General features: G+C 33.8%; 199 protein-coding genes, 7 tRNA genes and 1 pseudogene (1 of these 207 only partly in view). 78 read left to right on the plus strand and 129 right to left on the minus strand.

What is annotated here, in order from left to right; translation table 11 throughout:
* The first annotated feature begins 153 nt into the window (after positions 1 to 153).
* The 4 genes from BUC29_RS00495 (at position 154) to BUC29_RS00510 (ending at position 2,871) form a co-directional block, all read left to right on the plus strand.
* The gene (locus tag BUC29_RS00495; RefSeq protein WP_073412380.1) at positions 154 to 1,002 is read left to right on the plus strand and encodes an alpha/beta fold hydrolase; all 849 of its coding nucleotides are present in this window, start codon (positions 154 to 156) and stop codon (positions 1,000 to 1,002) included.
* A 117-nt stretch (positions 1,003 to 1,119) separates the two neighbouring features.
* Complete coding sequence (locus BUC29_RS00500) at positions 1,120 to 1,974, plus strand: tol-pal system YbgF family protein (RefSeq protein ID WP_073412382.1); 855 nt, start codon at positions 1,120 to 1,122, stop codon at positions 1,972 to 1,974.
* A gap of 63 nt (positions 1,975 to 2,037) precedes the next feature.
* A complete protein-coding gene (locus BUC29_RS00505; protein WP_073412383.1) occupies positions 2,038 to 2,640 on the plus strand; it encodes a dihydrofolate reductase family protein in 603 nt (200 codons plus the stop codon).
* Between the two features lie 33 nt (positions 2,641 to 2,673).
* Positions 2,674 to 2,871, plus strand: coding sequence for a hypothetical protein (locus BUC29_RS00510; protein ID WP_073412385.1), 198 nt, complete (start codon positions 2,674 to 2,676; stop codon positions 2,869 to 2,871).
* A 38-nt stretch (positions 2,872 to 2,909) separates the two neighbouring features.
* Here BUC29_RS00510 and BUC29_RS00515 read toward each other — a convergent pair whose 3' ends face one another.
* The gene (locus BUC29_RS00515; protein ID WP_208610037.1) at positions 2,910 to 3,110 is read right to left on the minus strand and encodes a YqaE/Pmp3 family membrane protein; all 201 of its coding nucleotides are present in this window, start codon (positions 3,108 to 3,110) and stop codon (positions 2,910 to 2,912) included.
* A 319-nt stretch (positions 3,111 to 3,429) separates the two neighbouring features.
* Between BUC29_RS00515 and BUC29_RS00520 the strand changes: the two genes are divergently transcribed.
* Complete coding sequence (locus BUC29_RS00520) at positions 3,430 to 4,560, plus strand: IPT/TIG domain-containing protein (protein WP_073412389.1); 1,131 nt, start codon at positions 3,430 to 3,432, stop codon at positions 4,558 to 4,560.
* A gap of 343 nt (positions 4,561 to 4,903) precedes the next feature.
* Positions 4,904 to 5,620 (plus strand): hypothetical protein, encoded by a 717-nt coding sequence (locus BUC29_RS00530; protein WP_073412393.1) that lies wholly within the window; start codon positions 4,904 to 4,906, stop codon positions 5,618 to 5,620.
* Between the two features lie 77 nt (positions 5,621 to 5,697).
* Here the strand turns inward: BUC29_RS00530 and BUC29_RS00535 are convergent.
* From BUC29_RS00535 to BUC29_RS00605, 15 genes are all read right to left on the minus strand, one after another.
* Positions 5,698 to 5,771 (minus strand) — tRNA-Arg (locus BUC29_RS00535).
* A 74-nt stretch (positions 5,772 to 5,845) separates the two neighbouring features.
* On the minus strand, positions 5,846 to 6,295 hold the full coding sequence (locus BUC29_RS00540) for a GatB/YqeY domain-containing protein (protein WP_073412395.1): 450 nt from the start codon (positions 6,293 to 6,295) through the stop codon (positions 5,846 to 5,848).
* A gap of 270 nt (positions 6,296 to 6,565) precedes the next feature.
* Positions 6,566 to 8,542, minus strand: coding sequence for a cell division protein FtsZ (ftsZ, locus tag BUC29_RS00545; protein WP_073412397.1), 1,977 nt, complete (start codon positions 8,540 to 8,542; stop codon positions 6,566 to 6,568).
* 93 nt (positions 8,543 to 8,635) lie between these two features.
* On the minus strand, positions 8,636 to 10,042 hold the full coding sequence (gene ftsA / locus BUC29_RS00550; RefSeq protein ID WP_073412398.1) for a cell division protein FtsA: 1,407 nt from the start codon (positions 10,040 to 10,042) through the stop codon (positions 8,636 to 8,638).
* Between the two features lie 6 nt (positions 10,043 to 10,048).
* Complete coding sequence (locus BUC29_RS00555; RefSeq protein ID WP_073412400.1) at positions 10,049 to 10,771, minus strand: cell division protein FtsQ/DivIB; 723 nt, start codon at positions 10,769 to 10,771, stop codon at positions 10,049 to 10,051.
* Positions 10,758 to 12,107 (minus strand): UDP-N-acetylmuramate--L-alanine ligase, encoded by a 1,350-nt coding sequence (murC, locus tag BUC29_RS00560; protein WP_073412401.1) that lies wholly within the window; start codon positions 12,105 to 12,107, stop codon positions 10,758 to 10,760. Before murC ends, BUC29_RS00555 begins: the two co-directional genes overlap by 14 nt.
* Positions 12,108 to 12,308: 201 nt before the next feature.
* Positions 12,309 to 13,394: an undecaprenyldiphospho-muramoylpentapeptide beta-N-acetylglucosaminyltransferase gene (gene murG / locus BUC29_RS00565; protein ID WP_073412403.1), complete on the minus strand. Its 1,086-nt coding sequence runs from the start codon at positions 13,392 to 13,394 to the stop codon at positions 12,309 to 12,311.
* Between the two features lie 15 nt (positions 13,395 to 13,409).
* Positions 13,410 to 14,729: an FtsW/RodA/SpoVE family cell cycle protein gene (locus BUC29_RS00570; RefSeq protein ID WP_073413547.1), complete on the minus strand. Its 1,320-nt coding sequence runs from the start codon at positions 14,727 to 14,729 to the stop codon at positions 13,410 to 13,412.
* An 81-nt stretch (positions 14,730 to 14,810) separates the two neighbouring features.
* Positions 14,811 to 16,142 carry a UDP-N-acetylmuramoyl-L-alanine--D-glutamate ligase gene (gene murD / locus BUC29_RS00575; protein ID WP_073412405.1) on the minus strand — a complete coding sequence of 444 codons (1,332 nt, stop codon included), beginning with the start codon at positions 16,140 to 16,142 and terminating at the stop codon, positions 14,811 to 14,813.
* Positions 16,143 to 17,375, minus strand: a complete 1,233-nt coding sequence (gene mraY / locus BUC29_RS00580; RefSeq protein ID WP_073412407.1) for a phospho-N-acetylmuramoyl-pentapeptide-transferase — start codon at positions 17,373 to 17,375, stop codon at positions 16,143 to 16,145. It lies immediately after the preceding gene.
* Positions 17,376 to 17,448: 73 nt separating this feature from the next.
* A complete protein-coding gene (locus tag BUC29_RS00585; protein ID WP_073412409.1) occupies positions 17,449 to 18,912 on the minus strand; it encodes a UDP-N-acetylmuramoyl-L-alanyl-D-glutamate--2,6-diaminopimelate ligase in 1,464 nt (487 codons plus the stop codon).
* Positions 18,909 to 20,918, minus strand: a complete 2,010-nt coding sequence (locus BUC29_RS00590; protein WP_073412411.1) for a penicillin-binding protein — start codon at positions 20,916 to 20,918, stop codon at positions 18,909 to 18,911. Before BUC29_RS00590 ends, BUC29_RS00585 begins: the two co-directional genes overlap by 4 nt.
* Positions 20,909 to 21,256: an FtsL-like putative cell division protein gene (locus tag BUC29_RS00595; RefSeq protein ID WP_053472090.1), complete on the minus strand. Its 348-nt coding sequence runs from the start codon at positions 21,254 to 21,256 to the stop codon at positions 20,909 to 20,911. Before BUC29_RS00595 ends, BUC29_RS00590 begins: the two co-directional genes overlap by 10 nt.
* A gap of 16 nt (positions 21,257 to 21,272) precedes the next feature.
* Positions 21,273 to 22,181, minus strand: coding sequence for a 16S rRNA (cytosine(1402)-N(4))-methyltransferase RsmH (rsmH, locus tag BUC29_RS00600; RefSeq protein ID WP_208610038.1), 909 nt, complete (start codon positions 22,179 to 22,181; stop codon positions 21,273 to 21,275).
* Entirely contained in the window at positions 22,156 to 22,629 is a 474-nt protein-coding gene (locus tag BUC29_RS00605; protein ID WP_044047617.1) for a division/cell wall cluster transcriptional repressor MraZ, read from the minus strand. The genes rsmH and BUC29_RS00605 overlap by 26 nt, the downstream gene beginning before the upstream one ends.
* Positions 22,630 to 23,007: 378 nt before the next feature.
* On the opposite strand from BUC29_RS00605, the gene BUC29_RS00610 reads away from it, so the two are divergent.
* Both BUC29_RS00610 and yihA read left to right on the plus strand, forming a co-directional pair.
* A complete protein-coding gene (locus BUC29_RS00610; protein WP_073412412.1) occupies positions 23,008 to 23,772 on the plus strand; it encodes an alpha/beta fold hydrolase in 765 nt (254 codons plus the stop codon).
* Between the two features lie 42 nt (positions 23,773 to 23,814).
* Positions 23,815 to 24,447, plus strand: a complete 633-nt coding sequence (gene yihA / locus BUC29_RS00615) for a ribosome biogenesis GTP-binding protein YihA/YsxC (protein ID WP_073412414.1) — start codon at positions 23,815 to 23,817, stop codon at positions 24,445 to 24,447.
* A gap of 99 nt (positions 24,448 to 24,546) precedes the next feature.
* Here yihA and gldC read toward each other — a convergent pair whose 3' ends face one another.
* On the minus strand, positions 24,547 to 24,882 hold the full coding sequence (gldC, locus tag BUC29_RS00620; RefSeq protein ID WP_073412416.1) for a gliding motility protein GldC: 336 nt from the start codon (positions 24,880 to 24,882) through the stop codon (positions 24,547 to 24,549).
* Positions 24,882 to 25,835, minus strand: a complete 954-nt coding sequence (gene gldB / locus BUC29_RS00625; RefSeq protein WP_073412418.1) for a gliding motility lipoprotein GldB — start codon at positions 25,833 to 25,835, stop codon at positions 24,882 to 24,884. Before gldB ends, gldC begins: the two co-directional genes overlap by 1 nt.
* Before the next feature lie 101 nt (positions 25,836 to 25,936).
* Between gldB and nadE the strand changes: the two genes are divergently transcribed.
* Both nadE and BUC29_RS00635 read left to right on the plus strand, forming a co-directional pair.
* Positions 25,937 to 26,743 carry an NAD(+) synthase gene (gene nadE / locus BUC29_RS00630; protein ID WP_073412420.1) on the plus strand — a complete coding sequence of 269 codons (807 nt, stop codon included), beginning with the start codon at positions 25,937 to 25,939 and terminating at the stop codon, positions 26,741 to 26,743.
* A 92-nt stretch (positions 26,744 to 26,835) separates the two neighbouring features.
* On the plus strand, positions 26,836 to 27,465 hold the full coding sequence (locus BUC29_RS00635; RefSeq protein ID WP_026730588.1) for a response regulator transcription factor: 630 nt from the start codon (positions 26,836 to 26,838) through the stop codon (positions 27,463 to 27,465).
* Positions 27,466 to 27,549: 84 nt separating this feature from the next.
* Here the strand turns inward: BUC29_RS00635 and dnaG are convergent, their stop codons facing one another.
* The 5 genes from dnaG to BUC29_RS00660 form a co-directional block, all read right to left on the minus strand.
* Positions 27,550 to 29,619 carry a DNA primase gene (gene dnaG / locus BUC29_RS00640; protein WP_073412422.1) on the minus strand — a complete coding sequence of 690 codons (2,070 nt, stop codon included), beginning with the start codon at positions 29,617 to 29,619 and terminating at the stop codon, positions 27,550 to 27,552.
* A 129-nt stretch (positions 29,620 to 29,748) separates the two neighbouring features.
* Entirely contained in the window at positions 29,749 to 30,777 is a 1,029-nt protein-coding gene (locus BUC29_RS00645; protein WP_073412423.1) for a hypothetical protein, read from the minus strand.
* Positions 30,778 to 31,082: 305 nt separating this feature from the next.
* Positions 31,083 to 31,793, minus strand: coding sequence for a hypothetical protein (locus BUC29_RS00650; RefSeq protein WP_073412425.1), 711 nt, complete (start codon positions 31,791 to 31,793; stop codon positions 31,083 to 31,085).
* Positions 31,780 to 32,340, minus strand: coding sequence for an RNA polymerase sigma factor (locus tag BUC29_RS00655; RefSeq protein WP_073412427.1), 561 nt, complete (start codon positions 32,338 to 32,340; stop codon positions 31,780 to 31,782). Before BUC29_RS00655 ends, BUC29_RS00650 begins: the two co-directional genes overlap by 14 nt.
* 200 nt (positions 32,341 to 32,540) lie before the next feature.
* Entirely contained in the window at positions 32,541 to 33,518 is a 978-nt protein-coding gene (locus tag BUC29_RS00660) for a polyprenyl synthetase family protein (RefSeq protein WP_073412429.1), read from the minus strand.
* 160 nt (positions 33,519 to 33,678) lie between these two features.
* On the opposite strand from BUC29_RS00660, the gene BUC29_RS00665 reads away from it, so the two are divergent.
* Positions 33,679 to 34,539, plus strand: a complete 861-nt coding sequence (locus tag BUC29_RS00665; protein ID WP_073412431.1) for a hypothetical protein — start codon at positions 33,679 to 33,681, stop codon at positions 34,537 to 34,539.
* A 219-nt stretch (positions 34,540 to 34,758) separates the two neighbouring features.
* On the opposite strand, the gene rlmN is transcribed toward BUC29_RS00665, so the two are convergent.
* Positions 34,759 to 35,811, minus strand: a complete 1,053-nt coding sequence (gene rlmN / locus BUC29_RS00670) for a dual-specificity RNA methyltransferase RlmN (protein ID WP_073412433.1) — start codon at positions 35,809 to 35,811, stop codon at positions 34,759 to 34,761.
* Positions 35,812 to 36,067: 256 nt separating this feature from the next.
* Here rlmN and BUC29_RS00675 point away from each other — a divergent pair, with 256 nt between their 5' ends.
* The 6 genes from BUC29_RS00675 (at position 36,068) to BUC29_RS00700 (ending at position 40,828) form a co-directional block, all read left to right on the plus strand.
* Positions 36,068 to 36,655 (plus strand): YceI family protein, encoded by a 588-nt coding sequence (locus tag BUC29_RS00675; protein ID WP_073412434.1) that lies wholly within the window; start codon positions 36,068 to 36,070, stop codon positions 36,653 to 36,655.
* Between the two features lie 242 nt (positions 36,656 to 36,897).
* Positions 36,898 to 37,467: a YceI family protein gene (locus BUC29_RS00680; RefSeq protein ID WP_073412436.1), complete on the plus strand. Its 570-nt coding sequence runs from the start codon at positions 36,898 to 36,900 to the stop codon at positions 37,465 to 37,467.
* A gap of 5 nt (positions 37,468 to 37,472) precedes the next feature.
* Entirely contained in the window at positions 37,473 to 38,924 is a 1,452-nt protein-coding gene (locus BUC29_RS00685; RefSeq protein ID WP_073412438.1) for a hypothetical protein, read from the plus strand.
* 9 nt (positions 38,925 to 38,933) lie between these two features.
* Positions 38,934 to 39,485, plus strand: a complete 552-nt coding sequence (locus tag BUC29_RS00690; protein ID WP_073412440.1) for a hypothetical protein — start codon at positions 38,934 to 38,936, stop codon at positions 39,483 to 39,485.
* Positions 39,486 to 39,675: 190 nt separating this feature from the next.
* Positions 39,676 to 40,071: a hypothetical protein gene (locus tag BUC29_RS00695; RefSeq protein WP_073412442.1), complete on the plus strand. Its 396-nt coding sequence runs from the start codon at positions 39,676 to 39,678 to the stop codon at positions 40,069 to 40,071.
* Between the two features lie 115 nt (positions 40,072 to 40,186).
* A complete protein-coding gene (locus BUC29_RS00700) occupies positions 40,187 to 40,828 on the plus strand; it encodes an O-methyltransferase (RefSeq protein WP_073412444.1) in 642 nt (213 codons plus the stop codon).
* A gap of 255 nt (positions 40,829 to 41,083) precedes the next feature.
* On the opposite strand, the gene BUC29_RS00705 is transcribed toward BUC29_RS00700, so the two are convergent.
* The 7 genes from BUC29_RS00705 to BUC29_RS00735 all read right to left on the minus strand — a co-directional run bounded on the left by BUC29_RS00705 (position 41,084) and on the right by BUC29_RS00735 (position 47,143).
* On the minus strand, positions 41,084 to 41,647 hold the full coding sequence (locus tag BUC29_RS00705) for a phosphatase PAP2 family protein (protein WP_073412445.1): 564 nt from the start codon (positions 41,645 to 41,647) through the stop codon (positions 41,084 to 41,086).
* Position 41,648: 1 nt separating this feature from the next.
* On the minus strand, positions 41,649 to 42,002 hold the full coding sequence (locus tag BUC29_RS00710) for a Sec-independent protein translocase subunit TatA/TatB (protein ID WP_073412446.1): 354 nt from the start codon (positions 42,000 to 42,002) through the stop codon (positions 41,649 to 41,651).
* Positions 42,003 to 42,107: 105 nt separating this feature from the next.
* Complete coding sequence (locus tag BUC29_RS00715) at positions 42,108 to 44,345, minus strand: M1 family metallopeptidase (protein WP_073412447.1); 2,238 nt, start codon at positions 44,343 to 44,345, stop codon at positions 42,108 to 42,110.
* Between the two features lie 67 nt (positions 44,346 to 44,412).
* Positions 44,413 to 44,919: a DUF6702 family protein gene (locus tag BUC29_RS00720; protein ID WP_073412448.1), complete on the minus strand. Its 507-nt coding sequence runs from the start codon at positions 44,917 to 44,919 to the stop codon at positions 44,413 to 44,415.
* Entirely contained in the window at positions 44,919 to 45,671 is a 753-nt protein-coding gene (locus BUC29_RS00725) for a BamP family beta-barrel-assembly machinery protein (RefSeq protein ID WP_073412449.1), read from the minus strand. The genes BUC29_RS00720 and BUC29_RS00725 overlap by 1 nt, the downstream gene beginning before the upstream one ends.
* Positions 45,661 to 46,389 (minus strand): carboxypeptidase-like regulatory domain-containing protein, encoded by a 729-nt coding sequence (locus tag BUC29_RS00730; RefSeq protein WP_073412450.1) that lies wholly within the window; start codon positions 46,387 to 46,389, stop codon positions 45,661 to 45,663. Before BUC29_RS00730 ends, BUC29_RS00725 begins: the two co-directional genes overlap by 11 nt.
* Complete coding sequence (locus BUC29_RS00735; RefSeq protein ID WP_073412451.1) at positions 46,376 to 47,143, minus strand: carboxypeptidase-like regulatory domain-containing protein; 768 nt, start codon at positions 47,141 to 47,143, stop codon at positions 46,376 to 46,378. Before BUC29_RS00735 ends, BUC29_RS00730 begins: the two co-directional genes overlap by 14 nt.
* A 164-nt stretch (positions 47,144 to 47,307) precedes the next feature.
* Between BUC29_RS00735 and pepE the strand changes: the two genes are divergently transcribed.
* Positions 47,308 to 48,015 carry a dipeptidase PepE gene (gene pepE, locus BUC29_RS00740; RefSeq protein WP_073412452.1) on the plus strand — a complete coding sequence of 236 codons (708 nt, stop codon included), beginning with the start codon at positions 47,308 to 47,310 and terminating at the stop codon, positions 48,013 to 48,015.
* 123 nt (positions 48,016 to 48,138) lie between these two features.
* Here the strand turns inward: pepE and BUC29_RS00745 are convergent.
* Together BUC29_RS00745 and BUC29_RS00750 are read right to left on the minus strand one after the other, a co-directional pair.
* Positions 48,139 to 48,211, minus strand: a tRNA-Gly gene (locus BUC29_RS00745).
* 107 nt (positions 48,212 to 48,318) lie between these two features.
* Positions 48,319 to 48,391: transfer RNA gene (locus tag BUC29_RS00750), tRNA-Gly, on the minus strand.
* A 559-nt stretch (positions 48,392 to 48,950) separates the two neighbouring features.
* Between BUC29_RS00750 and BUC29_RS00755 the strand changes: the two genes are divergently transcribed.
* Positions 48,951 to 50,534, plus strand: coding sequence for a L,D-transpeptidase family protein (locus tag BUC29_RS00755; protein WP_073413551.1), 1,584 nt, complete (start codon positions 48,951 to 48,953; stop codon positions 50,532 to 50,534).
* Here BUC29_RS00755 and BUC29_RS00760 read toward each other — a convergent pair.
* On the minus strand, positions 50,523 to 51,248 hold the full coding sequence (locus BUC29_RS00760; RefSeq protein ID WP_073412453.1) for a murein L,D-transpeptidase catalytic domain family protein: 726 nt from the start codon (positions 51,246 to 51,248) through the stop codon (positions 50,523 to 50,525). The two genes, BUC29_RS00755 and BUC29_RS00760, sit on opposite strands and share 12 nt — an antisense overlap.
* Positions 51,249 to 51,549: 301 nt before the next feature.
* Here BUC29_RS00760 and BUC29_RS00765 point away from each other — a divergent pair, with 301 nt between their 5' ends.
* Both BUC29_RS00765 and gpmI read left to right on the plus strand, forming a co-directional pair.
* Positions 51,550 to 53,979, plus strand: coding sequence for a DUF5916 domain-containing protein (locus tag BUC29_RS00765; RefSeq protein ID WP_073412454.1), 2,430 nt, complete (start codon positions 51,550 to 51,552; stop codon positions 53,977 to 53,979).
* Positions 53,980 to 54,120: 141 nt separating this feature from the next.
* Positions 54,121 to 55,638: a 2,3-bisphosphoglycerate-independent phosphoglycerate mutase gene (gene gpmI, locus BUC29_RS00770; RefSeq protein ID WP_073412455.1), complete on the plus strand. Its 1,518-nt coding sequence runs from the start codon at positions 54,121 to 54,123 to the stop codon at positions 55,636 to 55,638.
* 159 nt (positions 55,639 to 55,797) lie between these two features.
* Here gpmI and BUC29_RS00775 read toward each other — a convergent pair whose 3' ends face one another.
* Positions 55,798 to 57,051 carry a DUF445 domain-containing protein gene (locus BUC29_RS00775; RefSeq protein ID WP_073412457.1) on the minus strand — a complete coding sequence of 418 codons (1,254 nt, stop codon included), beginning with the start codon at positions 57,049 to 57,051 and terminating at the stop codon, positions 55,798 to 55,800.
* A 234-nt stretch (positions 57,052 to 57,285) separates the two neighbouring features.
* Here BUC29_RS00775 and map point away from each other — a divergent pair, with 234 nt between their 5' ends.
* The 6 genes from map to apaG all read left to right on the plus strand — a co-directional run bounded on the left by map (position 57,286) and on the right by apaG (position 64,221).
* Positions 57,286 to 58,104, plus strand: a complete 819-nt coding sequence (map, locus tag BUC29_RS00780) for a type I methionyl aminopeptidase (protein ID WP_073412458.1) — start codon at positions 57,286 to 57,288, stop codon at positions 58,102 to 58,104.
* Positions 58,105 to 58,172: 68 nt separating this feature from the next.
* Positions 58,173 to 58,547, plus strand: a complete 375-nt coding sequence (locus BUC29_RS00785; protein WP_073413553.1) for a GxxExxY protein — start codon at positions 58,173 to 58,175, stop codon at positions 58,545 to 58,547.
* Between the two features lie 80 nt (positions 58,548 to 58,627).
* Entirely contained in the window at positions 58,628 to 59,401 is a 774-nt protein-coding gene (locus BUC29_RS00790) for a class I SAM-dependent methyltransferase (protein ID WP_073412459.1), read from the plus strand.
* Between the two features lie 119 nt (positions 59,402 to 59,520).
* The gene (locus BUC29_RS00795; RefSeq protein WP_073412460.1) at positions 59,521 to 62,421 is read left to right on the plus strand and encodes a DEAD/DEAH box helicase; all 2,901 of its coding nucleotides are present in this window, start codon (positions 59,521 to 59,523) and stop codon (positions 62,419 to 62,421) included.
* A 76-nt stretch (positions 62,422 to 62,497) separates the two neighbouring features.
* Positions 62,498 to 63,757, plus strand: a complete 1,260-nt coding sequence (locus BUC29_RS00800; protein ID WP_073412461.1) for a type IX secretion system plug protein — start codon at positions 62,498 to 62,500, stop codon at positions 63,755 to 63,757.
* Between the two features lie 77 nt (positions 63,758 to 63,834).
* Entirely contained in the window at positions 63,835 to 64,221 is a 387-nt protein-coding gene (gene apaG / locus BUC29_RS00805; RefSeq protein WP_012023834.1) for a Co2+/Mg2+ efflux protein ApaG, read from the plus strand.
* On the opposite strand, the gene pdeM is transcribed toward apaG, so the two are convergent.
* The 4 genes from pdeM to BUC29_RS00825 all read right to left on the minus strand — a co-directional run bounded on the left by pdeM (position 64,222) and on the right by BUC29_RS00825 (position 70,335).
* The gene (pdeM, locus tag BUC29_RS00810) at positions 64,222 to 64,854 is read right to left on the minus strand and encodes a ligase-associated DNA damage response endonuclease PdeM (RefSeq protein ID WP_073412462.1); all 633 of its coding nucleotides are present in this window, start codon (positions 64,852 to 64,854) and stop codon (positions 64,222 to 64,224) included.
* Positions 64,855 to 64,859: 5 nt separating this feature from the next.
* Positions 64,860 to 67,319, minus strand: a complete 2,460-nt coding sequence (locus BUC29_RS00815) for a ligase-associated DNA damage response DEXH box helicase (RefSeq protein WP_073412463.1) — start codon at positions 67,317 to 67,319, stop codon at positions 64,860 to 64,862.
* A gap of 184 nt (positions 67,320 to 67,503) precedes the next feature.
* A complete protein-coding gene (locus tag BUC29_RS00820) occupies positions 67,504 to 69,105 on the minus strand; it encodes an ATP-dependent DNA ligase (protein ID WP_073412464.1) in 1,602 nt (533 codons plus the stop codon).
* Positions 69,106 to 69,294: 189 nt separating this feature from the next.
* Entirely contained in the window at positions 69,295 to 70,335 is a 1,041-nt protein-coding gene (locus tag BUC29_RS00825; RefSeq protein ID WP_073412465.1) for a ligase-associated DNA damage response exonuclease, read from the minus strand.
* Between the two features lie 192 nt (positions 70,336 to 70,527).
* On the opposite strand from BUC29_RS00825, the gene pruA reads away from it, so the two are divergent.
* Both pruA and BUC29_RS00835 read left to right on the plus strand, forming a co-directional pair.
* Positions 70,528 to 72,153: an L-glutamate gamma-semialdehyde dehydrogenase gene (gene pruA, locus BUC29_RS00830; RefSeq protein WP_073412466.1), complete on the plus strand. Its 1,626-nt coding sequence runs from the start codon at positions 70,528 to 70,530 to the stop codon at positions 72,151 to 72,153.
* Between the two features lie 341 nt (positions 72,154 to 72,494).
* The gene (locus BUC29_RS00835; protein WP_073412467.1) at positions 72,495 to 73,226 is read left to right on the plus strand and encodes a hypothetical protein; all 732 of its coding nucleotides are present in this window, start codon (positions 72,495 to 72,497) and stop codon (positions 73,224 to 73,226) included.
* 68 nt (positions 73,227 to 73,294) lie between these two features.
* Here BUC29_RS00835 and rsmG read toward each other — a convergent pair whose 3' ends face one another.
* Positions 73,295 to 73,924, minus strand: a complete 630-nt coding sequence (gene rsmG, locus BUC29_RS00840) for a 16S rRNA (guanine(527)-N(7))-methyltransferase RsmG (RefSeq protein ID WP_073412468.1) — start codon at positions 73,922 to 73,924, stop codon at positions 73,295 to 73,297.
* A gap of 107 nt (positions 73,925 to 74,031) precedes the next feature.
* On the opposite strand from rsmG, the gene BUC29_RS00845 reads away from it, so the two are divergent.
* From BUC29_RS00845 to BUC29_RS00885, 8 genes and pseudogenes are all read left to right on the plus strand, one after another.
* Positions 74,032 to 75,129 carry a fatty acid desaturase family protein gene (locus tag BUC29_RS00845; protein WP_073412470.1) on the plus strand — a complete coding sequence of 366 codons (1,098 nt, stop codon included), beginning with the start codon at positions 74,032 to 74,034 and terminating at the stop codon, positions 75,127 to 75,129.
* 75 nt (positions 75,130 to 75,204) lie between these two features.
* Complete coding sequence (locus BUC29_RS00850; RefSeq protein WP_073412472.1) at positions 75,205 to 76,395, plus strand: pyridoxal phosphate-dependent aminotransferase; 1,191 nt, start codon at positions 75,205 to 75,207, stop codon at positions 76,393 to 76,395.
* Positions 76,396 to 76,747: 352 nt separating this feature from the next.
* Complete coding sequence (locus BUC29_RS00855) at positions 76,748 to 77,203, plus strand: ferritin-like domain-containing protein (RefSeq protein WP_073412474.1); 456 nt, start codon at positions 76,748 to 76,750, stop codon at positions 77,201 to 77,203.
* A 118-nt stretch (positions 77,204 to 77,321) separates the two neighbouring features.
* Positions 77,322 to 77,897, plus strand: coding sequence for a hypothetical protein (locus tag BUC29_RS00860; RefSeq protein ID WP_073412476.1), 576 nt, complete (start codon positions 77,322 to 77,324; stop codon positions 77,895 to 77,897).
* Between the two features lie 135 nt (positions 77,898 to 78,032).
* Positions 78,033 to 79,901 (plus strand): peptidase U32 family protein, encoded by a 1,869-nt coding sequence (locus BUC29_RS00865; RefSeq protein ID WP_073412478.1) that lies wholly within the window; start codon positions 78,033 to 78,035, stop codon positions 79,899 to 79,901.
* Between the two features lie 885 nt (positions 79,902 to 80,786).
* Positions 80,787 to 81,950: pseudogene (gene purT, locus BUC29_RS00875) on the plus strand (formate-dependent phosphoribosylglycinamide formyltransferase); the annotation flags it as partial.
* A gap of 2 nt (positions 81,951 to 81,952) precedes the next feature.
* Entirely contained in the window at positions 81,953 to 82,273 is a 321-nt protein-coding gene (locus BUC29_RS00880) for a DUF6370 family protein (protein WP_073412484.1), read from the plus strand.
* On the plus strand, positions 82,273 to 82,848 hold the full coding sequence (locus tag BUC29_RS00885; RefSeq protein WP_066032734.1) for a Crp/Fnr family transcriptional regulator: 576 nt from the start codon (positions 82,273 to 82,275) through the stop codon (positions 82,846 to 82,848). Before BUC29_RS00880 ends, BUC29_RS00885 begins: the two co-directional genes overlap by 1 nt.
* 81 nt (positions 82,849 to 82,929) lie before the next feature.
* On the opposite strand, the gene aceA is transcribed toward BUC29_RS00885, so the two are convergent.
* Both aceA and aceB read right to left on the minus strand, forming a co-directional pair.
* On the minus strand, positions 82,930 to 84,210 hold the full coding sequence (aceA, locus tag BUC29_RS00890; protein ID WP_073412485.1) for an isocitrate lyase: 1,281 nt from the start codon (positions 84,208 to 84,210) through the stop codon (positions 82,930 to 82,932).
* Positions 84,211 to 84,436: 226 nt separating this feature from the next.
* Positions 84,437 to 86,038 carry a malate synthase A gene (aceB, locus tag BUC29_RS00895; protein WP_073412487.1) on the minus strand — a complete coding sequence of 534 codons (1,602 nt, stop codon included), beginning with the start codon at positions 86,036 to 86,038 and terminating at the stop codon, positions 84,437 to 84,439.
* A gap of 369 nt (positions 86,039 to 86,407) precedes the next feature.
* On the opposite strand from aceB, the gene BUC29_RS00900 reads away from it, so the two are divergent.
* Both BUC29_RS00900 and BUC29_RS00905 read left to right on the plus strand, forming a co-directional pair.
* Complete coding sequence (locus BUC29_RS00900) at positions 86,408 to 87,889, plus strand: helix-turn-helix domain-containing protein (RefSeq protein WP_073412489.1); 1,482 nt, start codon at positions 86,408 to 86,410, stop codon at positions 87,887 to 87,889.
* Positions 87,890 to 87,895: 6 nt separating this feature from the next.
* Entirely contained in the window at positions 87,896 to 88,255 is a 360-nt protein-coding gene (locus BUC29_RS00905; protein ID WP_073412491.1) for a hypothetical protein, read from the plus strand.
* 269 nt (positions 88,256 to 88,524) lie between these two features.
* On the opposite strand, the gene BUC29_RS00910 is transcribed toward BUC29_RS00905, so the two are convergent.
* From BUC29_RS00910 to BUC29_RS00920, 3 genes are all read right to left on the minus strand, one after another.
* Complete coding sequence (locus BUC29_RS00910; protein WP_139260375.1) at positions 88,525 to 89,400, minus strand: hypothetical protein; 876 nt, start codon at positions 89,398 to 89,400, stop codon at positions 88,525 to 88,527.
* Between the two features lie 293 nt (positions 89,401 to 89,693).
* Entirely contained in the window at positions 89,694 to 89,906 is a 213-nt protein-coding gene (locus BUC29_RS00915; RefSeq protein WP_073412495.1) for a hypothetical protein, read from the minus strand.
* Positions 89,907 to 89,969: 63 nt separating this feature from the next.
* On the minus strand, positions 89,970 to 90,170 hold the full coding sequence (locus tag BUC29_RS00920; RefSeq protein ID WP_073413555.1) for a hypothetical protein: 201 nt from the start codon (positions 90,168 to 90,170) through the stop codon (positions 89,970 to 89,972).
* 101 nt (positions 90,171 to 90,271) lie between these two features.
* Between BUC29_RS00920 and BUC29_RS00925 the strand changes: the two genes are divergently transcribed.
* From BUC29_RS00925 to BUC29_RS00940, 4 genes are all read left to right on the plus strand, one after another.
* Positions 90,272 to 90,637 (plus strand): hypothetical protein, encoded by a 366-nt coding sequence (locus BUC29_RS00925; RefSeq protein ID WP_073412497.1) that lies wholly within the window; start codon positions 90,272 to 90,274, stop codon positions 90,635 to 90,637.
* A 188-nt stretch (positions 90,638 to 90,825) separates the two neighbouring features.
* Positions 90,826 to 91,542 carry a pirin family protein gene (locus BUC29_RS00930; protein ID WP_073412499.1) on the plus strand — a complete coding sequence of 239 codons (717 nt, stop codon included), beginning with the start codon at positions 90,826 to 90,828 and terminating at the stop codon, positions 91,540 to 91,542.
* 166 nt (positions 91,543 to 91,708) lie between these two features.
* Entirely contained in the window at positions 91,709 to 91,936 is a 228-nt protein-coding gene (locus BUC29_RS00935; RefSeq protein ID WP_073412501.1) for a (4Fe-4S)-binding protein, read from the plus strand.
* A 134-nt stretch (positions 91,937 to 92,070) separates the two neighbouring features.
* Positions 92,071 to 92,604 (plus strand): YceI family protein, encoded by a 534-nt coding sequence (locus tag BUC29_RS00940; RefSeq protein ID WP_008467251.1) that lies wholly within the window; start codon positions 92,071 to 92,073, stop codon positions 92,602 to 92,604.
* A 151-nt stretch (positions 92,605 to 92,755) separates the two neighbouring features.
* Here BUC29_RS00940 and BUC29_RS00945 read toward each other — a convergent pair whose 3' ends face one another.
* Positions 92,756 to 93,616, minus strand: coding sequence for a helix-turn-helix domain-containing protein (locus BUC29_RS00945; RefSeq protein WP_073412503.1), 861 nt, complete (start codon positions 93,614 to 93,616; stop codon positions 92,756 to 92,758).
* A 132-nt stretch (positions 93,617 to 93,748) separates the two neighbouring features.
* On the opposite strand from BUC29_RS00945, the gene BUC29_RS00950 reads away from it, so the two are divergent.
* Together BUC29_RS00950 and fabD are read left to right on the plus strand one after the other, a co-directional pair.
* Positions 93,749 to 94,111 (plus strand): DUF983 domain-containing protein, encoded by a 363-nt coding sequence (locus BUC29_RS00950; protein ID WP_073412505.1) that lies wholly within the window; start codon positions 93,749 to 93,751, stop codon positions 94,109 to 94,111.
* A 73-nt stretch (positions 94,112 to 94,184) separates the two neighbouring features.
* Positions 94,185 to 95,057 (plus strand): ACP S-malonyltransferase, encoded by an 873-nt coding sequence (gene fabD / locus BUC29_RS00955; protein WP_073412507.1) that lies wholly within the window; start codon positions 94,185 to 94,187, stop codon positions 95,055 to 95,057.
* 91 nt (positions 95,058 to 95,148) lie between these two features.
* Here the strand turns inward: fabD and BUC29_RS00960 are convergent, their stop codons facing one another.
* The 5 genes from BUC29_RS00960 to BUC29_RS00980 all read right to left on the minus strand — a co-directional run bounded on the left by BUC29_RS00960 (position 95,149) and on the right by BUC29_RS00980 (position 98,875).
* The gene (locus tag BUC29_RS00960; protein WP_073412509.1) at positions 95,149 to 95,475 is read right to left on the minus strand and encodes a hypothetical protein; all 327 of its coding nucleotides are present in this window, start codon (positions 95,473 to 95,475) and stop codon (positions 95,149 to 95,151) included.
* Complete coding sequence (locus tag BUC29_RS00965; protein ID WP_073412511.1) at positions 95,460 to 95,654, minus strand: hypothetical protein; 195 nt, start codon at positions 95,652 to 95,654, stop codon at positions 95,460 to 95,462. Before BUC29_RS00965 ends, BUC29_RS00960 begins: the two co-directional genes overlap by 16 nt.
* Before the next feature lie 52 nt (positions 95,655 to 95,706).
* Complete coding sequence (locus tag BUC29_RS00970; protein WP_073412513.1) at positions 95,707 to 96,612, minus strand: DMT family transporter; 906 nt, start codon at positions 96,610 to 96,612, stop codon at positions 95,707 to 95,709.
* 78 nt (positions 96,613 to 96,690) lie between these two features.
* The gene (gene galE / locus BUC29_RS00975) at positions 96,691 to 97,707 is read right to left on the minus strand and encodes a UDP-glucose 4-epimerase GalE (RefSeq protein WP_073412515.1); all 1,017 of its coding nucleotides are present in this window, start codon (positions 97,705 to 97,707) and stop codon (positions 96,691 to 96,693) included.
* Between the two features lie 34 nt (positions 97,708 to 97,741).
* The gene (locus BUC29_RS00980; RefSeq protein ID WP_073412517.1) at positions 97,742 to 98,875 is read right to left on the minus strand and encodes a DegT/DnrJ/EryC1/StrS family aminotransferase; all 1,134 of its coding nucleotides are present in this window, start codon (positions 98,873 to 98,875) and stop codon (positions 97,742 to 97,744) included.
* A 133-nt stretch (positions 98,876 to 99,008) separates the two neighbouring features.
* On the opposite strand from BUC29_RS00980, the gene BUC29_RS00985 reads away from it, so the two are divergent.
* Together BUC29_RS00985 and BUC29_RS00990 are read left to right on the plus strand one after the other, a co-directional pair.
* Positions 99,009 to 100,238 carry a 3-deoxy-D-manno-octulosonic acid transferase gene (locus BUC29_RS00985; RefSeq protein ID WP_073412519.1) on the plus strand — a complete coding sequence of 410 codons (1,230 nt, stop codon included), beginning with the start codon at positions 99,009 to 99,011 and terminating at the stop codon, positions 100,236 to 100,238.
* Between the two features lie 347 nt (positions 100,239 to 100,585).
* The gene (locus tag BUC29_RS00990; RefSeq protein WP_073412521.1) at positions 100,586 to 100,810 is read left to right on the plus strand and encodes a PG1828 family lipoprotein; all 225 of its coding nucleotides are present in this window, start codon (positions 100,586 to 100,588) and stop codon (positions 100,808 to 100,810) included.
* A 214-nt stretch (positions 100,811 to 101,024) separates the two neighbouring features.
* On the opposite strand, the gene BUC29_RS00995 is transcribed toward BUC29_RS00990, so the two are convergent.
* From BUC29_RS00995 to mutS, 4 genes are all read right to left on the minus strand, one after another.
* Positions 101,025 to 101,402 (minus strand): DUF1508 domain-containing protein, encoded by a 378-nt coding sequence (locus BUC29_RS00995; protein ID WP_073412523.1) that lies wholly within the window; start codon positions 101,400 to 101,402, stop codon positions 101,025 to 101,027.
* Positions 101,403 to 101,636: 234 nt separating this feature from the next.
* Positions 101,637 to 101,722 (minus strand) — tRNA-Leu (locus BUC29_RS01000).
* 84 nt (positions 101,723 to 101,806) lie between these two features.
* A tRNA-Gly gene (locus BUC29_RS01005) sits at positions 101,807 to 101,879 on the minus strand.
* A gap of 162 nt (positions 101,880 to 102,041) precedes the next feature.
* Positions 102,042 to 104,648, minus strand: a complete 2,607-nt coding sequence (gene mutS / locus BUC29_RS01010) for a DNA mismatch repair protein MutS (RefSeq protein ID WP_073412525.1) — start codon at positions 104,646 to 104,648, stop codon at positions 102,042 to 102,044.
* A 158-nt stretch (positions 104,649 to 104,806) separates the two neighbouring features.
* Between mutS and BUC29_RS01015 the strand changes: the two genes are divergently transcribed.
* The 3 genes from BUC29_RS01015 (at position 104,807) to BUC29_RS01025 (ending at position 108,123) form a co-directional block, all read left to right on the plus strand.
* Entirely contained in the window at positions 104,807 to 105,238 is a 432-nt protein-coding gene (locus BUC29_RS01015; protein WP_053471598.1) for a DUF1573 domain-containing protein, read from the plus strand.
* A 73-nt stretch (positions 105,239 to 105,311) separates the two neighbouring features.
* Positions 105,312 to 105,854 carry an RNA methyltransferase gene (locus BUC29_RS01020; protein WP_073412527.1) on the plus strand — a complete coding sequence of 181 codons (543 nt, stop codon included), beginning with the start codon at positions 105,312 to 105,314 and terminating at the stop codon, positions 105,852 to 105,854.
* A 106-nt stretch (positions 105,855 to 105,960) separates the two neighbouring features.
* Positions 105,961 to 108,123 carry an Ig-like domain-containing protein gene (locus BUC29_RS01025; RefSeq protein WP_073412529.1) on the plus strand — a complete coding sequence of 721 codons (2,163 nt, stop codon included), beginning with the start codon at positions 105,961 to 105,963 and terminating at the stop codon, positions 108,121 to 108,123.
* An 89-nt stretch (positions 108,124 to 108,212) separates the two neighbouring features.
* On the opposite strand, the gene folK is transcribed toward BUC29_RS01025, so the two are convergent.
* Positions 108,213 to 109,346 carry a 2-amino-4-hydroxy-6-hydroxymethyldihydropteridine diphosphokinase gene (folK, locus tag BUC29_RS01030; RefSeq protein ID WP_073412531.1) on the minus strand — a complete coding sequence of 378 codons (1,134 nt, stop codon included), beginning with the start codon at positions 109,344 to 109,346 and terminating at the stop codon, positions 108,213 to 108,215.
* A gap of 137 nt (positions 109,347 to 109,483) precedes the next feature.
* Here folK and sppA point away from each other — a divergent pair, with 137 nt between their 5' ends.
* The 3 genes from sppA to BUC29_RS01045 all read left to right on the plus strand — a co-directional run bounded on the left by sppA (position 109,484) and on the right by BUC29_RS01045 (position 114,970).
* On the plus strand, positions 109,484 to 111,241 hold the full coding sequence (gene sppA, locus BUC29_RS01035) for a signal peptide peptidase SppA (RefSeq protein WP_073412533.1): 1,758 nt from the start codon (positions 109,484 to 109,486) through the stop codon (positions 111,239 to 111,241).
* 11 nt (positions 111,242 to 111,252) lie between these two features.
* Positions 111,253 to 112,200, plus strand: coding sequence for an alpha/beta hydrolase (locus BUC29_RS01040; protein WP_073413557.1), 948 nt, complete (start codon positions 111,253 to 111,255; stop codon positions 112,198 to 112,200).
* Positions 112,201 to 112,366: 166 nt separating this feature from the next.
* Positions 112,367 to 114,970, plus strand: coding sequence for an AsmA-like C-terminal region-containing protein (locus tag BUC29_RS01045; RefSeq protein ID WP_073412535.1), 2,604 nt, complete (start codon positions 112,367 to 112,369; stop codon positions 114,968 to 114,970).
* Positions 114,971 to 115,091: 121 nt separating this feature from the next.
* On the opposite strand, the gene BUC29_RS01050 is transcribed toward BUC29_RS01045, so the two are convergent.
* Both BUC29_RS01050 and BUC29_RS01055 read right to left on the minus strand, forming a co-directional pair.
* Entirely contained in the window at positions 115,092 to 116,144 is a 1,053-nt protein-coding gene (locus BUC29_RS01050) for a glycosyltransferase family 9 protein (protein ID WP_073412537.1), read from the minus strand.
* A 280-nt stretch (positions 116,145 to 116,424) separates the two neighbouring features.
* A complete protein-coding gene (locus BUC29_RS01055) occupies positions 116,425 to 117,219 on the minus strand; it encodes a DUF2797 domain-containing protein (protein ID WP_073412539.1) in 795 nt (264 codons plus the stop codon).
* A gap of 222 nt (positions 117,220 to 117,441) precedes the next feature.
* Between BUC29_RS01055 and BUC29_RS01060 the strand changes: the two genes are divergently transcribed.
* A complete protein-coding gene (locus BUC29_RS01060; RefSeq protein WP_073412541.1) occupies positions 117,442 to 118,950 on the plus strand; it encodes a GH3 auxin-responsive promoter family protein in 1,509 nt (502 codons plus the stop codon).
* Positions 118,951 to 119,147: 197 nt separating this feature from the next.
* On the opposite strand, the gene serB is transcribed toward BUC29_RS01060, so the two are convergent.
* The 7 genes from serB to BUC29_RS01095 all read right to left on the minus strand — a co-directional run bounded on the left by serB (position 119,148) and on the right by BUC29_RS01095 (position 123,242).
* Entirely contained in the window at positions 119,148 to 120,377 is a 1,230-nt protein-coding gene (serB, locus tag BUC29_RS01065) for a phosphoserine phosphatase SerB (RefSeq protein ID WP_073413559.1), read from the minus strand.
* A gap of 159 nt (positions 120,378 to 120,536) precedes the next feature.
* The gene (locus BUC29_RS01070; protein WP_073412543.1) at positions 120,537 to 120,971 is read right to left on the minus strand and encodes a VOC family protein; all 435 of its coding nucleotides are present in this window, start codon (positions 120,969 to 120,971) and stop codon (positions 120,537 to 120,539) included.
* Positions 120,972 to 121,027: 56 nt separating this feature from the next.
* Positions 121,028 to 121,471, minus strand: a complete 444-nt coding sequence (locus BUC29_RS01075) for an SRPBCC family protein (protein WP_073412545.1) — start codon at positions 121,469 to 121,471, stop codon at positions 121,028 to 121,030.
* Positions 121,472 to 121,473: 2 nt separating this feature from the next.
* Positions 121,474 to 121,881 (minus strand): VOC family protein, encoded by a 408-nt coding sequence (locus tag BUC29_RS01080; protein ID WP_073412547.1) that lies wholly within the window; start codon positions 121,879 to 121,881, stop codon positions 121,474 to 121,476.
* Positions 121,882 to 121,975: 94 nt separating this feature from the next.
* Positions 121,976 to 122,380 (minus strand): SRPBCC family protein, encoded by a 405-nt coding sequence (locus tag BUC29_RS01085; protein ID WP_073412549.1) that lies wholly within the window; start codon positions 122,378 to 122,380, stop codon positions 121,976 to 121,978.
* A 27-nt stretch (positions 122,381 to 122,407) separates the two neighbouring features.
* The gene (locus BUC29_RS01090; protein ID WP_073412551.1) at positions 122,408 to 122,812 is read right to left on the minus strand and encodes an SRPBCC domain-containing protein; all 405 of its coding nucleotides are present in this window, start codon (positions 122,810 to 122,812) and stop codon (positions 122,408 to 122,410) included.
* Between the two features lie 19 nt (positions 122,813 to 122,831).
* Positions 122,832 to 123,242 (minus strand): VOC family protein, encoded by a 411-nt coding sequence (locus BUC29_RS01095; protein WP_073412552.1) that lies wholly within the window; start codon positions 123,240 to 123,242, stop codon positions 122,832 to 122,834.
* A gap of 142 nt (positions 123,243 to 123,384) precedes the next feature.
* Between BUC29_RS01095 and BUC29_RS01100 the strand changes: the two genes are divergently transcribed.
* Entirely contained in the window at positions 123,385 to 124,347 is a 963-nt protein-coding gene (locus tag BUC29_RS01100; protein ID WP_073412554.1) for a GlxA family transcriptional regulator, read from the plus strand.
* 96 nt (positions 124,348 to 124,443) lie between these two features.
* Here the strand turns inward: BUC29_RS01100 and clpX are convergent, their stop codons facing one another.
* The 7 genes from clpX to BUC29_RS01135 form a co-directional block, all read right to left on the minus strand.
* Positions 124,444 to 125,676 (minus strand): ATP-dependent Clp protease ATP-binding subunit ClpX, encoded by a 1,233-nt coding sequence (gene clpX, locus BUC29_RS01105; protein WP_073412556.1) that lies wholly within the window; start codon positions 125,674 to 125,676, stop codon positions 124,444 to 124,446.
* A 184-nt stretch (positions 125,677 to 125,860) separates the two neighbouring features.
* Positions 125,861 to 126,535 (minus strand): ATP-dependent Clp endopeptidase proteolytic subunit ClpP, encoded by a 675-nt coding sequence (gene clpP, locus BUC29_RS01110; RefSeq protein ID WP_073412558.1) that lies wholly within the window; start codon positions 126,533 to 126,535, stop codon positions 125,861 to 125,863.
* Between the two features lie 336 nt (positions 126,536 to 126,871).
* On the minus strand, positions 126,872 to 128,194 hold the full coding sequence (locus tag BUC29_RS01115; RefSeq protein WP_073412560.1) for a trigger factor: 1,323 nt from the start codon (positions 128,192 to 128,194) through the stop codon (positions 126,872 to 126,874).
* Between the two features lie 114 nt (positions 128,195 to 128,308).
* On the minus strand, positions 128,309 to 128,653 hold the full coding sequence (locus tag BUC29_RS01120) for a phage holin family protein (protein WP_073412561.1): 345 nt from the start codon (positions 128,651 to 128,653) through the stop codon (positions 128,309 to 128,311).
* 86 nt (positions 128,654 to 128,739) lie between these two features.
* On the minus strand, positions 128,740 to 129,225 hold the full coding sequence (locus BUC29_RS01125) for a hypothetical protein (RefSeq protein WP_139260377.1): 486 nt from the start codon (positions 129,223 to 129,225) through the stop codon (positions 128,740 to 128,742).
* A gap of 95 nt (positions 129,226 to 129,320) precedes the next feature.
* On the minus strand, positions 129,321 to 130,085 hold the full coding sequence (locus tag BUC29_RS01130) for an alpha/beta fold hydrolase (RefSeq protein ID WP_073412565.1): 765 nt from the start codon (positions 130,083 to 130,085) through the stop codon (positions 129,321 to 129,323).
* A 25-nt stretch (positions 130,086 to 130,110) separates the two neighbouring features.
* Complete coding sequence (locus BUC29_RS01135) at positions 130,111 to 130,824, minus strand: pyridoxine 5'-phosphate synthase (RefSeq protein ID WP_073412567.1); 714 nt, start codon at positions 130,822 to 130,824, stop codon at positions 130,111 to 130,113.
* A 116-nt stretch (positions 130,825 to 130,940) separates the two neighbouring features.
* Between BUC29_RS01135 and BUC29_RS01140 the strand changes: the two genes are divergently transcribed.
* The 8 genes from BUC29_RS01140 (at position 130,941) to murI (ending at position 139,425) form a co-directional block, all read left to right on the plus strand.
* Entirely contained in the window at positions 130,941 to 131,600 is a 660-nt protein-coding gene (locus BUC29_RS01140) for a CBS domain-containing protein (protein WP_073412569.1), read from the plus strand.
* A gap of 84 nt (positions 131,601 to 131,684) precedes the next feature.
* Complete coding sequence (locus tag BUC29_RS01145; RefSeq protein WP_073412571.1) at positions 131,685 to 132,569, plus strand: NAD kinase; 885 nt, start codon at positions 131,685 to 131,687, stop codon at positions 132,567 to 132,569.
* Positions 132,570 to 132,742: 173 nt separating this feature from the next.
* The gene (porG, locus tag BUC29_RS01150) at positions 132,743 to 133,432 is read left to right on the plus strand and encodes a type IX secretion system protein PorG (RefSeq protein WP_073412573.1); all 690 of its coding nucleotides are present in this window, start codon (positions 132,743 to 132,745) and stop codon (positions 133,430 to 133,432) included.
* A 6-nt stretch (positions 133,433 to 133,438) separates the two neighbouring features.
* On the plus strand, positions 133,439 to 134,179 hold the full coding sequence (locus BUC29_RS01155) for an isoprenyl transferase (protein WP_073412575.1): 741 nt from the start codon (positions 133,439 to 133,441) through the stop codon (positions 134,177 to 134,179).
* On the plus strand, positions 134,112 to 136,886 hold the full coding sequence (locus tag BUC29_RS01160) for a BamA/OMP85 family outer membrane protein (RefSeq protein ID WP_073412577.1): 2,775 nt from the start codon (positions 134,112 to 134,114) through the stop codon (positions 136,884 to 136,886). Before BUC29_RS01155 ends, BUC29_RS01160 begins: the two co-directional genes overlap by 68 nt.
* 61 nt (positions 136,887 to 136,947) lie before the next feature.
* Positions 136,948 to 137,982, plus strand: a complete 1,035-nt coding sequence (locus BUC29_RS01165) for an OmpH/Skp family outer membrane protein (RefSeq protein ID WP_073412578.1) — start codon at positions 136,948 to 136,950, stop codon at positions 137,980 to 137,982.
* 14 nt (positions 137,983 to 137,996) lie between these two features.
* Entirely contained in the window at positions 137,997 to 138,500 is a 504-nt protein-coding gene (locus BUC29_RS01170; RefSeq protein WP_208610039.1) for an OmpH/Skp family outer membrane protein, read from the plus strand.
* Between the two features lie 148 nt (positions 138,501 to 138,648).
* A complete protein-coding gene (gene murI / locus BUC29_RS01175) occupies positions 138,649 to 139,425 on the plus strand; it encodes a glutamate racemase (protein WP_073412580.1) in 777 nt (258 codons plus the stop codon).
* A gap of 3 nt (positions 139,426 to 139,428) precedes the next feature.
* On the opposite strand, the gene BUC29_RS01180 is transcribed toward murI, so the two are convergent.
* Together BUC29_RS01180 and BUC29_RS01185 are read right to left on the minus strand one after the other, a co-directional pair.
* Positions 139,429 to 140,667: a BamG family beta-barrel-assembly machinery protein gene (locus BUC29_RS01180; protein WP_073412581.1), complete on the minus strand. Its 1,239-nt coding sequence runs from the start codon at positions 140,665 to 140,667 to the stop codon at positions 139,429 to 139,431.
* Positions 140,667 to 141,995, minus strand: a complete 1,329-nt coding sequence (locus BUC29_RS01185) for a DUF4270 family protein (protein WP_073412582.1) — start codon at positions 141,993 to 141,995, stop codon at positions 140,667 to 140,669. Before BUC29_RS01185 ends, BUC29_RS01180 begins: the two co-directional genes overlap by 1 nt.
* Before the next feature lie 282 nt (positions 141,996 to 142,277).
* Here BUC29_RS01185 and BUC29_RS01190 point away from each other — a divergent pair, with 282 nt between their 5' ends.
* The 5 genes from BUC29_RS01190 to BUC29_RS01210 all read left to right on the plus strand — a co-directional run bounded on the left by BUC29_RS01190 (position 142,278) and on the right by BUC29_RS01210 (position 146,333).
* A complete protein-coding gene (locus BUC29_RS01190; protein WP_244160731.1) occupies positions 142,278 to 143,063 on the plus strand; it encodes a DUF6268 family outer membrane beta-barrel protein in 786 nt (261 codons plus the stop codon).
* A gap of 15 nt (positions 143,064 to 143,078) precedes the next feature.
* Positions 143,079 to 144,083 carry a Kelch repeat-containing protein gene (locus BUC29_RS01195; RefSeq protein ID WP_073412584.1) on the plus strand — a complete coding sequence of 335 codons (1,005 nt, stop codon included), beginning with the start codon at positions 143,079 to 143,081 and terminating at the stop codon, positions 144,081 to 144,083.
* Entirely contained in the window at positions 144,073 to 144,402 is a 330-nt protein-coding gene (locus tag BUC29_RS01200; RefSeq protein ID WP_073412585.1) for a DUF4907 domain-containing protein, read from the plus strand. Before BUC29_RS01195 ends, BUC29_RS01200 begins: the two co-directional genes overlap by 11 nt.
* Complete coding sequence (locus BUC29_RS01205) at positions 144,403 to 145,497, plus strand: sensor histidine kinase (RefSeq protein ID WP_073412586.1); 1,095 nt, start codon at positions 144,403 to 144,405, stop codon at positions 145,495 to 145,497.
* A 119-nt stretch (positions 145,498 to 145,616) separates the two neighbouring features.
* Complete coding sequence (locus tag BUC29_RS01210) at positions 145,617 to 146,333, plus strand: LytR/AlgR family response regulator transcription factor (protein WP_073412587.1); 717 nt, start codon at positions 145,617 to 145,619, stop codon at positions 146,331 to 146,333.
* Here BUC29_RS01210 and BUC29_RS01215 read toward each other — a convergent pair whose 3' ends face one another.
* Together BUC29_RS01215 and BUC29_RS01220 are read right to left on the minus strand one after the other, a co-directional pair.
* Positions 146,334 to 146,852: a gamma carbonic anhydrase family protein gene (locus BUC29_RS01215; RefSeq protein ID WP_073412588.1), complete on the minus strand. Its 519-nt coding sequence runs from the start codon at positions 146,850 to 146,852 to the stop codon at positions 146,334 to 146,336.
* A 10-nt stretch (positions 146,853 to 146,862) separates the two neighbouring features.
* Positions 146,863 to 147,852, minus strand: a complete 990-nt coding sequence (locus BUC29_RS01220; RefSeq protein WP_073412589.1) for a PorP/SprF family type IX secretion system membrane protein — start codon at positions 147,850 to 147,852, stop codon at positions 146,863 to 146,865.
* A 143-nt stretch (positions 147,853 to 147,995) separates the two neighbouring features.
* Between BUC29_RS01220 and BUC29_RS01225 the strand changes: the two genes are divergently transcribed.
* The 3 genes from BUC29_RS01225 to BUC29_RS01235 all read left to right on the plus strand — a co-directional run bounded on the left by BUC29_RS01225 (position 147,996) and on the right by BUC29_RS01235 (position 150,203).
* Positions 147,996 to 148,895 (plus strand): NifU family protein, encoded by a 900-nt coding sequence (locus BUC29_RS01225; RefSeq protein ID WP_073412590.1) that lies wholly within the window; start codon positions 147,996 to 147,998, stop codon positions 148,893 to 148,895.
* A gap of 132 nt (positions 148,896 to 149,027) precedes the next feature.
* Positions 149,028 to 149,300, plus strand: coding sequence for a hypothetical protein (locus tag BUC29_RS01230; protein ID WP_073412591.1), 273 nt, complete (start codon positions 149,028 to 149,030; stop codon positions 149,298 to 149,300).
* A 90-nt stretch (positions 149,301 to 149,390) separates the two neighbouring features.
* Entirely contained in the window at positions 149,391 to 150,203 is an 813-nt protein-coding gene (locus tag BUC29_RS01235) for a mechanosensitive ion channel family protein (protein WP_073412592.1), read from the plus strand.
* A gap of 7 nt (positions 150,204 to 150,210) precedes the next feature.
* On the opposite strand, the gene tsaB is transcribed toward BUC29_RS01235, so the two are convergent.
* The 7 genes from tsaB to BUC29_RS01270 form a co-directional block, all read right to left on the minus strand.
* Entirely contained in the window at positions 150,211 to 150,882 is a 672-nt protein-coding gene (gene tsaB, locus BUC29_RS01240; protein WP_073412593.1) for a tRNA (adenosine(37)-N6)-threonylcarbamoyltransferase complex dimerization subunit type 1 TsaB, read from the minus strand.
* A gap of 55 nt (positions 150,883 to 150,937) precedes the next feature.
* Positions 150,938 to 152,227, minus strand: coding sequence for an efflux RND transporter periplasmic adaptor subunit (locus BUC29_RS01245; protein ID WP_073412594.1), 1,290 nt, complete (start codon positions 152,225 to 152,227; stop codon positions 150,938 to 150,940).
* Positions 152,228 to 152,233: 6 nt separating this feature from the next.
* Positions 152,234 to 153,685 carry a TolC family protein gene (locus BUC29_RS01250; RefSeq protein ID WP_073412596.1) on the minus strand — a complete coding sequence of 484 codons (1,452 nt, stop codon included), beginning with the start codon at positions 153,683 to 153,685 and terminating at the stop codon, positions 152,234 to 152,236.
* Between the two features lie 80 nt (positions 153,686 to 153,765).
* Positions 153,766 to 154,884, minus strand: coding sequence for an efflux RND transporter periplasmic adaptor subunit (locus BUC29_RS01255; protein ID WP_073412598.1), 1,119 nt, complete (start codon positions 154,882 to 154,884; stop codon positions 153,766 to 153,768).
* 38 nt (positions 154,885 to 154,922) lie between these two features.
* Positions 154,923 to 156,188, minus strand: a complete 1,266-nt coding sequence (locus BUC29_RS01260; RefSeq protein ID WP_073412600.1) for an ABC transporter permease — start codon at positions 156,186 to 156,188, stop codon at positions 154,923 to 154,925.
* 2 nt (positions 156,189 to 156,190) lie between these two features.
* Complete coding sequence (locus BUC29_RS01265) at positions 156,191 to 157,435, minus strand: ABC transporter permease (RefSeq protein WP_073412602.1); 1,245 nt, start codon at positions 157,433 to 157,435, stop codon at positions 156,191 to 156,193.
* Complete coding sequence (locus tag BUC29_RS01270) at positions 157,428 to 158,129, minus strand: ABC transporter ATP-binding protein (RefSeq protein WP_073412604.1); 702 nt, start codon at positions 158,127 to 158,129, stop codon at positions 157,428 to 157,430. Before BUC29_RS01270 ends, BUC29_RS01265 begins: the two co-directional genes overlap by 8 nt.
* 178 nt (positions 158,130 to 158,307) lie before the next feature.
* On the opposite strand from BUC29_RS01270, the gene BUC29_RS01275 reads away from it, so the two are divergent.
* Entirely contained in the window at positions 158,308 to 159,714 is a 1,407-nt protein-coding gene (locus tag BUC29_RS01275) for a DUF4403 family protein (RefSeq protein WP_073412606.1), read from the plus strand.
* A 12-nt stretch (positions 159,715 to 159,726) separates the two neighbouring features.
* On the opposite strand, the gene BUC29_RS01280 is transcribed toward BUC29_RS01275, so the two are convergent.
* The 17 genes from BUC29_RS01280 to BUC29_RS01360 all read right to left on the minus strand — a co-directional run bounded on the left by BUC29_RS01280 (position 159,727) and on the right by BUC29_RS01360 (position 180,335).
* Positions 159,727 to 159,954, minus strand: coding sequence for a hypothetical protein (locus tag BUC29_RS01280; protein WP_244160732.1), 228 nt, complete (start codon positions 159,952 to 159,954; stop codon positions 159,727 to 159,729).
* Positions 159,955 to 160,018: 64 nt separating this feature from the next.
* Positions 160,019 to 160,561, minus strand: coding sequence for a DUF420 domain-containing protein (locus BUC29_RS01285; RefSeq protein WP_073412610.1), 543 nt, complete (start codon positions 160,559 to 160,561; stop codon positions 160,019 to 160,021).
* Positions 160,562 to 160,564: 3 nt separating this feature from the next.
* Complete coding sequence (locus BUC29_RS01290; RefSeq protein ID WP_073412612.1) at positions 160,565 to 161,254, minus strand: SCO family protein; 690 nt, start codon at positions 161,252 to 161,254, stop codon at positions 160,565 to 160,567.
* Positions 161,255 to 161,265: 11 nt separating this feature from the next.
* On the minus strand, positions 161,266 to 161,922 hold the full coding sequence (locus BUC29_RS01295) for a hypothetical protein (protein WP_073412614.1): 657 nt from the start codon (positions 161,920 to 161,922) through the stop codon (positions 161,266 to 161,268).
* A 78-nt stretch (positions 161,923 to 162,000) separates the two neighbouring features.
* Positions 162,001 to 162,351, minus strand: coding sequence for a cytochrome C oxidase subunit IV family protein (locus BUC29_RS01300; protein WP_073412616.1), 351 nt, complete (start codon positions 162,349 to 162,351; stop codon positions 162,001 to 162,003).
* A gap of 18 nt (positions 162,352 to 162,369) precedes the next feature.
* A complete protein-coding gene (locus BUC29_RS01305) occupies positions 162,370 to 163,356 on the minus strand; it encodes a cytochrome c oxidase subunit 3 (RefSeq protein ID WP_073412618.1) in 987 nt (328 codons plus the stop codon).
* Between the two features lie 42 nt (positions 163,357 to 163,398).
* Entirely contained in the window at positions 163,399 to 163,986 is a 588-nt protein-coding gene (locus tag BUC29_RS01310) for a cytochrome c oxidase subunit 3 (RefSeq protein WP_073412620.1), read from the minus strand.
* Positions 163,987 to 163,988: 2 nt separating this feature from the next.
* The gene (gene cyoE / locus BUC29_RS01315) at positions 163,989 to 164,891 is read right to left on the minus strand and encodes a heme o synthase (protein ID WP_073412622.1); all 903 of its coding nucleotides are present in this window, start codon (positions 164,889 to 164,891) and stop codon (positions 163,989 to 163,991) included.
* Between the two features lie 158 nt (positions 164,892 to 165,049).
* A complete protein-coding gene (locus BUC29_RS01320) occupies positions 165,050 to 167,164 on the minus strand; it encodes an energy transducer TonB (RefSeq protein WP_073413561.1) in 2,115 nt (704 codons plus the stop codon).
* Positions 167,165 to 167,183: 19 nt separating this feature from the next.
* Positions 167,184 to 167,927 (minus strand): deoxyribose-phosphate aldolase, encoded by a 744-nt coding sequence (gene deoC, locus BUC29_RS01325; protein ID WP_073412624.1) that lies wholly within the window; start codon positions 167,925 to 167,927, stop codon positions 167,184 to 167,186.
* A gap of 113 nt (positions 167,928 to 168,040) precedes the next feature.
* The gene (locus tag BUC29_RS01330) at positions 168,041 to 168,424 is read right to left on the minus strand and encodes a VanZ family protein (RefSeq protein WP_073412626.1); all 384 of its coding nucleotides are present in this window, start codon (positions 168,422 to 168,424) and stop codon (positions 168,041 to 168,043) included.
* Positions 168,417 to 168,797 (minus strand): glycine cleavage system protein GcvH, encoded by a 381-nt coding sequence (gene gcvH / locus BUC29_RS01335; protein ID WP_073412628.1) that lies wholly within the window; start codon positions 168,795 to 168,797, stop codon positions 168,417 to 168,419. The genes BUC29_RS01330 and gcvH overlap by 8 nt, the downstream gene beginning before the upstream one ends.
* A gap of 85 nt (positions 168,798 to 168,882) precedes the next feature.
* On the minus strand, positions 168,883 to 176,091 hold the full coding sequence (gene sov / locus BUC29_RS01340) for a T9SS outer membrane translocon Sov/SprA (protein ID WP_073412630.1): 7,209 nt from the start codon (positions 176,089 to 176,091) through the stop codon (positions 168,883 to 168,885).
* Positions 176,092 to 176,115: 24 nt separating this feature from the next.
* Entirely contained in the window at positions 176,116 to 176,697 is a 582-nt protein-coding gene (gene ruvA / locus BUC29_RS01345; RefSeq protein WP_073412632.1) for a Holliday junction branch migration protein RuvA, read from the minus strand.
* Positions 176,698 to 176,776: 79 nt separating this feature from the next.
* Complete coding sequence (locus BUC29_RS01350; RefSeq protein WP_073412635.1) at positions 176,777 to 179,068, minus strand: NADP-dependent malic enzyme; 2,292 nt, start codon at positions 179,066 to 179,068, stop codon at positions 176,777 to 176,779.
* A 157-nt stretch (positions 179,069 to 179,225) separates the two neighbouring features.
* Positions 179,226 to 179,651, minus strand: coding sequence for a CBS domain-containing protein (locus BUC29_RS01355; RefSeq protein ID WP_073412637.1), 426 nt, complete (start codon positions 179,649 to 179,651; stop codon positions 179,226 to 179,228).
* A 465-nt stretch (positions 179,652 to 180,116) separates the two neighbouring features.
* Positions 180,117 to 180,335 carry a helix-turn-helix domain-containing protein gene (locus BUC29_RS01360; RefSeq protein WP_073412639.1) on the minus strand — a complete coding sequence of 73 codons (219 nt, stop codon included), beginning with the start codon at positions 180,333 to 180,335 and terminating at the stop codon, positions 180,117 to 180,119.
* Between the two features lie 117 nt (positions 180,336 to 180,452).
* Between BUC29_RS01360 and BUC29_RS01365 the strand changes: the two genes are divergently transcribed.
* Entirely contained in the window at positions 180,453 to 180,791 is a 339-nt protein-coding gene (locus BUC29_RS01365) for a hypothetical protein (RefSeq protein WP_073412641.1), read from the plus strand.
* Positions 180,792 to 180,838: 47 nt separating this feature from the next.
* On the opposite strand, the gene BUC29_RS01370 is transcribed toward BUC29_RS01365, so the two are convergent.
* The 15 genes from BUC29_RS01370 to BUC29_RS01445 form a co-directional block, all read right to left on the minus strand.
* Positions 180,839 to 182,842 carry an OmpA family protein gene (locus tag BUC29_RS01370; protein ID WP_073412643.1) on the minus strand — a complete coding sequence of 668 codons (2,004 nt, stop codon included), beginning with the start codon at positions 182,840 to 182,842 and terminating at the stop codon, positions 180,839 to 180,841.
* 11 nt (positions 182,843 to 182,853) lie between these two features.
* Complete coding sequence (locus BUC29_RS01375) at positions 182,854 to 183,765, minus strand: PorP/SprF family type IX secretion system membrane protein (protein ID WP_073412645.1); 912 nt, start codon at positions 183,763 to 183,765, stop codon at positions 182,854 to 182,856.
* A gap of 49 nt (positions 183,766 to 183,814) precedes the next feature.
* Positions 183,815 to 195,592 (minus strand): Ig-like domain-containing protein, encoded by an 11,778-nt coding sequence (locus tag BUC29_RS01380; RefSeq protein ID WP_167369513.1) that lies wholly within the window; start codon positions 195,590 to 195,592, stop codon positions 183,815 to 183,817.
* 596 nt (positions 195,593 to 196,188) lie between these two features.
* On the minus strand, positions 196,189 to 197,115 hold the full coding sequence (gene queG / locus BUC29_RS01390; protein ID WP_073412651.1) for a tRNA epoxyqueuosine(34) reductase QueG: 927 nt from the start codon (positions 197,113 to 197,115) through the stop codon (positions 196,189 to 196,191).
* On the minus strand, positions 197,112 to 198,458 hold the full coding sequence (locus BUC29_RS01395) for a cytochrome P450 (RefSeq protein WP_073412653.1): 1,347 nt from the start codon (positions 198,456 to 198,458) through the stop codon (positions 197,112 to 197,114). The genes queG and BUC29_RS01395 overlap by 4 nt, the downstream gene beginning before the upstream one ends.
* Positions 198,459 to 198,520: 62 nt before the next feature.
* On the minus strand, positions 198,521 to 199,336 hold the full coding sequence (locus BUC29_RS01400; RefSeq protein ID WP_073412655.1) for an alpha/beta hydrolase: 816 nt from the start codon (positions 199,334 to 199,336) through the stop codon (positions 198,521 to 198,523).
* A 9-nt stretch (positions 199,337 to 199,345) separates the two neighbouring features.
* Complete coding sequence (gene ruvB, locus BUC29_RS01405; RefSeq protein WP_073412657.1) at positions 199,346 to 200,368, minus strand: Holliday junction branch migration DNA helicase RuvB; 1,023 nt, start codon at positions 200,366 to 200,368, stop codon at positions 199,346 to 199,348.
* A 110-nt stretch (positions 200,369 to 200,478) separates the two neighbouring features.
* Entirely contained in the window at positions 200,479 to 202,281 is a 1,803-nt protein-coding gene (locus tag BUC29_RS01410; RefSeq protein WP_073412659.1) for a cytochrome c oxidase subunit I, read from the minus strand.
* 33 nt (positions 202,282 to 202,314) lie between these two features.
* A complete protein-coding gene (locus BUC29_RS01415; RefSeq protein WP_073412661.1) occupies positions 202,315 to 203,505 on the minus strand; it encodes a cytochrome c oxidase subunit II in 1,191 nt (396 codons plus the stop codon).
* Between the two features lie 19 nt (positions 203,506 to 203,524).
* Complete coding sequence (locus BUC29_RS01420; RefSeq protein ID WP_073412663.1) at positions 203,525 to 204,916, minus strand: cation-translocating P-type ATPase; 1,392 nt, start codon at positions 204,914 to 204,916, stop codon at positions 203,525 to 203,527.
* 27 nt (positions 204,917 to 204,943) lie between these two features.
* Positions 204,944 to 205,489, minus strand: a complete 546-nt coding sequence (locus BUC29_RS01425) for a c-type cytochrome (RefSeq protein ID WP_073412664.1) — start codon at positions 205,487 to 205,489, stop codon at positions 204,944 to 204,946.
* 8 nt (positions 205,490 to 205,497) lie between these two features.
* Positions 205,498 to 206,022, minus strand: a complete 525-nt coding sequence (locus BUC29_RS01430) for a DUF3341 domain-containing protein (protein ID WP_073412666.1) — start codon at positions 206,020 to 206,022, stop codon at positions 205,498 to 205,500.
* Positions 206,015 to 207,415 carry an NrfD/PsrC family molybdoenzyme membrane anchor subunit gene (nrfD, locus tag BUC29_RS01435; RefSeq protein ID WP_012023712.1) on the minus strand — a complete coding sequence of 467 codons (1,401 nt, stop codon included), beginning with the start codon at positions 207,413 to 207,415 and terminating at the stop codon, positions 206,015 to 206,017. The genes BUC29_RS01430 and nrfD overlap by 8 nt, the downstream gene beginning before the upstream one ends.
* A 34-nt stretch (positions 207,416 to 207,449) precedes the next feature.
* Positions 207,450 to 210,503, minus strand: a complete 3,054-nt coding sequence (locus tag BUC29_RS01440; protein ID WP_073412668.1) for a TAT-variant-translocated molybdopterin oxidoreductase — start codon at positions 210,501 to 210,503, stop codon at positions 207,450 to 207,452.
* Positions 210,504 to 210,535: 32 nt separating this feature from the next.
* Positions 210,536 to 211,876, minus strand: a complete 1,341-nt coding sequence (locus BUC29_RS01445) for a c-type cytochrome (RefSeq protein WP_073412670.1) — start codon at positions 211,874 to 211,876, stop codon at positions 210,536 to 210,538.
* Positions 211,877 to 212,095: 219 nt separating this feature from the next.
* Between BUC29_RS01445 and BUC29_RS01450 the strand changes: the two genes are divergently transcribed.
* Complete coding sequence (locus BUC29_RS01450) at positions 212,096 to 212,485, plus strand: SPOR domain-containing protein (protein ID WP_073412672.1); 390 nt, start codon at positions 212,096 to 212,098, stop codon at positions 212,483 to 212,485.
* Positions 212,486 to 212,532: 47 nt separating this feature from the next.
* Here the strand turns inward: BUC29_RS01450 and BUC29_RS01455 are convergent, their stop codons facing one another.
* The 4 genes from BUC29_RS01455 to rimP form a co-directional block, all read right to left on the minus strand.
* Complete coding sequence (locus BUC29_RS01455) at positions 212,533 to 213,042, minus strand: DUF4920 domain-containing protein (protein WP_073412674.1); 510 nt, start codon at positions 213,040 to 213,042, stop codon at positions 212,533 to 212,535.
* Positions 213,043 to 213,208: 166 nt separating this feature from the next.
* The gene (infB, locus tag BUC29_RS01460) at positions 213,209 to 216,076 is read right to left on the minus strand and encodes a translation initiation factor IF-2 (RefSeq protein ID WP_073412676.1); all 2,868 of its coding nucleotides are present in this window, start codon (positions 216,074 to 216,076) and stop codon (positions 213,209 to 213,211) included.
* 58 nt (positions 216,077 to 216,134) lie between these two features.
* Complete coding sequence (gene nusA, locus BUC29_RS01465; protein ID WP_057121246.1) at positions 216,135 to 217,385, minus strand: transcription termination factor NusA; 1,251 nt, start codon at positions 217,383 to 217,385, stop codon at positions 216,135 to 216,137.
* 13 nt (positions 217,386 to 217,398) lie between these two features.
* Positions 217,399 to 217,863 carry a ribosome assembly cofactor RimP gene (gene rimP, locus BUC29_RS01470; RefSeq protein WP_073412678.1) on the minus strand — a complete coding sequence of 155 codons (465 nt, stop codon included), beginning with the start codon at positions 217,861 to 217,863 and terminating at the stop codon, positions 217,399 to 217,401.
* 172 nt (positions 217,864 to 218,035) lie between these two features.
* Here rimP and BUC29_RS01475 point away from each other — a divergent pair, with 172 nt between their 5' ends.
* Complete coding sequence (locus BUC29_RS01475; RefSeq protein ID WP_073412680.1) at positions 218,036 to 218,860, plus strand: universal stress protein; 825 nt, start codon at positions 218,036 to 218,038, stop codon at positions 218,858 to 218,860.
* Between the two features lie 201 nt (positions 218,861 to 219,061).
* Here the strand turns inward: BUC29_RS01475 and BUC29_RS21440 are convergent, their stop codons facing one another.
* The 3 genes from BUC29_RS21440 to BUC29_RS01485 form a co-directional block, all read right to left on the minus strand.
* Entirely contained in the window at positions 219,062 to 219,238 is a 177-nt protein-coding gene (locus BUC29_RS21440) for a hypothetical protein (protein WP_167369514.1), read from the minus strand.
* 260 nt (positions 219,239 to 219,498) lie between these two features.
* Positions 219,499 to 219,569, minus strand: a tRNA-Gln gene (locus tag BUC29_RS01480).
* A 108-nt stretch (positions 219,570 to 219,677) separates the two neighbouring features.
* A tRNA-Gln gene (locus BUC29_RS01485) sits at positions 219,678 to 219,748 on the minus strand.
* Between the two features lie 246 nt (positions 219,749 to 219,994).
* On the opposite strand from BUC29_RS01485, the gene BUC29_RS01490 reads away from it, so the two are divergent.
* The gene (locus BUC29_RS01490; protein ID WP_073412696.1) at positions 219,995 to 223,276 is read left to right on the plus strand and encodes a glycosyltransferase family 117 protein; all 3,282 of its coding nucleotides are present in this window, start codon (positions 219,995 to 219,997) and stop codon (positions 223,274 to 223,276) included.
* A 90-nt stretch (positions 223,277 to 223,366) separates the two neighbouring features.
* Positions 223,367 to 224,005: a polysaccharide deacetylase family protein gene (locus BUC29_RS01495; protein WP_073413563.1), complete on the plus strand. Its 639-nt coding sequence runs from the start codon at positions 223,367 to 223,369 to the stop codon at positions 224,003 to 224,005.
* Between the two features lie 30 nt (positions 224,006 to 224,035).
* Here BUC29_RS01495 and BUC29_RS01500 read toward each other — a convergent pair whose 3' ends face one another.
* From BUC29_RS01500 to BUC29_RS01530, 7 genes are all read right to left on the minus strand, one after another.
* Positions 224,036 to 224,338: a thioredoxin family protein gene (locus BUC29_RS01500; protein ID WP_053474396.1), complete on the minus strand. Its 303-nt coding sequence runs from the start codon at positions 224,336 to 224,338 to the stop codon at positions 224,036 to 224,038.
* Positions 224,339 to 224,409: 71 nt separating this feature from the next.
* Positions 224,410 to 225,645 (minus strand): metallophosphoesterase, encoded by a 1,236-nt coding sequence (locus BUC29_RS01505; protein WP_073412698.1) that lies wholly within the window; start codon positions 225,643 to 225,645, stop codon positions 224,410 to 224,412.
* Positions 225,646 to 225,814: 169 nt separating this feature from the next.
* On the minus strand, positions 225,815 to 225,997 hold the full coding sequence (locus tag BUC29_RS01510) for a hypothetical protein (RefSeq protein ID WP_073412700.1): 183 nt from the start codon (positions 225,995 to 225,997) through the stop codon (positions 225,815 to 225,817).
* A 103-nt stretch (positions 225,998 to 226,100) separates the two neighbouring features.
* Positions 226,101 to 227,438, minus strand: a complete 1,338-nt coding sequence (locus tag BUC29_RS01515) for a sensor histidine kinase (protein ID WP_244160733.1) — start codon at positions 227,436 to 227,438, stop codon at positions 226,101 to 226,103.
* 12 nt (positions 227,439 to 227,450) lie between these two features.
* Positions 227,451 to 228,125: a response regulator transcription factor gene (locus BUC29_RS01520; protein ID WP_073412704.1), complete on the minus strand. Its 675-nt coding sequence runs from the start codon at positions 228,123 to 228,125 to the stop codon at positions 227,451 to 227,453.
* Positions 228,126 to 228,312: 187 nt separating this feature from the next.
* Positions 228,313 to 228,495 carry a hypothetical protein gene (locus BUC29_RS01525; protein ID WP_073412706.1) on the minus strand — a complete coding sequence of 61 codons (183 nt, stop codon included), beginning with the start codon at positions 228,493 to 228,495 and terminating at the stop codon, positions 228,313 to 228,315.
* Between the two features lie 45 nt (positions 228,496 to 228,540).
* Entirely contained in the window at positions 228,541 to 228,753 is a 213-nt protein-coding gene (locus BUC29_RS01530) for a hypothetical protein (protein WP_073412708.1), read from the minus strand.
* A gap of 336 nt (positions 228,754 to 229,089) precedes the next feature.
* On the opposite strand from BUC29_RS01530, the gene polA reads away from it, so the two are divergent.
* Positions 229,090 to 230,686: the 5' portion of a DNA polymerase I gene (gene polA, locus BUC29_RS01535; protein ID WP_073412710.1), read on the plus strand. 1,241 nt of this gene lie beyond the right edge of the window; only the first 1,597 of its 2,838 coding nucleotides appear in the window; its start codon is at positions 229,090 to 229,092; its stop codon lies off the right edge, out of view.

Consider the following 230,686-nt stretch of genomic DNA (forward strand, 5'->3'; position numbering starts at 1 on the left):
TATTTTCTATATTTAGTAAAACGTTTCTTTTTTTTAGCGAAATAAAACAATCTCATAATTTCTATATTTCTGTTGAAGGCTGATTTTTAAATATTTTTTCAAGAGGCATTAAAATTGGTTCTATAATTTATTATTAACCAAAAACTTCAAACCATGAGCACAAAAATAGACGCCACAAACTCAGAAACTCAATTTGCAGATCTTTCTGGCCGAAAAATCGCTTATAGATCAATTGGCAACGGAGTTCCAATTATTTTAATTAACCGTTTTAGAGGAACGCTGGATACCTGGGATCCGTTATTTTTAGATCTGCTTGCAGAGAAACATCAGGTTATCACTTTTGATTATTCGGGAATTGGATATTCTACAGGAACACTTCCAACGGATGTTAAAGAAGTAGCTAAAGATGTAAAAGATCTGGCCGATTTTCTAAAAATCGAAAAGGCAGTTTTAATGGGCTGGTCGTACGGCGGATTGGTTACACAAGCTGCAACGCACCAATATCCTGAACTGGTTACGCATACAATTTTATTGGGTACGGGCCCAATTGGAAAAAGAGTTGTGCCGCTGGAACAGTCTTTTCTTGATCATGCATTAAAACCAATAAATGATTTTGAGGATGAAGTTATTCTTTTCTTCGAACCAGAATCTGAAGAAAGCAGAAAAGCTGCAAAAGCTTCTCATGAAAGAATTGCCAAAAGAATAGATGTTTCTAAAATTCCGTCTACTATGGAAGCTTTTCAGTTATATTTTGCCGGAGGCGAAAATGCTGCCGAAGACAAAGACAACTATAGAGATAAACTCAAAACAACCAAAACACCTATATTGATAATTTCCGGAGATCACGACACAAGTTTTGCTGTAGAAAATTGGTATCCGCTGACCAAACAGCTCCCAACATCACAGATAATTATTCTGCCGCAGACAGGTCATGCTCCTCAGCATCAAAACATTCCACTGGTAGTAAATTACATCGATAATTTTCTGCAAAACACAAAGTAGATTTTCGGAAATTTTTAAAACGGAAGGACAATTAATATATTATTTTTTGTCCTTTTTTTATGACTAAAAATAATCTGGATAATTTTATATATTAGCAGAACAAACCAAATTTTAATCATGAAAAAAACCTTTATAGTAATAACTTTTGGAGTTTTACTTTCTTCATGCAAGCAAACTGATAAACCTGCTTCGAATAAAAAAGAAATTAAGAATGACAGTATAAAAACTGAAATTCCTGCTAAAACTGCTCAATCAGATTTAGAATTACTAGAATTATTTTCTAAAAATAAAAATGAAATTATTCTTAAATTAAAATCAATTTCTAATAAAGATGCGAATGCATTATACGAGAAATATTTTGAAGAAAACGGCTATTTGATTCACAAAATAGAAGAAAAATCGGCTGGCATACTTGATAATTTTTATAGTGAAAACGAAACAGACAAAAAAAATGTCAAGCTGCTGGAACAAAAACTTGCAAAATATCAGTTAAAACTTGAAGAAATAGGTGAAGGTTATGTCGAAATTACGACAAAAAATGATTTTTATTATACCATTTTCAAAGACTACGTTACGAAAGACTATAAAGATTATTTATATCTAAAAAGTGAGGAAAACAAATCGTTATATTCTGCAGATGCGGGATTGGTAATTTCATTTAAAGATTTGGGAGACAGAATTATTTCCTGGGAAAATTTTCTGACAAAATATCCTGATTCTAAATTAATTGAATCTGTAAAAGACGATTACAAACGCTATCAAATGGATTATTTAATTGGTCAGGACAATACGCCAACTTTTGAAAATGCAGCAGAAGAAAAATACATTTATCCAGAAAACATCCAGGAATTTGACCGCTTTGTAAAAAAATATCCAAAGAGTCCAACTGTTCCTTTGATTGCTTTATTTAAAGAAAATTTCAAGAATGAAAAGCTTTATGATATGATCACAACTGAGCAGGCAAAATTGTAAAATTATAAAGCATCAAATTCAAATTTATTTTAGTCTTTTTATTAATCCATAACACATATTACGATGAGAAAAATAATTGTTTTGTCGATGATTTCGCTGGATGGTGTTATGCAGGCGCCGGGCGGTCCGAAAGAAGATACAGCAGACGGTTTTAAATATGGCGGATGGACAGCACCATTTGGGGATAAAGCTTATGGTGATGCTGTAAAAAAAGAACTTCAGCCTGCTGAATATCTTTTGGGCAGAAAGACATTTGAAATTTGGGAAGATTACTGGCCTAAACATGTCCAGATTTGGCCGGGAATTAATGACGGTAACAAATATGTTCTTTCTAAAACCAGAAAAAAATCGGATTGGAAAAATTCTAATTTCATTAAAAATCTGGCTGATATCAAGAAACTCAAAGAATCTGAAGGCTTAGATATTCAGGTTTGGGGAAGCAGTGAACTTATCCATTTACTTTTAAAAAATGATTTAGTTGATGAGCTCAGATTAAAAATTCATCCTGTACTTCTAGGCAAAGGAAAAAAACTGTTTGCTGATACTGCACATCCTTCGGGATTTACTTTAACAGAAAGTACTGTTACAACCACAGGAGTAATTTTAGCCAGTTATAAACGAGCTGGTGATGTAAAAACAGGAAATGCCGGAGAAAGTATTAAATAACCTTTATATCAAATACCAAATATTAAACAAACCATGGAGAATAAAAATAATGCCCCTGTCTTCACTTTAAGTATTGTAGCAATCATTGTAGGTATTGCATTGTATAAACAATTTGACTTCGAAACTTCAAAATTTGAAAAACCTGCACTGACTGCTGTGTATTTAATAGTTTTTGTTTTCTCTGTTTTTGTTCTAATTAAAAATTTTATAAAAAAACGTTCTGAGAAGTAATTAAGTTATTCCGGAAAACTCTGAAAGCAGACTTAACTTTACCTGGCTTTCATTGCTCTTATTAATTTATCATTACGCTTATCTGCTCTTGAGTTTTGTAAAGAAATCACAGCCCAAATTGCAGCAGGAATCCAGCCAATTAAAGTAATCTGTAAAATTAAACAGATAATAGCAGTAAAAATTTTACCTCTCAATAAAAAAGAAAGCCACGGAAAAAATATTGCAATTAGTGTCATCATAATAAGTTTGATATTTTTAGTTAAAACATTTTTAGCTCAGTTTCGACTCCCAATTTAGCAAAGTTTTCTCAAAACTATAAAAAGCCTGCAAAATTTAAAGTTTTTCAATCTTGAATAGTTTTTCTGTTTGAATTAATAATATGGGTTAGAGCTGCATTTCGTTCAATTTATTACAGTATTGAACCTATGAAATTTTGGTGCAAACTCAGGAAGTTTTTAGTACTATTGAAGTGACATTTTGCAACGTTGAACCCACCATTTTGCAAGAATATTTTATATCTTCCGAAAAAAATTAACAATTAAAAACCAACCATCTAGAATGAAACACTTTTTTTCAATTATTACACTATTTATTTTTATCAGCTGTTCAAGTCCTAATAATACAGAAGAAGTTCAAATACCAGATCCAAAAATTGAAAGCGTTTCGACTAATTCAACCAATATAGGCGATACTATTATAATTAAGGGAGAAAATTTTGACCCAAATTCAACTTATATTGTTACATTTAATGGTACTAATGGGCAAATTACTCAAATTACTTCAACTACAATAAGTGTAATAGTTCCGGTGGGTACAACTTCTGGTCAGCTTCTATTAAATGCAAATGGGGTAAAAGTTAATGGAGGTTATATTTCTATAATTGGTCAAAATCGTCTATTTGCACACAATGAACATGAAAACATTGTCGAATTAAATCCTACTACAGGTATAGTAATCAAAAACATAGTTTACGGTACAGAATCTGATTATTTAAGTGAATTAGAATATTTTGCCCCAACAAATGAAATTATTGGACAAGGATTTATTTCAAACAGCGGAAATAACATTTACAAACTTTTTAAAGTGAAGCTTGCAGACAAGAGCGTAAAAGAAATTACTTACAAAGGTTATGACCAATTGATCGTAACAACAACAGGAAAATTATATGGGTACATATTGTATAAAGGCCTTATTGAATTAAATCCCAATACAGGTTCCGAAATTGGAAGCTTAATAAATACCGGAAGTGATCTAATTTACGGGTTTATTTACAATCCTAAAACAGATGAAATAATGGGAGATAAAGATAAAGTTGAGAATGGAAAAGTAATCCACAGACTTTGCAAAATAAAACTTTCTGACAAGTCAGTATCTGAAACGGTTTATTACGGCTATGACGAATTAATTCCTGCGACCAACGGAAAATTATATGCCTTTAGATCTACCAAAAAAATAGTGGAACTTGATCCTGCTACGGGTTCAGAAATCAAAACTTTAGTAAATATTACCGACGAATATATAAGCCATCTTACGTATTACCCGCAGACCAATCAAATAATTGGAAAGAAAATTATATACAATAATCACATTCCTACCTATAAACTTTTAAAATTAAACCTATCAAATAATTCATTATCCGAAAATAACATCATTCAGGATGATTATCACTATTTTATTGTAACCAATTAAAAAGAGATCGTCCGGCAGATATATGTAGAAAACGAAATGTTATTTTTCTATAAAGTAGTCGATGCACAAATTCAGTTTGAAAAGAACGAAAAAGGAGAAATTTCAAATTAATTTTTTATTACAGAACGGAAAAAAGATAGAAGCAAAACGTACGAAATAAAATCTGCCGCCAACACACGCTGTAAGCAATTTGTGCATTTGGCTGAATTTAAAGATAGTTTTGTATTTGGAAATTGTGCATAATGAAAAATCTCGCGTCTTTTAATCTCAAACTCATGCAGCGCCTGAACACTTGCGGTACTATCTTTCAACACTAGGAAAAATCAATAACATAATATAACAAATGATTAAATTAAAAAGTATTGCCCGTTTATTTACATGTATTACTTCCGTATTGGTTTTATCAGCTTATACTGTAACGGAAAATCCTATAATCACAAAACAAAAAAAACAAAGCGTCTCAGAAGTTTCAGGAATTTATGAGTTTCAAACAAGCTGGCTTCAGTCAACTGCTAATTTTAAACCCGATGGAACTTTTGAAATGAGTTATTCAATTGGCGAAAAACATACAACTTCTGGAACCTGGACTATTAAAAAAGATATCTTAATTCTAAAAAACGATGACAATTTCCCTGCAAATAAAAAATGGCTGATTAGAAATGATAAACTTTATCCCATTTTAAAATCAGCAAAGGAATATGATATGAATTTTTTCTATACTGCAAAAAAACAAACTGTTGAAAAAGCAAATTGTGCTGTATTAAAAAATTGCAGACTAAGATATTCTGAAGCAAATGATGATTCGACTTACATAACAATAAAAGACAATGTATTTATGGAGTTTCCAAATGCCGATAAAGAGTATATTAAATCAAACCTCGAATGGGTAAACGAGTGCGAATACAATGCAACAGTAACCGAATTAACTGCTAGCGGCCTAAACTTTAAAACAGGCGACAAAATAAACGTCAAAATTGATAAAATCGACAACGATATGATTTACTACACAGCCTCTTTTGAAGGTCAAACCGTAACAGGGAAATTTATAATTATGAAGTGAGAAGTGGGAAGTGGGAACTTAGGAGTCATAAAAAAGCCTGCAAAATGTATATTTTGCAGGCTTTTTAAATTGTATAGTGACCCCGGAGGGGTTCGAACCCCCAACCCTCAGAGCCGAAATCTGATATTCTATCCAGTTGAACTACGAGGTCAGTTAATTTTAGATTTATGATTTTAGAATTCAGATTAAATCTAAAATCTGAACTCTAAAATCTAAAATTTTTATTTACGAAAGTAACTTCTTTACAATTGTAGAAATGGTTTTTCCTTCAGCAGTTCCGCCTAATTGAGCAGATGCTAATCCCATTACTTTACCCATCGAAGCAATTCCGGAAGCTCCTGTTTCTGCAATGATTTTTGCAATTACAGCTTCTACTTCTGCTTCGCTTAACTGAGCTGGTAAAAACTTTTCAATTACTGCTACCTGAGCCAATTCTGGTTCAGCTAAGTCAGGACGGTTTTGCTCTGTAAAGATTCTTGCGCTTTCTTTACGGGTTTTTACTAATCTTTGAAGCAATTTAATTTCTTCATCTTCTTTTAATTCTTCTTTAGATCCAGAAGCTGTTGAAGCTAATAATAATTCAGATTTTACCGCTCTTAATGCTTCTAATGCTACTGTATCTTTTGCTTTCATGGCTGTTTTGATTTCGTCCATGATTTTTGCCTGTAAACTCATCTTTATGTTTTTATTTAAATAAGCTTTTTGCTTATAAATTGATATTGTATTGAAAGTTGTTCTCGCCTTTTATAAATAATAAACATTTGTCATGCTGAGCGTAGTCGAAGCCCTTTCTGAAAAAGAAACCCTTCGACTACGCTCAGGGTCACAATATTATTTTAAAAGTACTATTTAAAAGTCAAATTTCTAAATTCTGTGCGAAGATAAAAAAAATAACCCGAAAATTAAATCCAATTTTCGGGCTATCCTTATATTATGATTGTAAAATTAATCTACGTTGTCGTGCAAAAATGAATTGTTTGAACGCAATTGCAAATCGTTGTTACTATCAGTTCCTACTGAGATTCTCGAATTTGTATTATTTGATTGAGAATTCGATAAATCGATTCCTAATCTTTTGTAAGCCGGCTCTTTTTCCAGCTCATCAATTCTTGAAACATTATTGTGGAATTTATAATTAAATTCTTTTAGTTTCTTTCTTCTTTCTTCAGCTCTTAAACGTAAAGTTTCTTCAATTGTCAATTCCATTGGAGAAACTTCTGAAGTTGTTGTAAAATCAGGCTGACTTGAAAAATCAGCTCTTGGTTTTAAAGTAATGTTCAATTCCTCCGGAACTGTATCTTCGATTACTTTTTCAACTGGTTTAGAAGCTGTCAATTCATTTTCAACTTCCATATATTCTTCAAGAGAATATTTGATAATTCCGTTATCAGAAAGTTCTGTTACCGGTACAAATGAAACTGGATCGTTTACTTTTATATTACGTGTTTCATTAGTTAATTCGAAAATGATTTTATTTTCCTGCTCCGAAACTGGTTCTTTTTTAACTTCTGGCTCAGATTTGAAAAGCGGCAGATCAAATGAAAAAGTAGTTTGTTCTTCTCTTTCAAAAGTTCTTTGCTGTACAGGTTTTACTTCCTGAATAGTTTGTGCTGCAGGAGTTGAAATTCTAAAATCGATATCTGTTATTGGCGAAACGATTTCAAAAGTTACGTCAAGGTTTTTAATAAACTCAGACATAACTACCAATTCTTCCTGATTAATTGTTGGTGTAACTGGAGCAACTGGAGTCTGCACGGGAGCAACCGGATCTTCCATCAAATCAAAAATAACCTTTTCTTCTGATTTTGCAGTAGGTGTTTCTGCATTTAAATCAAATGAAGTAAGTGGTCTGTTTGTTAAATTATGAACACTTCTCTGCTCATCTTCTAACGTGTGAATGATTTTTTTAGGCTCTGTATTAACAATCTCATTTTGTTGTTCAACGTCAAAACCAGTAGCAATAATAGTTACAGCAATAGCTTCGCCAAGGCTTTCGTCTTCTCCAACCCCCATGATGATATTTGCGTTGTAACCTGCTTCTGCCTGAATATGATCGTTGATTTCTCCAATTTCATCAAGCGTTATTTCGTTAGATCCAGAAACGATAAGCAACAATACGTTTTTGGCTCCTGTAATTTTATTGTCATTTAATAATGGAGAATCTAATGCCGATACAATCGCATCTTTTGCTCTGTTTTCTCCTTCTGCCACAGCAGATCCCATAATAGCTGTCCCGCTGTTTGCCAAAACTGTTTTGGCATCGCGTAAATCGATATTTTGAGTATAGTGGTGCGTAATTACTTCAGCAATACCTCTGGAAGCAGTTGCTAAAACTTCATCCGCTTTTGAGAATCCAGCTTTGAAACCTAGATTTCCGTAAACTTCTCTTAATTTATTGTTGTTGATTACAATTAAAGAGTCAACTTGTTTACGTAATTTTTCGATTCCTAATAAAGCCTGTTCCTGACGTACTTTCCCTTCAAACTGAAACGGAATTGTCACAATACCAACTGTAAGAATTTCTCTTTCTTTTGCTAATTGAGCAATTACCGGAGCTGCACCTGTACCGGTTCCTCCACCCATACCTGCAGTAATAAATACCATTTTAGTACCGCGGTCTAACATTTTTTCAATGTCGGCAATGCTTTCAATAGCAGATTGCTGTCCTACATCAGGATTTGCTCCTGCTCCAAGACCTTCTGTTAAATTTACTCCTAACTGAATTTTGTTAGGTACTGAACTGTTCTGTAGTGCTTGTGAATCGGTATTACAAACTATAAAATCCACACCTTTAATACCTTGCTTAAACATGTGGTTAATAGCATTACTACCACCTCCACCTACACCTATTACTTTGATTACATTTGATTGATTTTTCGGTAAATCAAATGAGATACTTCCAAATTCTGAGTTGCTCATCATCTTTTTGGTTTTTTGAAATTCTTATTTAGTACATTTTTTACTTCTTGACTTGGGGCAAAAAGTAATCCTTTTCTCTTATTAATCGGCTTATATTTATTCAGCGTTGTCTAAAAAATCTTTGATTTTATCAACGTATCTGTCAAAAAATGATCTCCTAATTTTTGTTTCTGTAGATTCTGCTGCTGCCTTTGTTGTTTTTATTTCTCTAGGCTCTTCAATAGCTTCTACTTTCTCAACGTAGTTTTCTTCAACTTCGTATCGCTGCACCGGCGGAGGAACATTTCTATAAACAACTTTTGGCTGTTCGTTTACTGCTTCCATTCTTATCGCGCTTTGTGTGCTGTTTTCAATACTGTTCATTACTAAACCAACAGCTGTTGCAAACAATGGGCTTGAAATTTCTTCGCTTGAGTTTCCTGCTAAATGCTCGTTTGGATATCCTATTCTGGTATCCATACCTGTGATATACTCCACCAATTGTTTAATATGTTTTAGCTGGGCCCCGCCACCTGTAAGAACAATTCCTGCGATCAGTTTTTTACGCGGATCTTCGTGTCCGTAGGCTTTAATTTCTGCAAAAACCTGTTCTACAATTTCCACCACACGTGCGTGGATAATTTTAGAAAGATTTTTTAATGAAATCTCTTTTGGTTCTCTTCCTCTTAGACCAGGAATAGAAACGATTTCATTGTCTTTATTTTCTCCCGGCCATGCTGATCCGAATTTTATTTTTAAAAGCTCTGCTTGTTTTTCAATAATCGAACAGCCTTCTTTAATATCATCTGTAATTACGTTTCCACCGAAAGGAATTACAGCTGTATGACGAATAATCCCGTCTTTAAAAATGGCTAAATCTGTTGTTCCGCCCCCGATATCGATAAGCGCAACTCCTGCTTCTTTTTCTTCCTGACTTAAAACTGCATCTGCCGAAGCTAATGGTTCTAATGTTAATCCGGATAATTCGATTCCTGAACTCTGAATACATCTTCCAACGTTTCTGATTGAAGAAGCCTGCCCAACTACAACATGAAAACTAGATTCTAATCTTCCGCCATACATTCCGATTGGCTCTTTAATTTCAGACTGTCCGTCGATTTTAAATTCCTGTGGCAGAACGTGAATGATTTCTTCTCCCGGTAACATCGCCAGTTTATTTACCTGATCGATTAAAAGCTGAATATCTTTTTCACCAATTACTTCTTCCGGATTATTACGGCTGATGTAATCTGTATGCTGAATACTTCTAATGTGTTGTCCGGCGATACCCACAACGACATCTTTTATTTTGTAACCTGAATTATTTTCTGCTTCAAGTATTGCTTGCTGAATTGACTGAATGGTCTGCGTAATGTTGTTTACAACTCCTCTTGCAACTCCCAGACTTTTGGATTTTCCAATACCCAAAATTTCCAATTTGCCATACTCATTTTTCTTGCCTATCATGGCAACTATTTTTGTTGTTCCAATATCTAGACCTACTGCAATATTATCTTTTTCCATTTTCTATTATTTTGTGCAAACTACTTGTTCCGTAAACCTAAGGTCAATCTTGCTGTATTTATATAACGAACTATCTAAAACTGCTTTTTGAAAAAACGCTTTATAGTTTCTAAATTTTTTATCAACATTCATCGTACGACCAAAATCTATGAAGTAATCATAGTTTCGGTTAAACATTTTTAGGCTGCCATTAGGCATAATTTGTATTGCAATGATGTTTTTTTTCAAAAACGCATCGTCGTAAATTGTGCGAAATAAAGCAGCTAAATCTTCGTTATTTTTTTCATTTATTGCCCCTGAAACAAGAGGAACTCGCGCCGTAAAATTATCTGACAAGGGCATTTTATTACCCTCATAGTCAATATAAAAAGAGCGATCACCATCATAAACTCGCGCTATTGGTGTCTTCTGTTTTACTACCGCTTTTAGAACACCGTCGATACTTACAAAAACATCCGACTTCTCAATCATGTCTTGCGCATCAAGGTTTTTTTCTATCTTATTCAAATCTACTTCATCTTTTCTAATACTGGAAGCGTCTCTTTTATTTTCTATCAACAATTTATTAACCGTTTCTGGCTTAACAAAAAGCGTATTTTCTCCTACAAAAACGACCATAGATTTTTTCAATTTTCTATCTCCGTTTCGGTGTTGTGCGAAAGAGTATAAAAAAAGAACAAGCCCTAAAATGAGTACTAATCGAATATTTGTCCAATTAAATATTTTCATTTAGCCTTTTTTTAATTGATGGTACCATTTCACCAATATCACCAGCTCCTATTGTTACAATTATCGGCGCATCACTGGCTTTGATTTCCGCTAATAAATCTTCTTTTGCAACAATTTTTTTGTTCGAATTGGTCATTTTTTCCAGCAGCCATGGCGATGTAATCCCTTCCATCGGTAATTCGCGTGCCGGATAAATATCCATTAAAAACACTTCATCAAACTGAGATAAACTTTCGGCAAATCCATCGGCAAAATCTCTTGTTCTGCTAAACAAATGCGGCTGGAAAACTGCCAAAACTTTACGCCCCGGATACAACTCTCTAACTGCCTGATGAACAGCATTTATTTCTGTTGGATGATGTGCATAATCATCTATATAAACTAATTTTTCAGATTTAATCTGATATGAAAAACGTCTTCTGATTCCGTTAAACGAGGCAATAGCTTTTGCGATGGCATCGGTCGGGGTGCCGTAAGTTTTTGCCATCGCAATAGCCATCAGCCCATTCATAAGATTGTGTTTTCCTGGTAGTCCGAAACGAAGGTCTTTCATAATTTCTGATGGCGTCTGTACATCAAAAACATAACTTCCATCTTCAATTCGAACATTATAAGCTTTATAAACGGCATCTTCATTTATAGCGCACTGAACGCCTTCAAGAGGCAATTCTTTGGTTATAAATAATTTGCTCTTATCTTCTACTTTCGAAGCAAATTCAACAAACGAAGCCTGAATAGCATCACTTGTTCCGTAAATATCCAAATGGTCTGCATCCATTGAGGTTACGCAGGCTATATTTGGATGTAGATGGAGGAACGAACGGTCAAATTCATCAGCTTCAACCACGGTTACTGTTTTTCCGTTTCCAATTAAATTTGAATTGTAATTCTCAACAATTCCGCCCACAAATGCCGTAACATCTGCTCCGCTTTCATATAAAATATGTCCTAAAATACTTGATGTTGTTGTTTTACCATGTGTTCCGGCAACTGCAAAACTAAAAGTGTCTTTGGTGATAATCCCTAAAACCTCGGCACGTTTTTTAATTTCGTAATTTCTTTCGATGAAATAATTCCATTCTGAATGTGTTTTAGGAACCGCCGGCGTAAAAATTACCAGAGTATTTTCTACATAATAGTCATTTGGAATTAAATTAATATTATCTTCAAAATGAATATCAATACCACTTTCAATTAATTCACTTGTCAGCATTGACGGTGTTTTATCATAACCTGAAACCTGTTTTCCGATATATTTAAAATAACGGGCCAAGGCGCTCATTCCGATTCCTCCGATGCCAATAAAATAAACGTTTTGTATTTGATTTAAATTCATTTTGATTTTTGCTTTAAGCTTAAGGCTTAACCCTTAAAACTTTATTCTTAAAATTCTATTTCCAGCCTGTTTTTACTTTTTTAATTTTATAAAAAACTAATAATTAAGCCTTTGTATTTTTATGTTCCTATTTAACCAAAATTGCCTAAAATAATGTTCTGCAATTCTGTGAATGTTTCATAATTTTTAGAAAAAGTTATATTATAACAACTTTTTAATTTCTTCTACTATTACTTGTGTGGCGTTTGGTTTTGCCAGTTTTTTAATATTTGCGCTTAATTGTTTTTGCTTTCCGTCATCTTTCAGCAGCGCTTCAAAAACAATGCTAAATTCATTGTCTAATTCAGTTTCTTTCAACAAAATTGCTCCTTTTGCTTCTACAATTGCCTGTGCATTTTTAGTTTGGTGATCTTCGGCTACATTTGGAGACGGAATAAAAATTACCGGTTTCCCCACAATACATAATTCTGAAACTGATGACGCTCCTGCTCTCGAAATTATCACATCTGCAGCGGCATAAACAAAATCCATTCTTTCAATAAAATCAACCACTTTTACGTTTGGCTGATTGTGTTTTTTATAATCTTCAAAATATAATTTTCCGCATTGCCAGATTATTTGAACATCTTGCGAAAGAAAATTTGGCAATTCTTTTTCGATTAACTGATTGATTCTTCTCGCTCCTAAACTTCCGCCTAAAACCAACAATGTTTTTTTATTCGGATCTAAACCGTAAAAAGCAATAGCTTCGTCTCGTTTACTTTCAATATCTATTAAATCCTGACGAACCGGATTTCCTGTTAAAACTATCTTCTCTTTTGGAAAAAATCGTTCTAAATTTTCATAGGCCACACAAATTGCATTTGCTTTTTTACTAAGCAATTTGTTTGTTATTCCAGGAAAAGAATTCTGTTCCTGAATTACTGTCGGAATTCCTGCCGATCCCGCCGCCTGCAATAACGGACCACTGGCAAAACCTCCGGTTCCAATTACTACATTGGGCTTGAATTTTTTAATAATTCTTTTGGATTCCAATAAACTAGATGCCAGTTTTAGAGGAAACATCATATTTTGTAAAGTCAGTTTTCGCTGTAAACCTGCGATCCAAAGACCTTTTATTTCGTAACCAGCCTGAGGCACTTTCTGCATTTCCATTTTGTCTTTGGCACCAACAAAAAGGAATTCAGCATCAGGAAATTGTAATTTTAATTCGTTTGCAATCGCAATTGCAGGATAAATATGTCCTCCTGTTCCTCCTCCGCTTAGTATGAATTTGTACTTTGTCATAACTATTTATATCCCTTATTTATTTAAAACTGCATTCATCGGATTTCTTGAATTATCCTGAATTGAATACATTGCTTCTTCTTCGTAAATTTCTTCTCTTTCATCTACCGGCAGATCTTCTTCGGCCAGTTCTTTGTCTATTAATCTTTGAAGCGCTTCTTTTCTTCTTTCTTTTTCTTCCTGCTCTTCAGCGATTTCTTCTTCTTTCTTGGTTACACTAATAATTATTCCAAGTGAAAAACAAGTCATCCAGATTGAACTACCTCCGGAACTTATAAGCGGAAGTGTCTGCCCTGTTACCGGCAGCAATTCTACGGCAACCGCCATGTTAATCATCGCCTGAAATATCATCGGAAACCCGAGACCAACGACGACTAATTTTCCGAATAATGTATTGGCTTTATGTGAGGCGATTACAAATCGAAACAACAATAATAAATACAAAAGCAATATTGAAACTCCACCTACTAAACCATATTCTTCTACAACAATGGCATAAATAAAATCTGAAGATGATTGTGGCAGGAAATTCTTTTGAACACTTTTTCCTGGTCCTAATCCGCCTAATCTTCCAGATGCAATGGCAATTTTTGCTTTTTCAATTTGATAATCATCTTCGTCTGGTTTATCTGTGGTAAAGTTCATAATACGACTTTCCCATGTTGAAACCCTGCTGAAAAATCTCGAGTCTGGAAATGCTTTTGCTACCAAAAGGAAAAATGCCAGCATTACAACGCCTGAACCAATAATAAACGCAATATATTTTAATGGATATTTCCCAATAAACGTGAGCATCATTACCATTGAAAAGATCAACGCTGTGGTTGAAAAGTTGGCTGGTAATATTAATGCTAATGTGATAAATACCGGAACCCAAAGCTGAATAAATGAGGTTTGAAACGGCTCATTTTCTTCTTTGGTTTTCGACAAATAACGTGCTACATAAATAAATAATACGCTTGCCGCTAGTGTTGATGTCTGAAACGTGATTCCAATGAACGGCACCTGAATCCAACGACTTGCATTTGCTCCTGCAATTACTGTTCCTTTCAATAAAGTATACAATAATAACAGCCAAACTACCGGAAGTGCTATTTTTGAAATGGCTCTAAAATAATGATACGGTACTTTGTGAACCCAGTAAATGATCAAAAAACCGATGCAAACATGAGCCAAGTGCTTCACTAAATAACCTAATGTATTTCCGGTCCCGTGACCAATATACGCCAGATTACTACTCGCACTAAAAACGGGCATAAACGAAAATAACGCCAATAAAGCCACGAATGACCATATTACCCTATCTCCTTTTAGTTTGTTTACCAGCTCCTTCATTTGTTGTTTTGTTTCAAGTTTTTTTGTTTCAGGTTTCACGTTCAAGTGTTGAACTTGAAACATGAAACTTTAAACTATTTTCTACAAGTTATGAACCGCTTGTTTAAATTGTTTTCCACGATCTTCGTAATTTTCGAATAAATCGAAACTTGCGCAGGCTGGAGACAATAAAACAGCATCACCTTTTTCTGTTAATTTTTGAGCTGTTTTAACAGCATCATTCATGTTGTTAACTTCAACCATAATATCTACTACATCTCCAAAAGCATCGATAATTTTACGGTTGTCGATTCCTAAGCAGATAATTGCTTTTACTTTTTCGCGAACTAATGGCATTAATTCGTTGTAATCATTCCCTTTGTCAACTCCTCCAACAATCCAAACTGTTGGAACATTCATACTGTCTAAGGCAAAAAAAGTAGCGTTTACGTTTGTTGCTTTTGAATCGTTGATGTATTGTACATTCTGGATTTTTAATACTTTTTCTAAACGGTGTTCTACGCCTTGAAAATTTGATAAACTTTCGCGAATTGTTGCATTTCTAATTTGCATCAATTTTGCTACAGAGCTTGCTGCCATTGCATTTTTCATATTATGTTTTCCTTCTAACGCAATGTATTCTGTTTCCATTGTAAACTCTTCTTGGTTGATCTTTATTTCCATTTTGTTGTTATTTATAGAAGCCCCTTCATCGAATGATTTGGTCAATGAAAAAGGAATTAATTTTGCTTTTGTTTTATTGTTTTTTAACCATTCTGTACTCGCTTCATCATCTGCATCATAAATGAGATAATCACTTTCGGTTTGGTTCATCGTTATTCGGAATTTCGAATTGATATAATTTTCATATTTATATTCATATCGATCCAGATGATCCGGACTAATATTGGTTATTATTGCTATATCTGGCCGGTATTCTATTATTCCGTCTAACTGAAAACTGCTTAATTCAAGAACGTATGCGTCGTATTTATTTTCGGCTACCTGCCAGGCAAAACTCTTTCCTATATTTCCTCCTAAACCTACATTGAGTCCGGCCGATTTAAGTAAATGATGCGTCAACATTGTTGTTGTTGTCTTACCGTTACTTCCGGTAATTCCAATGGTCAATGCTTCTGTGAAAGGCTTTGCAAATTCAATTTCCGAAATCACTTTTATTCCCGCCGCAACTAGCTTTTTTACTATCGGAGACTTGTCCGGAATTCCAGGGCTTTTCATCACAACATCAGCATTTAAGATTAAATCTTCGGTGTGCTGTTCTTCTTCCCAGGCAATTTTATTAATGATAAGAACTTCTTTGTAGCTCTCTTTTATCTTTCCAAAATCCGACACAAAAACGTCGTATCCCTGCTTTTTTCCCAGGATCGCGGTTCCAACACCGCTTTCTCCTCCTCCAAGTACTACTAGCCTCATCTATCTTAGTTTTAATGTAACAATTGACAAAATGGCTAACATTACGGCAACAATCCAAAAACGGGTTACGATTTTACTTTCGTGATATCCTTTTTTCTGGTAGTGATGATGAAGCGGCGACATCAGGAAAATTCTTCTTCCTTCGCCAAAACGCTTTTTAGTATATTTAAAATACGTTACCTGAATAATTACTGAAGCACTTTCGGCAAGGAAAATTCCACAGAATAAAACGATTAATATCTCTTTACGAACTGCAATTGCCAATACCGCAATGATTCCTCCAATTGTTAAACTTCCTGTATCTCCCATAAAAACAGATGCCGGAAATGAATTGTACCAAAGAAATCCGATTAAAGCTCCTACAAATGCGGATATAAAGACTGTCATTTCCCCAGAATTGGGTATATACATGATATTCAGATAATTTGAAAAAATAATATTTCCTGAAACAAACGTAAATATACCTAGGGCGAGTACCGAGACTGCGGAGGTTCCGGCCGCGAGACCATCGATTCCATCAGTTAAATTTGCTCCATTTGAAACTGCCGTGATTATAAAAATTACAACCGGAATAAATACTAACCAAGCCCATTTTTCATATCCGTCTCCCATAAAAGAAAGAACCTCTGCATAATCAAATTCATTGTTTTTCACAAAAGGAATTGTCGTTGCCGTTGATTTTTCTTCAATCCCGGCAGGAACAATTACTGTTGAATTTGTTGCGGTTTTAAATACATCTGTACGCCCAGTATCTGTTCTTACCGTTACAGCAGGATTAAAATAAAGAACCGCTCCAACAATTATCCCAAGACCAACTTGTCCAATTACTTTGAAAATTCCTTTTAACCCTTGTTTATCTTTTTTGAATATTTTGATATAATCGTCAACAAAACCAATGGTTCCCATCCATAACGTAGTTACAATAAGCAATACGATATAAATATTATGAAGTCTGGCAAATAACAAAACCGGAACCAATGTGGCAAAAATGATGATTAAACCTCCCATTGTTGGTGTACCTGCTTTTTCGTTTTGACCTGCAAGACCCAATTCTCTAACTGTTTCTCCAACTTGCTGACGACGTAAAAAGTTAATAACCCTTTTACCGTAAATAGTTGACAAAAGCAATGAAAGCAAAAAAGCCAATGCTGATCTAAAAGTGATGTATTGGAATACTCCCGTTCCCGGTACATCTAATGTTTTGTCAAAATATTCAAATAAATAGTATAGCATATTTTTCTATTTTTTAAATTCCAATTTGAAACTCCAAATTCCTTTTCTGGTGGTATTTGAATTTAAAATCTTATCATTTATTTAGTTGGTCTAAAATTTCTCTCACAGTCTCCATATCATCAAAATGATGGCGAACACCATTTATTTCCTGATAGGTTTCATGCCCTTTTCCGGCAATCAGAATAATATCATTTGGCTGAGCCAACTGACAAGCAGTTTTAATAGCCTGCTTTCTATCTGTAATTCTCAATATTTTTTTATAATTATGAGCTTCTACACCTTGTTCCATTTCATCAAGAATCACTTCAGGATCTTCATTTCTCGGATTATCCGATGTTAAAATTGCTTTATCACTCAGATCTGTCGCAATTTTGGCCATAATTGGTCTTTTTGTTTTATCTCGATTTCCTCCGCAGCCTACAACTGTAATCAATTGTTCATTTTTGGTACGGATATCATCAATTGTTTTCAACACATTTTCTAAAGCGTCCGGCGTATGTGCATAATCAACAATTGCAGTTACTTTTGAATCTGTAACGATATATTGAAAACGTCCCGAAACACTTTCTAAATCAGACAATAAACGCAACGCTTCTAGGCTATCCATTCCTAATTCGACTGCTGTTCCGTAAATTGCTAAAACATTGTATGCATTAAAAGTTCCAATTAGTTTTACCCAAACCTCATTGTCGTTTATTTTTAATAATAAACCAGACAATTGGCTTTCTAAAATTGTTGCTTTAAAATCTGCATATGATTTTAGAGCATATGTAAATTTTCTTGCAACTGAATTTTGCAGCATCACGGTTCCGTTTTTATCATCAATGTTTGATAATGCGAATGCAGTTTTTGGCAGAGAATCAAAAAATGATTTTTTTACATCTCTGTATTCTGCAAAAGTGGCGTGATAATCTAAATGATCGTGAGAAAGGTTCGTGAAAATCCCGCCCACAAAATGCAATGCTTCTGTACGTTTTTGGTGAATTCCGTGTGAACTTACTTCCATAAAGCAATGTGTAACCCCAGCTTCAATCATTTCATTTAAATAATGATTGATTGTAATTGAATCTGGTGTTGTATGCGTTGCCGGATATTCTTTTTCATCTACTAATATTTTTACTGTAGATAATAATCCAACTTTAAAACCTGCTTTTTTGAACAACTGAAACAATAAGGAAGCAATTGTTGTTTTTCCGTTTGTTCCTGTTACTCCGACCAATTTTAATTTTGCAGATGGATCTTCAAAATAATTAGCAGCCATAAAAGCCAAAGCCGTATTGGTATCTTTTACCTTAATATAAGTAACCTCATTTTGAACATTTTCAGGAAGTGTATCACAAATAATCGCTTTTGCTCCTAACTGAATAGCTTTTTCGATATAATCATGCCCATCAGAAAGCGAACCACGAATAGCCACAAAAACATCATTTGATTCTACTTTTCGCGAATCAAATTCAATTTTCTGGATAGCAGTGTCTGTCGAACCTTTTACAGCTTCGATAGCTACTTTATATAATATGTCTTTTAGTATTTTCACGATAATTCTAATACTATTGTTGTGTTTTTAATTATTGCTTGTCCCGCCTGAATCGATTGATTCTTTACTTTTCCAAATCCGTTTATTTTTACTTTTAAACCTAAATTTTCAAGCAAAGCAACGGCGTCCATCCCCGGCATTCCTTTTAAATTCGGAATTTGATTTAATTTTTTGTTTGATTCTTTATCAAACTTGTCATAACTGATTTCCTGTTTTGGAATTTTAGAATCCAGTTGTTTAATTTTATTTGTCGAAGGTGCATCAGTAAAAATCTTTTGGGCGATTCTTTTAAAGACCGGCCCCGCAACATCTGCTCCGTAATAATTATTTTTTGATGTATTTGGTTTATGAACTACCACAATACAAGAATATTTTGGATGGTCTGCCGGAAAATATCCAACGAAAGATGATGCATAATACAAGGCAGATTTGCCTTCTTTTCCTCCATAATTCATCTGAGCCGTTCCGGTTTTACCTGCCATCGAAAAATCTTTCGAATACAATTTAGAACCTGTTCCTTTTTTTACCACATTGAGCAATACGGCTTTCACTTTCTTTAATGTTTCCGGAGAACAAACTCTTGGATTTATAACTTCAACATCAAATTTTTTGATTGTTTTATTCCATTCTTTAATTTCAGATACAAATTGTGGTTTTACCATTACACCATCATTTGCAACCGAATTATAAAATGCCAAAGTCTGCATTGGAGTTACCGAAACTCCATATCCAAATGCCATCCACGGAAGTGAAACTCCTGACCAATGTTTGTCTTTTGGCTGCGGAATATATGGTCTTCCTTCTCCTTTAAAATGTAATCCTAATGTCTTATTTAATCCGTAACTATTGATATGATTTACAAACTTAGACGGGTTATTTTTGTAATTGTCATAAACTGCCTGAACCATAACAGTGTTAGACGAAAGCTCAAATCCTCGTGCCAATGAAACTTTTCCATAACCTCCGTTATGTGAATCACGAACAGATCTTCCATAATATTTAACTACTCCATTATGGCTGTCATAAACAGTACTTGTATCTGCAACTTTATCTTCTAAAATTGCCATCAAATCAACCAACTTAAAAGTTGATCCCGGTTCATGAGATTCTGCAATCGCATAATTTGTTGTTTCGTAATAGGAACCATCTTCTGCTCTTCCTAAATTTGAAATTGCTTTTACATGACCGGTTTGCGTTTCCATTACTACCACACAACCGTGATCTGCTTCGTAATCTTCCAATTGTTTTAGCAAAGCATGGTGTGCAATATCCTGAATGAAGACGTCTATAGTTGAAATGACATCGTAACCGTCAATTGGATCTACTTCGTTTACATCGCGAATAGGCTTCCATTGTCCTTTTGCGATTTTTTGTTTTAGGATTTTACCGTCTTTTCCGTTTAAATAACTTTTAAATGCCCATTCAATTCCTTTTCCTACTTCAACTCCGGTTGCCGGATCAATACGATCGTAACCGATTGTTCTTTCTGCAATTTTCCCAATTGGATGTTTTCTAACGGTTTCCTGCTCAACAATAATTCCCCCTTTAAAAGCTCCTAGTTTGAATAATGGAAACCCTTTGATTTTCATATATTCGGTATAGCTTAAATTACGGGCAATCAAATAATAACGATTTTTATTAGCTCGTGCTTTCCTTAATTCTTTTTCGTAATAATCCGATGGTCTGTCTAAAACAGTTTCCAGAGAATCTGATAATTGTTTTACATATTTTTCAAAAGTTTCTGTTTTTGGCGCTTTTGCATCAAAACGAATTTCATAATTCGGAATTGATGTAGCCAGTAAACTTCCATCAGCAGAATAAATATTGCCTTTGTTTGCCGGAATTACAAAATTTCTAACAGTACGCTGTTTTGCCAGTTTTCTGTAATAATCACCTTCAACCCATTGAATATTGGTTAACTTAACTACAATAGCAATTGCCATCAAAAAGATGAAAACTGCTACGAGGTAAATTCTGTAGGATATATGTTTATCGTCTACTGCCATATTCTTTTAAAGAAACTTTTTTCTTCTTCTTTTTTAACTTCAATTTTTGTTGGAGGAACTGTCGATGGATAAATTTGCTTTTCGAGCATTTTATCTGATATCGTTGATTCCATTTTTAACTTCATCAGTTCTGAACGGCGATCTACAAATTCAGATCGTAATTCTTTTACTTCATTATTTAATTTTGCGATTTCAAAAACCTTTTGTTCGTATCGCTGGGTATTGGCAATCATCAAAATAGCCAGCAGTATTATAAAAACAATGAACCGCCAGTTTTTTACTGCATCATCGTTTATCAGAAATCTTGCTTTTAATATGCTGAATACTCCACCTTTCATTTTCTACCTATATATATTATATCTTTTCGGCAATTCTCAATTTTGCACTTCTTGCTCTGTTGTTGATTTTGATTTCTTCATCATCCGGAACAATCAGTTTTCCTATTGTTTTAAACGGTACTGAATAATTTCCAAAAAAATCTCTCTCTGGCTCTCCTTCAAACATTCCGTTTTTTATAAATCTTTTTACCAGCCTGTCTTCTAAAGAATGGTATGAGATTACTGAAAATCTTCCGCCCGGTTTTAAAATCTCTAACGACTGCTCAATAAACTCTTTTAAAACATCCATTTCCTGATTTACCTCAATTCGGATAGCCTGATAAATCTGAGCTAATATTTTATTTCGAACTTTCTCGGGCAGATATTTTTTTAAAACTTCTTTTAATTCATCAGTGGTTCTAATTGGGTAATCTCTTCTTGCTTCAACAATTGTTCTTGCTAAAACCGGCGCATTTTTCAACTCCCCATAATCAAAAAAAACACGACGTAAATCCTGTTCTTCATATTCGTTAACCACTCGATAAGCATTTAAATCATTTTTTTGACTCATCCGCATATCAAGCCCGGCATCGAATCGGGTTGAAAAACCTCTTTCGGGAACATCAAACTGATGTGATGAAACCCCTAAATCTGCCAGAATTCCGTCAACTGCTTTTACACCATGAAAACGAAGAAATCTTTTTATGTATCTGAAATTCTCATTAATCAGCGTAAATCTTTCATCCGGAAGTGCATTGGCAAGCGCATCTTCGTCCTGATCAAAAGCAAATAATTTCCCGTTTGGCCCTAATCTTCTTAAGATCTCTTTCGAATGTCCACCGCCGCCAAACGTAACATCTACATAAATGCCGTCTGGCTTAATATCTAAACCATCAACTGTTGGATGAAGTAAAACCGGATTATGATATTCCATTGTCGTCGTCATTAATATTTCCCATTACTTCTTCGGCTAAATCTGCAAAATCCATATCTTCGCCGCTTATTGATTTTTCGTATAAATCTTTATCCCAAATTTCCACAATATTAACCGCAGATGAGAATACAACATCTTTAGAAATACCTGAAAAAGTCACTAAATCTTTTGGAACCAGCAATCTTCCTAATGCATCAATTTCTACCACTTTTACGCCGGCAGTAAATCTGCGAATGAAGTCATTGTTCTTTTTCACAAAACGATTCAACTTGTTAATTTTCGCCATCATCAAATTCCATTCATCCATTGGATACAATTCCAGACATTGCTGAAAAACCGAGCGCTTCAGAACAAAACCATCCTGAAGAGATGAAGCCAACTGCTTTTTTAAAGGCGCAGGTATCATTAACCTCCCTTTTGCATCGACTTTACACTCATATGTTCCTACAATTGTATTCAAGAAAAACCACTTAACATGTTATACAGCAAAAATATAAAAAAAATTACCACATATTACCACAAAATACCACTTTGTTAATAAGTTTAAGCCATTTTCTACCACCTTACTTAATCATTAACAAATCAACACTTTAGATATTAATCAGTTCAGCGATTAATTCTTTTAACAATTGCAAAAATTAAATAGTCTTTTCCTTAAAAAAGTAATTATAATGCAATGATTTTAACATTTCTATATTATAACAAAAACCTTATTAAAAGCTGATTTTTAAACACTTATAAGTTCTACTAAAATTATGTAGTTAAAAAATGGCAACAAAAATTCATTTTTATTTATTAAACCCTATATTTGTCGAAATTGAAATTGGCATTAAACTAGATGGACAAAAACTACAAAAAAGAAGGCAAATACAGCTATTTTGAAGCTGGAGAAGGAACCCCTATTGTAATTTTACACGGGTTAATGGGAGGCCTTAGTAACTTTGATGGTGTAGCAGAATATTTCCCAACAAAAGGATATAAAGTTGTTATCCCGGATTTGCCAATCTATACACAAAGCATTTTAAAAACGAATGTAAAAAGTTTTGCAAAATACGTTAAGGACTTTATAACTTTTAAAGGATTTGACAAGGTTATTTTATTAGGAAATTCTCTAGGTGGACATATTGCATTGTATCACACAAAATTATATCCTGAAAAAGTAGCCGGACTTGTAATTACCGGAAGTTCTGGTCTTTATGAAAGCGCAATGGGTGACAGTTATCCAAGAAGAGGCGATTACGAATACATCAAAAAGAAAGCCGAAGAAGTGTTTTATGACCCTAAAATTGCTACTCCGGATCTTATTGACGAAGTATACGCAACTGCAAACGATCGTATCAAATTAATTAAAACCCTGACAATTGCCAAAAGTGCAATTCGTCATAATATGGCCAAAGATTTGCCAAAAATGACAGTTGACACTTGTATTATCTGGGGAAAAAATGATGCGGTAACACCGCCAAATGTTGCCGAAGAATTCAACAATTTATTGCCAAATTCAACTTTATATTGGATTGACAAATGTGGACACGCTGCTATGATGGAGCACCCTCAGGAGTTTAATGAAATTCTTGAGAAATGGCTTGTCGAAAAGAATTTATAGCATCTAACTTTCGATTTTAAGGAGGTTTTAAAACCAGAAAACATGAAAATTAATACCGCCGAATTTATTGTCAGTAATTCTGATGCATCAAAATGCCCGAAAGATTTTCTGCCGGAATATGCATTTATAGGCAGATCAAACGTTGGTAAATCATCATTGATAAATATGATTACCAATCATAAAAATTTAGCTAAAACATCTGGAAAACCAGGAAAAACACAACTTATAAATCACTTTAAAATCAATAACAATTGGTTTTTGGTCGATTTGCCCGGGTATGGTTATGCTAAAGTATCTAAAAAGACAAAATCAACATTTCAGAAATTTATTACTGATTATTTTGAAAACAGAGAACAGCTGGTATGCGCTTTTGTTTTGATTGATATTCGTCATGAAGCTCAAAAAATCGACATTGAATTTATGTCGTATATGGGCGAAAGTGAAATTCCGTTTTGTATTATTTTTACAAAAGCAGACAAAATCAGCAGAGTAAAAGTTGATTCTCACATTGCTGCATATCGCAAACAAATGTATGCAAATAATTGGGCCGAAATGCCGCAGTATTTTGTAACCTCATCTACAGAATCAATTGGAAAAGAAGAGCTTTTATCATATATAGATGAAGTAAATCAGGAAGTTTTTAAAAACAACAGTGGTTTTTTAAATTCAAATTAAGAAGTTAAACTTCAAGAACAAAATTCCAGATTCAAAAAATAAAAAAATCCCAAATTTCAATGTCAAATGAAATTTGGGATTTTTTATTTAAAATTTTAACTACTTCGTTAGTTCCAGCTTTTCTGCAAAGTAATCACAGAAATCCTTCATTGTATCTGACATTTTTTCGTCGTCTGTAGCACGTTTAAAAGTATCAGCCATGGCAACTAAAGTCTGATGGAAGAAAATTTTCATTTCATCTACCGGCATATCTTTTGTCCACAAATCAATACGCATAGTTTCTTGTGCTTTACTATCCCAAATAGATAGCATGATAGCTTTTGCTTCTTCTTCAGTAACTCCGCCATCCTGAGCGCTCCATGATAATTTTTCCGGAACACGGTTTTCGTCTAACTCGACGTTGAATTTAATTTCTGATTTTATTGTATTTGACATTATTTCTTAGGTTTATATTTTGACTTTTCGAAAATTTCTTTCGCATTAATTTTTAATAATTCTGACAGCGATACGTTATTGTTTTTCATATACGAACGAACAATCTGCCAGCCAATCCACGCCCCAACTCTCCCTGGAGAATCGTTATCAATTTCTAAATAAAATTTAGAAAATGGAGCCGGTGCTATAAAACGAGTTGTTAATTTAGGATCTACACTGTATAACATTTCGTTTTCCAGAAAATATCGCCACATATAACTTTCGTTTTCTTCACACCATTTTATCTGCTCTGGCGAATAACCCATTTTTTCTGCATCGGTATAATTTGGCAGCAGCAAATCCTTAGCATACAACTGTTTTCCTTCAAAAATCATTTGAGAAATTAAATTTTTATCAGGATATGCAGGAATATTACGGTAGGTAAAACTCGAAACTACATCTGGCATGATTTGTTTTTCTTCAAAATTGTATTTTATATAATTAGGAAACTCATAAAACTTATGATCTTTTCCTAGATATAGTTCAAGAGCGACAACCACAAGGCTGTCTGCATAAATCGCTTTTGCATTATAATCCATCTCTCCAATTACAGTAATCACTTTTGGAATTTTAGTTTTTGGGAAATAATATTTAACGTGTTTAAAAAGCTCATTAAATTCTTCGCGAACCGGTTCAAAATTGCTGTATTTTTTTTGAACTTCATCATAAACTTCTCTCCAGATTGGTTCTTTCATTTTTTGAAGCCAGACATTATCGTCGTTTCCGGGAAAAAAGTATGGATATTGTTTTTTTATTTTGGAAAGATCCTCAGGTTTAGTTTCAAAAAACGCTTTATCAAAACGTTCTACTTTAATATCAACCGGAATTTCTTCGACCTCTTTTTCAACCTTTGTTTTTTGGTCACAAGACAAAAAAAACAAGCACAGAACCACTACAAAGCGATACATTTTCATTTTATTTTATTTAGATTTGTGTTGCTGGATTATAAGTACTTTTTTACTTAGAAAAATAATTCTGCAAATATACATTCCTCCATCTTAAAACTTGAACTATTATGGCTAAAAAAAGCACAATTCAAACAGAAAAAGTAAATACACATATTGTTGAATGGTTAAAAAATTATGCTGCTAATGCAAAAGTGAACGGTTTTGTAATCGGAATCTCAGGCGGAGTTGACTCTGCAGTGACTTCTACGCTGTGTGCACAAACAGGTTTACAGGTTTTATGTGTCGAAATGCCGATTCATCAGGCTGAAAGTCAGGTATCAAGAGGAAGAGAACATATTGATCAATTAAAAAAACGTTTTCCAAATGTTTCGAGTGTACAAACAGATTTAACTGACACTTTTGAGGCTTTTAAGTCGTCTGTACCAACTTCAAAAGATTCAACAAAAGTTAATTTATCATTAGCCAATACAAGAGCGCGTTTAAGAATGACTTCTTTATACTATTTAGCTGGTATTCACGGGCTTTTAGTGGCCGGAACAGGAAATAAAGTAGAAGATTTTGGTGTTGGGTTCTATACAAAGTATGGTGATGGAGGTGTTGACTTGAGCCCAATTGCTGACTTAATGAAGTCGGATGTTTATGCTTTGGGAGAATATTTAACTATTCCAAATTCAATTTTAACAGCTGCTCCAACCGATGGACTTTTTGGTGACAACAGAACCGATGAGGATCAATTAGGAGCTAGTTACGACGAGCTGGAATGGGCGATGAATGCCGCAGAGTCAGGAAAATCAGCGGATGACTTCAACGGGAGAGAAAAATCTGTCTTTGAAATTTATAAAAGATTAAACACCAGCAACAAGCATAAAATGGAAGCAATTCCGGTTTGTTTAATCCCAAAAACGTTAAAATAAAATTTTTAACATTTGTCAATATTTAATTACAGAATTTATTTATTAATTTTACAGTTCCAAAAACATGATAACAATTCTAAAAAGGTAAAATTATGATTAAAGTATGTCTTGCAGACAATCATCCTGTGACTCACTTTGGCGTTAAGTCTTATTTTAAAGACCACGATCAAATTTCAATTGTTGCCAACGTAGGCAATTTTTCAATGGTTAGAGATATTCTTCAAACGAAGGAAATCGATATTCTAATCTTAGATTTAGAATTAGAAGGTCTTTCAAGTATCTTCGAAGTAAAATCAATCTTGAAAAATTTCCCAAAGACAAAAATTGTAATTTTCAGTGACCTAGCTGAGCAAATGTATGCTCCAAATGCAATTAAAGCTGGAGTATCCGGGTATGTACACAAAACAGAAAAACTTGAAACTTTAGGTCTTTCTATTATTAAAGTACACGAAGGAAAAATTATCATCAACGAAACAGTTCGCAAAAACATGGCCCTTATTGCTAAACAAAGCAAGAGCGAACGTTTGTACAGAAAACTTTCTAACCGTGAAATCGAGGTTTTACGTTATTTAAGTGATGGTAAGAAAAACAATGAGATTTCTAAAATCTTAAATCTGAACGAAAAAACGATCAGTACTTACAAACTAAGATTATTAACTAAATTAAATGTTACTAATTTAGTTGACTTAGTAAACAAGGCTAAGACTTTAGAAATTATTTAATTTGATGGGAATTTGATTTGCTTCGGCAGTCATCAACCATAAAAAAAGCTCTATATTGTTAATCAGTATAGAGCTTTTTGATTTTTATCCGCCATGGTAAGGAACCACTACCCTTCCGAGCTTTTTAGAAAAATTATTGAGCAGTTTAGAATAATCTACAACCATCATCAATACTTCTGAATTATCTTCCTGCGGTTCAGAAATAAGTGAGTTTTTTAATTCATGAATAATTTTTGAAACCAAAAACCATCGCATAGAAAATATAGTATCCGAAACATTCTGCTCGATTGTGACGTTTTTATGTTTCGGAAAAATATTTTGCCCTTCCCAGTTATGAATTGTCACTTTTTCATCTTCCATTAAAATATTAGTTACTTCCTGCGCAAACTCAGGCTGCAGGTGCATTAAATATTTATCAAGACTAAAAGTTTCATTTTGATTATAGAAATCAATAATATTATTGTAAATATTTTGAAATAACGTATTTGATAATTCTATCTCGTCTTCCTGAAGACTTAAATAAACTTTTTCAAATACTTTGTATTGTCTTTTTTCAGAAACTTCTTTTACATTTCCTTCTTCATCGGCTTTTAGATAAACATCTTCGAAACTTTCGACAACACTTCCGTACAAAAGAAGAATTTCAATAATCTTCCTTTCAAAACCATACAAAATATCTACTTTTTCTGATTGTTCCTGCGAATATCCAAAATCGCCCGGATAATCATCTGGTGGTCCGGTTCTTGGATCTTCCGGATCTCCTCCTGAATAGTTTGCATTTTTTTGAGGCTGATTTCTAACAACTTCAAAAGGCTTTTGCTCCTGCTTTAACTTTTTATTAGCTTCTGCAAGATCTTTTTGAATTAGCTGTGCCAGCGTGCTTACTAAAACCTGTTCAGAAATTTCCATAATTCTGGCGCACTCCTGAATGTATACTTCTCGCTGAATACGGTCTGGTATTTTCGAAATACTGGTTACCATATCACGAATTAGATCGGCTTTTTTGATTGGGTCGTTTTTAGCTTCATTCATTAAAATTGAAGCTTTAAACTGTATGAAGTCTTTACTGTTTTCTTCTAAATAAGTTACTAATGCATCATGCGAATTTTTACGGGCAAAACTATCAGGGTCTTCGCCATCAGGAAAAGAGCAAACTCTAACATTCATTCCTTCTTCAAGAATCAAATCGATTCCTCGAATAGAAGCCCGCAATCCGGCCGCATCTCCATCAAAAAGTACGGTAATATTTCTGGTTAGACGATTAATTAATCGTATTTGATCTGGTGTTAAAGCAGTTCCGGAAGAAGCTACAACATTTTCAATCCCAGCCTGATTAAACTGGATTACATCGGTATAACCTTCAACTAAATAACAATTGTTTTGTTTTGCGATTGACTGCTTGGCCTGAAAAATTCCGTATAAAACTTTACTTTTATGGTAAATATCACTTTCCGGCGAATTGAGATATTTTGCAGCTTTTTTATCATTGGTTAAAATACGTCCTCCAAAACCTAAAACACGCCCCGACATACTATGAATTGGGAACATTACCCGGCCTTTGAAGCGATCAAAAGGACGATCATCCCGCGGAATTGTTAAACCTGTACTTTCCAGAAATTCTAATTTATAACCTTTTCCGAGTGCTTCTTTTGTCAAGGCGTCCCATGTTTCAGGTGAGTAGCCTAAACCAAATTTTTTGATGGTTTCATTGGTAAATCCTCTTTCTTTGAAATAAGATAAACCAATTGCTTTTCCTTCTTCTGAATTAACCAAAACATCCTGAAAATATTTTGCTGCAAATTCTGAAACCAAATACATACTTTCCCGAACATCCGTCATTGCTTTTTCTGCATCTGTCTGTTCGGTTTCTTCGATTTCTATATTGTATTTTTTGGCTAAATACCGAATAGCTTCGGGATATGTAAAATGAGAATGCTCCATTAAAAAAGCAACTGAATTGCCGCCTTTTCCGGAACTAAAGTCTTTCCAGATTCCTTTTGCAGGCGAAACCATGAAAGAAGGTGAACGCTCATCTGAAAACGGGCTTAAACCTTTGTAGTTACTTCCTGCACGTTTTAAATTGACAAAATCGCCAATAACCTCCTCAACACGAGCGGTTTCGAATACGGCATCTATTGTACTTTGTGAAATCAAAACGTAAATTATTTTTTAAAAATTATAGCTTGTAAAAGTACATAAATCCATTTTGAATTTTTGTTATTAGAATAAAAAAAAGTGCCTCTTTTGAAGCACTTTTCTATTAATTAAACTCAAACTTTATTTTCAATTTAAATCAAGACGTAACCCTAAAGAAATATTATTTTCTTTGATTAAATTATCCTGAAATATAGGATTTAAGTCATATTTAAAGTATAAACTCAATTCTCTGTAGCCAATGTAAGAACTCAAACCGTAAATAAAATTATTTACATTATAATTACCTTTTATTCTGGTTTTGTACTTTAAATCATCTTCTTCAAATTTTAAAATCTGTTTTGATTTTACGTTGATTCCGGCGTATCCCCCAACGCCAAAACGGAAACTTTTATGGGTTTTAAAATAAGTCTTTCCGTTTTTTTCTATAGGTCTTGAAAAATCAAATTCTAAATGCACCGGAGCAACCAGGTATACATTTCTAAAACGAGATTCAGTAAGATGAATAGAATTAACTTCGAGATTTGTTTGATCTCCGTTTACTACAAAACTTCTGTTGTCTGTGGGTCTGATATTATTATACATTAACGAAAGTCCGTATTTTGCATGAAGCAAATTGTCGTTTTTCATTAATCTCGAATTATAGGTAAAACCCCATTCATAAAAATGCGAACCGATAAAACTATAATTTGAATCCTGAAGTTTTCCGTCGACCATAGTATTGTTTAAACCCATTGCAAAAACAAATTGTGAGGTGGTTCTTTTTTCGCCGTGAATAGAATCTTTGTCGTGTTTATATGATTTCCATCGAATCATGTAGACTTTAGAAGAATCTTCTTTTATTTTTCCATCGACTTTTTTCTGCACTAAATCGTTTAATTCGTTTTGAGCCAGAGTGATTTTCTCTTCCATAATTACTGCTCTTGCTTCTGCTAATTCTTTTTTACACTTATCGGCTTGTTCCTGCGTAATTTTTCCTTCTGATAGCTGAACATTTACAGCTTCAACTTCTTCTTTTAAAGCTTCTTTTTCTTCTTTTGTAATCTTCTCAATTTTATTGGCAATTCTTTTCGTTTCAGATTCAAAAGTTTCTTGTCCCAGAACTTTGCTTACAAATAAGAAAACGAGGATTACGAGGTAAATGGTAAAATTTTTCATGATTGATTTTTTTATTGATTGTGATTGATGATCTTTTTTAATTGTGAATTGTGAATGGTGAATGGTTAATTGTAAATGGTTAATTGTGAATTCTATCTCCCCTGATTAAAATCCGGCGCTACAATATGGATCGTTCCTTCGGAACTTTAAATCTATATTTTTTGCTTCTTTTCTCTTTATTGAATCTCCATCGGGTTAAAACCCGACGCTACAATATGAATCGCCCCTTCGGGACTTTAAATCTATTTTCTTTATTCTATTCTCTTTTCTCTTACTACTTGCTTCCTTCTTCCAAAAGTCTAAACTTACTCCTGCTGATTTCTATTCGCCAAAGCAACTTTTACCGTTTGGTAGTTTTTATTGACTTTTGTAATTACTTTTTCCCGAAACGAAAGTTCAAGTTCACCATCGACCTGATTAAGTAAATTGGCTGCATTTACTTTTACTTTTGCTTTTTTTACCGGATTTTCTGCTACAACTTTATTCTCGGCCGTTTCTAATAATTGGTCTACATTTTCTTTTTTAGAATTTTCGGCAACTGCGGTTTGATTGTTGATTGATTGTTTTTCCTGATTATTGATGATTGAAGACTCCGCTATTTGATTTAGTTCATTTTCAATGGTTTTATTTGATATTTGATTACGATTATTTTCTTTATTTGATTTTTGTATTGCAGTTTCTGTGGATGCTTTTTCTGCAATTACTTTTTGTGTTTCAATTGAATCAGCTTTATTTAAAATTGGTTTTACTGCAGAATCTTTTTGAATGTTTTCTTCAATTACGACTGTTTTATTTATGTCAGCTGTATTTTTCTTTTGATTGAAAAAGAAAGTTCCAACCAATAAAAAACCAATAATACTCGCAGCTATATAAAACCATTTTTTATTTTTCTTTGGCTTTTTTTCTTCGGCGATACTCAACATAGCGTCTAATCGATCCCAGGCTTTTTCACTAGGTTCAATTTTGCGTTGATTTAATTTTTCACGGAAATCCTTTTCAAAATTATTCGGTTCCATTATCTTGTTTTTTTAAAATAGTAATTTGTGTTTGCAGCATTTTTCTGGCGTGCGATAATTGCGATTTTGATGTTCCTTCATTTATCCCTAACATCTTGGCTATTTCGTTGTGTTTATATCCTTCGATGGCGTATAAGTTGAAAACCATTTTATAACCATCTGGCAAAGCATCGATTAAAAACTGAATTTGTTCAACCGTAAACTGGCTGTCGATTTCATTAAAACTTTCTTCTGTAAAAAATTCATCTTCGGCAAATTTTACTTTTTTCTGAACTCTTAAATATGAAATGCATTCGTTAACCATTATCCGGCGAATCCAGCCTTCAAAACTTCCTTTGTGTTCAAAGTTTTTCAGATTTGTAAAGACTTTCATGAAAGCGGTTATCATTACATCTTCTGCCAATTGTATGTCTTTTATATATTGACGGCACACGCTTAACATTTTAGAAGAATATTTACCGTAAATCTGCTGCTGCGCCTGACGATTGTTCTCGACAGCCAGCTTTATGATTTTGGTTTCTTCTTGATGTAACGGAATAATTTTCATTAATACGCTTTTCGGTTTTTGGTTTTAGAAACAGACTTCTATTAGCATAGACGATTGTCAATTTAAAATGGTTGCATGGGGTTAAAAATTTTTCAAAAAAAATAAATTCCAAATTCCAACCAATAAAATATTTAACTGATTTACAACAAAGTAAACCAATTATCTAATTGACAAATTTTCTGATTATATAATTAAAAAGATTATTTCTTTCTCTCAATTACATAATTCACCATCAAAGTAAGTGCTGATTTAAATTCAGAGTCCGGGTAATTTTCTAAAAGAGAAAGCGCTTCCTGCTGGAATTCGACCATTTTGTTTTCGGCGTAAGCCAAACCATTATTATTTTTTACAAAGGCAATAACTTCTTTTACGCGTTTTTTGTCTTTGTTGTGGTTTTTGATGGAGTTTATTAACCACTTTTTTTCCTGTGGAGTACAAGTATTTAAAACGTGAATTAAAGGCAGAGTCATTTTTTGCTCTTTAATATCGATTCCTGTTGGTTTACCGATGGCTTCTTCGCTATAATCAAATAAATCGTCTTTGATTTGAAAAGCCATTCCGATTAATTCACCAAATTTACGCATATTCTCAACCTGAATTTCATCTTCAATTACAGCTTTCGCGCCAAGCGCGCAACAAGCCGCAATAAGCGTTGCTGTTTTTTTTCTGATGATTTCGTAGTAAACATCTTCGGTAATATCAAGTCTGCGGGCTTTTTCTATTTGAAGTAATTCTCCCTCGCTCATTTCGCGAACAGCAACCGAAATAATTCTCAACAAATCAAAATCACCATTATCGATAGAAAGCAGTAAGCCTTTTGAAAGTAAATAATCTCCAACCAAAACAGCAATTTTATTTTTCCAAAGCGCATTGATTGAGAAAAATCCGCGGCGGCGATTACTATCGTCCACAACGTCATCATGAACTAAAGTTGCCGTATGAATCAATTCAATAACCGAAGCACCACGATACGTTCTTTCGTTTACGATTCCTCCAGAAACCATTTTTGCGGTTAGAAAAACAAACATCGGTCGCATCTGTTTTCCTTTTCTGTTTACAATATAATAGGTAATTCTGTTTAGCAGCGCAACCTTTGAAGTCATCGATTCGTGAAACTTTTTTTCAAAAAGTTCCATCTCGGTAATAATAGGCTGTTTTATTTGTGAAGTAATATTCATTTCGATTTCAAATATACTATTTTAAATAAAAAAACGTTGTCTATTTTATGTTAGTATATCAACAAATATGTACTAATTTAAAAAAACAATCCAAAAACACCTCAATCTAATACTAATTTGAATTCATTGATTAAAAGTAAAACCAAAAAAACTATTTATTATGAAAACAAAATTTTTATTAATTGGATCCTGTATCGCTTTATCATTACTTACGAGTTGTAATTCTGATGAAAACACAAATGACGGAACAAGTAAGGCCATTACTAACGACGAAATAATTGCCAATTCTAAAATAGATGCCTCAATTGAAGATGTTACTAATATTGCTGAAGATCAGTTTACTTCACAAGTAAACATTAACAGCAAACCTTCTGGAAACATTAAACATTTTTTGCCTGAATGTGCTGTTATTAGAACCGTTTTAACGAACAATACTTTTACAAAAACTATAGATTTTGGCGTTGATGGCTGTACGCTTGACAACGGAAATACGGTAAAAGGAAAAATGGTGGTTTCGTTTTCTAATGATTTTTCGGCATCTACGCAGACTATAAGTTATACGTTTGAAGGATTTTATCATAATGGTAAAAAACTTCAGGGAAGCAAAAGTATTGTTAGAACTGTAAAATCGACTGATTTACTGGCAGAAGCGCATCCGGTTTTGACCGCTGCAATTGATTTGACTATTACTTTTGATGACGGAAGTGTTTACAGTAGAAAAGGTTCTCTTGTAAAAGAAATGACCGCAGGTTACAATACCTGGTTTAATTGGGAAGATAATGTGTTTGTGGTTACCGGAAGCGGTACAACTACTTTACCAAACGGTGATACTTATTCGGCTGAAATTAAAACTCCTTTGGAATTTAAAGCTTCATGCAGAAAATCTTTTGCTTTAAAAGGTGTTGTTGAAATTACTAAAAATGGAGCTACGGCTATTATTGATTATGGCAATGGAGATTGCGACACTCTGGCTTCTGTAACCAAAGATGGTGTTACTGAAGAAATTGATTTGAAAAAATAAGATCCCTTTTTTGCCCACAAAAAAAGCATTAAAAACAAGATTCATCCGTTTTTAATGCTTTTTTTAATATCGAAAATTTACGTTTAAATGTAGTCCCTACGGGACATTCTCTACGTTTTAATCATGATTTTTCTACCGATCTGTAACTCCTAACGGAGTATATCTCGTAGAGATTATATATCGGTAACATTATGCGATATCGCTTTTGTCTCGTAGGAACTATACCGCATCAGCTTCTTTGTTGGCCAATTGTCCGCAGGCCGCATCAATATCTTTTCCACGGCTGCGACGCACTTTTACTACAACGCCAATATTTTCTAATGCTTTTATATAAGCCATAATAGATTCTTCTGAAGCTTGTTGAAATTCTCCGTCATCAATTGGATTGTATTCAATTAAATTGACTTTACACGGTACATATTTACAGAATTTCACTAAGGCATCTACAGAAGCTTTGTCATCATTAATTCCTTTCCAGACAACATATTCGTATGAAATTTTGCTTTTGGTTTTTCTGTACCAATATTCTAATGCTTCACGTAAATCTTTTAAAGGAAAGTTTTTACTGAAAGGCATAATCTTCGCCCGGGTTTCATCAATTGCCGAATGAAGTGAGACCGCCAATTTGAATTTTACACCATCATCGGCCATTTTCTTAATCATTTTAGGAATTCCCGAAGTTGAAAGTGTAATACGTTTTGGAGACATTCCCAAACCCTCATCGGATGTAATCATATCGATTGCTTTAATGACATTATTATAATTCATTAAAGGTTCTCCCATTCCCATAAAAACAATATTCGAAAGCGGATGATTATAGTACAAACGGCTTTCTTTGTCAATTGCCAGAATCTGATCGTAGATTTCTCCCGGTTCAAGATTTCGCATTCTTTTTAATCTTGCTGTTGCGCAGAAATTACAATCTAAACTACACCCAACCTGACTCGAAACACAGGCTGTTGTTCTGGTTTCGGTAGGAATCAAAACCGATTCTACGATTAAACCGTCATGCAGGCGTACAGCATTTTTTACTGTTCCGTCATTACTTCTCTGCATTGTATCAACCTTAATATGATTGATAACAAAATTTTCTTCGAGCATAGTACGTGTTGTTTTGGCAACATTAGTCATATCCTCAAAACTGTGTGCTCCTTTGCTCCAAAGCCATTCATAAACTTGATTGCCGCGAAATGCTTTGTCATTGTTTGCGACAAAAAAATCTCGTAACTGATCTTTTGATAAGGCTCTTATGTCTTTTTTCTCAATTTGCATGCTGCAAAGTTAAGCACTTTTGTCATTTTTTTTTAGCTTTTAAGTGTATTCTTAATGTAAACCTCAATTTATACAACAGTTATTGAGGCTCAACTTATATTCTTAACCTTTACTATAATGATATAATTAAAGTTGTGATATGATTTTTATCATTTCTTTTCGTATACCTGCGTGATAATTTTGATACAAGAAATACTAGGAAGTTCACAACCACTAAAGAACTTTCCTAATTAAAATTAACAAATACCATATCAAAATGAAAACAATTAAGTCAATCCTATTTACAGTACTTTTTACAATAGTATCATTTCAAATAAACGCACAAAGAACTTATACCGTCGTAGATACAAAATCTACTTTTGAAGTTGCGGGAACCTCTACTGTCCATGACTGGACGATGAGATCTACTGAAGGAACCGGTATTGCCAATCTAACGGTTAAAGATTCTAAATTAACCGGTATAAACAGCTTAACAATTACTTTATTGGCAGAAAGCTTAAAAAGCAGTAAAACAAGTATGGATCAAGTCGCTTATGAAGCTCTTGACACAGAAACATACAAAAACATTGAGTACGTTTTAAAATCTGCTGAAAAAGTAAACGAATCTAACTGGATTTTAACCGGAACTTATACTATAGCCGGTGTGAGTAAAGAATACAAAACACAGGTAAAAGTGACTGCTGATAATAATACTGTTATTTTTCAGGGCTCTAATCAAATTACTTTTGGTGATTTTGAAATGACACCTCCAAAAGCTGCACTCGGTGTTGTAAAAACAGGGAAAGATTTAACTGTGATTTTCAACATAACATTTAGCCAGATAAATCAAATTTCAGATTTATAAACTTCAATTTATATCCTCAAAACAATCTCTTTAATAAGATAAGAATACCTTTTTCTTAAATATAAAAAATGAAATCGTTGTAGTTATTAAATATCATTTTAATAAAATTTTAACAATGATTTTTATCATGTATTCCTCAGAAATATAGGCTGATCTTTGATACAAGTTAAACAAATAACATTTAGTACTAAAATAAAAACGGCCATTTGTTAACTTATTTTTTACAATAAAAAACTGATAAAATGAAAACGAATACATTAAAATTATTTGCATTTGTAATTGCACTTTTCGGAGTTACTTCATTTGCTACAGCACAAAAAACATACTCTTTAGATGGCAAATCTGCTTTTTCGGTTGCAGGTACTTCAACACTGCATGATTGGGAGATGAAGTCATCATCAGGAACAGGAACATCAAACTTAACAATAGTAAATTCTAAACTAACAGAAATTGAATCTTTATCAATAAATCTTATTGCAGAAAGTATTAAAAGCGAGAAAAAAAGCATGGATAAAGTTGCCTACGAAGCTTTAAAAACAGATAAAAACAAAAACATTAAATACGTTTTAAAATCTGCTGAAAAAATTAATGAAACTACGTGGGAATTAACCGGTACTTACACGATTGCAGGAGTGAGCAAAGTATATAAAACGACCGTAAAAACAACTGTTACAAAAGACGGATTGAACATGCAGGGATCTAACAAAATTACTTTTACAGAATTCGGAATGAAAGCTCCAACTGCCATGCTTGGAACCATTAAAACAGGACAGGAGTTAACGATAAAATTCAATTTAAACTTTAATTTATAAACGCCATGAAAAGAATATATGTATTATGTGTTACATTAATAAGTACACTTGCTGTTGAGGCTCAGGTAAGTTTTGGAAACATGCAAAACCAAATCTCTAGAGGAAAAGACGGTATCAACGTTTTCGACGTACAAAAAGACACTAGAGAGTTTAAAGGTCTTAGTATTGACCTTGGTGGTGCTTTCAACATGGATTTCCAGGCAACAAATTCATTCAATGACCAACCTAATAACATTACGACTACAGCTACTACAGCTACCGGGACTACCACTAGATCAATTACAGGATATCGTTTAATGAATACTGAGAACAATTTTACTCTTCCGGCTGCTGATATGTATATTGGTGCCCAATTGTTTGACGGAGTTAGAGTAAATTTAGATGTTTATTTAGCTTCAAGACATCACAATGATTCTTATGTAAAAGGCGGATACTTACAAATTGACAAGTTAGACTTTATCAAAAAAGACTTTTTGGCTGATGTAATGAAATATGCTACCATTAAAATTGGGCAAATGGAGAACAATTTTGGTGATGCTCATTTTAGAGGTTCTGATAATGGTAACACAATCAAAAATGCATTTGTTGGAAACAACATCATGTATTCTTTCACTACAGAGATGGGTATGGAGGTTTACTACAACAGAAGTGGATGGGTAAGCATGTTAGGGGTTACAAACGGTAATTTAAATCAAAGTAATGAACAAGTTTTTTATACTACTGGACCTAACACAAACACAACACATAGTCCTTCAATCTTAGCTAAACTTGGTTATGATAAACAGCTTAATGAAGATTTAAGAGTAAGATTAACTGGTTCATATTACCATAATGCAAATCTTGGTAATGCAAACATATATGCTGCTAACAGATCAGGATTTGGTTATTGGGGTATATTAAATAATAACGCTTATAAAAATACGATTACTAAGACAGATGCTAATGGTGCTGTTATTTCTACAACTACTACTGATGTTGCTACTAGTTTCAGTAAAACTTCTACTCCAGAGGCTACGTTCAATCCTAATTTCAAAAATTGGGCTACTACATACATGATTAACCCTTTTGTAAAATATAAAGGACTTGAATTCTTTGGAACTATAGAATTAGCTTCAGGAGGAGATAAAGCTGGTACTGATGACAAACGTACTGCTAATCAATACGCTTCAGAGCTTATTTACAGATTTGGAAAAACAGAACAATTCTATCTTGGAGGCAAATACAATACAGTATCTGGAAAATTATCTAATGCGGATGCTAAAAAGGTTACCGTTGATAAATTTGAAGCAAGCGCTGGCTGGTTTATGACTAAAAACATTTTAGCTAAATTAAACTACGTTAATCAAAACTATAAAGATTACTCACAATTTACAGGAGATCCTGCTACCGGAAACCCAAACAACTTTTATGGTGGTAAATTCAATGGTTTAGTATTCGAAGCAACAATTGCATTCTAATATAAAAAAATGAAAACTAGATTTCAAATAGTAATTACGGGTTTAGCAGCTTTCTTTTTCTTAGGAAGTGCTAAACCCACTTTTTTAACAGAAGATGCAGCCGTAGTTATACATAAAATTAGAATAGAAATTACAGGAGCATCAACTGTTGGCAAATACAATTGCTCTAATACTTTTTCTATAAAAGATACAGTTCATATAAATTCGGATAAAAAAAATGCTTTTAATACCGAAATCAAAATGTCAAATTTTGATTGTGGTAATAAAATAATGACCAAAGATTTACAGGGAACTGTAAAAGTGAAACAATTTCCAAACAGCAAAGTTTGTATTACAGATGTAAAGCCAAACGGAAAAAATTACAAGTGCAGATTAAATTTTTACATTACAGATAAAACACTAAAATACAAAGACTTCATTCTGTACAATTCTGATGATAAAATTAATGGAACTTTAAATTTAAAATTTTCTGATATTGACTTAGAGCCGCCTGTAAAAATGGCCGGATTAATTAAAGTAAAAGATGATATTGTAATTAACTTCAGCCTTTATAAAAACTAAAAACTTACTTCTAAAATTTTTCAAAAAAAAAATTCTTCAACTTTTCAAAAACTGAAAAATTTGGCACAAGAATTGTCTTGCACTCAAAAGAAAAATAATCTTACAAAGCGCGCCATAATTTTAAAATTTGTATTTTTATTATTCCACTTTATAACCTTTTAAATTTTATAACCTAAAAAGACAATTTATTATGAAAAAACATTTTTTAAGTTTAGCTGTTGTTGCAATGTTGGGATTCGCTGTTCAGTCATGCGACAAAAAAGAAACTAAACCAGAAGAAAACTTAACTCTTGGAAACAGAGTCGACTCTTTGACAACAGATATTGAAGAAGTAAAAGACAGCGCTGTAAGTAAAGCCGAAAGCGCCGCAGCAAAAGCAAAAGACGCTACAGAAACTGCTGTTCAGGATGTAAAAGACGGAACTAAAAAAGCAGCTAATGATGTTGAAAATGCAGCAAAGAAAACAGCTAATGATGTAAAAGATGCTACTAAAAAAGGCGCAGAAAAAGTTGAAAATGCTGCTAAAGCTGCTAAAGACGGAACAGTGAAAACTGCTAAAGATGTAAATGAAGCTTTGAAAAAATAATTTTCAAATTAAAACTAAAAACTGGAAGCCATTCGTTTAAACGAGTGGCTTTTTTATGCAAAATACTCAGCGGATATTTTTTTGTATTTTTGCAGTAAATTACAACAACTACAAGATGCATTTTATATCACAAGAATTAGAAGATTATATCGAGCAGCATTCTGAAAACGAACCAGAATTGCTGGCGAAACTCAATAAAGAAACCTACCAGAAAATACTTTTACCAAGAATGCTTAGCGGACATTTCCAGGGCCGCGTTTTAAGTATGCTTTCAAAATTAATTCGTCCGGTAAATATTCTCGAAATCGGAACTTATACGGGTTATGCTGCTCTTTGTTTATGCGAAGGAATGCAGGAAAAAGGACAGTTACATACGATTGATATTAAAGAGGAATTAGTTGATTTTCAGAGAAAATATTTTGACGCATCGCCTTGGGGAAAACAGATTTTTCAGCATTTAGGTGAAGCAATCGATATTATCCCAACTATAGATGTAAAATTTGATTTGGTATTTATTGATGCAGATAAGGAAAATTACCTCAATTACTGGGAAATGATCGTCCCAAAGATGAATAAAGGCGGAATTATTTTATCTGATAATGTTTTGTGGAGCGGAAAAATCCTTGAACCAGTTCATCCCAATGACATTAGCACAAAGGTACTTTTAGAATACAATCAGCTTTTAAAAGATGATCCGCGCGTTGAAACCGTTTTACTGCCTATTCGTGATGGATTGACTGTCAGCAGAGTATTGTAAAATAAAAAAATCAATTGCCTTCAGCTTTAGCTGGAGAAACATAATTTAAAAAATCATCAAGGGCTTTAGTCAAATTAAACACTCGTAGATAATTTGACTAAAGTCCTTCTTTAGTTCTATTTACCTCCAGCTAAAGCTGGAGGCAATTGAATAATATAATTTTGAGATGAAATAAGCACTAAGCAATTAAGGTTCTAAGTTTTCTCAAATAAAACTTAGAACCTTAGTATCTTAAAATCTCAGTACCTAAAAAAATTATCCTGGAAAATATTGAGGTTTTAATCTTCTGTAAGCTAAGAAGATTAGGAAACCAAAAAGTGCCCCAAAGAAATATCCTGCAAGAATATCTCCCGGATAATGCAATCCTAAATAAATTCGGCTGTAAGCGAAAATTAAAGGCCATAAAAACAATAAGCCAAAATATTTGAAATGACGTTTTAAAACCAAATATAAAAACGTTGCAACAGCCATTGTATTTGCAGCATGTCCGGAAAAGAAACTAAAAGATTTTCTAACCTGAACAATTCTGATAATCGAACTTAAATCAGGGTTGTTACAAGGTCTTAAACGCTGAAAAGTATGTTTAAATAAATTACAGGTCTGATCTGTAAAAGCAATTAAAACCGCTATAAAAAGCAGTAAATATAAGGTTTGTTTTGCTCCTATTTTTTTATAAATAAGATAGAACAATAGTAAAAAGAATGGTGTCCAATACAACTGATTTGTAATAATCAGCCAGAATTTGTCGTATGTTTCAGAACCTAATCCATTTAAATATACCAATAAATTGATATCTAATTTTTCTATTTTTTCAAGCATATTATCTTTGGCGTTTTATAGGTCCCGAAAGTGATTCTATGTCTTCTTTCACTTTATCTATTTCAGCTGTTGTATCGCTAATATCAAGTAAATTATTAGTATCTCCTAATAAATTCGATTTTGCATTTTCAATTTCAGCATTGATATTTCCTGTTAAGTTATTCAAAGATCTGGCATCAAGACCATTGGCTTCTGCTCCTTTTTGAATTTCACTTTTAATATCGTTAGTTGCGTTTTTTAGCTGAGCCATAGCTTTCCCCATTGTACGGGCAATTTCCGGAACTTTATCTGAACCAAAAAGCATTAGTACTATAAACAGTATGAAAACTAATTCTCCTCCTCCTATACCAAACATATCTTTTATTTTTGTTGTGCCACAAAGATATTAAATTTTGAAGCGCACAGTTTTAAAATTTACTTAAAAAAAAAGACTCTTTTCAGAGTCTTTTTTGGTTTATTATTAGTCAAATTTTGATTTTTGCTCAACCTTTGGCCATGCATTATTTGTTACATCGATATCTGCTGTAAGCAATTTTGGATCGATCTGGATACTTTTTATGGCTTTTGTAGTTGCATAAACTTTCTTAGCCGTGTCATTACTTTTTCTCCAGATCTGAGCAGGATATTGATAATTATCTTTTGTTCCGTCTTCATAAGTAATCTCAACAAGAATTGGCATAATCATTCCGCCTGGTTTGTTGAACTCTACTTCGTAGAAATATTTAGGAGATTTGATGCTTGCTTTTTCTTCTGCAGTAAAAGTCTGGTCAACATAATCAGCCAATGGTTTTACCTCTTCTAGCTTTAAGGCTTTTTTGTTTGAAGCATTAACTTCTGGATTATCTCCTGAAACTAAGTAAACAAAAGGACCTTTATCAAATCCAAAACGCCCTTTTCTCACCTTCACATCTTTAATATCTGCGGTTGGAGTTTCAGAAACATAGTATTGTTTTACATCTTTAATTCCGATATCCACAAAATCAGTTGAATAAAACCATCCTCTCCAGAACCAGTCTAAATCTACAGCAGATGCATCTTCCATAGTTCTAAAGAAATCCTCAGGAGTCGGGTGTTTAAATTTCCATCTGTTAGCATATGTTTTAAATGCATAATCAAACAATTCTCTTCCCATAACTACTTCTCTTAAAATATTAAGACCTGTAGCAGGTTTTCCGTAAGCATTATTTCCAAATTGGTGAATCGTTTCTGAGTTAGACATAATTGGTTCTAAGAACTTTTGATCTCCGCTCATGTAAGGAACAATATTTTTTGCAGGTCCGCGTCTTGATGGGAAAGTCGAATCCCACTCCTGCTCTGCTAAATATTCTAAAAATGAATTCAAACCTTCATCCATCCATGTCCATTGACGCTCATCAGAGTTTACAATCATCGGGAAGAAAGTGTGTCCAACTTCGTGAATAACAACACCAATCATTCCGTTTTTAACTTCTTTTGTCGTTACACCGTTTTCATCCGGACGACCAAAATTCCAACAAATCATTGGGTATTCCATACCTTGATCTTCTGCAGAAACAGAAACAGCTTTTGGATAAGGATAATCAAAAGTATGAGATGAATAACTTTTTAAAGTATGCGCTACAACCAATGTAGAAGTCTCACCCCAAAGTGGGTTTGCCTCTTTTGGATAAACAGATTCTGCCATAACCGTTCTGTTTCCAATTTTTACAGCCATTGCATCGTAAATGAATTTTCTTGAAGAAGCAATTCCGAAATCACGAACATTTTTTGCACTGAATTTCCATGTTTTTTTCTTTTCAGAAAAACCTTTTTCAGCTGCTTCAGCTTCTGCCTGAGTTACAATTACAACCGGTTTGTCAAATGATTTTTGAGCTTGTTCGTAACGTTTAACTTGTTCTGCAGTAAAAACTTCGCTTCTGTTTGTTAATTCTCCTGTTGCATCAATTACGTGATCTGCAGGAACTGTAATACTTACGTCGAAGTTTCCGAAAGGAAGAGCAAACTCTCCACTTCCCCAAAACTGCATATTCTGCCATCCTTCAACATCATTATAAACTGCCATTCTTGGATAAAACTGAGCAATTACATATAATTTATTACCGTCTTTTTCGAATAGTTCATAACCAGAACGTCCGCCTTCTTTTCTGTAATTATTGATGTTATACCACCATTTTACAGAAAAAGAGATTTTTTCTCCCGGTTTTAAAGGTGATGCCAGATTGATACGCATCATTGTTTCGTTGATCGTATATGACATCGGATTTCCTTTAGCATCTTTTACCTGTTCAATATTAAAACCACGTTCTAAATCTTTTTTCAGATATTTAGTTGAAAAACCTTCAAGCGGTAACACCTGATTGATTTTTTCTCCTTCAGCTAAAGAAGTCTGTCCGTTTGCTTTAGCTTGATTTTGGTCCAGCTGAACCCATAAATATTCTAGAGTATCTGGCGAATTGTTAGAATAAGTAATAGTTTCAAAACCACTTAATTTTGAATTTTTATCATCTAATTCAACATCAATTTTGTAATCAGCCTGCTGCTGGTAATAAGCAGGTCCCGGTGCTCCAGATGCAGTACGAAACATGTTTGGTGTTGCCAGCAAATCGTACATCTGGCTAAACTTATTTGTATCGTATTTTCCTTGCTGTTTTGGTTCAGCAGCTTTTTCCTGAGCAACTAACATTGCTGGAAAAATTAGTAAAAATGAAAGCTTTTTCATAAAAGTTTAATGGTAATTTTTGTCAGGCTGTGAAAATAACAATTAAAATATTAATTTAACTTATTAATTAATACTTTAACAATTCTTTCCTTGAAGATTCTGTAAAGAGAACACTTCTTTTAGTGCCAAATGCTGAAATATGTGTAATATTTTGCTGTTCAGAACTCCAATCTACGAGTATAGTGTTTGAAATTTCAATAGTTTTAAATTTTTCAATATCCTTAATTCTCGAATAACAGATTAAAACATCACCGCTTTCTACTTCTTTTGACAAAAAAGTAATAGGTTTTGATTGCCCGTTTATTTTAATAGAGAAATTTTCAGCCAGATATTTCTTTAGCAGCTCAACATCTGCCGGAGTTTCTTTTTCTGTTCCTACAAAAGTTTTTTTATGGTATTTTTTCTCCATTGCATTATTCAAATCATCTACAAAAATGCGGGATGTAATTTGAATCATTTTTTTATCTGCGGCATAATCTACCTGAAAAACGCCCACATAAAATTTATGAAATGCAAATGAAGAAAGCGATAAGAATAATATCCCAATTAAAGGATAAATGAATATTTTTTTCATTATTGAGAGGCCTTCACTTTTTTAAATTCAGCATTTTTGTTGATTAGAAAATCTATCAACTCAAATTTCTGATCTTCATTAAGATGTCTTTTTGATTCAGGATCATTCGAACAATACATCAAAAACAAATCAACTTCATCTTTTTGTAAACCTAAAGTTTTAGTAAAAAAATCAGGTTTAAAATTTGCTTTTGAATATTCTACAAAAGCAATATCCGAGATTTCTTCTTCTTTTACTTCGTCATTTTTCGAAAGAAGTTTTTTAACATCTTTAAAAATTCGAACAAAATCCATTCCGTATTTAATGGTCTGATCAGAATACATTACTGTATTTTTTGCTGTAGACTGCCTGTCATCTTCAAACTGCATATCAACGTATTGCTGTGTATTGCTGTCTAATGATTTTACTTTTAAATCTTTTCGAACTACAACTTCTTTCAATTCATTGCTAACGAGTTCTAAAGGCACAGAAAAAAGTATCTGAGAGCAATCTTTTTCTGTCAGGACAATTTTTTTCGCCTGAAATGCCAATCCGGTAAAAAGCAGTGTATCTTTCGGCTTTGCCAAAATATCAAACAATCCGCCCGGACCAATAAAAGTTCTGGATTTGGCATTAACATTCAAAACATAACCACTTTCAATGTTAAGTGATTTGTTTGTAACCTGACCGTGCAGCGGCTTTCTTATATCATTTTGTCCAAGTACAATTTGACAAAATAAGCAAACAACGAATATTACTAGTTTATTTTTCATTTTCAAGAATTATTAGATATTTTCGAGCTAACTCCGTTATTAAAAACATACTCATTGTTTTATTCTTTGTATTCAAAGATACGGCAAATTCGGCATCATCCACACAATATAATTGAAATCCTTTAATATCGTCTACCGGAATTTTTAATCTTTCGGTATAATAATTCTCATCAAAAAGATATTCAATTTTTCTAAAAAGCATCTCTTTCTTTTCTACATTTACTTCTTTTTTCAACATTTTTGTACGTCCCGAAATTGCATTTAAAAGTTTATCTACTGATGTTGAAGTTGCTGTATAAACTTTTCTTTCGGCAGGCGTGTATGTTTTTTGTCCACGCGGAACAATCCCTAAATTTTCAGCCGTAATTCCGTAATTATCATTTACAACCACCTCTTTCAGTTCAATTTCTTTTGCCGTCATTTTAATAACAAGCAGACTTAAATTTAAATCCTCTGAAGAAATTCTGCGTTTAAGAGGCTCCAAATTTACTGATGAAAAAACCAAAACATCACCTTCTTTTACTGCAATAGAAAATCTTCCATCAGCATCAGAAATTGTAGAAACTTGTGTTGTATTGTTAATAATATTGACTCCATCGACTGAGGTAGATTTTTCAAAAATCTGTCCCAAAATTTCTTTAGAAGGGTTGTTTTGGCCAAAACCAATCTGGACAAAAAATAAAATTAAAATGATATGTAGCGTATTATTTAGCTTCACTGGCAATTATTTCTTTATACTTTACAGCTAATTCTCCCAATAAAAATTCGGTCGAAGTTTTATTTTTAGAATTTAAAATATTGGTGAATTGTTTATTTTCGACGGCATAATATTCAAACCCTTTAACATGTTCGGCCGGAATTTTTAACCTGTCAATAAAATGCTCAAGAGTAAACATTTTTTCTAAAAGTTTCATAAAAAACTCCTTTTTCTCTACTTCTACCTCTTTTTTGAGCATCGCAGTTCGTCCTGAAAAAAAGTTGAAAAGCGGATCAGCAGAAATAGATCCGCCTGCCATTCCTGTTGCACTTGCCGTAGCATCTAAAGCTGTAGCTGTGCGTAATTTTCTTTCAGCTTCTGTATATGATTTTTGTCCCGCCGGAACAATTCCTAAAGAAACTGCATTTATATTATCATATCGTTTCACTATAACTTCCTGTAATTGATGAATAACCAAATTCATTTTTACGGTAAAATTCAAATCTGTAAAATTTTCGCAAGTCAATAAAACCCTGTTTTCTTTAAATTGAATTGAAGAAAAAACAAGAGTATCATCTGGTTTTGCCAAAATCGAAAAAGCCCCGGAAGCATCTGTAGTTGTCATTACTTCGGTTTGAGAATTAACAACATATACTCCTTCCAAATCATGCGTATTGGCAGTAATTTTTCCATTGATAAGAACACGTTCCTGAGTTTGAGACCAGGAATTTTGGCTTATAACAGCTACTAAAAAACATACAATATTCTTTGTCAAGACGAAAAATTTAGGAAATTATTAAAAAGGTAAAAATATCCTAATGTCATCCAAATTTAATATTAAGGAGTTGGTAAAAATATGTTAATTAAACTCCAATTTGTCAATTACTTTGCAGACTCTTTTTTTAATATCTTTAACGAATTGAAATTGAGTTTAAAATTATGAAAAGCATTATCATCGCCAGCACATCTACACTGCACGGCGGCAGTTATTTAGAATATTTATTGCCCACTTTAGAAGTACATTTTAAAAATTGTAAAACTGTTTTATTTATTCCGTATGCACGTCCTGGCGGAATTTCGCATGAAGAATATACCCAAAAAGCAGCTGAGGCTTTTGCCTCAATAAATATTACACTTCAAGGGATTCATGAATTTGAAAGTCCTGAAAAAGCTATACAAAATGCGGAAGGTTTTTTTACCGGTGGCGGAAATACATTCTTGCTTGTAACGCAATTATATAGAAACAACATCATGCAATTGCTCTCAGAAAAAGTTAAAAACGGAACTCCATATTTAGGTACAAGTGCCGGAAGTAATATTTGCGGTTTATCAATGCAGACAACCAACGACATGCCAATTATTTACCCCCCAAGTTTTCAAACTCTGGGATTAATTCCGTTTAATTTAAATCCGCATTATTTGGATCCTGATGTAAATTCACAACATATGGGAGAAACACGCGAAACCAGAATTAAGGAATTTCATGCTTTTAATACAATTCCGGTTTTAGGCTTAAGAGAAGGAAGCTGGCTTGAAGTAAAAGGAAATAAGGTAGTTCTAAAAGGTGCTTTGAAAGCTAGACTTTTTAAACAAAACCAAACTCCGGAAGAATTGGAACCAGAAAGTGACTTAAGTGATTTAAAATAGTTTTCTTTTACCATATAAGTTATATAAGTCATTTAAAATAATGCTTAACAAAAATCTTTACTTATATAACTTAGAAAGTAACAAAAACAAAAAAGCCTCAAACAATGTTTGAGGCTTTTGAAGAGCGAAAGACGAGGCTCGAACTCGCGACAACCAGCTTGGAAGGCTGGAGCTCTACCAACTGAGCTACTTTCGCATTAACAGGGTGCAAATATAAATAATTTTATTATTTTAAAAAACAAAAATCAAAAAATTATTTAAGTTTGATAAAAAAACCGAAACGATAAAGCTCCGGTTTTTTAGAGCGAAAGACGAGGCTCGAACTCGCGACAACCAGCTTGGAAGGCTGGAGCTCTACCAACTGAGCTACTTTCGCATTGCTGGTGCAAATATAAAAAGAAAGTTAAGTTCAAAACAAGCTTTTTGGCAAAAAAAATTAATTAAAATTGACATTTTCTTATAACACATTTAAAATTAAAAAGTTATAAAATCAATTATTTTTAAAAAAACATAACCATAATTATAGAAATCCTATCAAAAGTAATACATATGGTTCGACAAGATGCTGTTGGAATTGTAAAACAACCAAAAGCTGCGTGATAGAGGAAGTTCTTCGAAACAACACACTAATTATGTTTATATAATAATGAAGAATTAACAGGAATTATTTCGTTATTCAATAAAATCAATCCTATATTTGCCGAGCGAAAATCAAACTCAAATTCAATTGATATAATATTGAAAATCATAAAAAAAAAGATTTGATAAAGCTTTGGACAAACATTGTAAATCCTACACCAATGCAAAACAAAGTCAATGGAATTTAATTTGATTTAGCTAAAACAGCCTCATTGGCTTTTACAAAAAAATGAGATACCAGCCCCAAGGTGAACCATTTGATATTAAAGCATTATTTAATGTTTAAAATTTACAGAATGAAGAAACTTTACTTTTTTTTATTGGTATGCATTTTAATTAGCTGCAAAAAAGAAGCTCCTAAACCAGCTCCCGTTACCATAAAAAAAGCTCCGGCAATTATACTTACTGATGAACGAACAGTAGATGTCGACACAGCAGTTTTGAGTACCTTTAAAAGTGAGACCCTGAAGCAATTTTATGCTTCGTCTCAAAACAAAACCGTTTGGGGAAATCTAAAAAAGAGACAATATGTAATCTCACAATTAGAAAAATCAGAAGAATTAGGTTTAAATCCGGAAGATTATAAAACTTCGCAGCTTAAGAAATTAGAAAACAGAATTAGCAAATTGAATGATGCTGATTTAGCTACTTATGACATTCTGCTGACTTATAATTTTGAGAAATATCTGGAACATTTATATAAAGGAAAACTGGATCCTAAAAAATTATATACCGATTGGGATTTAGAGGAAAAAACTTTTGATGTAAATAATGTTTTAATTAAGGCTTTTAATAAAAACAAATTAGATAGTATAGTTGATAATATTCAGCCAAAATCTATCACATATAAACAATTATTAAAATCGCTTGAAATCATCAATTCTTTTCCAGACGAAGATATTCAAACTATTGAATCTTTAAAGAAAATTACTTTAAACGACACAAACAATGCTGTAATTAACATCAAAAAGAAACTTTTGTTCTGGAAAGATATGTCCGGAAAAGACAGCCTTACCAATAAATACGATCAAAAAACTTTTGAAGCCGTTAAAAAATTTCAGGAAAGACATGGTTTAGCTGATGACGGCGTTATTGGTCCCGGAACAATCAGTGCATTAAATTATTCTAAAGAAAGAAGAAAACAGCAGATTATTGCCAATCTGGAACGCTGGAGATGGTATCCTGCCGAATTTGCTGAAAACTATTTTATTATTAATATTCCTGACTACAGCCTAAAAGTTGTTGAAAATCAAGACACAACGTTGGTTAGAAATATTGTAGTAGGAACAAGTAAAAGAAAAACTCCTATTATTACATCGGTTTTAAAAACGGTGGTTTTTAACCCAACATGGACGGTTCCCCCAACTATTTTAAAAGAAGATGTAGTTCCGGCCATGAAACGTAACCGAAATTATTTAGCCAAGAAAAATATAACGATTTACGACACATCAGGAAATGTTGTAGACCCGCATGCCTGGAACGAAAACAAACCTAATAATTACAGATATGTCCAAAGTCCGGGCTATAATAATTCATTGGGTTTAATGAAAATCTTATTTCCAAATCATCACAGCGTTTATCTGCATGACACCAACCACCGAAATTATTTTGAGCGAAGCAATCGTTCTTTAAGTTCCGGTTGTGTTCGTGTAGAAAATCCGCTGGAATTAGCAGAACATATTCTGGATGATCCTGAAAGGTTTTCAAAAGAAAAAATCGATACCATAATTGCTTCTAAAAAAACAATGAGTTTTAAAATCACCAAAAAGTACGCTTTGTATCAATGGTACTGGACAGCCTGGAGCAAAAAAAATCAGCTCATTTTCAGAGCTGATATTTATAATCTTGATTCAGATTTGTATGCCAGATTAAGAGATTAACTTCTCCTCCATCGTAAAACTTCTTGATGGATGGTAGATATACAAACATGATTTATCTTTTATTACCTGAATGATTTCATTTGTCAATTCAACCGGCACTGCAGGGCATCCCTGGCTTCTGCCTAATCTTTTATGATCTCTAATGAATGATTCAGACACATAATCTGCACCATGCATAACTACTCCTCTTTCACGTGCATTATCGTTAAGACCTCTTTCAAGACCGTCTAAACGTAATGAAGCTCCGTGTTTACCTTGATAGATTTCGCCGGTTGCATAAAAACCTAAGCTGCTTTTAAATGAAGAGTTTAAGTTTGAAAATGTTGTAGCAAATTCTTCTCCGGTATTTCTTCCGTGAGCAACTAAAGAGTTAAATAACACTTTGTTAGTAGTCATATCAATTACCCAAAGACGTTTGGTGTTTGATGAAAGACTAAAATCAATTAATGTTAGAATGTTTTTTTGGATAATCCCTCTTTCTTTCAAAAGATAAAATCCTTTCACAGCTTCAGTAAAAGTCTTAAGTTCAGGAAGTTTAAAATTGTTCGAATCTAATGTACTATAAACATTAGCAATTTTCGCATCAACAGAAAGATTTGTTTCAACTTTTGCAATGTTTTTAGTTGTTACAGATTTTAATTCGGAGGTGTTTTTTGAATCTTTACCAAAAGACAATAGAAAAAACACAAGCAGCGGATAAATTTTGTAAATCATTGAATTTCTTTAGGTTAATAATAAATTTGGGTAAGGCAAAAGTATAAATTTTTGAAAAGCCTCAAAATAAATCCCTGTAAATCAGGCTTTTTTTGTTTAAAATTTAACATTATTAACATAAATCTGATGTTTCTGTAAGATTTTTTCTCACTCAAAAAATCATAACGTTTCACCCTTTTTTCTTAAAAAAAGCAAAACAAAATGGAAATTTTGAAACAAAAACTGTAACAAGTAGAAGAAAATCATGTCTATTATTTCTAAATTAAAGTACTTTTACATTCATTTTTCGATCAATTTTTCCATGAAAAAACTTGTTTTTCTAACGTTTCTATTATTTAATTTTTTGTGTTTCAGTCAAAAAAAAGCATTACAGGCGAAATCTATTTCGCAAAATATTTCTATTGACGGAAAACTGGATGAAACTGCGTGGGAGAATGCCTCAATAGCTTCAGATTTTATCACTCTTGAACCAGACAATGGAAAGGCTGAACCAAGCGACAAAAAAACAAGTGTCAGGGTTTTGTATGATAATGATGCCATATATATAGGTGCCATGATGTATGATAATGAGCCTAATAAAATTTTAAAGGAAATTTCTCAGCGTGATAATTTTGGAACGGCTGATCTTTTTGGCGTTTTTATTAATGGTTTTAATGACGGCCAGCAGGATTTTATGTTTTATGTTTCGGCGGCTGATGTTCAGGGAGATTGTATTATGACAGATGCTAATGGTGAAGATTATTCATGGGATGCCGTTTGGATCAGCAAAGCCGCCATTACCGAAAATGGATGGGTTGCCGAAATAAAAATTCCATATTCGGCGTTGCGATTTTCTCAGGAAAACAAACAAACCTGGGGAATTAATTTTTTTAGAGAAGTAAAACGTACGCGTTATAAATATACATGGAACTTCGTCGATAAAAAAATTGGAACTTTTACCCAGCAAGCCGGAATTCTAGAAGGAATTGAAAATATAAAACCACCTACCCGATTGTTTTTTATGCCTTATGCTTCTTACTATTTAAATGCAGCAAACGAACAAAAAACATATGGAACTGTAAAAGGCGGAATGGATATTAAATACGGAATTACTGATGCTTTTACGGTTGATGCGATTTTAATTCCTGATTTTGGACAGACAAAATACGACGACCAGATTTTAAATTTGGGACCATTTGAACAGCAGTTTAATGAAAACAGAGCCTTTTTTACCGAAGGAACTGATTTATTCAATAAAGGTAATATGTTTTATTCGAGAAGAATTGGCGGAAAACCTTCTGTTGAACCGGATTTAAAAGACAATGAAGAAGTTATCGAAACAGTGCAAAACGTTAATCTGATAAATGCATTAAAACTTTCTGGAAGAACTAAAAATGGTTTGGGAGTTGGAATTTTAAACGCCGTTACCGAAAAAACTTTTGCTACCATAAAAGATACAATTTCCGGCGCTACAAGACGTGAAGTTGTAGAACCACTTACAAACTATAATGTTTTGGTTCTGGATCAGCGTTTTAGAAAAAATTCATCGGTTACTTTTATCAATACAAATGTTACCAGAAACGGACATTACAAAGATGCCAACGTAACAGGTTTAGCCTGGGATTTAAATACAAAAGCCAATACGTATAGTTTATTTGGTAATGTAAAATACAGCACAATCAATGATACCGAAGATACACATGGTATTTTCTCGACCGTAAGTTTTGCAGAAACCAGCGGCAAATACCGCTACAGCTTTGGTACTGATTTTGTTTCTAAAGATTTTGACCCTAACGATTTAGGAATTAATTTCTACACAAATTATTATAATTTTTACGGAAATGCCAATTACCGTATTCTTAATCCAACGAAGCTTTTTAACAGCTTTAGAATCGATTATGAAATGTATTCTGAATTTAACAAAGACTCTGGAAAAGTTCAGGCAAACCGAATTGAAGCAAATCTAAATTTAAGTACCGTAAAAAACAATTATTATGGAGCTGGAATTTCGATTTCACCATTAGAATCTTATGATTACTACGAACCAAGAGCAGAAAACCGATATGTAATTATTCCTCGAAAATTTGATATGTGGGCTAGCATTTCAACAAATTACAATCATAAATTCGCTATAGACATAAACTCTTCATTATCAGTTGCCGATCAGCCCGGAAGAGCTGCTTATGGAGCAGATATTAGTCCGAGATACCGTTTTAGCGATAAACTTTTATTAGTTTACAGTTTTAGTTTTCTGAAAAGAAATAATAACAAAGGATATATCGACAGTTATGATGATGACGATAACGAAAACACTCCTAAAACCGTTGTTTTTGCCAATCGCGATGTGATCACTTATGCCAATACGATTACCGGGAAATATGCTATTAACAGCACTATGACGCTTAATCTGGCTGTTCGTCAATATTGGTCTTCGGCAGAAAACAAAGACATTTTAAAACTTGAAGATGATGGAACTTTAGATCCGTATCCACAGTATACTGAGAATAAAAATTCAAGTTTTTATTCCTGGAATGCCGATTTATCGTATTCATGGTGGTTTGCTCCTGGAAGCCAGATTTCTGCTTTGTACAGAAATAATGCTTCTAATTTTGAACGCATTATCGATAAAGATTTCAAACATAATGTTACAAACTTATTAACCAACGATGCCTTAAATCATGTTTTTTCTATAAGTGTAAAATATTTTATCGACTACAACGCTGTCAAAAATAAGATTCGAAAAAGAGCTTAGCGTGAATAAATTTTAAAAAATAAAGAGTAATATAATTAATTTAATATTTTTTGTTACACTTCGTTTTATTAAACATAAATGTCATAAAGCTTTCTCTTCAAATTTTAGAAATGCCTTATCTTTGTAGAAAACAAAAATGTAATGAACAAAAAAGTTATCCTTATGATTTTAGATGGTTGGGGAAAATCTCCTGACCCTAAAGTATCTGCAATAGACAATGCAAATGTTCCATTTATAAATAGTCTTTACAAAAATTACCCAAGCGCACAGCTGCGTACCGACGGATTAAACGTTGGTTTACCAGAAGGCCAAATGGGAAATAGTGAGGTTGGACACATGAATCTTGGTGCCGGAAGAATTGTTTATCAGGATTTAGCAAAAATTAATTTAGCTGTAGCCCATAAAACTCTTGCAAAAGAACAAGTTCTTATTGACGCTTTTACTTATGCAAAAGACAACAATAAAAAAGTACACTTTTTAGGATTAGTTTCGGATGGAGGTGTTCATTCTCATACTTCACACCTTCGCGGATTAATCGACGCTTCGCAGGAATATGGTTTAGATCAGGTTTATGTTCACGCTTTTACAGACGGACGTGACGTTGATCCTAAATCGGGGGCAAAATACATTCATGATTTACAAGATTACATTAAAGATACTCCTGTAAAAATTGCTTCTATTGTAGGTCGTTACTACGCAATGGATCGTGATAAACGTTGGGAACGTGTAAAATTAGCTTATGATCTTGTTGTAAACGGTGTTGGAACTCCATCAACAAATCCGGTTTCAAGTGTTTTAGAAAGCTATGAAAAAGATGTTACTGATGAGTTTATCGAACCAGTTGTTATAGTAGATGAAAATGCAAAACCCCTTGCAACTATTGTAGAAGGTGATGTTGTTATTTTCTTCAACTTTAGAACAGACAGAGGACGCGAACTTACTGAGGCGCTTTCTCAGCAGGATTTCCACGAGCAAAACATGCATAAGTTAAACTTATATTATGTAACGCTTACAAACTATGACGAAACGTATCAAAACGTAAAAGTAGTTTACAACAAAGATAATATCACAGAAACTCTTGGTGAAGTTTTAGAAAAAGCAGGTAAAAAACAAATCCGTATTGCTGAAACTGAAAAATATCCACACGTAACATTCTTCTTCTCAGGTGGTAGAGAAACTCCTTTTGAAGGCGAATCAAGAATCCTGAGAAATTCTCCAAAAGTAGCAACTTACGATTTACAGCCTGAAATGAGTGCTTATGAATTAGCAGATGCTCTTGTTCCTGAATTGAACAAAGGCGAAGTTGATTTTGTTTGTTTAAATTTCGCAAACGGAGACATGGTGGGTCACACCGGAATCATGGAAGCTGCTATTAAAGCTTGTGAAGCTGTTGACGCTTGCGCGAAAAAAGTAATCGAAGCCGCTCTTGCAAATGATTACACTACAATCGTTATTGCTGACCACGGAAACTGCGAAACAATGATTAATCCTGATGGAAGCCCAAATACGGCGCACACAACAAATCCAGTGCCGATTATTTTGGTTGACAAACAATTGAAAAATATTCAGGATGGTGTTTTAGGTGATATTGCTCCAACAATTTTAGAATTAATGGGAGTGCAGCAGCCAAACGCTATGACTTGTCATTCGTTACTATAAAAAATAATTTTTTATATAAAAAAGGGACTAATTTTAAAATTAGTCCCTTTTTGTTTTTAAGCATTTTTGGTGCCAGCCTGAGCGAAGTCGAAGGCACGTGCAGTAAAGATCGCGGGCTTCGACTTCGCTCAGCCTGACATACGTTTCAACAATTAAATATCAAATAATAAAAAAATGATACAACTGCTCAACACCATAAATCACAAGTCCAATAACACCGCCAACTAAAGTTCCGTTGATTCTGATGTATTGAAGATCTTTTCCTATTTCTAATTCCAGTTTTTCCGAAACTTCTTTTCCGTCCCAGCTTTTTACGGTTGATGATATTAAATCTCCAATTACTTTTTTATTATTTAGAAGAACCGATAACAAATCGTTTTTAATGAAATTATTGATTTTGTCAATCATAATTGAATCTTCTTTGATTCCGTTTCCAAAAGTCTGGATAAGGCTTGAAATACTATTTTTAATCGAAGAATTATCACCTTTGTCTAAATCATTGGTTATCGAAAGTTTTATTTCATCCCAAATTCCATTGATATAATCCTGAACTTCTTTTTTCCCAACAAAACCTAAAATCATATCGTTGATTTTAACTCTCATTTCTTCCGAATTTTTTACTTTTTCCAGAAAATTGAAAATGTATTCATCAATTTTTAAACGCACAGCGCTTTCAGGTTTTTTGGCTTCATTTAAAAAATCCTGCAAACCATTAAAAACGCCTTCTGTAATACTTTTATCCGCAAGTCCGAAACTTAAAAACGGGGTCGACGCTTTTACTTTCTGCCTGATTAAATCTTTATTATTAGTTAATTCGCTGCTCATCACTTCCAGAAGATTCGTCAGCATTTGATTTTTTAAATCCCCTTTCTGTAAAGGTTCTAAAGCCACTGCAACCCAATTTCCAAAATTTATTCCTTCTAGTTTTTCTTTAAACTGAACCTGAATAAATCTTTTGATATCTTCATCTTTTATCGCTTTTAAAATTCCCGGAATAATATTCACCGAAACAACAGAAGCAATCTTATCTGCATTTTCTTCCTGAGAAAGCCAATCTGAAGCTTTTGTGGCAAAATTAAATTCGTCAAGTTTAATTTCCAGTTTTTCCCTATTGAGGAATTCTTCTGAAACAAAATTTCCAAGGTTTTCTCCAATTTCATTTTTCTTAGTCGGAATAATAGCTGTGTGCCAAATCGGGATTCCCAGCGGATGACGAAACAGAGCCACAACGGCAAACCAATCGGCAATTCCGCCAACCATTGCCGCTTCGCTAAACGCCTGTAAAATGGGAATTTTAAAATAAATAGCAATTATAAAAAGTAATACCGCAAATCCTAAAAGTCCCAAAGCGGTTCGCTGCATTCGTCGCAAAGCCTTTACTTTAGATATATCCTGATCTATAATAGTTTTCATGATTTTACATATTTTTACTACTAATTTAAGGCTTTTTTACGAGAAACTTATTTTACGCTACTTATAAAATAGCCAAGAATTCACGAATTTTATTTAAAAACAAATACTTTATTTGTGTAATCTTCTTTTTTTTAAATTTTGTTTTGAGATAATTCGTGAATTCGTGGCGAAAAAAAATAACTCCAAAAATTTTAATTAAAAATTGTACTTTTGCCAACTGAAAATCTGAAAAATATGATCATCCAAAAAACCAGAGAAGAAATCGAATTAATGCGCGAAAGTGCTTTGATCGTTTCAAAAACATTAGGAATGATTGCTTCTGAAATTAAAGAAGGAGTTACTACATTATATCTAGATAAATTAGCCGAAGAATTCATACGTGATCACGGTGCAGTTCCTAGTTTCTTAGGATTATACGGTTTCCCGAATTCACTTTGCATGAGTCCGAATTCTCAGGTGGTACACGGAATTCCGAATAATATTCCTTTACAAAGCGGTGATGTAATTTCTGTAGATTGCGGTGCTTTTAAAAATGGATACCACGGAGATCATGCTTACAGTTTCGAAATTGGAGAAGTTGCACCGGAAGTTAAAAAACTTTTACAGGTAACTAAAGAATCTCTTTACGTTGGAATTAGAGAATTTAAAGCAGGAAATCGCGTTGAAGATGTTGGAAATGCGATTCAAAAATATACTGAAGCTCACGGTTACGGTGTTGTTCGTGAATTGGTTGGACACGGTGTTGGACAAAAAATGCACGAAGAACCGGAAATGCCAAACTACGGAAAACGCGGACGCGGAAAACTTTTCGTTGAAGGAATGGTAGTTGCTATTGAACCTATGATCAATATGGGAACACGTAATATCAAACAACACAAAGACGGCTGGACAATCACAACAGCAGACGGAAAACCTAGCGCACATTTCGAACATGACGTAGCTTTAGTTGATGGAAAACCGGAATTATTATCGACTTTCCAATACATCTACAAAGCTTTAGGAATCGAAAGCAATGAAGAAGACGAATTCAGAAAAGTGCCGCTTGTATTATAACACGGATTTCACGAATTTGCACGGATTTGTGTTACCGTAAAAATTACACTAAAATGAATGATTAAATGATGAGTGAATTATATTTAAGGGATGAATCCTATAAAATTATTGGAATTTGTATGGAAGTCCATAAAATTTTAGGAAAAGGACATAGTGAAAAGGTTTATGGAGATGCTTTAGAATATGAATTTCAACGAAATGAGATTCCGTACAATAGAGAATTAAGATATAATATTACTTATAAAGATATCATATTACCAAGTTACTATTTTGCAGATTTTGTTATTTTCGATGAAATTATTTTAGAACTAAAAGCAATTGCGACATTAACAACAAGTGAGATCAAGCAAACATTAAATTATTTGGCTGCATCTAAGAATAAACTAGGTTTATTAGTGAATTTTGGAGAAGATAGCCTCAAATACAAAAGAATAATATTATAACCCAAATCAAAGTTCGTGAAATTTCACCGCAACTATAATTAGTGTCAATTTGTGAAATTCGTGTTCAAATTTATTTAACTGTGAAAAAACTTTTCAAATTAGTTTTAAATACTATTCCCCGCCCTTTATTAATTCGTTTGAGTTATGTGGCGCGGCCAATTTTAGCATTCTCATTAAAAGGAGATAAATTTACTGATCCTATTGATGGCAGAAGCTTTAAATCATTTTTACCTTACGGATACGGAAAGCAGCGTAATAATGTGCTTTCGCCAAGTACACTTTCGTTAGAAAGACACCGTTTACTTTGGCTGTATCTAAACGATCAGACTGATTTTTTTACAGCTCCGAAAAAAGTATTACACTTTGCGCCGGAACAGGCTTTTTATAAAAGATTCCGCAAACAGAAAAATCTTGATTACACAACAACCGATTTATTTTCGCCTTTGGCCGATGTAAAAGCAGATATTTGTAATCTGCCTTTCAAAGACAACGAATATGATGTGATTTTATGTAATCACGTTTTAGAACATATTCCGGATGACACAAAAGCAATGCAGGAATTACACCGTGTTTTAAAACCGGGCGGAATGGCTATTTTACAAATTCCACAAGATTTAAACCGTGATGTTACTTTTGCAGACGATTCGATTACAGACCAAAAAGAACGTGCGAGAATATTTGGCCAGTACGATCATGTTCGTATTTATGGACGCGATTATTTTGACAAATTAAGAAGCATTGGTTTTATTGTTATTGAAGAAGATTATACTAACAAAATCGCACCAGAATTGGTAGAAAAATACTGTTTGGCAAAAGGAGAAATTATTCCTCTTTGTTTTAAACAGGAAAACTAATTTTTCTCCATACAATGATATAAGTTCATTAAAAAAGAGTTTTCAAATTATTGATATTTTGAAAACTCTTTTATTTTTTTGCCCTATTCTAAATTATAAGCCAACCAAATCCCTAAACCTTGGAACCTACAAAATCATTTCAGTTCTGTTTTGACATCAGTTTTGACAAAAATCTTAATGCTCATATTCCAACTTCTTACATCGTTGAGGATACTGATGAAATCAAGTATTTAGACAAAAAAGCAACTCTGGGCATAATTGAAAGCTTCGGAATTGTTTATGACGATTTAGATTCGAATACCAAAAAAATTCTAACGGCTTGTGAATCTTTAAAACCTGAATTTATTTTCAAGAAATTCAGCGCCAAAATCAAATCGGCTAAAACTATTGCTGATTTACAAAAAGATTCAAAAATTGAATTTGCCATTCGTCAGCATTTAAAATTTCATTTAAGTTCTTTTTACGATTTAATTGTAAAAGAACAATTCCCTTTGTCTTTAAATCTCGGACCAGAAAAAGATTTTTACCGTTCAAAAGTAAATATAAAACCGCTTTATTTTGAGCCGCAGATTCAGTTTGACAAACACGCAGAAGGAATTACTTATGCCCTTTCGTTAAAAGAAAACGAAAAAGCTTTCCTCCCAATGGACAGCACTGTGGATATTCTTTTAGATGAACCGGGCTGGTTAATTATCAATAAAAAATTAGGTCAGTTAAAAGAGCTTAATGCTAAAAAACTAATGCCTTTTTTGAAGAAAAAATCCATCGAAATCCCATCAAAATTAGTCGATGATTATTTCAAAAGTTTTATTCCGGAAATCGCTAAAAAAATTGATATTGAAGCTACGGGTTTCGAAATTGAACTTCGCGACAAACTGATTTCCTGTACTATTCAACCGGTTTATGATTTCTTTAAAAACTGTTATTATCTTAATCTTTATTTTAATTACAACGGCTATTCATTTGATGCGAGTAAAACGAAAAAAACACATTCGTTTGTAGATTTCAGTATTGCCAATGAACCGAAAATAATTCAATTCAAACGTAATACAGATGAAAATTTCTATACAGATAAATTACTCGAAATTGGCTTAGTAAAAATCAAAAATGAGTTATTCGGATTGAATTCTGAAGCCGAAAGTTCTGATCCTTATATCAATATTCAGTTAATAATTGATAATAAAGAAAAACTGAAAAGCTTAGGTTTTGACATTCAAAACTTAAAACTCGAAAGCAAAGAAATCATTACTTCAAATCACACTATTTCGGCTTCGAAAGATGTAAACGGAGATTGGTTTGACATTAAAATTATTATTACTGTTGGCAATTATAAAATCAATTTCAGCGAAATTATTCCAAATATAAAAAGTAAGGAAAGGCTTTTTGCATTGCCTGACGGAAACTATTTTTTAATTCCGCTGGAATGGTTCAGTAAATATGGTTCTCTGGCAAAACTGTCAAAAACAGAAGGAAAAACTTTGCTTTTACGCAAAAGCAATTTTACGGCTTTGGATGCCATTCCGGAAATCAAAGACGAAGTAACAGCCCAAGTTAAATACACATCTTCTGATTTATTAAAAGCAACTTTAAGACCTTATCAGATCGATGGCGTAAAATGGCTCTTAGGACATTTCAACTCCAATCTTGGCGCTTGTCTGGCCGATGATATGGGACTTGGAAAAACATTACAGACTCTGGCAGTTTTGGTTGCCGTTCAGGAACAATTAGGGTTCACAACTAAAACCACCAATTTTGATTTATTTGCCAACGAAACCACGATTGAAAGAGAACCGCTAAAAGCTTTAATTGTTTTACCTTCTTCATTGGTTTTTAACTGGTTTAATGAAGCTGGAAAATTCACGCCGCATTTTTCGAGAATGCAATATGTAGGTAATGATAGAAAACAATTAGCCGCAAGATTAGCCACAACAGATTTGATTTTTACTAGTTACAGCATCATTCATCGTGATATTTCAATTTTAGAGAAGTATGATTTTCGCTATTTAATTTTGGATGAAAGTCAATATATTAAAAATAAAAATTCTAAGATTTTTAAAGCCATAAATAAAATAAGTACAGGACATAAAATTGCACTGAGCGGTACGCCAATCGAAAACTCACTTGACGATTTATGGTCGCAGATGCAGTTTATAAATCCTGATATTTTGGGCAGTTATAATTTTTTTGTTGACAATTTTAAAAATCCAATTGAGAAAAAACAGAACGAAGATGTTTTATCTGAATTGAAAAATCTCGTTCAGCCTTATATTTTAAGACGAACTAAAGAACAGGTTTTAAAAGATTTACCAGAATTATCTGAGCAGATTTATTATTGTGATATGGATCCTGAACAGGAAAAATTATACGAACAGGAAAAATCAAAAGCTCGTAATTTCCTTTTAAAAACTGATGGCACAGGTCCGGACAAAATCAGCATTATTAATACGCTGATGAAGTTAAGACAATTGAGTAATCACCCAAAAATGGTCGATCAGGAATCTGAAATTGATTCGGGAAAATATATTGCGGTTACTAATTATCTGGAAAATTTAGTAAAAGCAAAACAGAAAGTAATCATTTTCAGTTCGTTTGTTACCAACCTGAATTTTTATACAGATTGGTGCAAAGAAAACAAAATAACCTATTGTGAAATTACAGGCGAAACGCCTGCAAGTAAAAGAGAACAAGAAGTAAAATTATTTCAGGAAAAAGAAGAACCTTTATTATTTTTTATTTCGCTAAAAGCCGGAGGTGTTGGTTTGAATATTACCAAAGCTTCTTACGTTTTATTTCTAGACCCGTGGTGGAATCCTTTTGCTGAAAAACAGGGAGTTGGACGAGCGCACCGAATTGGACAAATGAACAAAGTCAACGTAATTCGTTTTATTTCTAAAAATACGGTAGAAGAAAAAATCATCAAACTACAGGAAAACAAAAAGCTTTTATCAGATTCGCTTTTAGAAGAAAGTTATATCAATGATGAAATCGAAGCCAATTTAGAATACATTCTGAATTCTTAAAATTGCCCGATCCAATAAATGGCATCTTATTACGTTTAATAAAATTCTTATATTTACAATCTTACAACGTAATAAGATGCCAAAATTTTTATATCAAAGCTTAATTGCGCTTTTTATTTTTACTTCGGCGAAAGCCCAGGAAATACAAACAGAAGTAGTTCCTCCATATAATATCAAAACCGTAACTTTTGTTCAGAATGGCAACAATGTTGTTCCTATATTTCCATTAGGCGATTCATTTGAATTCCAATTTGATGATTTATTTGGTAACGAGGCCAATTATTATTTTGAAATCACACATTGCGATTATAACTGGAAACCAACAGATATTCCTAAAACGGATTATCTGAGAGGCTTTGACGGACAGCGAATTATGGATTATTCTAATTCTTTTAATACACTGCAAATATATTCGCATTACCGACTTTCTTTTCCAAATCAATTCGTGAATCAAATTAGATTATCAGGAAATTATATTTTGAAAATTTTAAATGAAGATAAAGAAGTAGTTTTCTCGAGAAAGTTTATTGTTTATGAAGAACATTGTACGGTTGCCGCACAGGTAAGAAGAACCCGAAACCTCAGCAATATTGATTATAAACAAAATCTGGATTTTACAATTGCTTCAAACGATATTACGTTTCAGACGCCAACACAAAATGTAAAAGTGCTTTTATTGCAAAACGGAAATTTTAATACTGCGATTAAAAATATTCCTCCGCAATACACAATTGGAAATCAACTGGTTTATAAATATGACGGAGAGACTCAGTTTTGGGGCGGAAATGAATTTTTATATTTTGAAAATAAAGACATTCGTGCCGCCAATAATAATGTGGGAAGAATTGGTTCTAACAGCGATATTTACAATGCGTATTTGTATACCAATGCTGCAAGAGGAAACCAGATTTATACCAACTATGATGACGTAAACGGAAATTTTGTTGTAAAAAACATAAATGGTTCAGACAACAGCATTGAGGCCGATTATGCCTGGGTTTATTTTACTCTTTCGGCACCGGCTTTCAGACTTAATAAAGATATTTATATTACCGGTATGTTCAATAATTACAGCCTTTCGCCAGAATATAAAATGGATTACAATACGGATAAAGCTGTTTTTGAAAAGGCTGTTATGATCAAACAGGGATTTACTAATTTTCAATATACAGTTGCAGATAAAAAGGGAAATATTGACTATGAAAATGCGATTGACGGTAATTTTTATCAGACAGAAAATGAGTATACGATTTTAGTTTATTACAAAGAAAGTGTAGATCGTTATCAAAGAGTGATTGGAAAAGGCAACGCAAACTCCATAAATATAGTTAATTAAAACATTGTTAAGGTTTTAGGTTTCCTAGTTTTTTTTCGTAGCTTTGTACCTATAACACACAGATTTACTAGGTTAGTATGGTTTCTCAAATTACTCGAGGCATAAAAATATCAGTTTTAACTAGTTTTGAAGGCACTTACTTCAAAAACTACAAGATTCATTTTGCTTTTAGTTATGTAGTTACAATCGAAAATCATAGTAAAGATTCTGTACAATTAACTTCTCGCCACTGGGAGATTTTCGATTCTTTAAATGACTTAGATATTGTTGACGGCGAAGGTGTTATTGGTAAAAAACCGGTTTTAAAACCAGGCGAAAACCATACTTACAGCTCTGGCTGTTTATTATCATCTCCTTATGGTGCTATGAAAGGTCATTTTAATATGATCAATTTCACAACAACTAAAACATTCAAAGTAATTGTGCCTACTTTTAGAATGTGTGCTCCTTTCGCATTAAACTAATCAACGTTTTATTTCGATTACCTCATCGTTAGTAATAGCGTAAACTTTGTCATTTTCTTCGGGAAATAAATAAAAATTGCCTGTAAATTCTCCAAAAGAAGGAAAAATCATTTGATGCGGTTTTCTAAAAAAGCACGATAAACTCAAAAACTGTTTTCCTAAACCTTTTAATTTTATACCAGGATGAATGTGCCCGCATAAATTAAAAAAGTTTTCTCTTGTTGTTGGGTGATGAGTTAAAAGAAAATCATCAATAATTAATTCTTCGTAGATTTCGATATTTAAATCGGCATAGTTTTTCTTTGAGATGATGTCGTGATTGCCTTCAACTAAAATAATCTGCTGCGAAACGGTTTTAGTCCAATCGGAGAAAAAATTCCATTCGTTATTAATTTTACTGTGAAATAAATCTCCGAGGAAAATAATAGTTTCAGCATCAAATAAATGTAATACTTCATTTAATCGGGTAAAATTTTCCAGAACTGCTTTTTCAGGAATCGCCATTCCGTGTTTTCTGAAATGCGCAATTTTTCCCAAGTGCAAATCAGAAATAAAGAGGATTTTCTTTTCTTCCCAAAAAGCAGCACCGGATTGATGTAAAACAAAATTTTGATTGTTGATATTGATATTCATATTTTTTATTTCATATAACTTGCCGTCATTTTTTTAATTCTTTCCTGCAAAGTTTCGCTTGAAATTTTCTCTCGCAAACGATCTGTAATTATAGGGAAACTAAACGGCGTTGGTTTTTTGCATTGTTTCCAGACAATATTTTGACTGTTAATTCTTTCCATTGCCTGAATCAAACGGCCTTCTTCCAACTGATGTTCAAAGGTTTCGATAAAAGCCTGCTGCAAAAGTAAATTATCGGGTTCGTAATCTCTAAAAACTTCAAAAAGCAATTGCGAACCGCTTTGTAAATGTTTTGTTTTAACGGGTTTTCCGGGCATTCCGGTAAAAACCAAACCGGCGATTACGGCAATATCCCTGAATTTTCGGCGCGCCATTTCGGTTGAATTTAAACTTTTCTGTAAATCATGATGCACATATTCTGTCGTGAATAAATTATTATCAAAAACCGATTCCATATCAATTTCCTGATCAGAAAGCAGTTCAAATCCGTAATCATTATACGCCAGAGAAAATGTGATTGGCGACAGCAAACTAATTCGATACGAAATTAAACTCGCCATTGCTTCATGAACATAACGACCTTCAAACGGATAAAAAATAGCATGATAACCTTCTCGTGTTTTAAACGTTTCGATTAAGAATTCATTGTTATTGGGTACAATACTTTCTTTTCGCTGTCTGTCAAAAATAGGTTTTAAAGCTTTTAATTCAGGAGTTAAATTATCTGTGTTTGCCGTATATAATTCTTCCCGAAGCAATTCACTCATTTGTGCTGATAAAGTCATTCGGCCTCCCATCCAGCTCACAACTCTCGCTGTTTTTTTAGGATCGGCTTTTCGAACCAAAACCTGCATGTTTTTTATCTGAAACAATTCAAGTCGTCTTCCGGCAAAAGTAAAAACGTCTCCTCTTTGTAATTTTGAAGCAAACCATTCTTCGACAGTTCCTATAAATCCTCCGCCAAGAAATTTTACGTTTAAAACAGCATCGCCTACAATAGTTCCCATTTGCATTCTGTGATGCATGGCAATGAATCGGCTGTTGATTTTATAACGTCCATCTTCTTCGATTTCTACTTTTTTAAATTCGTCGTAAGCTTGTAAACTCTGGCTTCCGTTTGTAATGAAATTTAAAATCCAATTCCAGTTTTCTTTGGTTATATTTTGATAACAGAAAGTTGTTTTTACTTCTTCAAAAATTTCATCTGGAAAAAATCCGTCAGAAACTGCTAGCGTATTTAAATATTGAACCAAAACATCCCAGCTGTTTAGATATGGCATTCGATCTTCGACAACGGTTTTGGCAACTGCTTTTTTTAATGCCGAAGCTTCTATCAATTCCATTGCGTGTGTGGCGAGAAAATAAATCATACTTTCTTTTCCCGGCTGGTGTCCGCTTCGTCCTGCTCTTTGCAGAAATCTCGCGACACCTTTTGGTCCGCCAACCTGGATAATGGTTTCAACAGGTGCAAAATCAACACCTAGATCTAAACTCGAAGTACAGACTACGACTTTTAATTCTTCGTTTCTAATGGCATCTTCAACCCACAAACGGGTTTCTCTGCTTATACTTCCGTGATGCATGGCCATTTCTCCGGCAAATTCAGGATATTTATCTAAAATCGCCTGAAACCAAATCTCGCAAGCCGAACGTACATTGGTAAAAATCAAAGTTGTTTTACTTCTTCGGATGATTTTTGCAACCTCATCAATCAAATGTAAACCCATGTGTCCGCGCCACGGATAGGTTTCCATTTTTTCAGGTAGAATGGATTCTATTTTTATTTTTTTATTGATGTGGGCTTTTATCAAAACCGAGTTTTTATAGGCTTCCGTATCATGACCCAACAAAACTTCCTGTGCCAATTCGAGATTCCCAATCGTAGCAGAAATTCCCCAGATTCGCATTTTTGGCGCAATTGTTTTTAATCGCGAAAGTGCCAATTCCATTTGCACACCGCGTTTGGTTCCCATTAATTCGTGCCATTCATCAACTACGATTGCACCACAATTCGCAAACGTTTTTTCGTATTGTTTTGATGCTAACAAAAGCTGTAAACTTTCGGGCGTTGTAATTAAAAGATCGGGCATTTTGTTTTTCTGCTTCGCTCTTTCGCTTTGCGAAGTATCTCCAGACCGAATTCCAACGGTTAACGGCAAATTTAAATCGGTAATAATTCGTTCTGCGGCTTGTTTTATTTCTACAGAAAGCGCTCGTAAGGGCGTAATCCAGATTGCTTTTAATCCGGGTTTGTGCTTGCTTTTATAATCGGGATTTTTTTTGATGTAATCGAGAACTACAGGAAACCACAAAGCATAGGTTTTTCCGCTTCCGGTTGGAGCGTTTAATAAACCGTTTTTTCCTTGCAGAAAAGTCGTCCAGGTTTGCGTCTGGAAAGGAAAAGATTTCCAACCCTGACTTTTGAACCAATTTTCGGCTAATAGATATAATTCGTCCCTATTCATTTATAATATTTTGACTTATCGCATAATTAACTTAAACACATAGAAACATAGTTTTTTGAACCGCATAAAGGCGTTTCACTTGCATAAATAAACATAGCTATGTGTTAAAATCTAGATTTTTTCTAAACTCTTTTTTTTCGCATTAAAACCTATGTTTCTATGTGTTAAATATTTTTTCAATCTATTACGAAATCATATTCTTTAAATCTTCAATAGAATTGGCTTCTTCTATTTTTTTGTCTTGTCGCCATCTCAAAATTCTTGGAAATCTTGTTGCAATTCCGCTTTTATGTCTTTTTGAAAGTGAAATTCCTTCAAAACCAATTTCAAAAACTAATTTTGGCGTTACGCTTCGAACAGGACCAAAGCGTTCTAAAGTATTCTTCTTTATAAAATCGTCGACTTTTCTGAATTCGGCATCGGTTAAACCGGAATAGGCTTTCGCGAAAGTGACGAGTTCTTTTTCGCCGTTTTCATTGTTTTGCCAAAGCGCAAAAGTATAATCGGTAAACAAATTCGAGCGTCTTCCGTGTCCGCGCATTGCGTAAGTAAGAACGGCATCAATTACTAAAGGTTCGATTTTCCATTTCCACCAATCGCCTTTTTTTCTTCCAACCTGATAGGGCGAAGTATTGCGTTTCAGCATTAAGCCTTCGCTTCTCATTTCACGGGCGCGTTCCCTTTCTTTTGTCACATCTTCCCATGAAGTTAAAGAAATTCTTTCTGAAAGTCGGAATGAGGTTGTTAAGTCTTTAATTTCATTGTACAAATCTTCTAGTAATTTTCTTCTTTCTATATACGGAAGATTTCGAATATCTTTTCCTTCCCATTCTAAAATATCGTATGCTTTTAGAATTACGGGAACTTTTTCTAAGAGATTTGCCGATATGGTTTTTCGTCCAATTCTGGCCTGCAAATCATTAAAGGTGCCAATTTGATTATCGGGAAAAGCCAAAATTTCGGCATCAATTACAGTTCCGTTTGGAATAATTTCTGCGAAAGACTGAAACTCCGGATATTTATCGCTAACCAGCTCCTCGCCTCTTGACCAAACGTAAATTTCATTGTCACGAATAATGGTCTGCGAACGAATTCCGTCCCATTTATGTTCGATGGACCAATCTTCGGGATTTCCTAAGTCTTCGATTTCGCCTTCAATTGGATACGCCAAATAAAATGGGTAAGGTTTAGATAAATAATCGGAACTTTTTTCATCCAGAATCAATTCCTGAAACGTAATCGTATTCGGATTCCAATTTCCCATTAATTTATAAGCCAGCGCATCTTCATCTACATTTTCTGCTTTTGATAAAGCTCTTGTCATAAGTTTTTGGCTTACGCCGATTCTAAAACTTCCTGTGATTAATTTGGTAAAAACAAAACGCTCATAATAATTAAGCGCCATCCAGTTTTGCTGTAAATATTCTTTTTTCTCAGAATCGGTTTTTCTTTTTAAAGAAATAATTTCCTGAAGAAATTCGGTTAAACTTTTATCAGAATGTTCGTTTGTTGTTGGAATAATTAATGCAATAGTTTCAGCCAAATCGCCTACAATATGGTAACTTTCTTCAAAAAGCCATAACGGAATATTCGCCAATTCGTTTGCCCAAAGTCTTAATAAAGTTGTATTTACAGGTCTCGGCGGACGACGGTGCGAAAGAATCGCAATTGTCCATACTTTATCTTCCGGCGAGGCATTTTTAAAATACGTCGTCAGCGCATCGACTTTTACATTCGTTTTATTGGAACTGTCAAGTGTTTTTATGAGTTGGGCGAAATTTTTCATTTACATTATACTATTTTAAAACTCGTTGCGTATAATTTTTAAACAAATAGAGACATAGATTTTCTTTGTAGTTAAAGGCGTTTCACTTTTTTTAAATAAACATAGCTATGTGTAAAAACTAGTTTTTTCTCCTATTTTTTTTTATTTTAATTTAATCTATGTTTCTATGTGTTTAATTATTTCAGATGATTAATTTTCAGAAACAATAGGTGCTTCCTGATCCAGTTCAGCTTTTTCCATTTCGGCAGTTTCGCCTTCGTATTGTGTTTTTTCGGTTCTGGCATCGTAACCTAATTCTCTTAAATATTTGGCAAAAATATCGGTATAACCGTGCGTGCAAATTACTCGCTCTGCGCCAGTTGCTTTAATACTTTCTAATAAAGAATGCCAGTCACAGTGATCGCTTAATACAAAACCTTTGTCGATGGCACGTCTGCGTCGTGCGCCACGAAAAGCCATCCATCCGCTTGCTGCTCCGGTTACAAAGGGTGTCATTTTTCTTATCCAGATACTACCGTGTGCGCTTGGCGGAGCGAGAACTATATTTCCTAAAAGTGCTTCTCTTTTGGTTTCTCTGGTTATTAATTCGGTTGGTGGAAAATAAACCATAGGACGAAGAACATTTGTCATATTTTCGATCGCGCCGTGCGTATATATTTTCCCAATATCGGTATCTAAGTATTTTAAAAGTCTTTGCGCTTTTCCTAAAGAATATCCAAAAAGAATTGATGTTCTTCCTTCTGCTTTATTTTCTGCCCACCAATTATTGATTTCCGAAATCACTTCGGCTTGTGGTGTCCAGTTAAAAGCAGGTAATCCAAACGTGCATTCGGTTATAAAAGTGTCGCATTTTACGACTTCATACGGCGTTGAAATTCCGTCATCTTCCGTTTTATAATCTCCTGTAAAAACCCACACTTCTCCTTTATGTTCTACCCGAATTTGTGAACTTCCAATAATATGTCCGGCAGGATGAAGGGAAAATTTTACATTATTGATGACGAAAGTTTCTCCCCATTCTTTCCCTGTTACATTTATTTCACCCAAGCGATGACGAATTATGGGAATATTGGTATGGTGTGTAATATAATTTTGATGTCCCCAGCGAGCGTGATCCGAATGTCCATGTGTGATGATAGCGTTCTTTACAGGACGCCACGGATCAAGATAAACATCTGCCTGCTGGCAGTAAATACCTTTGTCGTTAAAAGCTAAAAGTGGTATTTTCATAGTAGTACAGTTAAAGCATTCTTTTCAGAAGTAGCTCAAATTTAAAGCTTTATACCAAGACCTGTTTTACAACTTCGTGTAATTAGTTTATTAAATTACAACTTTTTAATATTGTATTGTGATATAATCAAATTATCATTTGTACTTTTGTAAAAAATTAAACAATTCGTAAATTTTAAAATAATTTATCCCATGTTAAAAGGATTCTTTCATGTACCAAAAGCGGTAAACGAGCCTGTAAAAAGCTATGCACCGAACTCACCAGAAAAAGCAGCTGTTCAGGCAGCTTACACTACAATGTGGAACTCTCAGATCGATGTTCCTTTATATATTGGAAGTGAAGAAATCAAAACTGGAAATACAAGAAATATTACAGCTCCTCATGATCACAAACACGTAGTTGGAAAGTATCATTTAGCTGAAAAACAACATATCGAAAAAGCGATTGCTACTGCACTTGAAGCAAGAAAAAAATGGGCAAACATGGCATGGGAACAGCGTGCTGCTATTTTCTTAAAAGCTGCTGAACTTATCGCTGGACCATACAGAGCTCGTATCAACGCTGCAACCATGATTGGACAGTCTAAAAATATTCATCAGGCAGAAATCGATTCTTCTTGCGAATTAATCGACTTCTTAAGATACAATGTTGAGTTTATGACTCAAATCTACAACGATCAGCCAAAATCAGATTCTTCTGTTTGGAACCGTGTAGAATACAGACCATTAGAAGGTTTTGTTTACGCTATTACTCCATTCAACTTTACTGCTATCGCTGCAAACCTTCCAGCAAGTGCTGCTATGATGGGTAACGTTGTTGTTTGGAAACCAAGTGACAGTCAGGTATTTTCTGCAAAAATTATTATTGATGTTTTCAAAGAAGCTGGAGTTCCAGACGGCGTTATCAACGTGGTTTTCGGAGATGCTTTAATGATTACTGATACTGTTTTAGCAAGCCGTGATTTTGCTGGTGTTCACTTTACAGGTTCAACTCACGTATTTAAAGATATCTGGGCTAAAATTGGTGCAAACATTCACAATTATAAAACGTACCCAAGAATTGTTGGTGAAACTGGAGGAAAAGATTTTATCATCGCTCACCCAAGTGCAAACGTAAAACAAGTTGTTACCGGAATTACTCGTGGAGCTTTTGAATTCCAAGGACAAAAATGTTCTGCTGCTTCAAGAGCTTATATTCCACAAAGCTTATGGCCAGCTGTAAAAGAACAATTAATTGCTGACGTGAAATCGATGAAAATGGGTTCTCCGGAAGATTTCGGAAACTTTATTACAGCAGTTATCCACGAAGGTTCTTTTGATAAATTAGCTAGTTATATTGATCAGGCTAAAAAAGATGCTGATGCTGAAATTATTGTTGGAGGAAATTACGATAAATCGGTTGGATACTTTATTGAGCCAACGGTTATTGTAACTACCAACCCTAAATATACTACAATGGAAACTGAGTTGTTCGGACCAGTTATCACTATTTATGTTTACGAAGATGCTAAATGGGAAGAAACTCTTGAATTAGTAGATACTACTTCTGAGTACGCTTTAACAGGAGCTGTATTTAGCAAGGATCGTTATGCTATTGAAGTGGCTACAACTAAATTGCAAAACTCTGCCGGTAACTTCTATATCAATGACAAACCAACCGGAGCAGTTGTAGGTATGCAGCCGTTTGGTGGAGCAAGAGCTTCTGGAACTAACGATAAAGCGGGTTCTGCATTAAACTTATTGCGTTGGGCTTCTCCAAGAACTATTAAAGAAACTTTTGTGACTCCAGAAGATTACAGATACCCTTTCTTAGGATAATCTAATTTTTAGAATTTAGATTTTTATAATAATATAAAAGCCGGAATTTCATTTTGAAATTCCGGCTTTTTCTTTTTGTTACCGTAATCACAAACACATAAACAACTCATAATCTTATGATTCGGCAAATAATAGCAATATATGGATTACATACTAACAATTCTTGTATTAATAAAATTGTAGTACTTTTCTTATGTATTTAATTATCAACAACATACATTACCAAAAAAACATATTCTACTATTTTTAAAACTTCTTGTTCCTCTCTGGAAAAACTCATGACTATAAATTTGCCTTTGTAAAAAAGTTACAATACATACAAGAAAAATAATAGAAAAAATATGAGAAATTTAAACAATGTACCTAAAGTAATTTCAGAGTCAAAAAGTATTGGACACCCAATCGACTTTAAATGGACAAAAAAGAAAATAGACGAGTTTTTAGACCCTCTTGAAGGAAACGAAGCTTTAGAAAATGTATTAATGCAAATCAATCATAAAGCTTCTATAGGATTGACAGCAGCTTTATTAGAATGGGTTTACTGGCGTTTTACAGGTTATACGCAATTTACAAATGACACGCAAAAACGAATTGAAGCACTTTGGTGTTCAATTAACGATCGTGAACAGACAAACCCATTATTATTTGACTGCGATCTTGACATACCTGCCAATGGATGTGTTAATGGAGCATTATGGATAGCTCTTATGAATGTAAGAATGGTTGATGTAAGATATCGAAAAGGATCTTATTTACTACAAAGCGAATTGATTGGATTAATATTACTTGCCCGTCATATAACACCAAAAAAGAGAGTGTTTGACAAATGGTTTCAAGATACTATTACACAATTAATTCGATTGTATCCTTGTCAATACAGCTACGATAATCTTGATGAAACAGATGAAGCAGTATACGATTCCTCAAATGAACCTGTTGTATCCAGAGAATTTTTCTTTGATGCAGAATTCAAATATAGCATTGAAGCTTCGGAAAATGCCATTCACAATTTTATCGACAATTTAGACATAAAAGCAAATCCTTTTTTAGATTTTTCAAGAAAGGCATCTTAATAGCAAAACTATTAATTCAAAAAATAACCCGGAAAGAATTTCTTTTCGGGTTATTTATTTATAATCAATTAAGGTTTAAATTTTAAAGGGAGATGAACTACTTTTTTCGTTTCAAAAAATTCATCCTCAAATATTTCTGCCAAATCGTATAAAGTCGCATTTGGAAAATCTTTTAATTCTTCGGCTAGATCCCCGCCTTTTAAATATAGAATTCCGTTCTTTAAAGTATGTTTATGCTGTTTTTTGATTTTATCTTTAATCCAGGAAACAAAATCTGGCATATTGGTTACAGCTCGGCTTACAATAAAATCAAAATCCCCTTTTACCAATTCGGCACGTTTTTGTTCTGCTTTTACATTTTTTAATTCCAATGCATCAACCACACCCTGAACTACTCTTATTTTTTTGGCAATAACATCAATTAAATAAAAACGCGTTTCAGGAAAAAGAATCGCCAGCGGAATTCCGGGAAAACCACCTCCTGTTCCTACATCCAAAACAGTTGTGCCAGGTTCAAATTTCATAATTTTTGCAATTCCAAGAGAATGCAAAATGTGTTTTGTATATAATGAATCAATGTCTTTACGCGAAATAACATTAATTTTCTCGTTCCAATCGTGGTATAAAAAGTCTAATTTTTGAAATTGTTCTATTTGAAGTTCCGTCAAATTGGGAAAATATTTCAATATCTCATCCATTGCTGTAAATTTTTAACAAAAGTACTACTTTACGATTGAAATATTTAACTCAATTTTGCAAATTGAAAATTTATAATAATTACCTTTGAAAACTATTTAAATTAATTATGAATAACACCGCTCCAACTTTTGCAAGGCAAGACAATCTGAAGTTTTTCAGAACACTTAATTCTCGGGTAAACAATTATTTCAAAGAGAATAATATTCAGAAAACCGGAAATTGGAAATTACATTTAAAAGCTGTTATTCTGTTTGCAGTTTTCCTGACTCCCTATTTTTTAATTCTTACTCTTGATATGCCTTTTTGGCTAATGCTGTTACTTTCTGTAGTGATGGGAGTTGGAATGGCCGGAGTTGGAATGAACGTAATGCACGATGGAAATCACGGTTCATATTCAAATAAAAGCTGGATCAATAAATTTATGGGCGGAACAATTTATGTTCTTGCCGGAAATGTTTATAACTGGCAGGTACAGCATAATGTACTTCATCATACTTACACCAATATTCCCGGACATGATGAAGATCTGGATGCAGGAAGAATTATTCGTTTTACAGAACATGCTCAATGGTATAGTTTTCATCGTTTTCAGCATTATTATTCAGTTTTCTTATACGGATTATTAACTTTCAATTGGGCTTTAACAACCGATTTTAAGCAAATGCGTAATTACCTTAAGAGAAAACTATCGTATGGTGAACCAAAAAATCCTAAAATTCTTTGGACAACATTAATCATCACTAAAATGATTTATGTATCAATATGGATTGTGCTGCCTATTTTAATTGGAATTACGTGGTGGAAAGTTCTAATAGGATTTTTTGCAATGCATTATACAGCCGGATTAATTTTGAGTATTGTATTCCAGTTGGCTCACGTTGTAGATCATACTACAAATCCTTCTCCAAACGAATTAGGAGAAATGGATAATACATGGGCCGTACACCAATTATATACGACAACTAATTTTGCACCAAAAAACGCAATCGTAAACTGGTACACTGGCGGATTAAATCACCAAATTGAACATCATATTTTCCCAAATATTAGTCACATTCATTATGGTAAAATTGCACAAATCGTAAAGGAAACAGCAAAAGAATGCAACTTACCGTATTATGAATATAAAACAATGAGAAGTGCTGTTATTGCTCACTTTAAACATTTACGAGATTTGGGTATGAAACCACAATTATCAGTCTAAAAACTAAAAAAAATCTATTAATAATTAACCTTCCTTAGTAAGCGCAGCAAATTAAGGACATTCAAAAATTTTATAATGAATCATATTCTTTCGGACAGAATCAACAACCTTGCAACTTCGCAGACATTAGCAATGGCCGCTTTGGCAAGAGAATTAAAAGCACAAGGAAAAGACATTATCAGTTTAAGTTTAGGTGAACCGGATTTCAATACACCAGACTTTATTAAAGAAGCCGCTAAAAAAGCAATCGATGATAATTACAGCACATATTCTCCAGTTGATGGATATCAGGATTTAAAAGAAGCTATCTGCAGAAAATTCAAAAGAGACAATGATTTAGATTACAAACCATCACAAATTGTAGTTTCTACAGGAGCAAAACAATCTTTATACAACATTGCGCAAGTAATGTTAAACGATGGTGACGAGGTTATTTTACCAGCACCATACTGGGTTTCTTATTTCGAAATCGTAAAACTTTCTGGCGGAGTTCCGGTTGAAGTGCCAACTTCTGTAGATACTGATTTCAAAATTACTCCGGAACAATTAGAAGCAGCCATCACACCAAAAACAAAAATGATGTGGTTCTCTTCTCCATGTAACCCATCTGGGTCTGTTTACAGCAGAGAAGAATTAACAGCATTGGCTAAAGTTTTAGAAAAACATCCAAATATTTACGTAGTTGCAGACGAAATTTATGAGCACATTAATTTCTCAGGAACTTTCTGCAGTATCGGTTCAATTCGTGGAATGTTAGAAAAAACAATCACTGTAAACGGAGTGGCAAAAGCATTTGCCATGACAGGATACAGAATTGGTTACATTGGAGCTCCTGAATTTATCGCAAAAGCGTGTACCAAAATTCAGGGACAAGTAACATCTGGAGCAAACTCTGTGGCACAAAGGGCTACAATCACTGCAGTAGATGCTGATCCAAAAGTATTAAACGAAATGGTTCAGGCTTTCCACGGTCGTAGAGATTTAGTAGTTGGATTATTAAAAGAAATTCCGGGAATTAAAATCAACGTTCCAGAAGGTGCATTCTACGTATTCCCAGACGTTTCTTCTTTCTTCGGAAAAACTTTAAAAGGGCACGAAATCAAAGATGCAAACGATGTTTCTATGTATCTTTTAGCTGAGGCAAACGTAGCAACAGTAACCGGAGATGCTTTCGGAAATCCAAATTGTATTCGTTTCTCTTACGCAACAAGCAACGATATTTTAAAAGAAGCATTACGCAGAATCAAAGAAGCTTTGACTGCATAAAAACATTCTAAGTTTTATTAAAAACGGCTTAAGGTTCAAAAGTTTCATCACTTTTATACTTTAAGCTGTTTTTTTATGGGCGTGTCTCCATCCCGATAGCTATCGGGAGGCTATCCACTATATCTTTTGTGGTGAACCCCACCACAAGGATGCCGTTCCTATCCCTCACGCAAAACTTTCGTTTTCAAAAAAGAAAAATCTGCCAAAATCTGCTAAATCTGCGTAAAACAAAAAAATGTAAGTTTCAAAATTCCCATTCTACAATATTATAAAACTCAGCTCATAATCCTATAAAACATAACATTTTAGAAATCGCCAACTTTGTAATGTATTAATTTAAAAACTATTAGTCATGATACATACAGATGAAACCACACAAGAAACCGTTAAAACTTTAGAAGGATTAATTTCAATTCTTGAAGATGGAAAACTAGGATATACAAATGCAGCCGAACATGTAGAAAACCCTGCAATGAAAACTGATTTCCTTGAATACGCGCGCGAAAGAGCTCTATATATTGTAGAATTACAAGACGAAATCAACAAACTGGGAAAATCAACTGATACTTCTGGCGGCGGACCGTTGGGAGCATTACACAGAACCTGGATTGATATTAAATCTTCTTTTACCGGAGGAGATACAGAAGCCATTATCAATGCCTGTATTACAGGAGAAGAAGCCGCAATTGAAAAATACAAAATGGCACTCGAAGAGAACCATTTAGAACACAGTCAGGTTTTCGTTGTTTCAAAACAATTAAACGGTATTCAAAATACCTTATCGCAAATAAAAATGAGAGCAAACTAATCGATTTGTTCATGCTTTTTTTAAAACCGTCTTGGTCTTCGGATCGGGCGGTTTTTTTGTTATAAAAAAATCAAAATAAATCTTACATTCGCCGCACCATTTAAATAAACCAAAAATTATGACATTAACTCTACGCTATTTTATTGCTATTATTTTTACAGTATTATTTTCATCTCATTCGAAAGCTCAAACTACGGGCAAATTTATCAAAGCTTCAATAGGTTTTGGATCAAGTACATCACATTATAAAGAAGAAAATCCAGAAGTAATAGATGGCTTTGGTTTTTATACACAAGGAGAATATGTAGTAGGTATAACGAAATGGTTTAGCGTAAGGCCATACGCAGGAGCTATTTTTACCTCAACAGATGAAGATAAAATTAAAAACCCAGAAGGTTACAAAGTAGAAACTAATGCTTTTTTTCTTGGAACAAAAGTTCGTCTTTGTGCTCCTATTCCTTGGGTTGCTCCTTTTGTAGAAACAGGTATTGGAGCTTCTATAGGCTCTTTTGAAACCTATACAAACTGTGTTAATGAGAAAAAAAATGGTGTAGTAGCACATATTCCAATCGGTTTTGGACTTGCAGTAGGTCCAAAAAATAATATAGAAATTGGATTTTCTTTTTATGGAAATCTAACTTCTCAGCAATCTTTCGGAGGATTTACAGCAGGATATTCTTTTGCATTAGATTAAAAATCTCGTTTATCATTATTCCATATTAAGTTAACAAATTCAAAAAAATCGCTTCATCACTAGCAAACTCAAATAATTTATTAGACCTTTGCACACTTTTTTTCGGGAATACCACAAAAGTCTAAAGTTTTAGAAATGAAGAAGAAAATCGAAATATTAGCTCCTGCCAGAGATTTAATTGGAGGAATCGCAGCCATAAATAGTGGTGCCGATGCTGTGTATATTGGTGCACCGCAATTTGGCGCACGTTCAAACGCCAACAATTCAATCGAAGATGTTGCTGAACTTGTAAAATATGCACACTTATTTAATGCTCAGGTTTTTGTCGTTATCAATACTATTTTGTACGACAACGAATTAGAAACTTGTCGCGCGATGATCTGGGAATTATACGATATTGGTGTCGATGCCTTGATTATTCAGGATATGGCGATTATGGAAATGGACTTGCCTCCTATCGTACTTCACGCCAGTACACAAGCTAATAATCGTGACAAAGAAAAAATAAAATTCCTTAAAGATGCTGGTATCAAACGTGTGGTTTTAGCGCGTGAATTGAACCTGCATCAAATTAAAGAAATCTACGATTACGCTGATGTTGAGTTAGAATTCTTCGTAACGGGAGCACTTTGCGTATCATTCAGCGGAAACTGTTATATGAGTGTGGCAAACGGAGAACGCAGTGCGAACCGTGGTTCTTGCGCACAAAACTGCCGTTTACCTTATAACTTAATTGACGGAAACGGAGAAACTTTAATCAGAAACAGTCACTTACTTTCGATTAAAGATTTAGACGTTTCAGATCAAATCCCGAATCTGATCGAAGCCGGAATCGTTTCTTTTAAAATTGAAGGACGATTAAAAGACGTCGCTTACGTGAAAAACAACGTTTCTTATTTACGTCAAAAATTAGACAGCTTTTTAGAAGGAAGTGATAAATACATTAAAGCTTCTTCTGGAAAATGTACGTATACTTTTGATTCTACTTTAAGCAGAACTTTCAATCGTGGTTATACCGATTATTTCGTAAACGAAAGACACAGCTCGATTGGTTCTTGGGAAAGTCCAAAATCAAAAGGACAATATATTGGTAAATTAATTAGAACTGTTGGCGGAGCTTACGAAATCGAAAACGGTGAATTATTAAACAACGGTGATGGACTTTGCTTCATAAACGAAAATAACGAAGCCGATGGAATCTACGTAAACAAAGCCGAAAACGGAAAAGTATATCCAAACGTTTTAAAAGAAATCAAAGACGGAACTTTCATATACAGAAATAACGACGCTGCTTTCATCAAAATTGTGGAGAGAGAAGACAGTGCAATCCGTAAAATCGGAACAACTTTATTGCTTACCGAAAACGAAAACGGTTTTGAATTAATCGCAACCGACGAAGACGGAAATGTAAGTACAGTAAAATTAGAGCATCCGAAAGAACAAACTAAAACTGGCGAATCGATCGAAGAAAACATCAAGGTTCAATTGGCAAAAACAGGTTTTACACCTTACAGCGCCGATGAAATTAGTGTAATGTTCTCTGAAAACTGGTTCCTTCCTATTTCAAAAATCAATGAAATGAGAAGAAATGTTTTCGAACAATTATCAGAAATTCGTCTGGCAAATTACGTTCGTGAAGAACACCAATTGGTAAAAACGTCACATCCGTATCCGGAAACTAAACTGGATTTCATGTACAACGTTTCAAACAAAACGGCTCGTAAATTCTATGAACGCCACGGTGTTACCGAAATCGAAAAAGCATTTGAATTACAATGGGATCCAGGAAAATCCCGCGTAATGACAACCAAATATTGCATCAAATACGAATTGAAAAAATGTCCGATACACCAAAAAGATATTGTAGGTGTTAAGGTAAAAGAACCATTAGTATTGAAACAGGGAGAATTGGAGTATAAACTAAAATTCAACTGCAAACCCTGCGAAATGGAAATTTGGGAAAAAGATGCTGAATTTGAGATTGAAGAAGATCATTTTCATTAAAAGAGTTTAACCGCAAGGAGCGCAAAGGAATACGCAAGGTTCGCAAAGATTATTTTAAAATCTTTGCGAACTTTTTTTATATAAAAATATAACTTTGCGTTCTTCGCGTTCCCGATAACTATCGGGATTGCGTTCTTTGCGGTTAAATAATCTATGCATTTCCATAATCTTGTCATTTCGACGAAGGAGAAATCTTCGCAAGTAACTCCATTTTCAATAAGCCAATCTTTGTAGAGTTTCTCATGGAGATTTCTCCTTCGTCGAAATGACAAGATTGTGAAAATTACTTTGCGAATCTTTGTCTTCTTTCTTATTATCAAAACTTTGCATTCTTTGCGTAAATCCTTTGTGAGCTTTGCGGTTAAACCAAGAATGCGTAGACGCACTGCAGTGCGCCTCTACGATAATCTATATCGATAATTGAAAATTACATAACATCCAGCAACAAAACATTTTCAACAAACACATAATATATCCGTACAGATTGTAGAGACGCACTGCAGTGCGTCTACGCAAAGTATTTCGACACAGAAAAACTAACTATATTAATTTGAATTCTAATTTCTCACAATCTTGTCATTTCGACGAAGGAGAAATCTTCGCAAGTAGCTCCGTTTTCAATAAGCCAATCTTTGTAGAGTTTCTCGTGGAGATTTCTCCTTCGTCGAAATGACAAGATTGTGGAAAAATTACTTTGCGAATCTTTGTCTTCTTTCTTATTATCAAAACTTAGCGTTCTTTGCGTAAATCCTTTGTGAACTTTGCGGTTAAACCAAGATTGTGTAGACGCACTGCAGTGCGCCTCTACGTCAATACATACGAATAGAACTTTGCGGTTAAAAACATTTTTTCCTACTTTTACTACTCCATTATTTACAACACTCCAAAATGAAAATACTACTCCTAGGTTCAGGCGAATTAGGCAAAGAATTTGTCATTGCCGCACAACGAATCGGACAAACCATAATCGCAGTTGACAGTTACGAAAATGCACCAGCCATGCAAGTCGCACACGATTTTGAAGTCATTAACATGCTTGACGGCGAAGCGCTTGACAGAATCGTAGCCAAACATAAACCTGACTTTATAGTTCCTGAAATAGAAGCCATTCGCACCGAACGTTTTTACGATTACGAAAAACAAGGAATCACCGTTGTTCCTTCAGCGAAAGCGGCAAACTTTACTATGAATCGTAAAGCCATTCGTGATTTAGCTTCGAAAGAATTAGGCCTAAAAACAGCAAAATATCAATATGCAACCTCAGCAGAAGAATTACAAAAAGCCGTTAAAGAAGTTGGAATTCCTTGCGTGGTAAAACCATTAATGTCTTCATCAGGAAAAGGACAATCGACAATCAAAACAGAAAGTGATATTGAAAAAGCGTGGCAATATGCCGTTGCAGGTTCTCGTGGCGACGTTATTGAAGTCATTGTAGAAGCTTTTGTCGATTTCCATTCAGAAATTACACTTTTAACGATTACTCAAAATAATAACCCGACTTTATTCTGCGCTCCAATTGGTCACAGACAAGAACGTGGCGATTATCAGGAAAGCTGGCAGCCGGCTTTAGTTTCAGAAAAAGATTTATATGAAGCGCAGGATATGGCTGAAAAAATTACCGAAGCTCTTGGCGGCGCCGGACTTTTTGGTGTTGAGTTTTTCTTAACTAAAGAGGGCGTTTATTTCTCAGAACTTTCTCCACGTCCACATGATACCGGAATGGTAACTTTGGCAGGAACACAGAATTTCAACGAATTTGAGTTGCATTTAAGAGCCATTTTAAGTCTTCCAATTTTCGAAATCACTTTAGAAAAAGCCGGAGCAAGCGCTGTAATTTTAGCATCAGAAGATTCTGCAAATCCAACTTTTACTGGAATCGAAAACGTAGCAGCTTTAGCAAAAACGGATTTTAGAATTTTTGGAAAACCAACTTCAAGACCTTACCGAAGAATGGGAGTTGTTTTAAGTTATGATACGCTTTCAACTCCAATAAACGAAATAACTGAACGTGCGAAAGAAACGGCAAAATTAATAACTGTAAATTCTTAACTATGAAAAATATATTATTAGCAACTTTCCTTTTTATTGGAATCGCTGTTCAGGCACAAGACAAAAAGAAATTTGACAAACCAACTATTGTTGAAGCTTCATGCGGAGAATGTCAATTCGGAATGAAAGGCAAAAGCTGCGATCTAGCCGTTCGTATTGACGGAAAAAGCTATTTCGTTGACGGAACAAAAATTGACGAACATGGAGATGCTCATGCCGAAAAAGGTTTCTGCAATGCAATCAGTAAAGCTTTAGTTACGGGAGAAATAAAAGGAAACAGATTCAAAGCAACTTCATTTACTTTAATAGACGATAAAAAATAATGGCATTAATTCTCGAAAATATTGCCAAACACGTTTCTCTGACACCAGAAGAACAGGCGCTTTTTTTATCTAAATTGGAAACGAACACTTACAAAGCCAAAACGCTTTTATTAAATGCCGGCGAAGTTTGCAAACATTCTTATTTTGTAAACTCAGGAATTTTAAGAAGTTTCAATATCAACGATAATATTGTTGAACACGTTCTTTCTTTTGCTTGCGAAGGCTGGTGGATGAGCGATATGTACAGTTATTTTTCGCAAAAACCAGGACAGCTTTTTATTGAAGTTCTCGAAGAAGCCGAAGTTGTTTCGTTATCTAAAGAAAATCAGGAACAATTGTATCTTGAAATTCCGAAACTGGAACGTTTTTTTAGAATTCTGATTGAAAACTCTTTAGTTGCGAATCAGCAAAGATTAATGGACAACTTGAGTTTACCCGCAGAAGAACGTTTCGAAAAATTCACTAAAAAATACGGAACATTAGTTCACAAAGTTCCTCAAAAACAAATCGCTTCTTTCATTGGTGTAACACCGGAATTTTTCAGTAAAATGAAAGCAAGGCTTTTGAAAAAGTAAAATTTTCCGCCACGAATTCACAAATTATTTTTTTATAATCTTTGAGAATAAAAATTCGTGAATTCGTGGCAGGAAAAAAAATTAAAATTGCTCAACCTCAGTAGAATGTTCCATTGCTGTTATGGCTGATTTTCCAAGCATTACCGTATTTTGAATGGCGTCGAAATAAGAAGTTCCTACAAAGGCTTGGTGTTTTACTGCTCTGAATCCGTTTTTCTGTAAAGAGAATTCTCGCTCTTGTAATTCAGAATAACCAGCCATTCCGCGTTCTTTATACGCTTTAGATAACTCAAACATACTTGTGTTTAAAGCATGGAATCCTGCCAAAGTGATAAATTGAAAACTATATCCCATTGCAGCTAAATCTTCTCTAAACGTTTCCATTTCGGCAACTGATAATTTTGCTGCCCAATTGAAAGACGGAGAACAATTATACGCCAGCATTTTATCTGGAAATTCTTTTTTCATGGCTTTTGCAAATTTTCTCGCATAATCTAAATCAGGATTACTCGTTTCCATCCAGATTAAATCGGCATACGGCGCGTAGCTAAGACCTCTTGCGATTCCCTGCTCGATTCCGTTTTTTACATAAAAGAAACCTTCGCTCGTTTTTTCTCCTGTTAAAAATTTCCTGTCTCTTGGATCTGCGTCACTAGTCAATAAATTTGCTGCATCGGCATCTGTTCTCGCTACGATTAAAGTTGAAACGCCCATAACATCTGAAGCCAATCTAGCTGCAATCAATTTATTAATCGCTTCTTGTGTTGGAACCAAAACTTTTCCGCCCAAGTGTCCGCACTTTTTAGCAGAACTTAATTGATCTTCAAAATGAACTCCGGAAGCTCCCGCTTCAATCATCGATTTCATTAATTCGAAAGCATTTAAATTTCCGCCAAAACCCGCTTCGGCATCGGCTACAATTGGCACTAAATAATCTTTTTTATCTTCAATATTATTTACAGTCTGAATCTGATCGGCACGCAATAAGGCGTTGTTGATCTTTTTTACCACCATCGGAACGCTGTTTACAGGATAAAGCGATTGGTCAGGATACATTTCTCCCGCTAAGTTTGCATCAGCAGCAACCTGCCATCCGCTTAAATAAATCGCTTCTAAACCTGCATCGACTTCCTGAATCGCCTGATTTCCAGTCAACGCTCCCAAACCCGCAACATAATCCTGACTTTTTAACTTTCTCCATAATTTTTCGGCACCCATTTTCGCAATAGAATGCTCAATTTTATACGATCCCTGAAGTGTCACTACTTCGCTCGCAGTGTAAGGGCGTTCAACACCTTTCCATCTTGGGTTCGTAATCCAATCGTTAATCAATTCCTGAATTCTGTCTTCTGTTGTTTTCATAAGTATAGTTTAAGTTAAAGTGGTTTGTTTTTTAGTGTTCAGTTTTTAACTGTGACTTTTTTTCTTTGAATTTAATTTTAAACACATAGAAACATAGTCATCCTTTGTAGTTAAAGGCGTTTCACTTACATAAATACACATAGCTATCTATGTGTGAAAACTAGTTTTTTCTTTTCCCTTTTTTCAATAGAAAATTAAAACCTATGTTTCTATGTGTTTAAATAAATTACAAATATTTGTAGCACGGAATCGTAAGGAAATCAACAAAATGCAGATTTACAACCAATCTTTCCAGCAATTTTTCGGCTAATGGAAACTGCTGTTTTTCGTGATTTTCTTCTCCTAATTCTTCTTTGATTTTTCTAAATTCATCTAAAGCCAATTCATGATAATAAGCCAAATCTAATTTTCGTCCGTTATCCAAAATCACTTTATTCTGAAGCCATTGCCACAATTGCGATCTTGAAATTTCAGCCGTTGCTGCATCTTCCATCAAATTATGCAAAGCAGCCGCGCCTTGTCCGTTTAGCCATGAAGCCAGGTACAAAACGGCAACATTGATGTTTTTTCTAACTCCGTTTTCTGTAATCAGCCCAATTGGCGGTTCAATCAAATCGGCTTCTGTAATTCTACGATGTTCTCTTTTAATATGAATCTGATTTGGAGTTGGCATTCCTTTATCAAAAATCTCTTTTGCTATTGCTACTAAATCCGGATGCGCTACCCAGGTTCCATCGTGACCGTTTCGAACTTCACGCTCTTTATCGGTTTTTACTTTCGCGAAAGCGATGGCATTGGCTTCTTCATTATTTCGAATTGGAATTTGCGCAGCCATTCCGCCGATCGCATGAATTCCTCTTTTATGGCATCTCTGAATTACCAGATTTGAATACGCATTCATAAAAGGCGAAGTCATATTTACCTGATCACGATCCGGAACGATGAATTTTGGATTTTTTCTAAACTTTTTAATGTAAGAAAAAATATAATCCCAGCGCCCGCAGTTTAAGCCAACGATATGTTCTTTTAATTCGTAAATGATTTCGTCCAACTGAAAACTTGCCGTTATGGTTTCAATTAAAACCGTCACTTTTATGGTTCCTCGTTTAAGATTTAGATAATCTTCTGTAAAATCAATTACGTTATTCCACCATCTTGCTTCCAGATAATGTTCTAATTTCGGAATGTAGAAATACGGCCCGGAATTGTTTTCTAAAAGTCTTTTATGATTATGAAAAACATATAATCCAAAATCTACCAAAGAACCCGAAACTTCATTTCCTTCAATTAAAACATGTTTTTCGGGAAGATGCAAACCTCTTGGACGAACAATCAGCGTTGCTATTTTTTCATTTAAGTGATACGATTTCTGCTTTATCAAATCAGTAAACGTGATGGTTTTGTTAACAGCATCTATCAGGTTCATTTGTCCATCCATCAGGTTTTGCCAGGTTGGCGAAGTGCTATCTTCAAAATCGGCCATAAAAGTTTTTGCACCCGAATTCAAAGCATTGATGATCATTTTTCGGTCAACCGGTCCAGTAATTTCAACTCTTCGATCCAATAAATCTTTGGGAATTTCTCCAGCTGTCCAATTACTTTCTCTGATGCTTTTGGTTTCCGGAATAAAAACCGGCATAATTCCCTGATCAAAAGTGACTTGTTTCTGTTCTCTCTGTAAAAGCAGTAATTTTCTTTGCGATTCGAATTTTTTGTGCAATTCGATCATAAACGCAGTGGCTTCTTCTGTCCAGATTTTTGGATAAGCAAGCTTCTTGTCGGCCAGGAATTCTATAGCCATTTCAGTGATTTCTAATTGGTTTTTCATAGCTGTGGTTTTTATTTTTATTAGTAACTAAACTCATTGGGTGCTATTTATTTTAACACATAAAAACATAGAATTACTGAACTTAAAAAAGGCGTTTCACTTGCATTAATACATCCCGATAGCTATCGGGACTATGTGTGAAAACTAGTTTTTCTTTTATCTTTTATTTAAAATTAAAATCTATGTTTCTATGTGTTTAATTCACTTTTTAATTACGACCCTTAATGGCATTTGAACAATAACAATCTGATACATAATAATTTCTACACCACAATATTAGAAAAAACTTTTTTACAAAACAAGCGAACGTTCGCTAAATTTTAAAAATATTTTTTTGGCGATTATTTTTAGATTACTTACATTTGGATTATGGATATCGAAAAAGACTATATAAAGCTGATTTTTGGGCTAAAAATGAAACAAGTTCGTACGCAAAAAAACTTGTCTCTTTTTGGTTTGGCCAAACTGACCAATCTTTCAAAATCGTATTTAAACGAGATTGAAAAAGGAAAAAAATACCCCAAAGCGGATAAGATTTTGCTTTTGTGCAAGCATTTGGACGTGACTTACGACCAAATGGTGTCTTTAAAACTTGATAACAACCTTGCTCCGATTGGCGAAATCCTGAAATCCGGAATTTTAAAAGAGATTCCGCTAGAGCTTTTCGGGATTCAGGAAGCTGATTTAATAGATATTATTGCAAATGCTCCTGCCAAAGTCAATGCGTTTATTAGTACAATAATAGAAATTGCACAGCATTATAATTTAAGCCGTGAAAGTTTCTTTTTGGCGGCTTTACGTTCGTATCAGGAAGCGCACAGTAATTATTTTGAAGATTTAGAAGAAAAAGTAATTTCGTTTTCGAAATCATTTCAGATTAATCTGGATTCTAAAATTAGTATTGAAGAATTAGAAGATATTCTAAAAGAAGAATACGAATATAAAATTGAAGAAATTGCTTTTACAGATCAGGAAGCTTTAGACGATTTGCGTTCGATTTATGTTCCGAAAAGCAAAACTTTACTGCTTTCAACCGAAATTGATGCTCCGCAGAAAGCTTTTATTTTAGCCAAAGAAATAGCCTATAATTATTTAAAAATTTCAGATCGCCTTCTTACTTTCACGTGGATTAAGTTTGAAAATTTCGATCAGGTTCTGAATAATTTTTACGCTTCTTATTTTGCCGGCTCTTTATTATTGCCGAGAAAATTAGTGGTAGACAAAATCAATAATTTCCTGGAAAATGAAAATCCAAAACCGGAAGAATTTGTTCAGTTAATTGAAAGTTTTGAGGTTTCGCCTGAATCGTTTTATCAGCGATTGACGAATTTATTGCCGAAAGATTTTCAGCTGAAAAACTTATTCTTCTTACGATTATCGCATAAAATTGGCTCTGATTTTTATCAGATAAACAAAGAATTACACATTACGCACCAGCAGGAACCGCATGCCAACGAAACCAACGAACATTATTGCAGAAGATGGGTTTCGATTAAAACGATAGATGAAGCCATCAAACAAAATAAACCTCATTTTTTTGATGCCCAAATTTCAAGTTATGCCAATAGCGGAAACGAATATTTAGTTTTTTCATCTGCCACAAAAGATCCTTTTTTGCATGATACTATCCGAAGTATTTCGGTTGGAATTTTAATTAACCCAACGATGAAAAAGAAATTCAAGCTCATTGACGGAAAACCTTTGGTAAAACGAATTGTTGGTGTAACTTGCGAAACTTGTGCCGTAAAAGATTGTTTAGAAAGAGCTGCTCCGCCAATTGTTTTAGAAAGGAAAAAACGCCATGAAAACACAGATATCGTTGTGCAGCAGTTTATGAATCAATACAGTTAATCCATTATGAAATATTTTGCTTTACTAATAACCTTATTTTCTATCAGCTTCAACCAAAAAACAGATAAGCTTACTGGCCGCTACAATTATTTGATTGAAGAAGACAATGTGTATATCCTAAAAGATAAAATTACTTTTAAGGATAGTGTTTTTGTTTTTGACAGTAAGTATATGCCAAAAGGAAAATTTTCTTATGGCAATGTAATATTGTTAGATAATTTCATCAACATGGATTTGATTATCAGTATTCAAAAAGATCAAATCGAAAAAGATACGATTCCTTTTTTTATGCATGATAAAAAAAGTTCTTCTGCAAATTATCTTGATGAAGTGGTTGGGAAAGGGAAATTGATTAGAATTAAATAATTCATTTTTTTATATGCACAACAAAAAATCCTATCATTCCTAAGAACAAGGAATAATAACACTGACATGATTTTATTATTACAGAATTAACTTATAAAAAGTTATTTCAAAAACCGAGAATTGTACATGAACAATTTCAAAAATTCATTAAATTATGCAACGAATTATTATAAACATTTACGATTGCACACGCCGCTTTTTGTTACTACATAAAAAAAACAGCTATAAAAAAGTGTCTTATAGCTGTTTCTGATTTTAATTTAAAAATTTTAAACTTTTTGTCTTATATTATAAACCTTATTAACATTACCGTTATTAGTAATCGTTATTTTATTACCAGCTTTTGCTACTGTAACATTATATTCCGTACTATTTGCTCCATCTTGACAACCTAACGTTGTAGCCGTAAATTTCCATTTTTTAGAATAAGCATCTTGATTTGTTGCTGTATAAACACCAGCCCCTCCAGAACCTCCCAAAAAAGCCATACTATCATAATAGGTACCAATATTTAACATCATAGAAATACCACAGGCATTACCACTCGTTATCATATAATTAGCATAAGTAGGATCACTATCTAAAGTAAAAGTATAACTTGCCCCAGGAGCAACTGCAACAGAATTATATACTTTTGCCCCAACATCTTCTGATTTCACCCATATAAGATTACCGTCTTTATCTGAAGAGGTAGCTACTGCTCCTTTTACAGCAGCCTTCCCATCAGCACCTTGAGTAATAGTAGCCGTATTTGTAGTTAGAAGTCCTGTACCCGTAATATCCTTTGCTCCTGTAATATTTTTACCGCTCATTGCTAAATCTTGAGTCGCAGTATGGTTTCCCAAATTATCACCTGCAGTATCATCACATAAAGACACCCAGCGCGAAGCATTCCAATATTCCACACAACCTGTTGTTTTATTGTAAATAATAAGTCCGTTACCTTTATCGTTATTTCTTACTGCAAAAGCATCACGCTCTGTAGTTGTCATTTGAGGCAGTCGAAGTCCTCCCTTATTAAGAAGTTCGAGAACTGAAAAAGCCTCGGGTTCTTTTTTTCCGCCAATAGTCATCTGGGCGTGAATGTTTACTGAAAATAATACGGCCAAACACACAAGCCATATAGAAAATAGATTTGTTTTCATTGTTTAATTAAATTAATTATTTTAAAAAATACACCTTGCTTACTGCTAAAAAACAACAGAATTACAAGGCATAGGAAGTGAATACCCTTTCGGGTATTCGTATATAGATTGAGTAATTGTGGTATTATTTAAGGTTTATAAAAGACGTTTATTGAATCTTTCACGCTTATAATGATGAAATAAGCAGGTACTTAATCCAGAGCTCATACGAGAAAAATAGCTTTTAAAATTTAGCTTTGGGGCTGGGCATTATTTAACAATAATCTTGGTAGATTTCTTTGGTTTTGTTTAATCTAAAGTGTTTTTTCTATAAGCATCGTAACGATGTCTTTACGGATTTTCTCCATCGTGTCGTAATCTTTTTTTATATGATCAGGTGTTATCCCTTTTACAGTTCCACTTATACTTTGGCGTATATAATATTTTGATACACCATATTTTAAAAACAGTGCTTCTAAAATATAAGAATCAAAAGTTTTGTAAATTTTCGTGTTACTCTTTTCCATCGCATATTTTTTTATTTCATTTATTAATGATCTTCATTTTTCCTTACAGTTTGCGGCTTTACTTTAATGCAAACTGTTTTGTTTCTTTTGAAATTCTTTAATTAATGCTTCTCGATTTGCAATTATTTTAAGCAAAGCTTTTTTTGCAATTTCATCTCCACGAAAGAATCTCATTTTTGCGGCAGGCGCATTAATTCCCATAACCTGACCAAGCAAAGTATAATCACCGTAGAGTGTTTTTTCTTTAATTTGTTCGATTGTCATAACAAAAAGTTTATCTTTGTGTCCATAAATAATTCTGCAAATATATACAGAATTCTGTAAAAAATCGCTTACAAAATACAAAAATCTGTAATTTTTTTTTGATGAACGACATAACTACCAGATTTTTAGACACTTACAAGTATTTGCTAGCGGAAAAAATTATTGAAAACCCAAAAAATTTCGCTAACGAATTAAATGTCAGTACCTCTCTTATTACAGAAATCTGTAAAAAGAGAACAAATGCAGGAATAACACCAATACAAAATTTGCTGAAAAGATATAATGAAATTGATGCAAACTGGCTTTTAACCGGTGAAGGATCTATGCTAAAAGCAAACAATACAGAAACAAATACCAATTATAAAGAATTAGCCGATGCGAGGCTCGAAATTATCGATCTTAAAAACGAAATAATTGAGCTTCTAAAAAGAGAACTGACCGAATTGAAAGGAACAAAAACAAAATAACTTCTATTTAAAAGCGTTTGAGGCAAAAAATAATCTTTGATCCTCTGTAGCTTTGAAAGTTTGCACTAAAAACTTAGCTTCTTAGAACCTCAAAAACTCAATACCTTAAAGAACTTAATCTACATTAAGAGCTTTTCTATTATATCGACCGTATCTTTGTACTATAAAAATAACGAAAGGACAAAATCATGGAAAATATAGTATTACACAAAGCAGAATCAAGAGGAAATGCAAATCACGGATGGTTAAATGCTTATCACAGTTTTAGTTTTGCGAGCTGGTACAATCCTGACAGAATTCAGTTTGGAGCGCTTCGTGTTTTGAATGATGATACAATTGCTGCGGGAATGGGATTTGGAACGCATCCTCACGATAATATGGAAATTATTACGATTCCGTTAGAAGGTGATTTGGCTCACAAAGACAGTATGGGAAATACTGAAATCATCAAAAATGGTGACATTCAGGTGATGAGCGCCGGAACCGGAGTTCAACATAGTGAGTTTAACCCGAATGCAGATCAGCAGACTAAATTGTTGCAGATTTGGTTGTTTCCAAATAAAAGAAATGTTACGCCACGTTACCAGCAAATTACTTTGGATGTTGCAGACAGACATAACAAATTGTCTCAGATTTTATCTCCAAATGCAGATGATGAAGGTGTTTGGATTCATCAGGACGCTTGGTTTAACATGGGAAATTTCGATGCTGGAATAACTGCTGAGTATAAAATCAAAAAAGAAGGAAACGGGGTTTATGCTTTCGTTTTAAAAGGAAATGTAACTATCAACGGTCAGGAATTAAATTCTCGTGATGCAGTTGGGATTTCAGGAACTGATACTTTAAATATTAAAGCAAACTCTGATGCTGAATTTTTATTAATGGACATTCCGATGCATTATTAATTCAGACAAAAAACAATTAATACCTGTACTTTGAAACGATAATAAATCTGGAAATCAGATTATTATCGTTTCTTTTTTTGCTTCATTTCAAAAAAGAAAGATTAACTTTATAAATAAGAAAATTGGTCTGACTTTAAAATTAAATTCATCCTTAAAATTTTAAACCATGAATCCAAATAACCTCACTAAAGAATATACAAACGGAGAAGTAACAATTGTATGGCAATCTGGAAAATGCATCCATTCAGCTAATTGTGTTAAAAACAATCCGGATGTTTTTCGTCCAAAAGAAAAACCTTGGATTACACCAGATAAATCTACAACTGAAAAAATTATTTCTACTGTTAATAAATGTCCATCAGGAGCATTGACATTTTATATGAATAAAAAATAATCGCGAGAGACCTAACAGGTTTTAAAAACCTGTTAGGTCTTTCACATTTCTTAATCTAGGTTAAGTGCTTAAGGACAACTGCCATCGTAACTTTGTCCTATCAAAATTAAATTAATTATTTAAAAAATAAAATTATGGCAACTACAAAATGGTCAATTGACCCAACTCACTCAGAAATTGGTTTTAAAGTTAAACATATGATGTTTACTAATGTTTCAGGAAAATTTGGAACTTACGAGGCTTCTGCAATCACAGAAGGAGAAAGTTTTGATAATGCAGATTTCAGTTTTTCTGCTGATATCGCTTCAATCGATACTGCAAATGCTGATCGTGACGGACATTTAAGAAGTGGTGATTTTTTTGACGCTGAGAATCATCCAAAATTAACTTTCAAATCTTCTGCTTTCAAAAAAATTAATGATGGTGAATTTGAATTAACTGGAGATTTAAACATTAAAGGTGTTTCAAAAACAGTAAAATTCCCAGTTGAATTTAGCGGAATCATGACTGATCCTTGGGGAAATACAAAAGTAGGTTTAAGCATAGAAGGAAAAATTAATCGTAAAGATTGGGGTTTAAACTGGAACTCAGCTCTTGAAACAGGTGGTGTTTTAGTAGGTGAAGAAGTTCGTTTGAACATTGAATTACAATTTGTAAAACAAGCCTAATCAGGTTTAGATTTAATTGGTTGGTTATTGAATCCTGTACTTTTTAGTACAGGATTTTTCTTTTAGGAACGGGGCTTCGACTTCGCTCAGCCTGACATACGTTATCTTTAAGAATACGGCTGTCAGGCTGAGCGAAGTCGAAGCCTTTTTTTTACTTTATATTTCTAAATTCTGTTGGCGACATTCCGGTTTGTTTTTTGAAGAATCGGGAGAAATAAGAATAATCTTCGTAGCCAACTTTGAATGCAACTTCATTTACGGCTAATTGTTTGTCGATCAGCATTCTTTTTATTTCCAGAATTACTCGATCTGTGATTACTTCTGTGGCTGTTTTTTTAAGGATTTCATTGCAGATTCTGTTTAAATGTTTCAGCGTGATATTTAGTTTTTCTGCGTAAAACGAAGGCAGTTTTTGGGTTCTGAAATATTCTTCCAAAAGCGATTCAAACTTATTGATTTTGATATTATATGAATGCGTTTGATGCGAATACGTTTCGCCATATTTTCTGGCTACTTCAATATGAATACAATCCAATAAATTCAATAATTTGTCTAATTGGTATTTGTTTTCTTGACTATTTTCCTGAATCAGCAAATCAAAATACGGAAGGATCTTAGGAATTTCTTTTTCTTCAAAAACCATTTCCGGCCGGTTTTGAATAGAATGATAAAAATTATAATCGTTGATTTTCTTTTGTCCGAAATATAAATTGTACAATTCCTGCGAAAAGATAATTACAAATCCCTCAATATCTTCAGACAAATTCCAATGATGCATTTGTCCTGGCTGAAGCACAAACAAACTTCCTCTTTTTATTTCGAATTGGTCAAAATCGATTTCATGCAATCCCGAACCTTTGGTAAAAAAGACCATCAAATACGAATCATGCCGATGCGGTTCTTCGACAAAACTGTGACTTTTTAGATGCTCTTTAAAAGTATTGACATAAAAATCACGGTGGATATCGTTACAGCTGAAATTCTGAACACTATAAATAGGATACTTTTTCATTTTGAAATTTGGATTTTATTCTTTGAAATTTAAATCAAAAAATGTCTCTATTGTGCTATAATAAGCGAAGATACTAAAAAGACTTTTATAATACTCTAAATTAACTTTGTATAAACAAAAATCAACAATATCATGTCAAGCGCATTAACTCATATTTTAAAAAACGAATGTCCTGTTTGTCATAAAGGAAAAGTTTTTACAGACAAAAATATTTTTCTGAATTTCAGTTTCCCAAAAATGAACGAATACTGCAGTCACTGCCATTATAAATTCCAAAAAGAGCCTGGTTATTTCTTTGGTGCTATGTACGTAAACTACGGATTAACTGTAGCTCAAGGCATCGCAACGTATTGTATTGCACAGTTTTTCTTTGAAAAGAATTTTGATCTTAGAATCCTTCCAATTATTGCTGTTGTCATTACTTTGCTTACACCTTTTAATCTTAGATTTTCAAGATTAGCATGGATTTATATGTTTAAAGATTATACGAAATAAAAAAATAGTACTTTTGCCTTCCAATTGAAACTAATTTTCAATTTTAAAAAGAAGTAAAAATTAAATTAGACAAATGAAAGCATACGTATTTCCGGGTCAGGGTGCACAATTCACAGGAATGGGTAAAGACCTTTATGAAAATTCGGCTTTAGCCAAAGAATTATTCGAAAAAGCCAATGAAATATTAGGTTTTAGAATTACAGATATTATGTTTGAAGGCACTGCCGAAGAACTAAAAGAAACTAAAGTTACACAGCCAGCAGTATTTTTACACTCTGTTATTTTAGCAAAAACTTTAGAGGATTTCAAACCGGAAATGGTTGCAGGACATTCTTTAGGAGAATTTTCGGCTTTGGTTGCTAACGGGACTTTATCTTTTGAAGATGGACTTAAATTGGTTTCTCAACGTGCTTTGGCAATGCAAAAAGCTTGCGAAATCACTCCATCTACAATGGCGGCTGTTTTAGGTTTAGCTGATAATGTTGTGGAAGAAGTTTGCGCTTCTATCGACGGTGTTGTGGTGGCTGCAAATTACAACTGTCCTGGACAATTAGTAATTTCTGGAGAAACTACTGCTGTTGAAAAAGCTTGTGAAGCTATGAAAGCTGCAGGAGCAAAACGTGCTTTAATTTTACCTGTTGGAGGTGCTTTTCACTCGCCAATGATGGAACCTGCAAGAGAAGAATTAGCAGCTGCAATTGAAGCAACTACTTTCTCTGCTCCAAGCTGTCCAGTTTACCAAAACGTTACAGCAAATGCAGTTTCTGATGCTGCCGAAATTAAAAAGAACTTAATCATTCAATTAACTGCTCCTGTAAAATGGACTCAGTCTGTACAGCAAATGATCGCTGACGGCGCGACTTTGTTTACTGAAGTTGGGCCTGGAAAAGTTTTAACTGGATTGATTAATAAAATTAATAAAGAAGCTGCTGTTGCTAATGCTTAATCGTAGAGGCGCACTGCAGTGCGTCTTTCGTATCTAAATCACATAAAAAAATCCTCATAACCTTTTTAATTGGTTTATGAGGATTTGGTTTTTATAATTCTTTTACTTCTTCACTGTAATTATTTAGAATTCCTGTAATCAGGTAATTTTGATTTCTTTTTTCAAAAAAGATATACCAAGTTGTTCTTGTATTGGATTTATAAAAAATATAATTAGAACCTAAATATTGCATCAAATGCGGAGTTTTCTTTTGAGAAAATTTATTTATTCTTTCCGAAACAGCATAGTAGATATTAGAAACATATTCTTCTGCAGATTCTATAAAGCCAAAATACTCTTCTTTATATAAAGTTATAACCAAATCGTCTAAATATCGTATTACTTCTGGCGTATAAATAATCCCTATTTCCCCCACCATTCTCTAATTCTTCTAATCGATTCTGCTTTTGCTTGCTCAGGTGTTAATCCTTTTGCAAACTCAGCATCAAAATCAAAAGTTTCAGGGTCTATTCCTTTAAATTTGGGTTTTTGAACTTCGTATTCTACCCTTGGCTCTTCAACCTTGTTATTCTTTTTATTTTCTTTATCCGAATTCATTATTCCTATAGTTTTAATTCTTACAAATTTACAAAATAAAATGGATCAAAATTTATACAGTTTCCTTTTCCTTCTTTTTGTAATTGATAATAAAAACTCCCAAAATAATCAGGATTGTTGCAATTATAAAATCAATAGTAATTTTTTCATCTAAAATCAGCCAGCCAAAAAACACCGCAATAATCGTGTTGATATAGGCCAAAATAGAAACCTGAACCGGAGTAACGTGTTTCAACGCATAATTATAACTGAAGAAAGCAATTACAGAACCAAAAATTGACAAATACAACGCTGCTAAAATACTTTTCGCACTCCATAAATTCACATCAATAGTAGGCGAAAAAATAAATGCCAAAACAATCTGAATGCATGAAGCCATTGTAAACTGGTAAAATAAATTAAGAACTATATTTTTAGATTTATTGCCATGAATTTTGGTATAAATTGTTCCGGCAGCCCATGCGGAAATCGCAAACCCCATAAACATCATTCCGATTCTGTAATCGGCATCTAAAAAAGATCCCAGTCCATCTTTAAATATAAAAACCACTCCAGAAAATCCTATTATAACTCCAACAAATCCTCTTAAACTTGGTTTTTGCAGTTTAAACAAAATGCTGCCCAGAAAAATAAGTATAGGAGACATCGCACTGATTACCGAAGCGAGTCCACTTGGCACAGTCTGTTCTGCAACGGTTGTAAAACCATTTGCCACTACAATCATCAAAATAGAAGGAACAAGCTGATGTTTTAAATTTTCCCAGCCAATCCATTTTAATTCTTTTTTGAATAATAAAATCATCATCATGATTAATCCCGCCAATCCCTGACGAATTGAAGTTACAAACCAAGGCGGAATCGTTTCAACCGCAACTCTAATTCCTAAAAAGGTAGTTCCCCAAATAATTCCAACAGCCGCTAAGGCAAATATTAATTTATAATCTAAACTTTGTTTCATGATAATTAATAGCTAAAAAAAATCCCAAACTATATTGCTATAATCTGGGATTTTAAAAATTTATAATTTTATTAAAAATTACTTATTCCTCACTTTTTGTTCCCATTTCCAAGCACTTGCCATTGCTTCGTCCAGACTTAATTCAGCCTTCCATCCCAAGACGTTATTTGCCTTGTCTGTATTTGCATAAGCTTCAGTAATATCACCTTCGCGACGAGGCATCATCTTATAAGGCAATTTTTTACCGCTGACTTTTTCAAAACTGTGAATGACTTCAAGAACAGAACTTCCTTTTCCTGTTCCTAAATTGAAGGTTTCAACTTTTGCTAAATTCTTTTTGTTTAACAAACGCTGTAAAGCAATTACGTGTGCTTTTGCTAAATCTACAACATGAATATAATCACGAACAGCAGTTCCGTCCGCCGTTGGGTAATCATTTCCAAAAACCGATAATTCCTGACGTAATCCTACTCCCGTTTGCGTAATAAACGGAACTAAATTTTGAGGAACGCCCAACGGTAATTCACCAATCTCTACAGATTCGTGTGCTCCCACCGGATTAAAGTAGCGCAATAAAATAGCACTGATATTGGTAACTTTAGCTGTATCTGTAATAATTTCTTCTCCAATTTGCTTTGTGTTTCCATAAGGAGACATGGCAGTTTGAACCGGAGCATCTTCTGTAATTGGCATTTTTTCGGCCTGACCGTAAACCGTGCAAGAAGAGCTGAAAATAAAACTTGCTTCAGGTTTTTGCTGCAATTCCTGTAAAAGATAAACTAAACTGCTAATGTTGTTTTCATAGTACAACAATGGCTGTTCAACACTTTCACCAACAGCTTTTGAAGCTGCAAAATGAATAACTCCAGTAACATCATTATGTTTTTTAAAGAAATCCCGAACGTCACTTTTTTCTCTTAAATCAATTTTTTCGAATAAAGGCGTTTTTCCTGTAATGGCTGTAATCCCTTTTAAAACATCTTCTGAAGAGTTTGAAAGATTATCAATTATCACAACATCAAAGCCTTCATTTTGCAATTCGACTACAGTGTGAGAACCGATAAATCCTAATCCTCCTGTTACTAATACTTTCATTTATTTGGTTGTTTTGTGGTTATTTTGGCTTTTATTATTTATTCAAAAATTCTAAAACAGAATCTGTAATAAATTTAATTTGTTCATCGTCAAGTTCAGTATGCATTGGCAAAGCAATTACTTCCTGCACTAATTGGTTTGTAACCGGAAATTGCTCTTCTTTATAACGAGGATCTAAATATGCTTTTTGAGAATGTAGTGGAATTGGATAGTAAATCGCACATGGAATTCCTTTATCCAATAAATGCTGCATTAAAGCATTTCTATCGGCATCTAAAATTCTCAATACATATTGATGAAAAACGTGATCATTTTCGTTTGCATTAAATTCCGGAGTAATAATATGTTTACTTCCGGCAAAAGCCGCATTGTATTTTGTTGCCGCTAGTCGACGTGCTTTATTATATTCATCCAGCAAAGGCAGTTTTGCATTTAAAACTCCGGCCTGAATACTATCTAAACGAGAATTTACACCCACAACATCGTGGTGGTAACGCTCATACATTCCGTGATTTACAATTCCGCGGATGATGTGAGCCAATTTATCATCATTTGTAAAAATTGCACCTCCGTCTCCGTAACATCCTAAGTTCTTAGATGGAAAAAATGAAGTTGCAGCAACATGACCAATTGTTCCAACTTTAGATTTTGATCCGGATTTAGATATATAATCAGCACCAATTGCCTGAGCATTATCTTCAATTACATATAAATTATGCTCTTTAGCAATTTCCATAATCGCATCCATATTGGCAGCGCGGCCAAATAAATGAACAGGAACAATCGCTTTTGTTTTTGGTGTAATAGCTTTTTTAACTGCATCAATATCGATATTCATATTATGCAAATCTACATCGACCAAAACCGGAGTCAATTGCAGCAAGGCAATAACCTCAACAGTAGCAGCAAAAGTAAAATCGGCAGTAATAACCTCGTCGCCTGGTTTTAAATCCAATCCCATCATAGCGATTTGAAGAGCATCAGTTCCATTTGCACATGGAATCACATGTTTTGCCCCTAAATAATCTTCAAGGTTTTTTTGAAACTGATGAACCAAAGGTCCGTTTATGTAAGTATTTGTATCTAAAACCTCTTGAATTGAAGCATCTACAGTCGTTTTTATTTTTTCGTATTGACTTTTTAAGTCAACCATTTGTATTTTTTTCATTTTCGATATTTTATTTTAAAAAGCCTTTCTATTAAACCAGAATGTGAGAAAGGAGCAACAAAAATAGTTATTAATCCCTTCAAACCAATGAAAATAAACGAAAGAAATGTAATTTAGCTGCAAAAATTACTACATGCTTTTTTTATATAATTTAGTCATACATATAGCAGGATTTTTCTTAAAAATCGCAGCCCTATTTAGTCCGAAAATTAAGCTTTTCGTAAATGGCAGGAAAAATGTTTTTAACATTTTAAAAGAAAAAATAAAACCCGAAGACAAAACAATCTGGTTTCATTCTGCTTCACTTGGCGAATATGAACAAGGTCTGCCTGTAATCGAAAAAATCAAAGAAAAATATCCCTCACATAAAATTATTGTAACCTTTTTTTCTCCATCAGGATACGAAGTACGTAAAAATAATACGGCTGCAGACATCACCATTTACCTGCCTATGGATACAAAAAGCAACGCAAAAAAGTTTTTAAAATTGGTACATCCTGAATTTGCTTTTTTTATTAAATATGAATTCTGGCTAAATTATTTAAAAGAATTAGAAAAAAGTAAAACCCCAACATATTTGATTTCGGGAATTTTCAGAGACAGCCAGATGTTCTTTAAATGGTACGGAGGATTTTACAGAAAGGCATTAAAAGCGTTTACTTATTTTTTTGTTCAGAATGAAAGTTCAAAACAAAAAATTGAAGCCCTCGGATTCAATAATGTTATTGTTTCCGGCGACACCCGATTTGACCGTGTGGCAGCCATTTTAGAAAGAGACAATACGCTGGACTATGTCGAAAACTTTAAGAATGATCAACAGACAATTGTCATTGGAAGTTCGTGGCCGAAAGACGAAATTTTAATTGCCGAATACATTAATCAGGCTCCCGAAAATGTAAAATTTATTATTGCTCCCCATAATATAAAAGCAGATCAAATTTCAAGCTTAAAATCACAAATTAACAAACCAGCTATTTTATTTTCTGAAAAAGAGAATCAGGATTTATCAAAATACAATGTTTTTATAATTGATACAATTGGAATATTAACAAAAATCTACAGTTACGGAACAATAGCATATGTTGGAGGCGGATTTGGAAATCCTGGAATTCATAATATTCTGGAACCTGCAGCATTTGGAATCCCGATTGTAATTGGCCCGAATTATTCCAATTTTGCAGAAGCTGTTTCTTTGGTTGAGATTGGCGGATGTATGCCAATTTCCAGTTCATCCGAATTAAAAGAAATTATGGATCGTTTATTAAACGACAATCAATTTCTCAAAGAAAAAAGCCGTATTTGCAAAACTTTTATTCAGGACAACAAAGGAGCTTCAAATACCATTATTTCAATTGTATCGTAACCAAATCAGCTTAAAACCCTATTTACGAGTCATCTTTTTAAAAAGAGGACATTAAAAATAAGTCTTGTTTATCTTTTTGCTTATCATAATAATCCTTAAAAAGCAAAATAAAATGCAACAGACAGAAACAAAAGAGCCAATTCTGCGATAGAATATTCAACAAAAAATAATTTAGACAAAATATTAGATAATTTAAGAAAATTTTATATTTTTGGCATATTCTTTGATAAATAAGATAAACGTGCGCAAGGAAAATATTTTAAAAAAAAAGTGAAAAAATATTTTACATATTAAAAAATTTATATCTTTGCCACGAATTAATAATTAACCTTTTATAATAAAGTAAGATGAAAAAAGTATTTTTAAGTTTAGCTGTTGTTGCTGTTTTAACTGTTGTATCTTGTAAAAAAGCTGATGCTGCTGCTGAAGCTCCAGTAGATTCTACTGCTGTTGCTGTTGATTCTGCTGCTGCTGTAGTTGATTCTGCTGCTGCAACTGTTGATTCTGCTGCTGCTAAAGTTGATTCTGCTGCTACAAAAGTAGAAGATGCTGCTAAAGAAGTAAAAAAATAATTAGAACTTAAATTCTAAAGATTTTAAAACCATCCATCGTGATGGTTTTTTTTATGCTTATAATTTAACAAAATCCCAATATTTTAAATTCCAGGCACTACAAATGCAAATCCTAATCAAAATCATTTTGAAAGGAATTATCAAAACAAAAAAAATCCAATAACACATAAGAGATTATTGGATTTTGAAATTAAACATTGAAATTTTATTTTTTTTAATCCGCCTCTTCTTCCGCAAAAACCTCTTCATCTTCAAAAATTGGTTCATTTGAAGAGAAATCTAAAATCTCTGCTCTTGAAGCATAATTCACGATTTCTTTTATTCCTTTTTGCAAAAGCAATTCTGTAGTGTATTTTCGACTTGTTGCAAAATGAACATCCCCAAGCATTAATTTAAAAAAATACTTCCCTCCTGAGCCTTTAAACTTTAAAAATTTAGCAAGCTCAATTGTCTTTTTAAATTTCTCAATATCCTCCTCACATTCAAATCTCAACTCATAGCTTAAACTCGTAAAAATCACTTTTCCTTTTCTTGAAGTAAACACAAACTTATATTCATCATTAAATCGCCTGCTAATTACAAAAGCACCCATATTTGAATTTTAGATTTTAGATTGTTGATTTTAGATTCTGAGATTCTGAGATTCTGAGATTCTGAGATTCTGAGATTCTGAGATTCTGAGATTCTGAGATTCTGAGATTCTGAGATTCTGAGATTCTAAGATTCTGAGATTCTAAGATTCTGAGATTCGAATAAATTTACTGCGTAAATTTATTATTTACAAGTCTGCAAATAAAAAAAGCCTCTTCAAAAGAAGAGGCTTTAGTACTCAGAGCGGGACTTGAACCCGCACGAACATTGCTGTTCACTGGATTTTAAGTCCAGCGTGTCTACCAATTTCACCATCCGAGCATTATACTTTTAAATGTTTTTTTTAAGCTAATTTTTTAAAAAAATTAATTAAAAATAACACCACCCAAGCATTGTATGGTTTTGAGCGAAAAACGGGGCTCGAACCCGCGACCTCGACCTTGGCAAGGTCGCGCTCTACCAACTGAGCTATTTTCGCGTTTTCAAATTTTGTTTAAGAACCGCAACACTTGATTTGTTTCGTATTGCGAGTGCAAATTTAGGACATTTATTCAATTAAACAAGCCTTTTTTTAAAAAAAATCCAGTTATTTTATAACATTCTGATAACCTAAAGTTTAAACTTGATTTTTTTTTAAATTTTATTTCTTAGTCAGCATTCTCTTAATCTCATTAAGCTTCATCAACGCTTCAACAGGTGTAATCGCATTAATATCGAGGCTTAAAATTTCTTCTTTTATTTCTTCCAATAAAGGATCATCCAGATTAAAGAAACTCATCTGCATTTCATCATTGGCAGATTTCACACCATTTAACGCATCGCTGGAATGATCTTTTTCTAATTTCTTTAAAAGTTTTTGTGCTTTTGAAATAACCAGCTGCGGCATTCCGGCCATTTTCGCTACGTGAATACCAAAACTATGTGCGCTTCCGCCTTTTACAAGCTTTCTAACAAAAAGTACGGTGTCTTTTAATTCTTTTACTGCAACATTAAAATTCTGAATTCTAGGAAGCAGTTCTGTCATTTCATTCAGCTCATGATAATGGGTCGCAAACAATGTTTTTGATTTTGACGGATGCTCATGCAAAAACTCTGCAATTGCCCAGGCAATCGAAATTCCGTCGTAAGTGCTCGTTCCTCTTCCAATCTCGTCCAGAAGCACCAAACTACGATCGGAAATATTATTCAAAATCGAAGCTGTTTCGTTCATTTCAACCATAAAAGTTGATTCACCCATCGAGATATTATCCGAAGCCCCTACCCTTGTAAATATCTTATCAACAATTCCCATTCTTACACTATCAGCAGGAACAAAACTTCCCATTTGAGCCAAAAGAACAATTAAAGCCGTTTGTCTTAAAATAGCCGATTTACCTGACATGTTTGGTCCGGTAATCATAATAATCTGCTGTGTTTCACGATCCAGAAAAACATCATTGGCTATGTAAGGAGTTCCAACCGGCAGTTGTTTTTCGATGACAGGGTGTCTTCCGTTCTTAATATCCAATTCAAAAGTATCATCGATTTCAGGACATACATATTGGTTCTCAACAGCCATTTGTGTAAAAGAACATAAACAGTCTAATTGTGCAACCAAATAAGCGTTCATTTGAACTGGTTTAATATAAGTCGCAATCCATGCTACTAACTGCTCAAAAAGTTCTGATTCTATTTTATGAATCTTTTCTTCGGCTCCTAAAATTTTAGTTTCGTATTCTTTTAACTCTTCTGTAATGTAACGCTCTGCATTTACTAAAGTCTGTTTACGAATCCATTCTTCCGGAACTTTATCTTTATGTGTATTTCTAACTTCGATATAATATCCGAAAACATTATTGAATGATATTTTAAGAGAAGAAATTCCGGTACGTTCGGATTCTCTTCTTTCAATTCCTTCTAAAAACTCTTTTCCTGATGTAGAAATCGATCTTAATTCGTCTAATTCTTCATTAACTCCTGCTGCAATTGCATTTCCTTTTGAAATAGCAACCGGCGCATCCTGGTTTAATGTGTTTTTAATTTTTTCTCGCAACAAATCACAGGAATGCAAACTGTCTCCGATAACTTTTACAGCTTCCTGAGGACTTTCTAGCGCCAATGTTTTTATCGGAATAATAGCGTCCAGAGATTCTTTCAAATAAACAACTTCACGCGGCGATACTTTTCCTGCTGCGATTTTAGAAATCAAACGTTCTAAATCTGAAATCTGTTTAATTTGATATTGAATATTCTGCAAAACTTCCTGATTTGATTTCAGGTACGAAACCACATCATGCCGCCCTTTTATTTTATTTGCGTCTTTAAGAGGCAGTGCCAGCCAGCGTTTCAGCAAACGGCCACCCATTGGCGAAAGCGTTCTGTCGATTACATCTAAAAGTGTTACTGCATTTGGATTGTAACTGTGGTATAATTCTAAGTTTCTAATCGTAAAACGATCCATCCAGACATAAGCATCTTCTGCAATTCGCTGAATTGCGGTAATATGCTGCACTCTATTATGCTGTGTCTCGGATAAATAATACAAAATTGCTCCTGCAGAAATTATTCCTTCCTTTAATTCTTCAACACCAAAACCTTTTAAAGAATTGGTTTGAAAATGTTTGGTTAGAGTTTCTAAAGCGTAATCTTCCTTATAAATCCAGTCTTCAAGATAAAAACTGTGAAAATCTTCTCCAAAAGCATTTTTAAAATCTGTTTTACAGGTTTTTGGAACTAAAACTTCACTCGGATTAAAATTTTGAAGCAGTTTATCAATGTATTCGGCATTTCCTTGTGCTGTTAAAAATTCTCCCGTTGAAACATCTAAAAAAGAGATTCCGATATTTTTATTAGCAAAATAAACCGATGCTAAAAAGTTATTTGTTTTAGATTGCAAAACCTCATCGTTTAAAGAAACCCCAGGAGTTACCAATTCTGTAACACCTCGTTTCACGATGGTTTTTGTCATTTTTGGATCTTCCAGCTGATCGCAGATCGCTACACGAAGTCCGGCTTTTACTAATTTTGGCAAATACGTATTGATAGAATGGTGCGGAAAACCGGCAAGAGCAGTTTCGGTATCAGAGCCTGCACCTCTTTTGGTTAATGTTATTCCAAGAATTTTAGAAGCTCGAATGGCGTCTTCTCCAAAGGTTTCATAAAAATCCCCTACTCTGAAAAGCAGACATGCATCAGGATATTTTCTCTTGATTTCATTGTACTGTTTCATTAAAGGTGTTTCCTTTACCACTTTTTCTTTAGCTGCCAAAATTGATATGTTTTTAAATGAAAAATTAAGACAGCGAATTTATAATTTTTTGGCGGCATATCGAAGGGCTTCAAAAATTAAAATATTTTAAGATTTTTTTATGTTCAGATATAAGAATTTTATATAGCTTTGTTCATCATTAAAAAAGACCCTGAAAAATGAAAAAAATAATTTTATTCGCTATGTTAGCTGTAGCTGGTATTACGGCTACTAACGCACAAACAACTAAAAAAGCAAAAGCTGCTAAAGTTGCAAAAGTAGAAGGAGCTGGAATGCTTTTCGAAACAGAAACTATCGATTACGGAACTATCGCTCACAATGCTGACGGTAAAAGAGAATTTGTTTTTGTAAACAACGGAACAAAACCGTTAATCATCACTAACACTCAAGGATCTTGCGGATGTACAGTTCCTACAACACCAAAAGAGCCAATCGCTCCAGGTGCTAAAGGTATTATTGGTGTAAAATATGCTACTGACAGAGTTGGTGCATTTACAAAAACAGTAACTGTTACTTCTAACGCTGAAGGACAACCAACAAAAGTACTTACAATTAAAGGTACTGTTTTACCAGATCCAGTAAAAAGCTAATCTGAAAAACAATTAAATATCGAAAAAGCTTCCTTATCTTTGGAAGCTTTTTTTATGACCTGAATTTACTACAATGAGAAAACTTGAAAATAGCGAATTGGAAAGAAAATCTATCGAAGATTTTAAAAAATCAGACAAAACTCCTTTGATATTAGTTTTGGATGATATTCGCAGTTTACACAATATTGGTTCTGTTTTTAGAACTGCCGATGCTTTTTTGATCGAAAAAATAATTCTGTGCGGGATTACCGCTACTCCGCCAAACAAAGAAATTCATAAAACTGCACTTGGCGCAACTGAAACTGTTGCTTGGGAACATCACGAAAATGTATTGGAAGTTATTGAAAACTTAAAAAAACAAAACGTTTTGACCCTTGCTATTGAACAAGTAGAAAGCGCTGTTTTCCTTCAGGATTTTAAAGTCGAAAAGAATCAAAAATATGCTTTGGTTTTTGGAAACGAAGTTTATGGCGTTGCTCAGGAAGCGGTTGCTATTTGCGATGGGTGTATCGAAATTCCGCAATTAGGGACAAAACATTCTTTAAATATTTCCGTTAGTGCCGGAATTGTAGTTTGGGATTTGTTCCAAAAATTAAACTGGCCAAATAACTATTAGAGAATATTTTTATTAAAAAGGTGTGATTTTTAAATTAGTTTCTAACTTTAAATGTTAGAAATATAAATATATTTTTTTATTATTATAAAAGTGATACTTTTATAAAATGAAAACTATCAATTACCTAAAAATAACCACCATAGCATTCGCCTTAAGCCTTACCCAGTCTTACGCAGTCGAAAAAACTACGATTAAAAATAAAAACATAATTGTAAATTCTAACGATACTCTTAAATCAAATAAAAAGCAGCATTCAAGATTAAACTTTGCCATTACTCCTCCTGTTGTTAAAGCAACCGGAGATCAATTATACTGCCCTCAAAACACAATAAAAATCGTAACTGATTTTACCATTACCCATGATCCTGCAGAGACAGGAACCAAGGCTGTTTATATTCAAATTTCATCAGGTTATTCAAGTGGTTTCGATCAGCTTATGCTCTCAAACCCGGCATCACACCCTAATGTAACTACAAGCTGGGATGCAACAGCCGGAAAATTAAGCATAACAAGCCCAACGGGCGCTGACGTTTTATATGCTGATTTAGTTAATGCTGTAAAAGATGTAGTTTTTACAAATCCTTCGGCTTCAGCATCAGGAACAAAAACTTTTTCAATAACAATTGGTAACGCCAATTATTTACCTTCAACACAGCACTTTTATTTATTTGTTCCAAGTATTGGCATTACATGGACAAGTGCCAAAGCCGCTGCAGAAGCAAGCACTTATTATGGATTAAAAGGATATCTGGCAACCATTTTATCTCAGGATGAAGCGCAGTTAATAGGTGAACAAGCATCTGGAACGGGATGGATTGGCGGAAGCGATGCCGAAACAGAAGGCGTTTGGAAATGGGTTACAGGTCCAGAAGCAGGAACTGTAATGACGTATACTTTTTGGAATTCCGGAGAACCAAACAATTTAGGTGACGAAGATTATGCGCATATTACACAACCCGGCGTTGGAATAAGAGGTTCATGGAATGACCTTTCAAACACAGGATCATTAACGCCCGGCGATGCTTATCAGCCAAAAGGTTATGTTGTTGAGTATGGCGGAATGCCCGGCGAATCTCCGCTTGAAATTGCTGCAAGTACAAAAATTACAATTCCAGTGGCGACACCCGGAGCAAATCCAAATCCGGTTTGCGATTCCGGAACTTTTACTTTTACCGCAACAGCAACCGCAGGTGCAACCATCAGCTGGTATGATGCCGCTGTGGGAGGAAATGTATTAGGAACCGGAAATACGTATACAACACCAACTATAACTTCTACCACAACTTATTATGTCGATGCCGGATGCGCATCAAACAGAAAATCAGTTACAGCTACTGTAAATACAACCCCGGCAAATCCTATTGCTGGTCAATCTACCTATTCAAATTGTGGTCCCGGATCTGTTACAATTACAGCGTCTTCAAATATTGGAATTATAAATTGGTTTACAGCTTCTTCTGGCGGAACAAGCATTTTTACAGGAACAAGTTTTACAACACCAACTATTTCAACAAATACAACGTATTATGCCGAAGCTTCAAATTCCGGATGTGTTAATCCAAATCGTGCTGCCGTAAATATTGAAATTTATACACCGCCTGTTGTCAATGATGAAACTGTGGCTTTATGTCAAAATCAAACCGTAACACTGGATGCAGGAGTTTCAGGAATGCGTTATTTATGGTCAAATGGCGCTACAACACAAACTACTGTCGTTTCTCAAGGCGGAACTTATACGGTAGATGTAACAAGTCCATCTCCAGAAAATTGTACAAGCCGAAAAACAGTTGTTGTTGAAGAACATGAGGTTCCGGAAATTGATCGAATTGATGTAAACGGAACTCGTGCTATTATTTATCTCAAAAAAGAAACTTCTTATTTTGAATTTTCTGTTGATGGAGTAAACTTTCAGGATTCGAATGTTTTTTATGAGGTTCCGGGCGGACTTCAAACGGCTTATGCACGCGAGAAAAGCGGCTGCGGCGGTGATACACAAAACTTTGTCGTTTTAGTTTTTCCTCCATTCTTCACCCCAAATAATGACTCTTATAATGATTTATGGGAAGTAACCGGAATGGAAAATTATCCACAGGCTGAAGTAACCATTTTTGATCGTTACGGCAAACTTGTAGCACAATTAAATGCTTCTAAAATGAGCTGGGATGGAACGTTTGAAAAAACACCGCTTCCGGCTTCAGACTATTGGTATGCTTTAAAAATTGACAATACAAAACCTGTTTTAAGAGGACATTTTACACTCAAAAGATAATTTTTAAATTAGAAAATGTGTCGATGAGATAATTAGATAATTTATTGAATGCAGTAAATAATTATCTCATCGACACGTTCTCTAATTATCTAATTCAATTTCTTCTTAATTTCATTTAAAACGAAAAGATAATCTTCCTGTTTTTTTACAAAATCACGGTCAGAAACATCAATAATCAATACGTTTAAATCGGTTTGAGATTTAATGTATTCCAAATATCCGTTGTTGATTTTATCTAAATATTGAGCTTCAATGTTTTGTTCGTAGCTTCGGCCGCGTTTTTTAATATTTTGCAGAAGTCTATCGGTATTCTGATACAAATAAATATACAAATCCGGTTTTGGCATTTCTTTGTAAATGATATCAAATAAATTTCGGTACAATCGATATTCGTCTTCCTGCAAAGTAATTTTAGCAAAAATCAGCGATTTAAAGATATGATAATCTGCAACTATAAAATCTTTAAATAAATCAAACTGGGCCAGATCATCAGACAATTGCTGGTAACGATCTGCCAGAAAAGACATTTCAAGCGGAAAAGCATATCGGTTTTGGTCTTTATAAAATTTAGGCAGAAACGGATTGTCTGCAAAACGTTCTAAAACCGTTTTGGCATTAAAATCATCTGCAATTTTATGAACCAAAGTCGTTTTTCCCGCACCAATATTTCCTTCAAAAGCAATATAATTGTATTTCTGTAACGAAATTTCATTCAACGGACATTTCAAATCCTGAACAACCGTACAAACGCTGTCATCTGGTGAAATTGAAATTAATTCTGAGATAGATTTTTGAAAAACAGGATGTTTCCAGTCTAATTTCAAATCCTGCATTGGCAATAAAACAAAATTTCGGTTTTGCATTAAAGGATGCGGAATATGAAGTTTTTCTGTTTCAATAATTTCATCATCAAAAACAATAACATCGACATCAATAATTCTGGATTGATATCCTTGCTGATTGGATCTGATTCTTCCTAATTGTTTTTCGACTTTTAAAACCTGATTTAATATTTTTTGTGCCGATGAAGTAGTGTGCAAAAGCAAGGCACAATTATAAAATGCATCACTCTCAAAGCCCCAGGCAGGCGTTTCATAAAGCTTCGAAACCCTGATTACAGTTCCCACTTCCTGATGTATCAAAGCGATACAGCTTTCGATGTTTTCTAACCTGTTTCCCTGGTTACTGCCTATAGATAAAACGACTTGATGCTGTGATTTCATAATTAATGCAAATTAACTAAAACTATTTTAGAATTAACCAATATATTTGTGAAACGGCACATTGAAGCGATTAAAATTTATGTGCGAAATTTGTAACAAATAGTCCGTTGACGCTACTTATTTAAAAAAATATACTTATGAAGTTTTTAGGAAATGTAATTGCCACAGTTATTGGTATTTTTGTATTTATTATGCTTTTCTTTTTTGGAGTAATCCTAATTGGAGCCATTTTTGGAAGTGACGACAAAGTCTCGGTTAAAAATGATTCGGTTATCGAATTAGATCTAAAACAAATCGAAAATGATTATGCCGGAAAATACAAAGATCCCTGGGTAACTGTTTTTTCAGATAAAAAAGGAGTTGGTTTGACCGACGTTATTAATGCAATTGAAGCTGCAAAAACAGACGATAATATTAAAGGGATTTCTATCTTAAACGATCAGTCTTCACTGGGACTTGCGCAGTATAAAGACTTAAGAAATGCGCTTGAAAATTTCAAAAAATCAGGAAAATTTGTCTGGGCTTATGCAAATGGTTATTCGCAAAAAGAATATTATCTAAATTCTGTTGCCAATGTTGTTTATATAAATCCGGCCGGAGATTTAGATTTTAAAGGACTTTCGTCAGAAGTGATGTTTTTCAAAGATTTTCAGGAAAAATCAGGAATTCACATGGAAGTAATTCGTCACGGAAAATACAAAAGTGCCGTTGAGCCATTTTTAGAAAATAAAATGAGCGATGCCAACAGAGAGCAAATTACAGCACTTTTAAATTCGATTTGGTCGACGGTTTGCAGTGACATCTCAAAAAGCAGAAATATTCCGGTTGAAAAATTAAACGAAATTGCAAACGGATTATTGGCAAGAACTCCCGAAATGGCAAAAAAACAACATTTAGTTGACATCGTAGCTTATGAAGATGTATATCACAATGCCATCAGAAAAGCTCTAAAAGTTAAAGAAGACGAAGATTATAATAAAATTTCGATTTTAGATTATACACAAAATAACATCACAACTGCCTTAACGAATGTTGCTGATAATCAAATCGCTATTATTTACGCTCAAGGCGAAATTGCCAGCGGTGAAGGCGATGTAAATGTTATTGGTGAAGGCTCGATGCGACGTTCTTTACAGGAAGCCAGAAAAAATGAAGATGTAAAAGCGATCGTTTTAAGAATTGACAGCCCAGGCGGAAGCGCACTGACTTCTGACTTAATCTGGAGAGAAATTGAAATTACTAAAAAAGTAAAACCAGTAATTGTATCTATGGGAAATTATGCTGCTTCTGGCGGATATTACATTGCCTGCAACGCTGATAAAATTTTTGCTGAAAACAATACTATTACCGGTTCTATAGGAGTATTTGGTGTATTACCAAATTTCACTCCGCTTGCCAATAAATTAGGAATCAACACAGAACAGGTAAAAACACACGAAAACTCGGCAAATTACAGTCCGTTTGTTCCAGTTGATGAAAAGTTTAAAGCTTTTACGCTTGAAGGTGTCGAACAGATCTACAAAACCTTTGTTACACACGTTGCCGAAGGTAGAAAAATGACTTTTGACCAGGTTGATGCGATTGCACAAGGAAGAGTTTGGTCAGGTTCTGAAGCTGTAAAAATTGGATTAGTGGACAAAATTGGTGGTTTAAATGATGCAATAGCCGAAGCCGCAAGAATGGCAAAAATCAAAGATTACAACACTCAAAATTATCCTGAATATGAAAAAACATTTGGTGATTTAATGGGAAGTCTGCCTTTTGCTCAATCTAAAGAAGCTTTTATAAAAGAAGAGATCGGCGAAGAAAACTATATGCTTATCGAACAGGTAAAAAGATTACAGAGACAAAAAGGTGTTCAGGCAATGATGCCTTTCGGAATAAACATTAAATAATGCCGCTTAAAATGAAAAATCTATTTCTGTTTTTTACCGTTTTATTTTTAGCATCTGCAAATGCCCAAACTACAAAGCAAGATACTTTTACAGAAACAAATGTTACTTTAAAAATCAATATCGATCAGCTTTTTGGTACACTTACTGTTCCTGATGGAATGAAAAAAGGTCCGGTTGCTTTGATAATTGCAGGTTCAGGCCCGACGGACAGAAACGGAAATAATCCCATGATGAAAAACAATTCCTTAAAATTGCTGGCCGAAGCGCTTGCAAAAAACGGAATTGCTTCCTTACGTTTTGACAAAAGAGGAATTGGCGAAAGCAAAAAATCAGCCATTACAGAATCGAGTTTAGTTTTTGAAAATTACACCGAAGATGCCAAAAGCTGGATTAACTTTTTAAAACAGGACAAACGTTTCACACAGTTAACCATTATTGGTCACAGCGAAGGATCTTTAATAGGAATGATTGCAAGTGGAAAAGCCAATAAATTTGTTTCTATTGCAGGAGCCGGAGAATCAGCCGATAAACTTATAAAATCTCAGATTTCTTCAAAATCAAACAAACAATTAGAAGACATGACGTTTCCTATTATCGACAGCCTGAAAGCAGGAAATAAAGTAAACAAGGTCGATCCTCTTTTAAATTCTCTTTTTAGGGCAAGTATTCAGCCGTATTTAATCTCGTGGTTCAAATACGATCCGCAGTCAGAAATTAAAAAGCTGAATATTCCGGTTTTAATCATTCAGGGAAATAATGATTTGCAGGTTTCGGTAAAAGATGCAGAGGAATTATCAAAGGCAAAAACAAATTCAGAATTAGTAATCGTTGACAAAATGAACCATATTATGAAAATCATCGAAGGCGACAAACAGGCAAATATGGAAAGTTATAGTAACGAAAACCTTCCTATTTCTGAAACAATGGTAAATAAGATTGTTTCTTTTATTAAAGAGTAGATGCAATAATAAAAAAGTAAAATCCGTTTGAAATTTATCAGACGGATTTTTTATTTATAATTAGAATAATTTTCTTACATTATTAAGAAAATTTTATCTTCTCACTTTAATAAAAAAACTATTTTTGCAAGAGTCAAATTCAAAAATAAACCTCAAATCTATAAATATGTTAAAGAAAATTTTAAAAGTAACTGCCATTGTCCTTGTGGTCATTGTCGCCGCATTATTTGCCATTCCGTATTTCTTCAAGGATCAAATAAAAGCTAAAATTGCCGAAGCCATTAACGAAAGTGTCGATGCAAAAGTAAGTTTTGCCGATGCTGATTTAAGCTTGTTTAAAAACTTCCCGAACGCAGCGGTGGGTATTGAAAAACTGGTTATCATCAACAAAGCACCTTTTGAAGGTGATACATTGGTTTCGTTAGGAGAATTAAACCTTAAAATGAGTATTAAAGAGCTTTTTAAAGGAAAAGACGAACCTTTAAACATTCAGGGAATTACTTCTGAAAATGGTTTAATTAATATTATTTTCAACAAAGATGGTGTTGGAAACTTTGATATTGCTTTAAAAGATAAAAAAGAAAACGATAAAAAAGACGACAAGAGCAGCCCTCTTTCTTTAAAAATTCAAAACTATAAAATTGAGAACTTTACGTTTAGATATATCGATCAGGGTTCAAAAATTAAAATGGTTATTGATAGTTTAAACCACGAAGGAACGGGAGATTTTACCAATTCTAAACTGGATTTAAATACAAAAACTACTGCAAATGTATCTTTAGATATGGATAAAGTTAATTATATGAAAAATATAAAACTGACTTTAGACGCTATTTTAGGAATCGATTTAGACCAAAGCAAATATACTTTTAAAGAAAATAAAGCTTTAATTAATCAATTGCCATTAGAGTTTGACGGATTTATTCAGATGGTAAAAGAAGGTCAGATTTATGACCTGAAATTTAAAACGCCAACTTCGTCGTTTACCAATTTCTTAGGATTGATTCCTTCTGCATATGCTTCAAGTCTTGACGGCGTAAAAACAACTGGAGAATTTACTGTTGTAGGTTTTGCAAAAGGAAAATTAACAGACACAACAGTTCCCGCATTTAATATTGCCATTGCATCAAACAATGCATCGTTTCAATATCCTAACTTACCAAAATCAGTTCAGAATATTGTAATCGATACTAAAATTATCAACGAAACAGGAATTCTAAATGACACTTATGTAAACTTAGATAAACTGTCTTTTAGAATCGATCAGGATGTTTTCAGCGCTAAAGCAAATGTTAGAAACATTACTGTAAATCCGCTTGTAAATGCAGCTTTAAAAGGAACAATTAACCTGGCGAATCTTTCAAAAGCATATCCTATTAAAATGGATAAACCTTTGGCAGGTATTTTAAAAGCTGATGTTACCACTAATTTTGATATGGCTTCTGTTGAGAAAAGTCAATATCAAAACATCAAAAATGCCGGAACTATGAGTTTATCAGGATTTAAATATACTGATGAAAACAATAAATCTATGAACATCAGCACGGCTTTGGTTGAATTCAACCCTAGTACAATCAACCTGAAACAATTTAATGCTACTACAGGAAAAAGTGATATTGCTATAAACGGAGTTCTTGAAAATTTCTACGGTTTTATGTTCAAAAAACAAGAATTGAAAGGAAACTTCAATATGAGTTCAAATCAATTGGCTGTTGATGATTTCATGACTTCCGGAGAACCTGCAAAAGCAGAAGAAAAAACACCGGCAAAACCGGCTGAAGCAATGAAAATCCCAGCGTTCTTAAACTGTACTTTAAATGCAAAAGCTACAACTGTTTTATATGATAATTTAAAACTAAAAGATGTTTCCGGAAAACTGATTATTAAAGATGAAAAGGCACTTTTAGAAAACTTTAAAACATCAATTTTTGGAGGTACAATTGGCTTAACCGGAGCCGTTTCGACTAAAGCAAAAGTACCAACATTTGATATGAATTTAGGCTTTAATCAGGTTGATATTGCGCAGACTTTTACACAGTTGGATATGATGAAAAAAATTGCGCCAATTGCAGGAGTTATTAACGGAAAATTAAATTCGACCATTAAATTAAACGGAAATTTAGACGAGAAAGAGTTAACTCCGGATTTAAAATCTATTTCAGGAGATTTAATTGGCCAATTACTCTCTACTACTATTAATGCTAAAAACTCTACAGTTTTAAACTCTTTAACTTCTAACATTAAATTCATTGATATGAATAAAGTGAATTTGAATGACATTAAAGCTGCCTTAAGTTTTGATAACGGAAAAGTAAATGTAAAACCTTTTGATATTAAATATCAGGATATTAAAGTAACCGTTGGCGGAACCCATGGTTTTGATCAAACGATGAATTACAATTTGAAATTTGATGTTCCTGCTAAATATTTAGGAAGTGAGGCCAATGCTTTTATAGCAAAAATGTCTCCTGCAGATGCCGCGAAACTTGACAATATTCCGATCAATGCTGTTATTGGCGGTAATTTTTCGAATCCTAAAATTACAACGGACATGAAAAGTGCCGTTACAAGTTTAGCATCGCAAGTAGCAAATCAGCAAAAAGAAAAATTAACTCAAAAAGGTGCTTCGGCTTTGACTGATTTACTTAACAAAAACACAAAAGCGAAAGATACAACTCAGGCTGCTAAATCTGAGAAAGAACAAAAAAATCAGGAAACCACTAAAAAAGCAACTGATTTAATCAACGGGCTTTTCAAAAAGAAAAACTAAATTGATTTAAAATAAAAAAACTGCTCCGGAAAGTAATTTTGGGAGCAGTTTGTTTTTATAATAATTTGATTTAATCATTGTTAAAATGTCCATCGCTACATAATATCGGCAGTAAATAGGATTATTTATTCAAAATCTTATTAATGGCATTTATAAAATCCGGAATGGCAGATATATTGGTATCAATTGCAACACTTCCGTTTCCATAAGGCTGGTATTTTTTTAAAGGTGAAATTGAAAATAAACCTACGGTTGGTGCTTTTGAAGCACTTGATAAATGCATAATTCCACTGTCGGCACCAATAAAAACATCTACATTTGCAATTACTGAACCTATTTCCCGGATATCTTTACTGTAGAATGAAGGCGCCTGAAAATTGATTTGAGATACATTTTCAACCGGCAGAACTTCAAAAATATTATAGTCTTTGTATTCTTCTTTCAAAGCTGCATAAAATTCTTCCCACCACGAAACACAATAGCACTTTTCGCCTGTTGCAAAAGTAAAAATGGCAATTGTTCTTTTTTGGCTGTCAATTATTTTATCAAGTGTTTCTTTTCCTTTTGAAATTTCTTCATTGGTTAATTTTAAATCAAGAAGAGGGACTGCTTCTTTTTTATCTTCAATTTCAAATTGACTTAGAAAATATCTTAAATTGTAAACAGGATATTTTGCAATGTGTTCATGATCAGTATAATCTAACTGAACATTTTCAGGAAGATCCCCAAAAAATTTATATTTCGCATTTGAGAACTGAACGGCTAATCTGCCTGAAGAAGAGTTTTGATCAACATTAATTACAAGATCGTAATTCTGTTTTCTAATTAAAGTCCAGACTTTAAAGTATTTGACTAATTCCTTAAAAGGTTTTTTAGGGAGATCAATAATTTTATCGATACAGTCATAATTTTCTAAAACAATTGGAGCAAGAGTACCTTTTACAAACAAATCGATTTTGCAACCTGGAAATGTTTTGGTAACTTCCTGAATAAGCGGCGTAACTAAAAGTAAATTTCCAAGTCTTCCGTTGGGTCTGCAGATCAGGACTTTTTTTATTTTATTTTTATCAATTGTTCCGCTTCTGCTAATGTTGGTATTGCCAATATTCTTGGTTAAAAGTCGCATCAAGCCTCGCCTGACCTTGTTAACGTTAACTTTTTTTAAGTTACTCATGTGGTATTTTTTTTCGGGGGATTAATTTAGAAACCACAAAAATGTCTTCAATTTCTAAAAAACCTAAACTACATTTTCTACAATTCTATTGCTTCAAATGTAAATTCTTTTTTTTCGCAAAACTAAATTCTATTAATAAGCATTTATTACAAAATTGTAACGAAATGTATCAATATTACCATTTTTATGTTCCAGCACGAAATAAAAGTACAACAATTAACATAATAACCAACTAAACATAGACAGGCGGCTGATAAAAATCGACAAGGAACTAAAAATACTAGACGTTTATGTTAACAACATAACCTTCTGAACCACGGATATTAAAGACCGTGCCGTTTTCAAAAATTAAATACTGCCCTTTAATTCCAACCAGTTTTCCCTGAAAAGATGGTGTCTTATCTAAATTCAAGCTCGCTATTTTGGCCGGATAATTTAAAACCGGGTAGTTTAATTCGTAAACATCATTTTTCTGGCTGTAAAAATATTCTTTGACTTCAGCCGGAATTAAATTTTCAACTTTCGATTTTTCAAAAATTAAATCACAGGATTCTGTTGTGCACTGGAGCATCTTTCTCCAGTTTGTTTTATCTGCATAATGATCCTTCAATGCAACCTCTGTAATTCCTGCCAGATAACGATTTGGCACCTCAACAATAGCGATTGCCTGTGTTGCGCCCTGATCTATCCATCGCGTAGGAACCTGACTTTTGCGGGTTACACCAACTTTTATTTCGCTGGACAAAGCCAGATAAACTATATGCGGCTGTAACTGTGCTTTTTGTTCATATTCTAAATCGCGGTCGGCAATTCCCAAATGTGCCGTACTCAATTCTGGTCTCATAATCCAGTCGCCAACAGCGGGACTTGAATAAAAGCAGTCATAACAAAAACCTTGTCTGAATATCTTTTTCTTTTTTTGACAATTTAAACACTGAAATCCTGTAAAACTAATTTCAATTTCTTTGCCTAATAATTGATTTACATTTAGAAAACTATCCTCAAAAACTAAATAATATTGAATCGGGTTTCCAAGTTCAGTCTGCATTTTTGTAAGTACGCCTTGATATGTCATTAGGTTTAAATTGTAGATTTTAGATATTAAATTTTAGATTGCTCTTATTTTTTTGAGTTAATCTTTAGTTTAGAAGTAGTGGTTTTTATTACAAAAAAACACTATTTTTGATACAATGACAAAGTTAATATTTGCTGCTTGATATTCAAATTTTAAGTTCCGATTTAGATAAATCGTAACATCTAAATTTAAAATCAGCAATCTAAAATCTAAAATCAACTCATGCCTTTATCAATAATTAATTCTTTCGCTTCATGGGTCCTGAAACAGAGGATACATCAAATTGAACTTTTTTTAAAATACCCAAATGAAGTTCAGGAAGAGCTTTTGCATAATTTATTAATGGCATCTGAAAATACGGTTATTGGAAAAAAATATGATTTTGCTTCAATAAATTCGTATCAGACTTTTGCCGAAAGAGTTCCGATTGCGAGTTATGAAGAACTGCAGCCTTTAATCGAACGCACGCGTCAGGGCGAGCAAGGCGTTTTTTGGGAATCGCCTATTAAATGGTTTGCCAAATCGAGTGGAACTACCAATGCAAAAAGTAAATTTATTCCCGTAAGTAACGAAGCTCTTGAAGATTGTCATTATAAAGGAAGCAAGGACTTGCTTTGTTTGTATTTGAATAATAATGAAGATTCTGAATTGTTTCTTGGAAAAAGTTTACGTCTTGGCGGAAGTTCTCAAATCTATGAAAACAACAATACTTTCTTTGGGGATTTATCGGCAATTTTGATTGAAAATATGCCTATTTGGGCTGAATTTAGCAGTACCCCAAGCAGTAAAACTTCGCTGATGAGCGAATGGGAGTCTAAAATTGCGGCGATTATTAACGAAACTAAAAACGAAAATGTAACCAGTTTTGCCGGAGTTCCTTCCTGGATGCTGGTTTTAATGAATAAGGTTCTGGAAAATACTGGTAAGCAAAGTTTACTGGAACTTTGGCCCAATCTTGAAGTTTATTTTCACGGAGGTGTGAGTTTTTCTCCATACAAAGAACAATACAAGAAAATTTTACCTAGCAAGGATTTTAGATATTACGAAATTTATAATGCTTCTGAAGGCTTCTTTGCGATACAGGATTTGAATAATTCCAGTGATTTATTATTAATGCTGGATTACGGGATTTTCTATGAATTTATTCCGATGGAAACTTTTGGAACTCCAAATCAAAAAGTAATTCGTCTGGCTGATGTTGAACTGAATAAAAACTACGCTATTGTTATTACTACAAATTCTGGTTTGTGGCGTTATTTAATTGGTGATACGGTTCGTTTTACTTCGTTGAATCCGTATAGAATAAGAGTTACGGGAAGAACCAAACACCATATTAATGTTTTTGGGGAAGAATTAATGGTCGAAAATACAGATCAGGCGATTGCGAAAGCCTGTCAAATCACTCAAACCGAAGTTATTGATTATACGGTTGCTCCTATTTTTATGCAGGATAAAGAAAAAGGCGCGCACGAATGGATGATCGAATTCAAGAAAAATCCGGCTGATGTAGGTCTTTTCCAAAAAGTTCTCGACGAAACTTTACAAACTTTAAATTCTGATTATGAAGCGAAACGCTACAACAATATGACTTTAAATCCTTTGGTAATTAATGTCGCTCGCGAAAATTTATTTTATGACTGGCTGAAAGAAAGAGATAAATTGGGCGGACAGCATAAAATTCCTAGGCTTTCTAATCAGAGAGATTATTTGGAGCAGTTGAAGGAAATGTAAAAAATTGACACGCGGATAACACGGGTTTAATATTACAAAACACGGATTTACACTGATTTTTTTAGCATTCAATATGTCATTTCGACGAAGGAGAAATCACACTCTATAATCGACAAAGATTAATTATACACTTTGCAGAATTTCTAGTGTGATTTCTCCTTCGTCGAAATGACAAAAAATATCGTAGAAATAAATTTCTACATCATATCAATATATCTGTCGTGATATCCTAATAAGTATAAAACACCGTCAAGACCTAAACTAGAAATGGAAGTTGAAGCACTTTCTTTTACTTTTGGTTTTGCGTGGAAAGCGATTCCTAAGCCGGCTAAGTTTAGCATTGGTAAATCGTTTGCACCGTCTCCAACCGCAATAGTTTGGTTGATGTGAATTCCTTCTTTTTCGGCAATTGCTTTTAGGTATTCGGCTTTCTTTTGTCCGTCTACGATATCGCCCAGATATTTTCCGGTTAATTTACCGTCTTTAATTTCAAGTTTATTAGCATGAACGTAGTCAATTCCTAATTCTTTTTGAAGGTATTCTCCAAAATAAGTAAATCCTCCTGAAAGAATAGCGGTTTTGTATCCGTAATATTTCAGAGCTTTCATCAAACGATGTGCACCTTGTGTTATTGGCAGTTTTTTGGCAACGCTTTGTAAAACTTCTTCACTTAAACCTTCAAGCAAAGCCATTCTTTGTTTGAAACTTTCGTTGAAATCAATTTCACCATTCATAGCCGATTCTGTAATAGCTCGAACCTGATCTCCTACTCCATTTAATTCTGCCAGTTCATCAATAACTTCAGTTTGAATTAAAGTTGAATCCATATCGAAACAAACTAAACGACGGTTTCTTCTGTAAATATTATCTTCCTGAAAAGAAATATCTACGTTTAAAGTTCTTGAAATTTCCATAAAACTTGCCGTCATGACAATTTTATTTACAATTTCGCCTGTTACAGACAACTGAATACATGAACGCGGATATTCTTCTTTTTCTACAATTGAAGTTCTTCCTGTTAAACGTATAATGGAATCGATATTTAAATTTTGATCTGACATTATTTTAGTAACTGCTGCTAGTTGTGAAGCTGCTAGTTTTTCGCCTAAAATATTGATGATGTAACGCTGCTTAGACTGCGATTTTACCCATTTTTCATAATCTTCGATTGAAATTGGAATAAATTTTACTTTAATTTCTAATTCGTAAGCTTTAAATAATAAGTCTTTTAAAACCGGTGCCGATGAAGAACCTGCAGCAATTTCGAATAAAATCCCTAAAGAAAGTGTGTCATGAATGTCGGCCTGGCCTATATCTAAAATATTAGCATCATAAGCTGCCAATACAGCTGTTAAACCTGCTGTAACCCCTATTTTATCGTGTCCTGAAACTTTTAATAAAATAATTTCTTTATCCTCTACTGCCATTTTATCTTTATTGATTTTGAAGCGACAAAAATCGGCAATCTCTTGGTGATAAAAAAGAATAATCTTTGTTTTTTTTGCAAAGAAAAAGCGCATATTCATGCGCTTTTTGGAGTAATTTAACAATTATGTTCCGCTATTAGAATAACGTAACTTTATTTATTATTTATTTGGCTGGTTTTCATCAAAATTTACCATCCAGTTTATACCGAATTTGTCTTTAAACATTCCGAAGTAAGCGCCCCAGAAAGTTTTATTCATAGGCATTTCGACTTTTCCGCCTGCCGAAAGTCCATTAAAAATTCGGTCTGCTTCTTCTGTACTTTCTGTATTAATTGAAATTGAATAATTGTCCCCAAAGCCCACATCTCCGTATCGCGGATGACTGTCGCTTCCCATTAAAACGGTATTGCCAATTGGAAGTGAAACATGCATAATTCGGTTTAAAGCTTCTTCAGAAAGCTGTTCTCCTTCTTCTGCAGGTGCGTCTTTATATTTTCCAATATAAGGAAAATCTCCTCCAAAAACAGATTTGTAAAATAGGAATGCTTCTTCGCAAGTTCCGTTAAACATTAAATAAGGATTTATTGCTGCCATAATATTTTTTTTAATTGTTAATCTCTTTGTTATTTTTAATCTTTTAATTTTTTAATCTATTTCCCTTCTTCTGATAATTGTTTTACTACTTCAAGTCCTTTAGGAAAAACTTCTTTAAAATAATCGACATATTTTTCGATTGAATCGGTACGGGCAATTAAATCTGTAAATTCACCATCAGGAATTAATCTGTAGGTTTCCATTGCGCCGCTCCACTTTTTTGTTTCATCGTCAATAGGCAGATCTTTAAAATCTTTTATTTCGCCTATATGCTTAAATGCCATATATTCGTTTGGCGTCTTGGTTTCAATTACACTATGCATTCCTTCTCCGTTTGGTGACATAAAACGTATTTTATCACCTTCATTCCAGTCGCTTATGGTGTAAGATCCTTCGCAAAAGACGCTTGTCCATTTTCTATACGTTTCATCATTCCATAAAACATCCCAGATTTTTTGAGCCGGAGCTTTTATTCTTGTTTTAAATTCTAAAGTTTCCATAATTAAGATAATTTAGAAAAATCCATAAATAAAACATTCCAACGATGGCCATCTAAATCGGCAAAACCAAACCCATACATCCAGCCCTGACTTTCGGCAGGAGCAGCGAAAACAGTTCCGCCGGCTTCTTGTACTTTTTTTGCTAATTCGTCGACTTCTTCTTTACTTTCTGCATCGATCGAAATTAGAATTTCAGAACTTAATTTGGTGTCGGTAATTTTGTTTTGCGAAAAACCTTCAAAAAGTGATTCTTCAAATAACATTACTACAAAATTCTCTTCACCTACTACCATACAGGTTGAACTTGGCGTATCATGCTGTTCATTAAAAGAGAAGCCTATTTTCCAGAAAAAATCTTTTGCTTTTGCTATATTTTTTACTGGCAGATTTAACCATATTTGTTTTGTCATCTTTTTGATATTTTTCGTTAATTTTTTTTTAAACCATATTAAGTGATGTAAGCCAATTTAAGATTAGGGAAAAAACCTTTGTACCTAACTAAAACTAATTTGACTCGGCGTAAATTTTAAAGTTATCCAGTATTGCCTGCCAGCCGCCGCGCTGCATTTCTTCAGGATTTTGAGATTCCGGGTCAAAGCTTTCTGTGATTTCTACTCCGTCAAGTGTTTCTTTAAAATAAATTTCAACTTTTCTTCCATCTGCCATAACATATTTTATTGTTTTATTTGGCTCTACAAAAGTATATTCGCCTTCAAAATCAAAACTCATACTGCCATCTTTTGCGGCCATAGTCGATTTGAATTTTCCGCCTTGTTTTACATCATTTTCTGCATAAGGCGTATGCCAGTCCGGAGAAGCAAAACTCCATTTTGTAATATGTTCAGGTAAAGTCCAAAAATCCCAAACTTTGTTTATTGATGCATTAACTGTATTCTGTACTGTTATCATTATTTATATATTTAAAAATTATACTTATTAAAAATTTTCTACATACTTTTTAAAATTGTTAATTACATTCTGACACCATTCTTTCTGCATACTTTCAGAATCATTCTTTGCAGGCTCAAACACTTCTGTAAGTTTTACTTTATTACCCAGGTTTTCAAAATAAATGCTTCCTGCTCTATTGTCAAAAAGTCTGTATTCAATTAACTGATATTTTTCTACTCTGGTATATTCTCCTTCAAAATCAAAACCAGCACTTTTATCTTTGGCTGCCATTTCATATTTAAATTTACCGTTTACCTGCAAATCATTTTCGGCATAATCAGTGTGCCAATCATCAAAAGCATAATTCCAGTTTTGTATATGTTCCGGAAGAGTCCAGAGGTTCCATACTTTGTCTATAGATGCATTAATTGTATTTTGAACTGTAATCATTTAGTGAATTTTAAATTAATTACATCTGTTCCGGAATCTGACTTTCATCCATATAAAAAATTTCCCAATGATGTCCGTCCGGATCAAGAAACGTTTTTTGATACATCCATCCGTAATCTTGTGATCTTTTATAATCAGTTCCACCTGCTTTAACTGCTTTCACAACCATTTCATCAACTTCTTTTTTTGATGGTAGAGAAATAGAAATAAGCGCTTCGCTAGTTGTATGAGAATTACAAATCTGTTTATCTGTAAAGGTTTGATAAAACTCTTCTACTAAAAGCATTATATTAATATTCTCGCCAATAATGATACAGGCGGCTTTTTCATTTGTAAATTTCAGATTGGTTGAAAAACCCAATTCATTAAAAAAATTTACACTTTTATGTAGGTCTTTTACAGCCAGATTTAAATACATTTTCGTTTCCATAATATATAAAGTTACAATTATTTATAACAAATTTAGAATTTTAGAATGGCGTTTATGATACAATAAAAGTCAACTTTAGGGGCATTTAAGACAAAATACTTACATTTGTTATGAAGTTAATTCTCTAAAAAACCACAAAATCATGAGCAAAAAAGTAGGTTTAATCGTTCCTCACGACTATAAATTATTAAGTATAGCCGCAATTTTAGAAGTTTTTGAAACGGCTAATAAATTAAGTAAGACAACTGAAAAACCTTTTGAAATTATGGTTTTTCAATCGGCTGAACAGATAAATCAGGAAAATTTGTTTGGTTATGAAATTCATTCAATCGAAGCTTCAAAAGCTTTAGATTTAATTTTAATTCCAGCTTTTACGACCGATAATATGAGCGAAATGATTGCCAAGAATAAAAAATTTATTCCGTGGCTGCAAAAACAGCATCAGGCAGGTGCAGAATTAGCGAGTTTTTGTACCGGAGCGTTTTTATTTGCTGCTTCAGGCTTATTAAATGAAAAACTGGCTACCACACACGTAGATGCCTGCAGTGCTTTTACGAAAGCTTTTCCAATGGTGAAATTAAAACCTGAAGAAACTTTAACTGCAGATGGCAGTTTGTATACCAGCGGCGGATCGACCTCAACCTTTCATTTATTGATTCTTTTGGTTCAGAAATATTGTGGAAATGAAATTGCAGTACAAATTGCTAAAATTTTTTCGATCGATTTAAATCGATACAAGCAAAGTTATTTCAGTACTTTCAGACCAAATCATTTGCATAATGATACTTTGGTTGCAATGTTGCAGCAAAAAATAGAAAGTCAATATCACAGCATTGAGAAGCTTGAAGAAATTACAAAAGATATTCCAACGAGTGCGAGAAACATGACTCGACGTTTTAAACAAGTAACGGGAATTCCGCCAATTGAATATCTGCAGAATATTAGGGTTGAAAGCTCAAAAAAATATCTGGAGCAGACTCAACTTTCGATTTCAGAAATTATCGAAAAAACAGGATATAATGATCCTAAAGCTTTTAGAAAGGTGTTTTATAAAATGGTTGGCATGAAGCCGATTGAATATCGGGAGAAATTTAGGGTTCAGTGATTTTAGATCATAAAAAAAACCTGTTCAAAATAAATGAACAGGTTTTAGAAGAAAGCTTTGTCAAAGTTTAAAACTTTGACAAAGATAATATTTCAATTAAGAAGCAATTTCCATTCGCTTCAATAAGTTTTTGCTTAAAGTATGTTCTGCATAATCTTTATCTATCGATAAAACCTTATCATCAGAACTTGGCAGTTCGTACATTGCATCTGTTAAGATTGCTTCACAAAGCGAACGCAATCCTCGAGCTCCTAATTTGTATTCTAAAGCTTTGTCTACAATAAAGTCTAATGCTTCATCTGTAATGTTGAATTCAACTTCATCCATTAAGAATAATTTCTGGTATTGTTTTACCAATGCATTTTTTGGCTGTGTTAAAATCGCACGAAGAGTTTCTTTGTCTAAAGGATCCATGTGCGTTAAAACTGGTAAACGACCAATTATCTCCGGAATTAATCCAAAATCTTTAATGTCTTTTGGTATAATATACTGAAGTAAGTTGTTTTTGTCGATATTGTCTACATTTTTAGAAGTCGAATATCCAACTGCCTGACGGTTCAAACGTTTAGAGATAATACGTTCTACTCCATCAAAAGCACCTCCGGCAATAAATAAGATATTTTGAGTATTTACTTCAACAAATTTCTGATCCGGGTGTTTACGTCCTCCTTTTGGCGGTACGTTTACGACTGTTCCTTCTAATAATTTTAATAAAGCCTGTTGTACACCTTCTCCAGAAACGTCACGTGTTATTGAAGGATTATCACTCTTGCGGGCAATTTTATCAATTTCATCAATAAATACTATTCCTCTTTCTGCTTTGGTTACATCATAATCTGCCGCTTGTAAAAGACGGGTTAAGATACTTTCAACATCTTCTCCAACATATCCGGCTTCTGTCAATACTGTAGCATCAACAATTGCCAAAGGAACGTCTAACATTTTTGCGATTGTTTTAGCAACCAATGTTTTTCCTGTTCCGGTTTGACCCACCATAATGATGTTACTTTTTTCGATCTCTACTTCATCGTCTAATTGCTGCTGCATTAAACGTTTGTAGTGATTGTAAACGGCAACCGACATTACTTTTTTTGTCTGATCCTGACCAATAACGTATTGATCAAGGAAAGCTCTGATTTCTTTTGGTTTCTTTAAAATTAAGTCGCCAACAAGTTTTGCGCTTCCGCTTGATTTTAATTCTTCTAAAACAATTCCGTGTGCCTGTTCAATACACTTATCACAGATATGTGCATTAATACCGGCGATTAATAAATTAGTTTCTGGCTTTTTTCTTCCACAAAACGAACATTCTAAAACTACTTTTGCCATTCTTTATTTAAGTTACTAAGCTGCAAAGATACTAAGTTTCTAAGCTTTTTTAATCTAAAACTTGAAAACTTAACGTCTTTACAGCTTAATATTTATTTTTTATTTCAAGTTTCAAGTTTCAGATTCCAAGATGTTTAGATAACTTGAAACCTGAAACTTGAAACATTTTAAACCTTAATAAAAATTATCCTCTTCTTAAAACTTCATCGATCATTCCGTATTCTTTTGCTTCATCAGCAATCATCCAGTAATCACGCTCACTGTCTTTGTGAACTCTTTCGAACGGCTGTCCTGAATGGTGAGAAATGATTTGGTATAATTCGTCTTTCAGTTTCAACATTTCACGTAAGTTAATTTCCATATCGGTAGCAACACCTTGTGCTCCTCCTGACGGCTGGTGAATCATAACTCGTGAATGCGGCAGAGCCGAACGTTTTCCTGCTGCCCCTGCGCATAACAATACTGCTCCCATAGAAGCTGCCATTCCTGTACAAATTGTAGCAACATCTGGTTTAATGAACTGCATTGTATCGTAAATTCCTAACCCTGCGTAAACGCTTCCTCCCGGAGAGTTTAAATAAATCTGGATATCTTTTGATGCATCGGCACTTTCTAAGAATAATAACTGAGCTTGTACAACATTTGCAATTTGGTCATCGATACCTGTTCCTAAAAAAATGATTCTGTCCATCATTAATCTAGAGAAAACGTCTAGGATTGAAACATTCAATTGACGTTCTTCAATAATATTTGGAGTCAAATTCATTGGCGTCATAGCGCTGATGATTTTGTCATAATACATGTTATTTACTCCGTGATGCTTTGTAGCATATTTTTTGAATTCTTTACCGTAGTTCATATGTATTTGTTCTAAGTTTTACGTTTATATGGTGTATACTTTTTTTATTCTCTGCAAAGGTCATACCTTTTTACAAAGGGTGTCATTATGTCTTCTTTTTTAAAATGCTAAGATTCTAAGGCACTAAGATTCTAAGTTTTTTAACTAAGAAACATTTTACCAACCTGAAACCTAAAACAAAAAAGAACGTCAACAGAAGAAAAACTCCCATTGACGTTCAAATATAATTATTTTTATCTTTCAGTTTCTGTAATAAAATCTTAATTTTTAAAATCGAGTTAATGAAGCCCTCTTCTTAACTTTAGACTTTATTACTTTAGACTTTCAGACTAAAATTTATTCTCCGTAAGATGCTGCAATAAATTCTTCGTAAGTAACCTCTTTAGTTGTTGGGTTAGCTTTTTCTTTGAAGATATCTAACATTTTCGCCGCTACAACCTGCTCAGAAAGTCTTTTTACTTCATCCTGGTTAGATAAAACTCTAGCCACGATTCCTTCTACTTCTTCGTCAGTTGGGTTTAATTGTCCAAATTGAGCCATTTGCTGTCTGATTGCATTTGATGTAAACTCTTTCAAATCCTCAAATGTAATTTGGATATTGCTTTGAGCTAATGCTTTTCCTTCTATTAATTGAAAACGTAAACCTTTTTCAGATCTTGCGTATTCAACTTCTGCTTCTTCTGCAGTTAGTTTTTTCTCTCCAACAGTTTGTAACCATTTTTTAAGGAATTCAGCCGGTAAATCAAATTTTGTGTTTTCGATTAAGAAATCCTGAACATCTAATAATAATTTTTGGTCAGCCTGCTGAGCAAATTGAGCTTCAGCATCTTCTTTAATTTTTGCTTTTAAATCTTCTAAAGAAGCAACTTTTCCTTCACCAAAAAGTTTGTCGAATAATTCCTGGTTTAATTCAGCTGGCTCAGAACCATTGATTGCTTCAATAGTGAAGTTAACTTCAACATCTAAACCGTGAACACCTTCATGACCTACTTTTAAGTAATCCATTAATTGGTGATCGTCATCAAATAAACCTTTTGTACTTACTGTAATAACATCTCCAACTTTTTTACCTGTGAATTGCTTTTGAGCTTTTTTGCTAAAAGCACCAACTGAGATTGTAGTTGTATTGTTGATTCCGTTTGCTTCGCTTGAAAAAGTTCCGGTTAAATCAGAGTTTGCATCAGATACTTCTTGAGGAATTGCTTTTCCAAATTGTTTTTGGATACGCTCAACTTGTCCGTCGATTAATTTATCATCTGCAGTAACAATATATTTAACAATATTGTTTTTAGCTTCAAGATCAATTTCGAAGTTTGGCACTAAACCAATTTCATATTCAAAAGTTAATTCTTCTGCATCCCAGTTAAAATCTTCATTGATTTTTGGAAGCGGAGTTCCAAGAAGATTTAATCTTTCAGACTGAATATAACGCTCTAAAGCCAAATCAACTACTTTTTTGATCTCTTCCTGCTTAATAGCTTTTCCGTATTGTTTTTCAACAAGATCTTTAGGAACTTGTCCTTTTCTAAATCCTTTTACTTGCGCCAAAGGCATTTTTTCGTTGATTCTTTTTGCCACTTGACCTTTATAATCCATATGAACAACGTTCATTACAATTGTCTCGTTTACAGCGTCTATTGCTACTCTTTTAATATCCATCTTCTTCTTTAATTTATGTAATAAAATTGGGTTGCAAAATTATAAAATTTTTGCAACCCAACCAAGTTTTTAATTTATTGTATTTGAAGCAGTTTTAATCTGCATAATTTACTTTTATTTATCGTCTCCCAGTATTTTATACGTGATAGACTGCAGAATAGACAGAATTACACTAAAAATCAATGCTGTCCAAAACGAATCTACTGCAAAACCTCCAACTATATTGGTACACAACAAAATAATTACAGCATTAATGACTAATAAAAACAAGCCCAGCGTAATTACCGTTACCGGCAGCGTTAAGACCACTAAAATTGGTTTTATAAAAACGTTTAATAATCCTAAAACTACTGCAACAATTACAGCTGTACCGAAACTCGCGACATGTACTCCGGTCAAAATATTAGACAGCAACAAAACTAAGGCAGCGGTAACAAGGAGTCTAAGTAATAATTTCATAGTTATTCAGGATTTAAATTTATTTAAAAGTACTAATTTTTCTAAAAACCCCACGTTTTTAAATCGCTTTTTAATTTCTTCTAAACTTAAAGATGCTGATAAACAACATTTACATCACAATTTAATTTTCTTGCAAATTCCTGAAGAAATTCTATTTTAATTTTTGGCCAATTCCAAAATGTAAAACCTAAATCACTAAATCCCCATTTTGGCTCAATTTTTAAATCATGAATATTAAATGAAATATTACATAAAGGGCAAATTGAATTATCATTATCTTGATTACACCATTCGTCAATAAACAACCATTCTTCTTGAGAAATGTCTTTATTACAGTTAGGGCAAACACAACTTTCCATCCCATGTTCTCCAGTATCAAAAACTGTTTTATCAGTTACAACTTCAAGCCCATTAACATTAAGAAAAAAAGGTAATTTCTCAGGTTCATCAGTGATATTTTTTGCTCCATTAGAAACAGCATAACCAGTATTCGAAGATAAAACACAATCTGAAAGGTCTGGTTTTACAATGTCTAAAGCTATAAGCCATTCCAAAATTTCTTTTGCTTTCAAATTATTATTTGAATAGTTTGATCTCTTTGCTACTATTGAAATACTGCAATTACTCATCATTAAAAATTAAAAAGCAAAAATAAGAAAAACCAAGATTATTCTTTCAAAAAAGCCGTTGTAAGTTCAAAAAACATTTTTGGATTTTCGGCATGAAGCCAATGTCCGGCATTTGGTATTGTTTCTAGTTTAAAATTCGGAAAATGTCTGCGGATTTCATCTAAATCAGAATCTAAAATATAACCCGATTCTCCCCCTCTTATAAATAATGTAGGTTTTGCAAAAACTAAATTATCTGCCAAAGGTTTTCCAATTGCATCGAGATTATTATTAAAAACTTCAAGATTAAAACGAAAAGCCAATTGTCCTGGTTCTTTCCAATATAAATTTTTCAATAAAAACTGTCGAGTTCCAAAATCAGAAACATATTGCGAAACGATTGCTTCAACATCATTTCGACTTGGTTTTACAGAAAAATCAACAGCATTTAAACCTGCCAAAATATCTTGGTGATGCTGTTTGTAGAATTTCGGACCAATATCTGCCACGATTAACTTATCAACAAGATCTGAATGTGTTGTTGCAAAAAGCATCGCTACTTTTCCTCCCATCGAATGTCCGAGAATATCAATTCTGGTTAAATTATTTGCCTGACAATATTCAAACACGTCCTGAACCATTGCTTCGTAACTCCATTCGTCTGAATGAAAACTACGGCCATGGTTTCGTAAATCTAAAATGTGAACCTGAAATCCGGTTTCGACATATTGTCCTGCCAAAGTTTTCCAGTTATCAGACATACCCAGAAATCCATGCATAATGATAAATGGTTTTCCTTCGCCTTCTATTTTTGAGTAAAGCATAATTTAATTTTTTTATAATGAAGAATTACTTCAATTTATTCAAATACATATTTACAACATTATCCAAACCAAGATAAAGTGCTTCAGAAATTAATGCATGTCCAATAGAAACTTCCAATAAACCTGGAATATTTTGTTTAAAAAACTGAATATTATCTAAACTTAAATCATGTCCTGCATTTATTCCCAAACCTAATTCGTTTGCCAGTTCTGCCGCTTTTACATAAGGATCAATACCATTTTTATTTCCTAACTCATATTGATGTGCAAAAGCTTCAGTATATAATTCGATTCTGTCTGTTCCTGTTTTTTTTGCCCCTTCAATCATTTCTAAAACCGGATCAACAAAAATCGAAGTTCTGATTCCGTTTCTTTGAAATTCCTGAATAACTTCGGTTAAATATGACTGATTATGTATGGTATCCCAGCCCGCAGACGATGTTATAGCACCAATAGCATCCGGAACCAATGTTACCTGATCTGGTTTGCATTCTAAAACCAAATCGATAAAATTATGCTGCGGATTTCCTTCAATATTATATTCTGTAGTAACAACTGCTTTTAAATCTCGTGCATCTTGATAGCGAATGTGGCGCTCATCCGGACGCGGGTGAATCGTAATTCCCTGCCCGCCAAAACGCTGAATATCGGCTGCAACTTTTAATAAATCAGGAACATTTCCGCCACGTGCATTTCGAAGCGTTGCGATTTTATTGATATTAACACTTAACTTTGTCATATAAATAGATAATTAATTCAAGTAACACTATATTTGTTACGACAAAAATACAAAGTAAAACGCAGCGGTTTTTGGTATTTTTTGATTATTTTGCATCAAATATCTTCGATTGATTTATGACAGAAATTACAAACTATATCACAAATGATTTCAGAGCGATTGACAGTCAGGAAACGATAGCATCGATTCAGGACTTTTTTATTGATGTAAATTTTTCTCATTTCCCGATTTTAGAAGATGGGATTTTTATTGGAAGTATTTCTTCCGATGATGTTGAAACTTTTGACACAGATAAAAAAGCAATTGACTACAAGTATACTTTAGAACGTTTTTTTGCCAGAAAATCTATGATTTGGCTGGACGTTTTGGAAGTTTTTGCAAAAAATCACACTAATGTACTTCCTATTCTTGACGAGAATAATAACTACATAGGTTATTATGAAATGGAAGATATTATGAAATTCTTTCAGGAAACTCCATTTTTAAAAGAGCAGGGAGGAATTATAATTGTTCAAAAAGGACTTTTGGATTATTCTATGAGCGAAGTAACACAGATTGTAGAAAGCAATAATGGCAAAATTTTAGGCTGTTTTATTTCTGATGCCGATGTTGAGAATGTTCAGATTACTATAAAAATAGGTTTAGGTGCCATGAATGAAATTATTCAGACTTATAGAAGATATGGTTATGAAATTATTTCAGAACATCAGGAAGACACTTATATTAACAGCTTAAAAGAACGCTCTGATTATTTAGACAAATACCTTAATATTTAAATTTGAAATTAGTCAATGAGAAAATTACTTCACTAAAATGAAATTATCAAATTGACGCATTTTCTCATTATCTAATTAGAAAGAATGAAAATAGCCATTTACGGACAATATTATCAAAACAGTACAGAACCAATTATAAAAGACATTTTCGCGTTTTTCAATTCCAACAATGTGGAAATGGTAATCGAAGAAAATTTCCTAGACATGCTATATGAAAAGCAGCTTGTAAAAAAGGATTACAAAACCTTTCCTTCAAACTCCGCTTTAGATAATAGTTTTGAAATGCTGATAAGTATTGGAGGTGACGGAACAATTTTAAGAGCCGCTGCTTTTGTTCGTAATTCGGGTGTTCCATTATTAGGAATAAATGCAGGAAGATTAGGATTTCTTGCAAAAGTTCAAAAAGAGAATATTGATATTTTATTACAATATGTTATTGATCAAAATTATACCACTTCTGAAAGGACTTTATTAGGCTTAAACTGTGAACCTTACAATGAAGCTTTTGAAGAACTTAATTTTGCAATGAACGAAGTTACGGTAAGCAGAAAAGATACAACTTCGATGATAACTGTCGAAACGTATTTGAATAATGAATATTTAAATTCTTATTGGGCAGACGGACTAATAATCTCAACTCCAACTGGTTCTACAGGATATTCATTAAGCTGCGGCGGACCCATTTTAACGCCAGATGTAAAAAGTTTAGTAATTACGCCAATTGCTCCGCATAATTTAACCGCCAGACCACTTGTTATTCCTGATGATACTGAAATTACTTTAAGAGTTACAGGAAGAGAAGATCAATATTTGGTTTCATTAGATTCCAGAATTTCTTCTGTAAAGAACGAATCCATTCTTAAAATTAAAAAAACAGATTATAAAATAAAAATGGTAGAAATTCCGGGTGAAACTTTTCTCAAAACATTAAGGAACAAACTCCTTTGGGGAGAAGACAAGAGAAATTAAACTCTTTTCTTGATCATCACTATACGATAATACCACATTTTCTCGTTCTGCATATAGCGAATCATAATTAAATGGCTCAAAATCATAATGTAAATTGAAAAAAAAGCACATTTATGTAAAGGAACTTTGATTCGAATCGATAATTATTATATTTGCACGCAATTCTGAATTAAATGAAGAAAATTTTTAATTTATTGTTATGTTTTTTCCCTTTTATTACGCTAAATGCTCAAATAAATGAGCTTGGTGTTTTTATTGGCGGAAGTAACTTTGTAGGTGATGTTGGAAACACAACTTATGTAAACCCTAATAAACTGGCTTTGGGTGTTTTGTACAAATGGAACAAAAGTCCAAGACATTCTTATCGTTTCTCTTACACACAATCTACAATTACAGGAAACGATTTAGATTCTGACGAAACAGGCCGCAGTAACAGAGGATATCGTTTTGATAATGATGTTAAAGAATTTTCTGCCGGCTTAGAATTTAATTTTTTTGATTTCAATCTTCATGATTACCATACAAAAGTTACTCCTTATATATATTCAGGATTAAGCTTTTTCCTTTATGACGGTTTATATCGTTATGAAACCAGCCCAAATGTAACGCAGAAGATTAATTCAAATTCTTTTGCAATACCAATGACTTTGGGGATAAAATCAAATGTAACGCCTCATTTTGTGATAGGTGCAGAAGTTGGAGCACGATATACTTTTACTGACAACATAGACGGCAGTAATCCTGATACCAGCAACACATCCATCAAAAAATTTGGAAATTTAAATAATAATGACTGGTATGTCTTTTCGGGTATTACTTTAACTTATACCTTTGGACAAAAACCTTGCTACTGCGCAGAATAATAAATAATGAATTTACTAGACTCTATAGATCAATCAAACTTACCAAAACATCTGGCCATTATTATGGACGGAAACGGACGATGGGCTAAACAACAAGGCTTCATGAGAGCTTTTGGACATGAAAATGGCACCAAATCTGTAAAAAAAACTATTACAACTTGTGCCAAACTTGGTATTGAGTACTTAACCCTGTATGCTTTTTCTACAGAAAACTGGAATCGTCCTAAACTGGAGGTTGAGGCATTAATGAAAATATTAATCAATTCCTTAAAAAAAGAGCTAGTTACACTTCAGGAAAACAATATCAGACTTAATGCAATTGGTAATCTTGACAAATTACCAAAAACTGCACAAAAAGAGCTTTTAGACGTTATTGAGAAAACTAAAAATAATACCAGACTTACCTTAACCCTTGCTTTGAGCTATGGTTCCAGAGAGGAATTAGTAAATGCAGTTCGAACAATTAGTGATAAAGTTAAAAATAATATAATTTCAATAGACACTATTGACGATTTAATTATAAATGAGCATCTTTACACGCAAAATTTACCAGACGTAGATTTATTAATACGAACAAGTGGAGAACATAGAATAAGTAATTTTTTGCTTTGGCAGATCGCTTACGCAGAATTATATTTTACTAATGTCTTATGGCCAGACTTTAAAGATCAAGATTTATATGAGGCTATTATTAGTTATCAAAAAAGAGAACGTAGATTTGGAAAAACCAGTGAACAAATTAAATAAATTTTTAGTGTTACAAAAAAGAATACCACAAATAGTCTGTACCCTTTTAATGCTGGGTAGTTTTTCACAAATTAAAGCTCAAGATAGAGTTCCTTTCGATCAAGGAAAAAAATATATTCTGGCTAAAGTCTCTGTTGTTGGTAAAATAAGCTTCAATGAACAAACTGTTGTAACCTTTTCAGGTCTTCAAACAGGACAGGAAATTACTGTACCGGGTGAAGAAATCACTGGTGCTATCAAGAAATTAGGAAAGTTAGGTCTTTTTGATGAGATCGCATTTTATATAAATAAAGTTCAAAACGACAGTATTTATTTAGACTTAAATATCGTGGAACTTCCAAAGTTAAACGAAGTTAAAATCACGGGCGTTAAGAAAAGTAAAGTCGAAGGATTAATTAAGGACAACAATTTAACCAAAAATAAAATTGTAAACGAAAACTTAATTACAACGACTAAAAATTATATCGAAAACAAGTATAAAAAAGATGGTTTTTATAATACAAAAGTTGTCATAACTACTACTCCTGACAGTACAGCAGGAAACATGGTAAATATGCTTGTGAGAGTTGACAAAGGCGACAAAGTAAAAATCAGCAGTATTGATTTTATTGGAAATAAACAACTTACAGATACTAAGCTGAGAGCCGCTATGAAAGATACAAAACAGAAAAATCTGCTTCGTGTATTTAAAGCCTCTAAATTTATTCCCGAAAAATACAAAACTGATTTAGAGAAAGTTATCGCTGCTTACAAAGAAAAAGGATATCGTGATGCGCGTATTATTTACGATTCTGTTACATACAACAAACAGAAAAACATGCTTGATATAAAAATTAATGTTGAAGAAGGAAATAAATACTACTTCGGAAACATTAAGTTCTTAGGAAATACTGTTTACTCAGATCAGCAGTTAAACCGTTATTTAGGTATCAAAAAAGGAGAAACTTATAATGGTGTTTTATTAGAAAAAAGAATCGCCGATAACACAAAACCAGACGGAGAAGACATTACAAACTTATATCAAAACAACGGTTATTTATTCTCTAAAATTAATGCTGTAGAGGTAAAAACTGTTAACGATACAATTGATTTTGAGATTAGAATTACTGAAGGTCCAATTGCATATTTCAACAAAATTTACGTTACTGGAAATGATAAAACAAATGACCACGTAATTTACCGTGAGTTAAGAACAAAACCAGGAAATAAATATAGTAAAGAAGAATTAGTAAGAACTATTCGTGAAATTGGTCAATTAGGATTTTTTGATCCTGAGGCTATTAAACCGGAATTCAGAAACGTTGACCCGGCTGCCGGAACTGTTGATATTGAATATCAATTAGTAGAAAAAGGTTCTAGCCAGGTTGAGCTTCAGGGAGGTTACGGCGGCGGCGGTTTCATCGGAACTTTAGGTTTATCTTTCAACAATTTCTCGGCAAGAAAATTATTTGATAAAGATGCCTATAAACCATTACCAATGGGAGATGGTCAAAAAGTAGCACTTCGTTTACAAGGAAGTACTTATTTCCAAACATACAGTTTATCATTCTCTGAACCATGGTTTGGAGGTAAAAAACCAGTACAATTCAGTTCATCTATTTCGTATAGTAAACAGTTTAACTATAACTATGCAACAAGAGATGTAGACAGAAATCAAAGTTTTAATATTTTTACAGTACAAGTTGGTTTAGCTAAGCGTCTTACAGTACCAGATGATTATTTTGTACTTTCACAATCTGTTAGTTATCAGCATTATGACTTGAATAATTATTATACAGGATTGTTTACTTTTGGTAATGGAGCATCTAGAAACCTTGCCTATACAATAGGAATCTCAAGAAGTAATAAAGGGGTTAACCCGATATTCCCAACTTACGGTTCGGAGTTTAGTATTTCAGCAAAAGTAACACCACCGTATTCTTTATTCAATAATATTAATTATGGAGATTTAGCTAATCAAAAAGAATACAAAACACAGAATACAGGTGCAATGTATACTGGTGTAGATGGTTTGCCAGTAAATACCGGTGATTATACTAAAACCGAAACTGTAAACGGCCAGCAGGGAACTGTGAGTGTTGGATCAGATTTTAAAAGTGCTGACACTGATGTTGGAAAAGTCGATCAAAAGAAATACAACTGGTTAGAATACTATAAAGTAAAATTTAAGGCTGACTGGTATACTAAAATATATGGTAAATTAGTTTTAAGAACATTAACCGAATTTGGTTTCCTAGGAGCTTATGACCAGGCAAGAGGAGTTGTTCCGTTTGAGCGTTTCTATTTAGGAGGAGACGGTATGGCAAACTACTCTATGGATGGTAGAGAAACAATACAGTTAAGAGGATATCCTAATAACTCGCTTACTCCTATTATTGAAGACAGAAACAGTCCAAGATACGGGCAGCAGATTGGAGCAACAATTTATAACAAATTCTCAATGGAATTACGTTATCCTATTACGTTGAAATCATCAGCATCTATTTATGCATTAACATTCTTAGAAGCAGGTTCATCATATCCAACGTTTAGAGATTACAATCCGTTTGATTTGAACCGTTCTGCAGGTGCTGGTTTACGTGTATTTATGCCTGCTTTTGGATTGTTGGGTATTGATTTTGGATATGGTTTCGACGCTCTTCCGGGGTCTACGACAAACAAAGCAAATGGCTGGGAAACACATTTTATTATTGGACAACAATTTTAGTGCTAATTTTATTACAAAGTTTAGTACATTTGGTTAAAAATTTTGAAATAAACGTAATGTTATGAAGAAACAAGTTTTATTTATATTTTTAGCCTTGATTGTAGCAAATACAAGTCAGGCACAAGGTAAGACGACAAGGATTGGTTACATCGACATGGAATATATTTTAGAGAACGTTGCTGATTATAAAGAAGCAAAAGCTCAACTAGAGATAAAAGCTCAAAAGTGGAAACAAGAAATAGAAGCCAAAAAACTAAACATCAATACTCTTAAGGAAAATCTTAAAGCCGAAAAAGCTTTATTGACTAAAGAATTAATTGATGAAAGAGAAACAGAAATTAAGTTTCTTGAAAATGAAATGCTGGATTATCAACAAAAGCAATTTGGTGCTGACGGAAATTTAATCAGACAGAAATCAGCATTGGCAAAGCCAATTCAGGATCAGGTTTTTACAGCCGTCCAGGATATTGCAGAAGCTAAAAATTATGATTTTATTTTTGATAAATCATCCGATTTGACAATGCTTTTCAGCAATAAAAGATTTGATATCAGCGATCAGGTTATACGTATTTTAAACCGAACTGATAAAAGAGAACAATTGAATAAAAAACAATTGAAAGATCAGGAAGCAAAAGAAAGCAAGGAAAATGCAATTGATGAAAATCCTGCAATGGCTGATCGTCAAAAAGCATTAGACGAAAAGAGAGCTGCCAGAGAAAAGCTTATTGAAGACAGAAGACTGGAACAAGAAGCTAAGAAAAAAGAATACGATGACAGACGTAAAGCTCTTCAGGCAGAAAGAGAAGCGAAAAAAAATGGCACGGTTTCTGAAACTGCAAAACCAGCAGATGCTTCAAAAACAGCTGAAACGTCTAAGTCAACTGAAGCAGCTAAAACTGGTGAAACAGCAAAACCTGCCGCAACGACAACTGAAACAACAGAACCAGTTGTAGATAAGGCTGCTGAAAGACAAAAGCTTTACGAACAGCGTAAAAAAGAATTAGAAGAAAGAAGAAAAAAGATACTCGAAGAACGAGAAGCGGCTAAAAAAGCAAAAGAGGCCGAAACACAAAAAACAAATACGACCAATAATTAATTAATATTTTAAAAATGATGAAACAAATCAAAACTTTACTAATTGCTGCAATGCTTATTTTAGGAGCAAGTAACACAATGAACGCACAGGCGAAGGTTGCCCATGTTGATGTTAGCGAGATTATGTCGAAAATGCCTGCTATGTTAGATGCTCAAAATCAACTGCAAAAATTAAGTGGTACATATGATGCTGAATACAAAAAAATGGTTGATGAATATCAAACTAAAATCAAAAAGTATGAAGCAGAAGCTGCAACTGTAACTGAGGCTGTAAACGGAGATCGTTCTAAAGAAGTGCAGGATATGCAAAAAAGAATCGTTGACTACAGAGACAACGCTCAAAAAGAACTTCAACAAAAAGAAACTGATATCGTAAAACCTTTAATGGAAAAAGTAAGAGCTTCTATCCAAAAAGTTGGAAAAGCTAAAGGTTTCCAATACGTTTTAGACGGTTCTACTCTATTATTAGCAGACGGTCCAAACATTACTGCTGATGTTAAAAAAGATTTAGGATTCTAATAAACGAATTCTTTTAATTAAAACTGCTTAAATTTTAAAATTTAAGCAGTTTTTTTTTACATTTAATTAAAATTAAATTTCATTAATACTCGCAGATTTCAGTTAAATTGGAATATAATTTTATTTCAAAAAATATTAATTTTGCATTATGACAAACAATAATCCTATAGGTGTTTTTGACTCTGGTATTGGAGGAACTTCAATCTGGAAAGAAATTCACGATTTACTTCCAAACGAAAAAACAATCTATTTAGCAGATAGCAAAAATGCTCCATACGGTCAAAAAACAAAAGAAGAAATTGTTGCCCTAAGCAAAAAAAATGTCGAATTTTTATTAGAAAAAAATTGCAAATTAATTGTCGTAGCATGTAATACAGCTACAACAAATGCAATACGCGAACTTCGTAATGATTATGATATTCCCTTTATAGGAATTGAACCTGCAATAAAACCTGCTGCCAACAATTCAAAAACACAAGTTATTGGCATTTTGGCCACAAAAGGAACATTAAACAGCGAGTTGTTTAATAAAACAGCTGAAATGTTTCAGCACACTACAATTATCGAACAAGTTGGTTACGGCTTAGTTCAGTTAATTGAAGACGGTAATTTATATTCGCCGGAAATGACTCAGTTATTAGAATCTTATTTACAGCCAATGATTGATGCTAATATTGATTATTTGGTTTTAGGCTGCAGTCACTATCCATACCTGATTCCTCAAATTAAAAAAATACTTCCGGATCACATTAAAATTATTGATTCTGGTGAAGCCGTAGCAAGACAAACACAAAACATCCTGCGTGAAAAAGTTGGTTTTACAGACGCATTGCATAATGATCCTGAATTTTATGTCAATTCAAATCCCGCAGTGTTAAAATCTATTTTGGAAAATAAATATCCCGTAATCGAAAAAGAATTTTAATCACTATTCAAATTTTCGTTTTACAAACCAAATTCCGTCTAACGATAAATTAAGAGATATTTTATGGTAGTTCTCTTTAATTAAATCATTTGAAATTCTGCCCTTTTGTCCGTATGAATATGAAATATTAAGAGACGAAAGAGAATTTTCGATTGGTAGTTTAATTCCAACAGATATTGAAGCATTATTAACTCTTTTGCCGTCTATTTCGAGATATCCTGTATCAAAATTCGCTACGGCAAAATATTGAATTCTATCCCAATATCTTCTAAAATTCTTGTTTTCATCAAGATAAGCTAATCCAAGTGCAAATCTGTCCTGATTTACATATTCTCCGTATAAATCTGATTGTTTTACATCTTTCCATAAACTTTTTTGGTAATCAAATGTTACGTTTAAAGCTTTTTTAAACTTTTTACTAACTCCTACTCCTATTTCTAAAGGCATGTAATAATCGTCAACTTCAGAAGCAATATCCGATTCAATAGAACCATAAACATTATCGGTAATTGTTTCTACAGATTGTACTTTTGATCCTTTAATTTGAGCGGGCAATTTAATAGTTGTTCCAATCGTAAACGTAGAATCGATTTTATACTGGCTTCCTATAGTGGCACGAAGTCCGTTATAATCTGTTTTCTTATGAATATTTGTAATTGAATTTAAAATTGTAAAAGTGCGATCGTCAACAATATTACCGAATAATAAAGCAGCCGAAGCTCCAACAGTTAACTTTTCATTTAAACGATACCCATATGAAAAATCAAAATTATTCAGTCCGCCAGAACCACCGGCAGTTAAATAATATGATTCATTACTATCTAAAATAGGAAGTTTTAGATTTGAAATTTTGTAAGATGCACTTGAATATGGGCGTAATGCAATACTAAATCCTGATTTCTTCGTAATAGGAAATGCTAAAGCAAAGTGAGAAAACTGAAAATTGTTGCGCTTCTCGCTTTTTGAACCGCTTTGATAAGTGGTTGCTATCGCTTTTCCTCCTACATCAAGCATAAAATGATTGAGGGGAATAAAACCAAGCGAAGCAGGATTCAAATTATTAATAAAATCGGTAGATGGTAAAGCTATTCCTGAAGAACCCATTGAGGGAATAGATCCGAAATCTGAATCATATAAACTCCCTACACCATATAAAGAATATGGAGAGCTTGATATACTTTGAGAAAATGAGGCAGACGACATTATAATGAAGCAGCTCAAAAAAAATATTTTATTTTTCATTAGTATGAGATGTAATAAACCTTAATTTGAATTTTGTTATCTGCGTGTTTCTGATCTCCCAAAACAAGTCTGTTTACGGATTTTGATATTCCTGGTAAGGTTAAGATTAATGCCGATCTCGAATCTGAAGCTTTGAGCATTTCTTTTTGCAGAAAACTTCCCAATGGAATAGTATAACCCAGGTTTTCATTAAATTCGTCACTTTTCTTGTTTAGAATTCCGTAAACGGCTGAACCAGCTGCATTTTGAAGAGAACCGCTAATTCTGTTTAAGTTATCTCCAACATAAACCTTTAGAGAATCTGCCAATGGATATTTATCTGAATAAGAATTATTAACAGGTTTTATAAATAACTGTGCATCAACAATTGCCCCTTTGCTAGAAATATTTTTAAGCTGTTTTATATTAGGAAAATCAATTCGGCAGGCTACTCCTGTTCCTGATTGTATAAATCCTTGTTTATTGGTTAAGGAACTTGAAAGTCTTTGACTCGAAATAGGCAGATTTTGGATTAAAGTACCGGTTTTATCGAGAGAAATAGAATTAAATTGTGTTGACGCATTTGACATCAAAAAATCAATAAAAAAAGAATCTGCTTCGGTATCATTCTGGTATTTGGAATAATAAAGTCTGACTTTGCTTTTAGACGAACTAAACCCAATTACACTTGATGAACTTGTAGTTGAAGGAACAAGAACCAATCCTTTTAAATACTCTTTAAATTCATCTAATCCAGTGATTTCTCTCTTCTTTATTTTTTGAAAAAGAGCGTCTCCAAAAGCATCGTTCATTCTAATATTAATAGAGTCTTTTTCTATTGGACGAGGTTTATATGAAATGGTTCCCAGACTTTCATCGCTATAAGTCAAAGTTGAATTATTGTAAAAACTATCATCATCAGTGTTAGGTTTTACTTTTTGTGTTAATCTGTGAATATCAAATTTCTGAACCTGAGTTGTATCTCCGTAATAATAATTATCGTACTTCAAAATCATCGAAATAGAGTCAAAAACAAAATTTACAGCTTCAGTATCAGAACCTGAATTATTCAACGCATATGAACTCCCCGATAGTTGAAAATACCCATTTGATTTTACTTTACCGAAAACAGGATCATCATAATTACCAATCAAAATACGACTCTGACCTGAAGTAACGAGCGAATCAAAATTTATTGTAGACATTTCGACCGTAACCGTATCGACCATAACAACTTTATTATTCAGGGATAAATAATCCGAACCCACAACAAATTCGCCAGCATCTGTATCGGTGCCGCATGAAAATAACGTAAAAGCAAAAAACAATAGAAATAAAATCTTGCGCATAATCAATATTTTTGAGCAAATATAAAAGGCGAACTTCTGCACAGCACTATAACATATACAGTCTAGGTTTTTTCGACTATAAAAGCCCCAAAAACATCTACAATAGATTTATGTAAATAAATATTTCATTCGACCATAAAAACCACCATTTTGTCTATCAAAAAGGGGCATACATATATCTTCTTTTTTTTAAAACCTTCTCCAACCTACTTTTGAACCAATAAAGAAGTAATGAAAATAAGGTTAATAATTTGTTCGGTTTTTTTTGTGTCATTTCTAAATATGAAAGCGCAGGAAAAATTTTCGGTAAACATGAATTTAAAAACAGAACCTACTGATAATATAAATTTTACCGAAACAAATGTTGGGTTATTATTTAGCAAAGAAATAAATCCAAAAAGCCGTATAACAAATACATTAGAATATTCAAATTTGAATTTAAACTACGATTTAGATAAATATGAACCGTTTCAGGAATTAGATCAGTTTCAAAAAATTCAAAACAAATTTGAATTTTCGCATCAAATATCAAATGCAACAAAATTAAATTTTGGAATTACACCTGGATTTAATTTCCAGCAAAATTTAAGCTTTTCTGATTTTACACTTTTAGGAAATTTTGAAATATCACAGCAATTAAGTTCAAAAACAACAATAAGTATTGGAGCAGCGAGAACAAGCATTTTTGGAAATCCTAAATTTCTGCCTTTTGCATCAATAAATTATAAGCCAAACGATCAAACTAATTTACTGATAGGATTTCCAAATTCTGCTATTTCTTATTCAAATAATATTAGAAACAAGTTTAGTTTAAATAACAGTTTTAACGGAAGTTTTTACAATATTCAAAACAGCATAAATCAAAATGCTTCAAAAGCAGTTTTATCTCAAATGACAACATCATTTGAATATGAAAGAAATGTTGATAAAAACTGGTTTTTAAATTTTAAAGCCGGATATGATTTTGATAAAAAATACAAATTAACCGATGATCATAACCATACCCTTTATGATTTTAATATAAGTAACGGATACGTTTTAGGAATAGGCATCAAATACAAACAATAAATAAATTAATACACTATGAATAATCTAAAAAAAGGAATATTATTCGCTACCCTGCTTTCGAGCTTGTTTTTTGTAAGCTGCAGCAACGACGATGAAGATGAATTAGTAGGAAACTGGATAAAAAAATCGGCGTTTGACGGTCCTGCAAGATCTAGTGCAACATGTTTTGTTATTGGAGACTTTGCTTATATCGCAACAGGTTATACCGGAGACGAATATTTAAAAGATTTATGGGCTTATAACTCAACTGGAGATTACTGGGAACAAAAAGCAAATTTTACAGGAGTAGGAAGAAGTTCTGCATCTGCTTTTACATTAAATGACAAAGGTTATGTTGGCCTTGGTTATGATGGTACAAATAAACTAAAAGATTTCTATCAATACGACCCAACTAGCAACAGCTGGACTCAAAAAGCAGATTTTGCCGGAACAGGACGCTACGGTGCTGTAGGTTTTCAGGCTGGAGGAAAAGCATTTTTTGGAACTGGTTACGATGGTAATTATTTAAAAGATTTTTATCAATATGACGATCAGGCTAATACATGGACACTAGTAAACGGCTTTAGCGGTAATAAAAGACGCAACGCAACGGTTTTTGTAATTTCTGATAAAGCATATTTAGTTACCGGAGTTAATAATGGTGTGTATCAGGAAGATTTCTGGGAATTTAATCCTGCAACTGATACATGGACAAGAAAAAGAGATATCGATAAAGATACAAATGATGATTATTCCTGGAATGATGACTATGCTATCACAAGATCAAACGCTTCTAGTTTTTCTATGAACGGATTGGGATATGTTGTAGGCGGAGAAAACATTAAAACTGTTTGGGAGTATAATCCTTCTACAGATCTTTGGGAAGAAAGAACTGCCATGGAGGGGGCAACAAGAACTGATGCTGTAGGTTTTGCCATTAACAATCGTGGATTTTATATGTTAGGAAGAGTTGGTTCGACTTATTATGATGATGCCTGGGAATTTAGACCACAAGATGAACAAAGCGACGATGATAATTAATAGTACACAATTCTTCTGGAGTAAAATCCAGAAGAATTTATTGTTTTTGATTCTTGTTTTATTAATGGCTTCCTGTACAAAAAAAGAAGTCTTAAAAACAGAATCATTTAGAACAAAATCGGGCTGGGGATATTCAATTTCTTATAAAAATAAAATCATCATTAAACAATCGATTATTCCTGTTGTAAGTGACAATAAAAGTTTTGCATCAGAAGAAGATGCATTAAAAACGGCTCATTTAGTTGTAGACAAACTCAAACATAACTTATCGCCAACAATAAGCAAAAATGAATTAATTTTATTAAAAATAAAATTATAAATGAAACTAGACGCCATTAAAAATACAAACTCAAATAAAATCCTGTTTCATGGTATACTCTGGGTTTTCTTTATTCTGACATCTTTAATTCAGTTTTATGAAAGCCCGTTTAGAATCAGTAATGATTTTTATGTACAATGGGCAACAGGAATTTTATTGTTTTATCTGAATTATTTTTATTTGGTGCCTGCCCTTCTTTTACAAAAAAAATATTGGAAGTATTTTCTTTTCATTTTTGTTATTATCTCGGTTTTTATGATCATCCGGATTAATTATTTTATTCCGGAGTTCAGGCATGCAAGACCCCGGATGTTTCCTCCCGAGGCCATTAATCTTTATAAAAATCACAGAGGCAGAGTGATGATGACAGCAGCAAAACAGCCCTTATTTTTTAAAATTGGACCATCGTTTTTCTATATTTTAATTATTACAATAAGTGCAGTTATTAGAACATTAACAGAGTTTTACAATAATCAGCAAAATAAATTAATCGCCGAAACACACCGAACAAATACTGAATTGATATATCTGCGTAAGCAAACCAATCCGCATTTTTTATTCAATTCCTTAAATAGTATTTATTCCCTGGCACATAAAAAATCTGATTTGGTTCCTGATGCCATCGTAACTTTATCTGAATTAATGCGCTATATGCTTTATGAAACAGATAACAAAACGGTGGCTTTAGAGAAAGAAATCAATTACATTCAAAATTATATAGAACTGCAAAAACTTAGGCTTAATAATATTGAAGACATTGTAATAAACGTACACGGGAATACCAAAAACAAGTTTATTGAACCTTTGCTTTTGATTTCTTTTGTAGAAAATGCCTTTAAATACGGAACTGATTATAAAGGCGCAACGCATGTAAAAATTAAGATATTTATTTCAGAAAACAATCTTGATTTTTGGATTGAGAATACTATCGAAAACTATGAAAAAGATCCTGAAAATTCAGGAATTGGTCTTGTAAATATTCAAAGCCGACTTGATTTGCTTTATCCTGACGCACATGAATTAACTATAAATCAGGATAATAAATTTTATCGCGTTCATCTAAGTCTTAAACTGGATGAAATTAAAACGCCATAAATTTTATTCAGATAATTTTAAAACTTAGTTAAGCTTTTTATGATAATTTTAAAACTTAATTGATTGGTTTAAAACTACTTTTGACTGCCAAAAACAATTTAAAACTTAATTTATAACAGATGAAATGTGTAATTATAGACGATGAACCTTTAGCAGTTGAATTATTAGAAGATTTTGTAAGCAAAGTTGATTCGCTAGAATTGTTAAATACTTTCAACAATGCCATTGATGCTGTTTCGTACATCAATCAGAACAATGTTGATTTAATTTTTCTGGACATTCAAATGCCGCATTTCTCCGGAATAGATTTTCTAAATACAATAGAAAAAAAACCTTTAGTCATTTTTACAACTGCTTATTCTGATTATGCTGTAGAAGGCTTTAATCTTGGCGCAGTCGATTATTTGGTAAAACCAATTCCGTTTCATCGTTTTTTAAAATCGGTTGTCAGAGCACAGCAAATTAATAATCCTGCTGCGACAGTTCAGGCAATTGCTGAAAACATTACAACTCCTGAAGCCGAACAGGATTTTATGTTTGTAAGAGCCGAATATGAAAACGTAAAAATGAATTTCTCTGATATTTTATTTATCGAAGGATTAAAGGATTACGTAAAAATTTATACGACAGATAATAAATTCACACTAACTTTAATAAGCTTAATTAAACTCGAAAACCTGCTCTCTAATAAAGGTTTTTCACGCATTCACAGATCGTACATTATCAATATAAAACACGTAAAATCTATTCAGAAAAATAAAGTTTTGATAAGTGACAAACGAATTCCTATTAGTGAAAGTTATAAAAATGCTTTCTTCGAAAAGATCAATTTATAATTATTCCTCGTTTTTAAACCAGCCGGAATACATTACGTAATTATTTGAAATACGCTCGATTTCACCAGCAAAATCAGATTGGTCAATATCTTTAACTTTTTTAGCAGGAACGCCCGCAAAAATAGTTCCTGAAGGTACAACCGTATTTTGAGTTAAAACTGCTCCGGCAGCAATTATCGAATTACTTTCGACAATGCAGTTATCCATAACAATAGATCCCATACCAATTAAAACATTGTCATGAATCGTACATCCGTGAACAATGGCATTATGTCCTATTGAAACATTGTTTCCTATAATTGTTGGGTGCTTTTGATACGTACAGTGAATTATAGCTCCGTCCTGAATGTTTACTTTATTTCCTATTTTAATAAAATGTACATCGCCGCGAACCACTGCATTAAACCACACGCTGCAAGATTCACCAAAAGTAACATCGCCAACTATAGTTGCATTTTCGGCCACATAACAATCTTCCGGGATAGAAGGTGATTTTCCGTTTACAGATTTAATAAGCATAACAAATTTTTTAATTAATTGCCGGACAATTACAATCGTAACGTTCTTTTCGACAAAATAAATTTACACCCAAAGTGATCTGATGATATCCTCCGGTATCAAATTTTACGTCTCCCATAACCTGAGAGTAAGTATAAGCAAACATAAAGTTTTTAAAATTAACACCTACAATTGGGGTAAAATATTGCAATTTTTGAGAAGAAACACCACTTCCTGAACTAAACTCAGCTCCATCAAAGCTTCTTCTGTACGATAAAGCGGCCCACAAACTTCCGAAATCTAAATTCTTATACGCCTTTAAGTTTAAGTCAATAGATTTTTCTTTTGTCTGATCAAATAATTGAAATAAAACAGACGGTTCCCAAGTAATCTTATCTCTTTTACCAAAAACATAACCTGCACTCAAAAGGTATTTTCTTAAATTATCACTTTCATAATCAGTATATAATTCTCTTCTGGTTTCAAGAACGCCCTGAACTGTTGCATGAACATAAAAATCAAGATAATTATAAGATGCTCCTATATCTAAATTGAAATAAGAATCTTTTTGAATCGAACCAAAAACAATTGGATCAAAAGTGCCGCCAAATTTTGTTTCATCTAACTGATTCTGAATCAATCCTCCGCTAATACCAAAAGAAAGCTGATTTAAATCGACCTCGTCTCTCGAAAATAAAATATGGTGCGCGTAAGTAAGTTTAACTCCTTTTTCAGAATGGTAACCGTTTTTATCATTAAAAACAATAATTCCGGCTCCAGAACGCTCTCCTACTCTACCATTAAAACTTAAGGTTTGAAGAGAAGGAGCGTCTTCTTGTCCAAACCACTGTTTTCTGGCTGTTAATCTGATTTTTGCACAATTTGCTGCCCCAGCCATTGAAGGGTGAATCAAATAGTAGTTATCAGACAAATAATCTGAATAAACCGGGATTCCTTCTTGTGAATATGTATAAAAAGATGTTATTAAAAAAACAATTAATAACCTGATTTTTAATTTCATGATGGGTGGTTAGTTAGTCTAATTTTTTCACTCTTAATAATTTCGTACGAATTATCTCGAAAGAGTCTTAATTATTTTATTAAAAAACCAAATATAGGTAATAGTAGAAAATAACTTTAGTAAATTTGCAAAAAATTACTACCATGACAAAAATCACTATAAAAGAAACACAAAATCCTACTATTTTAAAGTTCGAATTTGAAGATTTCATTACTCAAAATCAAAACTTTGAGTTCAAAAATATCGACGAAGCAAATGCTTCGCCTTTAGCACAGCAATTGTTTTACCTTCCGTTTGTTAAAACCGTTTATATTTCAGGGAATTTCATTGCAATCGAAAGATACAGCATTGTAGACTGGAATGATGTAAAAGAAGATGTTGCAGAGCAGATTGCAGCATTTGTAGACAAAGGCGGAGTTATTATAAAAGCTGACGAAAACAAAGCTAAAAAACATCCTATTACAGTTTACGGAGAAACAACTCCAAACCCTGCTGCTTTAAAATTTGTTGTTAGCAGAATGCTGACTAGAAATGCTGTAGAATATAAAAACATTGACCAGACAGCTTCTTCACCGCTGGCTCAGGAATTATTCAAATTCCCTTATGTGAAAGAAGTATTTATTGATGAAAATTACATTTCGGTTACTAAATACGAAATCAACGACTGGTCTGAAATTACTCTGGAATTAAGAACATTTATCAAGCAATTTATCGAAAACGGAGGAACTGTTTTAGACGAAAGTTTAATCCAGACTACTACTAAAAATGATGTTGCAAAAGATGAGGCTTTTGATAAACTTGATGTTACGTCTCAGCAAATCATTAATATTCTTGAAGAATATGTAAAACCTGCAGTTGCTGCCGATGGTGGAAATATCGCTTTTGACTCTTATAACGAAGATGACAAAACGGTAAAAGTTATTTTACAAGGTGCCTGCAGCGGTTGCCCTTCATCTACATTTACTTTAAAAAGCGGTATCGAAAATATGCTGAAAAGTATGCTGAATGATGAAGCTATTAAAGTTGAAGCTTTGAATGCATAAAATTTAAATTTAGATAAAAAACAGAAGCGCCTCAATTGAGGCGTTTTTTTATATCAATTAATTAATGAGAAATTAAATTGTTTTTCTCTAAAAATAATTAATATTGTAATCGTAACTAATCAATTTAAAACCATGGGATTATCATCATTTTTTAGCAATTTATTCGGTTCTGCCAAAGAAACTACAGCAGATTTGGCTCATGAAGCCGAAAACACTTTTGAAGAAGTTAAAGAAGCTGCAGAACCTATACTTGAAAATGCCGCTGATTTAATTAATGATGTATTTGATTCTATAAAAGAAGTGATTTCAGAAAATACAAATCCTGATTACGAACTTGTATCTGAAACGGTTGTTGATGTAAGCGAAGACGGCGTAACCGAATCAGACTCAGAAGAAGAGAAGTAATTCTAACTCTTTTCATATAAAAACAAAATATATTTATATTTGCAGCATTAATTTACCTTCTCTTAGAGAAGGTTTTTTTATTCAAAAAATATGTACATCAATCCCGAACAGTTTAGTAATTACGCAACAAAATTTATCAATATTTTAATTGATTATTCGCCAAAATTAATTTCGGCATTTTTAATTTTATTTGTTGGTTTATATGCGATTCGATTAATCAATAGAGTAATTAGAAAAATTATGGTTAAGAGAAATCTTGACCCAACTTTGACAAAATTCCTTGCCGATATTTTATTGTGGGCACTTCGAATTTTATTATTTGTAACCTTCATTTCAAAACTCGGAATTGAAACTTCTTCATTTGTTGCCATTTTAGGTGCAATGGGGCTTGCAGTTGGTTTATCATTGCAGGGTTCGCTTTCAAATTTTGCCGGCGGAATGCTGATTATTGTTTTTAAACCTTTTAAAGTAGGTGACACCATCGAAGCGCAAGGCGTTATAGCTACGGTTTTAGAAATTCAGATTTTTGTAACCAAAATGTTGACAGGAAATAATCAAACCGTTTTTGTTCCTAATGGAGCTTTGTCAAACGGAACAATTATTAATTATTCGATGCAGGGAGAAAGAAGAGCTGATTTGACATTCTCTGTTTCTTATGATTCTGATATTAAAAAGGCAAAAGAAGTTCTATTGGATGTTTTAAATAAAAATCCAAAAGTACTTAAAAAGCCTGCACCGGAAGTTTTTGTGAAAAATTTATCGGCAAGTTCTGTAGATTTTGCAGTTCGTCCGTGGGCAAAAAATGTAAATTATGGAGCTGTTTTTTCTGAAACTTTAGAGAATTGTAAAACCGCTTTAGACGAAGCAGGAATTTCTGTTCAGCCGTTTACGCTTCAAAAATAAAAAACTATTACTGCTTTTTAGGCAGAGTCATCATAAAATCTTTTAAATAATAAGGTTCAAAGTAAGCGACATCTACAGTGTCGCTTTTTTGATACTTGTCATAACTGATTTTACTCATTTCACCTGCCGAAGGATATTTAATTTCTTCAAGAAAAATAAAGTTATCTTTAGTTAAAACCGGTTTGCATTTTTCGGCGCAATCTCCCACGAAATAGAGTTTTTCTGTATAATTTGAAAAAGAATCTTCTGTAATAACTTCAGCCTGAATTCCTCTTTCAACTTTTAAATCAGTATTAAAAATTTCGCTGTAAACTTCCATCCTTCTGGCATCCAGCATTGAAATAATTTTACCTTCTGAAACATTGGCTTTTGATGCCAAAGTCTGTAAAGTATCAACCGCAATAAGCGGAATATTTAATGCAAAACACAATCCTTTTGCTGCCGAAACGCCAATTCGTAAACCTGTATAAGAACCAGGCCCCTGACTTACTGCAACAGCATTTAAATCCTGAACTGAAATTCCAGATTCTGCAATAACTTCTTCAATAAAAACATGAAGTTTTTCGGCATGTGAATAGCCCTCTTCAGCAATTTCTTTACAGAGAACAGTTTCTCCATTTTTTGCAATTGAGACTGAACAGTTTTTGGTAGCGGTTTCTATATTGAGAATAAAAGACAATGTGTGTAATTTTTAAATTATTTTGTCAGGCTGAGCGAAGTCGAAGCCTCATTACTTATTTCTTAGGAGCGTCGGCTTTTTTTAGTTTTACTTTATCACCCGAATTTAATTCTTTTGATACGGTTGTATAAGGTCCGGTAATTACCACATCGCCCGGTTTCAATCCAGACATTACTTCAATATTGGTATCGTCCTGAATTCCTGTTTTGATAATTCTGATTTTGGCTTTGTCCCCAACTTTTACAAAAACACATTCAAATTTTTTGTCGCTTTTTGGAACTGTTTTTTTCTCATTTGGATCTTCAACTGTAAAATCTTTTACGGCTGTTGTATCCGATTTTACAACAACAGAACTAATAGGCACAGCCAGAACATTGTTTTTAGTCGTTGTGATAATATCAACAGTAGCGGTCATTCCTGGTCTGAAAGGAGAATAGGCTTCTGGCTTTCCTTCCAATAAATCCTGATATGAATCTTTTAAAATACGAACTTTAACTTTGAAATTTGTAACCTGATCGGATGTTAATGTTGTGCTTGCAGAGTTTGAAATGCTGGTTACAACTCCTTTAAATTTCTTTTTTAAATAAGCATCGACTTCAACATTTGCTTCGTCTCCAATCTTAATTTTTACAATGTCATTTTCGTTTACATCAACTTCAACTTCCATATTATTAAGATTGGCAACTCTTAAAAGCTCTGTTCCTGCCATTTGCTGCGTTCCTAAAACACGCTCGCCAAGCTCCACATTTAATACTGAAATTGTACCATCTGCAGGAGCATAAATTGTGGTGCGGCCTAAATTATCTCTAGCCTCTGTTACTGATGCCGAAGCACTCTGAACATTATAATAAGAAGATTGTTTTGTAGCCTTTGCAACTTCATAAGTCGAAATGGCTTTATCCCAATCTGATTTTGAAATTACACCTTTTTCATAAAGTGTTTTATTACGTTCATAATTTGCTTTTGCTTCTTTAAAACTGGCTTCAGACTGCACTAATCCGGCTTTTGTTCCTGATAAATTAGCTACCGATCTTTCTAATCCTGATGTATATAAATCAGGATTTATTTTTACCAGCAAATCTCCTTTTTTTACAACTTGGCCTTCTTTTACATTTAGTGCAATAATTTCACCGGAAACCATAGATGAAAGTTTTACTTCGATTTCTGGCTGGATTTTTCCAGTTGCCGAAACCGTTTCAACGATTGTCGAAGCGACAACTTTTGATGTTTCTACTTCTTTTCCTTCATCTCTGTTTCCTATTACTCCTGCTTTGGAAAGTCCTATTAATGCTGCAATGACAACTAAGACCGCACCAACTAAGAAGTAAACTGTTTTTTTTGACATAATAAATTATTTTGTAATAATTGGAACTATTGGAATTCCGAAATAAAATTCAAGTATTTTAATTTTAAACATGTAATCGTATTTCGTTCTAATAACGTCAGATTGGGCATTTGTAAGCAAAGTTTGTGCTTGAGTAAAATCAAATGAATTCATTAAACCAACATCATATTTTTCTTTAGCATAATTGTATGCCTGCTGTCTGGCTTCTAAAGTAACTGTCGCAGATTCATATGTATTTAAAGCGCCTTTTGCATCTGTAAATGCAGTATAAACATTACGCTGCAAATCTAAACTTTTTTGCTCTAAATCTATTTTAGATTTTTCTAAACTTACTTTATTTCTTTCAACATTGTTTCTGGTAGAGAAACCATTAAATATTGGTACTGATAACTGTAATCCAAAAGACTGCCCTTTATTATCTTTAAACTGATCCAAAATAGGAGCAGCATTTCCTAAAACCGGAGAGTAATTGTCTTGTAAAACTGCTTGATTTGTCCCCTGAACATATCCAATTTGAGAAGTTGGGTTTGCAGTATTTATAGTCGATCCTGTAATAATATCAGAATAACTTGCTCTTGTATTAAAGTTATAGAAAGCGCTTAAAGTTGGCTGATAAGCTCCTCTGGCAATTGACACATTTTTCTCTGCGATCTCCAGATTTGTTTGTGCTAATTTTAGCTCTGTTCTAGTTTCTTTTGCTTTGTTATAAATATCAATTGGACTTTGTGCCATGATATTATTTTCATCCTCAAGATTTGTATCATCTTTTACATCAAAATCTGCAAACTCTTTTAACTGTAAAAGCTGAGCTAAACTTAATTTTGAAATCAATAAATTATTTTCGGCAACGGTAATATTTTGTTTATCTGTTGCTACAGTAGCTTTTAGATCAAATAAATCTCCGCGAGGAATTGTTCCAGCATTTACCATTTCTTCAGAACGAGACAAGCGTTTCTCATCAATCGTTAACTGTTCCTGTCTTACTTTCAGATTCTCTTTATTAGACAAAATCTGCAAAAAAGCACTTGCGACATTTAATGAAATATCTTCCTGCATTTTTAACAATTGATATTTAGAAGCAACAATCGAAAGATTAGCTCTTCTCAATGTATTTTGATTTTGAAGTCCTTTATAGATATCAACCCCAACAGAAGCTCCAACAGAAGAATATTGTGTTGTCTGGTTTTCAAGCAAACCTGTTGTAATATTCTGGTTCAAACCAATATTCCATGAATGTGAAGCATTTGCATTAACCGAAGGAAGATAATTACCTACTGCGCTTTTCTTATCTATCGCTGCACTTTTTAAATCAAGTTCTGTCAGCTTAATCGTGATATTATTATCTAATGCGTATCGCACACATTCTTCCAGTGTCCATTGTTTTGTTTGTGCATGGCCGGCCAATCCAAAACCAAACAACATTGCAAAAACAAGACTATTATATTTATTTATTTTCATATACTTTGAATGAAAGCGCAGTAAACCAGACTACGCAAATTTAACATTTTTTAAAACCAAAAACCTTCTACAATTTCAGATTACTTTTTCTCTTCTTTTTCATCAATTAAACCCTGATTCCAGATTTTAATTTTATCAGTGTTTTTGATTCCGCTTTTAACCTGAACATAAATTCCGTCGCTAACACCTAGAACCAAATCTCTTCTTTGAAATTTCTGAGGAGCTGTTTCTACTTCAACATACGGTTTTTGAGTTTTTTTATCAAACTGAACTAATGATTCTTTTATAGCCAGAACTTTATCTGCTTTTTCAAGAATAATAGATGCATTTGCGCTCAATCCAGCTCTAATAAATGTTTCATCTTTGTTTTCTAATCTAGCTTTTATTTCAAACTGAATGGCTCCGTTTTCTACAACTCCTTTTGGTGCAATATCAGTTAAAACTGCTTCAAATTTTTTGTTTTCGATAGCTCCAACGGTGATTTCAATTGGCATTTTTTCTTTGATTTTTCCAACCTCAGATTCGTCAATTTTTCCAATAAAAATCATTCTTCCCACATCGGCAACACTTGCAATTGTAGTTCCTTCGTTAAAATTATTACTTTCAATAACCTGATTTCCTACTTTTACGGGAACCTGTAAAACCATTCCGTTTACTGTAGAACGAATCAATGTATTTGCATAACTTCCTAATGATGAAGTTGTTCCTGTTTTTACAATATCTAAACTTTGTTTTGCTGCCAGGTAAGTTTGTTTTGCCTGATTGTAAGCAACCTGAGCCGCATCAAAATCATTTGCTGAAATTACATCTTTTTCAAACAATGTTTTTTGTCTCTTATAAATTCTTTTCTGATTATCTAAAGCGATTTTAGCAGTCTGAACCTGATTTTGTGTACTGCTTACATTCGAAACGTTTGCTACAACTCGAATTTTAGCAATCATATCCCCGGCTTTGATTTTTTCTCCGGCTTTAATATAAACTTCTTCAATAATACCTGAAATATTTGGTTTGATTAGGACCTCTTCATCAGGCTGAATGTTACCAGTCGCAATTGTATTTTTTACGATTGTTTTGATTTCTGCTTTCTCCGTTTTAAAGATAACTGGTGATTCCTGATTTTTCGCGTATAAATAGTAAAGTGCGCCAAAAAAGACAATAGCAATTAAAATTAAAATGGTTACGGTTACTCCTTTTTTCATTTTGTTTTCGGTTTAATCGATTATTTTGATTGATAATTTTATTCTGTTCGTAAAGCATCTACCGGCTTTACATTAATTGCGGTCTGCGCCGGAATAAATCCTGCCAGCAAACCAGATCCTACTAATATTATTAAAGCAACAAATACAACTCCTAAATCTACACTAGGATTAGCAAACATAGTGTCGTTGCCGGGCGGCATCGAATCCAGTGCCATATTTAAAAGCGCAATAATTCCGGTCGCGACGGCAATACCAAACATTCCCGAAATGATGGTTAAGAATATAGATTCTGTCAAAATCTGTGATCGAATTGCGCCCGGTGTTGCTCCTAAAGCTCTTCTAATTCCAATTTCTTTTGTGCGTTCTTTAACCACAATAAGCATAATGTTTGAAATTCCAATTACTCCTGAAATTAAAACCAGTGTCCCAACGAAATAAGCAATGATTTTTAGAATATTAAATAAACTCTGTACTTTATTGAATTGTTCGTATAAATCAAAATTTCCAACTGCTCTGTCATCTGCAGGATTTATAGAATGAAGTCCTTTTATTATTTCCAAAATTTTAGGTTTCAGATCGGTAATTGAGGTTTCGTCTTTTGCTGTAAGCGCCATCCATCCCACTTTATCTCCGTAATTAAAAGCCTGTTGAAAAGTGGTAAACGGAATGAAAATATTTTTTTGTTCCTGCTCAGCATTTCCTCCTTGTTGTTTAGATTTATAAACACCAACAACCATAAAATTTATACCGTTGATTTTGATATAAGTCCCAACAGCTTCTTCCTCTTTCCCATACAATTCGCTGATAACCCCTTTCCCGATTATGGCAACTTTTCTCTTTCCTGAAATATCCTGCTGGTTTATAAATCTGCCCTGAATAATATCCATCGGCTGTTGTTTAATCAGCTCCGGATAATCTCCATAAATGGTAAATGCCGACGTTTTTGTTCCACGAACTACATTGTTTGTTCCGTTAAAATCGCCTAATTGATTTCTTGGTGAAACATATAATAAATCTGGCAGCGCTGCTTTTAAAGCTGTAACATCGCTATTTCTAAAATCGTATCTACGGGTTTTTGGAAGTCCTTTATAAGCTTTAGATGTTGTCTGACTCCACATAAACATGGTGTTTGTGGCAATTCCGTCAAATCCTTTTTTAATTCCGTTTTCCAAACCGTTTCCGGCAGCAAGTAAAATCACCAAAATAAAAATCCCCCAAAATACACCAAAAGCCGTCAGAATAGTTCTGAAAGGATTTGCCGTTAAGGCTTGTAAAATCTCGTCCCAATTATCTTTTTTAAACATAACTATTCGTCTCTAAGTGCTACAATAGGTTTAATTTTGGCCGCTCTGTAAGCCGGAAAAAATCCTGCTACTGCACCTGCAAATACAAGTAAAAATAATGTTGTTAAAGCCACACTAAAATCTACTTCAGGATTTCTAAAATATTCGCTTTGAACCATTGGCCCAACCAATTCTAATAATAACAAACTTGCCAGAAGTCCAACAAAACCTGCAATTGTAGTAATAAAAATGGATTCATGAAGAATCATCGAAATAATAGAAAATGGTGATGCACCAAGTGCTTTTCTAATTCCAATTTCTTTCGTTCTTTCTTTTACAATAATCAGCATGATATTACTCACACCAACCACTCCGGCTATAATGGTACAAATACCAACCCACCAGAAAAACAATCTGATATATAAATTTAAATCGTAAAATTGTTTTGCATCCTTAACCGAATTGTAAGCTCCAATTCCACTGTCATCATCTGGAGCAACCATATTTTTACTTTTTAATAAATCCTTTAAATCCTGAGTGAATTTTTCAGATTGCGCCAAAGCCTCATCATAATCATTTGTCTTTTTTAAAGTAAAAAACATATTACTGATTTTGTCTCCGGCTCCAAAAGTTCTTTGCACAGTAGTCAAAGGCAGATAAGCTCTTGCTTCTTCTCTTTCTCCTCCCGGATCTGTAAAAATTCCAATAACTTTAAAATTGATATTATTAATTTGAATTTCTTTACCAAGAGCATCCTGATCTTTAAACAAATCTGTTTTTATTTTCATTCCAATAGTGGCAACTTTTTCGTAATTTTCTAAATCTTTACTATTTACATAACGTCCCTGCACTATTGTTAAATTTTCAATTCCGCCATAATCTGGATTTACACCTCTGTATTGATAGTTTCCATTTTCTTTGCCATAAGAAAATTGAGCTCCCCAATAATTTTGTGTCGAGGCTCTTAGATCTAATTTGTCCTCAAATTTTTGAACAGATTGATTGTAATCACTATTTCTAAACTGTACTTGTCTTCCCGGATTTAGTCCTTTATATTCTTTTGTTGTTGTACCAGACCAAACTTCAATAATTCCGGCCGCATCACGCTCAAATTGTTTTTCGATACCGTTTTGAAGTCCTTTTCCAGCCCCCAGCAAAATCACCAAAATGAAGATTCCCGACGCCACCGAAATTCCTGTTAGAAAGGTTCGGAGTCGGTTTTTTGAAATGGCATCAAATATTTCCTGCCAGCGCTCAATATTAAACATAAGCTGAAGCTCTAACTTGTTCTACATATTTATCATCGATAATTAATCCGTCTTTCAGGACTACATTTCTTTTGCACATTGCAGCAATATCAGGTTCGTGTGTAACGATTAAAATTGTTTTTCCTTCATCGTTAATTCCCTGAATAAGTTCCATTACTTCATAAGAAGTTTTAGTATCTAAAGCTCCTGTAGGCTCATCTGCAAGCAGAACTTTTGGGTTTGAAGCCAATGCTCTTGCGATTGCTACACGCTGTTTTTGTCCTCCTGAAAGCTCATTTGGTAAATGATGAGAGTGTGAACCCAACCCTACTTTTTCAAGATATTTCATTGCAATTTCATAACGTTCTTTTCTCTTTACACCTTGGTAATACAAAGGCATAGCAACATTATCAAGTGCAGATTTATAATTGATCAAATTGAAAGACTGAAAAACAAATCCTAAAAATTTGTTTCTGTATTTTGAAGCTAAAGTTTCGTTTAATTTCTTAATTGGAGTTTTGTCTAAAATATAACTACCAGAATCGGCTTCGTCAAGAATTCCTAAAATGTTTAAAAGAGTCGATTTTCCAGATCCTGACGATCCCATAATCGCTACTAATTCTCCTTCGGCAATATTAAAGTTTATTCCTTTCAACACATGCAGCTCCGAACTTCCCATTTTATAGGATTTGTGCAAATCTTTAATTTCGATCATGGTATTGTTAAATTTTTAAAACAATAATAATATTTTTTATAAGTAATTTATGATAATAAAACGTTAATAATTATGTTTCATTATCTAGATAAGACGGAAGTTATAATCAAATGTTACACTTTCTCAGAATAAATTAATTGTTTTCTTAATTTTGCCTGACTTAAAAAAATCATTAAATATGAAATTTTTTTCCTTAATCTCAGTGTTTATGGTTACTGCTGTATTCGTAAGCTGTTCTACTTCTCAAAAATTAGAAACTTTAAAACCAGAGCCTGATGACGCGAGTCCATTAATTTATGATGCAAATCCATCGTTTATAAATCTGCCGATTACGGTTAAATTAAGCGATATTGAAAATCAAACAAATGCAATCTTAAACGGACTAATTTATGAAGATAATAATATCGAAGATGACGACATTGAGATAAAAATATGGAAACAGGCACCCATAAAAATTCAGAACGATCCTGCAAATCCCGATAAAAAAATCAAAACAATTCTTCCGCTAAAAGCTAATATTAAATACAGAATTGGAACCAAAAAACTCGGTATAGAACTTTATGATACACGAGAGTTTAATTTAAATGGTGTAATTACACTATCAAGTGAAGCAGCTTTAACAAACTGGAAATTAAATACTAAAACCGAATTCAAATCTTTAGACTGGAATGAAAGTCCAACGATGACTGTTTTTGGAAAAAATATGCCGATTACTTATTTGATAAACCCGGCTATTTCTATTTTTAAATCTAAACTGGAACACACAATTGATGACGCTATTGAAAAATCAATGGATTTTAAACCAAATGTTTTATCTGCTTTAGAAAAAATTTGTACACCTTTTCAAATGAGTGATACTTACGAAAGCTGGCTGAGAATTGTTCCTATCGAAATTTATTCAACCAATGCAAAATTAAAAAATGATTCGTTTTTGATGGAAATGGGAATGAAATGCAATATGGAAACCATCGTTGGCAAACAGCCCGAATCTAAATTTAATACCAGTAAAATTGTTTTGAAACCCGTTACCAAAGTCCCAAACCAGATTTCAGCTAACATTGCCGCCATTTCAAGTTATGTTGATGCTTCAAAAATAATGACTAAGAATTTTGCCGGACAGGAATTTGGTTCCGGAAGCAAAAAGGTAACCGTAAAAAATGTTTCCATCTGGCACAAAGACGGCAAAATGGTAATTGCGCTTGATGTTTTAGGATCTATAAACGGAACGCTTTATTTAAATGGATTTCCGCAATACAATCCTCAGACCAAAGAAATTTATTTTGATAAATTGGATTATGTTCTCGATACAAAAAGCAAATTAATGCGAACTGCAAACTGGCTTGCACAAGGTTATATTTTGAAGAAAATAGAAGAAAGCTGTCGATATTCAATCCAACCCAATTTAGAAGATGGAAAGAAAAATATGGCCGCTTATCTAAAGAATTATTCGCCAATGCCCGGCGTTTTTGTAAACGGAAAAATGGAAGATATTCAGTTTGATAAAATTCAATTAACCAATCAGGCAATTATAGCCTTTATCAAAATAAACGGAACTGTAAATGTTTCGGTAAACGGATTAAAATAAAAAAAGGCAGAATTAAATTTCTGCCTTTTTCTTTTTAGATCGGTACATTTTATAAATAAGAAAACCTATTATTGCTACAAGTAAATACGGAATTATCATCAAGAAAACAATTCCATCATTTACAGCTTCTGCTTTCTTTACATTTGAGTCGCCGGCAAGCGCCGCACGGCACATCGCACACTGAGCATTAGCCGAAATTCCTATTAAGAAAACACAAATTCCAAAAAATAGTTTTTTCAATTTAGAATATAGACTCGAGCGATAGCCAACAAGCAAAGCATTTTGAATATTTGATATTTTACTTTTAGTATACATAATAAGGAGAAATCATTAAATAAACTATAACGCCCGTAACCGCAACATATAACCAAAGCGGAAAGGTAATTTTAGCTATCTTTCTATGCTTGTCAAACTTTTGCGCCAGCGCTCTTACATAACTAATTAATACCAAAGGAATAATCGCTACAGACAACAAAATATGAGTTATTAAAATAAAGAAATATACATAACGTATTACTCCTTCACCGCCAAATTTTGTAGAGTCTGATGTCATATGATACGCCACATACATTACCAAAAAGGCAACCGATAATGCAATTGCAAAAGTCATTAAGCGTTCGTGAAGTTTTAATTTTCCGTTTTTAACAGCACTTACCGCCCAAACTAAAACAATGGCCGTAATACCATTTATGGCTGCATAAATGGGAGGCAAAAACGAAAGCGGTTCAACATTTATTCCAAAATCTTTTAATTTGATTCCAAAAAGAATTGCCACAACTACCGGTATTATTATTGAAACGGCTACGATGTATTTATTGTATTTTTTTTCTAATGACTGATCTTCCATTTTTTATTCTTCTAATAGTATTTTAATATCTTCCTGAATCTCTCTAACGCCTTTTTTATCTAATCCATCGTAATAAATATTTGGATTCCCAAATTCATCTTTTCTACAACGGATATTCCCATTTTTATCAATCAAAGCAAATAAACCCGAATGTTCGAAACCTCCGCTTACTTTAGAATTTTCTCCTGCATAAAGGTTAAATCCTTTATTAGACAAGTCCATAATTGTATTTCTGTCCCCTGTTAAAAAGTTCCAGTTTGAAGATTTCACTCCTAATAATTTTGCATGATCTTTTAAAACCTGTGGTGTATCATGAGCTGGGTCAATTGTAATGGATACAATTCCGAAGTTAGGATTTCCGAAAAAAGTTTTTTCTATTTCCAGCATGCTCATGTTCATCTTGGGACAGATAGACGGACAGGTTGTAAAGAAAAACTCCAAAACATACACTTTTCCTTTATAGGTCTCGTTTGATATTTTAACATTATCCTGATTTGTCAATTCAAATTTTGGAGCCTTACCAATGGTCAATAATTTTCCGGCTGTTTTAGCATTTTTAGAATCAACATTATCTAAACGATTTCCTTTTACAACATCGCCATTTTTAATTCTGTCAACAATTTTTGGTACTGCATAAATTCCGAAAATCAAGATAATAAACGAAATCCCTATATAAGATTTATTTTTGAACATTATAAATAAGTTTAAAGTTGTTTTGTGGCATTATGGTTTTTCTTTAGAGCTGCACGATATTCATATAAAATGATTTTAAAATCATCAAGCATTTCATTACTCAATTCTGATGGATGAAAAGTATCATATCCTTCTTTGTACTCTTCCTTTTGATCTTTATTACTGCCTTTACGTCCTCTCAAATTTCTTTCTTTATCAACAATAAAAACATTTGAAGTTCCAAGTTTATCATTTAATTTCCCTTTTAAATGAAGCTGATTATAAAAAACCTGTATTTCGTCTGGTGAAGCAAAAACAAAATTCCAATTCTTAACATCGGTAAAAGGAGACAAAGCATCAATAATTTTCTGAGCTTCCTTCTCAGTGCCAAGCGGACATAAAACTACAAACTGAAGATCTTCAAAACCATTATACCGTTTATAGATTTTTTCATTTAAGTTAAAATAATTTCCTCTGTTTTCGAGAATATTTGATCCGGAAAATCCTAGTATGGTTATTTTTTTATCCAGAGAAACTTTTTTGCCATTGAGAGATTTCCAGTTTCCAAAGTCGGCAATTTTTGGAGTAATTACGGGAAGTTTTGTAAAACTATTTACGCCTGAGGCAAAAAACAAATAGGCTACAATTGGTAAAACAAAAAGTACAAAAAGAACTATATTTTTTTTCATTGTTTTAACGTAAGTTTTTGAAGTACAAAAATAAAAAAAGCTCCGTTAAACGGAGCTTCTTTTCGAATTAATATCATGTTAAAAATTCCATTTAATAGTAGAATCTTTAAAAACCCCATAAATATAGTGTCCTTCTGTTAACAGGATGAACAATAAATATAATACTAGGAAAATAACTGGCGATACAACAGACCATCTAAGGCTGCTTTTTTCACCTTCCATGTGCATGAATGCCCATACAATATAATAAGCTTTGAAAATTGTTAAGATATAAAATATCCAGTTTAACAAGTTCAAACCGATAAAATGATTAAATTCTAAAAACCCTGGTTTATAAATACCTAAAATAACTTCTACTGTAGTTACTACTGATAGTAATCCAAAAACAAACCAGATTCTTTTTGTATTTGATACGTGCTCGTGTGACATAATAATTAAAATCTAAAATTAAACTAAGTAGAATACTGTAAATACAAATACCCAAACTAAATCTACGAAGTGCCAGTATAATCCAACTTTTTCTACCATTTCGTAGCTTCTTCTCTTTTCGTAAGTTCCTAATAATACATTAAAGAAAATAATAATATTAATGATAACTCCAGAAAATACGTGGAATCCGTGGAATCCTGTAATAAAGAAGAAGAAATCAGCGAATAGTTTACTTCCGTATTCATTTCTAGTTAAGTTCGCTCCTTCTACTACATATTTTGCTTCAGCTAAACGAGCTTCAGATTCAGCTCTTGTTAAAACTGTTTTTTTCTTTTCAGCTGTAAGTTTTTCAGTTCTGATTAATACATCAGGGTGAGCTTTAAATCCTGCCTGAATTTCAGCAACAGTATATGTTGGCTGTGTTTCTGCATCTTCTACAAACCATGTTGCATGGCTTCTTGTTAAAGCTTCTCTTTGTTCTGGTAATTTTACTGCAAAATCAGCAAGAGCAACTCTTGTTCCATCTGCCTTAACAAACTGCAATAAACTTCCACCTTTTGTTTCTACTGCACCATATTCTCCTTTAATGAAGTTTTTCCACTCCCAAGCCTGAGAACCAACGAAAATTAAACCTCCAATAATAGTTAAGAACATATAAATAGCGACTTTTGTTTTCTTTAATTGATGACCTGCATCAACAGCTAATACCATTGTTACAGATGAGAAAATCAAGATAAAAGTCATTAAGGCTACATAATACATAGGAGCCGAAACACCATGCATAAAAGGAAAGTGTGTAAATACTTCGTCAGCCAATGGCCATGTTTCAATAAATTTAAATCTAGAAAAACCGTAAGCTCCTAAAAATCCAGAGAATGTTAAGGCATCTGATACGATAAAAAACCACATCATCATTTTACCATAACTTGCTCCTAATGGCTGGATGTGCTCACCGCCTCCCCAAGTTTTTTCGTCGTTATTTGCAGTAGTAACTGTCGCTTCCATAAAAGATATTCGTTAAAAAGTTCCCAAATTTACGTTTTTTTCTTATTTAAAGAAATATAAAAATAAAAATAATAATACCCACAATAAATCCAAAAAGTGCCAATACATCGCACCTAGTTCTATACCAAGAGTTTGAGTCGGATTGTATTTTTGTTTAAAATGATTATAAATTATAATTAAAAGCGAAATTAATCCACCTGCTAAGTGCAATAGGTGCATAAGTGCAATTACATAAAGGAAAGTTGTAGTAATAGAGCTACCCTGTCCTGTCATATAATATCCGCTTTCTATGATTTGCCCAAAACCTCTGAATTGTAAAATCACAAATAAAACTCCTAAAGCAAATGTTCCTAAAAGAAATGTTGAAGTTGCGCTTCTGTTTCCTTTTTCAATTGCTTTTTTTGCTAAAAAGAAAGTAACACTGCAGCCAATAATTACTGCTGTACTAAAATAAAATGCAGTTGGTATTTGAAAATTTGTCAACCAGTCTGCTCTTGATTTACTAACTACAAATGCACTTGTAAGTCCTGCAAACATCATGGTCATACTAACCATTGCGAACAACAAAATCAGTTTTGCCGATTTTGATTTTCTTACCTGCTCTTCACTTGCTTTAATTGTCATTTCCATAACTATCTTAAAAATTTATCTACTATAAATACAATCTGCAGCAACGAAATATACGAAACACTCACCAACATTAATGTTCTTGCTGCCTTTGGTGTTCTTAACTGATACAAACGCACCGCATAAAACAACATCCACAAACCTAATAAAAACACTAGAACGGCTGCGATTGGCGAAATAAACAACTGTCCTGTATATCCTAAAACAGGTAACAAAGATGCTATTATTAACCAAATCGTATATAAAATAACCTGCAAAGCTGTTTTTCTATCTTTATTTCCTGTTGGCAGCATGAAAATACCTGCTTTCGCATAATCATCATACAAAAACCATCCAATAGCCCAAAAATGAGGAAACTGCCAGAAAAACTGAATTAAAAATAATGTTCCGGCTTCGATACCGAATTCTCCCGTTGCCGCAACCCATCCTAACATAAACGGAATAGCGCCCGGAAAAGCTCCAACAAAAACCGATAATGAAGTTACGGTTTTTAATGGAGTATATATGCTTGTATATAAAAATATTGAAATTGCAGCAAACATTGCTGACTTTGCATTTATGGTATACAACAATGCAATACCTATAATAGTAAGCAGACTTGCAACGATTAATGCCGTCAATGGTGACATTCGTCCAGAGGGAACCGGACGATTTTTTGTTCGGTCCATTAACGAATCGATATCTTTTTCAATTACCTGATTAAAAGCATTTGAAGCTCCAACCATACAATATCCGCCTATTGACAAAATAAGTAAAACACTCCATTTGAAAGGATGTTCACTATTAACACCTAATAAATATCCTGCTATTGAAGAAAACAAAACACTAATAGCCAAACCGGCTTTAGTTATCTCTTTGAAATCCAGAAATATTGATTTTATTGAAATTGTATTTTTAGCAGAGTTCAATACTGTAGTCTTTGTATATTTTTTTTGAGTGGTGCAAATGTACAAATTAGATTATAGAATTTAGAACTTTAAAATTAGATTTTTTTCAATAAAACCTTTACAGAATAAGAACTTACCAATCTTTAACACTATTATTTCGAAAAATCTTATTAAAAATCCTAGTAATCAAAATACCAGTTAAAGATATCAGATCGTAATCCGATAGTAAACCAGGTTGTACTTTGCTTAAATGTTGCAGCAGTTTCCTGAGTTGGATCAAAGTTTCTATAAATAAAACTTCCAAATAGTTTTAAATTAGTTATCGGATTAACTAAATATCCTCCCTGAATATCGGCTATAAAAACATTGGTTTTATTCCCTTGCCCTACTTTTACACCTTTATCATACGGACGATTTAAGTCGTAATCCTTATAAATATTTCCTCCGTAATTATAGCTGTTTTCAGCAGTATCAAAGTCTAAACCTCTTTTACCAACTGTAAATTTTGCATCTGCAAAAAGACGTCCTTTATGATAGCGTCCAATTGCAACAAATTCGTCAAAGTTTCCTCCCCACTGGTGTCCAACACTCTGGTTATTATGCCCATAATTGGTAATTGGATCACTATGAGAATATACATAAGGACGAACATGATTGTATTCTAACTGCAAAAGAAGGTCTTTTACTTCAAAAGCGTTGTAATATTTAGCCCCTAACTGGTATCCAAATTTATTTTTCCAGCTTTTATCTCCAGCTTTCATATCACCAATCGAGAATTCATCCAGCAAAAACTGACCATATAAATTAATATTGTTATTCCATTTATACTTAGCCGTAGCTCCTAAAAGAGCATTTCCGCTTCGTGACGATGAAGCAAACTCCACAGAACGATAAAAAATAATCGGATTTACAAAGTTAACATCAAATCCTCTGTTGTTGGTATCTGTCCAGACTACAGACTCAAAGAAACCTACATTTAGCTTATTCGAAACATTCCAGCTCAAATAATGGTTTGCCATATATTTACTCGCATATGTTCTGTCTACCGTTACGTCCGAGCGAACATCTTTGAGCCACATATAAGTATTGGTATATTTGATCTTCCAAAAAGTGGTGTTGATTTTAAAATATGGATAAGGACTTGCCCCATCGCTTTCAAGTAAAGAGCGATATCCATCTCCAATAAAATTTCTGCCATAACCAAGCTGAAAATCAAAAATATGACTTGGTGCAAAAGTAATATTAGCTTCCGCTAAAGGAAAATCGTAGGCATCAGTCTTAAATCGTTTTGCTATTCCTATTCCTGGAATAATAGCCGGATTTCCTCCTGAAGGTTTTAATGTTTCTGCATAATCGTTGTAATAACCTGCAAATCTTCCCTGACTTTCAAAAACAGTTGTCGTAAAATTGATTTGCTTCCCTAAACCTCCTCTAAAATTAAGCCCTCGTGTATTTACATAAGAATAGGAAGCATCAAGATCTGAGGCTTTTCCCATTTGCAAATCCAGAATTGGATTTAATACCAGCCAATAATCTTCACCCTGAATCTGAACAAGATTTTCATTCCAAAGTTTTCTGCCCCACCAGCCCGAAACTTTTTTCTGAAGAGATTCGTTTACTGCTTTTAAATTATAATATTTTGAAACCTCAGCATACGTGTAAGGCTTTGAAGCAGTATGATTGTTACTTCCAACCTGATTCATTGCACCATCAAACTGCGCGTAATAACTATGAGAAAAAGGTATGTTTAAATGACTTTCGAATTCCGGCATATTGTATTTTTTATAAACAATACTGTCGAGCTCTGTCATTGGTTTTTCAAGCGGTTTTTCGATTTCGAATGCCGCCAAAGCTTCTGCCGCAATTTGGTCTGCACTTTTTAAAGGAATGTCAATTGAAATTGTATATTTAGAATACGTTGGTTTTCCACTATAAGTTGAAGGTTTTATTTTTGGAAATTTCCCAAAAACATTTTTTGCTTCCTCAGATAATAATTCGTTATCCGCATTTACGTAAAGTACTTTAAATTCCCCATTTGCATCAACTTCAAAAAGCACTTTTACTTCACCTTTGTAATTGTTTTGTTTTAAATTTTCCGGAACATTAAAATTATCATATACAAAATTCTGAACTTCTCTATAAAAGCAGTTTTGTAAATTTTTAGACTGAAGATTTTCACAATGCGGAAAAACAGGAAATTGTTCTGCTGTAAAACCTTGTTTTATATTTGTTTCCTGAGAAAAAACAAACAAAGGAGTTAGTAAAATAACAAGAGATAAAAAAAACTTATTCACGTAGATTGAGGCTTTTATTTTAATATTGATTTGTGGTATTGTTTCCGTCTGCAATTGTTTTTGCCGCCGATGTTCCGATGCGCTTAACACCTAAACGAATCATTTGTATTGCATCTTCATACGATCTTACACCGCCAGCTGCTTTTACAGGCAAAGGTGATGCATTTTCGAGCATCATTATAATAGTGGGAACTGTTGCTCCGTTTGGCAGATTATTTTCGGTTATATAAAATCCTGTTGAAGATTTTACAAAAACCGAAGCGTAATCTTCTTCTTTAAAATTCGATATGATAACATTTTTTATTAAAGCCGAAAGCTGTATAATTTCTTTATCCGTTAAAGCTGCAGCTTCAATAATCCATTTTACAGTTTTATTATTGGCAAGACCAATTTGAGTTCCCATTAAGATTTCTTCTTTTATTAACGAAACATTCCCATTTTTGAAAGCTTCATAATTACAGACAAAATCTAAATCATCGGCACCATTTTTTATCGCTTCATTGGCTTCTTTTATTTTGGTTTCCAGATTTGAATTTCCTTGTGGAAAATCTATAACCGTACCAACAAGCAGATTTGAATTTGCTTTTAATATCATTTCTTTGGCCAGACTCACATATTCAGGACGAATCATTATTAATTTAAATTTTTCGCGAATCGCTTCAGAAATGGCATTTTTAACTACAACAATATTATCCTCTTCCGAAATTCCGGCCTGAGAAGCAGTTTTTAAATAGGTAGAATCTAAGTATTGCTTAATATTCATAATATTGAAGTTGATCGAATGGGGCAAAAATACATTTAAATTCAGAAAAAAACTCTTTTTAAAAGCTTGATTTTATGCTAATAAAAAACCCACCGAAGTGGGTAATTATATTCTTATATTTTATCGATTTGTTTTTTAAAAGCTATCGAAGAAAAAACAGCCGCAAATGCACCTAACGAGTTTGCTAAAACATCTGTTACATCTGACGCCCTTGTTGTTGTTAAAACACTTTGCAGAATTTCGATCGTTATCCCGAAGAAAACAGAAAAAATAAATGAAATCAAATATGCTTTGTAATCATTAGCCTCTCTTCCTTTTAATTCTTTCTTGAAAAATAAAATCCAGGAAATTGTAAAACCAAAGTGAAAACAAAAATGAACAATCTTGTCAATACTCGGAAAATTTACTGCCGGAATTTTGCTTGAATCAATCAAACAAAAATACGCAATGATTCCAGAGCATATAATTGCCCAGATTAACAATAATTGTTTAGGCACCGATAAGTTGTTTATAAGCTTCGTCAGATAATAAAGTATCTATTTCAGAAGGATTTGCAATTTTAACTTTGATCATCCATCCAGCTCCGTAAGGATCAGAATTTACTGTCTCTGGTGAGCTTTCTAAATCTTCATTAAAAGCAATAATTTCTCCAGTTAAAGGCAAAAACAAATCCGAAACTGTTTTTACAGCTTCAACTGTTCCAAAAACCTCATCTTTATCAAGTGTCTGATCTAAAGTTTCTACTTCAACATACACGATATCTCCTAACTCTTTTTGTGCAAAATGAGTAATTCCTACAGTCGCAACATCGCCTTCGATGCTAACCCATTCGTGATCTTTTGTGTACTTTAAATTTGCTGGTATGCTCATAATAGTATGTTTGAAAATTGATATTTTAATAATTCTGCAACAAATGTAATAATCTTCTAATAATATCTTGGTTAGAAACCTAAATTTAATTTCCGAAATTATAACGAAGTGTAAAACCTGACCTGATATTTGTTATTGGGTATGATGTTGAAATAACTGCTTTTGAAAACGAGTGATCGTAATAGAATATTGCGGTTAAGTTTTTACTAAACGAATAATCGGCTGTCAACTTTAATGACCAGATATTTTGACCGGCTGCCAATTGGTTGTTATCATAGTCTAAATAACGAACTAAGGTTTCATTGTTTCTAAAAGAAAAATCAGCTTTTATATTAATATCACTTTTAATAATTCCTGTAGGATTATCTGCCAGTCTGGATGAGAATATAACATCTTTAAATCTATATCCTAAACCAACAACATATTCAATTCCTTTTACCTCAGTAAGCAGATTGTTATCAAAGCTCATAGACAAAGCTCGGTCTTTTTTGATTTCAGAAAGAACTCGTAAAGAACTTTTCAATTCAAAATCCATTCTAATTAACGGGCTGAATTGTTCTACCAGATTAATATTCGACATTACAATCGGGTTATAGAAATTGGTATTTACATCCTGCACTTTTGGCGTATTGTTATAATCAAAATTAGATCTGAACTGATTAATCGTATACGATGCTCTATAATTATGCTGTAATGAGAAACGCTTAAATTTATCTTTGAAATATTTGTAACGCATCAAACCATTATACTTAATACTCCAGTTTGGTATTGGAAAACTTCTAAATATGTCCGTAGACGAATTTGCAGCATTGCTTCCTGTATATGCTGCTATGAAAGCCGGCAATAATACAGCCTGATTACTTTTTGTATACCCTATAGGATATCCTTCATTTGCTGCATAAATCGCATAATTTGGAGCTGTTTCTGCCGGAATCGGGTTATTTGCATCTCCATATCTTGGAATCGCTGCGCTAGAACCATAACGTTCTTCTGCCAGACGATTTGCTATTATTAAGCGGTTGTTTCTAAAATCGTCAAATGCTGCGGACTCATTTTCATTACTTGTTGAAAATGCTGTTTTTATCAATACAGTAGAAATAGAAAACATTCCATATGTATAAGGAGACAACGGCTTATATTCATGTGTTGTCTGATCGACACTATACTGCTCTGAGGTATTTTCAGAATAAGAACGATCCATTGATAAATCTACTTTTAAATCCGGTAATAAATCAATATTAGCTGTTATTTTCAAAAGCTTGTTTGTAACCTGCGAATAACTTTGATTAAAATCCTGATAGGTTGTCAGCCATCCGTTTTTAGCAGCCTCATAACGCACATCATCCTGACTTCCAAAAATAAATCCTAATGTTGGTTTAGATGTTCCTAAGAAACCAATACTTGGTGTATAACCCGGTAAAACTGTTCCACTGTTCTTAGTGTAATTAATCTGTACATTTTTTAAACTCGTTAATACACCAATCAAACCATCATAAAACGGGCTGCTGCTTACAACAGGTTTTGCTGTGTTTACGATTTTCTCACCTGGTTTTGGCGGTGCTGTCGGTTTAGGTTTTGCCTGTTTTTTTGCACCAGGTGTCAATCCCAAATACTTATACAGCGTCCCCATATTTAAGGTAGTTGTAAGTGTATTTGAATTTGCGTTTTGAATCGTATTTCCTAAATCATAAATAGTTCCGGTGTCAGGATCTTCATATTGAGAAAATGCTGTTGATGAACGCTGCCAGCTATAATCAGCCGTATACGAATAACTAGCTTTTACGAAACTGAAAATTGGGATTTTGTTAATTGGAATTTCATAATTCAGCACCAATTGCTGTGCATGCTGATTTGGTGTTCCAATATCCCAGTAATCATCCCAAATATTAAAATCTTCTTTTGGTGTATTATCGTCGTTTAAGAAGTTTCTAACAATATTATTTGATGTTGCACTGTAATTCAGTTTTAATGATTTGGTTAGGTTAAAGCCAAAACCATACTGATAATTAAACGCAAAGTTTCTTCTGTAAAGCGGATCTAGTCCAATTCCCTGTGTTTCTACTTCTCTATATTGCTGACGATTGCTTTGTCTTAAAATATTAGAGTTAAAAGATATATTTGAAGGAAGATAATTAAAATTGATATCGCTCAATAATTTCCAGTAATCGCTTTTCTTCATGAATTTAGTGTTCTTAAACGGAACGACTTCTTTTGGCTGAAAAGTATAGGCATAATTTACAGCCGTGTTTGACTGTTCATCTTCGTAACTTTCAACTTCATAATCATGACGCTCTACCTGATTGTATGATTGAGAGAATGTAAAGTTTTCTACATCATAAACATGTGGCTTTTGTTCTGGTGCTCTGTCTTTTCTTACTCCGATAAAGTTGATACTTTTTCTTTTTGTATAATCTACAGCACGAGTTCTGATATTGTCTTTTTCAGCTTCATCGGTAGTTTCTCTAAGCAACTGATCTAGTTTAATATCCTGATTAAATGGATCATATTCCGGTGTAATTACTTCTTCTCCGATAGCGTAATTAAATGGCAGGTTAATACCCCATTTTTTAGGAAGCAATTTTCCTAAGTTTAAGTTTGTTACAATGTTATATTGCTGTATATCTTCACGACTGCGTTCATTTGCTCCTTGCTCTAAAGAACCAAAACCAATTGTACTTTTTCTACCAGTAGCAGAAAGTGTTGCAAAATCGGCCATGTTAGTATCAACATTTAATAATGCAGCCATTCCGCCTTTATTCTCCAAATCGGCCAAACGAAGCTCGTTGAACCAAACTTCTCCTTTAATATCTTTATGATCCGCCCTGCTCTTCACTCCTACCATTAAGTTTCGAACTAAACCAAAGTTTGGATTTCCTTTAATACCTAATGTTAATTTACTGTCACCATCACCACCTGCAACATCCGGGTCATTATCCGGATAATAAATACCATTCACATCTCTTTTAGAAGAATTGATATCAATATTCATGGCTTTGATTTTCATTTTTGTCAGCAATTCCAAAGCCAGGTCAATATTGTTTTCTTCCAGCCAAACCAAATCAGGGCTGATAGTACAAGATCCTCCGGTTGTTGTTACTTTTAACGGAATCTCAACCTGATAGAAGTTTTGCGTAAAGTCGTTTCCGAAACGGATGAAACCTACCATTTCGTCATCTAAAAGTGTATTTTCATTTGGAAGAGATTCTGCGTGTAAAAACATTTTTAGTTTTTTGTACTGACGCATGTCAACACTTACGTTTTTAAATACGGCTCTTGAATCCTGATATTGCAAACCTGTACCGCCAATTCGCACTGCCAACGCCTGCTCATTTTGATTGATAACGGTATTGTTATTATATAACTGCTCTCTTCGTACTCCCGGCGGTATTACGTAATTAACTGGACATTTAGTTCCGTTTTCCTGAATATTTACGGCCGCAACGTCAAATTCAACTCCATCGTCATCTGGATTCTGATCGTTTGCATCAAGCGTTCCTGTATATCTTCTCCATTCGCCTCTTACTAAATCTAAAGCACCAAAACGAACTGTTGTCTGGCTGTTAAATCCTGTCATAAACATACGCATGAAACGGATGGATCTAAAATCTGTGATATTTCCAATTGTATTTTGAGGCTGAGAAACCGGAATTTTAAACTGAATCCATCTTGCTGTTGTTGTACCTCCATTTGGAAGTTCGACATTACTTACCTCTCTAATATCAGTAATATAGTTTTCTCCAACCTGCATTCCTGGCTTAACATCAATACTATATTCATAATACGCATTAATTGTACTCATGGTATTATCACGATTGATATCTTCAACATCTGGAAGCGTTGTTGAGCCGCGATTAGGATCATTAATACTAACTGCTGAGTTGCCTTCTGTTCCGTTATAGTTTTTATAACGCTCCAAAACGCCTCCATCAGTATTTAAATAATAAGTATAATCATCTCCGGCAGGATCGGCTTCACCTGCATAATTTGTATAAACTTCTGCCTCTCTTGAACTTGGAAGCCCGTCTAAACCTACGTCTTGATTTTTTCTGTTATCGGGATTTGTATCAAAAGCATAAATTAAAGATTGTGAAGCTGGTACATCTCCCCAAAGTGGTCTAGGATTAACCATTATTTGGTCTGGACCTAAACCATTTTCATATTGTTTTCTTCCGTCTTTTAAAACGTCTTCTGATATTTCACCTAAGTTAAAATAAATTTTACCTGTATTATTTGCAGGAGCTTCTCCGTTTCCAACGTATGGATCCAGAACCCAAAACTGAATGTATTCAACATTTCCCTGCTCAAAGTTTGTTGAATTTAAAGCACGCATAATTCCCCCAAAATTTGTTGACGGGTTAGTCGCTGCAAAATTCGGATTATTATTATAAGGTCCTCTTTCTGATGGATAATAGGTTAAGTCCAATGTATTAACAACCTGAATTTGTCCCTGAGCAATATCTGTATTTGGGTATAGCTCCCGGCTGTAAATTCTTCTTGTTGTATTTAATGACAAATCATCGTTTGATATTCCGGATGGTTTAGAAGAATAAAAAACCGGATCGATGGTATACCATGATAATTTTGCTCTTTTAAAACCATATTCTAAAGTATTAGAATTGGCATTAAAAGTATTGTCGTTTATGGAATTTATAAATGGTGTTGAAGCTAAACTCCATGCATACGCAGAACGCATATCTATTGTTGATTGCGAACCTTCAAAATCATCGACATAAATGGTTGCCTCTCCCTCAAAATCACTGGCTTTTGGCGCATCTGGTTTTAAAAATGCTACTTCTCCGCGAATAGATAAATTCGAAGGGACATCTGTATCAATATTTGGAAGTTTATTGGCTAATCTTGTCAGAAACGGAACTTCGGTTGAATAGTTACCATTAAACCCAAAAATGGTATTGTTTACAGATTCTTGTCCATAACTCGATTTTTGAGTAAATGGTCTTTCTGTCATTTTTAAATAGGTACCGCCAATTACAAATTTGTCTGAGATTTTATGTTCAACATTGAATCCCATAAATCTTCGTGTCTGCTGTCCAAAAATTGAATTGTTTTCTAACGAAACCTCAATTGGTGTATTCGAAGCCTGAAGTGACGGATCAAGAATCTGTACTCTACCTAATTGATAATCGACACTATAATCGATACCTTCTACCAATCTTCTTCCGGCAGCGGTTACGACAACAGATCCCTGTGGAACATTGAATGCTCCGATAGGAATTCCGTTACTTCCCGATGATTTGTATTTTCCTCTTAATAAAAATTTGTTTTTGTCGCTATCCTGCAAAGCACCCGATTGTGTATTTCGATACATATTTCTAAATACGTATTTCTGCTGGTTTGCATTATAAGTTGTTGGATCATTATAGTTTTCACCAGCGCCATTCTGTAACTTTTTAAATATAAGTTCTCCAAAAGGCTCTTTTGTTGTAAAAATGATACGGCCGTTTTGAACATCAACTGTTATTCCCGGAATATAATCGAAGAATCCATCTCCTCCTACTTGTGGGTCGTTGTTGTAATTTAAACGGTCTAGGTTGAAAACATTTAATAATGGTGTTTGTTCAACTTTCATATCAGCCGCAGGATTTGGCGGGAAGGTTGATCCCTGAACCGGCGTAATATAATTTATTGGCGAAGGATCTGTATAAAGGATATTTAACCTAAAATCGTCTTGTTTAATTTGATATGCCTGCGGAATTTGATAAACGTTTTTCATCATCAGGTTCCAAACCGGATTTTGAACGTTTGTCAAATTACTTTTCAGCATTTTTAAAACTAAACTCTGTGTAATAATAGCCTGATTGGCATTGTTGTTTCCTGTAACAACTGTTGCGTCAACCCCGTCACTACCAAATTCCCCAACCTGGTACACTTTTCCTCCCACTGTATATTCAAAAGCAACGGCAAGAATTTCGTCATTTGCCAAACGCTGCTGTAACGAAATATATCCTAATTGTGGGTTAAAAGTATATTCTGCAGTTGTTAACTTTCTGGCGTTTTCTAAAACAGAATAATCGGTTGCTTCGCTTACATTTGTATTATTGAAACCAGATTTTGCAGTTACGATTTCTCTAATATTCGAATTTAAAAAAGATCCGGCCTGACCAATTGTTGCAGGATCATATTTATTGTTGTTATTGCTGGTTGGGCTGTCAACCGGATTATTGAAAAATCCTGCTGTAGAACTAATAACCACTACTTCATTATCAGGAACGCCCGTAATTTGTGCTTCTCCTAAATCCTGAAGTGCGATAATATTTCTTAAGTTATTATTATTTGTTGTTACACGATTTTGTTTGTTTGTTACCCAAACTTCCAATCTTGTAATCTGTACACGGCTATCAATAAAGGGATAATTCTTTAATGAAGCGTCGTACTTGTTTCTAAAATATTGGGAAAGGAAAAAGTGACGATCATTATCATAATCTAAAGCATACAAATCAAAGTTTTGAACTGTACCTCCATTTTCCGCAACTACGCTTTTTGTTTGAGATTTTTGTTCGGAGAAAACACCTGTAATGGTTGTTCTTCCAAATTGTAATTGTGTTTTTACACCAAATAAACTCTGTGCACCGCGAATTAACGTACTGTTAAGCGGCATACTTACGTTACCAACTTCTACTTTTTGAATAATATCGTCTTCTGATGGCGTATAAGCAAGCTTAAATAAGTTTTGAAATGCAAATGTTGATTGTGTATCGTAATTTGCATTTACTTCTAATCTTGTTCCTATTTTTCCCATCAAACTCATACTGATTCTTTGGTCAAAATCAAAAGTAAGGCTTGATCTGTTTCGTGGTGAAAAGGCTGGATTGTCTTGTTTCGTATAACGAAGACCTAAATCCATTTCGACAGAACCAGTAGGCTTTACATCTATGGTATTACTTCCAAATACACTTTCAAAAAGGCTTGAATTAATATAATATCGAGGCAGTAAATCTTTTTTAGCCGCTTGAGCTCCGTTTTTCTTACCATCAATCGCGTCGGCTTTTTTTCTAAAATAATCTCTTCTGGATTCTTTTAGAACTAAATCTTCGTATTCTTTTGGAGTTAAAACCAATGGATAATCAATTGAAAAACCATCAACCGAATTGGTGTAAATATACCGATCTGTAATTGGATCGTATTTATAAGCCGAAAGTACGCTTGGAGGATTATCCAACTCAAGTTTTCCAACGGAGAACTGAGTTTTTGTTGTATCTTGAACCGCCGGATTTACTTGTGATCGTATAACATTACCACAAAATAAAACCAGTAAAAAAATACAAATTTTACGCATACAATTGGTTATAAAAAATTGATTTTATAAGCTTTTTAAAGCCTTTTTAATGATCGTTTCAACGGTAGCTTCAGGATCTTCTTTGACGATCTTTTCAACTACCTTTTCAGAAGTTTTTCTAACAAATCCTAAAACTTCCAAAGCAGATAACGCTTCATCTCTATTTGTATTGTTCTGAACTACGGAAACTTCGTCCAAATCGTACAATTTTAACACTTTTTCTTTCAGATCAAGTATCACTCTTTGTGCTGTTTTGTTTCCAATACCTTTAATGGACTGAATAACCCCAACATCACCAGCGGCTATTGCATTAATAATTTGTTTTGGCTCTATAGAAGAAAGCATTGTACGTGCGATGCCTGCGCCAATTCCTGAAACCGACAATAACATTCTAAAAATTTCACGTTCAGATTTTTCTACAAAACCATATAAAGTATGCGCATCTTCTTTGATTTGAAGATGCGTATACAATTTTATAAAATCAGCATTTGGAATTAATGAAAAAGTATGTAACGAAATATTTACGTGGTATCCCACCCCACCGCAATCAATTACAACCTCTGTGGGATTTTTTTCAACTAATTTCCCCTGCAAATGTGCTATCATAGTAATATTAATAAGAATCAAATATAGTAAAAATGCAATAAAAATAAGACAATATTATTCGATCCTTATTTTTATTAATCTATTGTGCTAATTTGTTCTTTTTAATTTCTTTTTCCTGAGCGTCTATAACAGCAATTGCTGCCATATTTACCATTTCTTCAACGCTTGCTCCTAGCTGAAAAATGTGAACCGGTTTGCCCATTCCCATCATAATTGGACCAATAGAAGCTGATTTATTTAATTCTTTCATCAACTTATAAGTAATATTAGCCGACTCTAAATTAGGGAATATCAGCGTGTTTACCTTTTTTCCTGCCAGTTTAGAGAATGGGAATTTTTCCTGAAGCATTTCAGAATTTAATGCAAAGTCTGCCTGAATTTCACCATCTACGACCATCTCAGGGTGATTTTTATGTAAATATGCTACTGCATCTCTAACTTTTGAAGCGTTTTGATGAGATGATGATCCGAAGTTTGAATAAGAAACCATTGCAATAACAGGTTCAATTCCGAACATTTTTGCTGTTTTTGCCGTCATTAAAGCAATATTTACTAAATCTTCTGATGATGGATTGATGTTTATTGCCGTATCAGACAAAAACATTGGTCCACGAGATGTCAGCATCATGTTTGCTGTTGCTACAAGCGAGGCTCCGTGTGCTTTTTCTACCAATTGTAACATTGGTTTTACAACGCTTGGATAACTTCTTGAATAACCTGTAACCAGAGCATCTGCTTCACCTTCGTTTACCATCATGGCTGCGAAATAGTTTCTTTCGCGCATGAATTTTTGAGCGTCAAGCAATGAAACTCCTCTGCGCTCTCTTGTTTCCCAGTATGAATTTGCAAATCTGTTACGTCTTGCTTCCTCTTCGTTTGTTTTTGGATCAATGATTTCAAGATCAGCATCAAAACCTAATTCTTCTTTTAATTCCAGAATAGTTTCTCGGCTTCCTAATAAAACCGGAATACCAATTCCGTCTTCATGAACAATTTGAGCTGCTTTTAATACATTTAACTGATCTGCCTCTGCAAAAACAACACGCTTAGGATCTAATTTAGCACGATTAGTAATTAATCGCACCATTTTATTATCGTTACCCATACGTTCGCGAAGCTTATCTTCATAAGCTGCCCAGTCTGTAATAGGATTTTTTGCTACTCCTGATTCCATTGCTGCTTTTGCTACTGCTGGTGCAACAACTGTAATCAATCGGGGATCAAATGGTTTAGGAATAATATATTCTTGCCCAAAACCTAATTTTGTTGCTCCGTAAGCTACGTTAACCTGTTCTGGAACTGGTTCTTTTGCTAAAATAGCCAATGCCTTTACGGCAGCCATTTTCATAGCTTCGTTTATTTTTGTAGCACGTACGTCTAACGCTCCTCTAAAAATATAAGGGAAACCTAAAACGTTATTTACCTGATTAGGAAAATCTGAACGGCCTGTAGCCATAATAACGTCTTTACGAGTTTGTACTGCTAAATTATAATCGATCTCCGGATTTGGATTTGCCATTGCAAAAACAATCGGATTTTTTTTCATTGATAATAACATTTCCGATGATAAGATATCTCCAGAAGATAATCCGATGAAAACATCGGCACCTTTTACAGCTTCTGCTAATTCAATTTTAGGACCGTCAACTGCATATTTTAATTGTAATTCTGAAAGTGAAGGATTGTCTTTTGTTAAAAGTCCTTTACTATTAAACATTAAAATATTTTCAACTTTTACTCCTAATAAAACATATAAATCGGTACAAGCAATTGCTGCAGATCCTGCTCCTGAAACTACTACTTTTACATCTTCTGCTTTTTTCCCTGCTAATTCAAGTGCGTTGATTAGGGCTGCAGAAGAAATAATTGCTGTTCCATGCTGATCGTCATGCATTACCGGAATATTCAATTCTTCTATAAGTCTTCTTTCGATTTCGAAAGATTCAGGAGCTTTGATATCTTCAAGATTAATACCTCCAAAAGTTGGAGCGATATTTTTTACAGTCTGGATAAATTCTTCGACGTTTTTTGTATCAACTTCGATATCAAAAACATCAATATCTGCGAATATTTTAAATAATAAACCTTTTCCTTCCATTACAGGTTTTCCTGCTTCCGGACCAATATCTCCAAGTCCTAAAACAGCTGTACCGTTTGAAATTACGGCAACTAAATTTCCTTTTGCTGTATATTTATAAACGTCTTCAACGTTTGCTGCAATTTCTAAACATGGTTCTGCAACTCCCGGCGAATAAGCCAGCGATAAGTCTCTTTGGGTTGCGTATTTTTTTGTTGGAACTACCTGAATTTTTCCTGGAGTCGGCTCAGCGTGGTATTGTAATGCCTCTCTTTTTTTACTCTCTTTGTTCATTATTTTAGCTTTTATTCTAGCTTACAAAGATATAAGTCTTAGTTTTAAAAAGGGGCGCTTTTGGTGCTTTCTTTTGTTAAAATATCAAAATTGAGGGGTCAAAAAAAATAGTCCGATAAAATTCGGACTATTTAAAAAAGCATTTTTATAGAAGTGTTTACTGTGATATATAAGAGTTTAAGTGATGAATTGTATCTTTTTGAATTTCGATAATTGCCTTTACAACGTCGCTGATAGAAATTATTCCTACCACGGTTCCGTTTTCTAAAACTGGCAGATGTCGGATTCTTTTTGAACTCATAAGTTCCATACAATCATCAATATTATTCGAAAGCTGAACTGTAAAAACATTGCTTTCCATAATTTCATGTACAAATGTTTCTTTTGAAGATTTGTCTTTTAAAACAATTTTTCGAGCATAATCTCTTTCAGACAAAATCCCTTTTAAATCGTTTCCGTCAATAACAAGAATAGCACCTATGTTTTTGTCGCCCATTACTTTTAGAGCTTCATAAACTGTTGTTGTTGAACGTACTGAAAAAACATTTTTCCCTTTTGCGTTTAGTATTTGATCTACAGTCATATCTGAAAAATTTTAGTTTTCATAAAGTTATAATAAAAACAAATACAATGTGCAGCGAAATCGATTTTTTAAAAACACAACTAGTTCATTTTAAACAAAATACATCGTTTTTTAGGTTTTTAAAATTATATTTTAATGAAAGAAAACATTTACAGTCATTTTTTGTAGAAAATTAGATTTTTTAACGTTTATCAATGGTTTACAATGTTTTGGTATAGTCCCTACGGGACAAAAATGCATGTCGATATTTTTTTTTTGCTACCAATATATAATTTCTACGAAATATTTTTTATCAATTTTTAATATTAATAAGAACTCCGTTAGGAATTAAATATCAATAAAATCAAATTTTAATTTTTTTTGAAATGCTCCGTTAGGAGTTACATATCGGTAGAAAAAATCGTAATCGGAATAATATCCCGTAGGGATTATATATTAAGGTATATTAAAAGGGAAAAACATATATTATTCAAAATCTAAAAGTTCTTTCATTGAAACTCCTAAACCTTTAGAGATTGCAAGCAAATAAAGATAGGTAGGATTGAATTCGCCTGCTTCAACCTTATGTATTGATTGCTGATCTTTAAATATCAGTAATCCCAGCTTAGCTTGCGATAATCCTTTAGCAGTTCTAAGCTCTTTAATTCTAGCTCCTAAACGCTTTAAATCTTCTGATTTATCCACTTTCTTTTAATTTCAGACAATTTGCGTTTTCTATTTATTTTTTTTAACATACTATAGTATGTTATTTAAAGTTTTTCGTACATTTGGATTTCATCAAAAAACATATAAATATTACCTATGAAAACCAATGAAATTAAAAATCTAGATCATCTAAAAAAATTAACTTCTCTATATTTTCGAACATTAAAACCTCTTGATGATAATACCGAAAATAATGTGGCTCAAATTAAATTTGCAAATTATTTCGAACTTGGATGCGCTATAACCAATCTTTTAAAAATGTGTATTTTAACATTAGATCATGATGCGCATAAAATTTCAAATACAAATAAAAATCCCATTAATGTATCGCTAATTTTGGAAATGGTTTTAGAAATTTTTCCTTTGGATGAATTTGAGTTCTTGAGTGAAGTCAGCGAAATGTTTATTGAAAAAAATCACAATCTCATCACATAAACAAAAAGCCCTTTTCTAGATTGAAAAGGGCTTTTATATATTAGGGATTACATACTCGTAATTATAAATTCGCTTCGTCTGTTTTGCTGATGTTCTTTTTCGGTACATTTTACACCATCGGCACATTTATTTACTAGTTGTGTTTCTCCGTACCCTTTTGCTGTTAAACGGCTCGGATCAATTCCTCTTTGCTCAAGCCAGTTTTTTGAAGACTGTGCTCTTTTATCTGATAAAATCTGATTGCTTTCTGTAGATGAACGACTGTCGGTATGCGAACGAATATCTATTTTTATGGTTGGATATTGTTTTAACATATCTACAATTTTTTGCAGTTTAGGTTCGGATTCTTTTTTAATTGTTGCTTTACCTAAATCGAAAAAGTTCATCGGGATGTTTAACAATTTTACTAAATCGGTTCCGATTGTAATGTTAACTTTAACTGGTTTGATAGCGTTTCCTTTTATTACTACCGGCATTGCTTTTACGATTGGTTTTGGTTTCTTTTCTAAAACTATCGGAAGCGAAACTGAACCTGTTGCTTTTTTAAGCGTTATAGAAACTTCTTTTGGCAGATAATCTTCTTTTGAAGTTCTGATAAAATATTTTTTTCCGCATTTTACATTCGAAAAAATATAATTTCCGTTTGAATCAGATTTTCCGTCAACTGCAGATTTTCCTGCATCATCAAATAAAATCAATGAAACGTCTGAAAGCACTTCATTAGTTTCTACATCTATAATTGTTCCGGATATTTGCTGTTCGCAGATTAATCTTCTGTTTTCTGTAAATCGGTAAATATCATCTAGTCCGTGACCGTTTACTCTGTTTGAAGAGAAAAAACCATTTCTGTTTTTGCTGTTGATTGAAAAAGCAAAATCATCTTGTTTACTGTTAACAGGTTCTCCAACATTTAATACTTCATCAAAAGCGCCATCTTTATTTATTTTTGATACATAAATATCAAGTCCGCCTAAGCCAGGTCTTCCGTCTGTAGCAAAATAAAGTTCGTTTTCGTCTGAAATAAAAGGAAAAGTTTCTCTTCCTTCTGTATTAATCTCCGGACCTAAATTTTCCGGCGTACCGTATGTTCCGTCGGGCAGTATGCTTACTTTAAATATATCTGAAAGTCCGTAGGTTCCCGGCATGTCTGATGCGAAATATAATGTCTTCTCATCGACACTTAATGCTGGGTGTGCAACGCTGTATTGATCACTGTTAAAAGGAAGTGCCTCAACTTCTTTCCATTCGTTATTAATTAATACTGCTTTGTAAAGTTTTAAAAATGTAATATTGTTTTCATTTTGTCTTCTTTTACCGTTTACAGAATTATTTCTCGTAAAGTACATTGTTCGCCCATCTTTTGTAAAAACCGGAGTAGACTGATTGAGGTTTACTTTTAAATTTTCTTTGTGAAATAATTCAGGTTTTCCAATGCTTCCATCAGGATTTAATTCAGCTGTATATAAAGTCGAAATTGCTTTATTTGTCCATTTAAAATTCTTTTTGATGATTGAGCCTGTATCTCTTGCTGATGTAAATACTAGTTTGTTATCTAAAATTGTGCTTCCGTAATCTGAATCTTTTGAATTAATTCCGGCATCAGCAATATCAAATCGTCCTGAATTGAATTTAATATCTTCTAAATAACTTCTGTTTTTTAAAAACAAAACGCTTCGTTTATCTAAAGGTGCTTTTTGAGCGAACTTTTCTAAAACTGCATCTGCCTTGCTATAACTTCCAATTGATTTTAAACATTGGGCATAGCGATACATATACTCAGGTTCCTGATTTTCGTTTATGCTAAATAATTCCTGATAATATCTTAAGGCATCTTCTAATTCTCCTATATAGTAATATGAATTTCCAAGCCGCTGAAATATTCTTTCTTCTTTAACTCCTTTCTTTACTAACTTTTCATACGCTGTTATAGCATTCGCGTAAGCGTAACTGTCGTATTTTTTATCTGCATTTTTTATGCTGGCTGTCTGAGCATTTACATGAAAGAAAAAGCAAAAGAGTAAAAAGGAATAAACTAAATTTTTCATCATCATATTTTAATCTATTAAAAGAATCTTGGTGAAGTAAGTTTGCTATAGTTATTAAAGAAGTCAAAACGAAGGAAAATTTCGTGCGATCCTGAGTTGTATTTTTGTAAACGGGTTGTTTCGTGATCGTAACCGTATCCTATATACATTCCTTTTGTAACCTGAAACCCTGCCATTGCACTTACTGAAGCGCTCCAACGGTAAGCAACACCCAAAACAAATTTGTCATTAAACATAAAGTTTCCTGAAACGTCTACTTGTAAAGGAGCTCCTTCGACCATTTTTGTTAATAAAGCCGGTTTGAATTTTATGTATTCTAAACGATCTAAATTGAATACATAACCTGCCATTAAATAGTAGTTGATTTTTTCTTTGAAAATGGCAACGTCATTATCATCATATCGGTTTGTTTCGATAAAATTTGGAACAGACAAACCAATGTAAGCCTTATCTGAATGCCAGTAAACACCCGCACCAATATTGGGTGTAAACTTGTTTCTTAAATCCTGAAACATTTCATCATTCTGATCTTCATAGCTTAATTTACTTACATCAAGATTGAAGAGATTTGCCGTTGCTTTAATACCAAATGAAAGCTTAAAGGATTCAGAAGTTGGAATACTATATGATAAATCTGCCGACAAGGTGTTTTCATTCGTTGGTCCGATTTTATCATTTACCAAAGAAACTCCTAATCCCAGATTACTGTTATTTAAAGGTGTATTTATAGAAAAAGTACTTGTTACCGGCGCTCCGTCTAATCCAATCCATTGTGTACGATATAACCCAAAGGCACTCAAAACACCACGAGAACCTGCATATGCAGGGTTGATCTCGATTGTGTTATACATATATTGTGTGAATTGAGAGTCTTGCTGAGCCGAACACACAACTGTAAAAAACATGAAAATTAAGCCTAATTTTTTCATTTATAAGAATTTTAAAAACGGCCTAGCTTAACTAAGCCGTTTGTAATTTTTATTTATTAATATATAAATAACCTGATTGTTCGTGAGGATTAGAACCGCTGTCTTTGTATTTCAGAATGTAGAAATAAGTTCCTACTGGTAATCCTTCTGATTGTTTCATAGTTGTACGCCCTTCAGAATATCCTTTAAATACTCTGTCCTGATTATTATATCCGGATTTTTCGAATACCAAGACTCCCCAACGGTTGTAGATTTCTACTGTATTATCTGGGTAACATTCTATTCCCTGAATGTAGAATCTTTCGTTTTTCTGATCCCCATTTGGAGAGAAAGCTTTCTTAACGTCGATTACGCAACCATTTAATCCTATTACAGTAGGGTTGTCTCCGTTGATTCCATCATTATCAGAAAGGTCTTCAACTACTACTCCTTTTGCACTGCTTCCTTTAACACTTGCCTGATTTGTAACTTTTCCGTTATTGATATCAGTTTGAGTGATTTTATAAAGGGCCTTGAAATTACTATCATTTGATTCCCCAACTGCTAAATCAATTGTCTGACCTGAAACAATTACTCCTGGCAACGGATCTGTAATTGTAATTCCTTTTAATGGTACATTTCCAGTATTTGTTACTACAAATTTGTATGTAATTGTTTCACCTGCTTTTGCAATGTTGTCATTGTTCTCGTCATTGAATACAGCTGTTTTAACAATTGCAATTGCCGGAACTTCAACAAAAACTGTTAATGTTGCTGATGCGCAATTTGTTGTCGTTGCTGCTTTTTCACAAATTTGATATGTAATTTCATATGGCCCTCCCGGTGTATTAGGTTTTACATTTACAGTTCCATCAGCATTGAATTCAAAATTTGAATTACCTGAAGTATTTGTAATTGTAATATCCAAAGGATTAATCGCTGCTCCGTTTAACAAGTCATTATCTAAGACATTTATGAATTCAAGAGATCCATTAATTCCATCTACAGCTATTTCTCCATCGTTATTAGCTACAATTGGTGTAACTGGAGTAACTGGAATATTTGTATTTATTACGTCAACACTCACTATTGCCTGACTACAATTTGACGAATTTAAAACATCGCATATTTGATAAGTCAATTGATAATTTCCTGCCTGTGTTCCTGGTTTGATATCTACTGTACCATCAGCGTTTAGAATTAAACTAGCGTTTGGAAGTACTGTACTCAAAGTTACGTTTGCCGGAATAACTGCTGATCCGTTTTGTGTGTCATTTGTAAATACATTGATTCCCGTGCTTGTTCCTTTAGCAATATCAATTGGCCCTGCATTATCATTATTTGCTTTGATAACAAATGTTGGACTTGCGTTACAACCAGGTGTTGCCGGTGGATAATTTACCTGAACACTAACTGTTGGGTTTAATGAAAACTCCATTGTAACTGCTGGTCTTGTATTTTCAAATCCATCTGCACCTTGTGTCCATTGACCATTTGAATTTATCCATCCTGGCCAGTCAACTCCATTTCCGCTTCCGTCCACAACTGCACCTGGCCACAAGATATTACCGCTTAATGGTAAGTTAGTTTGTGTTGCCACCACATTGTTTGCACTATCAATCCATCTAATCGTTAATAGATTATTTGGTGTAAAGTTGTCTGGAACAACATTGTATGAAACATAAGGAACATTATTAGAACAGTAGCTGTTTGCCGTTATTGTCATTGTAGGCTCATCGACTGTTACTTTAACAGAAGCTGAACTACAATTTGTTGGATTCAGTTTTTCACAAATTTGATAAATCACTTCATAAGTTCCTCTTGGTGCATTTGCTCCCAATGTAACTGTTCCGTCAGGATTTACTGTTAAGAATCCTGTTGGGTCTGGTGTAACTACAGAAAGATTCAAGTCGTTTGCAACAACTGGTAATCCGTTGTTTGTATCATTATCAAAAATATTTATAATTGTTTGAGGATGATTTACCCCAACTACTGATCCTACTATATCATCAATTGCCTGCAATAAAGCGCCGCTAGTTACTACAACTTTTGAAATTACGGCATCACAGTTCGCTGGGTTGGTAACCTCACATATTCTGTATTCTACATCGTAAATTCCAGCCGGTGTATTTGATGCAACTGTTACGGTTCCGTCTGCATTAAGTGTTAATCCTGATGGAACACTAATAGCAGTTAGAGTTACTTGTCCGGCACTTGTACCTATTGCAACCGGATTTCCGTTTAAGGTATCGTTAGCTGTTAAAGCTGCTGTTGTACCACCTGTGCTTCCATTTATCGGAGCCGTAGTTTCGGTTACTGCATCAATTACTGGTGTTGGTGCAGTACTATTGTCTACCACAACTTTTGAGATCACAGAATCACAATTAGTTGGATTTGTCACCTCACAGATCCTGTATTCTACATCGTAAATTCCAGCCGGCGTATTTGGTACCACTGTTACGGTTCCGTCTGCATTAAGTGTTAATCCTGATGGAACACTAATAGCAGTTAAAGTTACTTGTCCGGCACTTGTACCTATTACAACTGGATTTCCGTTTAAGGTATCGTTAGCTGTTAAAGCTGCTGTTGTACCACCTGTGCTTCCATTTATCGGAGCCGTAGTTTCGGTTATTGCATCAATTACTGGTGTTGGTGTCGATGCTCCAACTGTTACAGTTACTGTGTTTGAACTGCAGTTTGATGGGTTTAGTTTCTCACAGATCGTGTAAGTCAGCGTGTAAGTGCCTGCCGGAGCATTAGCCCCTAATGTTAAACTTCCGTCTGGGTTTAAAACTAAATATCCTGTCGGATCTGCTGTAGTAGTTGTCAGATTTACATCTGATGGTACCAGAGCGGTTCCGTTTTTAGTATCGTTATCAAATACATTTACTGGTAATGTCTGAGGCGTGCTGCCTGCTGTAACTGATCCTATTGTGTCTGCATTTGCTACTAGTGTTCCTGCCGTAACCACAACTTTTGAAATTACTGTATCACAGTTTGTCGGATTGGTAACTTCACAGATAGTGTATTGAACATCGTAAGTGCCTGCTGCTGTATTTGGTGCAACTGTTACTGTCCCGTCTGCATTCAATGTTAATCCTGCCGGAACGCTTACTGCTGTTAATGTTACTTGTCCTGCTGATGTTCCAATCACAACCGGGTTTCCGTTTAGGGTATCGTTAGCTGTTAAAGCTGCTGTTGTGCCGCCTGTGTTTCCGTTTACTGATGTCGTAGTTTCAGTTACAGCGTCGATTACCGGTACACCTACCGTTACACTTACAGTGTTTGAACTGCAGTTTGTCGGGTTTAGTTTCTCACAGATAGTGTAAGTCAGCGTGTAAGTGCCTGCCGGAGCATTAGCACCTAATGTTAAACTTCCGTCAGGGTTTAGAACTAAATAGCCTGTCGGGTCTGCTGTTGTAGTTGTCAGATTAACATCTGATGGTACCAGAGCGGTTCCGTTTTTAGTATCGTTATCAAATACATTCACAGGCAGTGTCTGAGGAGTGTTTCCTGCTGTAACTGATCCGATTGTGTCTGCATTTGCTACTAGGGTTCCTGCGGTAACCACAACTTTTGAGATTACTGTATCACAGTTCCCTGGATTTGTAACTTCACAGATTGTGTATTCTACATCGTAAGTGCCTGCTGGTGTGTTTGCCGCTACAGTTACTGTTCCATTAGCATTTAATGTTAAGCCTGTCGGAACGCTTACTGCTGTGAGTGTTACCTGTCCTGCTGATGTTCCAATCACAACTGGATTACCATTTAAAGTATCATTAGCTGTTAAAGCTGCCATTGTGCCGCCTGTGTTTCCGTTTACTGAAGCTGTAGTTTCGGTTACAGCGTCAATTACGGCTGCTCCTACCACAACTTTTGAAATTACAGTATCACAGTTCCCTAGATTTGTAACTTCACAGATTGTATATTCTACATCATAAGTTCCTGCTGCTGTATTTGATGCCACTGTTACCGTCCCGTCTGCATTTAATGTTAATCCTGCTGGAACGCTTACTGCTGTGAGTGTTACCTGCCCAGCTGAAGTTCCAATTACTACCGGATTTCCGTTTAAAGTATCATTAGCTGTCAGGGCTGCTGTTGTACCGCCTGTGTTTCCGTTTACTGATGCTGTTGTTTCAGTTACTGCATCGATTACTGCTGCGCCTACTACTACTTTTGAGATTACCGTATCACAGTTGCCTGGATTTGTAACTTCACAGATAGTGTACTGAACATCATAAGTTCCTGCCGGTGTATTAGCCGCAACGGTTACTGTTCCATTAGCATTCAATGTTAAGCCTGCTGGAACGCTTACTGCTGTTAATGTTACTTGTCCTGCTGATGTGCCGATCACAACCGGATTTCCGTTTAGGGTATCGTTTGCTGTCAGGGCTGCTGTTGTGCCGCCTGTGTTTCCATTTACCGAAGCTGTAGTTTCGGTTACTGCATCGATTACCGGTACGCCGACTGTTACAGTCACTGTGTTTGAACTGCAGTTTGATGGGTTTAGTTTCTCACAGATCGTGTAAGTTAACGTGTAAGTGCCTGCCGGTGCATTGGCCCCTAATGTTAAGCTTCCGTCCGGGTTTAGAACTAAATATCCTGTCGGGTCAGCCGTAGTAGTTGTCAGAGTTACATCTGATGGTACAAGGGCTGTTCCGTTTTTAGTGTCGTTATCAAATACATTTACAGGTAATGTCTGAGGCGTGTTTCCTGCTATTACTGATCCGATTGTGTCTGGGTTAGCCACAAGTACTCCCGCTGTTACCACAACTTTTGAAATCACTGTATCACAGTTGCCTGGGTTTGTAACTTCACAAATGGTGTATTGAACATCGTAAGTGTCTGCTGGTGTATTTGCTGCAACTGTAACGGTTCCGTCCGCGTTCAATGTTAAGCCTGCTGGAACGCTTACTGCCGTTAATGTTACCTGTCCTGCTGATGTTCCTATTACTACCGGGTTTCCGTTTAAAGTATCATTAGCTGTCAGGGCTGCTGTTGTACCGCCTGTGTTTCCGTTTACTGATGCTGTTGTTTCAGTTACTGCATCGATTACTGCTGCGCCTACTACTACTTTTGAGATTACCGTATCACAGTTGCCTGGATTTGTAACTTCACAGATAGTGTACTGAACATCATAAGTTCCTGCCGGTGTATTAGCCGCAACGGTTACTGTTCCATTAGCATTCAATGTTAAGCCTGCTGGAACACTCACTGCTGTTAATGTTACCTGTCCTGCTGATGTTCCTATTACTACTGGATTTCCGTTTAGGGTATCGTTTGCTGTCAGGGCTGCTGTTGTGCCGCCTGTGTTTCCATTTACCGAAGCTGTAGTTTCGGTTACAGCATCGATTACCGGTACGCCGACTGTTACTGTCACTGTGTTTGAACTGCAGTTTGATGGGTTTAGTTTCTCACAGATTGTGTAAGTTAACGTGTAAGTGTCTGCTGGTGCATTGGCCCCTAATGTTAAGCTTCCGTCCGGGTTTAAAACTAAATATCCTGTCGGATCTGCTGTTGTGGTAGTCAGAGTTACATCTGATGGTACAAGGGCTGTTCCGTTTTTAGTATCGTTATCAAATACATTTACAGGCAGTGTCTGAGGTGTGTTTCCTGCTGTTACTGATCCGATTGTATCCGGGTTAGCCACAAGTACTCCTGCTGTAACCACAACTTTTGAGATTACTGTATCACAGTTCCCTGGATTGGTAACTTCACAGATGGTGTATTGAACATCGTAAGTGTCTGCTGGTGTATTTGGTGCAACTGTAACGGTTCCGTCCGCGTTCAATGTCAATCCTGCTGGAACGCTTACTGCCGTTAATGTTACCTGTCCTGCTGATGTGCCGATCACAACCGGGTTTCCGTTTAGGGTATCGTTTGCTGTCAGGGCTGCTGTTGTACCGCCTGTGTTTCCGTTTACTGATGCCGTGGTTTCTGTTACTGCATCAATTACCGGTACGCCGACTGTTACTGTCACTGTGTTTGAACTGCAGTTTGATGGGTTTAGTTTCTCACAGATTGTGTAAGTTAACGTGTAAGTGTCTGCTGGTGCATTAGCTCCTAATGTTAAGCTTCCGTCCGGGTTTAAAACTAAATATCCTGTCGGATCTGCTGTTGTGGTAGTCAGAGTTACATCTGATGGTACAAGGGCTGTTCCGTTTTTAGTATCGTTATCAAATACATTTACAGGCAGTGTCTGAGGTGTGTTTCCTGCTGTTACTGATCCGATTGTATCCGGGTTAGCCACAAGTACTCCTGCTGTAACCACAACTTTTGAGATTACTGTATCACAGTTCCCTGGATTGGTAACTTCACAGATGGTGTATTGAACATCGTAAGTGTCTGCTGGTGTATTTGGTGCAACTGTAACGGTTCCGTCCGCGTTCAATGTCAATCCTGCTGGAACGCTTACTGCCGTTAATGTTACCTGTCCTGCTGATGTGCCGATCACAACCGGATTTCCGTTTAAAGTATCGTTAGCTGTTAAGGCTGCTGTTGTACCGCCTGTGTTTCCGTTTACTGATGCCGTGGTTTCTGTTACTGCATCAATTACTGCTGATCCAACCACAACTTTTGAGATCACTGTATCACAATTCGTTGGATTTGTAACCTCACAGATTGTATATTCTACATCATATGTTCCTGCTGGTGTGTTTGCTGCTACAGTTACTGTTCCGTTAGCATTTAATGTTAAGCCTGATGGAACGCTCACTGCTGTTAATGTTACCTGTCCTGCTGATGTTCCGATTACAACCGGGTTTCCGTTTAGGGTATCATTTGCTGTCAGGGCTGCCGTTGTGCCGCCTGTGTTTCCGTTTACTGATGCTGTCGTTTCAATTACCGCATCGATTACTGCTGCTCCAACCACAACTTTTGAGATCACTGTATCACAGTTCCCTGGATTTGTAACTTCACAGATTGTATATTCTACATCATAAGTTCCTGCTGGTGTGTTTGCCGCAACCGTTACTGTTCCGTTAGCATTTAATGTTAATCCTGATGGAACACTCACCGCTGTTAATGTTACCTGTCCTGCTGATGTGCCGATCACAACTGGATTTCCGTTTAAAGTATCATTTGCTGTAAGTGCTGCTGTTGTACCGCCTGTGTTTCCGTTTACTGAAGCCGTAGTTTCGGTTACCGCATCGATTACCGGTGCTGTTATTACAACTGTTACATCAGCTGGATCACAAATACTTGGATTAGTTGATTTACAAATAGTATAAGTAATTACATATGTTCCTGCTGGTGTGTTTGGAGCAACATTTATAGTTCCATTCGAATTAAAAGTAATTCCCGTTGGTAAAGTCGTTGTTGTTAAAGTAACATCCGCTGGTAAAAAAGATGCTCCATTAATTTTATCATTTGCAAAAACTGTTGAAATTGATCCTCCAATCAATCCATTAATTGATGAAGGATTATCATCTTCAGCGCAAATATAATCTGAAACAACCGCTGCTGATGATGCGCCAGAAGTACATCCGTTTGCTGTTGCTGTTACAGTATAACTTCCCGCCGGAGCTGTAATAGTGTTTCCTGACTGGGTAACCCCTGCTGAAGGGCTTACTGTATAAGTATTCGAAGCGCTGTAATTGGTAATTGTAAAACTTCCCGTTGCTGTTGAACATGTAGGCTGTGTAACAGCGCTTAATGTCGGAACTGCCGGTGTAGCTGGCTGAGAATTAACTACCGCTGCTGTTGAAGCTGCAGAAGTACATCCATTTGCTGTAGCCGTTACCGTATAACTTCCTGCCGGAGCTGTAATGGTGTTTCCTGACTGGGTAACCCCTGCTGAAGGGCTTACTGTATAAGTATTCGAAGCGCTGTAATTGGTAATTGTAAAACTTCCCGTTGCTGTTGAACATGTAGGCTGAGTAACAGTACCTAAAGTTGGAACTGCCGGTGTAGCTGGCTGAGAATTAACTACCGCTGCTGTTGAAGCTGCAGAAGTACATCCATTTGCTGTAGCCGTTACCGTATAACTTCCTGCCGGTGCTGTAATAGTGTTTCCTGACTGGGTAACTCCTGCTGACGGGCTTATTGTATAAGTATTCGAAGCACTGTAATTCGTAATTGTAAAACTTCCCGTTGCTGTTGAACATGTAGGCTGTGTAACAGTACCTAAAGTCGGAACTGCCGGAATTGGATTTACTGTTACTGATGTCGTTGCAGAAGCCGCACTTTGACATCCTGATGCATTTCCTATTCTTACACTATAGTTTCCTGAAGCAGATACTGTGATAGACTGAGTAGTAGCTCCTGTTGACCATAAATAACTATTTCCTCCACTTGAAGTCAGTACTACACTTCCTCCCGAGCAAAATGTAGTTGGTCCGTCTGCTGTAATAGTTGGTGCAGACGGCGTTGGATTTACAGTTACTGAAACTAATGTTCTGGCACTTTCACAGCTGTTTAAAGTTTGGCTTACATAATAGTTTGCCGATATTAAAGTTTCTGTTCCTGTATATAATGTCCCGCCTGTTGAGGCGCTGTACCATTTTAAGTTTGTTCCTGTCGCAGTTAGATCGCTAACTTTTTTAGCATCAGAAGCACAGAATGTCTGTGAAGATGCTGTTGGAGCCGCTGTATTATTTACTGTAACTACTACTAAAGTTCTGGTACTTTCGCAGCTGTTTAAAGTTTGGCTTACATAATAATTACCAGATGTCAGAGTTTCAGTTCCTGAATAAAGTGTTCCTCCAGTATTTGCACTATACCATTTTAAATTACTACCTGTAGCAGTTAAATCACTAACTTTTTTAGCTTCAATTGCACAGAATGTTTGTGAAGACGCTGTTGGAGCTGCTGTATTATTTACAGTAACTGATACCGAAGTTCTAGGGCTTTCTCCACAACTATTAGTACTTTGGCTTACATAATAGGTTCCTGTAACCAAAGTCTCTGTACCCGTATATAAAGTTCCGTTTGTTGAAGCGTTGTACCATTTTAAGTTTGTTCCTGTCGCAACCAAATCGCTTACTTTTTTAGCATCGGTTGCACAAAAAGTCTGAGCAGAAGCTGTTGGTGCAGCTGGAACTGTATTTACGGTAACTGCAACTATAGTTCTGGCACTTTCACCACAACTATTTGCAGTCTGGCTTACATAATAGTTTCCAGTAGCCAGTATTTGATTTGTTGGAAGTGCTGTTCCTCCTGTTGAAGCACTATACCATTTTAGGTTAGTCCCTGTAGCTACCAAATCACTAACTCTTTTATTATCTGCAGCGCAAAAAGTCTGAGCAGAAGCAACAGGTGCAGAAGAAGTTGTATTAATAGTTACCGATACCTGAGTTCTTGAACTTTCGCATCCGCTTACAGTTTGACTTCCATAGTAATCACCTGTTGTCAAAGTCTGAGTAGATGCAAGAGCGGTTCCTCCAGTTGCTGCAGTATACCATTTTAAATTAGTTCCAGAAGCAACTAAATCGCTAACTTTTTTATTTTCAGAAGCACAAAAAGTCTGAGCAGAAGCTGTTGGAGCTGCTGGGACAAATGTTACTACCGTTGCAGCAGAACTGTTACTGGCACAACCTGCAGCATTTATTCTTTTAACTGTGTAACTACCATTTGTAGTAACCGTAATACTTTTCGTTGTTTCTCCTGTTGACCACAAATAAGTACCTGAATTACCAGATGATGTTAATACAATACTTCCAGTGGCACATGTAGTAGAACCACTTGCTGTAATAGTAGGTGTAGTTGCTTGTGCATTAATTGTTACAACTACTGGCTTTATAAACTGGCATCCGTCGTTAGAAACCGCTTTTATATAATAAGTTCCTGAAGCCGTAACAGCACTAGGTGTTGCGTAAGCAGTCGATGCATTTGCATCCGTCCAGTATGAAAGTGTCATATTTGGCGTACTTCCTGCTGTAACTGCCGGAGCTGTTATGTCTACTGTAGAAGGCGCACAAACTGCCGCAGGGTTAGTTACAACAAATACAGATGATTTTGGAGTTACGGCTGCACTGGCGGAATTGTTTGCTGTATTAGTATCAATTGACGATGGTAATGATGCCGTATTAGTATAATTTCCTGATGCATTTATTGTTGCAACAATTTTTAATGTTGTAGATGTTTGGGCATCCAAGTTACCAATACTCCATGTACCTGTTGCTGAATCATACGATCCTACGGAGGGTGTTGAACTTACAAAGGTATAACCGGAAGGAAGTAAATCGTTTACGGAAACTCCTGAAATATTATTACCACCTAAGTTGCTTACCTGAATAGTAAATTCTACATTTGATCCTATACATGGCGTTGCATTATCAACCGTTTTTGTAATTCCCAAATCTGTACATAACGTAACACTAACAGGTTTAGATTGTGTTTGAGCTCCACAAGTTAAAGTTGAAGCTACAGAATAGGCTCCTGTTTTTGTTGCTGTGTAAGTTGATGAATTGGCTCCTGTGATAGCAGTTCCGTTAAAATACCACTGATAAGGTGCAAAACCTGCAGGTGTTGTTAATTCTGCTTTATTGTTAGTACAGCCACCACCTGAGATATAAGTCATAGTAGGATCTTCTGGCTGAACCGCAAAATTAGAGAAAAATCCTGCCATCGAGAATCCTCCTCCCTGCTGTACAATTGAAACGGTTAGTTTTGCAGCACTGGAAATAGAAAGAATATTTGGGCTGCCTATTTGTGTATCTTCAAAATTAATTATGTACCAGCCAGTTGTCCCTAATTGATGACGGGCAGTGATCCCGCTTATAGTTTCAATATTAGTTCCATTAACCATTACTGCATCTGTAGCACTTCTCAACAGTATATACCCAAAATAAGGTAATGATCCTGTACCGTAGTTTCTAAACTTTGCTGTTTCTATAAAATTAGATCCTCCACATTCTGATACCGGTGCAATTGTCGAAATATCAACCTCACATGATTGAGCTGTTCCAGAGTATACCACAACTTTTTTATCTGCAAAAACACGCGATGCTGAAAAACTTGTATTCGATACACCATTTTGAAAAGTATAAAAACTCCCCGCTGTTGCCAAAGTAACGTTAGTTGTGCCAACTAATGCTCCTGTTGTTGAATATGTATCTATTGTTAAAGCTGTATTGTCTTTTGTAGCAACTACAGTAGTTTGTTCTGCAGTATCATTTCCTTTTCCTCTTTCAATAAAGTACTCCGTTCCTAAAACTGATTCGGGCGGAACCTGATTAAAAGCCCCATCTCCACAGCCACCCGGCGTATCTATCGCTGCTGAAGTATTCATTACAACAGGATTCGAAGATTCTACCAATGTTCCTATAGCTGCTTTAAATAAATAACTTTGTCCGGAATTTAAGGTCGTTACAATAGCATTATTAATTTTTATGGTTGTATTGTCAACAGTAGCCATAATGCTGTAAATAGGACGCTGATCTCCAAAACCTCCAAAATTCCCTAAAGAACCGTCTCGGTAATATCCTACTCTAAATCTAATTCCTATTCCTGCATCTCCAAAACTTGTTAATGCGGCATTTCCTTTAATATCCTGATCACTGCCATCACCACCTAAAGCGTCTGAGGCAACGTTTCTTAAATTAATCGAAACTGGGGCGCTTGCGTTAATTATTAATCCAGCTCCGTTTAAAACAGTATTTAAAGCAAATGCAGGTGCGTCCTTTGGTAAACCAGCAAATCTATATACGGCCGGAGTTCCTTTTACCGCGGTTAAATTAGTGACCAACGTACCATTACTTTTAGATAATGTAATATTTACAGTAGTTGTAGAATTTGTTGCTATAACAATTTCATTTGCTTTACTAAAATATTGCCATGGAGCAGGAGCAATATAATGCTTCGTGTAGAATTGAGCCGAAGCACTATAACTCATTAATAAAAAGAACAAAACAAGAAATTGTGGCTTAAAAAATTTAAACCTATTAAAAGTAAAGTTACGCATAGACAGACCCGTTATTAATTTGAGTATTAGATATTATAGAAACTGAATACCAAAAGTTGATTTTCAGATTATTTAGCACATACGAAAAAATTGAAAAGATAGATTTAAGATTTTTGAAAAAACTTTTTTCAAAATCATTAAAATCATAAAGAGGAGTTTGGACCATAATTTTTTCAGGTTCAAGACACATAGTCGTCTTTGGATTAAATTAGTAGATTTGGTGCTGCGAAAATATATAAACACCTCAATACTAGCCACATTCCTCGACAAACTACCCAGAAAAACGTTGAAATACACTTTTTGTCGATAAAAATTAACTTTGGCAAGTCAATAAACATAGTAACTTAACAACAAATCAACAGAAATTTCTTAATTTTTTAATGAAAAATTAATATTTAGCAGTTTTAATAACAAATACGCAACATTCTCTTACAAATAAGAAAATACAGAAACGAAAAAAAAGAATACAAAAGACTGTATATCAGCATTTTAATTAAATAATAAAAAATGATAATTAGAAGTAAAATATTCCTTATCAGACTTTATTTTAGAAATTTAATATTTCGTTTAAGTCCTTCAAATTTTGTTCTTTTTATAGGGGAATTTTTAAAAACTTTTTGAAAAGTTTCTTCAGTAATTTCTGTCCAATCTTTTTTAGAAAAAGAAATTAAATCTGGATTTGGATCAAAAAGAGGTTCAGAATGTGGTTTAGAAAATCGATTCCACGGACAGACATCCTGACAAGTATCACAGCCAAACATCCATTCGTCAAATTTTCCTTTCATTTCATTAGGAATATTTTCTTTTAGTTCGATTGTGTAATACGAAATACATTTACTTCCATCAACTATATATGGAGCAACAATTGCCTGTGTAGGACAAGCATCTATACACGCCGTGCAAGACCCGCAATGATCAGTTACAGCATGATCATACTCTAAATCTAAGTCTAAGATTAACTCGGCTATAAAATAAAAAGAGCCTACTTTCTGCGTAATTAAATTACTATTTTTTCCAATCCAGCCTAAACCACTTTTTGCAGCCCACGCTTTATCTAAAACCGGCGCAGAATCGACAAAAGCACGACCGGAAACGTCACCTATATTTTCCTGAATAGAATGAAGAAGTTCTTTGAGTTTTTCTTTTATAACAAAATGATAATCCTGTCCGTAAGCATATTTAGATATTTTAAAACTTTCAGAATTTTGAGATTCAGAAGGGTAATAATTTAATAAAAGAGAAACAACACTCTTGGCATCATCAACTAATAAAGTTGGATCTAAACGTTTATCAAAATGGTTTTCCATATAAGCCATCTGGCCGTTATAATTGTTATTTAACCATTTTTCCAGTCGGGGCGCTTCTTGTTCTAAAAAACCGGCCTTAGATATTCCACAAGAAATAAAACCCAGTCTTTTGGCTTCTTCTTTTATAAACTTTGAATATATTTCTTTAGAATTAATACTCATCTTTTAGAAAATGAAACTTGAACATTTACAGGTTTTAGAGTAATTAACGGATTGAATTGAATTACATCATTATTAGATTTAATAATATATTTTTTGACAATTTGAGAAATTGTCAAACACATTTCATAAATCGCAAATCCGGTTCCAATACACATTCTGGGTCCGGCACCAAATGGATAAAAATATTGTATAGATTCTTTCTTTTGTTCACCCAGAAATCGTTCTGGCATGAACGTATCAGGATTTTTCCAATATTTAGGATTACGATGTAATTCATAAAAAGAAACTCCAATTAAGGTGTTTTTTTTTATTTTAAATTGCCCCAGAAAATCGTCTTCAAGATTTTGCCTGTCTGTAATCCACGCAGGCGGATACAAACGCATTGATTCGTTCAAAACAGCATTTGTATATGTCATTTTTTGAAGCTGCTCAATGACATTTTCAGTTTGCGATTCAATCTCAATCACTTCTTCCAATATCTTTTGCTGCACTTCTGGATTTCTTCCTAAAAGATGAAGCGTAAAGGTTAGTGCATTTGCGCTCGTTTCATGTCCTGCAATAAACAAAACTTTAATTTCATCAATCAATTGCTCGATAGACATACTTTCACCAGTATCTTCGTATCTGGTTTCCAAAAGCATATTGAGCAAATCGTTTATTTCTTCATTTGAAGATTTTCTTTCTTCAATAATTTTGCGAATAATATTGTTGCTTTCTTCTGCTAATTTGAGATGTTTTTTTACCTGACCGCTTAGTGAAAACCACCATGCTTTGTGCGGAAGTCTGATTTCTTTAATTAAAAAATTCTGTACTTCTTCAATAATAAATTTTATTCTCCCAAATTTGTTTTCGGCAGTAGAAAGCTGAAATAAAGATTTAGCAACAACATTAAATGCCAGATTACTCATTACAGGAAAAAGGTCTATTGGTTTTTCTTCAACCAGGTTCTCAATTTCCGAAGTAATGGTTTTGTTCATATTATTAACCAGCTGATTCATTTTTTGTTTATGAAATGCCGGCTGAATAAGTCTTCTTTGTTTTAACCAATAATCACCGTCGCTCGTCAATAGTCCCTTTCCTAAATATTTGGAAAGATATACAGATTGAAATTTAGATTTGTGATAGTTTTTTTGATTTTTAACTAAAATATGCTGAGCAATTTCATTGTCTCTTGACAAAATTATATACTTTGAAAAACCAATTTTAATGGAAAAAGAATCCCCAAATTTCTCAAAATATCTTTTATGAAAAGGGATTGGATTTCTTCGAACACCTTCGGCATCTTTAAGAAACCTCAATATTGAAAGTTGGCTTGGATAATTATAATTTATATTTTCAGACATTTTGAATAGAATTAAAACAAACCATTTCTATATCGGTGTTTATTTATTCTTATTGATCAAATTTATTTATTGTGCTGCAAAACCCATTCTGTTATGTCTTTGATGTTCTGAATTTCAGTATCTGGTGTATTCATTCCCACATCATGCCCCTTCCCTTCCCGGATTATTAATTTGGTTTCTACTCCTTTTCTTTTTAGCTCAGTATAAAGATTTTGAGATTGGCTCACATTAACTAAATTGTCTGCATCACCGTGAATTAACAGTGTAGGAACATTAGAAATATTATTAAAAGGACTAATTTTAATTAAGGCAAGATTACTTCCATTTGCATTAATCTTTGTTCCAGCCAACTTTTCAATAATATCCAAATGACCATTATTTTTCATGAATTCAACCGCCTCAACAGAGTCTAATCTTGAAGGGGCACATAATGCTGTTATAGATTTCATGGTCTTTTTTGTATAGCCGTACAATAATGACAAATGAGCCCCAGCACTAATTCCAACAATATGATATCCTTTTTTAGCGTAACCATATTTATTCGAAATTCCCGAAACATAGTTAACAGCAGCATCAATATCATCCAATAAATCTTTTGCGGAGGTATTATCACTTACATAACGGTAATCAACATTGGCAACAACAAATCCTTTATCTGCAATATCCTGTGCATGCTTACTTGTATATTCAAGTCCGCCCATAGACCATGCTCCTCCATGCAGAAGTATAATAACAGGCGAATCTTTTAAATTTCCATCAGGAATATATAAATCCAAAACTTGCTGATACGATTTTCCATAAGCAAGATGGGGAATATAATTTGTCTGTCCAAAAGAGTTGCAATAAGCAAATACCAGGAATAAAAAAATATGTCTCATAAAATGTTTTTAAAATAATCCTCCCTGGATATTTGTATTAACTTTTCCTAAATGCTTATATGCTTTTTCAGTAACTTCACGACCACGAGGCGTACGCATAATGAAGCCTTCCTGAATCAAAAAAGGCTCATAAACTTCCTCAATAGTTTCACTGCTTTCAGATACGGCAGTCGCCAAAGTTGAAAGGCCAACCGGCCCTCCTTTGAACTTATTGATAATCGTTAATAATATTTTATTATCCATTTCATCAAGTCCATGTGCGTCAACATTTAAAGCTTTTAATGCATATTTAGATATTTCAAGATCGATTGTCCCGTTACCTTTTATCTGTGCAAAATCACGAACTCTTCTCAATAATGCATTTGCAATACGAGGTGTTCCACGGCTTCGTCCGGCAATTTCAATAGCTGCTTCAAGGTCAATAGGCATTTTTAATATTCCGGCACTTCTTTCAACAATAGTCGTCAAAAGTTCGGTTGAGTAATATTGCAAACGAGATGAAATCCCAAAACGGGCTCTCATAGGAGCAGTTAAAAGTCCTGAACGAGTTGTTGCACCGATTAATGTAAAAGGGTTTAAATTGATTTGAACTGTTCTTGCATTTGGACCAGACTCAATCATAATATCGATTTTAAAATCTTCCATTGCCGAGTATAAATATTCCTCAACAATTGGACTCAAACGATGAATTTCGTCTATAAATAAAACATCTCTTTCATCAAGATTTGTCAATAGTCCTGCTAAATCCCCAGGTTTATCCAAAACAGGTCCCGATGTGATTTTGATTCCAACTTCTAATTCATTAGCAAGAATATTTGCTAAAGTTGTTTTCCCTAATCCTGGGGGCCCATGAAATAATGCATGATCTAAAGCTTCACCGCGTTGATTAGCAGCAGCAACAAAAACTTTTAAGTTTTCCAAAACCTGGTCTTGGCCCGCGAAATCATCAAATGACAGCGGACGCAATCTTTTTTCAAGATCTAATTCTTCTGAGTTATATCCCTTAGTAGTAGGATCAAGATTTTCATTCATTCTACAAAGATATAGAAAACTAATTAGTTTGGTAAAATAGTAAAACTGAACGTTTAAAACTTTAACTAAACAAAAAAGACTGTTATTTCTAACAGTCTTTTTTAATATTTCTAGTGGTGTAAAACTTCTTCACCTTCTTTCATTGGTACATTTTGAGGAACAAAATCTACATCATGATTTGGGTTACTATAGTCATACGGCCAACGGTATACGTGAGGAATTTCACCTGGCCAGTTTCCGTGAATATGTTCAACTGGTGTAGTCCACTCTAAAGTTGTAGATTTCCATGGGTTTTGAGTTGCTTTTTTACCGTAGAAAATACTACTAAAGAAGTTGTATAAGAATACTAACTGGAACGCTCCTCCTACAAGAGCAAATGTTGTAATTAAAACATTCACATTTTGTAAATCATCAAATAAAGGGAAGTTCGTGTTTGTATAATAACGTCTTGGTAAACCAGCCAATCCTATAAAGTGCATTGGGAAGAATACTCCGTAAGCACAAACCGCAGTTACCCAGAAGTGAATATAACCTAAGTTTTTATTTAACATTCTTCCGTACATTTTAGGGAACCAGTGGTAGATACCAGCAAACATTCCGTAAAGTGCAGATATACCCATTACTAAGTGAAAGTGAGCAATTACGAAGTAAGTATCATGAACGTTAATATCTAAAGTACTATCTCCTAAAATGATTCCTGTTAAACCTCCAGTGATAAAAGTAGAAACCATACCAATAGAGAATAACATTGCAGGGTTGAATTGTAAGTTACCTTTCCATAACGTTGTAATCCAGTTGAAAGCTTTTACAGCAGATGGAATTGCAATCAATAAAGTTGTAAAAGTAAATACAGATCCTAAGAATGGATTCATACCAGAGATAAACATGTGGTGACCCCATACAATAGTAGATAAGAATGCAATTGCAAGAACTGACATAATCATCGCTCTGTATCCGAAAATTGGTTTACGAGCATTCGTAGACATGATTTCAGAAACAAGACCCATCGCCGGTAAAATTACAATGTAAACCTCAGGGTGACCTAAGAACCAGAATAAGTGCTCAAATAATACTGGAGAACCTCCTTGGTAGTGTAAAACCTCTCCAGCAATATAGATATCTGACAAGAAGAATGAAGTACCAAAACTTCTATCAAAAATCAATAATAATGCAGCTGATAATAACACCGGGAATGAAATAACACCAATAATAGCTGTTACGAAAAATGTCCAGATTGTAAGAGGAAGTCTAGTCATAGACATTCCTTTAGTTCTTAAGTTGATAACAGTTACAATGTAGTTTAATGATCCCATTAAAGAAGATGCAATAAAGATAGCCATTGAAACCAACCATAAAGTCATACCAGCTCCAGATCCTGGAATAGCTTGTGGCAAAGCACTTAATGGAGGATAAATAGTCCAACCTGCAGAAGCTGGTCCAGCTTCAACAAATAATGAACATACCATAACAACTGCTGATAAGAAGAACAACCAGTATGAAATCATATTCATAAATCCAGAAGCCATATCTCGGGCCCCAATTTGAAGTGGAATAAGTAAGTTACTAAAAGTTCCACTCAAACCAGCCGTTAGTACAAAGAATACCATAATGGTACCGTGAATTGTAACTAAAGCCAGATAAATATCATTTGCCATTACACCATCAGGTGCAAATTTATCTCCTAATAAAATATTAAAAATTTTAAAAGACTCTTCTGGCCACGCTAATTGCATTCTGAAAAGCAGGGACATTGCAATACCAATTACTCCCATAACAATACCCGTAATTAAGTATTGTTTAGCAATCATTTTGTGATCAATACTAAAAATATATTTAGTAATGAACGTGTCCTTATGATGATGTTCGTGCTCGTGATCGTGTCCGTGATCGTGACCGTGCGCTTCTGCTGACATATATGTGTACTTTAAATTTTCTTAATAATATTATTATTTCATAGCTACTTTAGCTACAGCTGCCTTAACAGTATCTATAACTGCTTTTACAGTATCTTTAACTTTAGCAGTAGTATCTGCAGCAGTACCTTCAGCTCCTTCAGCTGGCTTTTCAGCAGCAGCCGCTTTGATATCCTGCGCCAAAGTAGTTTTTTCGCTTAACCATTTTTTATAATCTTCCGGAGTATCAACAACAACTTTCATTTGCATGTTATAGTGTGAAGCACCACAGATTTTATTACATAATAATAAATAATCAAATGTATAAGGATCTAAAGCTGTACCACCTTTTGCAACTAATTCAGCGCTTTTTTCAGCTCTTAATTTGTTGATATGAGCAACTTTTTCTTTCATAAAATCCAACTCTCTGTATTCTGCAGTAGTATAAGTTGGAACAAATGCAAATTCAGTAACCATACCAGGAACGCAGTTCATCTGTGCTCTAAAGTGAGGCATATAGGCTGAGTGCAAAACGTCTTGAGAACGCATTTTGAAATGCACTTTTTTACCTTTAGGAATGTGTAACTCAGTTACTACGATATCATCTTGAGCATTAGGATCTGACATATCAACTCCTAATGTGTTAACTCCTTCAATTAAACGTACGTTAGCTTTTCCTAAAACATTATCTTTTCCTGCATATCTAGCTGTCCATTTAAATTGCTGAGCATAAAGTTCAATTTCAACTACATCTTCATCTTTATCAACGAACATGATATTATTCCAAGCATATAATCCGTAAAGAATTAAACAAGCTAAAACCACAGAAGGAATAATACTCCAGATTGCTTCTAATTTATTACTATCAGCAAAGAATAATGCTTTTCTATCTTTGTGTCCTCTGTTTTTAAAAGAAAACCAGTATAATAACCCTTGTGTAATAACCTGAACTGTAAAAATTAAAACCCAAGTAATATTCATTAAATTATCTACTAAAAGTCCGTGCTCAGAAGCAGGAGTATGAAGTGCCAAATTACCCCATTTTAGTAAACCATAAATAGTAAATATATAAATGAATGCTAAAAAGCCAAACAAAATATATCCCTGAATGTTATTGTCATTATCTGATGCAACCTGAGAATCGTCCGAAGAAGATCCTACCTGAGTAAGATCAAATATCTTGGTCAATTGCCATAATGCAACTGCTAATAAAACTAAAACTATAATTACCAACAAACTTGTCATCTGTTTACTTCTTTAAATATTAATAATGAAAATGTTTACTTTCTTCGATGAAAGGGTTTCTTTTTGCAAGCAAAGGAGATTTAGTTAATGCAGTAAATACAACAAATATAAACAAACCTAAGAAGAAAAGAATAGATGCAATTTCAGGAACTCCGATAAACCATTTGTCTCCAACTGTACCAGGCATAATCATATTAAAGAAATCAACATAGTGACCTAATAATATTACGATACCTGCCATAACAACAACCCAGCTAAGACGTTTGAAGTCTGTATTAATTAATATTAATAATGGGAAAACAAAGTTCATAACAACTGCTCCAAAGAAAGGCAGGTTATATAATTGAATTCTTGTTACGAAATAAGTTACCTCCTCTGGAATATTAGCATACCAGATCAACATGAACTGAGAGAACCATAAATAAGTCCAGAAAACACTAATACCAAACATGAATTTAGCTAAATCGTGAATGTGGCTTGTATTTACGTACTCTAAATATCCTTTAGATTTTAAGTATAAAGTAACTAATGCAATAGTTGTGATACCGCTTACAAAGAAAGAAGCAAATACATACCATGCGAATAAAGTACTAAACCAGTGTGGATCAAATGACATAATCCAATCCCAAGCCATGATAGACTCAGAAACGATAAAGAATACTAAGAAACCAGCAGATAACTTGAAGTTCTTTTTGTAGTTTAGATCATCGTTAGCTTCATCTTGAGCTAAACAGTTTTTTCTAGAGAAATAACGGTATAAATTCCATCCTGCTAAAAAGATAGCCGCTCTAACAATCCAGAAAGGAAAGTTTAAATAGCCTGATTTACCAGCAATGATTTCATCATAATGAGGACTTTTAGGATCAGTAACACCTTCTCCTAACCATACAAAAATATGATTAAAGTGTAATCCGCATAAAACCAGAATTATAAAAAAGATTATAGAACCTGCAGGCAAATAAGCGGTGATGCCCTGCATAACTCTAAATAATACTGGAGACCAACCTGCCTGAGCAACTTGTTGAATAGCATAAAAAGCTAAAACTCCCATAGAAAGCAGTAAAAAGAAAATACATGCTACGTATAATGCAGACCAAGGTTTGTTTTGTAATTGGTGCAATACATGAGTTAAATGTTCTGTGTGTTCATCAACAGCATCAACTTTTGCATGTTCACCACCTTTGTGTTCTTCATGTGAAGCAGCAGCTTCATGATGTCCTGCTTCTTTATGAGATGCCTCAGCAGACTCTCCATGCTCAGCACCATGTTCACCATGAGCCTCAGCAGCTAGTATTTTTTCAACTTCTTGAATATCTTTAGGTGCACTTAAAAAACCATACCCAATTCCTAATAGTCCTAAAACCATTAAGATGATAGAAAAAGTTTTTAATTTACTTGAAAATGTATACATATCTATTACGATCAGTTTGTTCAACAATTATAATTGGCTTTTTAGTTTTAGAACATAGTCAGCAACTAACCAACGTTCGTGGGCACTTAATTGATTTGCGTGTGAACCCATTGCATTTAAACCATAAGTTTCAACATGAAATATACTTCCTTCAGTAATATCTCTGTCTTTATAGCTAGGTACTCCAAGAAATTTTTCTCTTTCAACCAATTTACCTTTACCATTACCAGCTGCACCATGACAGCTAATACAATAAATTTCGAAAAGTTCTTTTCCTTTTCCAGAATTTCTTTCTTCTTCAGTTAAAGGAGATTTTAAATTAGCTTTTGCTAATTCATATCCTGCTGTTGAATTTTCATATTCATAAGGTTCAAAACCTCTGTTAATAGTTCCTTCTACAGGAAGCTGACCTTCTTTACCTCCTTTAAATATATTTGCTTCTGTATATGGCTCATAAGCTACAGACTCATACATATTTGGAAAATACTGATAGTTTGGTGCCGAATTATTGTGGCAAGATGAAACTAAAATAGTTATACCAACTAAAAGTGTTATTTTATATATCCTTTTCATAGCTACAATTAATTCTTTTCAATTACTTTAACTTCTACAGCTCCTGTGCCTTCGAAAAAAGAAACAAGTTCTGCTTCGTTATTATTTACAGCAACTTCCATTAAGAAATGGTCATCTGTTGTTCTTACATCAGGATTTTCGGCTTGCTTAAATGGCCATAATCTACTTCTCATATAAAAAGTAATTACCATTAAGTGCGCAGCGAAAAATACAGTCATCTCAAACATAATTGGCACAAAAGAAGGCATATTCTGGATGAAACTAAAACTTGGTTTTCCACCTATATCCTGAGGCCAGTCATGAATCATTATATAACTCATCATTGTTGTTGCAACAGAAATACCAACACATCCATATAGGAAAGCACAAATTGCTAATCTTGTTGGTGCTAAGCCCATAGCTTTATCCAACCCGTGAACAGGGAATGGAGTAAAAACCTCTTCAATATGATGATGAGCAGCTCTTGTTTTCTTTACTGCATCCATCAAAATATCATCGTCATTATAAATGGCGTATATTACTTTATTACTCATGATGTGAATCTTTATTTGCTCTTTCTCTAATGTAATTATCTCCTGTTCCTTTTAAAATTGTTTTAACCTCTGCCTGAGCAATTACAGGGAATGTTCTAGAGTATAATAAAAACAATACAAAGAAGAAACCAATTGTTCCGATGAAAATTCCAATATCAACAAATGTTGGTGAGAACATTGTCCAAGAAGATGGAAGGTAATCTCTATGTAAAGAAGTAACAATAATTACGAATCTTTCAAACCACATACCGATGTTTACTACAATCGAAATGATGAATGAGAACATGATACTTGTTCTTAATTTTTTGAACCACATAAACTGAGGAGAGAACACGTTGCAAGTCATCATCGACCAATATGCCCACCAGTAAGGTCCAGTAGCTCTGTTTAAGAATGCATATTGCTCATACTCTACACCTGAATACCAAGCAACAAATAACTCAGTAATGTAAGCCACACCTACGATAGATCCAGTAATCATGATAATGATGTTCATTAACTCAATATGCTGTAATGTGATGTATGCTTCAAGGTTAGAAACTTTTCTCATAACGATAAGTAATGTGTTTACCATCGCGAATCCAGAGAAAACCGCTCCAGCAACAAAGTATGGAGGGAAAATTGTTGTATGCCATCCAGGAATTACAGAAGTAGCAAAGTCCATAGATACAATCGTGTGTACAGAAAGTACAAGTGGAGTAGCTAAACCAGCTAATACTAAAGATACTTCTTCAAAACGCTGCCAATCTTTTGCTCTACCACTCCATCCAAAACTTAAGATAGAATAAACTCTTTTGTTGAAAGGAGTAATAGCTCTATCACGAAGCATTGCAAAGTCAGGTAACAAACCAGTCCACCAGAAAACTAATGATACTGAAAGATACGTTGAAATCGCGAATACGTCCCAAAGTAAAGGTGAGTTAAAGTTTACCCATAAAGATCCAAACTGGTTTGGAATTGGTAAAACCCAGTATGCTAACCATGGACGTCCCATGTGAATAATTGGGAATAAACCTGCCTGAACTACTGAGAAAATAGTCATGGCTTCCGCTGAACGGTTAATAGCCATTCTCCAACGCTGACGGAAAAGTAAAAGTACAGCAGAAATCAAAGTTCCCGCGTGACCAATACCAACCCACCAAACGAAGTTAGTAATATCCCAAGCCCAACCAACTGTTTTATTTAATCCCCATGTTCCGATACCGGTAGATACGGTGTAAATTATACAACCTAACCCCCAAAGGAAGGCTACTAATGCGATTGTAAATACAATCCACCATTGCTTATTTGCAGGTCCTTCAACAGGTGCTGCCACATCTACAGTTACATCGTGATATGATTTATCACCTATAACTAAAGGTTTTCTAATGGGTGCTTCGTAATGAGACGACATAATCCTTTATATTGTTTCTTAATTAATAATTTTACTAAGTGTTTCTAACTTTTACGTGATAGAAAACATTTGGTTTTGTACCAACATGCTCTAATAAATGATACATTCTTTCGCTTTCTGCTAATTTAGCAACTTCGCTTTCTTTATCATTTACGTCTCCAAATACCATAGCACCAGAAGAACAAGCTGCAGAGCAAGCGCTGCTAAATTCATCTTTAGCTACAACTCTACCTTGACGTTTAGCTTCAAGAATTACCGCTTGAGTACTTTGGATACAGAAAGAACATTTTTCCATAACTCCACGAGAACGAACGTTTACGTCTGGATTTAGTACCATACGACCTAAATCGTCATTCATATGATAATCGAATTCACTGTTTTTGTTGTACAAGAACCAGTTAAAACGACGAACTTTATAAGGACAGTTATTAGCACAATAACGAGTACCAACACATCTGTTGTATGCCATGTGATTTTGACCTTGACGACCGTGAGAAGTAGCTGCAACCGGACAAACTGTTTCACATGGTGCGTGGTTACAGTGTTGACACATTACTGGCTGGAATGCTACTTGTGGATTATCTCCAGGTTTTTCCATTTCATTAAATGTAGATAACGAACTAGATAAACCAGCAATTCCTTCTTTTCTTTCGTTGTCTCCTATAAAAGTACTTTCAGAAGAATAGTATCTATCGATACGTAACCAGTGCATATCACGGCTTCTTCTTACCTCTGCTTTACCTACTACAGGGACATTGTTTTCAGCATGACAAGCAATAACGCAGGCACCACATCCAGTACAAGCATTTAAATCGATAGAAAGATTAAAATGGTGCCCTGTAGTACGATCAAATGATTCCCATAAATCAACAGTAGTTGCTTCAACTTCCTGGTGGTCTAAAGATACCATTGGCGGCACATTCCATTCTTTTGAATCTTTAGTATTGAAGATCTCTAAAGTAGTTTCTTTAATAATATCTCCTCTACCCATTAATGTTTTCTGTCCCTGAACACAAGCAAACTCATGCTCTCCATTTGCCTGAGCTATAGTAACAGACTGAACACTATTGAAATTTTTATATAAAGCGTAAGCATTAATACCTACCTGCATTTCTTCTTTTAAAGCCGCTTTACGACCATAACCTACAGATAAACCAACTGTTCCAACAGCTTGACCAGGTTGAACAATAACTGGAACATTTTCTAATTTAGTTCCGTCAGCAGTCGTGATTGTAGCATAGCTACCATTTAAACCACCGTTTGCAACAATTTCATTTGAAAGATTGTATTTTTTAGCATCTGCATTTGAAACTGTAATGTAGTTATCCCAAGAAACTCTTGTAATAGGATCCGGAAACTCTTGTAACCAAGGGTTATTTGCATGCTGCCCATCACCCATACCTGTTTTAGTGTATAGTACTAATTCAAGTTCGCCAGTTGATTTTGATTTTGAAAGTACATTTGCTGCACCAGTAAAATCATAAGAACCACCAGCTAAAGCAGTAGAACCAGCTACAAAAACACCGTCATGTAAAACTTTATTCCAAGTTGTACCAGCAATGATAGCAGCAGAATTAGCTTTTAAATAATCGTAGAATTTTCCAGGAGTTCCGTTTAATGATAGTAAAACATCTTGAAATTGTTTTGTATCAAAAATAGGACGGATCGTAGGCTGAGTTAAACTGTAAGTTCCTTTTGTAATTACTACATCTCCCCAAGATTCTAAATAATGAGGTGCAGCTGCTGCAATTGTAGATAAAGAAGCTGTTTCATCTTCTCTTAATGAGAAAGCTACTGAAGTTTTAACTTTTTTCAATCCAGATACGAATGAAGCCGAATCAGCTAAAGTGTAAACAGGATTAACACCGCTCATAATTAAAGTATGAACACTTCCTGCATTCATATCTTTTACTAATTGACTAACAACCGCATTAGAACCTTTTCTAATTTGTCTTGTCCCTGCCGTACTAAAAGCTTCACTAGCTAATGCCTGGTTAATAGCTAAAACTAATAATTGTGCATTTTTATCTTCAATTCCAGATACTAAAATTCCTTTTGTACCTGCAGCTTTCAATTGTTGAGCCGCTTTCACAACTTCTGCTTTAAATTTTGCATCTAAAGAAACCGGAACAGAAGCACCAACAACAATATTATATATTTGAACTAAAGCCTGTTTTTGATCAGCAGTAGTCATTGGAACACGCTTATCAGCAGCAGCTCCAGATAATGTCATATTTGATTCAAACTGAAAATGACGAGACATTTTTCCGTTTTGAGGAATACGTCCTTTTGCATATCCAGCATCATATCCACCACCTTGCCAATCTCCTAAGAAATCAGCACCAACAGATACAATTAATGAAGCTTTTGAAAAATCATAATCAACCAACGCTCTTTCGCCATATACAGTTTCAAATGCATCTAATGCTTCAGAAGAAGAAACTGCATCATAAACAACATGTTTTGCGTTTGGATTCTTAGCAATAAACTCAGCTATTAATTTCTCAGTAGATGGACTTGCTAAAGTGTTTGTTAATAATACAACTTGACCTCCTTTAGCTTTTGCATCAGCTAAGCTTGATTTAATTTTCAAATCAACAGCAGACCAGCTGCTATTTTTTCCATCCAATTTAGGTGCTTTTAAACGCATGCTGTCATATAAACCTAAGATAGACGCATGAATTCTGGCATTGGCTGAAAACTTAGCACCAGCAATGGTATTGTTTTCAATTTTAATTGGACGACCCTCACGAGTTTTAACCAAAAGATTAGCAAAATCAAAACCATCAAAAACTGTAGTTGCATAATAATCTGCAACACCAGGAATGATTTGCTCTGGTTGTAATACATAAGGGATAGACTTGTGCACAGGACCTTCACAAGCAGCAAGTGTAACTGCCGCAGTACTAAATCCTACGTACTTTAAAAAGTCACGACGTGAAGTTCCAGATGAAGCTAAAGCATCTGCATTCCCTAGAAATTCTTCTGTAGGAATCTCTTCAACAAATTCGTTATTTCTAAGCGCCTCAACAATAGAGCTATTTTCTAGCTCTTCAACACTTTTCCAGTATTTTTTGTTTGATGACATTGTATATATATATTAAAATCTTAATAATTCGATTAATAGTGGCATTTACCGCATTCTAAACCTCCCATTTGCGCTGCAGTTAATTTCTCTACACCGTATTTCTTAGAAAGTTCAGCATGAATTTTATCATAGTATGCATTTCCTTCCATCTTAACATCAGTTTTTCTATGGCAATCAACACACCATCCCATTGTTAATTTAGAGTATTGCTTCATGATTTCAAATTCTTGTACCGGACCGTGACAAGTTTGACATTCAACTCCCGCAACAGAAACGTGTTGTGAGTGGTTGAAGTAAACAAAATCAGGAAGGTTATGAATACGAACCCATTTTACAGGCTGTGTTTTTCCAGTATAAGCCTGCTTAGCCTTATCCCATCCAACAGCATCATATAATTTTTGAATTTGAGCATCGTAAAACGCTTTGCTGTATTCAGCTGTAGCAGTAGTTTCTGCAACTTCAGAAATATTTTTATGACAGTTCATACAAACATTTAAAGAAGGAATTCCAGCTGTTTTACTTACACGCGCAGCAGAGTGACAATATTTACAATTGATCTCATTGTCTCCAGCGTGGATTTTGTGTGAGTAGTGAATTGGCTGAATAGGCTCATAGTTTTGATCTACACCAACCTGCATCAAATATCCATACACAAAGTAACCACTAGCTAAAAGTAAAAATATAGCAGTAACCAATACTAAGAATTGATTTTTAGCAAAAGCTTTCCAAATTGGAGTTCTACCTTCTTTTGGAGCAACTACAATACCATTATTACTAGCAACTTTAGTCAATACTTTGTTCACCATGAACAACATAACAACTAAAATAGCCATTACAAGAGCAAGAGCTCCTAAAATAATATTGTTTGAAATTCCGCCACCTTCAACTTGAGTTCCAGGAGGACCTGAACTTACCGTTTTAGCAGGGTCTGGAGCAGGTTTTTCTTCAGAAGTATAAGCGATAATATTATCAATATCTGCTTCAGATAACTGAGGAAAAGAAGTCATTACAGACTTATTATTCTCTTCAAAAAGTTTTACAGCAACAGGGTCACCTGATTTAATTACTTCAGAGCTATTATGAACCCACTTGTAAATCCAAGCCATTTCATGTTTTGCAGCAACTCCTCTAAGAGCAGGACCTGTTGATTTAGCATCTAATTTGTGACATGCAGCGCAATTTGCATTAAAAAGTTCTTTCCCTTTTACCGGATCACCACCTCCAGATGCAGCAGCAGGTGCCGCAGCAGCTTCAGGCGCCGCAGGAGCTGCAGCAGGATCTTGAGCAAATGAAGTTAGGGAGAAAATTAACGTTAGCGATAAGCTAAGTAATAATTTTCTTGAGATCGAATTATGGTTACCCACCTTTTTCATATAGTATAATAATTATCTACTAATTTTTGGTATGATTTTTTCTGTACTAAATCAGACAAAAACCAATACCTTCTTTTAAAACTTGCACAAAAATACGACTTATGAACTATTCTCAAAACCTTAAAATAGTCTTAAATACCAATTTATATCAATTCTAAATAATATTAAAATTTTACTTCCAAACTTTAAATAGTATTTTTGCACAAAAACCATCACATTATGAGAATTTTAACCTCTAGAAAAAACGTTTTCTTAACATTCACAATGCTCACATTAGCATACAATATTCATGCTCAAAGCCAAAATTTAACACTAAATCAAGACCCAAAATTCGAGCAATTATTAAATGACAAACGTAAATTTAACACATCAATAATTACAAACGATTCTTATAGAATTCAAATTTTTAGCGGCAAAAGCGAGGACGCTAAAAAGACATTATCTGACTTTAAAAGAGAGTACACAAATATTGACGGCACAATAATTTTTAATACTCCAAACTATAAAGTGATCGTAGGAAATTTTAAGACACGAATTGAAGCAGAAAAGAATTTAGCCGACATTAGAAAAAAATACAAAAGTGTTTTTTTACTTAAGCCAGGCAAATAATACAGAATAAAAAAGCGAGATAATTATCTCGCTTTTTTTATATAAATTTAATTTACAACTTTTATTCCTTCTGCCAAAAATCGTATCTCTTCTTTTGGCGCTACAATAGCATCAATTTCTGCTTTTGTTTTTTTACCATCTTTAGCATAATGCTTTAGCTCATCAACAGATGTCACTTTTCGCTCAGCATTACCCTCTAAAACCACTTTTTTTCCTTTTAATGCAGTAGGTACAAAAAAAGCATAATCTTTCATCTTTACAAAGAAAGAGGAACCACTCTCTGTTTTGATGGTAATCCAGCACCCTCTTTTTTCACAAACATTCACAACTTCTCCTTTTACAACAACCTCATTTGCTTTTTTTACATCCTTTAGTTCATGTTCTAACTTTTCAACAGAAATTGCTTTATCTACTGATAGTCCAGAAATATCTTTTCCATAAAAGTCGCCAACCAAAGCATCTCCTGCCGGTGGTGATGGTTTCTCGACAGCTTCCTGAGAAAAACAAAAAGCACTAAAACACAAAAACAAAATGATCCAATATATTCTTATTTTCATTATTACATAATTTTCGATTAGTTCTATCAAAAATACATCAAAAATTCAAACGATCATATAATGCTTAATTACAAAACTAAATCACCTCTAGTTCTTTTAAAAAAAATAACAACATAAAAAAAGTCCCAATTCTCATTGGGACTTTTCAAATATTAAGTATCGAATTTTATTTCAATTTCTTTTTGATTGCGACTTCGTGGTAAGCTTCAATAACATCATTAATTTCAATATCATTAAATCCTTTTATCTGAATACCACAATCATATCCTTTAGTAACCTCTTTAACATCGTCTTTGAAACGTTTTAAAGCAACCAGTTCACCTGTATGAACTACAACTCCATCTCTAATAACTCTAATTTTAGAAGTTCTTAAGATTTTACCATCAGTCACCATACAACCTGCAATAGAACCCACTTTAGAAATTTTGAAAATCTCACGAATTTCTGCAGTTCCTAAAACTTCTTCTTTCATTTCAGGAGCAAGCATTCCTTCCATCGCGTCTTTTAAGTCATCGATTGCAGCATAAATAATAGAATAGTAACGGATGTCAATTTCTTCTTTCTCTGCAAGCTGTCTTGCATTTCCAGCAGGACGAACGTTAAATCCAATAATAATCGCATCCGATGCAGAAGCCAAGTTAACATCAGTTTCTGTAATCGCACCAACACCTTTATGGATAATATTGATCTGAACTTCTTCTGTAGAAAGCTTAGAGAATGAATCTGATAATGCTTCAACAGAACCATCCACGTCTCCTTTAAGAATTACATTCAATTCCTTAAACTGACCAAGAGCGATACGACGTCCAATTTCGTCAAGTGTAATATGTCTTTGAGTACGTACTGACTGCTCACGCATTAACTGAGAACGTTTAGACGCAATTTGTTTTGCTTCTTTTTCATCTTCAAATACATTAAACTTATCACCTGCAGTTGGCGCTCCATCTAAACCTAAAACCGATACCGGAGTTGAAGGGCCAGCTGTTAATACTGTATGCCCTCTTTCATCGTGCATTGCTTTAACCTTACCATGATGTTTTCCTGCCAGCATATAATCTCCAATTTTCAAAGTACCTTGTTGCACTAAAATTGTAGACACATATCCTTTTCCTTTATCTAAATAAGCCTCAACAACAGTTCCTTGAGCCGCTTTATTTGGATTTGCTTTAAGATCTAAGATCTCTGCTTCTAATAAAACTTTCTCTAGTAATTCCTTAACACCCGTACCGACTTTTGCAGAAATATCATGTGACTGAATTTTTCCACCCCAATCTTCAACAAGTAAATTCATACCAGCCAAACGCTCTTTAATTTTATCAACATTCGCGTTTGGTTTATCAATTTTATTGATTGCAAATATAATTGGCACTCCTGCAGCCTGTGCGTGAGAAATTGCCTCTTTTGTTTGCGGCATGATATCATCATCCGCAGCAACTACGATAATAGCAATATCCGTAACTTGAGCTCCACGTGCACGCATCGCGGTAAACGCCTCGTGACCCGGAGTATCTAAAAATGCTATTTTTTGTCCATTATCTAAAGTAACTCCGTATGCTCCAATGTGCTGTGTAATACCTCCAGACTCACCAGCAATAACATTTTCTTTACGAATATAATCCAGTAAAGATGTTTTACCGTGGTCAACGTGACCCATTACTGTAACAATTGGCGCTCTTGTTACTAAATCTTCTTCTTTATCTTCTACAACTTCAATCGCTTCTTCGATATCAACTGTAATAAATTCAACATCGTAACCAAACTCATCAGCAACAATTGTTAATGTTTCAGCATCTAAACGCTGATTCATCGTTACCATGATACCAAGAGACATACAAGTTCCGATTACTTTTGTAATAGGCACATCCATCATGATTGCAATTTCACCTACCGTAACAAATTCCGTAACTTTAATAGTTTTACTTCCTTCGTCAAGAGCTCTTTGCTCATCATCAGATTTTTGACGGTGTGTTTCTCTTTTATCTCTTCTGTATTTAGCGGCTTTAGATTTTCCACCTTTCCCCTGAAGTTTTTCAAGAGTTTCTCTAATTTGATTTTTAACCTCTTCTTCTGTTGGCTCTACTTTTGCAACAATAGCAGGACGATTTCCTTTTACGAAACCAGGTCTTTGACTTCTGTTAGCATTAAAACCTCCTCCACCGGCATTTGGTGTAATTTTATTTGGATTTGGCGTTCCTGGCGCATTTCCTGTTACAGGTTTTGGCGCTCCAGGCGTACCCGGTTTAGGGGCAATTCTTTTACGCTTATTTTTATTGTTTGCGTTATTATTGTTTCCAACCCCAGGAGTTCCTGGTTTGTTTGGAGTAATTTTCGGATCTTCTTTCTTTTTCTTAGGCTTATTAAACTGAGATAAGTCAATTGTCTGCCCAGTAAGAGTAGTTCCTGATAATTTTTGATATTGAGTCGTGATCGTTTCTTCTGCAGTTGCTGGATCTGTTGAAATAATTGGATCCTGAGCTGTTTTAGAATTCTCAGCTTTTACTTCTTTTTTCTCAGTAATAATAGGTTTTTCTACCTTTTTCTCTTCAGAAACAACAGGAGCCACAGACTCTGATGAAGTTTCTTTTTGAACAGGTTTTTCTGTTTGAGTTGGAGTAACAGCTTTCGGCTCTTCAGCTTTAACTTCTTCTGAAGCAGCTGTTGGTTTCTTCGGATTTAAATCAATTTTACCAACCTGAACTGGTCCAGTTACAACAGCTCTCGCTTTAATGATTTCTTGTTGTTTCTGACGCTCTTCGTCCTGTCTGCGTTTGTCCTCAATTTCTTTCTCGCGCTCAACACGCAACGCTTCTTTTTCCTTTCTTTTCTCTTCTCCTACCTCTTTAGAAGCTTCCTTATTCCCCTTATCGCCCGCAAATTGGCTTTGCAGGATATTAAATTCACTGTCAGAAATTTTAGCATTCGGATTTGCGTCAATAGCAATTCCTTTATCTTTTAGATAATCTACAGCTCTTTCTAACGAGATATTTAATTCCCTTAAAACCTTATTTATTCTTATTACTCTCTCTTCAGACATATAACCTTTTTATTATTACCTTTTTCGTTGTGTTGTTAGAGCAGATGTTTAGCTATTACTAGCTATCAAACTCTTCTTTTAGTATTTTCATAACATCAAGAATTGTTTCCTCTTCTAAATCTGTTCTTCTAACTAAATCTTCTACTTCTTGTTTTAAAATACTTCTTGCCGTATCTAAGCCTATTTTTGCGAATTCTTCGATAACCCAGTCTTCGATTTCATCTGAAAACTCTGTTAATTCAACATCATCATCATCTTCGCCATTTGCAGTATCACCTTCTCTGATTACATCTAATTCATAACCAGTTAACTGACCTGCTAATTTTATATTATGACCTCCTCTACCAATTGCTTTAGAAACTTCTTCTAATTTCAGGAAAACTTCAGCTCTTTTGTTTTCTTCGTCTATTTTGATTGAAGAAACTTTTGCAGGGCTTAACGCTCTTGTAATAAACAATTGAATATTGTTTGTATAATTGATTACGTCAATATTTTCGTTTCCTAATTCACGAACGATTCCGTGAATACGAGATCCTTTCATACCAACACATGCTCCAACCGGATCAATTCTGTCATCATAAGAATCTACAGCAACCTTTGCTTTTTCGCCAGGAATACGAACTACATTTTTAACTGTAATTAAACCGTCGAATACTTCAGGAATTTCTTGTTCAAATAATTTTTCTAAAAACTTCTCAGAAGTTCTAGACATAATAATCTGCGGCTTATTTCCTTTCAATTCAACGCTTTCGATAATTCCACGAACGTTATCTCCTTTACGGAAAAAATCAGATGGAATTTGTTTTTCTTTTGGAAGCACAATTTCGTTTCCTTCATCATCTACTAAGATAACAACTCTTGGGCGAACGTGGTGCACTTCGGCAGTATAAATATCACCAATAATATCTTTAAATTGTTTGTAAAGATTTGTATTATCGTGTTCGTGAATTTTCGATATTAAATTTTGACGCAGGGCTAAGATAGCTCTTCTTCCTAAATCTATCAATTTAACTTCTTCAGAAACTTCTTCTCCGATTTCAAAATCCGCCTCAATCTTTCTTGCTTCAGTCAAAGTAATTTCTTCATTTTCAAAATCAAGATCTTCGTCAGCAACGATAACTCTTCTTCTCCAAATCTCCATATCTCCTTTATCAGGATTTATAATGATATCGAAATTATCATCAGAACCGTATTTTTTCTTCAATGCATTTCTAAACACGTCCTCTAAAATTGCCATAAGCGTTACACGATCAATAAGTTTATTATCCTTAAACTCTGAGAATGAATCGATTAATGCTAAATTTTCCATGCGAATTCTTTAATTAAAATGTTACTGTAACAACTGCCTCTTTAATTTCTGTATAAGGTATTTGTTGTTGTTTTTGAACTGTTTCTTTTCCTTTTCCTACTTTTTTCGGTTCTCTTGCCTTCCAAGACAAAATTATGAAAACATCGTTAGCTTCTACCAATTCTGCTTCAATTTTTTCATTATTTGTAGTAACAATCAATGTTCTACCGATATTTTTCTTGTATTGTCTTACTAATTTTAAAGGAGAACCTACTCCAACTGACGCTACTTCAAGCGAAAAATCCTGCTCTTCACGATCCAGGTTATTTTCGATTGCACGACTGATATCAATACAATCCTGAAGCATTACTCCATTATCCCCGTCTAAACCAACGCTAATTTTGAAAGAATCCGAAATAGCAAGATCAATTAAAAAGATTGATGGCTTTTCCAGAAGAGCTTCTGTAATTAATCCGTTTACTTTTTCCTTAAATGTCATAATTTTATAAAAAGAGGGGACACTTAGTCCCCTCATTATTTAGATTTTAATAAATAACGGTGCAAATATAGTGATTTTTTTATAAATCAAATAAATAGATTGCTCTAAAAATATTTCTTATCTTTATAGTAGGATTCAAAAACAGATATTCTAATAATTTAACCCAAAAATTATGAAACGAATTTTAGTACCTACCGATTTTTCAGAACACGCAGAACACGCCTTAAAAGTTGCCGCACAAATCGCCAAAAAAAACGATTCTGAAATCATTATTTTACACATGCTCGAATTTCCGCATCAGACTAATGACGCAATATTCGGAGGTGTAAGCATTCCCGAAACCATGCTTTTTATGCAAAAAGCAAATGAAACACTGGACAAGATTTCTGAAAGTTCATTTTTAGACGGAATTTCGGTTACTGAAATCGTAAAAATGGACAAACCTATTCACGGAATTACTCAGGTAAGCAAAGAATACAATATTGACCTAATTATTATGGGATCTCATGGTTCTTCTGGTCTAGAAGAATTACTAATTGGTTCAAATACCGAAAAAGTTGTCCGAAATTCAGATATACCTGTTTTAGTTATAAAGAAAGATATTTCAAATTTTAATGTTGCAAATATTGTTTTTGCATCTGACTTTTCAGAAGAAGCAAAAAAACCATTTGAAAAACTCTTAAATTTTACAAAACTCTTTGATGCAAAAATTCATTTAGTTTCTATTTGTACGCCAAATAGTTTTAGATCGACTCATGTAATTGAAAAAGCTATAAAAGATTTTATAAGCGGATTTAACCTCAATAATTATTCTACACATATTTACAACGACACTAATATTGAAAAAGGAATTATTAATTTTTCAAACAGCATAGATGCAGACATCATCGGAATGTGCACGCATGGCAGAACAGGCTTTGCACATTTCTTTAACGGAAGTATAAGCGAAGGACTTGTTAATCATACCATAAGACCGGTCATCACACTTAAAATTTAAATACATAAAGCTTATTAATTAAGCTTCACAACAAAACAAAAACAAAAACAAAAAAAAAAAAAAACACTTTTCATCATAAAGTTTTTTTATACTCTACAACCAACGATTTATTTAAATAAAAAAAAGAAGATGAAACATACCTTCCTCATCTTCTTTTTTTTTTATACAATAATCTGTTTAAGGGAGTTCGACATTATTTCTTTAATCCCCCCCTCCTTCTATTAAATCAATTAACTCTTGCAAAGTCATACCATTCACCACATCACCGAATAGCGCTCTAGCTCTAGCTAGAAGATCTTCATACAAACCTCCACCTCGCACTTGAATCATTTCAGAAGACTCCAGCTCTGTAAAATTCATTTCTTTTAAATTATCCATAACTTCAATGTATTTAGAATTATTATTTAGTTAAAAACAAAAAATATACTGCAGCATTTTTTACAATTTCAAATTTATGTAAAATACTGATACACAGATGTTAAAAAAAAGATGATTACTACTTTAAGCAAAAACCTACTTGACAACAAAAAATGAATTATATAAATAAGGAAGAAAAAAATTCAATCGACAAAAGAAACACACTCGCTCGTAAATTTATTCCATAAAAAAAGCCTCCCATTTCCGAGAGACTTTTTATGTTGGTCTACTAGGACTCGAACCTAGAAAGACGGCACCAAAAACCGTAGTGTTACCATTACACCATAGACCAGCAGTGCGATTAAGCGGGTGCAAAATTAAAACTTTATTTCTTTTATGCAAATTTTCACAATAACTTTTTTGCATAAAAAAAGCCTCTCGTTTCCAAGAGGCTTTTCTGTTGGTCTACTAGGACTCGAACCTAGAAAGACGGCACCAAAAACCGTAGTGTTACCATTACACCATAGACCAGCAGTGCGATTAAGCGAGTGCAAATTTAAGCCTTTATTTAGTTTTTACAAATTTTTTATTCAAAAAAAATCATTTTTTTTGCTTTTTTCCCTTTAAAAACATTTTACATTATCAAAAGCACCTTACTGCCAGCACATTACTCTTTGTTGATCGTTTTATAGAATTTTTTGTTAATGCTCGTTTCTTTACGCAAAAAAACATTTTCTTTGTAGGATAGAAAAACATACAAAATTTTAACACCTAAATATGGCACAATTCAATTTCAATAAATGGAATACAATTATTGGTTGGTTTGCATTTGCAATCGCTTTAATTACTTATACACTAACTGTTGAACCTACAATGAGCTTTTGGGATTGTGGCGAATATATTGCTACAGCGGCTAAACTAGAAGTTGGCCACCCGCCGGGAGCACCTTTATTTCAAATGATGGGAGCATTTTTTGCGATGTTTGCTATAGATGCCCAGCATGTAGCCTTAATGGTTAATATGATGTCTGTTTTTTCTAGCGCATTTACAATATTATTTATGTTTTGGTCTTCATCTATGATTTTAAAGAAAATCGTAGCTCGTTTTACAGAAATCGATCAAAACAATTCTATCGTTATTTTAGGAAGTTCTTTTGTTGGAGCTTTAGCCTATACTTTCTCTGACAGTTTTTGGTTTAATGCTGTTGAAGCCGAGGTTTACGCAATGGCTTCACTATTAATAGCATTGCTTTTCTGGCTGGGACTACGCTGGGAACAAGATATGGACAAACCAAAAGGAAACAAATGGTTATTAATCATTTCTTTGGTTGTAGGGCTTTCATTTGGTGTTCACTTTATGGCCTTATTAACGATTCCGTCAATTGGATTTCTTTATTACTTTAAACACTACGAAAAAGTTACCATTAAAAACTTCCTTATTGCCAATGTTGTTGTAATTGGTGTTTTGTTATTTATTTTCAAATTACTGCTTCCTCTAACCATGGCATTTTTTGGTAAAACCGAAATTTTTATGGTAAACAGTTTAGGAATGCCTTTTAACTCGGGAACAATCTTCGTGGTTTTACTTTTAATCGCTTTCTTTTATTTCGGATTAAAATTTACAAAACAAAAAGGCTTGATTTTTTACAATACAATCATTCTTTGTATTTTATTTATTTTAATTGGATTTTCTACATGGTTAATGTTACCGGTACGTGCAAATGCTAACACAGTAATCAACGAAAATAAACCATCTGATGCTGCCGAAGTTTTAGCTTATTATAATCGTGAACAATATGGTGTGAATCCATTATTTTATGGACCTCAGTATACTGAAGTTTTTGCTGGTCTTGATGCTAATACGCCTTATTTAGACAAAAAGCCTAACTACGAAAGAGATTATAAAACCGGTAAATATATTATTACCAATAATTATAAAAATGCAGAACAAAATACTGATGACAATCAAAAAACAATTCTGCCAAGAATGTGGAGTACAGAAACCGGGCACATCCAAAACTATATCAGTTTTACAAATCCTCCAAAATTCCGAATTAACCCAAACTACAATTATGAGGATGATTTAGGAAAATATGGAATTGACGCAAGCCAATTAACCGAAGAAGAATACAATAAAGCAATTGGACAGCTTCGTAACGAAGTTGAAAAAACTATTGCTGAATTTAGAAATGCTTATGCTCAAAAACAAATTGATAACGAAGGTTACATTAAATTCTTAAAAAGCTACGGTGATTATTTAATTATCGAAAAACCGTCTACGGCTGATAACTTTAGCTTTATGTTTGAATATCAATTTGGCTATATGTACTGGAGATATTTGATGTGGAATTTTGTCGGACGTCAGAGCGATGTTCAGGGAAAATATGATAATTTAGACGGAAACTGGATCAGCGGAATCAAAGCTCTTGATTCGCTACATTTAGGTTCTCAGGATAAATTGCCTTCTGATGTTTTAAACAACAAAGGACGCAATGTTTATTATTTCCTTCCATTCATTTTAGGATTAATCGGAATAATGTACCATGCTAATAAAGATCTTAAAAGTTTTTATGTTCTTTTAGCCTTATTTTTATTTACAGGAATCGCATTAAAAATCTACTTGAATGAAAGACCTTTTGAGCCTCGTGAAAGAGATTATGCGCTTGTGGGTTCTTTCTATGTTTTTGCCATATGGATTGGTTTTGGAGTTTATTCTTTATATGAAAGTATCAAGAAATATATTGCTCCAAAAATTGCCGGACCGGTTATTATTGCCGGAAGTTTACTGGCAGCGCCAGTCTTAATGGCTTCTCAAAACTGGGACGATCATGACAGATCTGAAAGATATACCGCTGTTGCAATGGCAAAAGCATACCTAAGTTCTTGCGACAAAAATGCCATTTTATTTACGATTGGAGATAATGACACCTTCCCGCTTTGGTATGCTCAGGAAATTGAGCATTTTAGAACCGATGTTAAAATCGTAAATACTAGTCTTTTCATGACAGACTGGTACATTGATCAAATGAAAGCCAAAGCTTACGAATCTGATCCTTTACCGATATCTTTCACACACGATCAATTTGTGGGAGATAATTTAGATTATGTGGCTCATATTCCTAAAATAGAAACACGCTGGAATATAAAGGATTTCCTTGATTTTATCAAAAACCCGAAATCAACTGTAGGTTTACAAAATGGGCAGACTATTCATTTTTATCCAACGAATAAAATAAGAGTTAACGTTGATAAGAATGTTATCATCAAAAACAAAGTTGTAAATCCAAAATACAATGATTCAATTGTTCCTTATATGGATATTGACATCAAAGGAAATGCGCTTTACAAAAACAGATTAATGATGCTGGATATTTTAGCCAATAACAACTGGAAACGTCCTATTTACTTCAGCGGGGGTGCTTTTGACGATGAAGATTATTTATGGCTGAAAGATTACCTTCAGTTAGACGGAATGGTATACAAGTTAGTTCCTGTTAAAAACGTGCCTTCTAAAGATGGCGGACCAATGGATATGGGACAAATTGATGCCGATAAAATGTATGATATTGTAATGAAATGGGATTGGGGCAACAGCGAAAGCAATAAGATTTATCACGATCCTGAAACAAGAAGAAACAGTATTACATACCGTACAAATTTGTCTCGTTTGATGAACGAGCTTATTGCCGAAGGTAAAATCGACAAAGCTAAAAACGTTATTAATTTAGCAATGACAAAAATGCCATTGGATAAATTCGGATATTATTCTTTAGTTGAGCCTTTTGCAGATGGATATTATAAAGTTGGAGAAACTGCAAAAGCACATGACTTATTAGATAAACTTGTAAATAAATACAAAGAAAACTTAAATTATTATGCCACCCTGCCTCCTGGTGATCAAACCGACCTGGCAATGGACATCATTACTGACATTGAGCGTTACAGAAGTTTACTGCATGTTATGAGAGAGAATAAAGACAAAGCTTTCTACGAAACACATAAAAAAGTATTTAATACATACGTAAATGTTTTTGAACGTTTCGGACGTGAAAAAGAATAATATACGAAAAATTTATTGATTAAAAAAATGCAGCGCTCCTTGATAAAAAGCGCTGCATTTTTTATTTTTACGTATATAAAAAAAATCAAAATGAGCTTTTATTGGGTAAAAACTAATTCATTTATTAAAAAGGTGTTTTCTAAATATTGTTGGGATATTCCAAACAATGAAAAGAAAATATACTTAACCTTTGATGACGGCCCTACTCCAGAAATTACCGACTGGGTTTTATCTGAATTAAAGAAGTTTGACGCCAAGGCCACTTTCTTCTGCATTGGCAAAAACATAAAAGCTAATTTATCTTTATTTGAAAAATTAATCCGAGACGGACATTCTATTGGAAACCACACCATGAACCACGTAAACGGGTGGAAAATAGACACAAATGATTATATCGAAAATGTAAACAATTGCGCAAAGGTTTTAGAAGAAGAAATAAAACCTAAAAGCTTAATCTTTCGTCCACCTTACGGCAAAATCAAAAAAGCACAGTCTAAAATACTTCGTAAATTAGGATACAAAATAATTATGTGGGATGTACTAAGCGCTGATTTTGACCAAAGTATTACTCCAGAAAAATGTCTTGAAAATGTTACAAAAAATGTAACATCAGGAAGTGTAATCGTTTTTCATGATAGTATAAAGGCATCGCCAAATTTAAAATTTGCGCTGCCAAAAACGTTACATTTTTTAAAAGAGAATGGATATAAGTTTGATATTATTCATTAGAATTCTTAAATAATAATATCCTAAAAGTTTTTATACGTCGAATTGATCCTGAACAATTCCGATAAGTGTGTTTGCATCAAGCTCCCCGGATTGTCTCCAGATCATCTGCCCTTCTTTATAAATCATTAAAGTCGGAAGTCCTTTAATTCTTAATGCTTCGGCTAGTTCCTGATTTTTATCAACATCGATTTTAATAACCTTTGCTTTATCCCCAAGCGCAGCCGCAACATCCTTTATTACAGGATGCATCAATACTGATGATTCGTTCCAGTCTGTGTAGAAGTCAATTAACACCGGAACCTGAGCATTTATAAGTTCTCCAAATTTTGACATAAAACCAAAAATTTAATTCTTTTAATCTATTAAAAAGATATAATTAATACAAATGTAGCATTTTTAACGAATTAAGCCACATTCTTACCTTTTTTTAGTTCAATAACGGTGATTTCTGGCATAATACCAACACGTCCGGGATAAGCATGAAAACCAAATCCGCGGTTTACATAAACGTATCTTCCGGCTTCTTCGTATAGGCCTGCCCATTGTTTATAAATGTATTGCGCCAGACTCCATTTAAAATATCCCGGAATCTCAATACCAAACTGCATTCCGTGTGTATGACCCGCTAAAGTTAAATGAAAGTTCTTAGGATGTTTTTTAATTTCATATTCCCAATGACTTGGATCGTGGCTCATTAGAACCTTAAAATCATCCTGATGAAGATTTTCTGATGCTTTATTTAAATCTCCGGCCTTTTTAAAATTAACACCCCAGTTTTCAACTCCAACCAAAGCAATTTTATCTTTTTCTTTTTGAATATATCTGTTTTCGTTTAATAAAAGATCAAAACCTATTTTGCCATAAAGTTTTTTAATTTCTTCAAAGTTTTCATCTTTTTCTCTTGCAGAAGGCCATGTTACATATTCGCCGTAATCATGGTTTCCTAAAACAGCAAACTTTCCATATCTGTAGTTTTTTATTCTGTTAAAAGTTTCCAGCCAAGGATGCATTTCTTTTGCATGTGTATTTACAATGTCGCCGGTAAACAAAATCATATCTGCTTCTTGCTCATTAATTAAATCAATGGCGTAATTAATTTTTTCAGGATTATCAAAACTTCCGCTGTGAACATCAGAAATCTGAGTTATTTTAAAACCGTCAAATTCATCCGGAAGATCAGGAAAAAAGATCGTCTGCCTGAATACTTTAAAATTATATTTTCCTTCAAAAATTCCGTAGATCAGTGACAAAAACGGAACTGCCGCTAGTCCCAATGCAATCTGGCTGACAAACTTTCGCCTGTCCGGCATCATTTCTTTACGCGGAGCATTGTACATAAAATAGTTTAAAATACTGGCGCCAATTCTAAAAATATCTTCACCAAACATTACCAGTGTAAGCACAATTTTTGGAACATAAACCAAAAGCATCAATCCCGTTGTAAACATGAATTGCTTCGTCTGCCCAACAGAACGATCAAATTGTGTAAAAGAATAAATGATGAAAACTAAAAGCAGTACGCTGATAATTTGATAACTAATTAAAACCCATCTTAGTTTGATTAAAGTACGAAAGGCCTGATATGAATAGAACTCAATAAATAAAAAAAGAGCACATAGAATTACAAAACGAAGGATCATTATTTACAGTTTTAAGCAAAGTAACAAAGAATGAAAATTTTATCGCTTTTTATTATCAAAAATTTAACTCAAAAAGCAAAAGCCGATAGATTTCTCTACCAGCTTTTGCAGCCAAATTATTTAAAACCTTAGTCTACAACAAAGTCTAAATCAATAAACTTATATCGTGTTATTTTTGAGCTTTTGCCGATTCTGGTTTAGCTTCTGCTTTTTTTGTTTTTTTATCTGCTTTTTTCTCTTTTTTAGCAGCTTTAACTTCTTTTGCCTGAGTTTCTTTTACTGGAGTTGTTTGAGCGTTTACCATTGCTGCTGTTCCTAAAACTGCTACTGCTAATAAAACTAATTTTTTCATGATTGTAGATTTTTATGATTACTATTTCTTTATTTATACTTCAAAGTTATAACCAGTAAATGAAGACAAAATGAAGATTAAACCAATCTGAAAAAATTAACTTTTAATTGTGTTTTGGAGTTTCCGGAAACAATAAAACAAAGCTTGTTCCTTGATTTAAAACCGAAGTCACTTTAATTTCGATATGATGAAAAGCAGCAATACTCTTGGCAATGGCAAGCCCCAAGCCCTGCCCTTCCTGATCTGAACTTACCCTGGCAAATCGGTTAAAGATGTTTTCTATTTGAGATTCGGTTAAACCAATTCCGGAATCTGTTATTGAGATAGAATATTGATTTTCTAAAAACTCATCAAAAACTACAATCTTTCCGTCTGGTTTATTGTATTTGATCGCATTCGTAACCAAATTATAGATAAGTATATGAATTAAAGTTTTGTTTCCTCTAAAGACAAAATCATATTCTACTTTATTTACAAACTGAATTCCTTTATCATCAATTCTGTCCTGAAGATCTTCTTGTAAATCGTTTATGATTTCCTGAAAATTAATATTTTCATTTGCTTCATATTGGTTGTTTTCGATTCGGGAAATCAGCAATAAATTATTGATGATCTTTTTCAGCATATCAAGCGTTTTCAATGAACCTGCAATTTTATCAACCGCATTATCATCAAGGGAGTCATTTTGAAGTAAATTCTCCAGTTTGTTTTTCAATAAAGCAATCGGCGTTAAAAGCTCATGTGAAACATTCGAGATAAATTGCTTTTCTTTTTTGAAAAGTTCAGCAATACGATCCATCATTTGGTTTAAAACCAAATCCAGTTCTCTAAAATCTCTTGATTTTGCCTTTATTGGTGTATGATCAAAAAGTTCAGGTTCGTTTACGCGCCTTATTTTGGTATCAATAATTTTATAAAATGGTTTTAATAAATATTCGATATAAAAAGTATCTGCCAAAAAAGTAACCAAAAGTATGACTACCAAAACAATGATAATGAATAGTTTTATAATAAAAGTAAGATCTTTTACCTCACTTAAACTGCTTCCTATTTCGAGTTGATAATCTTCATTTTCATATGTAAAATGATGCTGCAGGATTCGGTATTCATTTTCTTCGCCTTCAATAATTCGGTATTCATTACTAAAAGAAGTTTTCTTTTGATGCGGCTTTATGGGAACTCTCGAAAGAACTAAAAATTCACTGTGAAGAGTAGAAAACTGGGAATAGGTTTCGGTCGAATCATCTTGATTTTCAATAAAATCATTAATCTCTTTTTGATTTAAATTGTCAATGAATTTCTTCTTCTTTTCAATTAATCCATTATTAATATGCCTGTAAACAACATTTTCGACCAAAATGGGAAGCATGAGCCATAAAACTAAAATTACCAGCAATCTGGTTAGTGCATTAAAAATGGCCAATTGATGTTTTATCTTCACGAGAATTTCGATTTATTCGTTTATACGATAACCTACATTTCGAACGGTTTCAAACCAATCGATAGAAGTATGTTTGTCTAGTTTTTTTCTGAGATTTCGAACATGAACATCGATAAAATTCGAATCTGAATTTACTTCGAGAATATCACCCCAAATATGTTCTGTTAATTGTAATCTGGTAATTACACGATTTTTATTCAAAACCAAATATTGAAAAATGTCAAATTCTTTTTTGGTTAAATTAATTGGCACTTCATTAAAACTCACTTTATAATCCTGAAGCTGAAGCAAGAATCCGTGAATGCTTAAATTGTTTAAAGTAAAACCGTGAATCCTGCGTATTACAGCAAACAATCTTGCAGCCAATTCTGTCAATGCAAAAGGTTTTGTCAAATAATCATCGGCGCCCAGATGAAGTCCGTTAATTCTATCGTCCAGTTCACCACGAGCGGTAAGCACTATTACCGCTATTTTTGATTTTGTTTTTCGAACAGCCTGCAAAACCTCAAATCCATCTCCGTCGGGCAAACCCAAATCCAGCAGCATGGCATCATAATCGTTGCTTCCAAATTCTTCGAGAGCATCGGCACAATTCTTTGCAATTTTACAAATATAACCTGTGTTACACAGAAAGTCATAAACTTCAACAGCAAGTTCTCTATTATCTTCAACAATCAAAATATTCATAAAACAAGACATTTAAACGCAACTAAAATTAATCAATTATCAAAAATCAGGTTGCGCGTTATTAAAAAATTAACTAATAAAAAAAGCTGACAAATTTCTTCATCAGCTTCTTCAATCGCATTCATCATAATCATTATTCCTGTTTTGCCTCCGTTACAATGCTTCGAAAACAAAACAAGAGCAATTCTTATTTTTTCACGTTAGCAGCTTCTTCTTTTGGAGCTTCGGCTTTTGCTTTTTTATTTCCTTTATGATGATGCTTTGTAGCTTTCACTTCTTTTGCAGGCGCCGCCTGAGCCGGAGTTGTTTGAGCGCTAACCATTACACTTGTTCCTAGAACTGCTGCTGCTAATAAAATTAATTTTTTCATGATTTCTAAATTTTTAAAATTAACCAACCTTTTATTTAACCTTTTTTATTTTTTTACTTTTGCTGTCTCAGTTTTTGCTGTTTCTCCTTTTGGAGCTTCGCTTTTTACTGATTTTGTTTTTTTATCAGTTTTATTTTTTGGGTGTTTAACAGCTTTTACTTCTTTTACAGGAACTGTTTTGCCATCTTTTGCAGGAAACGCATGAACCATTGCACCTGTTCCTAAAACTGCTACTAATAACATCAATAAATTTCTCATGATTTCTAAGATTTAAGATTTATACCTTTTATTTTACATCTCAAAATTACCTTCGCAACATGAAGAGAAAATGAAGAAATCCCTGAATAAAAAAATTTAACTTGATATTAACGCTTTGTGGGTTTTTCACCATATAAGTTATAATAAATTCATTTAATATATTAGGACGCAGCTAATCGTTATGTATTAAAATGCGCAGACGCACTCCAGTGCGCCTCTACTAAAATGAACTTATATAACTTATATGGTTCAAAAAAATCTATGATGGAAAAAAAATCTTCTGAGGCTAATTTTTGAGAACCCAATTGTTTATTTTTACAGACTAATATTTTTTATATGTCTACTCAAAAACGCCTTTTTCTTCTAGATGCTTATGCATTAATTTTTCGTGGTTATTATGCCTTTATAAAAAACCCGAGAATCAACTCAAAAGGAATGGATACATCTGCAATTATGGGTTTTATGAACTCACTTTTGGATGTAATTAAAAGAGAAAAGCCAGATCATCTGGCTGTTGCTTTCGACAAAGAAGGAAGCCACGCAAGAACAGAAATGTTTGCCGAATACAAAGCTAACCGCGATGAAACTCCCGAAGCAATTAAAATTGCTGTTCCCTATATTCAGGAATTATTAAGAGCTATGCATATTCCGATTATTGAACTTGCAGGCTGCGAAGCCGATGATTTAATTGGGACAATTGCCAAACAAGCCGAAAAACAAAACTATAAGGTTTACATGGTAACGCCTGATAAGGATTTTGCACAATTGGTTTCTGAAAACATCTTTATGTACAAACCTGCCCGTATGGGTAATGGAATCGAAATTTGGGGAATTCCCGAAGTTTTGGCAAAATTTGAAGTTGAAAGACCAGAACAGGTAATTGATTTTCTTGGAATGATGGGAGACGCCGTAGATAATATTCCGGGATTGCCAGGAGTTGGTGAAGTTACAGCTAAAAAGTTCCTGAAAGAATTTGGTTCTATGGAAAATCTTTTAGAAAATACCGACAAGCTAAAAGGTAAAATGAAAGAAAACATCGAAGCCAATAAAGACAAAGGTATTTTGTCTAAAAAACTGGCAACGATTATGTGCGACTGTGATGTTGTTTTTAATGAAGATGACTACGAACTTTCTCGCCCAGATATTGAAAAAACCGATGCTATTTTTCAGGAATTAGAATTTAGAAGAATGGCAGAACAGTTTGATAATTTATTCAGAACAGATGGACCTCAAACTACTGCGGCTCCAGCTTCTGAGGCCAAATTATACAAAAAACCAACTAAAAATGAAGATCAATTTGATCTTTTTGGAAGTGTTTCTTCAGAAGATAATTCAGATGCTCCAAGAACTTCATTCTATAATACTCTAGAAGATACTGAACATTCTTATCAGACAGTTCAGGGCGATTTAGGAATCAAATTGCTTTTACAAAATCTGCAGAAACAAACAGCCGTTTGTTTTGATACAGAAACAACCGGAATCGACGCTCTGCACGCAGAACTTGTTGGAATGTCTTTCTCTTACGAAAAAGGAAAAGCATTTTATGTTCCGTTTCCTGAAAGTCAGGAAGAAGCTAAAGCTTTAATCGAGAAATTTGTTCCGTTTTTTGAAAATGAAAACATTGAGAAAATAGGACAGAATTTAAAATACGATTTAAAAATTCTTTCTAATTACGGCGTTACGGTAAAAGGAAAACTTTTTGATACGATGATTGCACATTATCTTATTAATCCGGATATGCGTCATAACATGGATATTTTGGCAGAAACATATTTAAAATATTCACCAAAATCGATCGAAACCTTAATTGGTAAAAAAGGAAAAAATCAGCTTAGTATGCGTGACGTTCCTTTAGAAGATATTAAAGAATATGCTGCAGAAGATGCTGACGTAACTTTACAATTAAAAGAAATCTTTTCAGCCGAATTAGACA

The organism is Flavobacterium defluvii (assembly GCF_900129555.1).
Taxonomy (GTDB): Bacteria; Bacteroidota; Bacteroidia; order Flavobacteriales; family Flavobacteriaceae; genus Flavobacterium; species Flavobacterium defluvii.

What these genes read in the sequence shown, in the direction of transcription:
- BUC29_RS01140 (WP_073412569.1), top strand. Translation starts at nt 130,941, where the DNA reads ATGACAGAAATTACAAACTATATCACAAATGATTTCAGAGCGATTGAC.
- BUC29_RS00500 (WP_073412382.1), top strand. Translation starts at nt 1,120, where the DNA reads ATGAAAAAAACCTTTATAGTAATAACTTTTGGAGTTTTACTTTCTTCA.
- BUC29_RS01200 (WP_073412585.1), top strand. Translation starts at nt 144,073, where the DNA reads ATGATAATTAATAGTACACAATTCTTCTGGAGTAAAATCCAGAAGAAT.
- murG (WP_073412403.1), bottom strand. Translation starts at nt 13,394, where the DNA reads ATGACAAAGTACAAATTCATACTAAGCGGAGGAGGAACAGGAGGACAT.
- BUC29_RS01300 (WP_073412616.1), bottom strand. Translation starts at nt 162,351, where the DNA reads ATGTCACACGAGCACGTATCAAATACAAAAAGAATCTGGTTTGTTTTT.
- ruvB (WP_073412657.1), bottom strand. Translation starts at nt 200,368, where the DNA reads ATGAATGAAAATCTTGATCCTACTACTAAGGGATATAACTCAGAAGAA.
- BUC29_RS00990 (WP_073412521.1), top strand. Translation starts at nt 100,586, where the DNA reads ATGAAAAAAGTATTTTTAAGTTTAGCTGTTGTTGCTGTTTTAACTGTT.
- BUC29_RS00755 (WP_073413551.1), top strand. Translation starts at nt 48,951, where the DNA reads ATGAAGAAACTTTACTTTTTTTTATTGGTATGCATTTTAATTAGCTGC.
- ftsZ (WP_073412397.1), bottom strand. Translation starts at nt 8,542, where the DNA reads ATGATGAGCAACTCAGAATTTGGAAGTATCTCATTTGATTTACCGAAA.
- yihA (WP_073412414.1), top strand. Translation starts at nt 23,815, where the DNA reads ATGAAAATTAATACCGCCGAATTTATTGTCAGTAATTCTGATGCATCA.
- BUC29_RS01520 (WP_073412704.1), bottom strand. Translation starts at nt 228,125, where the DNA reads ATGAATATTTTGATTGTTGAAGATAATAGAGAACTTGCTGTTGAAGTT.
- BUC29_RS00835 (WP_073412467.1), top strand. Translation starts at nt 72,495, where the DNA reads ATGAGAAATTTAAACAATGTACCTAAAGTAATTTCAGAGTCAAAAAGT.
- BUC29_RS01455 (WP_073412674.1), bottom strand. Translation starts at nt 213,042, where the DNA reads ATGAAAATAAGAATATATTGGATCATTTTGTTTTTGTGTTTTAGTGCT.
- BUC29_RS01410 (WP_073412659.1), bottom strand. Translation starts at nt 202,281, where the DNA reads ATGTCAGCAGAAGCGCACGGTCACGATCACGGACACGATCACGAGCAC.
- queG (WP_073412651.1), bottom strand. Translation starts at nt 197,115, where the DNA reads ATGAGTATTAATTCTAAAGAAATATATTCAAAGTTTATAAAAGAAGAA.
- BUC29_RS00845 (WP_073412470.1), top strand. Translation starts at nt 74,032, where the DNA reads ATGAATAACACCGCTCCAACTTTTGCAAGGCAAGACAATCTGAAGTTT.
- BUC29_RS01500 (WP_053474396.1), bottom strand. Translation starts at nt 224,338, where the DNA reads ATGTCAAAATTTGGAGAACTTATAAATGCTCAGGTTCCGGTGTTAATT.
- BUC29_RS01350 (WP_073412635.1), bottom strand. Translation starts at nt 179,068, where the DNA reads ATGAACAAAGAGAGTAAAAAAAGAGAGGCATTACAATACCACGCTGAG.
- nrfD (WP_012023712.1), bottom strand. Translation starts at nt 207,415, where the DNA reads ATGTCGTCTCATTACGAAGCACCCATTAGAAAACCTTTAGTTATAGGT.
- BUC29_RS01430 (WP_073412666.1), bottom strand. Translation starts at nt 206,022, where the DNA reads ATGAGTAATAAAGTAATATACGCCATTTATAATGACGATGATATTTTG.
- infB (WP_073412676.1), bottom strand. Translation starts at nt 216,076, where the DNA reads ATGTCTGAAGAGAGAGTAATAAGAATAAATAAGGTTTTAAGGGAATTA.
- BUC29_RS00530 (WP_073412393.1), top strand. Translation starts at nt 4,904, where the DNA reads ATGATTAAATTAAAAAGTATTGCCCGTTTATTTACATGTATTACTTCC.
- BUC29_RS00865 (WP_073412478.1), top strand. Translation starts at nt 78,033, where the DNA reads ATGAAGAAGAAAATCGAAATATTAGCTCCTGCCAGAGATTTAATTGGA.
- pdeM (WP_073412462.1), bottom strand. Translation starts at nt 64,854, where the DNA reads ATGAATATCAATATCAACAATCAAAATTTTGTTTTACATCAATCCGGT.
- BUC29_RS01420 (WP_073412663.1), bottom strand. Translation starts at nt 204,916, where the DNA reads ATGTATACATTTTCAAGTAAATTAAAAACTTTTTCTATCATCTTAATG.
- ftsA (WP_073412398.1), bottom strand. Translation starts at nt 10,042, where the DNA reads ATGGAAAAAGATAATATTGCAGTAGGTCTAGATATTGGAACAACAAAA.
- BUC29_RS00720 (WP_073412448.1), bottom strand. Translation starts at nt 44,919, where the DNA reads ATGAAAAAAATATTCATTTATCCTTTAATTGGGATATTATTCTTATCG.
- BUC29_RS00650 (WP_073412425.1), bottom strand. Translation starts at nt 31,793, where the DNA reads ATGGAACCGAATAATTTTGAAAAGGATTTCCGTGAAAAATTAAATCAA.
- BUC29_RS00965 (WP_073412511.1), bottom strand. Translation starts at nt 95,654, where the DNA reads ATGAATTCGGATAAAGAAAATAAAAAGAATAACAAGGTTGAAGAGCCA.
- BUC29_RS00685 (WP_073412438.1), top strand. Translation starts at nt 37,473, where the DNA reads ATGAAAAGAATATATGTATTATGTGTTACATTAATAAGTACACTTGCT.
- fabD (WP_073412507.1), top strand. Translation starts at nt 94,185, where the DNA reads ATGAAAGCATACGTATTTCCGGGTCAGGGTGCACAATTCACAGGAATG.
- aceB (WP_073412487.1), bottom strand. Translation starts at nt 86,038, where the DNA reads ATGAAAAACCAATTAGAAATCACTGAAATGGCTATAGAATTCCTGGCC.
- rsmH (WP_208610038.1), bottom strand. Translation starts at nt 22,181, where the DNA reads ATGACGACGACAATGGAATATCATAATCCGGTTTTACTTCATCCAACA.
- BUC29_RS00855 (WP_073412474.1), top strand. Translation starts at nt 76,748, where the DNA reads ATGATACATACAGATGAAACCACACAAGAAACCGTTAAAACTTTAGAA.
- BUC29_RS01050 (WP_073412537.1), bottom strand. Translation starts at nt 116,144, where the DNA reads ATGAGTAACTTAAAAAAAGTTAACGTTAACAAGGTCAGGCGAGGCTTG.
- BUC29_RS00910 (WP_139260375.1), bottom strand. Translation starts at nt 89,400, where the DNA reads ATGAAAACAAATCTATTTTCTATATGGCTTGTGTGTTTGGCCGTATTA.
- BUC29_RS00920 (WP_073413555.1), bottom strand. Translation starts at nt 90,170, where the DNA reads ATGACAATCGAACAAATTAAAGAAAAAACACTCTACGGTGATTATACT.
- BUC29_RS00655 (WP_073412427.1), bottom strand. Translation starts at nt 32,340, where the DNA reads ATGAAAATTATTCCGTTACATCAAGAAGAAACCAAAATCATAAAGCTG.
- BUC29_RS00725 (WP_073412449.1), bottom strand. Translation starts at nt 45,671, where the DNA reads ATGAAAAATAAACTAGTAATATTCGTTGTTTGCTTATTTTGTCAAATT.
- BUC29_RS01180 (WP_073412581.1), bottom strand. Translation starts at nt 140,667, where the DNA reads ATGAAAAATAAAATATTTTTTTTGAGCTGCTTCATTATAATGTCGTCT.
- BUC29_RS01415 (WP_073412661.1), bottom strand. Translation starts at nt 203,505, where the DNA reads ATGACAAGTTTGTTGGTAATTATAGTTTTAGTTTTATTAGCAGTTGCA.
- murD (WP_073412405.1), bottom strand. Translation starts at nt 16,142, where the DNA reads ATGAGGCTAGTAGTACTTGGAGGAGGAGAAAGCGGTGTTGGAACCGCG.
- BUC29_RS01440 (WP_073412668.1), bottom strand. Translation starts at nt 210,503, where the DNA reads ATGTCATCAAACAAAAAATACTGGAAAAGTGTTGAAGAGCTAGAAAAT.
- BUC29_RS01490 (WP_073412696.1), top strand. Translation starts at nt 219,995, where the DNA reads ATGGCACAATTCAATTTCAATAAATGGAATACAATTATTGGTTGGTTT.
- BUC29_RS00945 (WP_073412503.1), bottom strand. Translation starts at nt 93,616, where the DNA reads ATGAAAAAGTATCCTATTTATAGTGTTCAGAATTTCAGCTGTAACGAT.
- BUC29_RS01225 (WP_073412590.1), top strand. Translation starts at nt 147,996, where the DNA reads ATGACAAAAATCACTATAAAAGAAACACAAAATCCTACTATTTTAAAG.
- BUC29_RS01270 (WP_073412604.1), bottom strand. Translation starts at nt 158,129, where the DNA reads ATGATCGAAATTAAAGATTTGCACAAATCCTATAAAATGGGAAGTTCG.
- BUC29_RS00915 (WP_073412495.1), bottom strand. Translation starts at nt 89,906, where the DNA reads ATGGAAAAGAGTAACACGAAAATTTACAAAACTTTTGATTCTTATATT.
- BUC29_RS00645 (WP_073412423.1), bottom strand. Translation starts at nt 30,777, where the DNA reads ATGAAAAATTTTACCATTTACCTCGTAATCCTCGTTTTCTTATTTGTA.
- BUC29_RS00570 (WP_073413547.1), bottom strand. Translation starts at nt 14,729, where the DNA reads ATGAAGGAGCTGGTAAACAAACTAAAAGGAGATAGGGTAATATGGTCA.
- BUC29_RS01160 (WP_073412577.1), top strand. Translation starts at nt 134,112, where the DNA reads ATGAGGCTATTATTAGTTATCAAAAAAGAGAACGTAGATTTGGAAAAA.
- BUC29_RS01285 (WP_073412610.1), bottom strand. Translation starts at nt 160,561, where the DNA reads ATGGAAGATCAGTCATTAGAAAAAAAATACAATAAATACATCGTAGCC.
- rsmG (WP_073412468.1), bottom strand. Translation starts at nt 73,924, where the DNA reads ATGGATGAGATATTGAAATATTTTCCCAATTTGACGGAACTTCAAATA.
- BUC29_RS01260 (WP_073412600.1), bottom strand. Translation starts at nt 156,188, where the DNA reads ATGTTTAAAAAAGATAATTGGGACGAGATTTTACAAGCCTTAACGGCA.
- BUC29_RS01250 (WP_073412596.1), bottom strand. Translation starts at nt 153,685, where the DNA reads ATGAAAATAAATAAATATAATAGTCTTGTTTTTGCAATGTTGTTTGGT.
- BUC29_RS00930 (WP_073412499.1), top strand. Translation starts at nt 90,826, where the DNA reads ATGGAAAATATAGTATTACACAAAGCAGAATCAAGAGGAAATGCAAAT.
- serB (WP_073413559.1), bottom strand. Translation starts at nt 120,377, where the DNA reads ATGGCAGTAGAGGATAAAGAAATTATTTTATTAAAAGTTTCAGGACAC.
- BUC29_RS01425 (WP_073412664.1), bottom strand. Translation starts at nt 205,489, where the DNA reads ATGAAAAGGATATATAAAATAACACTTTTAGTTGGTATAACTATTTTA.
- BUC29_RS00660 (WP_073412429.1), bottom strand. Translation starts at nt 33,518, where the DNA reads ATGAATATTACTTCACAAATAAAACAGCCTATTATTACCGAGATGGAA.
- sppA (WP_073412533.1), top strand. Translation starts at nt 109,484, where the DNA reads ATGAAGTTTTTAGGAAATGTAATTGCCACAGTTATTGGTATTTTTGTA.
- BUC29_RS01095 (WP_073412552.1), bottom strand. Translation starts at nt 123,242, where the DNA reads ATGGAAACGAAAATGTATTTAAATCTGGCTGTAAAAGACCTACATAAA.
- BUC29_RS01275 (WP_073412606.1), top strand. Translation starts at nt 158,308, where the DNA reads ATGAAATTTTTTTCCTTAATCTCAGTGTTTATGGTTACTGCTGTATTC.
- BUC29_RS01310 (WP_073412620.1), bottom strand. Translation starts at nt 163,986, where the DNA reads ATGGAAATGACAATTAAAGCAAGTGAAGAGCAGGTAAGAAAATCAAAA.
- BUC29_RS00765 (WP_073412454.1), top strand. Translation starts at nt 51,550, where the DNA reads ATGAAAAAACTTGTTTTTCTAACGTTTCTATTATTTAATTTTTTGTGT.
- gcvH (WP_073412628.1), bottom strand. Translation starts at nt 168,797, where the DNA reads ATGAGCATACCAGCAAATTTAAAGTACACAAAAGATCACGAATGGGTT.
- BUC29_RS01265 (WP_073412602.1), bottom strand. Translation starts at nt 157,435, where the DNA reads ATGTTTAATATTGAGCGCTGGCAGGAAATATTTGATGCCATTTCAAAA.
- BUC29_RS01155 (WP_073412575.1), top strand. Translation starts at nt 133,439, where the DNA reads ATGAATTTACTAGACTCTATAGATCAATCAAACTTACCAAAACATCTG.
- BUC29_RS00800 (WP_073412461.1), top strand. Translation starts at nt 62,498, where the DNA reads ATGCCAAAATTTTTATATCAAAGCTTAATTGCGCTTTTTATTTTTACT.
- BUC29_RS01230 (WP_073412591.1), top strand. Translation starts at nt 149,028, where the DNA reads ATGGGATTATCATCATTTTTTAGCAATTTATTCGGTTCTGCCAAAGAA.
- sov (WP_073412630.1), bottom strand. Translation starts at nt 176,091, where the DNA reads ATGCGTAAAATTTGTATTTTTTTACTGGTTTTATTTTGTGGTAATGTT.
- BUC29_RS01130 (WP_073412565.1), bottom strand. Translation starts at nt 130,085, where the DNA reads ATGCTTTACTCAAAAATAGAAGGCGAAGGAAAACCATTTATCATTATG.
- BUC29_RS00775 (WP_073412457.1), bottom strand. Translation starts at nt 57,051, where the DNA reads ATGAAAACTATTATAGATCAGGATATATCTAAAGTAAAGGCTTTGCGA.
- BUC29_RS00635 (WP_026730588.1), top strand. Translation starts at nt 26,836, where the DNA reads ATGATTAAAGTATGTCTTGCAGACAATCATCCTGTGACTCACTTTGGC.
- BUC29_RS01170 (WP_208610039.1), top strand. Translation starts at nt 137,997, where the DNA reads ATGATGAAACAAATCAAAACTTTACTAATTGCTGCAATGCTTATTTTA.
- BUC29_RS00520 (WP_073412389.1), top strand. Translation starts at nt 3,430, where the DNA reads ATGAAACACTTTTTTTCAATTATTACACTATTTATTTTTATCAGCTGT.
- rlmN (WP_073412433.1), bottom strand. Translation starts at nt 35,811, where the DNA reads ATGCAAATTGAGAAAAAAGACATAAGAGCCTTATCAAAAGATCAGTTA.
- BUC29_RS00505 (WP_073412383.1), top strand. Translation starts at nt 2,038, where the DNA reads ATGAGAAAAATAATTGTTTTGTCGATGATTTCGCTGGATGGTGTTATG.
- gldC (WP_073412416.1), bottom strand. Translation starts at nt 24,882, where the DNA reads ATGTCAAATACAATAAAATCAGAAATTAAATTCAACGTCGAGTTAGAC.
- BUC29_RS01255 (WP_073412598.1), bottom strand. Translation starts at nt 154,884, where the DNA reads ATGAAAAAAGGAGTAACCGTAACCATTTTAATTTTAATTGCTATTGTC.
- BUC29_RS01115 (WP_073412560.1), bottom strand. Translation starts at nt 128,194, where the DNA reads ATGGATATTAAAAGAGTAGCAATAGACGCTGTAAACGAGACAATTGTA.
- BUC29_RS00495 (WP_073412380.1), top strand. Translation starts at nt 154, where the DNA reads ATGAGCACAAAAATAGACGCCACAAACTCAGAAACTCAATTTGCAGAT.
- BUC29_RS01370 (WP_073412643.1), bottom strand. Translation starts at nt 182,842, where the DNA reads ATGATGATGAAAAATTTAGTTTATTCCTTTTTACTCTTTTGCTTTTTC.
- BUC29_RS00820 (WP_073412464.1), bottom strand. Translation starts at nt 69,105, where the DNA reads ATGAAAAATTTCGCCCAACTCATAAAAACACTTGACAGTTCCAATAAA.
- BUC29_RS00970 (WP_073412513.1), bottom strand. Translation starts at nt 96,612, where the DNA reads ATGAAACAAAGTTTAGATTATAAATTAATATTTGCCTTAGCGGCTGTT.
- BUC29_RS00850 (WP_073412472.1), top strand. Translation starts at nt 75,205, where the DNA reads ATGAATCATATTCTTTCGGACAGAATCAACAACCTTGCAACTTCGCAG.
- BUC29_RS01220 (WP_073412589.1), bottom strand. Translation starts at nt 147,852, where the DNA reads ATGAAATTAAAAATCAGGTTATTAATTGTTTTTTTAATAACATCTTTT.
- BUC29_RS21440 (WP_167369514.1), bottom strand. Translation starts at nt 219,238, where the DNA reads ATGGATAATTTAAAAGAAATGAATTTTACAGAGCTGGAGTCTTCTGAA.
- rimP (WP_073412678.1), bottom strand. Translation starts at nt 217,863, where the DNA reads ATGACATTTAAGGAAAAAGTAAACGGATTAATTACAGAAGCTCTTCTG.
- BUC29_RS00710 (WP_073412446.1), bottom strand. Translation starts at nt 42,002, where the DNA reads ATGTTTGGTATAGGAGGAGGAGAATTAGTTTTCATACTGTTTATAGTA.
- apaG (WP_012023834.1), top strand. Translation starts at nt 63,835, where the DNA reads ATGGTTTCTCAAATTACTCGAGGCATAAAAATATCAGTTTTAACTAGT.
- nadE (WP_073412420.1), top strand. Translation starts at nt 25,937, where the DNA reads ATGGCTAAAAAAAGCACAATTCAAACAGAAAAAGTAAATACACATATT.
- BUC29_RS01085 (WP_073412549.1), bottom strand. Translation starts at nt 122,380, where the DNA reads ATGATAACAGTACAGAATACAGTTAATGCATCAATAAACAAAGTTTGG.
- BUC29_RS00985 (WP_073412519.1), top strand. Translation starts at nt 99,009, where the DNA reads ATGCTTTTTTTATATAATTTAGTCATACATATAGCAGGATTTTTCTTA.
- map (WP_073412458.1), top strand. Translation starts at nt 57,286, where the DNA reads ATGATCATCCAAAAAACCAGAGAAGAAATCGAATTAATGCGCGAAAGT.
- pepE (WP_073412452.1), top strand. Translation starts at nt 47,308, where the DNA reads ATGAAAAGCATTATCATCGCCAGCACATCTACACTGCACGGCGGCAGT.
- gldB (WP_073412418.1), bottom strand. Translation starts at nt 25,835, where the DNA reads ATGAAAATGTATCGCTTTGTAGTGGTTCTGTGCTTGTTTTTTTTGTCT.
- BUC29_RS01020 (WP_073412527.1), top strand. Translation starts at nt 105,312, where the DNA reads ATGAGAAAACTTGAAAATAGCGAATTGGAAAGAAAATCTATCGAAGAT.
- BUC29_RS00995 (WP_073412523.1), bottom strand. Translation starts at nt 101,402, where the DNA reads ATGGGTGCTTTTGTAATTAGCAGGCGATTTAATGATGAATATAAGTTT.
- BUC29_RS00925 (WP_073412497.1), top strand. Translation starts at nt 90,272, where the DNA reads ATGAACGACATAACTACCAGATTTTTAGACACTTACAAGTATTTGCTA.
- BUC29_RS01530 (WP_073412708.1), bottom strand. Translation starts at nt 228,753, where the DNA reads ATGAGAAATTTATTGATGTTATTAGTAGCAGTTTTAGGAACAGGTGCA.
- BUC29_RS01135 (WP_073412567.1), bottom strand. Translation starts at nt 130,824, where the DNA reads ATGACAAAGTTAAGTGTTAATATCAATAAAATCGCAACGCTTCGAAAT.
- BUC29_RS00760 (WP_073412453.1), bottom strand. Translation starts at nt 51,248, where the DNA reads ATGATTTACAAAATTTATCCGCTGCTTGTGTTTTTTCTATTGTCTTTT.
- galE (WP_073412515.1), bottom strand. Translation starts at nt 97,707, where the DNA reads ATGAAAGTATTAGTAACAGGAGGATTAGGATTTATCGGTTCTCACACT.
- BUC29_RS00705 (WP_073412445.1), bottom strand. Translation starts at nt 41,647, where the DNA reads ATGCTTGAAAAAATAGAAAAATTAGATATCAATTTATTGGTATATTTA.
- BUC29_RS00900 (WP_073412489.1), top strand. Translation starts at nt 86,408, where the DNA reads ATGGATATCGAAAAAGACTATATAAAGCTGATTTTTGGGCTAAAAATG.
- BUC29_RS00680 (WP_073412436.1), top strand. Translation starts at nt 36,898, where the DNA reads ATGAAAACGAATACATTAAAATTATTTGCATTTGTAATTGCACTTTTC.
- BUC29_RS01015 (WP_053471598.1), top strand. Translation starts at nt 104,807, where the DNA reads ATGAAAAAAATAATTTTATTCGCTATGTTAGCTGTAGCTGGTATTACG.
- BUC29_RS00555 (WP_073412400.1), bottom strand. Translation starts at nt 10,771, where the DNA reads ATGAAAATATTTAATTGGACAAATATTCGATTAGTACTCATTTTAGGG.
- BUC29_RS01235 (WP_073412592.1), top strand. Translation starts at nt 149,391, where the DNA reads ATGTACATCAATCCCGAACAGTTTAGTAATTACGCAACAAAATTTATC.
- BUC29_RS01400 (WP_073412655.1), bottom strand. Translation starts at nt 199,336, where the DNA reads ATGAGACATATTTTTTTATTCCTGGTATTTGCTTATTGCAACTCTTTT.
- BUC29_RS01365 (WP_073412641.1), top strand. Translation starts at nt 180,453, where the DNA reads ATGAAAACCAATGAAATTAAAAATCTAGATCATCTAAAAAAATTAACT.
- BUC29_RS01245 (WP_073412594.1), bottom strand. Translation starts at nt 152,227, where the DNA reads ATGTCAAAAAAAACAGTTTACTTCTTAGTTGGTGCGGTCTTAGTTGTC.
- BUC29_RS01510 (WP_073412700.1), bottom strand. Translation starts at nt 225,997, where the DNA reads ATGAAAAAATTAGTTTTATTAGCAGTAGCAGTTTTAGGAACAGCAGCA.
- BUC29_RS00690 (WP_073412440.1), top strand. Translation starts at nt 38,934, where the DNA reads ATGAAAACTAGATTTCAAATAGTAATTACGGGTTTAGCAGCTTTCTTT.
- BUC29_RS00715 (WP_073412447.1), bottom strand. Translation starts at nt 44,345, where the DNA reads ATGAAAAAGCTTTCATTTTTACTAATTTTTCCAGCAATGTTAGTTGCT.
- BUC29_RS01060 (WP_073412541.1), top strand. Translation starts at nt 117,442, where the DNA reads ATGCCTTTATCAATAATTAATTCTTTCGCTTCATGGGTCCTGAAACAG.
- deoC (WP_073412624.1), bottom strand. Translation starts at nt 167,927, where the DNA reads ATGAATATTAAGCAATACTTAGATTCTACCTATTTAAAAACTGCTTCT.
- BUC29_RS01145 (WP_073412571.1), top strand. Translation starts at nt 131,685, where the DNA reads ATGAAAATAGCCATTTACGGACAATATTATCAAAACAGTACAGAACCA.
- porG (WP_073412573.1), top strand. Translation starts at nt 132,743, where the DNA reads ATGAAGAAAATTTTTAATTTATTGTTATGTTTTTTCCCTTTTATTACG.
- BUC29_RS01070 (WP_073412543.1), bottom strand. Translation starts at nt 120,971, where the DNA reads ATGGCAGCAATAAATCCTTATTTAATGTTTAACGGAACTTGCGAAGAA.
- BUC29_RS00940 (WP_008467251.1), top strand. Translation starts at nt 92,071, where the DNA reads ATGGCAACTACAAAATGGTCAATTGACCCAACTCACTCAGAAATTGGT.
- BUC29_RS01355 (WP_073412637.1), bottom strand. Translation starts at nt 179,651, where the DNA reads ATGACTGTAGATCAAATACTAAACGCAAAAGGGAAAAATGTTTTTTCA.
- BUC29_RS01195 (WP_073412584.1), top strand. Translation starts at nt 143,079, where the DNA reads ATGAATAATCTAAAAAAAGGAATATTATTCGCTACCCTGCTTTCGAGC.
- clpX (WP_073412556.1), bottom strand. Translation starts at nt 125,676, where the DNA reads ATGGCAAAAGTAGTTTTAGAATGTTCGTTTTGTGGAAGAAAAAAGCCA.
- BUC29_RS01190 (WP_244160731.1), top strand. Translation starts at nt 142,278, where the DNA reads ATGAAAGCGCAGGAAAAATTTTCGGTAAACATGAATTTAAAAACAGAA.
- BUC29_RS00700 (WP_073412444.1), top strand. Translation starts at nt 40,187, where the DNA reads ATGCATTTTATATCACAAGAATTAGAAGATTATATCGAGCAGCATTCT.
- BUC29_RS01080 (WP_073412547.1), bottom strand. Translation starts at nt 121,881, where the DNA reads ATGACAAAACAAATATGGTTAAATCTGCCAGTAAAAAATATAGCAAAA.
- BUC29_RS00515 (WP_208610037.1), bottom strand. Translation starts at nt 3,110, where the DNA reads ATGATGACACTAATTGCAATATTTTTTCCGTGGCTTTCTTTTTTATTG.
- BUC29_RS01055 (WP_073412539.1), bottom strand. Translation starts at nt 117,219, where the DNA reads ATGACATATCAAGGCGTACTTACAAAAATGCAGACTGAACTTGGAAAC.
- BUC29_RS01505 (WP_073412698.1), bottom strand. Translation starts at nt 225,645, where the DNA reads ATGATCCTTCGTTTTGTAATTCTATGTGCTCTTTTTTTATTTATTGAG.
- BUC29_RS01040 (WP_073413557.1), top strand. Translation starts at nt 111,253, where the DNA reads ATGAAAAATCTATTTCTGTTTTTTACCGTTTTATTTTTAGCATCTGCA.
- BUC29_RS01375 (WP_073412645.1), bottom strand. Translation starts at nt 183,765, where the DNA reads ATGAAAAAATTAGGCTTAATTTTCATGTTTTTTACAGTTGTGTGTTCG.
- BUC29_RS00860 (WP_073412476.1), top strand. Translation starts at nt 77,322, where the DNA reads ATGACATTAACTCTACGCTATTTTATTGCTATTATTTTTACAGTATTA.
- BUC29_RS01495 (WP_073413563.1), top strand. Translation starts at nt 223,367, where the DNA reads ATGAGCTTTTATTGGGTAAAAACTAATTCATTTATTAAAAAGGTGTTT.
- BUC29_RS01395 (WP_073412653.1), bottom strand. Translation starts at nt 198,458, where the DNA reads ATGTCTGAAAATATAAATTATAATTATCCAAGCCAACTTTCAATATTG.
- BUC29_RS00610 (WP_073412412.1), top strand. Translation starts at nt 23,008, where the DNA reads ATGGACAAAAACTACAAAAAAGAAGGCAAATACAGCTATTTTGAAGCT.
- BUC29_RS00885 (WP_066032734.1), top strand. Translation starts at nt 82,273, where the DNA reads ATGGCATTAATTCTCGAAAATATTGCCAAACACGTTTCTCTGACACCA.
- BUC29_RS01025 (WP_073412529.1), top strand. Translation starts at nt 105,961, where the DNA reads ATGAAAACTATCAATTACCTAAAAATAACCACCATAGCATTCGCCTTA.
- BUC29_RS01445 (WP_073412670.1), bottom strand. Translation starts at nt 211,876, where the DNA reads ATGAAAAAGGTGGGTAACCATAATTCGATCTCAAGAAAATTATTACTT.
- BUC29_RS00665 (WP_073412431.1), top strand. Translation starts at nt 33,679, where the DNA reads ATGAAAACAAAATTTTTATTAATTGGATCCTGTATCGCTTTATCATTA.
- BUC29_RS01120 (WP_073412561.1), bottom strand. Translation starts at nt 128,653, where the DNA reads ATGAAATTATTACTTAGACTCCTTGTTACCGCTGCCTTAGTTTTGTTG.
- BUC29_RS00675 (WP_073412434.1), top strand. Translation starts at nt 36,068, where the DNA reads ATGAAAACAATTAAGTCAATCCTATTTACAGTACTTTTTACAATAGTA.
- nusA (WP_057121246.1), bottom strand. Translation starts at nt 217,385, where the DNA reads ATGGAAAATTTAGCATTAATCGATTCATTCTCAGAGTTTAAGGATAAT.
- clpP (WP_073412558.1), bottom strand. Translation starts at nt 126,535, where the DNA reads ATGAACTACGGTAAAGAATTCAAAAAATATGCTACAAAGCATCACGGA.
- BUC29_RS01100 (WP_073412554.1), top strand. Translation starts at nt 123,385, where the DNA reads ATGAGCAAAAAAGTAGGTTTAATCGTTCCTCACGACTATAAATTATTA.
- BUC29_RS00980 (WP_073412517.1), bottom strand. Translation starts at nt 98,875, where the DNA reads ATGAAAAAAATACAAATGGTTGACTTAAAAAGTCAATACGAAAAAATA.
- ruvA (WP_073412632.1), bottom strand. Translation starts at nt 176,697, where the DNA reads ATGATAGCACATTTGCAGGGGAAATTAGTTGAAAAAAATCCCACAGAG.
- BUC29_RS00785 (WP_073413553.1), top strand. Translation starts at nt 58,173, where the DNA reads ATGAGTGAATTATATTTAAGGGATGAATCCTATAAAATTATTGGAATT.
- BUC29_RS00540 (WP_073412395.1), bottom strand. Translation starts at nt 6,295, where the DNA reads ATGAGTTTACAGGCAAAAATCATGGACGAAATCAAAACAGCCATGAAA.
- pruA (WP_073412466.1), top strand. Translation starts at nt 70,528, where the DNA reads ATGTTAAAAGGATTCTTTCATGTACCAAAAGCGGTAAACGAGCCTGTA.
- BUC29_RS01215 (WP_073412588.1), bottom strand. Translation starts at nt 146,852, where the DNA reads ATGCTTATTAAATCTGTAAACGGAAAATCACCTTCTATCCCGGAAGAT.
- mraY (WP_073412407.1), bottom strand. Translation starts at nt 17,375, where the DNA reads ATGCTATACTATTTATTTGAATATTTTGACAAAACATTAGATGTACCG.
- BUC29_RS01090 (WP_073412551.1), bottom strand. Translation starts at nt 122,812, where the DNA reads ATGATTACAGTTCAAAATACAATTAATGCATCTATAGACAAAGTATGG.
- aceA (WP_073412485.1), bottom strand. Translation starts at nt 84,210, where the DNA reads ATGAAAACAACAGAAGACAGAATTCAGGAATTGATTAACGATTGGATT.
- BUC29_RS01305 (WP_073412618.1), bottom strand. Translation starts at nt 163,356, where the DNA reads ATGGAAGCGACAGTTACTACTGCAAATAACGACGAAAAAACTTGGGGA.
- BUC29_RS01210 (WP_073412587.1), top strand. Translation starts at nt 145,617, where the DNA reads ATGAAATGTGTAATTATAGACGATGAACCTTTAGCAGTTGAATTATTA.
- BUC29_RS00880 (WP_073412484.1), top strand. Translation starts at nt 81,953, where the DNA reads ATGAAAAATATATTATTAGCAACTTTCCTTTTTATTGGAATCGCTGTT.
- BUC29_RS01525 (WP_073412706.1), bottom strand. Translation starts at nt 228,495, where the DNA reads ATGAAAAAATTAATTTTATTAGCAGCAGCAGTTCTAGGAACAAGTGTA.
- BUC29_RS00905 (WP_073412491.1), top strand. Translation starts at nt 87,896, where the DNA reads ATGAAATATTTTGCTTTACTAATAACCTTATTTTCTATCAGCTTCAAC.
- murI (WP_073412580.1), top strand. Translation starts at nt 138,649, where the DNA reads ATGACAAACAATAATCCTATAGGTGTTTTTGACTCTGGTATTGGAGGA.
- BUC29_RS01045 (WP_073412535.1), top strand. Translation starts at nt 112,367, where the DNA reads ATGTTAAAGAAAATTTTAAAAGTAACTGCCATTGTCCTTGTGGTCATT.
- BUC29_RS00590 (WP_073412411.1), bottom strand. Translation starts at nt 20,918, where the DNA reads ATGGCAGTAGACGATAAACATATATCCTACAGAATTTACCTCGTAGCA.
- BUC29_RS01205 (WP_073412586.1), top strand. Translation starts at nt 144,403, where the DNA reads ATGAAACTAGACGCCATTAAAAATACAAACTCAAATAAAATCCTGTTT.
- murC (WP_073412401.1), bottom strand. Translation starts at nt 12,107, where the DNA reads ATGAATTTAAATCAAATACAAAACGTTTATTTTATTGGCATCGGAGGA.
- BUC29_RS00595 (WP_053472090.1), bottom strand. Translation starts at nt 21,256, where the DNA reads ATGAAAGGTGGAGTATTCAGCATATTAAAAGCAAGATTTCTGATAAAC.
- folK (WP_073412531.1), bottom strand. Translation starts at nt 109,346, where the DNA reads ATGAAATCACAGCATCAAGTCGTTTTATCTATAGGCAGTAACCAGGGA.
- BUC29_RS01450 (WP_073412672.1), top strand. Translation starts at nt 212,096, where the DNA reads ATGAGAATTTTAACCTCTAGAAAAAACGTTTTCTTAACATTCACAATG.
- gpmI (WP_073412455.1), top strand. Translation starts at nt 54,121, where the DNA reads ATGAACAAAAAAGTTATCCTTATGATTTTAGATGGTTGGGGAAAATCT.
- BUC29_RS00510 (WP_073412385.1), top strand. Translation starts at nt 2,674, where the DNA reads ATGGAGAATAAAAATAATGCCCCTGTCTTCACTTTAAGTATTGTAGCA.
- BUC29_RS01290 (WP_073412612.1), bottom strand. Translation starts at nt 161,254, where the DNA reads ATGTTCAAAAATAAATCTTATATAGGGATTTCGTTTATTATCTTGATT.
- BUC29_RS01475 (WP_073412680.1), top strand. Translation starts at nt 218,036, where the DNA reads ATGAAACGAATTTTAGTACCTACCGATTTTTCAGAACACGCAGAACAC.
- BUC29_RS00815 (WP_073412463.1), bottom strand. Translation starts at nt 67,319, where the DNA reads ATGAATAGGGACGAATTATATCTATTAGCCGAAAATTGGTTCAAAAGT.
- BUC29_RS00825 (WP_073412465.1), bottom strand. Translation starts at nt 70,335, where the DNA reads ATGAAAATACCACTTTTAGCTTTTAACGACAAAGGTATTTACTGCCAG.
- BUC29_RS01295 (WP_073412614.1), bottom strand. Translation starts at nt 161,922, where the DNA reads ATGAAAAAAAATATAGTTCTTTTTGTACTTTTTGTTTTACCAATTGTA.
- BUC29_RS00695 (WP_073412442.1), top strand. Translation starts at nt 39,676, where the DNA reads ATGAAAAAACATTTTTTAAGTTTAGCTGTTGTTGCAATGTTGGGATTC.
- BUC29_RS00960 (WP_073412509.1), bottom strand. Translation starts at nt 95,475, where the DNA reads ATGGTGGGGGAAATAGGGATTATTTATACGCCAGAAGTAATACGATAT.
- BUC29_RS01185 (WP_073412582.1), bottom strand. Translation starts at nt 141,995, where the DNA reads ATGCGCAAGATTTTATTTCTATTGTTTTTTGCTTTTACGTTATTTTCA.
- BUC29_RS01165 (WP_073412578.1), top strand. Translation starts at nt 136,948, where the DNA reads ATGAAGAAACAAGTTTTATTTATATTTTTAGCCTTGATTGTAGCAAAT.
- BUC29_RS01075 (WP_073412545.1), bottom strand. Translation starts at nt 121,471, where the DNA reads ATGGAAACTTTAGAATTTAAAACAAGAATAAAAGCTCCGGCTCAAAAA.
- BUC29_RS00950 (WP_073412505.1), top strand. Translation starts at nt 93,749, where the DNA reads ATGTCAAGCGCATTAACTCATATTTTAAAAAACGAATGTCCTGTTTGT.
- BUC29_RS00935 (WP_073412501.1), top strand. Translation starts at nt 91,709, where the DNA reads ATGAATCCAAATAACCTCACTAAAGAATATACAAACGGAGAAGTAACA.